Origin of the sequence: Williamsia sp. DF01-3 (genome assembly GCF_023051145.1) — a bacterium.
Classification (GTDB): Bacteria; Actinomycetota; Actinomycetes; order Mycobacteriales; family Mycobacteriaceae; genus Williamsia.
The window spans coordinates 1-176,292 of sequence record NZ_JALKFS010000001.1; the positions used below are offsets into that span (position 1 = coordinate 1).

Sequence of the window (176,292 nt, forward strand, 5' to 3'; positions counted from 1 at the left end):
TGCCCATTGCATCACCGGCGCGCAGGATCTCGATCATCCAGAAGGTCGCTGACCTACTGTCAGGTCATGACGATTCATCCGGGGGCACGCAGGCTGTCGATGGCCGCGCTAGTGGTCGTCTGCCTCGCTGGATGCGGCGCACCGTCGGAACCAGCACCTGAGACCACGGCCTGTGTGACGGGGTGCGACGCTCCGTGGGAACCGGCACCTGAGGCGGTGAAGATCGGCACTGCCTATCGCTACAACCTGTACACCCATTGCGGGGCGGGCGAAGCTAAGTTCGCCGGCCAGTACTGGGAAGCGGCCCCCTCCGAAATAGTCTCGAACAGTTCACCTCCGGGATGGTCTGACCCCCATCAGACGGGCGTGATGACGCGGGTGTCGGAGACGTCCGCTGTCTTCGAGGCCAAAGGACAGAAGAGACGCTTTCAGCTACGACCAGGAGCCACCGACTTCCTCCGAATCTGCATGTGACCGGGCGCCAACAACACACCAAAAAGGCCCACCCCGGGTTGGGTGGGCCAGGCCCGGCGGCGGCCGGGTTTAGGGGGCTACCTCGAGGCCCCAGTAGCCGATCGTGCGGGGGAACAACTCGACCGTCTGAGTCTTGGTGGGGCTCAGATAGGTCTGGGCGGTCGGTATCGACCCGTCTGCCATCTCGACGTCGACGAGTCCGACCCGGTGGACCAGGCCGGCCTCGGTGACGGTCAGTGGTCCGTACTGAACTCCGTCGATGGTGGCGTAGACGTTCATGATTGGCCCTTTCGGTAGGTGGCGCTGACGCCTCGCGGTCGGGCTGGGCGGGGTGGGCTGTCAACCCCGAAGAGTCCCGGCGGCCGGAAGCCACTTTCACGCGAGCGTAGCGAGTGCGGGTGTGAAAGTGGTTGGAGCGCACGGGCGCAGCGCAGCGGAGAACGGGCGAGAGCGCCGGGGCGTGGGTTGACAGGTCGGGGTCCCCGGCCAGCCACCATGAGAAGGCGCGCGCCCCTTTAGGTGACCACCAGGGCGAAGCTCGGACCGCCAGGTCCGATAACGCGGACTGAGGGGGAGAGAAGCCTGGCCAACGCGACACAGGTCTGGGGAGAAACGTGTCGGGACCGGGGGGAGTGGTCCCAGGACCGGGGGGATGGTCCGGTTGGCCAGGCTCTCGGTGAGCACGCTAGCAGGACGAACTGACATTGCCCATCTGAGCGGCCATCGCGGGACGAAGCGGGACAGGTCGTCTCACCTGTCCCGCATCGTTATTGCGTTGAGTTGATGTCCGCCAGGACGTTGTAGCGGGTCGGGGTTAGGCGTCTTCGAGGACTTTGACGGTGGACAGGTCGGTGGTTTCTTTGGCAACTTCGAGGTCGTAGTGGGTTTGCATATTGAGCCAGAACGTCTCGCTGATGCCGAACATTTTGCCCAGGCGCAGCGAGGTGTCGGGGGTGATGGCCCGCTTGCCGTGGATGATTTCGTTGATACGCCGGGGCGGGACGTTCATCAGATCGGCCAGTCGGCGCTGCGACAGGCCCATGGGCTGCATGTAGTCCTCGAACAGCACGATGCCGGGATGGATCGGGGGGTGGGCTGTGGTGGTCATGATGGGCGTTACCTCTGATCGGTAGTCGTCGTTCTTGGTGTGTTAATGTGGTTTTGGGTTAGTGGTAGTCGACTATTTCAACGTCGGCGGGTCCGTGTGCAGTCCAGGTAAAACAGAGTCGCCACTGCTGGTTGATGCGAATGCTGTGCTGCCCGGCCCGGTCGCCTTTGAGCGCTTCGAGTCGGTTCCCCGGCGGGATCCGCAAATCTGACACCCGGTCGGCGGCGTGCAAGGCCAGGAGTTTGCGGTAGGCGCGCTGTTGCAGGTCAGGGTCGAACTTCTTGACCACTTCCCGCCGCCACACCTTCTCGGTTCGAGAGTCGTGGAAGGACTGGATCACCCCTCTAGTGTAACGCGTACCGTTACAGGGGTCAAGTGGTGGATGGTCTCGGGTCGGGCGCTGGTCGACCGTCCCGACGCAGGCGGGGGCGGGGCAGGTGGTGCCCACCCGCCCCGCCCCAAACCTGTCTAGCTGATGTTGATGTCGTCGGCGTTCATGTCGCCGGTGACCACCTTTTCGATGTCGGACAGGGCGTATCCGAACGCTTCGGTCAGGAACGTCAGGTAGCGGGTGCGTCCTTCGCCGATGCTGCGCAGGTACTCGTGGCCACCGCGCCAGGCGTCCTTGGGCAGGTTCGCCTCGTGCGCGGCGCACGTGATCGCCAAAGCGATCAGCTGGGCGCGTTCGCCGGTGGCTCCGTCGAGCGCTTCGATGGGATCGCCGCCGAGCAGGTCGGCCGCGATGTCCTTGGCGTTGGCGTCCTGGCGGGTGACGTTGTACAGATCGGCGTTGTGCCACATCGTGGTTGCCAGGAACGCTGCGACCACAGCGGCTTTGCCCTTGGGCAGGGTTTTACGGCCGAAGGCCTCGGTCAGCTTGTCCCTGCGCACCGTCTGCGCCGCCACACCCAACTTGTTAAGCGTCTTGACCTTGCGTCGTTCGCGGGTCTCGGCGTCTTTGTGGGCCTGCTCGGCCTCGGTCAGCGGCCGGTCTTTCGGGGTGCTCTTCTTGCTTGACCGGTTCTGCTGGTCCCACTCCCACGCGGTCAGTAATCCGGCCTCTTCGTAGCAGCGGTGAAACCACACCACCTCAGCGGTGCAGCTTTCGGTCCGGGTCACTGTGCGCGGATCGTGGTAGCCCTCTTCGGGCTTGAGGTCGGCGTCTTCTTCACCGTCGAGGTCCCAGTCGATGTCGTCACGGTCGAGTGCGACTCCGTCGGCGCTGGTGTACTCGGTCCGCCACCGCGCCGACACGAGCGCGAGCAGGTGATCGGGGTCAAGATCGGCCACGGCGGCTTTGCTGCCTTCGGCGTCGACGAGCTGATCGAGGCGACGGTAGCCGCTAACAACGTCGCTCCGGTCGGTGGTGACGGTAAAGCCCTGGGCGGTCAGCTCATCGCGCGCGGCCCTGATCGCGGCGCGTGCCGGTGCGGTCTCCTTGAGCTCGGCGGCTTTGTGGTCGAACCGGCCCTCGGCAGCGGCGGCGACCAGCTCGGTCACGGCCTCAGGATCGTCGTCGTACTCGGCCAAGATCATGCCCTGGTCCAGGGTGAGGTTCGCGGCATCGACCGCGCTGCGGGCGGTCTGGGAGGCTGCGGTGGCCAGCGCTGCATCGACCGTCTTTTTGTTGGTGTGCAGCGATTTGGCGATCTTGGTGGCCGACAAACCGGTCAAGGACAGTTGCTCGACCGCTGCGGCCTTCTCCGATGCTTTGAGGTCGGCGCGGGCTTCGTTGGCGATGACCTGGTCGATGATGCGGCGGCGGGTCCGCTCGGTGTCGTCGCTCTCGGCCTGATCGGCCGCGACCACATAGACCGGGACCGATGTCAGACCGGCCTCACGGGCGGCGAGCATCCGGCGTTGGCCGTCTCGGACCTTCACGGTGCCATCGGCGTCACGGACGGCGTACAGCGGCAACCGGACACCGGTAGCGACCGAGGCGATGAAGTCTTTGCCCAGCACCGGATCGGTGCGCACGTTGTCATCAAGGACCAGCTCGGCCGGGTCGATATGCAGCAGCTCCCCGGTAGCGGCGGCGATGGTCTCGACGGCGGTGGTCTCGACGGCGGTGGTCTCGGCGTTGGGGGTGATGGTGGCGGTGTTGTTTCCCATGGTGTTTTCTCCTATTGTGTGAGAGAAGCAACCGGGCCGAGCATCAATCGGCCCGGCTGCTTTCTTTATGGGCCAGAAGCGGTTTCGCTATCTGGGGTTGGTGGGTGCCTGGTCGACGGGGTTGGTGTCGGTGTCGGCGAGCATGCAGGCGGCGATCACGCGGACATTCGACAGGCGGGCGGCTTCGTCCAGGTGCTTGGTGGCTTCGGTGTGCCAGGCGGCGCGCTGGTTCGGGTGGGTGGTCGACTCGCCCCGCCGGATGTACATCGCAGCCTCGGCGGTTTCCCGTTCAATGGCCTCATCCAGGGCAGTGGCCCACTCTTCAGCCTGGGCAATCATGGCCTGGTGGAAGCTGATTCCGCGTAAACCGGCCATCATGCGGACTGCTGCCAGGTTCGGGGCGGCGACGGTCAGGGCGTCGAGTTCGGTGTAGGTGTCGATGGTCATGGGGTGCTCCTTCTCAGTGGGTGAAGTGGGTGGGGTCGAGGACGGTGGCGGCGGCTACATGGGCCTCGGGGCTGTTAACCGCGAGGTCGAACAGGACGAACTTGGTGTCATCGTCGAGATCGGTGTAGGCCGGATCACCGGGCATTTTCGTGTGGTTGTAGACGTGCTCCATCGCAATGAACGGGTCATAGAACATGGCGTGCCTCCCTGGGTTGTCGTGTCCGCCAACTTTTTTGCCCTTCTGGCAAGGGAGATAAAGACCGGCATAGGAGGACAGAGCACAAGATGTGGGCGGAAAGTTTTTCAGGGAGCGCAGCGAGTGCGGGTTGAAAAAGTTTTCGAGCCGGCAGGCCGGAGCGCAGCGGAGCCAGGTCTTGTGCGGCGGACGACGCCGGTCATGATCGGACGGCCAGAAGGGCAAAGGGATCTTCCGGCCGAAGGCCGGTGTCACTGTGCGCCGAAGGCGCTCCGAGTAGGTGACCGCGCAGCGGGCAACAAAGGCCGGCCACCACGGGGGGTGTGGTGGCCGGCCAGGGGAGGGGTCTAGTCGTGAGGACGCTGGGTGGATCTCAATGCGGGAACGCAAGCGAAGCTTGACGAAGACTCAGCATCAGAGCGATCGGGCTGGCGCGATAGAACTTTAGACCGGCTCCTGGGGTTACCGTTGGCGTCATGTCGTCGATCGGGGTCGTGCGCGTGTGGCATTTCGATGATGAGTGGGGTGTCGTCGACTCTGATGACACTCCGGGTGGGGCCTACGTGCGCGGGTATTCGCTCAGGGTGGAGGCTGTCACTGATCTGAGCCAACCCGTAGCGGCAATGGGCTTGCGACCGGGTACCGAGGTTGAGTTCGAGTGGTCAGAAGCTGCCCAGCCGGTCGAGGGTCTGCGCTACCTCGTCCAGAAGGCCTGGCCGCGGGGCACTGCCGGTGCACGGCCGGCCCGCCAGACGGGGGCATTCTCCACCAGCTTGTGGAACAGCGTCGGCGATCCTGGCCCCGATGGGTTGACAGTGATGCGAGAAACCGACCTCGACAGTCTCGAGATACCCGAGATCGATCCGCCTGCCCTGTTCACCACCGTCGGCACGGTGCGGCTTTGGATCGACGAAGAAGGCTGGGGCGTAATCGATTCCGACGCAACCCCGGGTGGTGCATGGGTGCACTATTCTACGGTCGCTGGCACCGGCTTCCGCAAATTGGATCCTGGACAGGCCGTCGAGTTCACCTACGAGCATGCCAAACAGGATGGGTATGACTTTCGGGCAGCCTCAGTCGTAGGGCTCTGACCCGTGATACTGCGCGGGTGGACCCACGGCAACTCATCCGGAGGCATTCCAATGCAAGGAGGTCTCGATGCGGGACCGACATTTCTTTAGCCACTCTGTGTCAGCTTGTCCCCGGTTAGGGTGCGATCGTGACTGGGGTTCCTTCGTGGGATGAATTGATCGAGATGAATCGCGCGACCGCAGGTCGGACGATTCAGGCGGTGGTGCACTATGCCGGCAATGCGGCGATGGGCTGGACATCGCAACGGGTCTGGTTTGCGCCACCGAATTGGTGGCGCGTCGAAGATGGTGACGGGACGGTGCAGCGGATCAATAACGACGAGTACGCATATCGGCGCGCCGGCGCCTCGTTGCACCGCCATCGCATCACCGAGTGGACACCTGGTGGCCCCATCTATGCACGCCTGGAGCCGCCCAGCGAGCTGCTGGTGGCCCATCGGCGATGGCCCGCCCCGCAGCCCCCGGCCCAACAACCCACGACACCGGAGCCCAGCCCTGGCAACGCCGAAGTCGGACACGCACGACTCATCCCGATGACCGGCGCATTTCAGCAAAACGCCGAGAGGCGACACTTCGAACCCACCGGTCCTGCGCAAGCTGTGACCGTGCGCGGCCGCTCTGGGTGGACAGTTCCGTGTGTGATGCCCGCGGTCACCCAACATCCCGTACCGGTGACCCTCACCTTCGATGCCGAAACAGGTGTTGTCATCGGACGCGACGCCGGCCAGCCCTACAACACGGTCGAAGTCTCCAACGTGGTGCTCGACGAACCCATCGATCCCACTGTGTTCGAGTGGGACGGCGAGTACACCGACGCTGATGCTCTCGAAGAGCAGCGCCAAGCAGAGATTGCTGCCCACCAAACCGTTCTCGAACAGATCCCGACCTTCATCCCGACAACATGGCCGCGCCCAGACCTGCAGACGTTCCTAGAGCAGGGGGACCCGAACACGTGGGCGCTACATCTGACTCTCTTCGATTCAACGGGCTTCGACGGCGCACTGTCGCGCTGGCCGGTCGGCACTCGCCGGCCGTTCCTGGTCGCAATGCGCCACGCGCACACTCATTCCTGGTCCGATGACCACTGGACCTACGCGATCGATACCGAGCAGCCACTCCCCGACACTGAAGCACGGCAGATCCAGCGGTCGGTCCCGACGGTCATTCCCCCGGCCACAATGCAGGAAGAGGCCCGCCGCGCTGCGGCGGCCATCAACGCAGCCGCGGTCATCGACACTGAACAGATCCTCTACGCCGGTCCGGTGCATGTGCACTACGGCTTTTTCACCCTGACCGCCTTCCCGGACTTTCCCGTGCCCAACAACAAGGCCGAACCGTTCTCCGGCCAATCCAACGGCCTGTGCGGGGCCGCCGCCGCACCCCTGCTGCACGTCCACACCGGCCTACACACCGGTACCGTCGATGTCGAAGTGATCCTCACGCCCACCCGGCCCCCCGTCGACAGCGACCACTGGGAGGAGATTGTCGAACTCGACTACCACGTCGAAACGCCAGTCACGATGCTGGCCGGCTTCGACGGGGCTGCTGCCGAACTCGCAATCCCTTTGGGCCACTACCGATTGCGGTTCAATGCCCGAGGGATGGACCAGGCCCACGGCGCCGACACCGGCGACCACATCGACACCTACCAACTCCTCCTCTGGCCCAACACCCCCTCACCGCAACCACTTTCGCCTACAGACACCATTCTCAAAGCCACCTCCGCCATCGCCAGAGCCCGACACGCCAACTTGATTTGACCCGCCACCCCCGCCTCGCGCACAGGGCGTGGTTGCATCTCACGACGTCTGAGGCCCCTGGTGTTTCCGCTCTGACCTACGACGCTCGCCTGATGCCGATCGCCCGCGCTACCGCAAATGTCATGGTCAGGACCAGGACTACGGCGACTATCACGACGACCCATGTCGAGGTGACAGTGGAAAAACCCAACGCGCAGGCACTGCCCACTCCTGTCGCCGTCGCGGCGGCCGCGCCGACCGGCAACACGATGGCGGTGGCCTGAACAGTCGCCGTCGTTGCCGGATCCCCGATTAACATGTGAATGAGCGGTTAGTTGAGCTGGGCAAGCGGGTGAAGGCCGCGCGGGGGGCTGTCGGCCTGACGCAGGCGCAGTTGGCGGCGGCGGTGGGGATCCACCGAACTCATGTGGTTCGTATCGAGGCCGGCCGGGAGAACATCACGGTCGGTACGTTGTACGGCCTTGCTGACCACCTAGGAGTGAGGGCGTCGGGCCTTATCCCGGACTAGCAACCCGCCGGTGTCATAGTTTCGGGGCGAGTCGTCGAGCCCATATTTCTCGCACCGCGATAGCGATCAACACCACGCCCATGGTGAGGATCGTGTCGAACTCGACGGTGTCCAGGACACCGGGAGTGGCCAGCAGCAGCAGTCCAAACGCCACGCACGGCGCGGCGACCGTCACAATTCCGGGTAGCACCTTGCGTGCTGAGATCGCCTCAACGACAGCGGCGATGAGTACCGCGCCGAACGCGATCGCTGACCACAACTCAGGATCGGTCCACGGGTCGTACGACGAGCTTGCGAAGTTGGCGATGCCTACGGGTGAGTCGGTCAACCCGGTATACGCCGTCCAGCCATATTCCTTGGTGAAAGAGGTCGCACCGATGTAGTTGCCGTATCTGCTCACACCCGTCCAGGTGATGCCGCCAGCAAACATTGTCGCCACCATAAAGACCCACCACGCAGCGTGGCCGGTGATGCGGGCGAGTGAGAACACGCGGTACCGGGTCATGGCCACAAGTGTTGCAGGGCCAGAAGTCTTGGGATGGTGGTCGGTCGAACGGCTTACTGCCCGTTCTTGATCCCGGCGGGCGAGTGGCGGCATTGGTAGCGCTACAACGCATGAGGGCGATCTCTGGGTAATGTGCAGGGTGTCAGATTGGCGTCGGACACTTTTGGGCAGTTCGTCTTGATCCTTGTGTGGGTCGAGGCGTCTGTTGGTGTCGCTATGGAAGGAAATCGTTATGCCGGGGATGAGTGCGGGATGGGGCCTGAATGCGGGATCGCGTGCAGTAGGGGGTGCGTTGACGGTGGTGTCGGCGGCCGCGGTATTGACCTTGGGGGGTGTGGGGTTTGCGGGGGCTGATCAGCTGGTCCCGGCCAAGCCGGACTTGATCGCGGGGCCTTTCGAGCAGGTCCAATCGATTGACGGTACTGGGCTGCCGGGAGAGCCGAATTACGCGACGCGTAGCGGCGTTCCGAGTATCGGCCCGGCGTACGGCTACACCGTTCGGGTGACATCGGAGAAACTTCCAAAGGCCGGGCTTGACCCCAACAACCCGCCCAGGGGGTACTGGAACCAAACGGTCCGGATCAACCCGAAGGCCCCCAAGGTCGTGGGTGGATGGTCGAAGAACGTGCTGCCGGTCAACCCGGCGACGGGTAAAGCGGAAGTGGGGTTTCTTGGCACCACTCAGGGTGAGGGCGGAACGCTGAAGGTTGGTTTTTCCCGTCAGTACCGGGTGAAAATCGAAAGTGCCACGCCGATCAACTACCTCGTTGTCAACAAGGGTGGCACCAATTACCTGGGCATTCAGTACAAGTTTGTGTACTCAGTGCAGTACACGACTCACGGCACGGTGGCCGGAATCCCCTGGGGGGACTTAGATCCTAACCAGTGGCAGGCTGCCGACGACACGTTCATTCGGTCGTTATTCGACCAAAATGTGCCGATCCCCAGCATCAAGTAACACTGCTCACCAACCATCACCACAGCGGGTCCGGACGATTGCCGTCCGGGCCCGTTTTGCACCTAACGTGACGACTGTGTTGCGGTAGCTCGAGGTTCTGTCCGTTACTCACGACGGATAAGGCGGCGGAGGGTACTTCGAACCTGGTACATGGTCGTGTCGGTCTGACCCTATTCGATCGTATGTGCGATAAAATAGTGTCGGAGTGGACGACAGGTCCCGACTTGAAAGGGCGTGCACGGTGGATCCTCTGACCCTGATTGCGACTGCGGTTGCGCTGGGCGCATCGGAAGGTGCTCGTGAGACAGCGCAGCGTGCTGTCTCTGACGCCTACGGGGCCTTGAAGAGCTACATCACGACCCGGTACGGTCGCGCGGCCGCCGATGTCGAGGGGGTGGAGTCCGAGCCTGACGAAGAGTTGCGGCGACAGCTTCTCGCGAAGAAACTGGGGCAGGCCGGCGCGGCGGAGGACGCGGATTTGCTTGCCCTCGCCCAGGAGCTCGTGCGGCAGGTTGCTGAGCATGCCCCTGGAGCCGCGGCGACCGTTGGTGTCGAGCTGACGAGAGTCGACGCTGTCGGCAACATCGCGATCACTGACGTTGATACTGGAGGCGGAACCGGCGTGCGAGCAGAAGATGTCTCCGCGGGCGGGGACATCACGGTTTCCGGCGTCCGCGCGACAGCCCCTGGTGAGCCGCCCCACCCTCGCTAAGCGCATCGGCAGACGACATTGCTACCGATGCGCGCAACTCCATGACATCGTCACAATCTAATGTGACCGCTGGGCGCGACAACATCACACAGATGAACAACTACGAGAGCCCCGTCGACAGTGGGAACAAGGGGCGAGTACGAGCCGTCACCGCGTGGGTCGAGCAGACACCGATCGACGATAGGTTGTGGACTGTCAAGGTGCACAACGGCACTCGGGGCCCGATTACCGATCTTGTCGTCGATGTCTATCTCGTCGACGCCGACGGGAACCGCACAGGTGGTGATTGTGTGCCAGCGAAGCAGCGCATTTCCCTTGGTGACCTCTTCGCGCGCCTCCTTCCGCAGTTCTTGTCGCCGGGACTTGGAGCCATCGGTGCGCAGCAGATGCAGGCGAACCCGTGGATGCAGGGATTTCCACAGGGCGGAATGCCAGATCTGAGTGCGTACGGGGGAATGATGGCAGATCAGCTGTCTAGCCTTCCCCAACTTAGGGCGAGGCTTGCACAAGAACAGGCAGGTATGAGGGACACGTTCCCCAAAGTGGTTTCCTCGCAACAGGAAACACAGGTTCTCTACTTCGCCGAGATTGGTGACCAGGTGTGGGTTGATATCGCATTTGACGATGAAGATGGCCAGCGGTGGTTGCGCCGTTACGGAAAGGCTCCGACGCCAGTCGTGGAGTGAGGCGTTTCGACCAACTTAGTGCTTAGAGGGTCTACTTGCCTGGCTGACTCGGTTCGCGGGCCCGAAGGGGCCTCGCCGCAAACCAGGATGATGACGAGCGCGGGATCCCCACCAGTACGTTGTCAAGTTTACTTGACATAATCATTGATATCGGCTTAATGCATTGCGCTGCAACATCTTTCGTCACGGGAGCCACAACTGATTTACTGGGCCGTCAGGTGGGCTTCACCAGTGCGGTCAGAGCTTCGACTTGTGAAGTATCCAGTGGGCGGCACCCGAAACGCGTACCTTCAGCGCCGTAACGCCCGCCGTGGTGTGCACCGCCGGCGCCTCGAGTTCTGGGTCGGAGTCCAGGCGGCCACCTCCCACCGATCTCTGCCGATGTCAGAGGAGTGCGGCGACCTTTTGGGCGGTCTCTTTGGCGGATCCTGGATTTTGGCCGGTGACGAGATTGCCGTCCACGACGGCGTAGGAGACGAACGGTAGTTTGGCCTTCTCGTAGAGCGCGCCACGCTGTTTGGCGGCTTGCTCGGCGTTGTAGGGAACGAGCTTGTCGACTCGCGCCAGTTTCTCTTCCTGCCAGGCGAATCCGGTCATCTTCTTACCGGCGATCAGGTATGAGCCGTCGGAGAGTTGGGTGTTGAGCAGGCCGCAGTAGCCGTGGCAGACCGAGGAGACGATGCCGCCGCGTTCGTAGATCTCGCGGGTGATGCTCTGCAGGCCAGGGCTGTCGGGAAAGTCGTACATGACCGCGTGGCCGCCGGTAAAGAAGATCGCATCGTAGTCGGAGGCGTTGATGTCCTCGGGCCGGTGCGTGTTCTCCAGCAGTGCCATTTTGGCTGGGTCGGCGCGCCAGGCTTTGGCTGTCTTATCGTAGTTGGGGAACTTCAGGGCGCGAGGCTCCAACGGTACGGCGCCACCGGCTGGGCTGACCAGGGTTTGTTCGAAGCCTCGCTCCTCGAAGACGTGCCAGGCGTGGGTGAGCTCGGAGAGCCACAGGCCAGTCAGGTGCTCGGGGTCATCGTAGTGACCGACGTTGGTGACGACATTCAGAATGCGTCTGGGCATGCCCGCCCTTCCTTCTGTTGGTGGAGTTAGCTGGCGCAGTCGCCGTGGTCTTCGTCTGAACTGCTTCGAACGAGGGGGTCATGACACCTGCCTGAACCCTAAGTCGTGGGTCGTTCCCGACTTGAGAGACGGCTGCCAGACCGTGTCTCTACTGCAGCGCGGTCCTCAGGGCGTCGATCGCGAGGTGCCGTGCGACGTTGGCGCCCTTGGTGTCTCGCAGACTGTCCAGCAGAAGGAAGTCATGGACCATGCCCGCTACCCGCACTGAGGTGACGTCGACTCCGGCTTCGCGCAGCTTGTTGGCGTACTGCTCGCCTTCATCGCGCAGCACGTCGGCCTCGTCGGTGATCACCAGGGCCGGTGGCAGTCCCTTGAGGTCCTCGAGTGAGGCCTGCAGGGGAGAGGCATACTTCTCGGTGCGCTGGGCCCGGTCGGTGGTGTAGGCGTCCCAGAACCATTGCATACCCTCGCGAGTGAGGTAGTAGCCTTCGGCGAACTGTAGGTACGACGGAGTGTCGAAGTCGGCGTTGGTGACGGGGTAGAGCAGCACCTGGGCTTTGAGGTCGATGCCGCCGCGGTGTTTGTTCATCAGGGCGAAGACCGCGGACATACAGCCGCCGACCGATTCGCCGGTGACTGCGATGCGGGAGGTGTCCAGGCCGTGCTCGGAACCGTGTTGGAGCACCCACTGGCCCACGGCATAGTTCTGCTCGACCTGGGTCGGGTAGCCCTTCTCTGGGGCCCGGTCATAGACCGGGAAGACTCCCGCCGCCCCCGCACCGACTACGAGTTCACGGAATAACCGGTCGTGGGTGTGTTCGTCACCGAACACCCACCCTGCGCCGTGGATGTAGAACACCACCGGCAGCGGGCCCTGGGCCCCTGCCGGTCTGATGATGCGTGTACGCACGGTGCCCCACTCGGCGGCGTCGACGTCCACCCACTGCTCGTCGACCTCGGGACGCTCGACACCTTCACCACTTTGCAAGTCCGAGAGGATCTTTCGGCCCTCGTCCGGCGCAACCTCATAGATTCGAGGGTGCGGGTCAGTCTGTTCGCACAACTGCTTCGCCTCAGGCTCGAGGACGGGGCTGATGGGGGTCGGCAGGTCAGTCACGAGGTTCTCCTCTGTGTGCTGGGCACTGGCGGAAGTCGGAGGCGTTCAAATGTGTGCATCGCTCACATGAGGTTAACGCGGGCGCCGGGGAGAGTCAACGGGTTGCGGCCCGACCGGATCGGGTCAGGGCCGGTTAGTTCCCGCCTGGGCTGCGAGAACGGCGATGAGCGACGAGCGCACCTGGGCGACGGTGTCGTAGATCGAGGAGCTGATGAGCTTGCGATCGAGGTAGAGGTAGGCCATGCCGTGCACCAGGCCCCAGCCGCCGAGGGCGAGGTCGATGGGGTCGGAGTTGGGAAAGACCCCGGTAATGGCCGCCGCCAGCAGTTCGTGGACCGCGGCGGCTGCCTCGAGGCGCTCCTGGCTCTCGTGATCGCATTCGTTGCCGAACATCAGCCGAAACAGTGCCGGTCGGCGCAACGCGAACTCGACGTAGGCGGCGCCGAGGTCGGCGAGTTCGTCCACGGTGCCCGGGAGGTCGCGGTCGCGGGACAGGTCATCCTTCAGATCACGCAATCCCTGGGCGGCCAGGGCGGATTCGAGCGCATCACGGTCGGGGAAGTGGCGGTACGGCGCAGTCGCAGAAACGCCGGCTTCGCGGGCAACCGCGCGAATGGAGAACGATTCACCGCGCTCGAGCATGCCCATCGCGGTGGTGAGTAGCGCGGCCCGCAAATCACCGTGGTGATAACTCTTCTTGGTACTGGCGGGCATGTGCAGGTCCTCCTTTCTTAGTCATTGTGCTGGGGACTCAATGACCGTCGTCACGGGCCCGGCGAACAGCGCCGGAGACTTCGCTCGACCCTGGGCAGAATCGCTCGCGCATTGAGCAATGTTGACGGTGTCTACATTGCAGCCTACCCTGATGTAAGCGCCGTACACATACAAGGAGTTGCCATGACGCCGTCGAAGACCGAGCAGAACATCGAGGTAGTAGAGGTCGACCTGGGTGGCCGTACTGTGAGCGTTCCCAAGGGTGGGCTCTATGACCGATACCGCATGGACACCGACCTAGATGAGGTCGGCAAAGACCCGCGGGTACGTAGTGTCGATTTCTTTCGGACGTTGCCCAAGACCGAGGTTCAGTCGGCGATCGGGCCGACCCGGACCCCAAACTTTTACTATGCGATGTCTCGGGCGCAGATCGTCTATCTGGCTCCGACCAAGGCGCTGCGATCCCGGCTGCCCGGTGAGCTTGATCCGTTGCAGATCGCTCCGGGCATCGGATTGTTCTCGGTGGTGTTCTTCCGCTACGACGTGTGCGACATCGATTTCTACACCGAGGCCACCGTTGGTATTGCCGTGCGACCGGCCCGCCACGGCAGCTTGGGATCTGTCGATGCCCTCTCGGCGCTGTCTAACGACTCCATGCACGCCTATGTGTTGTCGCTGCCGGTCAATACCCACATCGCGCAGGTCCGTGGTCACGATGGATACGGATTCCCCAAGTGGCTCACCGATATTGACGTCGAGATCAACAACCGTGAAGTCGATGCGAGGGTGGCCAATGATGATGGTGGTACCGACATCGCGTTGACGGTGGCCACGCCCACACAGAAGAGGGTTCCCAGCGGCACGAGCGTGTCCACGCTGATCTCGTATACACAGCTTGGTGGTGCGTGGAACGCGACGCTGAGCCAGACCAACACGCTCTCTGCAGGCAGTCGGATATTGCCGCGGGATGTGAACCTCGAGCTGGGTTCGGGCCGCCTGGCCGATGATGTGCGCTCCTTGTCGCCGATGAGACCGCTGCGGCTCGATGTGGCCACCGAATGCCAGAACGCTTTGCACATCCCCGTCCCGGTCTCGCTCCCGGAGAAATGAGAAGCCCAGTGAACAGTGCCGCGATCTCTCCTCACGTCAACGCCAGCCGACTGAAATCCCTCACCCGCCGCGTGCAGGCAGCCGATCCCGACGACGTCCTCGAGGTCACCAACGCCATGACCGGCGACGTGCTCGGCACGATCCCGCACTGCACGCCGGCCGACGTCGCCGCCGCCGCGCAGCGTGCCCGCGGTGTACAAAAGGCATGGGCTGCGCAGCCGGTCGACGAACGGGCCGCAGTGCTGATGCGCTTTCACGACCTGGTGCTCGCTCGCCAGGACGAAGTCCTCGACCTCATCCAACTCGAGAACGGCAAAGCCCGCCGCCACGCGTTCGAGGAAATCCTCGACGTATGCCTGGCCTCGCGCTATTACGCCAGAACTGCGGCACACTACCTGCGACCCAAGCGCCGCAAGGGCGTGCAGCTGGCGTTGACCAAAGTGTGGGAACTTCATCACCCCAAGGGCCTGGTAGGGGTCATTTCTCCATGGAACTACCCGCTCACCCTCGGCATCAGCGACGCCCTACCTGCGCTCGTCGCCGGCAACGCGGTGCTCACCAAACCCGATGTGCAGACCCCGTTTGCCGCATTGTGGGCTGTCGAGCTGCTCGAAGAGGCCGGCATGCCGCCCGGCCTGGTGCAAGTGGTCACCGGCAGGGGATCAGAGCTGGGCACCCCGATCATCGAGAACTCCGACTTCCTCATGTTCACCGGCTCCACCGCTGTCGGCCGCACGGTCGCCGCCCAAGCCGGCGAACATCTCATCGATTGCTCGATGGAGCTCGGCGGCAAGAACGCGCTACTGGTTCTTGATGACGCCGACATCGACAAGGCCGTCGCCGGGGCCGTGCGGGCCTGCTTTTCCAACACCGGTCAACTGTGCATCTCCACCGAACGCATCTACGTCCCGGACGTGCTCTGGAACGAGTTCACCGCCAAGTTCGCCGCGGCCACCCTTGCGATGACACTCTCGGCCGGTATCGACTACTCCGGCGACATGGGTTCGCTCGTGTCACAAAAACAGCTCGACACCGTGGCAAGCCATGTCGAGGACGCCGTCGCCAAAGGTGCGCGCGTACTCGCCGGCGGCCGAGCCCGACCCGACCTCGGGCCGTTCTTCTACGAACCGACCATCCTCACCGACGTTGAGGACACCATGACCGTCTACGACCACGAAACCTTCGGGCCGCTGGTGTCGCTGTACCGCGTCACCGACGAGGACCAAGCAATCGCCCAGGCCAACGACAGCGAGTACGGACTTAACTTCAGCGTCTGGACCTCCGACGAGCAGCGTGGCTACCGCGTGGCCGCGCGACTGCAGACCGGCACCGTCAACGTCAACGACGCCTACGCCGCCGCCTGGGGATCAATGGATGCCCCGATGGGCGGAATGAAGGCCTCCGGCATGGGCCGCCGCCACGGTGAACACGGCATCGTGAAATACACCGAGTCCCAGACCATAGCCATCGAGCGACTGCTGCCCGTCGGCGTTCCTGATGGCATGAACGCCCGGCGCTACGCACAGGTGGCCTCGCGGGCGCTGCGCCTACTCAAGTGGGTGCCCGGCGTGTAGACACACACCGCCACCACCCCTTCGCAATTCATCGAATGTGAGGAACGAATGCACACTGTCCTTGGAGCCAATGGCCAAATCGCCGAAGAGCTCACCCACTACCTGCACGACACCATCACCCAAGACCTGCGGCTGGTCAGCAGAAACCCACGCAAAGTCCACGACACCGACCAACTCGTCTCCGCAAACCTGTTAGATGCCGACGCCACCGCCGAGGCGGTCAAGGGCAGCGAGGTCGCCTATCTGACCGTCGGGCTGCCCATCGACTCAACGCTGTGGGAACAGCAGTTCCCGACGATGATGGCCAACACGATCGCCGCGTGCCAACAACACAACACCAAACTGGTCTTCTTCGACAACACCTACATGTATCCGCGCACCTCGACCCCACAGGTCGAGGACACCGAGTTCGAACCCATCGGTCGCAAGGCCACGGTGCGCGCATACATCGCGGAGATGCTGCTCGAGCAGATGCGCCGCGAAACGATCGAGGCCGTTATCTGTCGCGCACCCGAGTTCTACGGACCCGGTAAAACCCAGAGCCTCACCAACTCTGCGGTCTTCAACCGCATCCGAGAGGGCAAACGACCCCTGGTACCGGTCAGCGCGCACACCAAACGCACACTCATCTGGACGCCAGATGCCAGCCGCGCAATGGGACTGATCGGCAACACCGCCGACGCCTACGGCCACACCTGGCATCTGCCGGTAGACCCGCAGCGGCTCACCTACAAAGACATGAGCGAGGTGGCCGGCCAGGTCACCGGTAAGAACACCGGGTACCTCACCATCCCCGAGAAAGTCTTCAAACTCGGCGGCCTGGTCAACCAACCAGTGAAAGAAGCCACCGAACTACTGCCACGCTACCGCGACGACAACATCTTCGACTCCACCAAGTTCGCGACGCGGTTCCCCGACTTCGCGGTCACCACCTACCGCCAAGGCATCACCGAACTCCTCACCGAGAAACGCCCCGGGCACTGAACCGCTCCATTGACCGTTCGCATGAACGGTGAAATGATCGCGCCCAGGGGGTTCCGAGGACCGTCTGAATTGCCTGGGTAGCAACGAGCGAGGGTATGGACTACAGCGACGCAAACCACCACGGGAAGCAGGCACCCGAACCTGCCGGTGCTTTGGAAAAACGGCTACTGCTCGTGGGCGTGGCCGGGTTGTCGGTGATCGCGCTGATCGTCGTGTGGGTTGCAGTAAGTTGACTGATCCACAGTCGTGCACGACGCATCGAGTACCAGACGCATCTCTCACTGGCCCCGGCGCGACGTTTCCGCAGCGCGTCGCAGAGCTTGCCCTGCGGTGGCATGGGTCGCGAGCGGCGGTCGCTAGTGGCCAAGTGCTCCAGCAGGTGCGCGGAGCGGCTCTCGAACTCCTGCCGGCCGCCGACTACGCCAGCATCACCACAGTCACCAAGCGCCGCCGCGGCCGTCCCACCAAATTGGGTTCGCTGAGCGCGGACGATCCAGTCTGCGAACAGATCGATGCGCTGCACCACCAATATCAGCAAGGACCGTGTTTTGATGCGGTCGCACAGTCCGAACCGGTTGTGGTGAATGACGTGAGCATGGAGACCAGATGGCCGGCGGTGATGGCGGCGATCGTCGAGCACACCCAGGTCCGGTCGATGATGTCGATTCAGCTGACCGCGGCCGGCCAAACATTCGGCGCTCTGAACGTATTCGCTGCCCACTCTGACGCTTTCGACACCCAGACCCGCGACAACGCAGTCGTCCTCGCCACCCACGCCGCGGTAGCGGTATCGGCGGCCACTCGGCTCGAGAGCCTGAACCGAGCGCTGGAGTCGCGTGACCTCATCGGCCAGGTCAAAGGAATGTTGATGGAGCGCTGGTCCATTGATGACTCCCAAGCCTTCGCCATCTTGAGCGAACTATCTCAGGAATCCAATGTGGCTCTGGTGCAGGTCTGTACCCAGCTCATCAACGCAGCACGCCATACCGCCCCACCTGCCCCTCTCGACGAATGACGACCTCGCCACAGTCCCTACGTGGTTCACGTCAACACGTCCACGATTCGTGCACTGGTGTGTCAGATAGCGCGTTGCCCCCGCCGTGCCCGAATACGTCGCCCCGGCACCTGCCAGCGCGCTAGTGGTGACAGGTGGACCCCTCGTCGCACCCGCACACCGGCACGCCGGCAGGTGTCACACGGTGAGCCTCAGCGCCGCCCGTGCTCAACTGGCGCGACTTAGCGTATTCGCCGTTCATTCGAACGGTCAATGTCTTACTATGGTCTTGATGAACTCGGACGAGACGGCCCGCACGCTCGCCGACCGCCGTCGTACGGTTCTGCGATCATCAACAATGGCGGCGGACGCAGGCCCTGCGCTGGTGGCTTCTGGGAGCGATGGGCTCCGGCTAGAAGGCGCGCGCCGGGCCATCTATCGCGGTGGCCATGTCGCGTACCTCACGCGCACCGAGTTCTTGTTGCTTACGGTTCTCGCCGCCCACGCACCCACACTGGTCACCCGCGACGAGCTGCACCGTCGAGTGTGGGGGTGCGATTTCCCTCTCGCCAAGACCGCCAACCGCCTCGAGGTATACATCGGCTACCTACGCCGAAAAACAGAGACGGGCGGGCAATCTCGCCTCATCCACACGGTCTACGGCCGGGGATACCGACTTGACGACCTCGACGCACCCTCACTGACCCTCCACTCGTCCTGACACGTCTACTCGGCAGCTCGCACCGCCCGACATGGCCGATATTCGTTACGCTGGCGCCGGGGAATCGAGAAGGGTTCAGCAGGTCGTGAGTGGGCACACGCGCGCCGCTCGGCGCGATGCAACGCGACGGGCCATCGTCGACGCGGCGTATCAATGTCTGGTCACCGCTGGATATCAATCAGTTCGGACGCGGGCAGTGGCCGAGATGGCCGGCGTGGCGCAAGGCACAGTGACCTATCACTTTCCCACCCGAGCGCACCTACTCGAGGCCGCTTCTGTCAGCGTCCTCGACCGCGCGGACGTCACCAATCGCCTCGGTGCCATCGGTCAACCCGATGCGCCGATCGATCTCGGGCATCTCACCGGACTGTGGGACCTGTTCACCACGAAAGAAGCACTGGCCGGGTTGCAGTTGTGGCTTGACTCCTGGCGCGAACCGTCGTTGATCCCGACCGTCAAGCTGCTCGACCGGCTCGTGTACACCGCCGTGGCCGACGCCTTCGGCATCGATCTGCGCACTGCCACCCCCGAGGCCGTCGCTTTCCTCGAGTGCCTTCTGTCCTCGGCCCGCGGAATGCTGGTATCAATACCGGTCCACGGGTTATCGACGATGGACCGCCGCTGGCGTGCCGTTGCCGGTACTTTGTTGCTACCCATGGCACAGAACGCGGGTCTGCGCGCCCTCAGCCGCGCCCCCGCGCTCTCCAATTCCTGACCGCCCGAACATAAACCGGGCGGTGTCCAAGCCCTCGGCGCCTGCTAGCAGTGTCTAGTGCAACGACCTTCGTTGGCAGCCAGTCGACTGGTCACCGTTGCCAGAGGCGATCTCAGATAGGCAGGACTCCGTGCGCGCCCAGGGCCGACGAGCACGCGAACGGTCTCGTACCCCGCTTGACCAACGTCGACCCCGCTCCAGGCGTGATCGGCACACTCACAGCAACCGGCCAGATTGCTCGCAGGGATTGTGCAGCGGGTGCACATACGTTGTGCAGCATGATGTTCCAAACCTCCGCCTGCACTCGCTCCGTCCACCGCGGTCGCCTCGCCATCGCGTCCGCCCTGCTGAGCGGCGGGCTGCTGCTAGGTGGTTGCACCACCGATGCCACCACCATCCCGTCCACGGCGTCGTCGACATCGGCGGCCTCGGCCTCGACCTCGATCACCACCAACGATGCGACAAGTACTGCCGACACGATTTCAACGTCCACTGAGGCTGCCGACGCGTTCTTGGCCACACTGTCCGCGGAGCAGCGCGAGCAGGTCACCTACGACTACGACGACGACACGAAGACGACGTCGTGGTCGAACTTTCCGATCACCTTCGTCGACCGCGCCGGGGTCAATCTCGCTGATCTGACCGACGAGCAGCAGGCGGCCGCGATGGAGGTCCTTCGCGCCCTGTTGAGCGAAGAGGGGTACGAGACGGTCACCGGCATCATGGGCGGCGACGAGTACCTTCACGAGAACAGTAGTTCCACCGAAGAATCCCTGGGCCAGTACTACATTGCCTTCTTCGGTGACCCGTCCGACACCAGCGCGTGGGAAATCCAGTTCGGTGGACACCATTTGGGTATCAACGCCACCCTCGACGGGTCGACCGATAAGATCACGTTCGCACCGACACATTTGGGCATTCAACCCGCGGTGTACACCGACGCTGAGGGCAACCAAGTGCGACCGTTCGACGGGATCTACACCACCGCGTTCGCGTTTTACAACAGTCTGACCACCGAGCAACAGGCCACTCTCTATCAGGGCTCCACGGTGGCGAACATGGTGTGTGCTCCTGGCAGTACCTGCGCCTACCCCACGGGCACAGGTATATCCGGTGCGGATCTGACCGACGAGCAACGGCAATTGCTTCTCGAGGTGATCGCGAACTGGGTCGGATTGGCCGATGAGCAAACCACCTCTGACGCACTCGCGACGATCGAGGCCACCCTGGATGAGACGTACATCAACTGGTCCGGTGCCACCACCTACGACATGACCCAAGGCGACGGTATCTACTTCCAGATCTCCGGCCCCGACGTCTACATCGAGTTCGCCGCTCAACAAGGATCGGCCGGTGCCGACGTCGCCGGCGTCACCACCTCCGGATGGGGACACGTCCACACCATCTATCGCGATCCCACCAACGACTACGCCGGCAGCGTCACCCAACAAGCAGCCAGCGGTATGGGCGGCGGCGGACCTGCCGGCGGGCAGGCACCCACCGGCACCGCGCCCGATAGCGGCTAGTTGACTGCGCTGCCGGTAGCGACCACAGTCGCGCTGTCTGCGGCGCTCATCTCTGTCTGTGCTGCTGGCCCGGGTGCTTACATCAGGGAGAGTCACCCAACACTGCGTAGAGGCGGTTCCCGCCACGGTTCTTGGCCGAATACATGGCCTGGTCTGCAGCGGTCATCGCGCGAAGCATCGAGTTGTCCGAGCGGACATCCTCACACCACACGGCCCCGACACTCATCGTGGTCGCCGGCCCGTGAATTCCTGGCGTGACGGTTGGCAATGAGTGCACCAGGTGATCGAGGTGGCCTCGATTGCCGGTCGCGATCACGGTGTATTCCTCGCCTCCGCAGCGCGCCACCGCCGCCGTCCGACCGAAGTGGTGGGCAAGGTGTTGGGCCGCCTCGATAATGACCGCGTCACCGACCGCATGCCCGAATCGGTCGTTGACTGATTTGAAGTTGTCCAAGTCGACCGCCACGGCCACCATCGCCACGCCATCGGATTCGGCGTACTGCGCCAATTGCCGGTACGCCCGGACCAGACCAGCTCGGTTGAGCACGCCGGTTAAGGGGTCGAAGGATGCCAGCTCGGCAGCCTGGCTCAGACCAAGCCAGATGCGCCGGACCACGATCGGTAGCCCGATCACGATCCACAACAGCATCGCGGTGGCGGCGCCTATCAGATAATTCGATCGTGTAGTCGAGTGCGCGACCATCACCGCTGCACCGATCACGTATGCGCTGACGAACACTACGTGGAGCACTAGTCCGGCCCGGGCTAGCAGCAGACCCGTCAGGACAGTCAGCATGATGAATAGCCCGCAACTCACGAACATCACCGAGGCATCGTTCAAGCACACCAATGCAGCCGCCAAGGACAGGTCGGCGAGAGCGGCGTAGGTCGCCGCCGACCGTCGCGCGAACAGTACGGTGGTGGCCGCCCACACCGCTGCGCAGATCACCGCTACCGCGACCATCGCCCACAGCACCATCGTTGCGGCCCCTGGCCTGGCCAGACCGCAGGTCGCCGCGACCGCGCCCACACCGCCCAGGCTGACGCTGCCGCACACCACCGCCATCCGTACCGTGCGATCCATCCGGGCGTCGCGGCCCACCTCATAGAGGGGGTATTCGTGCAGCGATGCGCCGTCGGCCAGCCTGAAACAGCGGTCATAGAGCCGCCAGCCTTCCCCTGCCACGTGAACGATTGGAGTATCGCCCCCCGACGGGCTACACGACGATCACACTAGCCGCTGCCACGGGCCGATCACACCCCGATGACGATCAGAGTGGCTGCTGCTACAGCTTCGGCCCGCTCGACTGATCACTTACGCACTGGCATAACAACATTGATCAATCACTCCGAGGCCTGCGCGAGAAACAGTGAGCGGGCACCTGGCAGTTCGAGCGAACTGTCATCTTATGCGGAAGGGTGAGGTCTATTGACGGACACCGTTTTTGACCGTCGCGATCATAATTGAGGGCCCAGAAGTAGTTCACCCCAACGATTACCGCGGTCAACGGCGGCCAGACCACGTCGCATGTTGACGTTGCTCACATACGTGGGTAGCGTGCGAGTGTGCTCGGCCGCCGCGCGAACTGCGCGGCAGCTCCACTGGCAGGTGAGGGGTATATGAACGGCAGGCACTGGCTAGCCGACCGGGCGGCCAGGTCGATGAACCTGGCCCATCGGGTGATTCTGACAGTGACCGGCAACCGGTTGTTGGATCGACCCTTCGGGATGCCAGTGGTCGAATTGCACACCATCGGACGGCGGTCGGGATTATCTCGTTCCTGCTACCTGACGTCCCCGGTGCACGATGAGCGCCAGATGGTGTTGGTGGCCTCGAAAGGAGGCGACGACAGACATCCCGATTGGTATCGCAATCTGCAGGCGCATCCCGATGCGGAGGTGGTCGCCGACGGGCGCCGACGAAAAGTGTACGCCCGCACCGCCACTGCGAACGAGAAAGCCCAGCTGTGGCCGCAGATCGTGGCAGCCTACAAGGGCTATGACAGCTATCAGCAGCGAACCACCCGCGACATTCCGATCGTAGTGTGCGAGTTCGTCAGTTGAGTGCGTCCAGCACGCCGGTTGTTCTCGTCGCACCCGCCATGGCAATCGGCTCACGCTACTATCGGCCGCTGATCACCGAGTTCGAACAGCACGGGTGGATCGCTCACGCGTTACCGCGCCGAGGCTTTGAGGACAACGGGGGGTGGCCGGACGGGACCAGGACTGGTCCTATCGCGACGAGATCGAGGACCTCGATGCCGCTGTCGCGCGGGCTCGCACACAGCATCCTGGCCGGCCGATTGTGTTGCTGGGTCATAGCCTGGGCGGTCAGCTCGTCGCGGGTCACCAAACAACCCACGCTGGCGTCGATGGCGTTATCACCGTCGCTGCCGCCCTCCCACACCACCGCACCTACCCCCTGCGGCAATGGCCACAACTCTTACTGATGGCAGCGGTGGTCGTCCCCCTACTGACCGGGGTGTTCGGCTACCTACCTCGACCAGCATTCGGCGCCCCGGGTGCACGAACCCTAATGCGTGAATGGGCCCGCATCGTGGTCACCGGACGCCCCCCATACCCCTCGACACAGCCGATTCACACGCCCACACTCAGCATCAGTTTCGATGGTGACAACATGGCTCCGTCCAGTTCGGTGGACGAGTTTGCCCGGCGGCTATTCGCACCCACGGCGGTGACTCGGTGGCACTACCGCCACGGTGACGTCACAGCGGCAAGCAGTAACGACCACATCGGTTGGGTCCGAGGTAGTGCCGACGTGGTCGCACACATCGTCCGGTGGTGGAGCGGTGTCGGCGGCGAACAAGAAGCTTCGTCAGGTATCGCTGCCGACAACAGGTAATAGGCGGCCTATTTGCCAATTGTCGGTGTCTGGGGGAGCCGCCACCGGTTGGGGTGGCGTTCTACTTCGACTCTGTTGGTGCGGCCGAATCAAGTGCGGTGAGGTCTGCGTCGTCAGCGAAAACCAGGGTGCCGTCGTCAGCCTTAATGCCCCACCGGCGCAACCGCACCCGATGATTGTCACCGACCTTCACGCTGACCTCTGTCCCATCAGCAGGAAACAGGTCAGCGAAGTCCTCGAAGATCACCCCGGTGAGCTGAGCGCCATCGGGCAGCTGCACGCGCACCCGGCTGTGCACGCTCAACTGCGCAGGACCAGGCACGCTGCTCGGCTGGTGTGACTTGAACATGACGCATCCTTTTCGATGGGAAGTAACCTCAGACACCACTCGCAGAGGCCTCGGAATCAATGAAGACCGAACGCGTCTTAGGGCATAGCCCCCGTCCGCGCATGTGCGTGCCGCTTACATTAATGGTTTGTGCGCCGGCGGACAAGGACGAGCAGGCCCTCGACCGCATCGTCAACGCTGATCTCGGCCTCATCGGGGTGTAGCCGCCAGTCAGCCGTTCTGTTCGCGGCGCCGCTCGACAGCCGAGTGCCGACGCCGGCGAAGGCAAGTCAGAAGTGTTTCGGCTCTGGTGACAACGTATTGCGACACAATCAGTTACGCCAATAAGAATGAATACGTCGAGGCGCTCCAAGGTGTCAGCCCCGGAGATGCCCAACACCTCAAAGACGCGTTCAACGTCAAGACCGTGCGCGATCTGGGCACCAACAAGTACTTCCTCTGGGCCCAAGCCGTCGCCAAACTCGCCGACTAGCAGCCTGATGACGAAATCCGCGACCCTAGCACTAGGGTCGCGGATTTCGTGTGGCAGTGAGAGCCCGAGCAGTCGACCAGGCAGCCCAGAGCATCGTCCACCAGCCACGCCGATAGCCCCAACCAGCCGCACCCATCCTCACCGAGTGCTCGGCTGCCCGCCGGCAGCAGTGGTGCTCGAGGGCAGTTGGCGTATCTCCGTCACACTGTGACGGTGCACCTCAATGCCCTCGTGCGCGGGAGGCTGACACCGGTTGGCAGAATGTTCGGCGGTCGTGGCGGACTAGGTATGTGGCTGAGCGCCGGGTTCACCCCAGGAGTTCGACGAGGACCAAAGCGCCGATGATCAGTCCCACCACACTGGCCATTGTCAGCACGATCGCAAGATCGCCGCCCCTGATCATCCGGCGCCGTGGTGCTGGCCATCTACGGTTCCCTGGCCTCAGAGGACCCCGGCCCCTCATTCGTTCTGCTCGCGGCGTCGCTCGAGTTCGGCGTGGCGGCGCTGCGTCTCAGCGCGTGCGCGGACCTGCCGCAAAAACTCCGCATCAGCAGCGGGGTCTGCGGGTTCGAACCGGCCCGGCTCGTCGTATCCGGGAAACCCCAACGCACTCGCCCGGCCCGACCCCGACCGCTGCTGCCGGTAGCCGGCCGATACTGGTCTGCCGGCGATGAACCACACGATCGACCCCGCCAACGGCAGCACCAGCACCAAGAGCAAGCATCCCCACCGCGGTAACCCCCGAACGCCGGCCTCACTGCCCACAATGTCGAGCAGCGCCGCAATCATCACCATCAGCACAATCGCACCCAGATACGGCATCGGTACCCCCCAGCGATAGTTTCCAGATCCACTGTCTCACACGGACATCGAACGCACAGAACTCGTACACTCCTGCACTTTCAACTGTTCGTAGGACGCGAAAGAGCCCCCGTCGGTGTAGTGGTCCTGGCCGCGAACCTCCCTGCGTCATAGCTGCCTAGCTGTCGCCGCACCTCACGATGGGTTTCTCGGGCCTGCGCCGAGCAGGTCTGCTCCTTCACCCGCCGCGGCAGCAGAGTTCCCACTCGCAGGCGGTGTTTTAAAGTTCGGCGGGACTGTCCGGAAAACGGTGGGTGAGGGTCCGGTCCGACCCGAAAGGAAATGACCGTGACTGACACGACAGAAGTGCTGGGCGAGGCGATCATTGATCCCGTGACCGGGGAGATCATTGATCAGAAGGAGCTCGCGGAGCGTTTGCTCGCGCAGGCGAAGGAACAGGGCGTGAGCCTGGTCGGGCCGGGAGGCCTGCTGAGCCAGCTCACGAAGAGCGTGCTCGAGACCGCTCTGGAAGCAGAACTGACCGAGCACCTCGGTCACGAACACGGCGGAACACCGATCGCGGAGAACATGCGCAACGGCACCCGCACCAAGACCGTACTGACCGAGATCGGGCCGGTCGAGATCGAAGTCCCTCGGGACCGGGACGGCTCGTTCGAACCGGTCATCGTCCCGAAACGCAAACGCCGGCTCGACGGGATCGATCAGATCGTGCTCTCGTTGACCGCCCGTGGGTTGACCACCGGTGAGATCGCCGCGCACTTCGACGAGGTCTACGGGGCGAAGGTCTCCAGGGACACCATCAGCCGGATCACCGAGAAGGTGACCGCCGAACTCGCCGAGTGGTCCTCCCGGCCACTGGATCCGATCTACCCGGTCATCTTCGTCGACGCGATCGTGGTGAAGGTCCGTGACGGACAGGTGCGCAACACCCCGTTCTACGTCGTGATGGGCGTGACCGTCAGCGGTGAACGCGACATCCTCGGCATCTGGGCCGGCGACGGTGCTGAAGGCGCCCGGTTCTGGTTGCAGGTGTTCAGCGAGTTGAAGAACCGCGGCGTCGAGGACGTATTCATCGCCGTGTGTGACGGGCTGAGAGGACTTCCCGAGGCGATCAACACCACCTGGGAGCACACGGTCGTCCAGCAATGCATCGTTCACTTGATCCGCAACAGCTTCCGGTACGCCGGACGGCAGCATCGCGATGCAATCGTCAAGTCCCTCAAGCCGGTCTATACGGCTCCGAGTGAGCAGGCCGCGAAGGATCGATTCGTCGAGTTCGCCGCCGAGTGGGGCGATCGGTATCCGGCGATCGTGCAGTTGTGGGAGAACGCTTGGGCGGAGTTCGTTCCATTCCTCGAGTACGACGTCGAGATCCGGCGGGTGATCTGCACGACGAACGCGATCGAGTCGATCAATGCCCGCTATCGGCGGGCAGTCCGCGCCCGAGGGCACTTTCCCAACGAGGCATCGGCGCTCAAGTGCCTGTACTTGGTGACGCGGTCCCTTGACCCCACGGGCGGGGGCCGCGCACGCTGGGTGATCAGGTGGAAGCCTGCGTTGAACGCGTTCGCGATCACCTTCGCCGGACGGCTCGAAAGAACCATCCGCTAATGAGAACCGCCGGGCCTCACCCACCGTTTAACGGACAGACCCAGTTCGGCGTGTAGTGCTGTGATGTCGGTGGCCAGGGCGTGGGAGAGGTGGTCGGGGTTGCCGCCGTCCAGAGGGGTAATGCCGTGGGCGAGGCGGGTGCGGGCTCGGTCGAGTTCGCGCAGGGCCCGGTGCAGGGCGGCTTCGGGGACCGCGATAGCTGAGTCGAAGGGTTCGGCGTCGGTGGTTGCGGTGCGTTCGATGAGCAGTGCCCAGGCGACGATGAGTGCTTGTGGTTCGCGGACTGCGTCGAGGGCGGCTCGGCGGTCGGGCGTGCTGGCTGAGGCGGCCAGTTCGGCTGCGATCGCCAGTGCCGCGACGGTGCGGGCGGCTAAGGCTAGCGGCACGGTATGGGTGATAGCGAGGTCGAGCAGATCGTGGCCGGGTTGTTCTTTGGCGAACGGGGCGGCGGTCTCCCGCGCGAGCGCGCGCACGTCTTCCACTGTGAGTTGGGCACGAGCAGCATCCTCCCTGGCGGCGTCGGCAGGGCCGCTGATTTCGCAGGCGATCGAAGTAAGCAAGACCGCTGATCGACGACCATCGACCTCACCAGGCATAGTGCACCCGGTCCCAAAACCGGCACGTGAGGTTTAGACGGCAAGTTTGTCCACTACTGCCTGGGCCGGCCCAGAGGAAGAACTGGTCGTGCCCGTACGAGTGTGATGTTGAGGTGCTCAGCATCGCCTGAACTCAGTTCCCTGCACCGTCCTACGGGGCAAACGCGAGTATGTCCCCGATACCTAAAGTTTAGGTGCCGCCGCTACTTACCGGGTACGAACGCGTTAGATCTGAGACAGGGAAGTCAGCAGACCAAGGATGTTGACATGAGCTGGTCGTCGATAGCCGGGCCTCGGGTGGGTCATATTCGTTATCACTTGTTCAGTGGCGACGGCGATCAAGGTAGATGCGGCCGGCCCACACTCCGGTCGGATGGTGTTGAGTACGGCGCAGGGCATCGCACGGTTGTCGACAAGGGCAGTCGTGGCATAGACGGGTGGCAACGCTGAGCCTGGCTGCACGGTCTGCTGCGGTTTCGCCGCGGAGGTGGTCATCGAACAGCGGGGACTGTCCAGAGCAGGGGGCGTTCGCGAAGTCCGGGCTCGTCGGGTTCTCCTTATAAATCACTGTTTCCCTCTCCGGGGGTAAGGCGAGCTGCCCGGCAGAAGAAAGGCTCGAGCGAGCGCCCGCCCGCGATGAGGCCGTCGGGCTTAGAGCGCCCGTACGTTCACCGCCTGGGGGGCCTTTGCGCCTTGTCCGATCTCGAACTCGACTCGCTGGTCTTCGTTGAGTGTTCGGTAGCCATTGCCCTGAATTTCCGAGTAGTGCACAAACACATCATCGGCCTCCCCGTCCGGGGCGATGAATCCAAACCCTTTCTCGCCATTGAACCATTTCACTGTTCCCTGAGCCATCAGCTGATCTCCTCTTGCTTTCTAGATTGCGCATCTCGGCCGACACCAGCCACGGCACTGAGTCTGTATTCGGGGTCCGAGATATGCCACAGACCCCCGCCAGCCCACTTACGCCTCATCTCGCGAGTAACCCCAAGTATCCCACGGGGAACGAGCGGGCCTGCCATCCTGTGCCTGATGCTACGAGATCGATTTGCACTCGATGCCCAGGCTCGTACAACTGTATTCATGCCAGCGCGGTGGGTTCACCTATTGACCCCACAGTTTCGAGCGAAGAAGGTGGCAGAGCGCGAATGTAGTCAGCCGAACGGGCAGTTGGTGTAGCGATAGTGGGCGTGTTTGGCCTAAGGGTTCAGCCCGGTGTTGTCATGTCGACACGGGACGGAATCACCCGACACGACGGGTTCATGTTCGGCCGCGCCGGGAAAACTCTCCGTGCGTCTGTCCGTCCCATTTTTCGTATACTTGTTTAACTTTGGGATTGTCTTGCTTGCGGATCCAGTCGCACAAGTCGGCATCGGCGTTCGGGTTTGTCACGATGATGGTGTGTAGGTCTTCGTGTTTGTTGGCCAGTACGCGCAATTTGTCCGAGCTGGTCGATGGGTCGGCTGCCTCGAGCGCATCGCGTGGGTCGATAAAAGGCCCACGGGGCGCATCAAAACCTCCGCCGCCGATCTCGTCTTCGGTGTCGGCGTCCTTACGCATTGCCGCCGAGTTGAACATCAGGTTCAAGATGATAGCGGTCAACGCACCAGCCGATATTCCAGAATGGAATATGGTTTGGAACCAGTCGGGAAACTGGTCGTAAAGATCGAGTGCAACATCAACTGGCTGAGTTCCTCCCAGGTTACGGTCGGTGTAGTAAAGCTTGGACTCGGTCAGCATGGCCACTCCCACCGAGATAGCAACAACCAGGATGTTGCGGTTGTTGAACGACACCTTGGACAGGGTGCGCACCCCGCTTGCAGCCACCATCCCGAACAGCGCGACGCCGGCGCCGCCGAGTACCGCCATGGGGATTCCTTCGATGATGGCGGCCATCTTCGGCAATAGTCCTAGAATCACCAGAATGATTCCGGCGCACGTGGCGACGTGGCGGGTTTTGACGCCGGTGATCGCGACCAGTCCAACGTTTTGTGCGAACGCCGTATAGGGGAACGTGTTGAACACACCGCCCAGGATTGTTCCCAGGCCGTCGGCGCGCAGACCGTCCGCGAGCTTTTGTGGCGTAATCTTCTTTCCAACAATTTCGCCGACAGCGACGGTGTCGCCGGTGGTTTCGGTCATGATGACAATCGCGACGATGATCAGAGCAATAATCGAACTGACCTGGAAGGTGGGGGCACCGAACTGGAACGGTGTCACGATCCCTACCCAGTCGTATTTACTGACGTTGTCCCAGGTAGGCATCCCGAAGGGTATCGAGACAAGTGTTCCGATAAGCAATCCCAAAAGGACCGATACCCGACGAAGCGCATCCGGAGCGAAGCGCTCGATCAACAGGATGACCAGGAGTGTGAAGAAGCCCATTCCGATCGCACTGGGTGTACCAAAGTCGGGACCGGTCGCGGTGCCGCCACCAAACCATCCTGCGGCTACCCGCATCAGCGACACCCCGATAATTAAAATGATCGTGCCGGTGACCAGGGGCGGGAAGAACCGAATCAATCGTCCGAACACTGGTGCCATGAGGATCATGAACAGGCCCGAGGCGATCACCGCGCCGTAAATGGCGGTGATCCCGTGCTCGGTGCCGATTGTGATCATCGGTGACACGGCCGCGAAGGTGACACCTTGCATCAAGGGCAGGCGGACACCGAAGCGCCAGAAGCCAACCGCCTGCAAAATCGTGGCGATACCAGCCACGAACAGGTCAGCCATAATCAGGTGGACAATGTCTGATGAATCAAGTTCACCAACACCAACCATGGCGCCACCAACGATCAACGGGACGGCCACTGCACCGGCGTACATCGCGAGCACATGTTGCAGACCCAGTGGCACCAGCCGGGTCAGCGGAGGTACTTCGTCTACCGGATGGTCGGCAGTTTTTCCCTTCGTCAAGATACTCAGTGAGGCCACGGGAGTCCTTACGACGCGGTGACATGACATCAACCATCGTTAGATCTCTAAGTTTCGGGCAGGCGCTTAAGACATTGCCGCAGTGTTTCAGTCGCGAACCACTACTGGGTTGCGGCCTAGCTGAGCGGCTCGTTTGAGGCCTCGGCGGTAGATGGCGGGGGGCATGCACTCCGAAATGATGCTCAGCGTCTGAGCCGCGCACCGTCCCGCCGGAACAGCCTCATCCAGCGTGCACTCACCAAACATGAAGTGCGATTGGAAAGCGGCCGCTAGTAATCTATGCGGTTGCCGTCAGGCATGCGCGCCTGAACTGCATGCGTTTAGGTATCGCTGGGCTCAGAATCGGGATGGTAGTGGTCGGCGGTAAGTGTGGCGAGGCTCCACTGCATGAGTCTATGTAGCCGCTGCGGAAGTAGTCAGCGCACCCTGCAGGGCACCACCACTTCAGACCGAAATCGGATGACAGTCGACAGCACGGGCGCGGTCTCGGTCGACGATCAGCGGCGGTAAAGAGCAGCGCAGTCGTTCGGCCGCGCTAGCTCAATGTAGACGCGTCGCCAGCCATTTCAGCGAGGTATCGGCGGGTCATTGGACCCACGACACCCTCGTCATCGTCGGGAATACCCATCTCCGCCTGCAGATTCCACACTGCAACCCTCAACAGCTCACCAAACATGCCATCAAAATCACCCTCGTAGTAGCCTAGACTTTTGAGCTCCCGTTGAAGTGCGAGCACCACTGGTCCATGGTCACCGAATTTGATCACGCGCCTCACCTCTTCCGCGTTACTGTAGCCCGCCCAGGTGACACTGGCAGTGTGGCCGGAGGGCGAAAGTTGAGGCGCTAACAAAGGTAGATCGGACATGAAACGCAAGCGCGCGGAAGAATTGAACTCCGCCGGCCCCAGCACGGCACGGACGTATGACTTAACATTGGAGTTCACGTTCAGCCAGCAGGCCTCGGAGTCGCGCACGGGTTAAGCACCACAACCCATGACAGCACCCTCGGCAGCGGCCCTACCAGCGCCGTGTCATTTTTTGCTTAACAATGATTCATTATATCGCCATTTCTCCTGTGCCGCGTCGCCATTGGCGATACAGCCAGCCTGAGCCGGATCTATGCGCCTGAGGCGGCGTGGTCGCGGAGGTACTCCCGCAGGTAGGGGAGGGAGAAGTCGACGTACCCGCGCCGAGTGGAGTGGATGAGTTCGGCGGCGATGAGTCGTAGGCGGTATTGGCTCGCGTAGTTGACGTCAACGTCGAGGCGGGCGCGGATGTCGGCCATGGCCGAGGGCCCATCGTCTTGGGCCATCGCCAGCAGAAACGACTTGTCAATGTCGGAGGCGGAGCTCAGGGCGGGTTCATGGATCAGCCGGCCCATGCGCCGGCGGGCGCGAGTGGTGCCCTCGACCGCATCGTCAACGCTGATCTCGGCCTCATCGGGGTGTAACCGCCAGGTTTGGGCGCCGATGAGTTGCAGCAGAAACGGGTAGCCGCCGGTCGCGTCGACCATGACCCCCAATGCCTCGTCACCGATGGTGCGGCCGGCGGCTCTGATGGGTTCGCCGAATCCGCGTTCGACATCGCGGCGCGGGACCGATCCGAGGGTGTGGCGATCAGCGCGGCGCAGGAAGGTCAGGACGTCGTCGTTGACCACGTCGCTGACGCTGGCGGCGAGCCCGGCACCGACGAAGGCCAGGTCTCGGCCTTCCCGGAAGGCGTGTTGCACCGTGCTGGCCAGCTCGCGCAGCTCGGCGAGCTGGTTCTGGTGGATCTCGTCGAGCGTAATCAGAATCCCGGTGCTGTGGTCGGCGAGCAGATCGGTGAGCAGTTCGAGCTGATTGCGTAGCCCGGCCTGCATGACGTGGGTCTCGACCGTGTCCCAGTCCAGTCGCCCCGCGCTCATCGGCGCGGTGACACCTTGGTCCGGCGTCGCACGGCGGCGGGATCGAACTCACGCAGCATCCGGGGCAGATGCTGTTGGGTGATTCGCTCGACGAACCCGGGTGTGGCCGTCTCGCTGATTACGAGCCAGCCTCGTTGACGTGCGAGGTCCTCGACCGCGTTGAGCATGACCGTCTTCCCGCGCCGCGCGCACCGGTGAAAAGAGTCGCCCGTCCCGCCGAGCCCGGCCCGTCCTCGAGGGCCTCGTCGAACTCCTCGAGCATTGCCTCCCGGCCCACCAACAGCGGGGGACTGACACCGAAACTGGCGTGGAACGGGTTGGGCACGGCAAGACGCTACCACGGCGTTAGATAGTTTTAGATTAACTAGACCTGTTTACTCTGACGATTCAACGCGGCCTACGCAGCGAAACACCGCTAGCCAAAGCCGTGCCGAGCGGCATTTCAACCGCTCCTCTCGTTCTCTGCGGTTCATCCTAGCCCGAACAGACGGCCGCCTTGCGCAGTCGGACCGATGTGTCGGACCCGATAGATACGCTGTGGACGTTCGAACGAAAACGTAGGGCAGGAGGCCCACGATGACCAACAAGAGAGTGGTCCAGCAGCGAGACGACGGCGCCTGGGAGGTTCGCAAACCCGGCGCCGATCGCGCGAGTGCGATGACGCCGACCCAGGCCGAAGGCTTTGACCGCGCACGCGACATCCTCGCCAACGACGGCGGCGGCGAGATGCAGGTTCGGGGCCGCAACGGCCAGATCCGAGCACAAGACACGATCGCCCCCGGCAACGACCCGCAGTCCTCGAAGGGGTAGTGACTGCCACGTCCGGCTGCACAGCACCCCGAGAGGGGCACCGTACGGCAAGTGGTGCCGCTAACTGTCCGGTATGCAGATACCGATCGCGGTCACGTCCCACCTACGTGCCACCGCGACCGGCGCACGGGGGCGTTTCGCGGGTGCCGTCATCCGGATCCGGGACAGGCGAAGTCTCCGGCGGCGGCGTGCGCCGCACCCGTGCCGGGCGGTCCGTGAGCTACTCATCCAGCGAGTGGCGGACTTTCGAGCTCGTTACGCAGGCGGCCGAGCAGCAGGCAGTTCGACACCCCCCAGCGCCGCGACCTGTTCCTGTGCCACGCATGGGACGACAGACTCGACTGCGCCACCGAGCTCTACAACCTGTTGCTCACTCACGGTGCGACTGTGTGGTGCAGCGAAAAGGACGTTGGCCTGGGGAAGTCGCTACTGCGCGAGATCGACCGGGGCCTGGCCTGCTCCCGCGTCGGAATCGTTCTAGTCACCCCGGCCCTGCTCATCAGCCTGGCCGCCGAGGGAATCGCCGACAAAGAACTCTCGGCGCTCCTGGCCACCGACCGCGTCATTCCGGTCGCCCACGGAACGACGTTCGATGCGCTACGTGACGTGAGCCCATTGCTCGCCTCGCGGTCCGGGCTCAACAGCGCCGACTCGTCACTCGCCGACGTGGCTGCAAAGATCGCCGCTGCCTCAGCAGCACTCACCGCCCCGCCACTGTGACGGCAGCACAGTACGTTTCGGCTAGACCGATGTGCACAAAGCCCCGGAAGAAACAGGGGACAACGGTATATTGTCTGCGCAACACTCTGCAGCACAGTCTATTTCGCCTCCAGTGACGAGCAGGGCCGCAGCTGCGGCGTACACCGCACCGCCACACCACCTATTCCCGCACGGCGGCGGGTGAGTGCGGCAGCGTTCGGAGTTTCGACCCAAGCCTTGGCCGGCTGGATGCGAGGATGACGATCATGCGGCTCACCGGCTTCGTTGTAGCGCTCATCGCGACATTGCTCATCGCTTCGTGTTCGTCGGACGACGAGTCGACGTCCAGTTCGCCAACGTCCACCTCGCCTACCTCAACGACCGCCGGGCGTGGCGCGACCGTCGGCCAGATCGGAAAGCCTGCCCAACGTGTAGACGGCGCATACAAGATCACACTCATAAGCGTCGTCGATCCTGGCGTGTGCGACACCGAAAACACAGCCAGGCCGCCCAGTGACACCGGCGACCGACTTCTCGTCGCAACGTTCGTCTTCGAGACATCGAATATTCCACTCGATGGCGCGTACTTGGCGACCACAAACTTTTATAGCGTTACCGATCAGACCGTCCGGGCGACGCAGAATGTCGAGGACCAGTATCAGTGCGGGGTCAATTCTGAAGGCCAGACGGCAACGAACAACCCCCTGCCGAACGCCCAGATTCTTCGCACCGGAATCTTCCGTGTGCCGGTCCAAGCCCAACTGCTTGGATACCGCGATCCCGACACACGGCAGGCGTTCGAGTGGGATATCACGGGGATTCCCACGGCCCCGTCCCAGGAGCCTGCGGTTGCCCCACCGCCCGAGACAGCCCAACCGACCACCGCTACGCCACCTCCAGAAGAGCCGGACCCAGCGCCAGAACCGGTGGTGATTCCTCCAGCCACGACCGTCGCACCGGACCTTGACAGTTGCGTCGAGGGGACAACCCGCTACCACGAAAACAGTGGAATTACCTACACCTGCAGGGACGGATCATGGCACGAAGGCCCGTACAACTAGCTACAACACTCGCGGGGAGGCCGGCGATAGCTACCAGGCGATGACGCGGCCCGCTTAAGCTCCCTGGCGATGCACGCACTCTGTGGCCGACCACTGGGCCAGATCGGGTCCGCCTCGCCGTGTCGTCGCACATCCGACAAGGCGTTTATGCATAATCGTCATTATTCATGAACTCTCGGGTGCGCTCGATATTCCAGCACTCGTATCGTGACATCTACTCGCGGCGTGGCTCGATGGCCGGGGTTGCGGAGGGGCGCGCTAGTCGCCGTCGCCGCATCCGGGCCTGGGTCGGCCCCTTCGTGTCTCGGGCCGTTCAATTGATCTCACCGCCGTAGGATCAGTCGTGTTTTCGGTTGGCAACTAGGCCCGTCGGTTTCAGATCCTCTGCGGCCCACCCAACCACGGCGTTCGAAGGCAGCAACCAGGGGTCGGTAGTAGCGCGAACTGATCGCCATCGCGGGTGCAATGAACATCACCGGAGTGTTGTGCGTGCTCGCTGGCGTCGTACGGATGGCATTGATTTTAGTGCCGTTGGCTGTCCCTGGCTTGTCTTCGTGAGTTCATGAGTGTCAATTCGATGGGTGCCGCTCGGGGCGGGACTCAACGCCTCGTGCGATGAGGTCGGCGACTGGTGCCAGCAGATCGTCAGGGTCGATCCGAGTTCGGTCCGTGCGCCAGGTCAGGGCGAGGACGCCGTTGAGCATCGCCCACAGGAGCTTCGCGGTCTGGTCCGGGTTGAGGTCGGGACGGACCGACCCGTCGGCGATGCCGGCGCGTAACGCTGCGGCGAGTTTGCCGTTTTGCTCGTCGGTGAGATCGGCGATGGCCTCGGTCGGCCCGGGCAGCTCGGGTGGGTCGAGAAGCAGCCGGAACTCGTGGGGTCGTTCGGTCGCGAAGCGTATATAGGCATTGCCGGCGGCCAGGATGCGTTCGCGGGGCGTGCCGCCGGTGTTGTAGGCCTCGTCCATGTAGATGCGGTTGGCGGCAAAGGCGCGTTCGGCTACCGCCAGCAGAACGGCGTCTCGCGAGCCGACACGGTTGTAGATGGTCTGTAGTGCCACATCGGCTCGTTCGGCGATCGTCGGCAGAGTGACTGCTGAGGGGCCGCCGCTGCGGAGCAGTTCTTCGGCGGCGTCGATGATCGCCTCGCGGGTAGCTGCGTTCTTGCGGCCTCGGCGGTCTGGAAGGGCCGTAGTCGGGGGTGAGGGCATTGTGCTCACACTTTCATCTAGCCGCGAGTCGGCTTGTCATCTCGGTCGCTGATCCAGCCGTCACCACCGACGGCAGCGATGGCGTCTGGGATGGTGCGGCCGGGAAACCCGACCCGCTCCACGAGGGGGCGGATAATTCCAGGCACGCGGGCGAACAGAGAGTTGGTGCGCGGCGCGACGATGAGAGGGGCACGTCGGGAGATTCCGTCGAGGGCAGCGGACACGACCTCGTCGAGGGTAATCATCTTCCATAGTCCCCTCTTGTTGCCTCCCCATACGATGCTGCCGGCGGCGTCGTCTTGCACCTCGTCCATCATGGCCGTCTTGAAGAAGGTCGGGTGCGCGCTGCCGACGGCGACGCCGTAGTGGCGGACTTCGAGCCGGGTGGCGTCGCAGAGCGCCCACACCCCGGCCTTACTGGCCACGTAAGGACCGCTCAGCGGTGAGTGTACAAATGCAGCCATCGACGAGATCGCGAGCAGATAACCGCCCGTCCGCTTGACGTGGGGCATCGCGGCCCGGAAGGTGCGCCAGGTGCCGTTGAGGTTGATGTCGATGACTCTCTCGTAGACCTCCGGCGCGAGTGTCTCCAGCGGCGCCATGGACCCAACTCCGGCGTTGGCGATGACAATATCGATGCGACCGAAGTGTTCGGCGGCGGCGTCGATCGCATCCTGGACGCTAGCCAGGTCGCGGACGTCCGCGTGCCATCCGCGGGCGACAGAGAGGCTGCCGAGATGTGCAGCCTGTTCTGTGGTGCGGTTCTCGTCGAGGTCGAGGAGGGCGAGGTTGGCGCCGCGGTCGCGGAGCGCCTGGGCAAGCGCGGAGCCCAGTCCGCCGGTGGAGCCGGTGATGACGACCGTGCGCCCGGCAAGTTCGTAGCGGTTCATGGTGGGGTCTCCTACTTTCGGTGTGGTCTTACTGCACCGGCACGTGACGGCGCAGGAAGGCAATCTGATCGGTGACGTTGCGTTCAAACCAGTCACCGACGTAGATGTCGAAGTGGCCGGCGTCGTAGAGTTTCACTTCTCCGAAGGTGGCGTCCCTGGTGTACTTCTGCGTCGCTTTTGCTGGCGCGACGGTGTCGCGTTCGCTGATTGCAAAGTGGATCGGGCAGGTGAGGTCTTTGACGCGGCGACCCGGGAAGTGGGTCGAAATCTGCAGCGCGATCCGTGCTGCTACGTCTTTGGGATAGGTCGCGCCTACGGGGATGAGTGCCTCGACACCTGCTGCCGAGTCCGGGGAGGTCATGAGTGCGGTCGATCCGGGCGCACCATAAGTGGGCACCATCACCGGCGCACGGCCCAGGTGTGAGCCGATAACATCTCGTACCGCGCGGGCGGTGACCTTCACCGAGGTGATGGGCGGAATCACCAGACTCGAAGCCAGGCCGCTGGTGAACGGGCACTGTGCGATCACGGCAGCAACGCGGCGATCATCGGCGCCGGTGATGATGACGTGGCCACCACCGAACGAGGTTCCCCACAACACCACTCGATCAGGATCGATCCCGGGGAGGGTCCGGGCAAACCCCACTGCCGCTTTCCAGTCGGCGAGTTGGGCTTTGACGTCGAGTAGTTGGCGCGGCTGTCCGCCACTGGCTCCGAAGTAGCGGTAGTCAAAGACCAGGCACGCGTAGCCCTGGGCGGTGAATCGTTCCGCGAAGGCATCGAGTCGCTCCTCTTTGACTCCGCCCAGTCCATGCGCCATCACGATGATCGGTGCCGGGCCGTCGGTCGCGGATCGATCAGGTGTGTACAGCCATCCGGCGCACTCATCAGCGCCGGATGAGAAGACGATGTCGGTGCGGGTTGTCTTGCTGGGCATGCAGTTGCTCCTAGAGTGAGGGTGGCTCGGTCGGGTCTGCGAGGGCTGACCGCTACTTCTTCTGGTTCATCTGGTGAAACATCTCGATAACAGATTGAGAGGCGGGCCGGAACTCGATGCCCAGTTCGGTGCGGGTACGGGAGTTGTCGAACGCCAGGGGCCAACCGAGATTGCGGTCGATGACCTTGCGGGACATGCCGGTCGCAGGTGCAGCGAGCTTGACCACGTACTTGGGCAGTTCGCGGCGCGGGAACGAGCGTCGATCGCCGAACTCCTGCCGGAGTATCGTGCCGATTTCCAGTAGCGAGAGTGTATCGGCGGTCGCAATGTAGCGGCCGGAGGCCAAGGATGTGAATGCCGCAGCGATATGGGCTCGCGCTACATCACGAACGTCGACTACACCGAAGATCAGCGCGGGCGCACCGAGTGTCAACGACCCGTCGGTGAAGTGCCGCATCGTCGTCATACTCCCGGAGATGCTGACGTCGGTCAGGGAGGGGCCAAGTACGACCGCTGGGTGAATGCTGACCAGATCCCAGCGATCCTGGGCGTCGTGAATCGTGCGCGCTTGGCGTTCGGCAACGGTTTTGGAGTAATTGTATGGCTGGTGATCGGGCGTGCTGGTCGTATTCCAATCCGTTTCGCCGAACTCGGACTTGCCCTGCATGTCCGCGTTGTCTCCGTAGAGCGCCGCGACGCTGCTGGTGAGCACAACTCGCTTGACTGTCGGCATTTGTTCGACACTGGTCAGGACGTTCGTTGTGCCTCCGAGAGCGGGACGGATGAGTTGCTCCTGGGGATCGCGGATCTTGCCGACGAGAAACGGTGAGGCGGTGTGCATGACCACCTCGCAGCCGGCCATCGCCTCGGCAAAGCTGCCCTGGTCGAGAAGGTCAGCTCGATGCAGTGTCAAGTGGCCGGGGTGCTGCGTAGAGAGGCGGTGCAGGTGTTCGAGGCCCTGCGCCTTGTCGGGGTTGCGAACCGTCGCGCGCACGGTGTACCCGCCCTCGAGTAAATAGCGCACGATCCAACTGGCGATGTAACCGCTTGCGCCGGTAACCAGTACAGGTGCGGTCGGGTCGATGTTGACCGTGTTGGTAGCTGGAGTGGCCACGTCAGATCGCTCCTCGCGAAGTAGAGAGTTGGATGCCCGCCTCGGCGACACCGGTGGTGAGCGGGTCGAGGCCGAACGCGCTGATGGGGTCCAACACACCCGCCTGCGTGATAGCACCGTCTGCGGCCTGAATCGCTCCCCAGGCAAGAAGATCGCCGGTGAAGTCGTAGGCGTTCACCCCCGACAGCGTCGCGCGATGTAGAAGTTGGCCGTCGCCGGCGAACGCCTCCGCAACGATCAGCGAGCCACTACGCTGGCGAGACTCGGCGTCCGGCCCACCGGTCGACCCGGAGACACGCTCCCGAATGAGGTTGATCAAGCCGCGACGTAAGGGCTCCACCGCGCCGATACCTGCCAGCGCGAGTGTCACTGCAGGCATCGCGCGGGTCGTCGCCGGGCCTGCGCCTGCAAGCATGACGTTAACCTCGCGCAGCGACGGGTAATGCTTGGGCAACCCGAAGTGTTCGGTACCGCCTACGCTGAACGCCCAACGCCGCTGTCGGCCATCGAGAGTGAAGGATCGAATACGGCCACCAGTACGTTCGCTGCGCAGCTGCCCGTTGCGAAACCCGAACGACGGTTCAAGCGCAGCTCGCGCCGAACTTGCTTTTGTCCCTCCGCTGATACCGCTATCAAGACTCAGATAGCCGATGTCCACACGAACCGCGTCCGGACCGGCCTCACGCAACGCGAGGCCAGCCGCCACGTGGCCCGGCACCCAGTCGAAACCGAACGCAGTCAGCAACACGCTGTCCGCGCGACGCGCCTCCGGCCCGTAGCGGTCATAGACCTGCCTGATGAACGCCGGCTCACCAGTCGAATCCAGGTAATGCGCACCTGCGGCGGCGGCCGCCTCGACAGCAGCGGCACCCCACTCGACAAAAGGCCCCACAGTCGCCACTAGAACGTCTCCCCGCTCGACCAGCGCACGCACCGACCCCGGGCGAGAAACATCGGCTAACGCCGTGGGCAAACCCCCAAGGTCGGCCGCCAAACGTTCGACCTTCTCGGCTGAACGCGCAGCGAGAACTGGACGGACACCGCGCGACACCAACGATCGGGCAACCAGCTGACCAGTGAAACCTGTCGCTCCGAAAACCACGATGCGCGACGCCATACTCGACTCCCCTCCAAACCGCGAGACTGGACGCAACACACGCCCAGCTAGAACAGGATATAGGAGAGCATACAACTTTAGAAAGCATTCCAATTTTAGATGCCATTCAGGTCGCACTGGCGCCGGTCGCAGCCGCGCTGCGTAGCTATTGGGTGTAGGTGCACCTGCGGTCGTCGGGCAGCAGCGCGGATGTCGCGCCGCTGATCACCCGCAGTCGTTCCCGAACAACGGCTATTCGTCGTTTGTCGCCCGCTAGACGGCATGGCCAGTGACGTGAGTGCCCCAACGAGGACGCGAGCGATCTGCTGTCTGCCGATGACACCTACGTCTGGGATCATCGACCCTCGCTGCTCGCCCTGGAACAGATGCAGTGATTGTTGGTCGGCGTCGTGCATGTCGAACCAGCCCGGTCGGGCGATTGTGAACGGGTTGCCGCTTGCTCGGATCAGACGCTCCCGCGGCGTTTCCAGTCTGGAAGTGGGGAGGCGGCCCCGACGTTGGCGATTCCGATGGCCGACATGAGCACGATGTGCGCATGGCGGTTGTCGAGGGCAAGCAAGATTCGAAGCACGCCCTCGTAGTCGACCCGTCGGGCATCACCGTCGACGGTCGCGGTGATCGCATCGATGCCGTCAACCGCTTCGTCCATCCCGGCTCCGGTCGTGAGGTCCCCGTCGACCAGTGTTACGCCTGCCGGTAACACACTGGTAGCGCGGTTCGGGTCGCGGACGAGCGCAGCAACGTCGTGGCCCAGTTCAGTCGCTTCGCGCACAACCAACCGCCCGACGCTGCCTGTCCCGCCAATGCAAGTACTCGCACTGCGCTCCCGCCATCGTCAATCAGTCCAGATCAACCATCCAGGGGGAGTGCGTTCCCGACAATGGGAAGAAGTTTTCCTATGCTTTGACCGGCCGGTCCAGCGCGAAGCCCGGTAGGAGAGACACGACATCTGAGTAACCGGCCCAGACACGTTCCGCGCCGGCGGATGTAATTGCTGGCCGCGTGGCAGTTCCGTTGATCGGCGCCGGCGTCTGGTGGCTCTAACCCGCACCGCGTCAAGTTTACTTGACATATCTATATAATCGGCGTAACTAGTTGCTGCGCAATATATTTCGTCAACGGTGATGGTGGTTAGCGCCCTGGGCTTGGGGTCCAGGTATAGACCCTCGTGAGGCATGTCGCGGAGCGCGCTACCGCGTCGTGTAGCTCAGGCGCTAGTTGTGCGTCGAGCTGCCCAGCGAATGAGTCGCCGGCGTTGCTCCGCCGTGCGCTCAGGGTGCCGTTCCGCCTCTCGTTCAGCAGCAATCGCTTCCTGCCATGCCCGTCTCATGTCGGGGTCATCGAACAGTGCCGGTTCGAGATTCTCCATGGGGCTCACACCACCTTTCATGTCTACTTCCGCGAACACTAGCGATACCCACTGACAGTCACCGCGAGTCCATCTGATTGCGAATCTTGTTGATCTTGCCCGTCGACAGAACGGTCGCCTCGGCCGTGGCCAGGAGGTGTGCAAGTACTTTCATCATGCCGATATCAGAGTCGGTGAACCCGTCAGTCTCCATGGTGTTTGCTGTCAGCATCCCGAAGGCTAGGCCGTCAGCGCGTACCGCAACCGAGACAAATGACCGGTACTGCCTATTGGCGTTGGTGTCCCATGTATCGGGGACGCTCGACTTTGTGTCGTTGCTCGTGAAAACGTCACCAGAGTCGATTAGCTGCCATACTGCGAGGTCGGGCTGACCGGGTCCTTCGGCAAATTCTGTCGTGAAGGAGTCTTCTCGGTTGCGTGAGTGGGTGTAGGTCCCGGTGCGCATGACCCTGCGGGTTGCTGTCAGGTCTTCCACTCGAAAGTAGCCTGCCCGGGGTGCATAACTTTGAACCAGGTCGCACACCTTGCAGACGATCGAGGTACGAAGTCCGCTGATCAGCTCGTCCTTTGTGGGTTGGTCGGCCACCGCCAGTTCGCGTAGTTGCTCAGCGGTTCCTAGCATGGCGCCATTGACTAGGAGCATTGTGCGGCGGGCCTCCGCTTGGAGCGCCTCGGTCAGGGAGGTCTTTTCTTGCTCCTGCTGATGCTTGAAGGCGCGCTCGTTGCGGAACTTGAGAAAGCCGACGAATGCGGTCAGGACGCCGAGAACAAGGGCGGCTACGCGCGCAACGTTCTGAACTGTGCCAGCCGTGACGCTGATACTGAATGTAGTCAGCGCGGTGAGGACTGCGAGCACACTGACTGCGGCCGTGTAGAGCACCGCATGGTCTTTAATTTGCTTGCTCTCCGTGTCCGTCATGAGTCAGTCGCTGTCAGGACTGTCGGGTAGGGGTAGATCGCGGCGCTCTCGGCGTTCCCTGACCCGTACGTGGTACGAGACGGGTGTGACGGACAGCAGATGGTCGATCATTTCGGTGAAAAAGCCCGGTGGGCTGATGTCGGCGGGTACCAATTCTGGATGGGCGGTAACGGCAGGGTCGGCGATTGTCCCATCCCAGTCGACCAAAAGTAGAGCGGTTGCGGTGTAGCCGTTGACATCTCCTCGATGTCGAAGCTTTCGAACCATGTCGATCGTGCGCTCGAACGCGTCGGGTTCATCGCGGATGATGGTCGCGCGCTGGACGAAGAAGTAGCCGACAGAGGCTAGAGGGTACCGTCCGCGGAGATTGCTAGCGTCGCCGTAAGATTCTTCGAATCGGTTGGGCAGGTTCTTACCGAAGCTCGAGAGTTGGGCCTTGGTCGAGACGAGAAGCTCTGGTCCTCGGTCCCACCGAGCGATCACAACATCGACCTGTTTGGGGTAGGCCTGACCGAGCACACGAGCGTCGACGGGCGCAACGGCAGCGATCGACGGTAGGCGTGCAGCGACCTGTTCCCTAAGTGGTGCTGGCAGTTTCTCGAGCAACACGCTGATGTCCCGAGGGAGCACACGAGGTCTAGAAGCTCTGGGCCACACTTCATCTCGCTCGAATCCTGCTCGCCGAAACTCTTGAGCGATCCACGCATCGATGCCGTTCGCGAACTTGCCGCTCTCCGACGCCGCGCCTTCTGCCACGGGTATACCCAGTAACCGCTCGAGCAGTCGGTAGTCAGGAGTGTAGGTCGGTGACTCACCACGGCGGTGCGCCCACGGATCAGTTGGTTCGTCACCGAAGAGGTGATCGAACTGACTAAACGAGTCGGTGCGCGCCATCAGCTGTGGTGGCGAGGCTTGGCGGCACGAGCGAAGCGACGCGCGGACATGAGGGCGTGCGCGGCAACAAGTTCAGCATGTTGGTCGTCTGACACGCCCAATCCTTGACGAAGGACAACGTGGTCGACGAGGCGCACGGCGCCTAGTAGATCGCCGCGGCGGAGAGCGTCGCGGACCGGTTTCCGCAGATGCCGTAGGTCCGACTCCAACTGCTCGACTAGCTGAGGGGAGGGGATAGGCAATAGGTCTGCCTCTCGCGGCTCGATCTTGAGCATGCCGCCGCCGTAGGCGCGTCCGACGAGCTCAGCTCCAAGAAGAGTCACAGTGTTGAGCGACGCGATGGGCAGTAGCGATGCTCCTGACGATCGGTAGTCGGGTCTCAGATAGATCCCATGGACGCTGTTGAGGTGCACCGCTCTACTGGAGTTGGTGGTCATGCGGGGCGTGTCGGCGTTCATATAGGTGAGCAGCAGATCGGCAGGTTCGCTGATCGGCACCTGCCACCAGGGTGAGCGGACACGACATTTGTAGGCTTCGTGGACTCCGGATTGTTCACCCTCGTCCAGGTAGCGCCGGGCCCCGGGTGACATGGCGGAGCGCTTCACCCCGGGACGAAAGAGCAGAGTCTGCGCGCCTCCGTCGCCGAGCCGGTTCAACGCTTCTGTGGACAGCGACAAGCCACGTAGGTGGCGACTACCTGGAGGTGACAGCCGCACTGTCTCTGAGTCACGAAGTCGCAATCGCCTTGCTTGGGCAGGAGACAGGGCGAAATATTGGTTGCGGCCAGTGACCGCACCTAAAGTCGTGTCGCCCCACTCGTGCAGCACCTCGAACCCCGCGCTGTCGGTGAGAGCCGAATACGCCTCGAACGCAGTCGCGGGCAGCAGGGCCGGCGTCCATTTAGCCCGCGCATGCGCTGGCCGCCAACGGTGTTGAGCCGCACCAGATGACAGTTCGTCGTCGAGGTCGTCAATCGAGCGGACTTGGTGTAGTTCGCAATGATCCGTGCCCCCATCTGCTAGGGCGTCCTCGGCCAGGAGCAGCACGACCTCTTCCTGGACCCCCGGGAACACCCGTTCTGTAAACATGATGAGGCGCACCCGGCCGAACCGTTCCATCAGGTAGCGGCGCACCTCTGCGGCATAGTTCACCGATAGAAGCTCCGCAGGAACAACGAGGCCGAGCCGTCCGCCTGGGCGCAGAAACTCGGCTGCGTGCACTGTTGCTGCCGCCCACATTGAGGCGAGGCCGGTCAGACCAACGCCGCCACGAAGCGCAGCGCGCCTGCTGGCGAGGCGGGCGGCACCTGAATGATCCTGGTACCGGACGTAGGGCGGGTTGCCGATGACGACATCGAATCGGCGCTTGCTGGGGACCTCAAAGAAGTCGTCGACACGAATGCTCGCTGCGCGACCTGTCGCTTTCACCAACCTGGCCGCAGCCTGAGCGCTCGGCTCGTGAATCTCGATCCCCTCAAGCTGGGGGCGCGTGCGTGGAGAGTGCAATTCGTCCAGCCGAGTCGCCGCTGAGGTCAGGAAAGCAGCTTCGCCGCACGAAGGTTCTAAGACAGTGTCGACAGGAGTGCGGATTGCCCAGCGAGAGACGAAGTCGGCTAACGCCGCCGGCGTGAAAAACGCCCCGCGAGCCTTCCGTAGAGCGAGCGAGTCCTCTAGCTCGGTCGCCGCAGTCTGCAGTATCCGAGTCACGCTACTGACCCTTCATGCAGGGCGTCGGCTAAGATCGCAGCCGCACATTCGCTGACGGATGTGCCTCGACTCGAAGCTTCCTCTGCGAGCTGGTCGGCGAGCCCGACCGGCACCCGAACTAACACAGCTTTGCGCTCGCCGCGCCAGTGGCGCCGGCGCGACGTTGTCACCTCATGTTCTGATTGCACCCGAAAGTTGTATCAACTTTCACTGACACCTCTCGTGAGGCGCGCTCGGAACCAGCAATCTATTCGGTGATCGGTAAGTTCGTTAGCGCGGCAACAGGTTGAAGACCCCGTAAGCCCGCCCGTGCCGCGCCTTTGTCCCAGCCCACCAGCACCGTGTACGGCCCAGCCGGTGCCCGTTCGGGCAGCTACGAGGTGGATTGCGGTCGGTGTACATGTGGCTCCTTCATCGAGCCTTCTCCCTCCGCACTCGCGAGCCTACGGACTACCCCGGACAGACGGAAAGCCGCGACCTGGTGAAGGGTCGCGGCTTTCGACGTCGTGGACTGCTAGTCGGCGAGTTTGGCGACTGCCTGGGCCCAGAGGAAGTACTTGTTGGTGCCCAGATCGCGCACGGTCTTGATGTTGAACGCCTCTTTGAGGTGCTGGGCATCGCCCGGGCTCACCCCTTGGAGCGCCTCGACGGGGGCGTCAGCGAGCTCACTGATCGGCTTTTCCTCGTATGCCTTGTCGAACTTGTCGGCAATTCCACCCATGAAGATGACCTCCTGTGCTCGGTTCGGTGTACCGGGTTCGGCACACCGCCACCATCGTAGGAGCGTTCGACGACCCGATCGCCGTCATCGACAACGGATTCGCACCCCTATGGCGTCGTGCCCAGCACGGATTCGAGGGCAAGGCACCCGGCGTGTTTGCGGGTGTCGCGCCAGCACCTGTACGTGTCGTTGCACCTCCCCGCCTGGCGACATCGTGGCCGGACCGCAGCACGTGTGCCGTCCCTGCCGGCGGGGCATCCTGAACGGGTGCCGCCTGTTCCCGATCCGATGCTCGCCACCCTGGGCGAAGCCCCATCTGGCGAGGGATTAGAATCTGATCGTGCACGGCACCCTGACATGGGCCGGCGCGGGAGCTGACATCCTGGCCGACCTCGGGGTTCAGGGGTCGAGCATGGGAAAAGTGTTGGCCGGGCGTGCTGGTGACCAGAGGTATCCCTGGCCCAGACGGGCGCCGATCATGCGGGCTTGGTGGGCGTGTTCGGGGGTTTCGATGCCTTCGATGACCAGGAACTGGCCCAGTTCGGTGGTCAGCGCGGTCAGAGCGCGGGCGATGGCCCGGCCGGTGGGAGTGTGCAGCGCTGAGCCGACGGTGCGGTCGGCTTTGAGTCCATTGACGCCGATCGAGAGCAGGTGCTCGGCGGGCAGCCAGCTACCACCGATGTCGTCGAACACGATCAGGTAGCCACGGGCCCGTAAGTCGTCGATGACGTGCGCGTCCATGAGTGCTGTGGTAGACACCGCAACTGTTTCGGTGATCTCGAGTATCACCGAACTGGGGTGCACTCCCGCCGCGGACGTGACCGCATCGATCTTCTCAGCGCAGTCAGAACGGTAGAAGTGATGGGCCGAAAAGTTCACGGCGACAGCCACGTTGTCGGCGTCACCGCGGGCGCCACGCCACTGCTGCAGGTCCGCCAGCGCACGCGTCAACATCATGAGATCAAAGTCGATGATCAGCTCGGACTGCTCGACCAGGGGGATGAACGCATCAGCGGCCAGAACCCCCCGGACCGGGTGTAACCACCGGGCCAAGGCCTCGACCGCGACCACAGCGCCGGTGTGCAGATCGACGATCGGCATGTACCACGGCACGATCTCACCGCGATCGAGCGCAGCCGCAACCTCAGCCACCTCCACCGCCGCACGATGTGAAGCAGCGGTAGGGGTGTCTCGGTCGCGGCGGGTAGACCACGCCGCCGCCAACGCCTCTGCAGCCAGCACCGCACACTGCTGAAAGCCCGCGTCATCAAAGTCGCGTGCGCGGCGGGCGTGGATGTCGAGGACACATAACGTGGCCAGCGGCGAGCCGTCCTGGCCCCCCACTGGAATTCCCGCATACGCTCTAAAACCGCTCTCGCGCACCGGATCAACGACATCGCGATGCTTGTCCACATCACCGCTGACGTCGGAGATGACGATCGGGGCGCCGCGGGCGATCACACCAGCACATGCTGATTGTGCGACCGGGACACTGCCACCGGCTTCGTAACCGTGGGCGGCAACGGTGTACTGCCGGCCTACGTCGATCACATTGATCATCGCCACCGGGCACCCGGTCACCCGCGCGGTCACCGCGACCACAGCACGCAGCGCTGGCGTGGAGGGCACTAACAGGTCCGGCACCCCCGTCGGGGTGGAGTCAGTGGTGTGGTCCATAGTGAGCGCGCTCCTCGGCCAACCATCACGTACTCCGACGTCGCGACGGATGCAGCCAGTGTCGCAGATTCGCCGGTGCCCACGGCAACGTTGCTCTCATCACGCCGCCGACTATCACTTTAGTGGTCACCGCGTCTGCCCATAACGGCGAGCTCACCTGCCGCTGCGGCCGTAAAGGCAGCGTGGCGAAAACCGTTCACCGATCAGACACTGACGCCCTATAGCGTGCATTCTTTACCCGTCGATGGAGCAGCGACATGTCCACGAACCCGACCTTCGCCGGATCAGGTTTTGGCCCCGGACCCGTCGTTATCTATCCGGCGTGTGCGGGCCGCGCTAGGGCCATTGTCCTAACCGTTGCGGCTTTGTCCGCGATCATTCGGGCCCCCAGGACAGGGTGCGCCTGACACTTCTGGGCCATGACCGCGTGTCTTACCGTGCGCCGGTTGCACCCCTCCACCGGGTCTTTCGTAGAGATAAAACAAGTAATTTGTTGTGCAAACCAATCCGTTCATGGGCACGTGTCGAATGACTTCCGACAGTGACGGTGATCGGTAACACACTGGTGCGCGCGACCGATGCTCGGTTATGACCACCGTGCTTATTGCGCAGGATCCCAGGGTGGATTCAGCAGAGCTTGCTGATGTGCTCGTCGGTGTGGCAAGGGGAGAACCGGCAGCCTTTGATTGTCTCTACATGTCCACTCGGGCACGGTTGTTCGCGCTGATTCACGCCACGGTTCGCGACGTCGGGTTCGCCGAAGATGTCCTGCACGAGGTGTATCTCGAGGTGTGGCAGAAGATCCACCACTACGAATCGGGGATGGGCAGCCCGCTGTCCTGGTTGATGATGGTTTCGCGCCGCCGCGCCATCGACCGCGTCCGTTCAGAGGAGGGGCAGCGCCGCAGAATTGCCCGGGCGGCTGTGCTGTTCGCTGACATCAATCACGGCCCCTCAGATGAGCAGATGCTGCTCGGGGAGGAATACTGCGAGCTGCGGGGGCATCTGGCCACACTCACCGAACGTCAACGTCAAAGCATCGAGCTCGTCTACTTCGCGGACATGACCCCGCAGCAGTGCGCTGCGCACCTCAACGTGCCGCTGGCCACCTTCAAGACTCGGCTACGCGACGCGCTCGTACATCTGCGCACCATCTACGCGAACGGCAGCGCTTCCTCGGTAGCTTGAGTCTTACTGACCGGGGTCTGCTGGGTTTGCCAAGCGACATTCGCGGTTCAGCCTGTAACGGCACTGTACGCACCGTGGCCGTGCGAACGGGCCGATGGACTACGTCACAGCCTTGACCTATCTCGGGTGGTGCACAGCGCGCATCGACGCCCATTCCACGATCCACCAGTCGGAGTCGGTGAAGTGGGCAGTGTTCTCGAAAATCGAGATCACGTTGCAGTGATTGCCATGGTGCGCTCCTAGGGGTTGCGAGGCTCAACGGTGTTCTGCCACTTGCGTTTCGATCTGTTGGACGGTTGCCCTAGAACCGCAGAGCCTGAAATAAGTCTAGAAGGCGTCGCGATATCGTCCACGCTGGAACAGCACCGCGTCCGCTGAGAGGCCGACGGCACAAAAGCCAGCATCTTCGCCCTTGCTGGCGTAGGGCGTGGCCGCGCGGCGGGTAGTCCCGCCGCGCGGCACCCCACGTCACTTCTGTTGGTCGGCAACCTTGTTTGTCGCGTCCTTCGCGTGCTCCTGCACGCCTTGGGCCGCAGAGGTGCCTTCCTGCTTGACGGTGTCAGCAGCGTCGGTGGCTGTCTCGGTGACCGCAGCGGCCGCGTCTTGCGCCGGGCCCTGCAGATTCTGCGCAGCCTGCTTGGCCACCTCGGTGACCTCGTCTGTGAGGGGCTGCGCCTTCTCTTGGAGGGCCACTGCCGCCTGCTGCTCCTTCTCGCTGGCGGGAATGAGCGCAGACACCAGCAGGCCGGCGCCGAAGGCGATCAGGCCGGCGGCCAACGGATTGCCCTGGGTCTGGGCCTTTGCCGCACCGGGTGCCGACTGCACGGCATCCTGAACGGTGCCGGACGCGGACTGAACCGCACCCGTGACCGAGGATGCTGCCGAACTGGTTGTGGCCGAGGCATTCTGGGCGGTGTCCTGAGCCGTACCCATCACGCGCTCACGGACGCCACTGAGCCGACCGGTCACGCGACCGACCTTTCGCTTGGCCATGGTGGCCGGATTGGCCTCGTACGCAAGGGTATCCACGTCTGAGCTGAGCGCCGCGCGGGTGCGCTCGATCTCGGCACGAATCTGATCGGGGTCTGAGCTGCTGGTCATGATCTCTCCTGGGGATGGGGCGTCAGTGCGCCGGGAATGTTCTTGACTGTGTCGGTGGTTTGCGGGAGTCCTTTGGCCTTGCGCAGTGCTGTCCGACCGAGGACGGCCAGAACGCCGGCGATGATGGCCCAGATCAACATGACGACAAGAGCCGACCATGCGTGCCCGATCGCGTTGCCGAGCCCCCACCACAGGGCGATGGACAGGAACAGGAGTACGAAGTAGCCGGCCACCGCAGCGCCTGCCAGCATTCCTGAGCCCTTGCCCACCCTGCTGGCGGTCTGAGTGGCTTCGGCTTTCGCGAGTGCGAGTTCTTGTCGGACGAGAATGGACAAGTCTTCGCTCACATTCGAGAGCAGCTCGCCTATCGACGGCGGGTTGGTCTCGGCTCCCTCTCCCGGGTGTGCGCCGTACGGGGCGCTCATGGGTTCACGCCCGGCGCCGGCGGCTGCTGGTAGCCGGGCTGCTGCTGGTAACCGGGGGCGACCGTGTAGGGCGGCGGCTCGGGGGTATATCCGGGCTGGGCCGGTGGCGCCGCATGCTGCCCGGTTCCGTACCCGGGATCAACCGGCGGTACCGCGTTGATCGGCGCAATGGGTTGGGTCTGGGTGTTGTCGGCGAGAGGGGTTGGGCTCGGCGCCGGGTTCGAGCCGGAGTCGTTGCTGCTGTTGGCTGCGGTCAGTCCGCGGCCGAGCCTTCCGGCCACGAGGCCGGCACCGGCGGCGAGCGCCAGGAATGTTCCGGGCTTGCGCCGGGCAAAGCTGGTTACCTCGTCGAGGATCTGTCCGGGTTCGCGGTCGTCGAGCCACGATGCCACCGTCTGCGCGTGCTGGGCGGCCTGACGCGTGAGATCGGTTGCCACACCCTGATTCTCGGACTTGTCGGCCATCGATCCGAACTCGTCGGACAGTGCCCGCAACCCACCGGCAACACGCTTCTGCTGCTCGAAGGCCTGCGTTGTCAGTTCGCCCTTGGTCTGGTGCAGCAGATCTTTCGCCTGGGTCGTGGCCTCGCCGGCCACCTGCGAGGCCTGATCGCCCGCAACCGAAGCAACGTGCTTACCGGCATCTGTAGCGCCACTTACAACATCGCCTGCTTGCGCCTTGGCGACGTCTACGGTTGGTGTCTCGCCAGAAGTCGGCGAGCTCGTCGTTGGATCGTGAATCGGGTTGCCACTGGAAGTTGTCATTGTGATTGTTAACCTCACTGTCGATGGCACATGGAGTCGATCGGACACCGGGTACCCACACCCACCGAACTCACACCTGCGGCGAACACAACGGTGGCCGCTTGCGTGTCAGAAGAGCATCAGTGTGCGGACTTTGGCGGTTCTCATCCTAAATCTGGATGGGGTTGCCCGCTTGGACCGGCGTCTGGTGGCTCCACCTGTGCCGCGTCAAGCTTACTTGACATAACGATGATTATCGGCGTAACTAATTGTGCCACAATCTGTTTCGTCACCAGTGACGAAATACAGCAGGTATCCATCTAGCTGCGTGCGCGTATTTTCAGCGTTGCGGGGTACAGACACGGAGTAACGCCCGCCCTAGGGTGCGCGGGTAGTGATCTTGGCGAGGGCGGAGCTCAGTTGGGCGCGTGAGCGGATACCGAGTTTGCGGTAGATGCGGGTGAGGTTGACTTCGACGGTTTTTGGGCTGATGAACAGTGCGGCTGCTACGGCGCGTGTGGTCATGCCGGTCGCGACGAGGTCTGCGACGCGTTGTTCGGAGGGAGTCAGGGCGGCGATGTCCCTGGGTCCAATACTGACGCGGTCGAGTTCGGTGCGGGCCCGGGCGGCCCACAGAGGGGTGCCCAGCTTGTCGAAGGTCTGCAGTGCCTCGGACAGTGTTGCAGCTGCTGCTTCTTTTCGGCGTTGTCGACGTTGTAGTTGCCCTAGGAGCAGTTGGGTGCGGGCCTGCTCGAACGGCATGGGCAGCCGTTCGTGCTCGACCATGGCGCGTGCGGCGTGTGTTTCGGCGGCATGAATGTTGTTGGCGGCGGCCAGAAGCATGCTGCGACCGCGGGCACCGAGGGCGAGCATCCAGGGTCGGTCCAGCGTAGATCCGTTGCGTTCGAGGGCGTAGACGAGCGGTTCTGCCTCCTCGGGGCGCCCGAGTGCGACGAGTGCTTCGACAGCGTCGGGAATGTATCCCGAGCTGAGGATTTCGGTCCCCGGGTGGATATGAAAGTTGTCGAGCAGCGGTCGTAGCGTGCTGATGGCTTCTGTGTAGTGGCCTAGGGACACCTCGATGAAACCCAGGGTCATTGTGGGCCATTCGGAGAGGTAGCGTGAACCGCAGCGGCGGGCGTCGTCGATCACCTCCCGGGCCTGGGCACGGCTGTTGCGGTCGCCGGTGTAGGCGGTGACCATCACCCGCAGCAGCCGGGCGATGACAAGCATGTTCTTGCCGTCCAGTTGCTGCGCGCGTTCCATCGCGTCGTCGGCGACTTCGGCTGCCTCGGTGTAACGCCCTCGCCATATGTTGATCAAGATGGTGTGCCCGGCGACCCACATCATGTCGCTGTCAGCACCACGTTCGATGCACCGATGACGCACGGCAGCCATCTGGGTGTGGGCCTGATCGAGTTGCCCTGTCCAGGCCAGCATCAACGCGTGCACCGCGCTGGGCCGGTATGGGACTGGCGCGTCGCCGCCCGGTCCTTCGAGCTCGAGCGCGCGGTGCATCGCGGCGGCATCGTAGCCGTGCCCGTAGGCGCATTTGAGTGTCACCCACATGGCCAGAGCGCTGCTGAGGACCGAGTGGTCGCCGCTGCCGTCGGCCACTGACACTGCTCGCGAAGCGTGATGCAACGCGCTCTCGAATTGGCCGTTCATGCCTTCGGCCATCGACAGCGACAAGAGTGTGCGCGCGAGTATCGCCTGGTTGTCGGCGGCGTCGCCAAGTACCGATGTCAGCAGGTCAGCTGCCTCGACGAAGCTGTCGTCGTACATCCGTACCGCAGCAAGTAGATTCGCAGCGATGGCTCGCAGCAACCCTGCCGGCGATTGAGCCAGTGCCGGTTCGATGGCTTGTTGTGCTTTGAGCATGTCGGCGGCGCGGAAGTGGTGGCTGGCCGCACGGATGCGCCGCAGTGGGGTGTCGCCGCCGAGTGCGATTGCCAGGTCGGTCAATTCGCCGGCGGCCATCGGCGCTCCCTGCGCGCTGAGCGCTTCGGCGGCGCAGTCCAGCGCGTCCAGTGTTGTGGGGTTTGCAGTGGCCGCGGATAAGGCTAGGTGCCTGGCCCGCAACTCGGGTTGGTCGATGATTGAGGCAAGGTTTCGGTGCACGGCTCGGCGCTGGGCGGGGGTGGCTTGGCTGTAGAGACCAGCGGTCAACAGCGGGTGGGTGAACTCGACGCGGTTGCCGGCGATTGTCGCTATGTTCTGGGCCTCAGCGCCCTCGAGGATCTCAACGATACGGTCCACGGTTGCACCGCGAGCTTGGGCGATCAGCTCGATTGTGGGTGCTGCCGCAGTTGCTGCTGTCAGCAGTACTTCTCGTGTGTGCTCGTCAAGTCGGTTCAGCCGCGCCTGCACGATCGCAGTGAGTGTGCCGGGTAAATGAACGTGATGGGTCGCTGCGAGACCGTTTGTGCTGCGGGCAAGTTCGAGGGCATAAAACGGGTTGCCCCCGAGATTTCGGCGATCCGCACGATCGCCGGCCGCGGTAGTGAGCGGCCCAAGCGGTGTGCGATGAGTGTATGAAGGCCGCCGAGAGTGAACGGCTTGAGGCGCAAGCGTTCGACTCCATCGGGTCTGCTGAGCTGCAGCCAGGCGGCGGGATCGGCGGCACCCACCTCTGAGCGCACCGCGCCCAGGACACCGATTCGCCCCCGCGCCCGTCGTAGCGCAAACATCATCACTGCACGACTGGACGCATCGAGCCACTGCACATCGTCGACGGCAACTACTACCGGTGAGTGCTCGCCGAGGCGGTGCAGGATTGACAGAAACGCTGCGCCGACCACGTGTTCGTCAGAGGCAGGTCCTGACGCCGCCCGTGAGAGCACCCGGTCGACCGCGTCCTGCTGGGCCTGCGGCAAATGCTCGACCACCGCCGGCTCGATGTCGCCCAGCACGTCGGCCAGGACCGCATAGGTGAGCACCACTTCAGCTGCGCCCGGTCGCGCTGCCAGGACCCTGAATCCTTGTTCCCGGGCCCGCTCGATCGCTGCCTGCCAGACGGTCGTCTTGCCAATACCGGCCTCGCCCTCGAACAACAACCCCGAGGGCTGCTCGTTAGCTGAGCTCAGGAAGCGCTGCAGCGCACCGAGTTCCGGGCGTCGGATCAACGGTGCTGACACACCACGCATGATTGCAGTTCCGGCATCAACAGGTTGCAGATCTCAAAAAGCGGAGGTTGCGCCTGCTCCGACCACTGTGCGGAGCTCCTGCAGGAACGCCGCGCTGCACGTGCGTGATTTCCTAAGTGTAGGGAAAACCCTGATTCATCCCATGTCCTCGCGGCCATAGCGTGCACAGTGTGTTGACCACACCGCCGAATATGAGCTGCTACCTCGTGGAGTGGTATCAGCCTGACCCAAGCGCAGCGCACCTCGACGACACCGTCGCAGACTTGCAAGCCCACGAGACCGCACACACTGCACGCCACACCGATGTTCGCTTGCTTCTGGCCGTGTCCGCGCCCCACGACGAAGTGCTGTACTGCGTCTTCGCAGGCCACTCGTCTGACGCCGTCACCCGCGCCTGCGCCCACGCTGGCCACCCCGCCGAACGCATCACCCCCGACGTCCACCTCCAGGTCACCGCGAATGAACTCGAATCCACTGCCACACGTGCGGCCCGCGCAGACCGCACGACCGCATCGTCGTCGATCACCCCCTCCACCCCGCGCGTTGGACCACCACCACACGATGCGCGCCCAACCACCCACTCACACAGGAAAAGAGGTGACACACCATGATCCGCAAACTCACCCGCCTAGCCCGCGCCATACGCGGCCGCATCTGACCGCCAGTCAAGTCAACCCTCATCACACCGGAAAGGAGACAACACCATGATCCGCAAACTCACCCGCCTGGCCCGTGCCATGCGCGGACGGTGACTACCCACCTTCGACTGAGATCGACAACTGCGAACGGTCCGCGAGGCAGTCGCAGTGCCGCGTGGGCAATGGGCGTGGTCCTTGCCCGCGCGGCTCCAGTCGAAATTCGCTTCCTTCCAGTCCACAACGTGTCACGACGACAAGAGGGGACGGTCACTTCATGGTTGCGTTGGCCCCCCACACCCACTACCGGGTCTCCAAACGCGGACTGGTGCTGGCGTGCCCGAACGGCGACACTGTTCTGTTCGAGCACCCACGAGCTGCGGACCTGCCGGTGCTACTCGCGACCAACCCCGACCCCAGCCATCTGACGACCGCACTGGGACCACCACTGGACCCCACCGTGGTCGACGACCTCGTCGAACTCGGAGTGCTTACCAACGGCGACGACGATCCCGGCACCAACCACAGCTCGTCCCCCGCTCGTGAACGACGGTTCACAGTCTCCCGCAGCGGCCTGATGATCAAAGGAATCGCCACACCCTCGGCATGGCTGAACCGCCGACTCGTACCCCTCCTGACACATCCGTTGGGCCTCATTGTCATTGCCGCAGTCCTCGCCGCCGGCGGTATCGCACTCCTCTGTGGTCGCCCCGACGGCCTACCCAGGGTGAGCGACAGTCCGGCCACCGAAGCACTGCTGATGATCGCGCTCGGCATGACCGCAACCATCGCGCACGAGTTCGCCCACGCCGTCGCACTAAGTCACTACGGGCGAGCCCCGCGCCGCGCCGGTTTCGGCTTCTACTGGGGTGCGTTGTCGTTCTTCGTCGACTCCACACCAGCACTGACCCTGCCGCGCCACCAACGCGTCGTCCAGGCACTCATCGGTTTGGTCGTCGACGTTGTCACCACAGCCCTATTCGCCATCGCAGCACACCTCGTCCAAGACCCGCTCTTAGCAATCGTGTTCTGGCGCCTCGCTATCCTCGGCCTGGTAGACATCGGCATCAACGCGCTCCCCGTCCTGCAAGTCGATGGTCACTGGGCCCTGGCCGACTTGCTTGACGAACCCGACCTCGGGCCCCGCGCCCGTCGCGCACTCGCCCACACAATCCGACGCCAACTGCCTGCCGGCCAACGCGCCCTGGCCGCCTACGGCGCGATCAGCCTCGCTGTCGGACTCACCATGATTGCCACCCTGGCCTACGCATTCTGGGCCACCACCGGCGACCTCGTCATAGCCCTGTTCAACGGTAACCCCGCCCAAATCGCCATCGGCCTCTACTACGTCGGCCCACTCGCCCTCGGCCTCATCTTCAGCACCCTCGGACTACTCCTCGAAAGCACAACGTCTAACACCCACACAACCCCCAATAGAACGGAGACGACACCTCCCTGCACTCCCACTGACCGCACACACCAACCACAGAAGGACTCATCATGAAAACAAAAGCTCTTGCCACACTTGCCCTGACAGTCGCAGCGCTGACAACCGGGGTGTCCCCGGCGGCCGCAGCGCCGGCCACCTCGCCCGACAATTCGAACGCTCGGTTGATCCAATTCCCTGCCCGCGCCTTCCCGGCCGTCTACTCGAACGTGTCGCCTGAAAGCACCGACGCACCGATATACACCGGTACCATCCTCACCACAGCGCAGACTCGGGCCGTCCGCGACTCCGGAGCACTCGGAATCGCGAAAACCGTAGCGCCGTATAACTACAACGAGATCGCCGGGAACATCGAATCGAAGGCCAACAGCGCTCTCGCCCTCAACCCCCGGGCTGCGTGCGCCTCTATTACACCCCCAGAGGCAAAGACCCACGGTTCCCCGGTTTCTACGCCGCCACCATCGACGCAAAGTTCTGCAACCCGCCCTACCTCATCCCGTAATCGCTAGCCAGACCATCTGGCCTGAACAACCACAGCGGAAGTGTTCTATATGCGTAAGTTCATAACCGGTGGCGTCGCAGCGTCCACATCACTCGCGCTGGGACTCCTGGGCGCAGCGTCGGCCTCAGCGGCCGAAGACAGCGTAAAGGTCACCGCCCAGGGCGGAGTGGAAAGCGTCGACGTGCTCATCGACAACCGCACGGGGGGCGCCATCGAATGCCTGGTGGGAGGAACCGATGGGGTTGAAGACGGCAAGTTCTTCGCTGTTCCCGGCGAGGTTCTCTATCCGATCGGGTCCACACCAATCCACTTTGACGACGTATCCCCTGGCACCTACCAGCCCATTATCTCATGTACGTCCAACACTCTTGGTGAGGCTTGGTTGACCAAAGCTGCGTTTATAAACGGGCCCCCCGAAAACCCCGAACCCGGACTCTGGGTGCTACCAAGCGTCCCGTTGACGGTGAGAGCGGCACCCGTTGATCCGGGGAACTGCTTCGGCTCAATCTGCTTCTAAGTCCAACCCTTCAGCGATCTACTTCCCGGCAGACGTCGCACTCCACTAGGAGTGCCTGGTGAGAGCGACTGCAAATACTGAAGATCGGGGCTACGTAGCAATCCGGACAACCGCTACCCCACCGATCAACCTGACGTAATCATTGTTACCGGCGTGATCAATTGCGGCACAATATGTTTCGTCACCAGTGACGAAACGCAGCGGGAATCGCCTAGTCGGGCAGCATGTTTTGGCGAGTCCTTGCTGTCATCTGGGCATGAGCGGAACCAACATAGGTTCCGCCATTTTCCATGGGTCACCGAAACGACCTCGGTGGGTGCATCTTCGAAGTCGACCAGACATGTTCCCGACAGATCGGTGCACCTTGTGTCGACGATTCCGGTGTAGCCGAAGACCGTCTCCAATGTGGCCTGCAGCTGCGCCTCAAGGCGCTCCGTGGGCGGCAAATAGGGGGCGTCTGGTGCGGCCTCCACCAGACGTGCAGACGACATGGCTGTTGCCTTGTCGCGGGAGTCGGGAGTGTCAGCTGAGCAACCGCAAAGAAGAACGCCACTGAGCACGGCGACGATCGAAAGAATAAGCAAGCGGGGGCCAGTGCCGACTAGTGCTGTGTCGTCACGACTAGACATTTCAATCGTAGTCACGGCGGGGAGCTGTCCAGCTGACCGTCGGCATCGGGCACATGCTCGAACCGGACCTCCGCGAAACTGTCAGGATCATCGGCCCGGCCGACGGCAATCCATAGCCCTGTGCCATCAGGCTCTGCAGTCACAGTGCTAACGTGCCACCCCTCAAGCTCACGTGGTCGCCGGCCCGGCAACGACAAGGCCCCATCGAGTACGTCAGCAATGAACCTGTTGAGCTCAGGAGCGTTGACATCGCGCAGATCAGTCATGAATACCTCCTCCTCCTTCTCGTATCCACGAGAACCCGAAACGACCGTTCCCCTCAGGTCAACAGCTCGACCAGGACGACAACGCCGAGCAACAAGACCGACCACCGATGCCATGATCAGGACCATGACCAAGTTGGCCCCGATCAACGAGGTCGGGCGCGGCGTTTGCCTGCCACCGGGTGCAGTCGACCGTGTGAGCGGTACCGGATCGGTGAGATCGCCGGCCGGGGTATCTTCCGGCCGGTTAGTGGTACTCATCGACTACCTGGCGTTGTGATTTCGTAGCGTCCTGGGTGTTGGCAAGCGGGGATGGGATGACGGTAGGCAAAGCAGGCAGCGTCAGCGAGGATGGGCCTCAGTTCGGTGGCTGATGCTTGCCAATTGACCCACCGGGTCGGGTCAGATGGTCGTGCCGTGCCGGCGATGCGTGTGTTCGCCAGGTGACAGGCGGCATCGTTGACGACCGCGACTAGGAGCGCCACATCTGACGCCGGCAATGTCAGAGACACGAACTGGCCGGCCTCAGCGATGGCATCGACGCTGGCTGGATCGGTGGCATAGATGTCGGCTGCTTTCCATGCCAGCGCAAGGGACGTGTTACGCAGCTCGGCGTCAATGTATGAGACCTGATAGATCATGTGGGCGTTAGGCATTGACGGTTCGTTCGACTGCGTCTGGCTCGAAGGTCGTGATTGCCAAGCAGCGGATCATCCGATGGCCAGTCGGCCGTGACGCCATAACTTCTGGGTGTGCGTCGCTGGCTTCGCTGGTGTGATCTGTCGTCGTCGAAATGGATGTCGCATATTCGCCCCCGAACACGTTTGTGATGTCGCAGGTCATTGTATGCGGACGACCCTGGCGTGCCGGCCTGCTCCCGGCAGGGTGGTGCACTGTCGGTCACAATCCGCGGGGATGGATTGCTGGCGGCTGGACCGGTTCGGCGGCGTAGACGACCGCCCAGCAGGTGCGGCAGGTCCAGGACCGGCAGGGGGGCCGTCGGAGGTTGTCCCAGCCCACCAGCACCTTGTACGGGCCCAGCCGGTGCCCGTTCGGGCAGCTGCTCGGTGGGTTGCGGTCGGTGTACATGTGGCTCCTTCATCGAGCCTTCTCCCTCCGCACTCGCGAGCGTACGGACCACCCCAGACATAGAAAGCCGCGACCTGTTGAAGGGTCGCGGCTTTCGACGTCGTGGACTGCTAGTCGGCGAGTTTGGCGACTGCCTGGGCCCAGAGGAAGTACTTGTTGGTGCCCAGATCGCGCACGGTCTTGATGTTGAACGCGTCCTTGAGGTGCTGGGCATCGCCCGGGCTCACCCCTTGGAGCGCCTCGACGGGGGCGTCAGCGAGCTCACTGATCGGCTTTTCCTCGTATGCCTTGTCGAACTTGTCGGCAATTCCACCCATGAAGATGACCTCCTGTGCTCGGTTCGGTGTACCGGGTTCGGCACACCGCCACCATCGTAGGAGCGTTCGACGACCCGATCGCCGTCATCGACAACGGATTCGCACCCCTATGGCGTCGTGCCCAGCACGGATTCGAGGGCAAGGCACCCGGCCTGTTTGCCGGTGTCGCGCCAGCACCTGCAGTTGGTCGTTGCCCTTCCCCTCCGGGCGACATCGTGGCCGGACCGCAGCACGTGTGCCGTCCCTGCCGGCGGGGCATCCTGAACGGGTGCCGCCTGTTCCCGAACCCGATGCTCGCCACCCTGGGTGAAGCCCCATCTGGAGAGGGTTGGGCGTTCGAGTTCAAATGGGACGGGGCTTGGCGCAGAGTCGCCGGCGCCGAGCCGGTAGTTGCGGTTGCTGGTCATCTGAATGGTCCCGTTGATCGGGGTGGCCGGATGGTGGCTCTACCTGCGTCATGTCAAATTAACTCAAAATATGGTACATTATCGGAGCGCAATCCATTGTGCCGCACTATTTTTCGTCGATAGTGACGAAATATGACCTTATCGGCAGGCGGCTGAGCAGTCTGATAAGTGGCCGCATGAGAACCGGCGATGGAACGTCGTGGGCGCCGCGGATCTGCCACACGAACCGTAGATCCAATTTCCGTTTCGTCATCCACGGACACCGCGGCCATGGTTACACTGACTGGGCTGAAAAGTGCAGCAGTCGCGCTCTATCGATCTCCGGTCGGTTTCTTCTGGAACGGCCGCACGGAGGTTCCTCCGCCACTGTCAAGAACGAATTGGGGATGAGATGTCCAGTGATCAGCGCCGCACGATGACGCGGGAATTGACGCGGATACGCAGAGGTAGTGCTGCGGCACTGGGCGCCATCGTGGTCGCAGCGTCGGCTTCGTTCTTGGCGGCCCCACCCGCCTACGCCGACACCGTGATCGGTACCTGCACCATTGTTACCGATCCCGTGCCGGGGGTACGTGTGACGTCCTGCCCCGGTGCGCTCCTTAACGACCAGAACCTGGCGGGGGTAGATCTCACGGGCGCTAACCTGGCCGGTGCAGATCTGACCCGCACAGTCTTGAACGGCGCGCACCTGGCAGGCGCCAACCTCATCAACGCCGTGTTTACGCGTACCAGGCTTACCAACGCTGACTTGCGTTTTGCGAATCTAACTGGCGCGCGGCTGACAGGTGCGTACATGAGTTACTCGCACCTGAACTACGCCAATCTGGTCAACGCGTCCTTGGCTCTCGCCGATCTAACGGGGGCCGATATGAGCTACGCGAATATGACCGGTACTCGCATGAACGGAGCAACAGTCGATGGGGCGAATTTCACCGGCGCCATTGAAGTCGACTTAGCGGAGACAAGAGGCACCCCACTTCCAGACCAACAGACCCAGGGACCGGCAGGTCCGCAGGGACCCCAAGGCAATCCAGGACCTACCGGCCCACAAGGCCCCCAAGGCAATCCAGGACCTACCGGCCCACAAGGCCCCCAAGGCAATCCAGGACCTACCGGCCCACAAGGACCCCAAGGCCATCCAGGACCTACCGGTCCACCGCTGTTCGGCAGCAGTTAGAACTCCGCGACATTGCTGCGCTGCGGGCGGGTAATCGTCTATAGGCGACAGCGGGTGGGCCCCTGCACCCCCTCGCCCTACTGCGCATCACCATTCACGAGAAGGCTGTGATCGTCTGGGCAATTTCCTCAGGCGAGGCTTTTGGCGGACACCGATTTGTTATAGCTCTAGTAAGGGCTGACTGCGCGTCAAATACTCGTTGATGCGGCGTTTTGTGGTCCGGAGGTGCTATCGGCGGGTGGCCAGGCCTGAATAGTCGATCACGAAGGCGTTGTCATCAACGCTGAGATGTGCCCTGAAGTCGCGACTATAGCTGGCGGAGCGAACGCGTTTGCTGTGTTGTCGGGTTGGGCCGAGGCGTAGACCCGGTCTCTGCGTAGCGCCCGCGCGGTGAGGGAATCTCCCCCAGGCCATCAACAGGTTGGGTGTCTTGGGACTGCCCCCACTCTGGTTGACGAGTGGGCGGGCGGTGCAGGCCGCGGTTGCGGGCTGGTTGATTGTCTCAAACTCCCTCGGAGTGAGTTCCCGAGTCTGCGTTTGCGATGGTAGGTCGTTCGATCCAGATCACGATGGCCATACGCAGTTGCTCGCGGATGGACCACCGTTGCTGATCGAGGACGTTCTTCTGCAAGAGCCGAAGAACAACTCCACCGCGGCATTGTCTCCACATGCACCAATTCTTCCCATTGATCCATATAATCCACTGTGTGACAGCCGCTTTACGAACTTTTTCGGTCTAAACGGGCTGCCGCGATCTGGGTGGACGATGGTGCGATCACATCGGCGCGGAACTCCGTCGGATAGGGCTCCGCATGTCGAACATCCTTTTACCGTGAGAGAAACCCTCACAGGTCAGATGTCAACCAAAGTGGGGGCAGTCCGGACGGTAGGCGTGCGAGCCGTTGAGGGGCTAGGTTCGGCGTGTCAGTAACGAACCCGCCTGATAGGTAGCCTGAGATATCTCAATTACATCAACTAGAGCAGGTGCTTCGCATGCGTAAGTACATAACCGGTGGCATAGCAGCATGTGCAACCCTTTCACTCGGGCTCCTGGGTGCAGCGCCGGCCTCGGCGGCCGAAGACAGCGTTACAGTCACCGCCCACGGCGGCGCGGAAAGTGTCGACGTCGTCATCGACAACAGCACGGGCGGGCCCATCAAATGCCTTGTTGGAGGGGTCGACGAGGCTGATGGCGTTGGAACCTCCTTCGCCATTCCAGGCGAGGTCTTTTATCCGACCGGGTCCACACCAATCCACTTCGACGATGTACCCCCCGGCACCTACCAGCTCATCATTTTGTGCACGTCCAGCACTCTTGGTGAAGCTTGGTTGACCGAGGCCGCTTTCGTAGATGGCCCCCCTGAGAATCCTCAACCCGGGCTTTGGGTGCTACCTAGCTCCCCGCTGACGGTGACTGCGACATCTATTGATCCGGGGAACTGCTTTGGCTCGATATGCTTTTAAGCCCAGCCCCGTCCAGCCCATCACGATCTGTTGCGTCGGCACATAAAGCACGCCACGTGTCCCGACTTACATCAGTAGACGCCTCGACTTGGCGCAACTGTTCGGGCCGACCGTCGACACTGCCTGCAAAGCGGTCGAACCCGAAGTTGACCTCTGGGAGATTGGCCGGCTGTGTGCCCGCGATGGGATCAGACGGTGGCACTAGCCAAACTGCTCGATGTTCCGGTGCGAGCTCTGGTCCACCCCGATGCGTGCCCAGAGGTTATGGCGGCGAGGCCTACTGACCACCGGATGATCCGCTTCCTGGCAACCACGACCTTTCGAACCAGACGCCGTCGAACAAACCGTCCATGCCTAACGCCGACATGGGTTAGCGACCAGCATCAGCCACCGAACTGTGGCCCCTCCTCGCCGACGCCGCCTACCTCGCGTACCAGCACCGCATCCCCGCCGGTCAACACCCAGGACACTACGAAACCACAACGCCAGGTGGTCAATGAGCACTACGAACCCGCCAGAAGACACCTCCGCCGACAACCCCGACGACCCGGTACCGCTTCCCCCGCCAGTCACACTCAGCGATCGCCGCACCCCGCGATCGACCAGCTCCCTGATCGGAGCCAATCTCGTCATGGTCCTGATCATGGCATCGGTGGTCGGTTTGTTGCTCGGCGTCATCGTCCTGGTCGAACTACTCACCTAACGGAACGCCTCGTTCGGGAGGTGCCATGAGAAGGACATGCAGTGACTGATCCCCGTGAACTCAATGCCCCGGGGCGGCGAGTCCTCCATGCTGTTTAGTGCGCCTGCTGCGTTCGTAACCGTCGGTGAGGTTGGGTGTGTAGATGTTGGGGTGTATGAAATTAGACGGTGCTGTTACAGAGCGGGCACGGCTGCTCGGGTTCGCGATCAGCTGGCTTCCGTACGGGGCAATGTGATGCTCGGGTAGTGATCAGAACCCGTTTCGCGTTCGGCCAGCAGGTCGGTCTGCTGCACATCCATCAAGAGCGGAACGTACCGTTTGCGCACATAACGCCTCTCGTTTCGGCTCTCTCGGCAACCGACCGTGTTTGCCTCCCAGCTCGGGCTCGGCAGCGTGCCGCCCCTCACAGTGGCGCGGCGGTGGGCGTCGTTCCGTGGGAAACCGCGATCATGCCTACTTCGCCAGAATCTGTCGCCCACGTAAGGAGTTGCAGGACAATGTATTTCGATTCCAGTGACAAGCAGAACCGCAGCTGCGGCATATACCGCACCGCCACACCACCTATTCCCGCACAACGGCGTGGGCGAGTGAGTGCGGCGGCGTTCGGAGTTTCGACCCAAGCCTTGGCCGACCGGATGCGAGGATGGCAATCATGCGGCTCACCGGCTTCGTTTTAGCGCTCATCGCGACATCGCTCATCGCTTCGTGTTCCTCGGACGACGGGACGACGTCCAGTTCGCCAACGTCCAACTCACCAACCTCAACGACCGCCGGACGTGGCGCAACCGTCGGCCAGATCGGAAAGCCCGCTGAACGCATAGACGGCGCATACAAAATCACACTCACAAGCGTCGTCGATCCAGGCGTGTGCGACACCGAAGACACAGCGACGCCGCCCAGTGACACCGGCGACCGCCTTGTGATCGCAACGTTCGTCTTCGAGACATCGGATATCCCACTCGAAGGCGCGTATTTGGCGACCACAGACTTCTATAGCGTCACCGATCAGACCGTCCGGACGACGCCGAATATCGAGGACCAGTATCAGTGCGAGGTCAATTCTGAAGGCCAGACGGCAACGAACAACCCCCTGCCGAACGCCCAGATACTCCGCACCGGAATCTTCCGTGTACCGATCAAAGCCCAACTGCTTGGATACCGCGATCCCGACACACGACAGGCGTTCGAGTGGGATATAGCGGGGATTCCCACAGCCCCGGCCCAGGAGACTACGGTTGCGCCACCGCCCGAGACAGCCCAACCGACCACCGCTACGCCGCCGCCAGAATACCCGGACCCAGCGCCAGAACCGGTGGTGATTCCTCCAGTCACGACCGTCGCACCGGACCCCGACAGTTGCATCGACGGGACAACCCGCTACCACGAAAATAGCGGAATCACCTACACCTGCAGGGACGGATCATGGCACGAAGGCCCGTACAACTAGTACGGGCACTCGAGGGGAAGCGGGCCATAGCTACCAGGCCATGACCGCGGTCCACCCCAGCTTCCCCGCGAGGCACGCACTCTGTCACCAACCAGTAGGCCAGATCGGGTGGGTCTCGCCGTGTCGTCGCACATCCGACAATGCGCCGACCCCCTTTGCTTCTTCGGTCACAGGCGACGACCTGGGTTCTGCAGGCTAGCTAACCTTGGTCTATGGGGAGAAAAAAGAACACGCCCACTGATCGGCAGTTCACCATGGCGCACGTACGCCACGCCGAACGTATTACCCCGAGCTTCGTGCGGCTCACGCTCGGCGGGTTGGATGAACTGGCGCAGAGAGGGCACGACCACTGGTGCCGGCTCTTTTTCGCGCGTGAGGGGCAGGATGCGCTGCAACTGCCGACGCGGACCAGTGAGATCGGTTGGTACCTGCAGTACCTCGCCACACCTAAGTCGCGACGCCCTTGGGTTCGGGCCTACACGCTTCGTGACGTTCGTCCCGGCACGGGGGAGGTGGACATCGACTTCGTGATCCACGGGGACGAGGCAGGGGGCCTGGGGCCGGCGGCTCAGTTCGCGCTCAATGCCAGCCCCGGTGATCGCTTGGGACTCCTGGACCAAGGCATCGGCTTCACACCTGACCACCCGCACGATTGGACGCTGCTCGTCGGTGATGAGACAGCGCTGCCCGCCGTGTCCGGCATCAGTGCCTCACTCCCCGAGGACGCCCGGGGGATCGCGATCATCGAGGTGCCCACCGCCGGTGACCGACAGGAGTTCCGGGTGCCGCCCGAGATGGAGGTTCGCTGGGTTCATCGCGACGAGTCGCCCGGGGGCGACAACCGGCCGGGCCAGCTCGCGCTCAACGCGCTGCAGTCGACCGTCCCGCTCGGCGGAGTGGTCCACGCACACCTCATCGGCGAGTCCGGTCTCGCCACCGGCGCCCGCCGCCACCTCGTCCACCAGTGGGGCGTGCCCAAGCGCAACGTGGACTTCGTCGGCTACTGGCGACACGGGCGACCCGCGACGACCTGACCAAGCTCTGCCCGGCCGGCGCACCAATACACCTATGGCGCTTCTCGGCACGCTGCAAAAGTACGCACCTGGCATCAAAGACTGGGTTCAGGTGCAGCACGCACAGCACTCACGGACATAGTGTCGTTCACAGAAATCATCCGACAACGAAATAGTCCGGCCAAACGCGGCAGCAACGGACGTCAGTGATGCTGCCCTATGTCTTGTCTCGTTACGAGTGAGCGGGCTTTGCTGATCGAGAGCCACACCGCGCGGGACAGTTTGTGCTCACGCTGATGTTGGCTCAGTGGGCACGCTTGTATGCATCGACAATCGTCTTGGACAGACGCCCGCGCTTGCCCACGCCATTGTGGTGGTTGGCAATCGCCCACTTCCGCACCTCCCGACTGTGTCTGAGATCGGGCGAGGCGACCGTGTCTGGTGGAGCTTGGGCACCGGCGTGTTTGTCTGTCCGCACAGACTTGGTCAGCAGGGTCGCCACCGATATGTGGCCAGCCTCGATTTTCTCGAGATTGATTGTGCTGGTGTCGAAGTGGTAGTTGACCCCGGCCCAGCTCCATTCCACGGTCTGCAGGTCCTCGACATCGAGCACCGCGCCATCGAGGTCGTCGAAATAATGAATACCGATTTTCTCAGCCATCGAACCGGTCCCATCGTGCCAGGGCGACGAATGTTGGTATACGCCGTCGAGCCCCAGTGTGTGCCTTCACTACCGTTTAAGCGACCCCCAACTCATCCGCCCCGACGGCATGTCACCGCGCTTTCGTTGATTGCACGATCCAATTGGCTAACTACATACCGGCGCAAAGAGCTGGTGAATCGGCATCGGGCCCGTTGTGAATCGCGGTGTCGATCGTTGCCGCCAATGTCGTGACCCGGGTGATCAGCCACGTCGGCCTCGTGAATCAATGACGATAGCGTGGTCGACGGCTCGACGACAACGACAAGGATAGAGCGCCAACGTGCGGGATTGACGCCACGAGTCGCAGTCGCTCGTTTTATAGCGACGGAAACCGCGCTGGCGGTCGGCGACGCGCCGGTATCGTCCTCGATGACGTGGATGCCAGCACCGCACGGGGTCGCTCGGTCAGCGGCGCACCCGGTAGCGCAGGTGAAGCACCCGGCTGCCCTCAATCACCACGTCGGGATCGTCCAGCAAGTGCTGTGTGTGGACCGATCCGAAGTAGCGCTTGCCGGACCCGAACACGACGGGTGCGACATCCATGCGCACCTCGTCGATCAGGCCCGCGGCAAGGGCCTGGCCGCCGACGTCACCGGCGGAGAACTCGATGATGCGGTCACCCGCGAGCTCCTGCGCCTCGGTGATCGCTGCTTCGATGCTGTTGACGAAACGGAACGGAGCCTCGGGGTCCCAACCTTCGGGCGCCGGCCGGTGTGTCACGACGACGACGTGATCAATCCCGCTCGGCGCCTTGCCCTCCCAGCCATCGGTGAGGTCGAAGACACGGCGGCCGGCGATTGTCACCCCGACCTCGTCCCAGTACGGCCGGATGTGGTCGTAGGACGCCTGCGACACTTTCAGCACGCCGCCGTCATCCAATGGCACATCACCGCTGACCAGCCACTCGAAGATCGGACCGGGATCGTCGTTCTCATCTGCGATGAAACCATCGATCGACACCGATGCGTTCATGACCACTTTTCCCATGAATTCCTCCTCTGTTCGGAGTCTTAAGGATGGTGCGGCCGTGACGTGTCACTCTTGTAAGAAATCAATCGGCTGGCAGCGGCCAGCCGTCCAGGGCATGGTCGGGGTGCTCGCGCAGAAATCGCCGCCGGACTTCTGCGTACCGGGTCGGCGTGAGCCCCGTGAACTCCCGGAACTCGCGCACAAAGTGAGCCTGGTCGAAGTAGCCCGCGTCAGCGGCAACGCCTCCCCAGTCGATCGGTGCAGCGACGTCGATCGCCAGCACGGCCGAGCTGAAACGGTAGCTGCGAGCCAGCCGTTTCGGCGTTACACCGACTATGGCCTTGAACCGCTTCGCCAAATACGTGCTGCTGGCGCGGGTCGCCACACTGATGTCGCTGATCGGCACTGTCCCGTGTGTCGCCGCGACGGCGCTACTCAGTTGGCGGACCAGGTCAAGACCGTCGATTACCCGCAGCCGTCGCACCAGTTCCTCCTCAAGCAGGGTCAGCATCTCCTGCGGTCTTCTCGCCGTCGCCAGCTGGTCGTGCAGTTCGGCGATCGCGGACTGGCCCCAGATTTGCTCCACCGAGGCCGGCCGGTCGCACAATTGCTCCGCGGGCATCGGCAGAAACGGCGCCAGCCCCCACGGCCTGAAGTGGACGCCCACCGACCGTGTCGGGGTTGGGTAGCTGAACTCCCAGGCGCGGGTGGGGGTGACGACCGCGCAGCCGTCGGCGTACTCCACGGCCCCTACGTCGATGCCTGTGCGGATGAGAAACGGGGCCCCAAGGTTGACGATGAGCAGTGGAGCGGGCGCGGCTGGCAATATCAGCCGGGAGTACGGTGGTGCACCGTCCAGGTAATAGAGGTCGTCGATCAGTCCATCCAGCGGCGGACCAGGCACCCGGGACACATACTCCACGCCGACATCATCGCCGACGGCCTATCCAGCATCACGCAGCGGGCGGATCAATGACACCGACGACCACCCTGTACCAGAGCCAGTTAGACAACATTGACGGACCACCTATTCCGACCACAATAGAGGATCGAACTAGTACGGCACCTGGCGTTGGAAGCGCCTTGCCCGTTCGACCCATTCCCCACCAAGTGATCAATATTTCGCAGCAGCGCAACAGTATTCATTATTAACTGTATGCACATCACGATCATCTGATACTCGCAGTTCGGCCAGCGCTTCTATCGCTGAGGCTCAAGGGGCTTCATCGACGTTTCGGCCGACAATTGGAGCCTGTCGCAAGCACGTGGCGTAATCAGCTGGGCTGCAACATTTCCGCCGGAGGCGACGGGAAAAACCCTGTTTGCAGGGTGTCAGAGCAATGAGGTTGGGAGTGCGGTCTACCATCCGCGAGAGGCTGGTTTTGGCAACGGTGGTGAAGCAATCCGCCCATCTGGACCTCAGTGCATTCTGACCGAAGGCCCACGCCAGTGTATAAATTCTCTTGGCGCGGAGGACAGCTCGGCCAGCATCCGGGCCTGCAGCCGTTAAATGCAACGTACGGCGGACCTGCACAGAGCAGCGCGTGGGCGTCGGAGGTCAGCTGGGGCCCTGTGTCGATCCGGCGAAAGCTCAAGTGTTGTGTGGCGCTAACCATCATTGGCAGCAACAAAACTGCGGCTTACGATCTATTGCACGAGTTGATGCGTGCAGTCGCATGCAGACTGCTTCGAGCCGTCTGGAGACAAGGCAATGCCCACACGAGTACGCGGAATTATTCGACCGATCGCGATCGCAAGCGTTAGCGGTCTCGCGATATCTCTGGGAATTCTCGGTGCGCCGGTAGCCACCGCGCTACCAGCCAACTGCGCCCAACCTGTAGCTGACGGGCCGGTCACTTGCTCTTACGTTTTCACTGGCGCTGAACAGACGTTTGAGGTACCTGCAAACGTTACTCAACTACGCATCGAAGCCGTCGGTGGGCAGGGAGGCAACGCCTACAGCAAGCTCTACGGCGGGCGGGGTTTTCCAGCCCATGTGGTTGGCAACGTCGCTGTTAACCCAGAAAGCACCGTGTACGTCTTGGTTGCAGGCCGTGGCCAAGAGGCCCGAGGAGGGTCGAATGCGGATCGAGCGCTCGGAGGCTTTAACGGCGGAGGAGCCTCTGGCCCAGGCAGCAGCAGTGGTTGTTGCGATCGCGGCGGCGGCGGTGGTGCTTCCGATGTCCGCACCGTGTCATCGGGCCTTCCTGGTTCACTCGAGAGTCGACTCCTCGTCGCGGCCGGCGGTGGTGGTGAAGGGTCGAGCCCAGGCGGCGCAGCGGGGGAAGATGGTTTGCAATTTCAGGCAGCCGGACCGCCGATAGTCACCGGAAATTCTGGTAGAGCGGGCACCGCGACGGCTGGTGGAGCTGGTGGCCGCCAGGGTCAGGACGTCTTTTCCGGTTCGCCGGGTGCCCTTGGCCAAGGTGGTGACGCAGGTAACTTCCTCGGCGGTGGGGGTGGTGGCGGGTTGTACGGGGGCGGAGGCGGCGCGAGCGCAAACGGCAACCTCCAGTCCGCTGGTGGCGGTGGTGGATCCTCGCTGGTCCCCACCGGCGGCACCTTCGAACTAGCTGCGGCCGACACACCAGCGATAGTGACCATCACCTATCAAGTTGGGTCAACCCCACCCCCACCCGCATCCAACTGCTTCGGCTCGGTCTGTTTACCGAACTAGATCGCGACTAACCGAGCTGACCTTCTCTTTTGCTTGATGTGGTTGAAGGCCTCGCGCCGGTGCGTGGGACCAACTGCACAGGTCGGACTCAAAAGTCTCCCGGCACTCGGCGGGTCGTTAACTGCTTCCGAATAGCGGCGAGGAGCTACCGGAAGGACTTTCCGGAGACGGACTACCCGCCGAGACCGGAATGTCGATGACAGGGCCGGGCGTTCCGTTGGTGGCGACGGTCAGAGCCACTCGTGCGACCTCACCGTTGTCGGTTTTCCGAAGCACGATGTGGTGCTCGCCGGTTTGGGCATCGGGGGGGACCGCGACGTTCGCGGTAGCGGTGCCGTTGCTGCCTGCGGTCACTGTCGTGAGGAGGACTGGGTCAGATTCGAAGTACACGCCGTATGTCGCACCGTTGGTGAGGCCAGTTATGTTCAGTCGCAGCGCCTGGCCACGGGCATAGCCAGCGGTGTCAGCTGGTAGTCCGGTGGCGAGGAGTCGCAGCCGCAGCGGCGGTGAATCCCGCCAGGTCCGCACTGGGTCGTTGTTGCTGTTCATGATGTCGGCGAACCAGTTTGTCCCCGGTCCGGTGGCGTCTAGACCTCCGCAGCGACCGGATAGTGCGTGCTCGTATGCGGCGTAAGCTTCAGTGCCGTCGTATTTGCCGTTGCCGTTGAGGTCGAAACGGTCCTCGTCGGGATACAACGGGCCCGGCTGGAACTTCGTAACTGCCGCATTCTTGAGGGCATCATTGTCGAGAGCGATCTGTACAGACACCGCGGTCGATCCTGGGGTGAGTGCGATCGGGTCGCTGTAGCCGAGCAGACTCGCAATGCTCGTGAGCCGTTGGCTGTTGGCGGTGATTTGGATGATGTCGAGTGCGTCTGGGGGGGCTGTCCCGCTCCGGTTAGACATGGCCATTCCGACCTGGCATTGTTCCAGCGCTTGGTAAAGGTTGTACATCATCAGCCGATCCCCTGCTGCAGCCGGACGCTCCAGACTGTAGGTCGCGGTGACCGAATCGCCGGCGGCGTAGACGTCCTTAACGGGCTCGATCTTCGGCCCCATTCCGTACGCCAATCGGGCCTTTGTGATGGTGGCGTGCAACGCCTTCGACATGAACTCGACTTCACTCGTTGGCGACGGCGAAGCGCCGGCACTCGTCACGAACTTCATCCCATCGTTGAAGTACGTCAGGTGTGTGTCGTGCTTGAAGGGTGGACCCACCGCGCAGATGACGTCCTCGTCGTGGCAGATTGAGACCCGATCAACACCGGGCAGCGTGTAGAACGTGTCGTTGTAGTCTCCGAGTAGGACCCGAAATATTCCTTGCCCGTCCGAACCGGATCCGTAGACGCCGTCGGCATTTGGTTTCTGCAGCGGATCGCCAACAGCGAAGACTCCGGCGACGCGGGACTCGCCGGGGTGAGTGATGTTGAGGGTGTTAGCGGCAGTGCGGGCCGCCATCGCTCCTTGTGAATAGCCGACGAATACAACTTTCGGGTCGGCGCAGCCCGGTGCTTGACTGAACTCCCGGTACACCCGCAGGGCCGCGGCCGCACCCTCGTTCGCCGAGGCGATGACCGCTTCGGAGTTTTCCACCGTACCGTCATCCCAAATCACCACCGGCACTGCCGGATAGCCTTCGGTCCCCAGCGAACCTCCAGGCGCGGGGACATCCAGAATTGGGGCACCGCGCAGGTAGTCGCCCCCCGCCGCTTCGCGGAGCAGTTTATGGAGCGTCGGGCCTTCCCAACCACCCCCGGTCTGCCCGGGATAGCTCGTCATTCCCACCGACGTCTCACCCGAACCCCGTAGCGGAATGATGACCACCGGCACACAGTTGGAGTTCGCTGCCGCCGCCACGGGCGCAGCCCACAGCGGCACCACCACCGATGCCAGCACCGCCGCGGCAACCGACAACACCGTTGCCCGCCATTTACGGATCATCCTCGAACCCCCAAGATTACCGCCTACCTTCGGGTAGGACGCAGAAATACTAGCCCGCCGGACCACGGTCTGCCAGATGCTGTAACGCCACCCTCGCCCGTCGTCGGCCGAACAATCCGGACACCGCTTGCGCATCACAAGCACAAACGAAGGGGCCTAGTCATATGAACAGCTGACTTGGCACTCTCCCCCACGTAGATCAGGTAACGTGACGATTGGCATTTTCCCAAGTGCACCACAGTGTCTCCCGTCTGGCGGGGTTCGGCCCCTAGACGGGGGCACTGTGCGAAGCGCGCGAGAAACGTGAGACGAACGCCGCGAAAGCATACACACAGCGACGGGGCATTCAGAGACCCAACTCCACTCTTGGTGGTCCGTTTTCACCGATCTGATTGCGATACCCAGTCAGCTTCACCCGAGGCAATTTCAGTCATCGAGCTCACTCGTTGTCCCCGAAGACCCTCCGCCCCCCACACCACAAGCAGCCGCTACAGCGAACACCGACGGATACGCAAGTAGACGACACCCCAACGGCACGGTGCGATTCACGTTGAACACCGGCGCAGGAACCTGACGATGCCCGCACGACTCCGAGCGGGCATGCTCGAGGTCGCCCTGGCTATCGGCGCACTCATCGGTGTCGCCTGCAAGTCGTCGCCATCGTGTTGCCGCGAGAGTTGCGGGCGCGTCAAGGGGTGGAGACAGAAGCAGCTACAGGGGTGTCCGAACCCGTCAGTGCCGCAAGGGGACCGCGCCCGGCCTTCTATGCAGTGATCGTCCGGTTCGTGGTGAATGTTCCGGTTCTGGTTCCACTCCGAAGATTGCAGCCGCACGCCCAGCAAAGCGGGCACTTTGCCACTGCCACGCGGGGTCTGTATTGACTACCGACCACTTCCTTCTCGACGAGGTGCGTTGCAACAAGCAGTCCTGCATTGACACGTTGAGATCGTCCACGTTGTCATCTGGAAGTGGGATTGACTTCGGTGACGTGCCCGGCGGGGTTGCGCCGGGCGTTGGTACGAACGCATGAATTGTGTGTCGATGGCCTGGTTAAAACGCTTTCCTTCATTGTCGAGACATACTCTGCCAGTGGCGCATTAGCGCTGAACCCACCCGGAGAGGAAGACAATCATGCGCGAAATCAACCAGCCCGCAGTCCGGTCCGAGGACGCTGACAAGCCCTTGTTCCTCAAGAGCGTTGTTGAGCCGCTCGACGACCGCGTCGAGATGGGCAAGCTGTCGAAGATGTGCAAGAACTCCTTCTACGGCAACTAGCGGTCACGGCGTGGGCGACCTTTTGGGCCGCCCACGCTTCGCTATCGACGTGATGAAACTTTTCATTTCACACGCTCCCGGAACCACGCAGGCTGACAGTCAGTATCGTGAATGGGAGCGTCTTTTCGGCCATGATGACTGGCAGCAACGCCTCAGTGTGCTCGGCGCCTACGGCATCGACCACAAGACACTGCCAGCCGAAATCGAGACATCGGTCCAGCTCCTGACTCAGGTGGAGGTTGGTGCTCGTCTCATTGCCCAGCAGTACGGCGTGCCGCTGATACCGGAAATAGACGGCGCAGCTGCGATTCTTCGGGTGGCTCGATCACTCGCTCAACGCCGCAACCGGGGACACGAATGCGTCGACTTCGGCTTTCTTGACGCGTCTGTGGCAATCCTGACCGACCTTGGACTGCCTACTGGCGTCACGACACAGTGGACCCGAGGCATCGAAGTACTCGCGTGCGCTAGCAGACCATCCTGGAGCACTACCGAGATCGAGGATGCTGCCAGCTCGCTGCCGTTAGCAGTGGTAAACCACATCTTGCAAAGCATTTCAGGTTTGTCGACCGTAGGCGATGTACTCAGTGCCGGTACGGCTGTGGACTGGCTTCTGCAAGATATCGCCCTGTTGTTGAGTGATGCGCCGAGGACCGGGCACACCGCCCCCATCAGCGATGCGCTCGTCATCAACCCCCACGTTCTAGACCAGCGGACGCAACGTGTTCTTGCCGTTCTTGATGTGCGTGCCCGCCACTTCTCAGGTGCGCTCGAGGCAGACTTACCCTCGTTCATTAGCGACCATTTTGGCCCCGTGCGACACATGGTGGGCATCGTCGCAACGGGCCTTGAGCAGCGTGGTCTGCTATGAGCGCAATCGTTCTAGCTGACCATGACGACCCCGATTTTGCGGTCGCGGCTGGTGGCACGTCTGATGTTCGGCTGTTCCCCTTGGGGCTGCCGGCAGATGAGTATCGACTCATCCGCTCGGGCGGACAGTGGGCGCTGCATACCTCGCGGTGTGTGCTCAGTGAGCGGCACGTTGCATCCGCGTCACGAGTGGTGGTTCGGCGTTGGCGTTCCTCGCCGCCTCGTCCACTGGTTGATGTGGAACGTTCCGCACGTCGAACCGACCCTGTAGCGCAGTATGTGCAGCGTCAGTGGGAATCAACGGTGCTGGGGTTGTTGTTTCTCGCGTACACGGCTCGGCCAGAGGGATGGTCGCGCAGTCCTTTTCACGTCGACAACAAGATCGTCACCCATCACGTCCTGGCGGACTTGGGTGTTCTACCTGACTGCGCCATTGCTCAGGATCTCAATGATGTGCCCGTGTGGCCAGCAACGGTGGCCAAACCGATCGATAGTGATCAGAGCTGCGGAACCGACCGTAGGGCAACTACTTTGCTGGTCTCACCCGCCGACCGTCGAACCCGGCAACCGGGCCCGATGATGACCCAGCGCGCGATCATTTCGAGCCGAGAAATCCGAGCTGTGTACAGCTTCGGTCAGATCGGTGCCGTCGTGCACACCAGAGACGTGGACGCGGATTCGGTCGACACCCGACTGGCACTGTCTGGGGAGATCGCACCTTTCGCCTCCTCTCGCCTGAGGACGGTGATGGAACAGATTTCCAGGCGGCTCGCCCTCCGTGTGTTCACCGTCGACGTCAAGCTCGACGACGATGACCGCCTGTGGTGGCTTGACGTCAATCCCGACGGCCTCGTGTCGCCCTTTGATGACGTCGACGGCACGTTGCGCCACACGCTCCTCGCCGGCCTGCGAAACTAAGAGAAAGCAGATTCACATGCACACGCCTCTACCCCTGAGCTCGCCTAGTGCCGCCGACACACACCGGCTCAGGTTGAGCACCTACACGCGAATCGTCGACGTGCACAACGACACCAGCGTGATACTCAACTTGCCTCGTAGGGTTGCCGACGTGGTCCCTACGGTGCAGGCACAAGTTTTGCAGGCCGATCTGCACAATGCCGACCCGCAGTGGGTTCGGTACGCCACCCGCGTCGGCTACCTCACCGACCAGACCCGTGAGTCCGAGAGACAGTGGTTTCGAGAACTCGTCGGCACCATCGCCGACGACAAGAGGGACGGTGCGGTCGCGACCCTCAGCTTGGTCACCACAAACACGTGTAACCTGGCCTGTTCGTACTGTTTTCAGTCCGACAGCGGAATGCGAGAGATTGCTCAACGCTTCATGACGATCGATCAGGCGAAAGAGAGTTTCGCCGCTATTGACCGTTTGGTCGACAACGGGCAGGTCTTGTCCCACATCGAGTTGTTCGGCGGCGAACCCCTGTTGCCCAGTACTCGCAGGGTCGTTGAGTATGCCGTCCTGGAAGCAGAACGCCGGGGCCTGCTCACCCGGGCCACCTCCAACGGCGTCTTTTTAGATCACTTCGTCGACCTCCTCGGGCCCACCCGGATCTACGACTTGCAAGTGACACTCGACGGATCTGCCCGCTTCCACGACGAGCGTCGTATCGGCAAGAAACGCCAACCCACGTTCGACCGTATTTTGGCCAATATCGAGCTGGCAGTAGCACGCGGTGTCGATGTCGACATTCGAGCCAACATCGACCGGCGGAACATCGACGGCCTGATCGAACTCATCGACGTCCTCGACACCCGCGAACTCCTTGACGCCCCGAACGTGGAGTTCACCTGGGTGAATGTGTGGCCGGACGAGGCGGCAGAAGACGACGTCGATTCGGGTTTCTTTATGACGCGAGCTGACATTGACGCGCACTTGGCCCACCAGAGCAGTAACCACCCCGCCCTAACTAAGGTGTCGCCACCTCCAACACCCCTGTCGGCCTACCTGTCCGAGATCATGCACGATCCGCAAATCCGGTTCTGCGGTGCCGGCGCGAATAACCTTTTTGTCTCCCCGGAAGCGTTGGTGTACAGCTGCGACGAACATGTCGGCCAGCCCCAACGCGCGGTAGCCACCATAGACGAAGCAGGCATTGCACCGTTGCCGCTCTGGGACGTATGGCGCGATCGTCGGATCGACAAACTGACGAACTGTGTCGATTGCTCAGTCTCACTGGCCCACGGTGGAGGATGTGGAGCCAAACTATCTGACGCGCAATTGGGCCGCTACGGTGCTTGCGGTACGTTCCCGGCGGACTTCGACAATGAAGTTCGACGTCTCGCGCTGATTACCGAACCGTGATAACCATCGCTCTGGCCGAAGGCGCATCAGTCGGCGCATCCGGCAACTGCGTCGCGCACTCGCCGAGCGCAGGAACATTCTCAGTCGACGACACGACCAGGTGCTTGCTTGAGGATCTTGCGCGTCACGGCTCACGCAACTTAGCTGCGGCTGACGATGACACAATGCAGTCACTTCTGCTTCTCAAGCAGAAAGGTCTAGTCGTATTCGGCGGCTACGACACCACAGGTACGGCTCACAGTGCTTACCTCCCATCGGTTACTGACTTGGTTGTACGTAAACCCAGCCGCACAGTCGAGCGCATTTTCCACATCATTGCTACCCCCTGACCCCACTGGTGAGCACGGTCGGAGTGTGCATTGGAACCGTCCTGACCCTCAGTTGGCTGATCTATTGGATGGTCTTTGCCGTACCAGCAGCGCAACTATATGCAGCAATAACAACGTCGCCACTCGTACTTCTCGCCCTGATCGCGGCGGCGTGCGCCGTCAAGCTGCTCCTGCATGAAGTCGGGCACTACGCGGCAGCAACGACAGTAGGGATTCGTCCTACAGTTGGGTTCGGGTTGTACTTCACCGGTCCTGTCGCCTACGTCGACCTCTCACCCCTCGACACCCGCCCCACCGCCGTACGCATACGGGCAGACCTCGGCGGCGTAGCCATCGACGGATACGTACTGACCATCCTCAGCGCGACAGCGATTCACCTCGTCAACAACATTTTGACTGCCGTCGTCGTTGCTATCACAGCGGCCACCTTCGGATCGTTCAACCTCACCGAAAAATCGGACCTGTACTGGGTGCTACGAGACCGATTCAGCGGAAGAGCGGTGACCGAATGCTGGGACCGCCCCTTGACATTGGTTAAACGGTACAGACGCGATCGGTCTTCACAGAGGTTCGTTCGAGTACTCCTCACCGTCTATGCAGCGCTGTTCTTGCTTCAGTTGACCGCCTTCATCCGCTGGCTCCCAGACATGTTGGAGGAGATCGCGGTCCACGGCGCAGCGTCGCTCACCGGCCCGGCCGTTGTGATGGCATTCTTCCTTCTGGCCGCGGCCGCCGCCCACATCGTGGCACGGCGCCACACGCAATAACTCTCACACCATCCGGCGTAGCGCCTTCAGGCGCTACCACTGGCGGCACTGTCACACGTCGCCGGACGCGGAACACCCGGCGTTGGCGTGAGTATGTCCAGACACTAATTGGGGGTGAATTGCGTCCGTTCCTGTCTGACTAACACCGTCTGGGCATCCCACCGCCCGGGGAGCGTCGCCGCGGAACTGGGGTGTACACGGGCCGCGACGCTACCGCGGAAACGTGCGCGTCATTGCTGCGGTTGAACGCCAAGAGGGAGCAGGATCGACATCATGGAGGAATTAACTGCCCACATAGCGCGGCGTCAGGCGCCCGTTCCAGAGCACGTCTCCAATCGTGTGGTGTTGCAGCGCGGCGTGTTCATAGGCCCCACTCCTGGGACTGCCCCCGATCTCTACAGCAGGATAGTTGGGACTTGCCGTGGGCGCGATCGACGCTCAGTGCAGCTCACGCCCGGGTCGGCCGTCGATACGGACACGTATTTCGGCCGCTTTCCGGCGGCCTACTACCTCAAGTGGACGACGGTCAGGACTGTCGTTCTCAGCGCCCATTACCATGCACGTGGCCGAGCTCAGGTTGTTGTCTGGGGCTCTGACAACGGTGGACGGGTCCGCCGGATTTCCCACACCACTGTCGTGCCGGGTTCGCAGACGATCGAGGTGGATGTTGATCTGGCATCCTTCAGTGACGGCGGGTCGGTGTGGGCGGCGTTTACCGCTGTGGACGATGATTTGACCGTTGCAGATGTGCAGTGGTCGGCACCGGTGGTGCAGCCGGCGCGCGCCCCAGTAGTGGCTATTTGTACCTTTGACCGTCCCGCACGTTGCCTCGCCACTCTTGAGGTGCTCGGCGCCGATCTGCAGGTGCGAGAATCGTTGGGGGCGGTGTACGTCGTCGACCAGGGCACCGACCTCGTCCGAGATCAGGACGGATTTGACCGGGTCGCAACCGAATTCGGGGACCGGCTGGTCTATATACAGCAACCCAATCTTGGTGGTGCCGGCGGTTTCACCCGCGGCATGTGCGAGACCCTCGCCCGTCATGACGATGTTCACCTCATTCTGATGGACGACGACATTCACCCCGAACCCGAGACAGTTCTGCGGTTAAACGCTTTTGCCAACGTGGCGTGCTCACCCATGATCGTCGGGGCGCAGATGCTGTATCTCCTGCGTCCGACTCGGTTGCATGTCGGGGCTGAAGAGGCGGATCTTCAGCGACTCAGGGCCGGTCGCTGGTCGGCCAACGCACTGCACGATGCCGACATGCTGACCGAGCGTCAGGACAGCGTTGCCGACGCTGGCTACACCGGATGGTGGACCTGCCTGATCCCGACGCAGATCATTAAGCGCAATCAACTTCCCTTGCCGATGTTTTTCCAATGGGATGACATCGAGTTCGGTATTCGCACCCGCCTTGCCGGCGACGCTCAGACTGTTACTCTTCCGGGAGCAGCTGTCTGGCACATGGATTTCACTGCCAAGGATCACGACGATTGGTCATTGTATTTCAGTGTCCGAAACTCGCTCATCACCGCAGCACTGCACAGCGACCTGGCGCCGACAAAACTCAGTGTGACTCTGCTGCGTGAGATCAGCCGGTATCTGGTCTCCATGCAGTATGGCCTGGCCCATACGGCGCTTCGCGGTATCGAGGATTTCCTCGCCGGCCCCGACGTGCTGGCCGATGGCGGTCGACGAGCACTGGAGGCGATACGCCGCGAGCGCGCCGATTTCCCCGAGACAGTCACTCATTCAGCGTCCGAGGTCGCTGCGCACTCCGTGCCGGTGCGGCCTGCGGGGTTCTGTCCCGATAAGCGGCGCGTGGATGCTGTTCTCGCTGAGCGTGCGGTGCGGCAGATGACCGGCCGTGTCCACTCTGGTCGCGTTGCGATCCCCGGTGCGGACGCGCACTGGTGGCATGTGTCGTTGTTCGAGGAGGCGGTGGTTCCAGAGGCATCGGGACATGGTGTTCGGGTGCGCACTCGTGATGCGCGGTTGGCTCGAACACTGACACTGCGGATGCTGAGGGTACTGGCGCGCTTTCGCGCCAAGGCGGTCGGGGCGCAGCAGGCCTACCGAACCGAGTTGCCTCGGTTGACCAGTCGCGACAACTGGCAGCGACTGTTCGACGCAGCACCCGAGGGTGGGGACTCGATCAACGCTTCGCCCAGCTAGGCAACTCGATGCCACGTACCGCGCGGACCGCCCTGTTCCGGGCGCGGCGAGCGCTGCTGGTGTCAGCGATAGGGAGGTTTGCTCGTGCGGCAGTCAGCTCGTGCTGCAACCGCAGGATTTCGTCCTGGCGCGCGTCGAGGTCGGCGCGTTGCTGCTGAAGTTGGCTGACGAGGTTGTCCCGATCATCGGCGCCGGCCGCCATGTCGAATTGCATGGCAAGTATCCGGGTGTATAACGCGATCCGGTTATTTTCCATCGCCGCCAACAAGCGAGACTGATGGTAAGGCTCCAGGGCTGCACGGATTCTGCTGGCCTGCTGCTCGTCGGCGGTCGGGAAAATGATGCCGAGCCCGAATACCGCTGGGATTAAGACGAGTTCGTGTACGCCTGCACCATCGACGGCAAGAGCGTCCTCGACGGCAGTCAGCACCCCGTTGCGTTCCCCGCCGGCCTCCACGGCGGCAGTGAACTGCCCAAGCCCGACGAACCCGGCCGGGGTGACGTCGTCATGCCAGACCGTCGGTCCATCATCGGTGTTCGCATGCACGTCAGCCGGGTCCAGCGCGGCCGCGCTGTAATAGAGGTCGCGTCGTCCCCAGGGCCACAGCAGGTCATGCAAGATGACCACGGCGTCGGGGGCTTTCGACAGGATCCAGTCGAGTTCGCTGCGGACAGTCGCGTAGTTGTGGTCACCGTCGATGACGTAGATATCGCAGGCCGGTATCTCGGCCAGGACGGCCGGAGAAAAACCTTCCACCAGATGGAGTTTGGGATTGTCTGCCAGTGCTTGCCGCATCTGTTCGGTCGGCTTAGGTTCAATGCAGTAGACCGTTGACGCTCCGTGGTCGAGGTAGGTGGAACTGGCACCGCCAGATTCGACACCGACTTCGACAACCGTGTGAGGTGTAGTCACCTCGAAGACGCGGGCGATCACTTCGGCGAACACGGTCAGCGAATGCAGCAGCAGCGGCGCTTGCCGAGCTGCGCGGGCCTGCGCGTGTGGATCGTTGCGGTCTCCCAGCTCAATCGTCATCGCGGTCACGTCCATCGTGATCGGATGTCGCGGCGGCAGTGCCCGTCCGTATCGCCATCCGCACGGCGCCGGCGGCTAATGCTTTCGGACCACCGGAGCGGTACTCGGCTTTAGCGCGGGCGGTCAGTCGTTTGAAACGAGGTGCTGGCGGTGCGCGGTGGGACAAGCCCGATACCGATTGCGGTAGGACAGCGAAGGCGATCGTGAGTTGGGCGGAACTAACTGGCGCACTGGCCTTGTCGAGTAGGGAGAGCCACAGCGCCGAGTGAGGTGCGTGAAACTCGACGAGGTTGCCGCCGAGCCATGTCGATTCTGCGTACACCAGACCGGAGAAGTCATCGGGTTGGTCCCAGCGCAGCGGCGTGGGGTGTCGGTGGCCGCCGGCTGTGACAGTGGCTTCGATCCAGTCCACCCGCACCAGTGCCGGTCGTCCTGGAATTGCCAGTGATACATCAGTGGCGTCAAAGGCCTCGAAGTTCAGGCGCGCGAACGACAGGCCGTTGCGATTGATCCTCACGGGAACCTTCGGTCCGTCGTGCCAGCGGCCGTCACCGGTCTTAAAGCGCAACACCGTGTAGCTCGGCTCGTCCGGCTCGAACACCGACGCCGGTACCGCACCGGAGTTGATCGCGGCAGCCGCCGCGGCGATATTCGGATCGGTAGCTGCAACCCCTGATGGCCAAAATGAGTCACGCATTGCGAGATCGCCCAGATCGCCAGGCGACATATACGGGACCGCGGGAACCAACTCGGTCGGAACGACGTGCGAGACCAAGTCGGAGCCGAAGTTGTCCTCGTGTTCCCAGGCGCCGAATACTGCCGCCTCGTCCGTTGTCGGCGAGGTGATCGACGATGCCAGGATGTTGCCCAACCGCGGTATCTCGCCGCCATCGAAAGTCGGCCAGAGTCCGGTTGCGTCGGCGTACCGGTACCACTCGCTCTGAAACGAGTGCACGCCTTCATGCAAGGCGCGGCGGGCATGGTTTTGCTCGGTCGATCCCGCGGGCGGCCCCAGAATCGGTTCCCCGTCGGGCGTGAAGTCCAGCAGTGAGCCGCACAGACTGCTCACGCCCTGCTCGAGGATCTCCGGGCTGCGGGTGATCGCTCCGACGACACCGGCTGGTTCACCGGCAGCGCCCAAATATCCTTCTACACGCAGTCCAGTGAGCAGCACTTTCGTGCTCCGCCGGTCCGTCGCGAGATACAGACCCGACGGTCTGACGGGCACCCCGGCCAGACTCAACGCCGTGGCCAGTTGACTCTGAATCGTTGCGCCCCACCCTAAGTCCACCAGCGTCAAGTCAGAGCCGTCCAGCGCCCCCACCGACCGCAGATGTGAGAGCAGTCGTTCGCGCGTGGCGGTGGCCGTCGTGGCAATCCGGTTGCGCAAGTGCGGGGTCTCGGTCAGTGCACGGGCGACGTCGTCAGCGATCACCCCGTTGTCCAGCACCACGCCAAGACGAGTCGCGAGCGCCGGAACATCACCCGGTCGCAGCTGCAGCACAGAGAGCAGCCCGCCGACTGTCATGCCGTGCCGCCGTCGCATGAACGCGTGCAGGGTGTCGCGGTCGACCACTGCGAGCGCAGCCACCGAGGTCAGGTGGCGAGACAACCAGACCGGCTTGGCTGTGACGTTCCAGCCCCGGCTCTGGGCCGCGTTGTTGATCAGGGCCGACAACATCTCGCCCTCACGCATCGGACACCACAGCGTCGATGTGTTGTGCAGGTGAGCGCGATAAGCGGCCCATTCGGCAAATCCGGTCAGCACCGGGCCGAGCACCGCAGCACCGTAACTCCACGAGCACGCGACAGCCGGTGCGACCGACTCGAGCGCAGCGTTCTCGATGAGCTTGGCTCGCAGACTGGTCAATCCAAAGTCGCCGTCGGTCAAGTCCAAATGGGGTGCTCGAGACCCGAAAGGATCAAGGGGTTCGCCTTCACGCTGGAGAATCCGCTCGTAGCGCTGCCCTACCCGAACCAGATGAACCGTGCGTACCCCCAACTTTGCGGGCACCGTCACGTCGGGACGCTCATTGTCTCCGATGTGGACAATCTGACTCGGCTGGACCCCCAGGGCTTTAAAGACTACTTTCCATAGTCCGTGGGCCTTGTCGACACCGTGTTCGTGTGAGCGGAAGACCTGCGCGGACTTCAGCGGCTCCAGCGGGGTGCGATCAAGGAAACGGTCCAGGTGCTCCTGCAAGAAGTAGGTGTCAGACACCAAAATGATCGGGATCGAATGCGCATGCGCCAGGCTCACCAACTCAGCAATGTCGAGGTCTGGAACCAAGACCCGATGTTCCTCGTCCACCTCTGATTCCACATAAAAACGAAGGTCATCGCGCAGCAGCACTTCGGTCGGCATCTCCCGCCAAATGTCGTAGATCGATACCTCGGGGCCCAAGGCACCGCGCCGCTCGCGGGAGTTCGACTCGGCCAGGATTCGCAAGCTCCGAAACGTAGAGGGATCCACCCACTGAGCAAGGGCCCCCTCGCGGCGCAATCGCTCCCCCAGCAAAGCGAACACATCGGTAGGGCGCGGCACCCGCCGCCACAGCACGGTGTCAAAAATGTCTAGCGACAGTATTGAGCAGGACCCGTCCCGCAACATCTGACGAACGTCGTCTAGGCGCGCACGAGCACGCCCGACCACAGGAGCATTTTGTTGCATCACATCGTTTATCAGCGCATCATCCAATCCCCATTGAGCGAACCAGCCCCATTCGAAGGTGTCGACGGGTCCGCACGCCTTGGCGACCCTGAATGGGGCCGTCTAGGCCTTGCCCCTTCGACTAGCAGGATTGCACACCCACTGCCCCAGCACGTACATCCCGCGCGGCCGGAATCCAACGCATGCTCTGCTAACGAACTGCAGCGACCTCGGCCCCATCGAGTACGCAACCAATTTCGCCACATGCGTATTTGTCCGGCGTCCAGCAGATGCACTGCACTCGGCCGTACGACCTAGCGCGTACTGCCGACTTCGATCCTGCTGCGCTTCCCGGAGCTCGACCACGCGCTGCCGCAGAACCTTCGAAGTCGCGACCGGCTATTTCAGTTAACCGTGTCCCTACGGCATTGGTCATCACCCAGGCTGGCGGTGTTATTGCCGACGAGCCACTGACCAGGTGCCGAGCCAGCTAGAAACGTCGAGAGACCGCCCGTAATCAACGGGATACTCGGGCCGACGTCTACACAAGTCGTGTGCAAGCTGTTAGTGAGGGCGCGCAAGTCCGCTCACGCACGCGCGGCGTTATCTGAGATACTGCAGTTTATGACAGACAGCGGTGCGCCAGAGGTCGATCCCGGGGTGCCAACGGGAACTCGGGTGCATGTCAAGGCGTCGAGTGGCGGCGGCGCCGGTTTTGTGGCCGACGACTTAGGGCCGATACCCACTGGTGCAGTCGTGCAACTCGACCAGAGAACCAGTATCAAGCCGCGTCGTTACGCAGTGACCCTGGACAGTGGAAGCCTGCTGTTCCTTGATGCCGCCGACTTCGAGATCGACCGCGACGAATAGCCCTCTCGTCAACACCGACATCGGTTGCTGTGAGACATACAGCCGGTTGACGCAACCGTGGCAGCTGCATGGTTCCATTCGACTGATCCCCCGCGCGGTGATCGGCAATGCTACTACTTACAGTGGCAACGCACCCACAGTCACAGTCAGCACTATCACGATAGTGGCGATGATGACGGCAACCGCGACGACGCCACCCCACTGTCCACCAACCAATGCGGGTTCGGACTGAGCATGCGCAACATCCCTCGTTGGCACCGTACCGGCGGCCAGAGTCGCCTCAGCGTTGTTACCGGCGGCTGTGCTCCAGCCGATCTCACCTGCAGTTGACACCAAGCTTCTCCACCGTTTGCTGGCCACGACCATCGCTATCCTCATTTGCCGAGCCCTCATTCTAGCCATCCCCCTGCTCCCGCGATGACTGAACCAGCTGGCGCGACAGACCCGAACTGCGGGTCAGAGCGCACACGGCACTCCCCGCGGTCATATAGGGGGGCAATCGTGTCTGAGTGCCGTCTCCACGGAGCGTAGAGCCCGACTAGACGCCGAGCTCGCGGGGCGAGGTGAGCCACGCTCGAGCGCACACACGGTTCGTTACGGACCCGACTACACACCGGTTTAAGGCAGAATGCTGCCCGTTTCACTGCGTCGCTGATAGCGATGACGCGCTCCACCCAAGACCAGCCGGGCATAGTTGTAAGCCCCGCGTGGCCCGCTATTGTGACGGCACGCAGGACCAAGGGCTAGGAGCGATATGACGGCTGATTCCAGCTCGATACGTGCTGGCCGCGGGGTGGGGTGGGGTCAACATCGGTTTTCCTCCATACGGGCCATCGCGGTAATCATCGCTGTGGGCGTAGCAACCTTCGCGCTGTCGCGTCGCCATCTCATCGATGACAGCTACATCACGTTGTCGTACGCCCGTAATCTCGCTGAGACCGGCGAATGGACTTTGGTTGCAGGACTTTCCGCAAACAGTGCTACATCGCCACTCAATGTGATGCTGCTTGCCGGGCTCACCATGATTACCGGTAATGCGGTCACCGCGTGCGGGCTGCTGTTTGTGGCCGCGTGCGCGGGGCTGTATCTGAGTATGGTGCGGCTGATGCCGTCGGGGCCGGCGTTGCTGGCAACAGTGGCTGTTGTTGCCAACCCTCTGACGGTCTCGACCGTGGGCATGGAGGTCATGCTTAGCGCAGTGACCCTCGCTGCGCTGGCTGGGATCAGAGACAGCGCTGTAGCTGCCGGGCTGTTCTGCGGTGTCATCGCTATCATCCGGCTCGATCTGGTGATCATTGCAGCGATCATTGTTTGCGGGCAGACGTGGCGGGAGCGGTCGGTCAAACGCGTACTTATTATTGCCACGACTGCCGCTGGTGTTGCCGCACCGTGGTACGTGTGGAGCTGGTTGCAGTTTGGATCCCTATTACCCGACACACTCGTACTCAAGACCGCAGAACGCTCTTGGAGCGGGGGTTGGACATTTCTCAGCGGCCCAGCGTTTTATCTCTGGCATCAACCGATGGCAACAATAGGTGCGTTCATGTTGCCGCTTATCGCAATCATTGTCTTCATCCGTCGCCGCAATCTGACGCGCGTCGGGGTGTGGTTCTTCGGCGCCTTGATCTACAGCGGTGTCTATTGTTTGCTCGGCGTCCCGCCGTATCACTGGTACTACGCACCATTCGTTGTTGCTGCCACCGTCTACCTCATAGCTACCGTTAGCGTCCGAATGGCGTTCTGGATCACGGTAATTGCCGTCACAATGTCGGTGGTGTCCTACGTGGCTTCGGGGTGGGACCGCCAGATAGCCCCGATCAGCAGTAACCACGCCACCAGCGGTGAGTATCAACGCATCTCAGCTGATATTCGACGGCTAGCACCGGGTTCTGCAATAGCCACCGCTGGGGAGATTGGAACGTTGGCATACTACTGCCGATGCATGGTAATCGACGATTTCTCCGACCGCTCACGCATTGCACAGGAACTGCGAGACAGGCGCAATCGACCCTCCTCGATTCGGAATGTGTGGCGACTCAATTATCAACACCTAGATGCCGCACTCAATGCCGCGCCTGCATCCCCGCCGGCCCGCTACAGACTCGTCTGGAGTACCACCAGCACGCCGGAGGCCGTCCGCAGCTGGCCCGCGACCTCACCAACAAGAGGCCGCGGTTTTCTGTTGCTGTACGCCATACCGGTGTGAACGCGGCGTGGGACCCGCGCCCCTGCAGACGTTGTCTGGTGCTGGAAGCCTGAGGTGTCGCACGCATAGATCTGTAGATGCTTCTTGCAGGGTTCTCGCTCCAAGAGTTAGTAAGCCAAGTAGCTCCGTCACGGAGGCCCAGATTCGCGTTCGCTCCCCGGGCGTTGATCTAGGTGAACAACCACAAGACGTCGAGCAATCCTTAACGAAGGAGTGGAGCCTCATGGATACTCGGTACCCGGCAACACGGGGGGTTCGACGCAGTCTGTCATCGGCGGCGATCGTGACGACGGCCTGAGCAAGCACGGTTGTTTCGGAAGCAGCGAATGCAGCCCCCAGTAGTCCGGTAGTTCCACAAATTTCGCAGGGCTACGCCCCAGGGGTCGGCCATCGCACAATCACCATCTTGGCGAAGCGCAGACTCGCGATCTATGCGCCGCCCGATCTTGCGGTCGTACCAGCGCAGGGCATGAATTGATGAGAAACTTCATAGACCATTCGGGCACCATTGGATACTGTTTCGCGCAACACATCGCAGCGTTATTGAGCAGGTCGGGCTGCACGTCCACGGGGTTATTCGACACTGGCCGGTGGGGCATCCCCACCACGGTGGAGCGTCCACGAGGTTCTGCGCACGTATCGGTGACTACATCGGGTTTCCTGGCCTGCGACCCCTCTGACCGCAGCGCTATTCACCTGGCGGCTACGGCAACATCCTGTGTCACGAGCCAGAAGGTGTCGCTACCGTCGAGCCCAGATCGCTCATTTGATGTGCTCAGGTGTGCAGTCGCAGGCTCTACCTGCCGAAGCAGACTGAGCCGCTGCACGCTGGAGGACTGCTCGTTGTAGTGGACGGGATCGGTGTGGTTGTCGTGGTGGGCTGTGAGCCAGTTGCCTCAAACGTCAGCTCTGCTGGCTCAGACGAGAACGTCCCGTTTGTGGCGCGGACCGTTACTTTGTCCGCGCCGCTGTACTCGGGTTTCGGAGTGTAGGTGAATGTGAGTCCCTCGAAAGCGATTGTGCCGTGATCGGGCCCCTCGACCGCCACCAGCTCAAGGCTCGAACCGGCGTTGTCACGTGCGTTCAGGACGCCCGTTACGGGATCGTTGCGGTAGAGAATAGGTTCCGACGGCGGGGTCACTGTCGGAAAGTCGGGCCGGGCGGCTACGCCAAACTCTGCGGCGAACGCGTCGAACGCCGAGGGCAGAGTGGTTGCCAAGATTGCGTCGCTGGACTCACTAACGGGTTCACTACCTTCGAGGTCGGATCCTTGGCCTCTTGCTGCTCTTTTTGCGTACCAGTCGGGTACCTCCCCATATTGCCCGGGTACGAAAGTTAGATAACCGACAGGCGGGCCGGTGCTCCAGTCCAGCCATGGGTCTTCATCGCGTGAGTAGTCCATTCGAGTCCGGTTAGGTTTGTCTCCGTCGTACTCGGGGATTCCCACCACGTTGTACGCGTAGCTCATCACGCTCTTGTAGTTTTTTGCGCCAGCTTGACACTTCGGATTGTCTGCGTCGTCGCGGACTTTCGGATCTCTCCAATTGGCGCATGAGTGGTCTCCGTAGTGATCGAGGCCGAGGGTATGCCCGATCTCATGGAGGAGGTTTGACGCTTCACTAAAGTGCACCGCGGCGTCCGAGAAGCTCCAGTTGAGGTATTTTTGCCAGAGATCGGGGACGTTGTAGGCAACCCACCCACCGCCCCCTTTGATGGAGGCGTAACCGATCGTTGGTCCGCTGCGGTGATCGAGATTTACGAAGTACTTGGCCAGTTGAGGTACACGCTTATCGCCGGCCCAACCTTTGTCGGTAAACCCGTAGTCATCGGCTGCTGCGGACAAATCAGGCCCAAGGTGTGGTGCATCTTTGCCGCCCTTCTTTTCCCAACCGATGCGGTACGCGGCGTCGGACGGTATAGAAATTCCCTTGATGAAATGGACCTTGGTGTCGTACTGCCGCGGCGCACGCGAAAAGGTATCCCTAATGTGGGTGTAAACTTTCTGATTGAACTCGTGTCCTTCTTCGTAGTCCACATAAATAAACAGATCCCGCTCACCGACGCTGGCGCCGGCAGCTGCTAGATCTAACCGGGAGTCGTTCACCCACACGCCGTTGGATTCCCAGAAATCTGGTATTCCGTCCTGATCTGAGTCGGGTAGGTCCCACCAGTCTGTGTCGGCCGAACTGCCGGGCGGAACGTTCCGCGGGTCGTGCTTAGTGGATGGAGTCAGGCCGTCTACCTCCACTAACGCCAACCGACTGGTTCGAGTGCCATCACCTAGCTGCCCTTGTCCATTGGCACCGACGCATTTGACGGCCCCGCTGGGCAACAGGACGCACGTATGGTTACCTCCCAGCGTGATGTTGACGGCGTCAGCGAAGCTGGGTACCTCCACTGGCGTCGGCCGATTCGTCGTGGTGCCATCCCCCAGCGGCCCAGACCAGTTGGCGCCCCAGCATCGTACGGTGTCGTTAGACATCCGTGCACAGGTGTGGTGGTACCTGCCCGGAACGAGCGAGGTGGCACCGGTTAGGCCGGCAACGTCGGCCGGTGTTGATTGATTGGTGGTAGCGCCGTTCCCGAGTTGTCCATGTCCGTTGTAGCCCCAGCATTTGGCGGTCCCACCCGAGACCACCGCACACGTATGAGCATCCCCGACAGAGATGGCCGTAACATTCGTGAGCCCGGGAACAGCAGCCGGCGTCGACCGACCGGTGGTCGTCCCGTCCCCCAGTTGACCGTTGTTATTAAAGCCCCAGCATCTGACGGTGCCACCCGAGACCAACGCACACGTATGAGCATCCCCGACAGAGATGGCCGTGACATTCGTGAGCCCGGGAACAGCAGCCGGCGTCGACCGACCGGTGGTCGTGCCGTCCCCCAACCGCCCGTAATCGTTGCTACCCCAACAATATACGGTTCCATCAGATACCAAGGCGCACGTGTGATAGGTGCCTGGTGCGATGGCGACTACGCCGACGAGACCAGGCACGGTGACCGGCGCGGGTCGACTTTGAGTGGTGCCGTCCCCCAGCTGTCCATTCCAATTGGCGCCCCAGCACTTGGCTGTCTTGTCGGCCAACACCGCGCAGCTGTGGAACCGGCCGGAAGAGAGTGCGGTTGCACCGGTGAGGTCGCGAACGTCGACGGCTGTCGACCGGTCGGAGGTGGAGCCGTCCCCCAGGGATCCGTTCGAGTTACCGCCCCAGCATTTGGCCGTGCCGCCCGACATCAACGCGCATGTGTGTTCATACCCAGCGGCAAGGGAAGTAACAGTCCTCGCAGGGGTAGGGGCCGGATCGGCACCCGATTGTCCGGCCAACTGCGGTGCGACCACCCCAAGTCCGCACACCATGGTGATTGCAGCCGCAAACGCCACCAAACGCGAACACAACACCGATCGGCTAAGCGTCATCAACACCCCTGAGACCTAGGGCAGAACTTGCCCGGCAAACTCCGTAAACCCTATTTCGCAACTGAACCCGTCGACATCCACCGAACGTACGAACGCCACCCACATAGTCTGCCGAGTTCCTGCTTTGACCGAACGGAGCCCGGCTGGTGCCTGCTGAGGCGCCTGTCTACGTTGCTGGCTCCCAGACAAATCTTTCGGGTCCGCCGGTTGAATAGCACTCGTACGCGCCGAGATTATCGCCCGATCCGCACGCCCATGCCGTTCCGTTCGGTCTGTTAAAGTAGCCAATTTGGCCGTTTCGCTCCGCAACGATTTCCTGGGCGTCGACACATGTTAGTGCCCCTCCGACAATCGTCAGGACGCCGTCGGTGCCCTCGACGCGGGCGGTACACAACTCTGAGGCGCCCGAGGGAGTTCCTCCTTGACCGGCGGTGGGCCCGACTGTAACTACTGCCCCGTCGGAGCGCGCGCAGATGATGACATGTCCTGCGCGTTCAGCCTCCGTTGCACCGAGGATGTTGCAGGCCCACTCGTCGACTTGTGCTCCGCGGTCTCCTCGCTGGGTACGAGGGTCGGACGCGTACCGAGAAACCAGGGCGACCGCATCTTGGCACATAAGCTCGCCAGATGTGGCGACCGTTAGATTGGGGAACTCAGGGGCAGGGCCGCAATCGGCGGGTGTGCCATCAGCGGCCGGCGCCGGAGACACCGGATCGAAAGAACTTGGAACGTCGTGAGCAACGATGGTGAGGCGATCTGCTGAAACACAATGGTAGTCGTACGGTGCACTCGATGTTTCGGGATCTGGACCGACCATGCCACATTGCCAACCTAGGTAATCTTGTGTTCCGTTAAGCTGCTTCGTAAGCATACTGTCGAAGGCGCCGGCGATCAGTTTCTGGGCCGCATCGCAATCGATAGTCCCCTGCACCACCATCACTTCCCCGGGTTGGCCCTTGAACTCGACTGTGCCGCAACTATCACCGGCTGACGCCACCCGCGCAGAGGACGACTGCGCGATCGGCGACGAGGACGGTGACTGCGACCCCGTCGCTCTCTCCGCGGAGGTTTCCGAACACGCCACTAGAAGTAGCCCAGTCATTAAGGCAACAACGACGGCGCCTACAACGCGGCATGAGTGCATAGGTCAGTCTGGCATCCGAGGTTCCCATAGCTCGTCAACTGAACGTATGAAGTGTATGAAGGCTGCACCCAGTACAAGAAACCGCCTTAGTTCTTGTGCGGCGTTGATGAGTGAACCGAGGCGGCCCTGGTGACGCCACGGGAATTAAACACCGGATGCCCCGGTTCGCGGATGAACCGGGGCATCAAAGCATTTGATCAACAGTCGGACTGGTGCCGGCGCCTACATATTGAGAGGCATTACGAACTCAGCAGGCCTAGGAAGTCGGCGTTGTCGAGAATGAACTGGAAGACGTCGAGCAGAGCCAGTTCGAATGTGGAAGTCATAGCAGTACCTTTCGGAATGGGATGCGCAGTCGGTAGTCGCCGCTGCCGGTAGCGCCGAGGGGCGCCCGCATCATTGTTGCAGTGCGCCATCGAGTCGGACCTACCGTCGGTGGCGGAATGAAAGTGGTGTCTGGAGTCGGCGCTCGGAGTGATGCTGTAGCGGATCAGCTACAGGCATGGACAGCAATCCCGACCTCAGCCACTTGACGACACGGACTCTACGACTGCACGGACGACTGCGGTGTGCGTTAGACGAGTTCTTGGCAACCAACACTCGAAATACAGTTCAAGGATCCGTGGGTCCCTGGCACTTACGCCTAGAACGAAACGTTGCTGACGGACCCATCGATCGTTTTAGCCGATACCGGTCGGGCACATATGACTACAAGCTGTGGGGGCGTGAGGCCCCTACGGCCCCGACCTCCAACGGGGGCCTCACGCTCTCGCCCGAATAAACCTTCCCGCACGATGATTTGGTTGGTTCGCGGAGAAGTCGGCGCGCCGGAGGAATCAGCGTTATGGGCGGGGTGTCCGAGGTCTGATCCGGCGGATATCGCTGGTCAAGCTGCGGCGGCAGGTAGACCGGACCTTATGCCCCGACCGCTCGAACCGAATTGGTCAGGCTAGGGCAGGCATACGCTGCCGAAGCACGTGGGTTCGGGTTCCGGTTCTGGCGTAGGCGCGCCGACCTGGATGTTGCGGTAATGGGTCGCGGTGGCTTCCTCCGCGGTCAACAACGGCGGCGTCCCCCACCTTTCGTCTCCGGGCAGCGCCGCTGTGCAAGTCCAGTAGATGTCGTAGTAGCCGTCGGGGATTTCGGTTACACCAGCGCTCGTTCCGGCGTCGCCGTCGTAGACCAAGTAGGTGTAGGTCCCGGTCGTGCCTGCAGGGATCTCTGGCGTGTCGAAAAGGAGCCTCGCGGACTGTGTCGTGGCAGGGTTCGGGTTGCCTGCATCGGCGCCGAAGCTGGTGCAGACGATGTCGTCAGCAGAGTTGTTGGCGATCGTCGCGGTTACGGTGTTGCCGTTGACTGACGGAGTCGACAGAGTGACGTCTCCTGGTGCGGCCGCAGCGATTGGTGCGGTGATGGCCCAGGCGGCCGCTGCGACGGTCGCGGCGGCTGCGCTGGCTAGCGGTCTTGGAGTGATTGTTCGCATAGCTTCTGGCCTCGGCTTCTCCCCGACGAATGTGCCATCGAGTGTGAACCTCTCAACGCTGACGCGGGTCGGTTTGTGGAAGTTGCCTAGGGGCTCCCCGTCCGTTATGGGTGGCCGGGGGTAAGTAGTTCGAACAGGTGAACACACTCGACTCTGCGCAGCGTTCGGCCAGCGGTTCCATCACAATGTTGCCCATGGGAATGGCGGAAGACGCAGCGAAATTGCGGAACGAGCAGGCGGCGACCAACCAACGCGAGGCCGAGCAGGAAGCGGCGCGACAGCGGCGGAACTGGGACGAGATCGATCAAGCTGTTCGAGAGTTCATTCCTCTAGCGAAACAGAACCGACTCGCCACGACAGGCCTTACGAACAAGCGGTGGGTCATCGGCATTCACTCGTATGGCGGCGGACGGCTGGCCGCAACGACTTCTCTGACGGTCTTTGCGAGCGGGGCGTGGTCGCTGTCGTACTACGACCCCGACAGGTACACCACCCCAAATAAGCCATCTGTAAACGCGAGTTCGAAGAGGCCCTGGGTGTGCACCGAGACCGACGATCGTGTCAACGAGGTTCGTTCCGCCCTGACTGCGAAGCTGGCGGGTTGACCGGAAACTCGAGTTTGGGCGGTCCTACGTCCACGAAGACCATGACGGACGCTGCTCTGAGCGCCCGAGGTAGAAGTCGGCGAGATCAGCCAACTTTGCGCGGGCGTCTCGCACGTCGGGGAATGCGGGTCCGACCGGTACAAACACGGACCCGACCGGTACGGCAGGACCACTGAGATAGCGGGGCCTTCCGCACTCGCGGAGGCCGTCGAACCTTGCTTCGATCGACAGACCCCCTCCCCCAATTCCGCCTGTCGTAGACCGGACCGGTTTGTAGTCCGTAGTCCACCGAATGGCGAGTCCATCGGGAGTAAACGCCGTACCCGTGTCTGGGCCGGCCCAGTCTCGGTAATCGGTGCCGCAAAACCATACGTCTTGAATTGGTTCGGCGTGGTATACGTCGATCCCCGCCTTTGGCGATCGCCAGCGTCCGTAGGGGCGGCCCTTTTCGACTTGGCGTACGAAACTCACTGCGTAGAGGGCTTCAGGCTCAACGCGATTACGGATCATCAGGTCATGGAACTCTACGAGCAGTCCGCGGATCTCCGACATGCTTTTACTCTGAGCTGCTGATGCGGAAGCCTTCTCCGACCTGCGCTTCTCGATGTCGTCTTCAAGGGGCATTCGGCAAGAGTTGCACCTTGGGGTTACGTTCGCAATCGCGGCGCCGGTCTGACATGGCAGTCAGGGCGGACGTAATGTGCCGGCGGTCAGGCTGCCTCGAGTAACGGTTGCCTGCCTTGTCTTCGCTGGTCTGTAACCTCACCCCGTGGAATCGAAACGCTTGGCCGCCGTGGTTGTGTTCGCCGGTTCGGTCATTTTCATCGTCATCATCACCGCTGCAATCCAGGGAAGCCCGGAACTCGCGGCGGCAGTCGGTAGCGCCGCGACCGCCGTCGCAACGATGTTCACGGCGTACTCCACTCTGCAGGCCGCGACTTCGGCAAGGGAGAGCCGAGAGGCCACCTTCCTTGCGACCGAGTCGCTCGTGCGCCACACCGAACCCTACTTCCAGTTCAACGTGATTAGGCCGAGCCTTACCCTCGGCTCACCCCCGGGTACGCCTCAGCCGACCACGGAGTTCGCCCTCGCGGTCTCAGAAATTGACCGTCATCTCTTTTCAGACATCATCCTGTCGGCGACACCTGAGGCGGGTTCGCCAATCGTCTATTCGATGGACACACACGACTGGACGATTCCGATTCCGACCACCTGGATCGGTCGAGCACTGAGCGTCACGTTCCAGTGCACGGACCGCCGCACGGGCTGGATCTGGAAGGGTGAGGTCTCGACGCAAGACTTGGGATCGGAAGACCACCAGTTCGTTCCGTACCGCGCCATCCCGGCACTGCATCGACCCTGAGTTCTACATCGCTGCGAGTAGCGATTGCAGTGCTGTCCTCACCCCCGCCTGGTCTGAACAGACCGCCCAGTCGTGGCCGACCGCACCGCCGTTGAGCAGCTGCACGTTGGCTGTGCCTGTGCGGCCGTTGACGGTATCGCGGAACGCGGTCGGGTAGGACAGTGGGATGACCGGGTCATCGGAGGTGTAGACCAGGTTGATTGGCATGGTGTACGGGTTCGTCGCGGCGTTCATCATGATTTCGGGTGAGTGCTGTGCGCCGTAGGTGGCGTCAGTGTAGTTCCCCCCGTAGGCCGCATTCACCGCCGCCGTGTACCCGCTGTTCGCTTTGGTCGCCGCGAGTGAGGTGTTAGGCAGGTAGGCCTGCACGCCAGCGACGTTCGCCGGGTAGCGGCCCGCGTAGGCCAGCGCGTTGAGCGCCCCTGGGAGACACCGAGGAGTACGACTTTGCCCGCCTTCGCGCCGACTGCCGCGCCTTGCATGTAGGTGCGCATAGCGTCGATGAAGCTGTAGCAGTTTGTCATTCGCCCACAGATCCCCAATACCAGTGGGGGTGGTGGTCGGCTGGAACAGGGCACATGGGTACCCGGCCTGCACCACTTGATCGACCAGGGCCACACCCTTGGTCGGCAGGTACGGGAAGCTGAACGATTCATCGGTACCCGGCATGATCAGCACCGCCGGCCGGGAGCCGTCCCGCTTCCAGCCGCGGGGCAGTGCGGTCGCCACGAAATGCGATGCGCTGTCGATGGTGTGGGTGAATCCCTGGATCGCTGCCATCAGACCGAGACTGCCTGGATGAACGCAGCGTTGGGCAGCGACCCGAACTCGGCGCGAGGGCTCGGGTTCAGGTACCGCGATGATGGTGACCCCGCACTGACCCAGGCGAACAGGGTGTAGGTCTCCGACGGTGTGCCCGCTGGCACCCGGAGCTTCAATGAGGTCGGGAAGTCGAAACCTGTTGTGGTCGAGCAGTTCGCGACACCTGCTCGCAGGATGGTGCCTGCCGCGTTGCGCAGTTGGTAAGAGATCGTGGCCTGCGCATTGCAGTAGAAACCGGCTGGGTATGCCTCGATCATGGCGGGCCGGTCGGTGGTGGCGAACGTGATCGACAGGCCCGGCACCGCGGCGACGGCCGTCCCCATGGCGTAGTCGGCGGTGATCTGTGCGTACGCCAGCTCGACGTTGGCGCCCGTCGCCCACTCGCCGTTGCCGAGCGTGTCGGTCGCCGACCACACCTTGCCTTACGCTGGTGCGCCGACGTTGAGACGCTGGCCTGCGAACGTGGAGCAGTGTTCGGCTGCACCGCGCTCAGTGCCTTGGTGACCGCGTCCTCTACGTACGGCGACAGCTTGTCTCCGGTGACTGAGTCGTTCGCGAGCTTGGCCGTGGTGACCGACCCGTCCGCCACGGTGCCCGCAGACGGGTACAACATCTGAGTCCAGGACGAGATGTTCGTCGGGGTGTTACCGCTGATTACCCAGACAGTCGAGGTGTCCGAGCGGGCACACCAGTCACCCTTCTGTCCAACAAGGGCGAGCATCGCCGTCTGGTTCGCGACCGTGCCGAGGAAGTCGGCAATCGCGAGATCAGGCAGCTGAGCGACCGCGAGCTTGCCGCCGGACAGGTCTGCCTTCCCGCCCAGCGCTGAACTGGTGGCCGTCGAGACCGGCAGCGCGGCGATCTCGGTGCGGACAGCGGACGGCAGTCGAGTACCGGCGGATGCGGCGTCGTCGATCGAGATGAGTTTCTTGGCCATGGGTCAGGCTCCAATCGTGAACAGGCCGGTGCCGTCGTCGGTCAGACCCGTCGACCCGGAGTTGATGGTGAATAGTCCTGTGCCGTCATCGGTCAGGCTGATGCCGCTACCGCCGCCACCGGAGACGTTGACATTGCCGGTCTCGGGATCAACCGGGACGCCGTTCACGGACCGCACATAAGTCTTTTATGTGTCACTGAACATGCCGCGTGGCAGGCGGTCCGAAGTGTCGGACTTTGACATCGGCCGGATCCATCCGAAGCGTCCAGGTCTGGCGACTGTCGGATTAACACCCTCAGCTGGCGAGAATGCTTTAAGCCCGGGAGGCGCGCGCTGTTCAGCTAGGCCCTCGAAGTAACCGATTTGTCATGTTTTCTACTTGACGGCTAGCGCCTGTTGGCAGCCGTAAGTTTCGCTCGACGGTGATGAGGGTTTCAGTGGTGCCGTTGACATTGCGGTGCAGCACTCGGCTGGTAGGGGCGCTGTACCCGTTGCCCCTCTGACGCGTTGACTGCACCGTCACCGCAGATAGTGGCTAGACATAGCTACCGGACACACACGTTGCTTCGGCACAAGCCCCCTATGCGGGGGCCCCCAAAGAGGGTTCTGTACGTAGTCCGGGGGCCGTTTTAGTCTTCGATGCACCAGCCCGATAGCCGCACGACGCGGCCCTGATGAATAGAAGCGCCATGCATACAAGTCTTGTTTCTGCCCCCAAGCCCTGCCGCAAACCATCGCTGAGCACTCGGGAAGTTGAGGTGTTGAGAGCTTGGGTTCTTGCCGATAGCAAGCAGGCGGCCGCTTCAAGTCTTTTCATCACATCGGCGACGGTGAACACCCACATCACCCGCATACGCGGCAAATATGCCGACGCTGGCCGCCCGGCCACCACCAAGGCAGCGCTGCTTGCTCGGGCCATTCAAGACGGTGTCATCAACTTAAACGACGTTTGACAACGCGTTCGCAATCCGGGCCTGGCTTGAAGTCAACCGGTAGGAGTGGACCCGAACGCCGAAATAGTTCCCGTGTTCCATGCCCATCCGAGCGTGGGAGGGACACATTCTCTGCGCACGGCGACAGTCAACAGGGGCATTCACCTGCTATCCAGCGTCGGAGTCCGATTGTGGCGTGCTGACTGTGCTGTGCACGGTGCCGGAAGCTTCAATCTCGACGCGCTCGCTGCCGCGGTCGTTGGTGGTGAGAACGGAGGCCACGACGGGGCGCGCCGGGGGCCACATGCGGACAACCACAGAGCCGTTCCGGGCATTGATAAGTGCTTGAGAGGCGACGGCGTGCACAGTGTCGACGAGTGCGGGAGCGGGTTCGCTGGACCCGGAGTCGTCGAGGAACACGACCTCTACACCTCGAGTGCGAGCGTGGTACGCGGCGTCGTCGAGGTCGAGTGTCGACAAAATGGGTGCGCGCAATCGGTCGCGTAGGTGCGCTTCGAGCAGGGCGCATTGGTTGCGTTCGGCGAGTGAGAGAGTGTCGCCGCTGGCGATGCGCTCCATCAGGGGTCGCGCCAGTGTGTCGAGATGGCGTACTTGGCGGCTTCGTTCCTGGACGGCCGCAGTCTGAGCGGATAGTTCAGCAATCCGCGCGGTGGTTTGATTGCGTAGAGAGAACACGGCTTTCGCAGTCGGCCGCAGCGTGAAAGATAGTAGTGCCGCCATGGTCAGCGGGGCGGCGTCGATAACGACCAGGCTCGCGCCGTAGCTGGCTCCATGGCCGGCTCGGGTCGACCAGATGGCGAATACAGCGATCATGCCGGCTAGACCGATCCAGGGAGCGATACGGCGGCCTCTAACGTTCATGTAGCAGTAGATGGTGGTTCCGGCGCCGTGAATCCACGTTTGCAGCGATGAGTCGAGCACTGCGGGAGTGGCCGACAGCACTAGGGCGCAGGCGACCGGTCCAGCGATGGTCAGCATGAGGGTCGGCCAGATGGGAAGTGGGTCGCCGGGTACTAGCATCAACGCCACAGTCGCCGCAATGAGGATCAATGGTCCTAGGACTGCCGGCCAGGCAGTGGTGAAGCTGTGCATGGTAGCGATGGTGACGACGAGCATCGCAATGATGTAGGCCGCCACGATGAGCCAGGCCCCGCGGGTGCGCATACCTAGCAGGTCACGCACGTCCTCGTTACCCCCTAATGGTGGTGCGATTGTCATTGGTGTTCCCAGTGCTGTTGTTCCCAGTACAGGGTGACGTGAGTGCCGTGTCCTGGCGCGGAGTCGATGACGGCCGATCCCCCGATGTGGTTCATGCGGTCGCGGATGCTGACTGCTATGCCCAGTCGATCGGCTGGAACAGTGCCTGGGTCGAAACCGATGCCGTTGTCGGACACTGCGACCTGCAGCTTGAGATCATCAAGGGAGACGGTGACGGTCGTTGGCGTGGCGCTGTTCGCGTGGCGGTGGCTGTTTCTGACCGCCTCGGCGGTTGCGGCGGCGATGGTACGGACGGCCGGGCCGGGGAACGGTATCGCTGGTCGGCCCCTGTCGTGAACTCGTAGCCGCGCATGAGGATCTGCGGTGGTGATGGCGAGTCGGAGGTGTGCGACGGCGGCATCGACGGGCAGCGTTTCGGTGGTGTTGGTGCCCTCACGCATGGTGTCGAGGTCAGCGAGTGTGGCTTGCGCTTGGCGAGCTAGATGATCGGAGTTTCCCTGGCGAGCGGCAACGAGCAGCGTCGACATCACGCCGTCGTGGGTTAGTTGGTTGAACCGCTGGCGTTCTACAGTGCGCGCTTGGGCTGCCGCGGCCTGAGCGGTGACCGAGTACGCCTGGGCGCGAGTGTCATCGAGCACCGCGGCTGTGCGCATCCCCATCACGGCAGCAGCGAAGTACACCAACGAAAACGCGAACGCCCAGGCTATGTCGGGAACGAGCGGGCCGTTGGCCGCTGACGCTCGGACAGCGTGGTTGATGACCGTCGCCAAGACGACTACTCCGACGAGGACGACGAACGAGTACCGCGGGGGCAAGGCCAGCGCGGCAGCTATCGCTGCCAGCCCGCAAAAATACGAGAACCAAATATCAGTGTTCCCGGTGAGGTGTTCGCCGGTCCAGCCAAACCACCAGGTTGCGATAGCGACGACGTAACCGGAAGCGGTGATCGCTGCAGCCACTTTCAGTCGTCGAGTTGGTGCCCGCCACGCCAGGGGCCCGAGAATTAGGCCTGGTCCGAACACACAGAGAAGTGCGGGGATCGTCCAACCCAGATGCATGACCTGGAGGGACGCTGTGATCGCCGGCAGCGTCAAGATCAGGTAGGCCAAGTAGCCACAGGCGATGAACACGGCGAATTGCCGCAAGATCCGGCGGCCGGCCGTGCGGTCAAGGGCCGTGTCTGGACTGTCGGTCGTCAGCGCTGGCGGCGCGTACGTCGTGGAATCGGTAGCCATCCATCCTCAATTGCTCGCAAGACCAGGTGTGATCGTGTTGGGGCGGGCCGGCCCACCGACACGTACTTCCTGCGGATACGGCCGACGTAGTCGGCAACGGTTTCAGCTGACAAGTTCATCGCTTTCGCTACCCCGGCAGTTGATTCCCCGGAGGCATAAAGCTCGAGCACGCGTCGAAGCTGCGGCGAGAGATCCACGAAGTCCTCGTCGGCGTCGATCGCGGCCGCCCAATCCACCGTCGGAGCTTCCTGGCCGGCCAACGAAGCCCGCATTGCACTAAGCAACTCATCTTCTGGCACGTTCTTACGTACGACCGCTCGAACACCCGCGCTGGCGGCCAACCGCACGAGATACGCCTCGTCGCCGGAGGTATAGGCGATCGTTGGGGTCCCAACATTGAGGAGGGCCTCGACGTTGGATTGCGGCGATGACCCATCTTCGAGCCGCAGATCGAGGATCACCAAGTCCAATTGTTGGGTCTGCTGCAGCAGTTCGGGCACAGTCGCTGCACCAGCCACAAAACGTAGATCATGTTGCGTGTCGAGTATTGCGCGCAAGCCGACCACGATCGACGGGTGATCATCGACAACACCGATCCGCCCGCGCCAACCATTCGGGTGTGACGTCATGGCGACAATCATGGACCACAGCGCCGTCCTGCACTGCACAAGTCCCCAGCATCCGGCGGCCATCAGGCGCGCTGAGCTTGGCGCACCACGTTTAACGTCTTCAGGCGCGGCGATCACTGACAGCCCGATTGCGCCGTTGGTAGGACGTGAGACCCCCATCTCGTTGTGGGCCTGGGGGTCTCACGTCACCACTTGAAGCGATCTGGCACCGACGAACGCTTGAGCTGGCGAGACTCTAATTTCAGCGTGCACCCTGCGCGAGGCTCTCGCGATCGTCTAATCGAACCACTTCAGTCCGACGAGCGGGCGGATTCGCAAGACGCCGAAGATAAGCCGAGGCCCGGTGAAATCCGGGACTTCCACGTTTACGCAGTGCCGTACACCCACTTGTGGTGAATCAAATCTTTTCACGCCTCCCCCATAGATCTATTGATCGCTGCTGCCGCTCGGCCGGGGGTGAAGGTGTACCTGGGGGTAGGGTTCGCTGCCAGGCGGCCAGAACGGATTGATCGGCTAGGTAGCGGGCAGGAGATCAGTCAGTGTTAGGCCGCATAGCGATCCGCTGCACGCAGGCGGCGGGGTGTCCCCACCGGGGACTGACACCCGGATGACCTCGGCGAAAGTTGTTGTCTCATCGTCTAGTGGAGGGTTGGTGCCCCAATACTCAGGCTCCTCTACCCCTTCGAGCACGAGCGTCCGGCAACCATAATAAATCTCGTAGTCTCCGTCCGGGATCTCCGTTGAACCCACCGGCCCCGGAAAGCCGTTTTCGTCTACCCCTTCTAGGCGCATCTGAACAGCCTTCTGGCTACCCATCGGCACCAGCTCAAGAGGGTCATTCGGGGTTGCGTAGCCGAAGGCGGCCTCATCGACGAGGGGGTCACTGCCCTCATTGAAGCCAGCGATCGTGCACGCGACTGGCCTGTCGGACCCGTTGGCGATTGAGATCGTGACGGTGTTCCCCACAACCGACGGCGTGAGTGTGACGTCACTTGGCGCGGCAACAGCGCTCGGCGCAAATCCAAACGCGGCGGCCCCGCTAAGCGCGACTCCTAGAGCGGTTCGACGGACGAAGACGGCCAGCTTCATTGGGATACCTCTCGTTGACTAACGGTTCTTATGGACGCTACGCAGGGCGAGGTTTGATGTAAATGATCTTTAGCCAAGGAACACACATTCTAAAACGGCTAGCCGGGCAGGAAGACTTCGCGAGAGCGCACTTTCGTTGGTTGGAGCTGGCCGGGCCCAGTCACAGTCCGGCGTTGATGCGTTGTCTCGGGTGAACACCTGGCCACTGCCGTTACCTAACGCGCTCTAAACCGTCTGTGGTGTCAGCTAGTTACTAGAAGTTGCCGACTTTTGGTGAAATCTAGCTTTATGTCTGATCACCTGGCGAGTTGATGAGAGTGAATCGCGGCGCAGTTAGAGGTTTGGACACAAATACTGTTGGGCTGCGGCTGCGATTCGTTGTGACGGATCGGACTTATCGGGTTGAGTGCGTTGGTCCGGGGGTAGTGACTTCAGAGAATTGCAGGCTGCGTATCCGGCCGACAGTACCGACGTGGGAGGGATGGTAATTTTCTTGGGGCCACCGAACGCGACTGTGAAGAAGTCTGAGCAGACTTCTTTGGCGAACTTACCTTGGCCTTCAGGTGGTGTTGCCGCAATGAGATCGGACGATCCGGTCAGAGCGAGGCTTTCCGCAGCTACCCGGTTTTGTTGCACCCGATCAGCGGGAACTCCCCGGGTCTTGTCGAGGGCTTCGCCGATGTCAGCAAATCGACGAGCATATTCCTCGACACTGATGTTGTTGACTATGTCGGCGTCTGCACATTTGGCTTCATCGGGTGTTCCTGACGCAAGCGGAGGTACAGAGTAGAGCTGACTCTGCGAGGAGCTCACGGATGGCTTCGTCGTCGATGATGCACATGCACCGACCAGCAGTGCCGTCGCAGCTAAGGCCAGGCACGAAGCGTCTCGTAGCATACGACTCCGGCGGCGTGATGATAGCCGGATGCGATCACCACCGAAGACACGTCCTACGCGTTGCCTCACGTGCTTCCCAGCGGTCACCATTTCGGTAGGAAAGCTGGCCAGATGTTACTCAGCACGACACCTGTTGCTTTGACGGTTTCTTGAACGACTACGCCGGGGTTCTTGGCTGCGTATCGGGCAGTGTTACCAAACGATGACCAATCGGTTTGCGCGGCCTGGCCGGCAGTGTAGGCCCACACATTTATCGCTACACCAGGCAGGTACGGCACCTTATTTGCAACAGCACCGGCTCCTAGACCGATCGCAGTCGCGAAGAAGCCGCCGCTGTTTCCGCGGCCGGCCGCCACCCCCATGGTTACCCCGCTGCAGCCGTACCCGATATTCGCTAGCTGTGAATTGCCGAGTGCCTTCGCCGCCCCTGAAATCTGAGCGCACAGATCGAGCTGTTCCGGTGGGGCAGCCCATCCATTGTTTGACGGCGTGGACCCCCGGGGGGTCGTCCCGCCCCTGATCGGCCAGGACCAACCGCCGGGCGACGTTGGAGAGCTCGTCGACGGTCGGGGGGTCGGTGTCTTCGTAGGGGTCGGTGAGCCGTCTACGAGAGAGTCGGTTACCTCGATATAGAGGGTGGAGTAGCCTTCGTCCGGCGGCCCGGTTGTATATGCGCATGTATTACCCGCCATCAGCGTGCATTTCGGGAACATGACTGTGTCCCCTGGTTGCAGGTTGACCAGTGTTGAATGACCTGAGGCGTGGTCCTGAAAGATGGCTTGTTCGAACTTTCCGGAAGTGTTCGTGTAGGTGATTCCTGCCGGCGTTGCTGCAAACGGTCCACCTTTCCCCGTTACGTCAGTGAACGTGGAGCCGTATCGGTCCACGTCAGTCACAGTTAGCATCTTGAACGAGGTGAGTTCTGGGTCTGTTATATCGTATTCGCCGACGCCCACGATGTATTTGCAGCCGTATCCATTTTCAGTGTCACATAGAGGCAAGGTCACGGCTTTCCCCCGCGGAACGACGAACGTTTTAGGTCCTTCTGCTGTGTTGTTGTCAAACACAACTGTTACAGACTGGCCTGTGTTGTTGCTATACGACATCCCGTTCGGTGCGTTCGTAAGTCCCGGGGCAAAACCTGGTCCGGATGCAAAAGAGTTTGTGGCGTAGTTTCCGGTGTCGAGCGTAAAAGGAGGCTTATGGTACGAGCGGTAGATAATCGGGTCTGATCCCCCGCCACCGTTGGCAAAGACCCCAACATTGCATTCGTTCGCCGTGACAGGACATCCTGGTATCGAGAAGGTTTCACCGGCGCCATAAACGGATCGTGTAAGAACTCCGTCAACTATGCTCTCGACCAGTACCGCATCGCTCGTGGTATTCGTCCAGGCCACGGGGTCGGCGCTAGATGTCGGCACAGTGACACTGCTGCGGGCCGCTACTCCGGGCACTAATGCTGCTGCAAAAGGACCAGATCCTGAGTCTGGCAGGCCGGCGATCGTCGACGCATCGGGTCGCTTTGGATCGGCCGACGTTGAGTCGTCTGAGTTCGACTCCTCCGAATTCGGATCGGCAGGCTCAGCCACCGGCACTGACGTGACTGGCGCGTCGTCGGGAGCAGTATCTGGCGCGGGGGTGGTGAGTTCTCCGGCTGGAGCCGGCGTCCCCGTCTCGGACGTGTCCGGTGCCCCTGACTCCTGTGGCTGTCCGACCGCGTCAGAGGTGGGAACGACAGTCGGCGATGTCTCAGAAATGGTGGCGACATCGGAGGCGTTTGAGCCAGCGGTGACATCAAACGGTACCGGTGACGTCTCGCTACTCTCGACCTGCGCGATATCGCTCGGAGCGGCGATGGCTGCTGCTGATTGCACAAAGGGCGTGAACCCTAGAAGTAGCACCACGCAGACAGCGCGGAGCGAGTGGACCTTCAATTTGTAACCCCTCTGTGCACTTCCCGCCCCCCGCAATCAGATCATGGGGGCGTGAGCTCCTCCAATCGAACGATCGGACTACAGCTAGCCCTACTAGACAGTATTGACAGGTTCGATCCCTGTTGCGGCCTTCAGGCTCTCGATGCCCGCGCGGGGCCGTCCCCCGACGATGTCAAGGCAGCGAGACCGTGGGACGGTGAGGCGAACTCACCCCATAGACCTGATCAGCTTTGAGCCCAATCAGCGAATTCCTCCCAGTCCATGGGAATCGTGCCTCGGCCCTTTTTGGAATGATTCCTGGGCCGCCATTCAAGACCCCCCTTACGAGACGCTCAGCGTTCCCAGGACACGGCCGTCGACCTTGACATCAAAGTTGATGTCAAGGCCGCGCATGGCTATGTGTTCGCGCTCAGACGCACTTCGTGGTCAGCCGACGTAAGTCCTCCTGACGGACCGCAGCCAGGTGTGCGGTTGATGCAACCATTGTCGCCACGCCCCCGATTCAGGTGTTCTCAGTGCCGGCAGGCCATTGGAGACGCGTCGGCCGCATTCGGTGTTGGTCGACCCGTCCCGCGGCCTGTTGCGTTCACGGACCTTGGACAACGAGCGGTCAGGACGACGCGTACGGAAGCACTCTCGTCTTGTGTTTGGAGAACAGCTGTTTCAGCGAGTACCGGCCCTTGACCGGATCCCACGCACGTGACGGCAGCCAGAAGATGCGATGCAGCACCCGCATCGTCCGGACGTTGGCCACAGACCTGCGAGCTTGCTCGTGCATGCCGCGTGCCTCATAGGTTGCGGGCATGTAGTCGGTGAACTTGCGGTACACCTCCACGCTCGAGAGCATGCGGCGTCCCGAGGCGCTGATGTCCATGCCTGGGATGAACACGCTTCGCTGGCCGACCTCGGTCACACACAACGTGATGTCGAGGTCGTCGAAGATACCGTTCTGGTCGAGCAGGATCGGGCGGATGCGCTCCCAGGTCGTCCGGCGGATCGCCATGTTCGCGCCGAACAGCGACGGAAGGTCGCCGCCCTTCTTGTCGGCCGATTTCAGCGCGACCGTCAGCAACTTCCTGTGCACCCATTGCAGAGGCATGTCGTATTGGTCGAAGAAGCCGGTGCCCGCACCGATTGTCTCGTCGGCAGTTGCGAAGAACTCGCGGACCGCGCGGGCCCAACCGGGCTTCGCTCTGGCGTCGGCGTCGATCCTTCCGATGATGTCGCCGGTCGCGGCGTCGAAACCTGCATTACGCGCGGCGATGACGCCTGGCCGCTTCTCGGTGATGACACGCAATTGGGGGATGCGGTCGGTGAACCCGGCGACGATCTGCGGCGTCTCATCTGTGGAGTTGTTGTCGACGACGATGATCTCGTCGAGCTGGTCCAATTCGGTCATCAGGGACTCGAGTAACCAACCGATCGAATCGGCTTCGTTGTACGCAGGAATGACCAGCGACAAGGTGGGGGACGTCATGAAACAGGAGTATTACATGTTTGCTACCCAACAGCAGTGGTCCAAAGTGATGACACGTGGCCGTGGGCGAAGTAACTAGCGCCCCCGGCGTAGGATTGCCAAGGCGCACTATGCTGTACCAGGTTGCCTCCTCCCCCGCTAGGTGAGGCGTTGATGCACTGGCCCATACTGTGGGTAACGCTGCAGCTACGTTCACCGCAACCACCATGCAACGCATTATTGCGTTACAGGTCAACCAAATTTAATTGGAGTACGCAGCAATGATGTCGGCAGGCACATGCTCGGTCACCAGCGCGTCATTAACAAGACTGTGGACCGGAACGGTAGTGGCTTTATCTACTTTTGTTCGCCAATCCCGCCCATATATCTTGCGCATGCCTCGACTCATGGCCCATCCCGCCTTCGCGTGATACGCAAATTTGGAATGTTCTGCCAGAACCGTTCGTTTTCCCAGATGGTTCATGTAAGACATCTCGGTGCCGTATATGCCCATGCCGGCTTGCCTCACCCTGAGGCACAAGTCGGCGTCGGCGCCCCAAGCAAACGGGCCAAAGCTCCGTGTGTCCAGTTCCCCCGCCGCAACCCACGCCTTTCGGCTGATTACCATTCCCGTACCGTCTGCGACGGGTAATGTCCGATAACGATCGACTGGTTTATAGTCGACGGCGGCACCGCGGTAGACAGACGCGAGAGTCGGGTAGCTGAAGCAATCGTCGTATACAGGGCAGATGATGCCCGCATCCTTTGGAAGCCGGCGATCTAACAAACCAGAGACGAAGCCTTGAGACAGTCGTGTGTCGTTGTTTAGCGTCATCGCGTAGTCGAATCCCTCCGAGAACGCTGTCCGGAACGCGAGATTCGAGCCGCCCGCCCAGCCCAGGTTGGTGTCTGCAGAGATGACACGCTCCTGCGCCAGCGGCACATAGTCGCCGCCATTGTCGATGATGACGAAGTCTGCTTCCTCGCGGGTAAGGTCGAGGACCAGTGCGTGGGTTAGTTCGATCTGTTTGTAGACCGGGACGCCGATCAGCAAGGTAGGGCTCATTGAGCTTGTCCAGCCGCCGGCGATGAGGTCACCGGTGAGACACGTCCACCTTTGTTAGTCAGCAGCTCCATTATCCGCCAGCGTCTCTTCATAGGGTCCCAGCCGCCATAGACGATCCACAATCCAGTGACGACAACAGCTACCAGAGGCATGGTCCTGCGGATCCTTTTAGCGTCTTCGATTTGGCCCATCGCCTCGTGAGTTCGCACAATAGCGCGGTAGTAGTCGAAACCCTTCCACGGCGGCACAACGAAACGCCGTGGCGACATTTCTATGACTAGATCCGGAAGCATCATTATGGTCCAACCTTGCTGACGCAAACGGATCCCTAGGGCTGCATCTTCGTGAATATCGAGCCGCGTATCTAAGGAGTCTTTAATCGATTCCCACGCGGATTTCAGGATGAAGCAATTGTTTCCACTTGGTGTTGGCCATTCGCGTGGGGTGGGGCAGCGTTTGCGGTGTTGGCGTGCGGCATAGTTTTGAAATGGTGCGTCGTAGAGCAAAGATAATCCTGTTACCATGGCGCAGTCGGCGGCCGCGTCATTGTTAAAGTAACGAACTGCCGCTTCTGCCCAGTCGGGGCGTACGCGGGTATCGGCATCGATTCGACCAATGATTTCGCATTTGGCAGCATTAAATCCGCGGTTCCGCGCGTAGACTACACCTTGTTCAGGCTCTGTCAGTAGGCGGACGTTGCCATGGTTCTTGGCGAAAGACTCCACCAGCTCACGAGTCGAGTCGTCCGAATTGTTGTCCACGACGATGATCTCGGCGATCGGATGAGTTTGGGCGACAAGGTGATTGAGACATGCAACAATTGTCGATTCCTCGTTGTGCACGGGTACGACGACACTGACTTCTGTGGCCACGAGGCGTAATGTAACACCGCATCCGAGGAGCTGGCGAGGCGGCAGGCCAGATGCACCTTAGCCGTAACGTACAGCGCGTTTAAATCGGCCCGGTTGACCTCGTTGGTTGTCTGTACTTGTAGTCCGTTCGCGTGAAAGTGTAATTGTGGACGCGGTTGTCTCGGACGACGCCTCTGTCGTTGCGGTTGACGTGTTGGTGCAAGTGTGTTCGAAGAGGCCGTCCACGGTGGATTTAGGCTGTCGACTGGCCGTCCGCCTGCAGAACCTCACACTCCGTTTGGAGAATCGCGACATAGTGGTCGAGGTCGGACACGACGGCCGGGTCGGCTGTAACGGAGACTGTCAGGACATCGTCGATTGTGTTGATCATGTGGGCGAGCCCTATCCCGGGGTAGATCCGAAGTGCACCGAACGTCGTGTGTGCCGGCATGCCTGCTAGTTCCAAACCCGAGCCTCGGGGGACGGTCGAAACAACGGTGTTGGCAATGACAGTTGACTGCGCAGCTCGGCGAGGACGGCGGGGAGCTCGGTGAGTCATGGCGGGTAGGAGATCAGCGAACTGCTCTGTGCGCTGGACTGCACGGCTCGCTTTACGCCGTCGCTCGGAGAGTATGGAAGCGCGAATGGCGCGAGCCCGTTCGGCAATATCGGGCAGGTCGGTGTGCAGGTTCACCAACAAGAACGTTGTGTGGTTTCGTGCCCCCGGCACACGGGGGCCGGCGGCGACCGTGGGGACACTGCACATCAAGGAGGACGTCATCGCATCGCCCCGCGCTGAAAGATAATTCGCCAAGGCACCCCCAATAGTCGCTAGCATTACATCGTTAACAGTGACCCCTTCGATGACAGTTGTGACTGTTTGCACCGCGCTGAGGCGTAGGGTCACCGCATCGAATACGCGGGCGCGTCCTACTGTGTCGACGTTGATAGCCCAGCGCGGGACAGGGGTAGGAAATGAGTACATGCCGCTGGCTGCCTCTTTCCGTGACTGAGATGACGCAACAGCAGTAGCCATGAAACCAGCAGCTAGCCGGCCTAACCGAACGGGATTCTCGCGACCCCGCGAACGAGCAGAAGCGTGCGAAGGCTAGGGGTCGGTCTCACTGGGTTATTTGATTCGAGCTGCGGGGGAGTTCAGTCGAGAACAGCAGACGCGCTATCTCAACGGCGCCAAGGCCATCGGTCATCGAGTGATGAAGCTGAAGCACAACTGCTACGGACCCGTCTGGGATACCTGGGATGTCGGTCAGATCGGTTAGAACGTGAAGGCGCCACGGCGGCTCATCTAGGTTGAGCGGCTGAGATGCCACAGCAGCGATTGCATCGCACAGTGGTTCCCAGCCAGCGGCGAGCCTACGAGAAGTAACATGCTCTGACATCGCAACCTCGCCGGCTTCGACCCAGTAGGGATGGTCAATGTCGTAGGGGATCCGAAGAATTTGCTGCCGAAACACCGGGATGGACCGTGCTCTGACGGTTAAGTAGTCCGCGACTGCGTGCTCGTCGGTTCGATTACCGCACCTGGGCGCGAAGACGTAAACCGAGACCATCAGCCCAGGCGACTCGGGGGCGTCGAGATAGATCCATCTCGCGTCGCTGGCGTTGAGCTGCTGCATCGCCCCAAACTTAATCGACTTCATTACGGTTCCGCCTTCACTGAGAACTGAATATTAAGCCACGAACAGCTAGCTGCTCACACGAGTTCCCGACCGGAATTCGCTGTCAGTTCGCTGCGCCTCTGAGGATAAATACAGGTCCAGCGGTCCACTCGGCGACAATAAGGTCGCCGCGGCCATTGGTGGCTAGACGCTCGGGCTCGAGTGGCGTGCGAGCATCAATTTGCAACGCAAAGGGCGTTGTGGCGCCAGAATCCAACTTCAAGATGGTCCCAAGGCCGTCTGCATGGTATGCAACGAAGATGTCGCCTGCTGGGTTTACGGTCACGCCGCTTGCACTTCGCGGGAATTGCGTTAGGACCGCATTGGTTTCTCCCGGCGCTAGTTTCCACACTCCTGCGCTACCTGCTCCGTAGATCTCCCCGAGGGGTCCTACGGCTAAATCATTGATTTGTGTGACAGGAAACGGGAGCCGCTCGAGCTGGTTAGGCGCAAGTGGGTTGATTTTCCAGATATCCATTTCGACTGATGTACTGCCGGGGTGTACGGAGCCCACTATGAGCTCATTGTTTAGACCAACTGCCAGTGCAAATGGCTGAATTGGCCGGGAAACGAATAAATTAAAAGCGGCGCCGACCCGTCAACAGCCAGTTTGTAAATGCTTCGACTGGTTAGATCCGTGTAGAATACATTACCCAAACGGTCATGGGCGATTGACCACGGCTGCAATATCTCTTCGTGCGCCAAAGTTGTTTGCGACTTGCCGTCTCTAGTGAGTTTCAGCAATTTGAAGAATTGTTGAGCAGCAACAAAATTGCCCGCCGGATCGAAATCCACGTCACGGGCGCCGTAATCCTCGTCGAATGTGAAGGGCAGGATTTCGGCCCGGTAAGAATCTCCGTTGCCGCCACCCCCGGGGCTTGGCTCACCTCTGGCGCAGAGAATAGTTTCTAAAGCATTGACGATGTAATGCCTTTGGCCGTCAGCTCGGCTCACCCAGCGCCCCCCAGACTCGGCACCGTCTACCAAGCATCGCTTTACTTGTGCCGGTGTCGCCGTCGGTTGTGCGCTGAAAGCGAGTGCTGCCGTACCGGTGACGTAGGGGGCTGCTTGGGAGGTGCCTGCCTTACTTGTGTAAGCCGAAGAGCACGACAGCGCCCCCGCCTTCTGTGCGTTTTTAGCGCAAGAAGGCGTCGTGCTGAGTATCAGATCGTTGCCGCTGCCTTGGCCGCCGGGTGCTGCTAGCGAGACACCATTACCGAAGTTCGAATAAGAAGCCCATCCACCCGTGCGGGTTGATGCTGCTACAGCCACGACCCTGTCCGCTATCAACGGGTCAGGGTGGCCCGCTAGCGCGGCTGGGAATGAGTTTCCTACGTTGATACAGGCATTTCCCGCTGCGGCCACCCAGAGCGTATCAGGATATTTTCTGACGACGCTTGAGAGTTTCGTTTCAATCTCAACCTTGGCTGCGCTCGTCAAGGTCAGTTCGTTCTCGTTGTCCCCTCCAGGGCATTTATAAGGCCTCTGGAAAGTTCCTGGATGGAAACCAACGCTTAGATTCACCACGCGCGGCCTGTCTTTACCTGCGCTATTCATTGCTTTTAGATAGTAAGCTAGGTGAGTGAAGTCGCTTGATTCGGCCGCACCAGGCAGGTAGTAGTCGCGTAAATCGCAATTTTGCGCGACCCCGGTAATTCCAAAACCATTGTTACTTGCTGCACATGCGATGCCGGCAACGTGACTTGGATGGCTGCCGCGTTGGTCAGGTTTGGCGAAATCGATGTTAGTACCATTATGGACGGAGCCAGCAATGGGTGCGAGGAGATCTTCATGTTGGTGATAAACTGGCCCGACGTCGATTATACCGACTTTCGTCTCGGGGTATTGCGTGTTGTTGAACGCGTTCCATGCGGCTGGCGCGTTGATTTGGAGCAATCCCCAGTTGCTGTCGTTGACCTCTGACCATGGAAGATTCTTGGGATCATTCGGGAGCTCTTCTGGGTATCCTATGTAGTTGCTTGATACATCGAGGACCCCTGGATGCTGACTGACGGTGTTCTTTAGCAGCTCAACGTCGTCGGGATTTTTTCCGCGATATCGCAATTGGAACATACCGTTATCTTGGTCCGCGCCATATATTACGGCGTCGGTATCGAGGGCAATGCTGCGGATTATACTAGCTTGCTGACTTGGGTCCACTGTTACCAACAACTCGTCGCCGACCCGTTCGGCCTTTTGGAATGAGACAATTCGATCGGGTGCAGGAGACGCCAGATCATCAGGGATAGTGGTGGCGCTTCCGAAATTGGTGGTCACCGTAATAGTTGCTGGAGGCCCGATTGGTGTATCTCCGTCTTTCAGCTGTACCGACCCGGAATACTCAGAATCTGCACGCGCAGGCATAGTGACTACTACCGGGAACTTGAGTGCCCCGTTTGTGGCCTCCACCCCCGGTTCAACTCTCGCTACGCCCGCCAAAGCACCGGAGATGCTTGCGTTCAGCTGACCCCGTGGCTGCGCCGTGGACGTCCAGACCAGCTGCGTAGTGTCGACCGACCCTTCAGCGATAGTTAGAGCGACTTCGCTCGCTTGCCAGGACCCCCCGGACGTGCCATTTCCTCCGGATGAGCCTGGGCCATCGCTGCTGCCTGTTCCGCCTGGAAGCAATGGCCCAAGGTCAATGGGGGCTGCAGATGCAACAGCCGGGCCGCAAAGGCATGCAACTGTCGCAACAACTAAGGTTAAGTGAGTCAACCGGCGCGATATGAGCTTGACTGTTTCTGAGTTCAGCATTTAGGGGCGTCTGTCGCAGAGCGAAGTGACACTGGCCTTTGTCATCTGGTTCCTAGTCCCGTGGAGCAATCGTCAGCTTTACCTAAGTTAAGGACGATACCGCAGGCTAGATGACCGGGCAGGCTAGCTAAGGCGGGGTTCATCTGTTTATGCGAACGATAGCGACCCCCGGCGTTCGGAGTCTCCTGACAGCAGTGTGCGTGCAGCACGTATATGGCGAAGCGGTTGACGCTGTGCAACTGAACCTTGTAGATGGTTGGCGACCATTCGCCGCGCCGACGGCACGTGCGCCGGGCGGGATTCGGCGCCATCTCGGGGATGGAACGTCCGACGAGAGATGAGCATCCGCGTCGGCCATGCAGCGGCCGGACGTATAGGCCACCACAGGGCACTGGCCACCGCTCACGCAGTCGTCGATCTTGTGAGGTAGCAAGATCGCGTCTGGATGCCAGGAGCCAGACGACCTCGATGGGTTGCATTCGATGCCCCGATCCGACATCGAGGATTGCCGGATACCGAGCTAATCCCTGCGACGAAAGGGCCGCCGGAGGCGGTCATACCAATGAGAGCGGGTGTAGTCAGGACATTGGCATAGGCTGCACTCTTGACCTCGGCGGTAGTGCTTATGCGCGGTGAGCGGATGCCCGCACCGCCAACACACTTCAGACATCACCGACACTCCATGAACTATCCGTGGCCCCACGCCAACGATAGTGTATGAGAGTTGTGGCGTGTCATCCGTGGAATGGACATGAGATTAAACGTCTCGTCTTTTCGGACGCCGAATCGGCCCGTTGTTGACTATCGTTAGTCGCATGGCGAAGCGAACTGTCGTGCAGTATTACGACGACTTGGACGGCAGTCCAATCGATATCGATGATCTCCACACCGTTGAATGGGCATGGCTCGGCGTGGACTACGTGATCGACACCGGCACAACTAATTTGGAGAGGATCGAAGCGGGTGAGGTGTCTGTAGCAACTCTGTTGTCGAAGTCGACTCGGGTCGGTGGTCGCAGACGGTCCACAGCACCCAAGTATCGCCGCTCTAACGCTGCATCGGCCGCCACTGAAGTAGACGGGTCGGTTACTGCGGTGCGCGGATGGGCACGCGAGCAGGGGTATGACATTGGTATCCGGGGCCGAATTCCGAAGGAGATCATGGACGCCTACTACGACGCGAGCACGTAGAACCTGCAAGACCTAACACAGGAAGTTGCAGGAAGCAGCGAAGCTGCAGATCAGGGGGCGCGGTTACCCTGGATACTCATAGACTGTCCCAGTGACAGAACCAGGCGCGGCGAAAACGCCGGTTGCCTCAGGTGACATGGCCAACCAGAACCTGACAGCAAATTTCGTTGCCGTTGTTGCAGCAGGGGCCGTAACAGGAGTCCTCGGCTTAGTTTTCTGGGCCGCTGCCGGCAGGCTGTATCCGGCTAACGAACTGGGTGCGGCGTCGGCTCTGATCAACACAGCTGTCATGTTGGCCACGCTCTCGAGTAGTTCGGTGGGAGCCCTCTACGAGCGTTTTCTACCCCTGGCCTATGGTCGTAGCCGCAGCGTCATTCGCGTCGGTCAGCTAGCCGTAGCAGTGTTTTCGGTAGGTGCCGCTGCTCTCATTCTTGTTGTAGGTCCTACCGCTAAATTACTCACAGGCGGCACCGAAGTCGTCGCGTTTCTCGTTTTTTGTGTGGTGACTACGGCGTTCGCGCTCCAGGACCACATCGTCACCGGGCTGCAAGTTGCCCGTTGGAGCGCATACAAGAACGTTTTTCACTCGGTGAGCAAGCTAGTGATACTCATCTGCTTCGCAGTGTTTTCTACAAGCACCTGGGCAATCGTCGGGTCATGGTGGATCCCTGCTGTTGTCGGGCTCGCAGCTCTGTCGATAGTTGTCCGCCGCCGCATCACGCAGACCGTGGATTTGCAGCGGGCAGCGGAACTTCCCGGCTCGCGCGAGCTGTGGTCTTATTTTGCCGGATCGGTCGGGATTCTCGCCGTCGGCACGGCTGTGCCGCTGGTTGTCCCGTTGCTGGTCGTCGCTCAGTTCGGGGTGTCAGAGAACGCCTACTTTGCTGTGGCATGGTCGATGGTCAGCGCGGGAGTCATCGTTCTGCACATGCTGATCGGGCCGTTTGTCGCTGAAGCGGCGAGCGCAGAGCCGGCCAAGCAGCTAGCGCTACTCAAGCGTTTCTCGCTCCTGTTGGGCGCAGCGGCTTGTCTGGGAGCCGTGGGTCTCGCGGCCGCCGGGCCGTTCATTCTCGGGGTGGTCGGCGACGACTACCGCTCGAACGGTGCGGTCCTGCTCTATTACGCTGCTGCAGTTTTGCCCTTGACTTCGATCTACATCATCTACCAAGCGTTTGCGCGGGCTACCCGACGACTACGACTTGCTGTCGCGATACAAACCTTGAACGCAGCCATCATCCTCGGCGGCATCTCTCTGAGCACGAGCGGAGAGGGTTTGGCCGAGGTGGGCCGATGGTTCCTGGCAGGCGAGCTCGTATCTGCCGTCCTCTCACTCGCCGCCCTGGCCGTCGGCGTCAACAGGACCCGCGCGCAAAACGTGAAGTCCGCAAACTAGCGACGACTTACTAGCTGCCGCCTTGTAAAAAAGCGGTAAATGAACACCCTTGTTTGACCAAAGGCCATCCCTGCCGCCCTCAAATGTTTCAAACTGATCTTCAGCGTCAGTAACCAGACAGTGCTAAACATAGAACTGTCCGTTTTTGAGATCGCAGAAGACAGAGGCCGCGCCATGATTCGACGTCTGTTAGTCAGGGTCAGTAGTTTGCTCGTCGTGGTCGCATTGGCAGCGGCGGTGCTTGCGTGGAGCGCGCAAGATTCGCCTGCGAGTGCCGCGACCTGCACGGCCAGCGCCGGAACGACGGCCGCGCCCCGGGGAAACATCACAGCCTGGCCGGGATGGCGCCAGATCTTTGTCGATGACTTCAACCGGTGCGACCTGGGGTCAGCGTGGGGTAAGTACTCCGGCCAGCCAGGAGGCAATCCGAACAGCTGGTGGGATCCTTCGCAAGTAAGTGTCGGTGATGGCAAGCTGCGACTGGGATCGACCTTGCAGAACGGACGCTGGCTCACCGGCGGTGTCTCCAACCACACTGTGTTCCAGCAGTACGGCAAGTGGGAAATGAGATTCCGTGTCGACAAGAGCGATGAGGTCAGCTTCCACCTCCTGCTTTGGCCCAAGAACGAGGTCTGGCCACCAGAAATCGACTTCCTCGAAAGCGTCGACGGCACGCGGGCCACCGCTTCGGCCGCGGTGCACTATCGCAACGCCAATGGCAGCCAAGGTCGAGTGATGCAAGGCATCAATGGCGATTTCAGCCGGTGGAATGTGGTCGGTGTCGAGTGGGGTCCAGGCATCGTACGGATGACCATGAACGGGAAGATCTGGAGCGAGTGGTCCGATGCTCGGGTGCCGGCGACGCCAATGTGGCTCGGCGTGCAGCTCGAGGCCGGTGCGTGTCAGCGGATCGCCGAGTGGAATTTGGGCACTACGTGCCCGCGAGCTGGCACACCCAGCAACGCTGCCATGGAAGTGGACTGGGTCACCGTGTACGCCCCCGGCTGGTGACCATAGGTGGCGGCGACAATAGCGGACTAGATGGCGTTCGAGAATATTCGATAGGCGGTCAATAGTCCTGCGCCGCCAGCACCACCAGCAGCAGCACAAAAAGCAGCTTAGCCACCGGGTCTCGCCCGAATCTGCCTTCATGGGGCACGCTGACTTCCCGCCACACCATCATGGCCACGAAGAGCACTCCGGCGATGCCGAACAGCACGTGGCTGCCGTAGATGCGGATGCCCCAGGCCACTCCAGCGAACAGGTTCAAGATCCACGATTCGAAAGCGGCAAACATCTAGGCCACCTCGATCGATGGCACGTTAGGCCGCTTGAGGACGACAATTCCGTTGCCGCGGTACATAATTGTAAACTCTCCGCTGTCCAACAGTTGTTTAATTTCGTTGTCTAAGCGTGAGCCGGGGTAGCCGTATTGGTACATCAAAGCCGCCCGTGTTTGGTCCGACGTGAACACGTAATCAGGGTTCTCGTCGAGAGTGCAACCGACCAGGTCATCGAGGCACTCCAGCGATCCCACTCGGCTGATGTCGACCTCGGTGAACAGGCGTGGTCCAACTACGGTGGGCGATGGGCCCCACGCCATGATGGTGGTGTCGGTGGGCGCTCGTTGCAAAAGGTGCGAGCCGATCCTCTCTTGCGCCTTGCGGGTGTATTCGAATGACGTATTGAGCCCGCGATTGGCAGTCAGCACGAGCGACAGCAACACGAGCACCGCGGTGGCACCAGTAGCCACTGCGCCGTATCGCAGACGTGACGGTTGGGGGCGGGAGGAGTCCGGCGTCGGTGCGCCACCAGCGTTGAAAGGCTGGTAGGCGAAGGTCCTTGATCGCCGCTGGCCAATCAGTTTTCTGTGTAGGCGTGCGATCGCGCAGGCGGCCAGAGGTGCCAGGAAAGGTGAGGACAGGACGAAGCATCGGATGATGACCTCGCCGCCGTAACTTTGAACGAGTACTAACCCGCCCGGGCACGCGGCGAGCAGGCCGATAAGTAACCATCCTCGCTGACGGCGGATCATGATCCATCCGGCTACGGCCACGATTGCGAGAACTCCAGAGGTGAGCAACCGCAGATACTGCATGTTCTGGTAGGAGGGATCAGCGCCCAGGCGGTCAGCAACTCCCCCACCCACAGCGCTCTGCACCTGTCCGACATCGCCCAGTAGGTAGTGGATGTGGCCGATCCAATAATCCGATGCGCCGAAGCTGAACCACGCGGCGAACAGCACCAGCGCAACCAGCCACAATGATCGGTAGCGAGTTGCTCCGAGTACGGAGAAGATCAACAACGATGCGATTGTCACTATGGGTGTGAGTTGGTGTGCCACAACCATGGCCGCTAGAACCACGACGAGGACGGCTTCGACGGCTAGTGTCCATCCCGGCCCACGGGCCCAGACCCGTCCAGGGGTTCGACGCACGACAGTGAGAAAACGGGCCCGGCTGGGCGCGCGGTGTCGTGAGATACGACGGGTGGGAAGCCTGCTGGCTTTGTACTGCCACAGCAGGAGGGCAACGATTGAGGTGTACATGAACGTCGCTGTGGCCTGCGGTGCGAAATAGTCTTGCTGGTACCAGTTGAAGTAGCTGTAGATCAGGACCCCGAGCCAGGCGATCTTCGGTCGGGGACTGATAAATCGCCCGATCAACAAAAGCGGCGCGATCATGGTCAGCTCGTTGACCACCGGCGCCCACATCAAGAACGGATCTGCAGTGGCGAATCCGGCGGCTTCAACCATTTGACCGGCGCCGGCGAAGAACCCGGCCCAGCTAAAGCGTGCGTCCGAGGGCGGCGGGAGTTGCCCTGCGGTGGTCAGTATCTCAATCAGACCACGATGGACAAAGGCGGTGGGGAATGACGCAGCGTTAGATGCCAGGGCCGTGAGCATTGAGGTGATCACGACGACTCCGGCCACGACGACCAATGCCAGGGGAACGTCGATCGCTGTGCTGGTAAGTAGCCGTACAACTGCAATGTTGATCAGCAGCAGCGCGATGACGTAGTACGGGCCGACGTGGGTGATGATGCCGGTAGCATCGGCTGCCTCGAGGTCAAAGGATCGGACGGCCAGAGCAAAAAGACAAAACTTGCCCCGGCAACGACAAGCCACGGGAGACGCAGTTTCCATGATTCCCAAGATCCTCGGGGTATCCGCATCGCTGGGCCCCGGGGGCCGGAGATCGTGAGTAGCCCTGCCAAAGCCAAAAGCAGGGCGGCGACGGCGACGGTCAGCTGCACGGGGATGGGGTGCCACCACGACAGGACAATTTGTGTTTGCCCGGTGAGAATTGTGGTTGCCAATGACAGTGGGCCGGCCACCACAGTAGTGAGGGCTACACCGGGTAGACGCAGCATCGCTGCGATGGGCAGGCCTGGCAGCGTGTAGGTTGCCGCGACGATGATGATCGCGCGCACCGGTGCGGGGAGCAGTGCCTGTTCGCCGGCGGCGGAAAGCAGTGTGACGCCGATGGTGCACAGTGCGACCACGAGGGAAAGCCACAACGCTCGACGAGTCAACGGCGACGCACCGCGACGACGCGGTTCAGTTTGTGGCTGGGTCGGGGGTTGGGAAACCCAGATCGGGGATGTCACGACGTCACTATGCACGTGGGGCGCCCCGACGTTTACGGATCACCGTGGCGATCGAGGACTGCGCGTAGGCGGCTGGGCCTGCGATGTAGCCACGAAGTTCGGTCCATACCAACGACCGGGGCATGGACTCTGGGCGGTGGGCGTTGCGGTCAGAATCGTTGTGTAGCAGGTATCGACCGCCTGCGGGGATGCGTTGGAGGACAGGGATTAGGGCTCCTGTGACAGCTAATTTTGTTAGTACTGCTGACATTCCGACCCCATAGCCGAACATTTGGTCGCTCAACGCTTGCATATCGGGCCGATGGTGGTGACCAACAACAGCTTTCGGCTGGTAGATGATGGTGCAACCGGCTTCCAGAATGCGTCGGAACATGTCGAGGTCTTCACCGCCACGGGTTGGCGTGCCGGCGCCCAGTACTTCGTCAAAGCCGCCGACGAGGTCGATGGCGGTCCGATGGAGACAGACGTTGTTGCCGCTGCCGACTTCGCCACAGGTGTACGGAAAGAACACACTGCTGTCGGGGGCCTGGCCGAGGGTTCCGGCCAGAGGACTCGTGCCGGTGGTCCACACCAGTGGTGTCTCCCCTTTGTCGAACACGCCGGCCTTCTCGAACCACTGCTGTTCGATGGTGTCCATGTCGATGCCAATTACTCGCCCGGTGACAGCGTGCACCGTGTTGGTGTGATCTGCGACGAAGGTGGCCATCAGAGCGCCAATCCAGTCCGGCATCGGGTTGGCGTCATCATCGGTGAAGGCGATGAGTGTCCCGCGGGCATGGGCGATGCCGGCATTGCGTGCTGCAGACACCCCTTTGGTGGGTTGGGCGACGATGGTCAGTCGTTCATCGCGGACATTCTGGAGGACCTTCTGGACGCGGCCGGTGTGAGGGCTGTTGTCGACCACGATCACCTCGAGGGGACTGTAATCCTGTGACAGTAGGGCTCGAACAGTGTCGGCCAGAGTGTCGCGGCCAATAGAGGGGATGACGGCCGACACCAGCTCGCCCTCGCGAACGGCAGTCCGGGTGGGGGCGAGGGTCGTGGTGCCGTCGGAACGGCGACGACTGGAACGGGGCGTCTGCAGGAGCCGGCCACTGATCATGCCCCAGGCGGTAACAAGGAGCCCCGCGAACAGCATGACGAGGCGGCTGGGAGCTGCTGCGTCTCCCCGTCCCGTGGCGGCAATGCCAGCAGCTACGGCTCGGGTCAGCGTGTGCAACACGTACGCCTTCTCTGACGACAGACTTGCTTCGGTTCCTGCGATCCCAGCCAGTACCGCTTTGGATCTGCCTTCGTGGAGGCATCTGCTGGTGAAATACTTACGGGTTTGGCGGCTACGGGGAACAAAGTGATCGACGGCGAAGTCGACGTCACGCACGATGGTCGCCCCGGCTATCTCGCGTCGGATGGCGATTCCCATGGCGGTTTCCTCGCACCCGGCGGGCAACGTTCCTACCCGTCCGAGTTCGCTGTCGAACCCGCCGGCGCGCAGCAACGACTGTCGACGGCAGGCCATGGCTGCTCCGATGGGATTACGAATGGCGGCGCCGTGGTCAGGCAGGCCGGTGTAGTCGCAACCCACTACCCACCCGAACTCCGGAGGGAACCATGGTGGTGCCGTTCCGCCCTCCCACGTTGGGTGGACGGCCCCACCGATTGCATGCACGTTCGGTGCTTGGAACCGCGATCGAAGCGCCTCGAGTGAGCCGCTACGACAGACCGCGTCGTCGTCGATGAAAATGACGATGTCCTTTGTTGATGCCGCTACCCCGGTGTTGCGTGCACCCGATAGTCCTTGGGCGTGGTCGTTTGGCACGACGCGAAGCTGTTCGGAAACTAGCGGGGTGATCTGCTCGAACAGCTCATCATTGTGATCGATGACCACAATGAGGTCGTCGGAGTCGTGGAGTTGGGTTCGTGCGCTGGTGATGGCCGCAGTCAGCTGCTCCAGTCGATCCAGTGTGTAGGCGCACACGACAACAGAAATCGACACAGGGGCCGTCATTGAGATCCTTTAACTGCTTTTTGATAGAGCAGGGCGAACGCGTCAGCACGTTGCTGTATGCGATAAGTCTTTTCGGTCGCCACGCGCGCATTGTTACTGAGTCGCTCGGCGACTGGTCGGTCAGTCACCAGGATTCGTAGGGCGTTGGCGAAAGAATCGGCATCGTCAGTTCTCGCTATAAGCCCGGTTTCATTATGGCGAACAAACTCGGGCAATCCTCCACTGTCGCTGGCAATTACGGGGCAGCCACTCGCTTGGGCCTCCAGGGCAATCAGACCAAAGGGCTCATCGACTGACGGTACGAGCACAGCATCTACAGAGTTGAGCAGTCGTGAGACATCGGTCACATGATCGAGAAAGGTGTGTGCAGAACCGAGGCGCTGTTGCGCTAGTTGGCGCATCTGTTGTTGGTAGCCGCCGGAATCCTCCCCTGGCGCACCGACGAGCGCTAGGTGCACGTCCAGGTCTGCGTGCCGCAACTGGGCCACCGCTTCAATCGCGGTGTGCAGACCTTTGTTCGGATCTTGTCTGCCAATCACCGCGCACAGAAAACGGGTGGGATTGCCGTCGCTGAGTAGGTGGCGCACGTCGTGATCATGGCGCGGTGATGGATGGAACCGTTCCCCGTCGACCCCTTGATGGATGACAGAAGTCCGTCTTTGGGCCGTGGAGGTCAACTGTCCCTTCACTGCATGACTGACGGCGACGCTGTGTGTCGCCGTCGACACGGCCGCGCTCACCGCGTGCCGGCCGGGACCTTCTGGGACTAGGTCATGAAGCTCGAGAACGACCGGTGTGCGGGTGAGCCGGCCCGCTATGGCGGCATCGATGTGGCTGAAGAGCCAGTTGGAATGGATGACATCAAAATCTCGGGCTGCGCGTCCGATGGCTCGTACGGACGCCGCCGTTCGAGGTACTTGGCCGGCGATCTGTCGCACCGGTAGGTATCCGGATTCCCCGCTGGGCCGAAATCCCGACCGCGGAGCCATCTCCAGGGGCAAGTACCACAATCCGGCTTTGGTCCACCACTGCTGCAGAGCAGTATCAGGGGGGCCAGCCAACGTCACGTGGATGTTCATTGCCTTGAGTGGCAGGGCGAGATTGCGGAGGCTGTGGTCAGTGCCCACTGGTTTCTCCGACAATGTCAACGCAAGAACATCTAGCAACAAAGACTCCGTGTTCGGCGATCGCAGGACCGGATTGTGGGCGATTGAAAGTGATCCTGCGCACGCGGCAGCCCTTGTGCCGCGTCGTGGCCAACATAGCAATACACTCCATCTCGCACCTGATGGCCGATTCAGTGTGTGAAAGTTCTCCGTTGACCTGCGCCCCGTTGCGCCGACTCTAAGGGTGTTTACCCATGGCCGATCGCACGCCATCTACGACTTATCGCGTTTCAAATCTCGATGTTGCGCGCGCTGGATCATGGACTCTGTCCGCATATGGGCCCGTTGAGTTCGGTGGGCGAGAGGGGCTGATTGCGGCCTTGGAAACGTTGTCGCGCAGCGGCCCCCAGGGCCGCGTCGGGTTGGTCGCTGACCCAGCGACGACGAAATGGCGCTTTGATCCTCAGCGGTTGCTTCGCTCAGTTACCGAGATTGATCCAGTAAGTGATGAGGACTTGTCCGCCACCATGACGCGGCTGATCGCTGAGCGGGACACATCTTTGCCGATCTGGGTCACCATTGCCGGTGATCGGCTGTTCGTGTTCCTTGAGCATGGACTGGGCGACGGCCGGTTGACGTTGGACCTGAGCCTTGCGTTGACAGATGCCACTCGTACCGGCGTCATACCCGCTTGGCAGCAGCGGCCGCCGGCTCGGGCGCGCGCGCTACCTCAAGCTCTGTTGGGAGCGATTAAGGCCAACCCGCGGCTGCCTCTGGAGACAACGAAGAAGTCCCCCGTCGAGCAGTCGCAGCCGGCGACGGTCCCGTGGACGCCCGCCCCGACTGCCGCCTATGCGCGTGGCACCGCTGACACGCTCGCGGAATTGGCGGCGTGGAAAAAATCGAACAACTTGAAGACGTCGACGGCCGCTTTGTTGATGGCGGCTAAAGTGCGCGCGTTGCGTGAAGTCGGTCTTGACCCGTATCGAACGGTGCACATTCTGTTTGATGGCCGGCGGTACCTACCGCAGGAGGCCCACGTCCTGTCGAACTTCGCTGCGGGTTTGGAAGTGCCCCTAGACAATCCGGGCGATCCACTGCAGTTGGCAGCTGCTATGCGATCGGTAGCGGCGCAAGGCAGACCTGCTGCGAACCTAGCGGTCACTGCAGCCAAGGTGGCCATGAGTCGCCGCCTAACCCGGTCACAGAACGCTCATGCTGGTCAGTTGCACGCACCGGCATCTCCTCGTCCGAAGATGGCGTTCACTGACATGGGTAGCGCACCACAGCTCGAAGCTATTGGGTGGACGACCACCGATCCCACACAGCGGCAGTACTGCGCCATGGTTGACTCCCCCACACCTGAGGCAGTGACCTTCACCAGCGGTCGACTGACCGGTGGGGCCACCGACACAGCATGCTTTCACCACAACGTGTTCTCTGCCGACTTGATTCAGAAGGCAATGACGAACGCTGTCTCTGACCCGGTACGACTGCTGTCAGCCAAGGATCTTTAAGGATGTCCGCACCCCGCCATCTACACCCAGGGACGCCACCACCCCGGATACCGGGTGCAACGCGTGTGGCCGCCATCTTATGGATATCGATGCTTCAGGTCTTCGTTGTCGAGACGATCGTGATCGCCGGGTGGCGTGGAAGATATTCGCGGAGCGGGCAGTTCATCAGTGAACTTGGAACCGGTCAGTGCAGTGCACTGGCCGGTTGTGTGAACTTGTCGTGGCTGATGAACGCGTCGATCGCTGTGGCTGGGCTGTCGTTGGCGGTGGGCGCGATCTGTTGGGCGCGAAGCGGTGCACTCGATGCCGTATTGGCAGCTCTTCTGGTTGTTGGTGCTGCTGGCTTGGTCGGATTGGCGTTTTTGCCTTTGGACTCACATGTCGTGCTTCATTCGCTGGCTGCGAACATCTTCTTTGCCTCCACGCCAGTGACGTTGGTGATCGCGAGCGCTCGCGTGGTGCGTCAAACCCGACCCTCACCCGCCGGCATCGTGGCCTTACTGTTTGGGCTCATCGCCAGCTCAAGTTGGGTGGTCCACGCCTCAGGTCTGGCCGAAACCAACCTCGACGACGCTCGTGGTCTTGTGCAGCGGTTCCTGGTGTATTCGACTCTGCTGAGCATCGTGGCGTTGGCGTGCGCCCTGTACGGCGCGGCCCGGCAGGCACAGCCCCGTATTGCATCGCCCCCCAGCGTGTACTCAGGTCAGCGTTGGCCCACGGAGCAGGCGCCACAACGGAATGATCAGGAGCGTCGCTGACACGGCTTCACCAGCGAGGTATGCATAGCCTGCGCCGGCAATGCCCAGGTCGGCGACCAGAATGAACGCGCCGCCAATGGCGCCGAGTGCCGCCAGGACTCTGCCGACGATCGCGAGACCGAGTCGCTGGCGCAACCGAGCCAAAGCGGCATAAAAGATGTTGATCGCCATAAACGGCAACGTAGCCGCACCCAAAACCAGCAGTGTCATGCCCTGCGAGCGGTAGTCCTGGCCGAGGTAGCTCAGGAGGAATGGTCCAACCACCACGAGCGCCGCGGCTCCGCCGACGGTGATCACCAGGATCAACGTCGCAAAGGTGCGAATGAGTTTGGGCGCGTTCGTAAAATCGGTGGCCACCTCAGCCACGAACGGGCCAATGAGCATGGCCATCAAGATGAAGATCGCGCCCACCATGGCCCAGGTCACCGCGAAGTACGCGTTCGCTTCTGTATCGAGCAGAGCGACGATCGCCAGCGGAACGACGGTGGGTGCCAGCGAGTTCAGAGCCACCAATACGTACGAGGACACGAAGTAACGCGCCAGCTCAGGTCGCGAGGGAAGCTGTCCGATCGCCGGTGACGAGACGGTGGCCGGTTTTCCCGCACGCCGATACAGCATAGTCAAAAGCACAGCTACGGCGACCGCCGCCGGAACCATCCACGACAATACGATGGTGTCCGATTGAGTCACCCCGAGTATGCCCAGGACGCTGACCATCACCAACTTCGCGGTGGCGTGCGAGATGTTCTTCGCCGCCGCCCACCTTCCCACGCCCAATGCGTTCGCCAACTGATCAGACAGGCTGAAGTAGCCCAGGACAAGTACCCACAGCGCGACCGCGGCGATCTGCCAGGCTGAGGTCAGCACGCCTCCGATGAGATACAGACCGGCACCCAATACCACCCCGACAGCCAACGCTGACAGACTGGCGGTAGCGAACCCACCCACCGCGTAGGTTCTACGGCGGTCGCCGGTCAATGGCAAAAACCGCTCAAACATCGCGCCGATTGACAGGTTCGACAGCGCAGAACCCGCCACGCACGAGGTGATAACTGCCGATGCTGCCCCTACAACTGTCGGTTCGAACAGCTTCGCGATGGCTGCCCAGAAAATCAGGCCGAGAGCGGCATTGGCGAGTGCGGCAACCACCAGGGATACCGAGTTGATTGCCAGATTGCGTGAACCACCGGGCGGCCGCAGTTCGTCAGCGCTACGAGTTGGCGGCGCACTCGCCGGATAGGGCAACTTCGGTGCAGCAAAGTCGCTGTTGTTGTCCTCAAGCCGGCGATGGCGGCCGCCGGCATCGGCGGGTCTAGGTGTCACTCCGCGCCAAACGTAAAGCGTCGTCCCAGCTGCCGGCGAATGTGACTGGCGCCCCCAACGGTTCGAGCCATGTGTGGTGGTAGGCGCGCAACTTGCCGATGGCGTTGTCGACCGCGATGACGCGCCGACCGATGTGCAATCCCAGAATCATCGCGTGTAGGCGGTCGGTCACGATCGTCTGTCCTTTAGCCAGGTAGGCCACCCCGCGAGACACTCGGCGTTGTGCGATGCGGGTATATACCGCAGGGGGAACGTGGCTAAAGACCGATCGTCCGGCCGGCACCCGGTAGGTAGCCGATCGTGCGCTCCATGCCAGCCGTTGCAGGCGGTCATCGCGTAGCCAGTCGCGGTTGCCTTGAAGACCAGTCGCTTGCGCGGGAGGGGCTTCGCGGTCTGTTCGCCGCAGGATCTGCACAGCTTTGACTGGGGGCGGAGCTGTAAGAGGGGCGATGCAGTGTGCGATGTCGGGCAACAGAATCGCCGCGGGGTCGAGGTCTCGCATTCGCTTGAGGCTGAACTCATCGCGCACGGCAGTGGCAAGGCGGCCGGGCGCTCTGCACGCCTGCCGGAGCTCGTCCTTGGCTGCGTCGCTTACAAAATGCACCGATTGTGGTGCCTGCACGACTGTTCGGTTTGCGCTTGCCTGTAGGCCGGCGAGCCGTGCTTGATGGTGATTGCTGTACAGGCCGCCGAAGTTCCCGCCGCCCTGAATGGCGACCGTTGCGTCAGGAAACCGCCTCAACGTTGGCTCGATGACTGCCAGGGTGCACGCGGCGGTGGGAACAACGGCAGCGATCTCGATTCCTAGCTCTTGCATCACTTGAACTTGCCCCAGCCATATCGCAGAGTCGCCAACGTTGGAGTGATCGGAAAAATCTATCCACACACTTGACTCGGCGTCACCGAACATGTGCCCGAGACCGGTGACAACCTGCTTACGTAACTCCGCAGTGAACGCGGCGCCTTGGGCCCCCTCGGCCATTGATTGATTCCCTTCATCGGAAATGTTCAGTATCAAATCAATTCGGCTGATTTGCCCTGCACATCTGGTGGAACGTCGGTGGGTGTCAGCCTATTGTTACTTCGCCTGGCACAAGAGTTATGACCGTGAAGATCATCTGTGCCATCGTCGGGTTCAGATCTGATCTTTACGGTCAGATCCTTAGTGCCGGAGTAGCTTTGCAGCTGGCCCTCGTGGTCCACGTTGCGGCGCAATCGAATACGTGCCGACTGGGGGTGAGGACACCCAGGCGAGACGTTTCGCGTGCTTCCTGAGTAGTGCAAAGAGATGAACGGTCCACTTCGTGTGGACAAGGCACTTTTCGCAGGTGACAATCTAACTCGTAATTGTCGACTGCCATCTCGAACAGTGATATGGGTCACAGTCGGGAGTTTTCCCCGAAAGAGGTAACGCCATACGGCGCCCGCACGATACGCCCTTCGTCTAGTACCGATGGATTGCTTTTACCCCGTAGGGGATTCGTCAACGTAGACAGTGACAACGCCCGTCACACCACCACCCACCAAGCTCGTCCCGCGTTGGCGGCCGCGTTCTAGGCATGCCCACGAACAGTAGAGAAAGATACTCATGGGCACATCAGCCAATGACCGCAAAGTCGTCAGCCTCCCGTTGAACACGACGAAAACCCCTCGAATCACCGTCATCATCCCAGCCGCGAACGGAGTCGCGAACTGTTTCACGGAAGGCTGGATGCCGGCATAGATGAGGATTTGCCTCCGCTCGCCGCGCGATTCCATATTAATCACGACAAATGTCATGTTCGAGTTGTTGATCATTCCAATATCAAAAAAAACTTTTTTTTCCAGCACTGCCACAACACAGCAAGACAGACGATGTTAGTCACCATTTGAATGTTTAGAGATTTTTCAGTGAGAAAGAGAAATGAAAACAGCCAAAGAAAAGAATTTTACAGTGGTTTGAGAACACCTGGGGGTGTGAATTATTAATTAAAAAACATGCATATATTAGAAATTTTAAGTTTGAATGTTGATGTCAGAATATTTCAAAACTGTATCTATTATTTATCTGCAGCAGGAGGAGACGTGTATTTTGTGTGATGCTAATATGGGATGTTTTGAACAGCAAATTCAGTTGCTAATGGCACCAGTTGGGTGATGGATGAGATTTGAAACTTGATTATCAAGTCAAGTTAAAGAAAAAAGTGTTGGGTTTTTATATTTTAAAGTAAGAATATTACGCCACAGCCTGGACCATGATAATAAAAAAAAAACATGAAGGTTATAGAATTTTCAATGTTATAGTTCATTTTAAATTGGGTTTTTTACCATTTTGTTAGCGAAAGCGCATAATACGTAAGTGGGACGCGTTAGCTTTCATTTGTATATCAAAAGCATAGCTGAGGCTGCTGCAGATATTGCGGATGAGCTCCAGTTCGTTGAACGCTGTTACCAGGCTTCAACATGGAAAAGAGCATTGAGGCCTTAACGCCCTGCCGCGACAGTCACCAGAAAGCTTGCTGTTGGTGTTGTGAATACCAGTAACTTATCATCAGTGGAAACAGGAAAGAGTTGCAGAGGGGCGCGCGCAACACGGCAAAACACCTTGCTGGAGTCCTGGGAGCGAAATGGCGCCATGCTATGAAGCGCGAGTGTTTCAGGTGCTGCTCCCGCTGTACATAAGCTATGACTTGTCCTCCTTATACATACACGATGTGTGATCCGCTCCTCAACGAACTCGATGACGCCGGCCACGGCTTGCTTGTCAAAGAGCTTGACGCCAGAATCGCCAACCTGTCACGAGCGACCATCAACACCGCCCTCTCGCGTCTCCAGGACCTGGGCTTGGTCAGAAAAACCTCGGTCGGTTACCGGGCGCGGTGGACACGCACACTTCACCAGCAGAACGCGCCCTACTAGGAGCCTGACCACACCCGCCGTGCCGTTCGCCCAGGCGAGCGGCTCCCTGTCGCGCTGAGAGCCCGCCGATGGTTGGTGCCTGATGCCAATTCGGTGTCAATGCTGATGCCGTGCACGGACACTCATTAAAGAAGCGAACGCACCATGCTGAGTTCTACCCATTACAAGAGCAATCTCCGCGACCTCCAGTTCAACCTCTTCGAGATGTTGAAGCTCGATGAGGTCCTCGCGAGTGGTGAGTTCGGCGATCTCGATCGCGAGACCGCCATCGACATGCTGCGGGAGGTGAACAACCTCGCACAAGGCCCGCTGGCCGACTCGTTCACCGAGTCCGACCGCAACCCACCGGTCTTTGATCCCGAGACCCACTCGGTCACCGTTCCCGAGGCCTTCAAGAAGTCGTACAAGGCCCTGACCGACGGCGGCTGGGACAAGCTCGGCATCGACGAAGAACTCGGCGGCCTGCCGACCCCGCGGTCGCTGTACTGGGCCATCGGCGAACTGATCCTCGGCGCCAACCCGGCCACGTTCATGTACGCCGCCGGCGCCGGCTTCTCCAACATCTTCTACAACAACGGCACCGAAGAGCAGAAGAAGTGGGCTGCCATCAGCTCCGAGCGCGGCTGGGGCGCCACCATGGTGCTGACCGAGCCCGACGCCGGTTCCGATGTCGGCGCCGCCCGCACCAAGGCCGTCAAGCAGGACGATGGCACCTGGCACATCGACGGTGTGAAGCGCTTCATCACCTCCGCCGACCAGGACATGACCGAGAACATCATCCACCTGGTGCTGGCCCGCCCCGAGGGCGCACGGCCCGGCACTAAGGGACTCTCACTGTTCTTCGTGCCCAAGTTCCACTTCGACCACGAGACCGGCGAGCTGGGCGAGCGCAACGGCGTCTACGTCACCAACGTCGAGCACAAGATGGGCCTCAAGGTATCGGCCACCTGTGAGCTGACCTTCGGTCAGCACGGCGTCCCCGCCAAGGGCTGGCTCGTCGGCGAGGTGCACGACGGCATCGCGCAGATGTTCGACGTCATCGAGCACGCACGAATGATGGTCGGCACCAAGGCAATCGCGACTCTGTCCACCGGTTACCTGAACGCACTCGAATACGCCAAGGAGCGTATCCAGGGCGCCGACATGACCCAGATGACCGACAAGGCCGCACCGCGGGTGGCCATCACGCACCACCCTGATGTTCGCCGATCACTGATGCTGCAGAAGGCCTACTCCGAAGGCCTGCGCGCGGTGTACCTCTACACCGCATCGCACCAGGACGTGGTTGCCGCACAGCTCGTCTCGGGTGCCGACAAAGAGATGGCATTCCGCGTCAACGACCTCCTGCTGCCGATCGTCAAGGGCGTGGGCTCCGAGAAGGCATCCGAGCAGCTCATCGGATCGCTGCAGACCCTCGGTGGCTCCGGCTTCCTGCAGGACTACCCGATCGAGCAGTACATCCGCGACGCGAAGATCGACTCGCTCTACGAAGGCACCACCGCCATCCAGGCGCAGGACTTCTTCTTCCGCAAGATCATCCGCGACAAAGGCCAGGCACTGGCCCACGTCGCCGGACAGATCAGCTCGTTCATCGAGTCCGAAGCGGGTAACGGCCGGCTCAAGGCCGAGCGCGCTCTGCTCAAGACCGCACTCGACGACGTCCAGGGCATGGCCGCCACCCTCACGGGCTTCCTGATGGGAGCCCAGGAGCAGCCGACCGAGCTGTACAAGGTCGGACTGGGCAGCGTTCGCTTCCTCATGGCCGTCGGTGACCTCATGATCGGCTGGCTGCTGCTGCGCCAGGCCGAGGTCGCTCTCGCCGCACTCGACAACGGTGCATCCGAAGCAGACACCGCGTTCTACAACGGCAAGATCGGCGTCGCCAGCTTCTTCGCCAAGAACGTCCTGCCCGAACTGACCGCCGCACGCGGCATCATCGAGAACATCGACAACGACGTGATGGAGCTCGACGAAGCCTCCTTCTAGTCCGAAGCGTTGAAAAGAGTGGGCCGCACCGTCAGGGGGCGGCGAGATGCGTGGCAATTACACTATTCAGACAGCTGTGCAGCATCTAGCTGCGGGTTGAACATGCCCGCCGCTTGCATGTCCGCTAAGGCGACCATGTCCGGTGTATAGACCGCTACCCAGTCGATCAGAACCGCGGTGGCCTGGGGACGAAAGTCATCGGTGTCAGAACAGAGCGGCATCCCCCAATCACGTCTCCGCTCGCACGCGCCAGCCTCAGCCTGCATGCCCAACCACATCGGGACATCAGGAACCATGACCTCGGAATGCGCTTCGGCCCAGACCTGCCCGTCCAGCAGATATCGGATGATGTTCGGCCCCCACTCGACCCCCACGGTGTGCCATTGCGTGAAGTCGCCAGCAATGCCCGCGGTGTCTTTGGCATTCTGGCCCGCTGCATCTACCCAGTGGAGGAACGCCGACATCTTTGACCTTGTGGCACTGACACTTTCGGCGAAATCAATCTCTGGCGGCCACACTTCGTCCTTGGGCCAAAGCAGCATGTGGTATGAGATGTCAGCGCTCTGTTCGGCGCGCATCCGCACCTCCCACCGTCCATACTGTTGAGCAATCGGATGGTTCGACACGCCACCGGTCACCCACCCGTCATCGCTCTGCTCGGCGCGTAACTCAAGGACCCCGCCGGTCACTTGCACCATTGCCGGATCCCAATCGCTGTACGGGTTACCTCCGGGTTGACCGCTGTAGTCACCCCAGTAAGCGCCAAGCTCGCAGCGGTCGAAGTCATCGGTAAAGCGCAACACCCAGCCTGGCATACCTTCGGCGGGTACCGGCTGTCCACTTGGTTTCAAGTCTGAGCGACAGCTGGTCGAGACTGGCGGTGAGGGCTGTTGTGGCTCACCAGTACAGCTCACTAACCCAGTCGCCGAAAGAACGAGCGCAACTCCGTACCTCACCGCTGACGTGCCTTTCACGACTGCGGCTCAACGAGTCCGAGAGACTTTGAAGTCTCACAGCTGCCGACGGGAAGGTCCGACGCTCGATCACTGCACGCACAAGGCATAGCCCCAAGCTACCGTCCACTATTGAGTTCGAAGTGCCTGGGAAACTCCAACATATTAAAGACTGCGCGCGCGGCCATGTCACCACCGTGTAGCGCGTACGCTCGCCTAATGGCGGAATGCTGCAGCGACTGCGATCACTCGGACGTCGCCCACCTGCACTACCGGCGAGGGAGCGACTGTGCTCTGTGCCCGTGTTCTGGGTACGCGGCAAAACTCACCCCGGGTGTCACTCACCGCCTGATGCAGCATGCCGTGGCCGCTCTCCGAGTCGCTCCACGACGCATAGAGAACGGGCTCCCGACCGTGCGGTAGCAGCTTCGCATCCTGACTTGTAAAAACGGCGACGGGAATGACCAAACCTACTTCATCTAACGACGAAACACGCCACGGCGACGCTTACCGTGTTCATCACGGCGCAGTTCTACCGCTTCCTCTTCAAGGTCGGCATGGCTAATCACTCGGGAAACAATGACAGCAGCGGCAACCGAGACCACCACCCACAGACACAGCCCGAAGCCAATCCACCACCACACACCTGCAGTATGGCTCAACCAATGGCAAGTCCGGAACTTCGTCTCTGAAGTGATTGTCACGCTCAGAATTGATGAAATACCTAGGGCGTCAATCACATAGCTAGTCTTCTCGACACGGCAACTGACTGTTGCCGCCGCGCCATCACCGACGCTTTCCTGACCCGACGGATTGCCTGTGGTGGCGGCGGTCCGTCCAGGGCACACCCTGGGTGCCGCCTGTTCCTGATTTGAGGCTTCCACCCCGAACGAGCGCCGTCTAAGTGAAGTGAGAAAGAGGATCGAGACTCGAGCGGCTCGTCGAATCCGATTCAGCAAGAATGTAGTGGCACCAGCACCGCACCTACTTTTTCTCCGCTCGCCCAAGCAACACCGCACCAGTACGGACCCGCCGCCCGACCACAGCCACCACCTCTCCCGCAACGGCGATCGCACCCCGATCTCAGCCATCCACATCATTGCCGTGTGCTAAGCATCGGCGCCAGCAGTCGTCGTAAACGCGCCAGCGACACAGGACGGGCGCGACCCCACCGATTTGGTCGTGTCAAAAACGCCTGTATCCAGCGCATTCGCCACAGTGGCACCCTCTCAGCCACCGCCTTACGGGGTTCCGAACCGACATTCACGCAGGCAGGACGACTATTATCCTGCGCTAAATGGATTTAGCGCACGTTTTTTCGCGACGGTAGGATGTGACTAACCCAAACACGATGACTAGCAAAGCGATTGTTAGAAGCGCACTAGGACATCAGCAGTTGACCGGCGGTAGCGTCACATGAGGTCAACAACTGGCTGCACTGGTGTCAGCAGATCGCGGCATGGATCTCATGTTGACGATTCGGCGTCGAGCCAGATAATTACCAGGTCAGCCGGTATCGAAGCCGAGCGCAGAGCGAGGTCTCCCCAATATCGCTGGCATTCCCAACCCCGCCGGACCGGAGCTGACGAACATTCTGGGCGGCGTCATAGCTTGCGTCCGACCGCGTGCTGCGCCGCTCAGGGGCCGACGAAAAGCCACCTCACTCAGAGGAGGGCCGGACTGCCCGCTAGATCTACAAGACCGAACTTCAGCGGTGCCCTGCGAAGATACGTCGTGGCTAACGTTGCTGGCTGGCATGCGTTGCATGCACGGCGTGCATGCAACATAGCAAGATTAGAGTCCCAGGCCCTGTAGGTACCGGTCGATGGCCGCATCGGTTAAAGACGCTTCGCTTATGCTGCGATCCCCCGTGTCGTAGCGCAGCTTGTCAACCGCACGACGAAGCCGATCCTTCGTCGATGGTCGTATACGCGAATTGTGTGTCTCACTTAGCTTCTCCCCTACCAGCTGCGTCGGTAGGGGTGGCGCCGGAACCTGCTTATCCGACGAAGGGACGGTAGGCGTCGGTGTCGAAGCGCTGAGCCTCGGCCTTTCGGGTAGCACCTCCGACGGATGGGCCCGCCGTATTGCAGGTTCTCGGTTGACAGCCATTCCTAAGCTCCCTTCTCTTGTACCCGTGATGAGGTCAGATTCAGTTCGTCGAGCAGGTCGTCATAGGCGACCTGTAAAGCAACAGCCCGGCCGCCACGGAAGTCGTGGATCTTCTTCCGCTCACTGTGTGCATCCTGGCGCGCGGCTAACTCGGGAATCATCGTGCGAGCGACCGTGTCTCCATACGCGTTCCGCAGCTCTGCCTCGCGTGCAATGTGCTCACCTGTGTTCCGGCGGCGACCGATAACGATCTTGTCTAGTACTAACCGTGGGTTGGGTCGCCGGCGTACGCCTTCCAAGGTTGTAATGAGGTTTTGCACACCCTCGACACTGTCGATGGTCGGCTCAGTGACGGCAATGACGCCGTCAGCCGCAATAAGGGCGGAGAAGAGCACCTTGCCGAGTGACGGAGGGCAGTCGAAGAGAACAGCGTCATACGCGGATAGATCCACTCCCTCGAAAGCCATGTCCAGCCGAAACACGAGATCATTGCTGCCATCCGACTCGATGTTGCCCAGGCTGATGTCAGAGGGGACCAAGTCCACACCGTCCCATGGTGTTGGAATAATGGCTCGTTCCAGCGCGCCCGTCTCCGCGCGACTCATCAGGTCTGCGGTAGTCACTAGGTCTTCCGTAGCGACTATTCCCGTCCCCTTTGTCGCGTTGCCCTGTTGGTCGATATCGACTACGAGCACGTCCCCTCCCCGGGCTGCGATTGCGCTCGCGAGTCCGAGAGTCGTTGCAGTCTTTCCGGCGCCGCCCTTCTGATTTGCCAAGGCCAGTCGTCGCGGCTGCATTTCTAACGTCATAGGTCCCCCGCCTTTCGAGTTTGCACGTTCCGCATGCGTGTCATGCGTGCAATGCTAGCGGTGCGAAGCATGCATACGCTGCACGACACGCCGTCGGTCGTCTACTGGGGTCGTTTACGCTGGCCAACGCGGCGTGGCGGTGACGCGGATTGCTGCGAGACGCGCTACCGGCTCCGCCCTGGCGCGTGCACGCGGTGCTCGCACCGCATACCGTGCGTTGCAACTAATGCATGCACGTCAAGCGTGCAATGCATAACCCGCGAGCAGTGCGGCAAACGCAAGGCGTGCACGTTACGCGTGCATCGCGCAGCTAGCGGGCGGTGCAGTGACTGCGACGCGCGCACGTAGCGCGAGCAATGCGGGACATGCGTGCAGTGCGTTGTCAGCCTCATACGGACAGCACGCAGTGCATGCCACGCATGCATAGCGCACCATGCGCACGACAACACCTGGGACGGGTGGGAAAACATCGCGGTCACATGAGCAGAAGCCGGAGGAAGCCCCTCGTGCGGACTGGCTGCGCGTCACGGGCCCCATCGGTGAGTGAAGGGTTCAGCCATCGACTGAGTAGCCAGCCGACCAGCTGGCCCGACTAAGAACCCCATCACCCGTGACCACGGAGTAGGGCCCGCAGGGCATTCTTGCCCAGGGAATGTTCTGTCAATGTGTGCAACGTACGGCGGCATCGGAATAGGGGAGTTGCCATCCGTGGGCGTCGCAGCGGTGGCATGCGCGGACAGCAATTCGTTGCTGGCGGGCCTCTTCTTCGCGGGCGTCGTCGAGCGCAGCCGGTCGGTTGTCGAGCTCGCCGTGCTGGTTGAGGATGCCGGCGAGAAGCAGGATGGGGCGCTGCGGGCTGGTGGCGATCCATTTCCCGTTTCCGGCCAGGGTGTGGTCTCGCAACATCTGGTTGAGATCTCGGTCGGTCCAGCCGTGGGCGGCTGGTTTGGCCAACACGTGTGACCAGGCTGCGGGGGTGTACCGGTGCGCCCACCGCGGCGTTTGAGCGTTCTGGCGCCATCGTGAGGCCAGGACCATGCCTTTCAGGTCAGGTTTGCGGGCTCGCATACGCCGCCGAGTATCAGCTCGGTCGCGCGCAGCGCGGCCTTTGGACTCTCCAGCTTTGCTGGTCGGTGTTAGTGAGTAGTTGGATACGAGAGGTGAGCGCCCTAAAGGGCGCCCTTCGGGGTGGGGTGCCGCAGAGGTATTACCTGCGCGTTTATCCACAACCTGGGGGCTGTGCAACGCGTACACCGAGGTCCAGCCACGGCCGCGATCACCAACGCGGTAGGACGCGAGCCTCTCATCAAGAGTGCGTTGGCGGCCGCGGACGACCTCGGTGGCTACTCCGATGAGTCGGAGTACCAGTCGGGCTCGCTGGACTGTGCGTTCGGCGTATCCGCTGATCTGGGCGACTCGATCGACGCTCGGCCGGCAGTTACGTCCGGTCCTGTAGTCGGCATGGACTGCATGGGCGGCGGCGATCTTGGTCAATACAGCAAGAGAGATGCCGTTTTTGGGACCGCCGAGCTGGGGCAGGATCCGGCGGTAATGCTGCGCATACGCCATCGGAACAGCCCAGGTGATCCAGTGATCGTCGCGGTTCCAACACGCAACACCGGCGTGGGCGTAGTCGCCCAGGTCAAGGGCAATTGCCTGCAGGCCGAAACAGCCTAGTTTGCGCAGGCGAGCCGACGCTGTAGTGCTGCGCCCGCGGCGCGGTCGAGTTAGGCTCGCGCCGCAGTACGGCCGAGGAATGAACGAAAGGCCGGATTTCGTATCCGACACGTGATGTGCAGGGATTGCCAGCGCAGAAGACAGCGCTGTACCCTGAGACCTGTCCATCCAGACAGTCCCTTCGGGGATCTCGGGCGGCGAGCTGGTAACTCGTCGCCCAATACTTCGAAAAAGCTCTTCGGTTGCAGCCGGGGAGCTTTTTCTTTGCAGTTATGGGGGGCTCACTGCCCTGGCTAGGCCGCTGGCGCTACCTGCCTCTCATCGGAGAGTTCCTGGCGCGCCAGCAGGTCAGCGAGTGCTGTCCGCAGTTCTTGTTCGGTGGGCATGCCAGGAAGCGAAGTGGCCTGGCCTTTTGTGCGGTTTGGGCCCTCCACTAGCTCCGGGCGACCGAGCGCGAGTGCGAGGAAGTCAGAGACAAACTGGCTTGTGGTGTACCCCGCTTTCTCTGCAATCTCTTTCACACCAAGTTCTTTGGGTGGCCGGACAGTAACGTGATCGCGATCGCCCTTGCTGCGCTGTGGCATGAGCTAACCCCTTTCATTTGCCGCAGGAGCTAAAACTCCAGGACGCCGGGGCTCATGTTGCCTCAAACGTCGGTCGATGCCAGCGCGACACACCGCACAAACTGGATCAGGATCAGATTCGCTCAGGGCGTCACGTTTAGCTGTCCGTGCGGATGGACAAGGGACCGACTGTCAGCATGAGCCCGGTGACGTCGTCGAGAAGCGGGCCAAGGCGTCGATCTGCTAGCTCATATCTGTTGCGGCGGCCCTCGCGGAGAACATCGACCAGTCCGCTACTACGCAGCTCGGCGAGGTGGTTCGACACCGTCGCCCGGGTTGCCCCGAGCGATTCAGCAAGCTCGGTCGGGTATCCAGGACCGGACCGCAACCTCATCAGGATCTCTGTTCGCGTTGGGTCAGAGAGTGCGTGCCCGAACTTGACCAGCAGGTCCCGCTGCATGGAGGTCTTCACGGGCGAACGGTACAGCTCCTGCTTCGGACCGACCGGGTGTGGTCGCCCGCCTTGGATGCATAATTGCCGACATGCATGAGCGGAGCTTGGGTTACCTCACGTTGTCTGACGCTGAGCTCAACGAGCGCGTGGAGACGACGTGCGACTGCAAGAACTGCATGATGCACAGGACTGCAGCTCGAGCAGAAATCGCGCGACGAACACTTATTTGGAATCCGCCGCTGCCGAAGCAGGACTTTAGTCCAGCCGACATTGTCGGCGATGACCAAAAACGTTGAACAAACCGCTTTCTCAGACGTTCGGTTATGTCGGTCTTCCCGCCGGCGTGCATACGCGGGAGTAGGGGAGTGAGTCGAGACCGAGCCCTGACCACCGTTCTGGTGTGAGGTAGTCCCTGCTGTAGGCGCAGATGCGGCGCGCAGCCGCGTCGGCGTCTGTGGTGGCTGTCTGTAGGAACCCGTTATCACCGCCGATGACGAAGGCGCTGCCATTGTTAGTCAAGCCGGCGATTCGGTGGCCTGGCCCTTGCACAGTCAGATTCGTCCCTATCTGCTTCACCTCGGAGGGGTCCGAGGTATCCCAGAGCAGGACCTCTTGGCCGTCGCCACCGGAGATCAATCGTTTTCCGTCGCCCTCGAAGTAGACGCTGCGGATGGTGCGGGCGTGTCCGGTAGCAATGGCAATTTGCTTGAGGGTGCCACCGTCCGACTTCCACAGTCGGATGTTGTTGTCGTCGGCGGTGGCCAATATGCCGGTGCCCGAAAAAGCCAGCGAGTTGACCGCCATTTGGCTGAGGTTCCCTCGTACCGCGAGTGTGGGGGACGCCAAATCGTCTGTTCGCCAGATCGTTACATCGCCGTTGGCTTGTGCCACTGCGAGCTGGCGGCCATCGGGGGAGATGACCAGCTGAGTCACCCAGTAGTTCCCGCTGGGCTCAAAAGAGACCTTCTGCGCTGGCCGAGTGATGTCCTTAAGGTCCCAGAGGGCTACTGAGTGGTCCGTGCTTGTTGCAGCCATCCATTGGCCATCGGGCGCAATCACAACTCCTGCAACGAATTGTATCGGCGCATTGAACGTGGCACGCGTGATGAGTTGTGAATCTGCGATCTCTCGGACGATGACGTCACCATTGGCGAGGGCAGTCACGGCGCGGGTACCGTCAGCGCTCATCGTGGTGCTCAGAACTTTCGCCGGCTCGATGATGCGGTCTAGTTCTTTGGGCTTGGTCGGCTCGCTGATGTCCCAGAGCTGAACGACACCGTCGTACGACCCGGAGATCATCATGCGGTTATCGGCGCTGGCTGCGGGAATCGTCATAGCTCCGTGGCCTGTCAGCGTTGTGGCCGGCAGACTCCACAGTCGAACAACGCCATCGATCGCTCCAGTCGCGAGGTATTGCCCGTCTGGCGTCCAGGCGGCGGTAAATAGCTGGCCAGAGGCACCATCGAGTGTCGTTCCGACTTGGGTCGGTCGGGCCGGATCGGCGAGAGACCAGATTTTGGCGGTGCCATCCACGCTGGCAGTGCTGGCCTTGGTCCCGTCGGGGGAGAAGGCGACCGACCAGAGCGCGCCAGTGTGCCCACCGAAAGGTAGCCCCATCGGTGTGGGGGTGTTCGGGTCGGTGGTGTTCCACATCTGGGCGGTGTTGTCATCACTTCCGGACAGAAGCTTTCGTCCGTCTTTTGACCACGCCAGTGCGTGAATGGTGTTCGTTTGCCTGGTCAGTGGCGTACCCAGCGCCCGTAGATTCGGCACGTCCCACAGCCGGATCTTCATGTCGTTGCCGCCGGTGGCGAGTGTGCGTCCGTCGGGTGACCACGCCAGGGTTCGGATTGGACCTTCGGATCCAGTCAGCACGCCACGCTCTTGAGCGCGTGAGGGTGTGCTGACGTCCCAAAGGCGGACAGTGCGGTCGTAGGACACTGTCGCCAGCGTTTTACCGTCCGGGGCGAACTCGCCGTAGACGACAGTCCCTTCATGGCCACGCAGGATGGTGAGGAGCTTGGGAGTTCCGTTTTTCAGATCCCATAGTCGGGTGGTTTTGTCGTCACTGGTAGTTGCCATGAGTCGACCGTCGGGGGAGTAGACAACCGAGGTGACGAAGGACTGGTGCCCCAGCAGCGGCGGCATTTCTCGCGGACGTGCGGGGTCGCTGATGTCCCACATGGGCACGCTGTTGCTCTTGCTGGCGGCGCTCAGTGTGCGTCCGTCTGGACTAATGGCGATGGAGTAGAGCTCGCCTTTAGCCCCATGCAGTTCCGATGCCAGCGGCGCGTTCTGCGTTGCCAGTAGCCGGGTGTAGATCGACTTGTTGTCCGAATCGCGTTGGTGCGCAGCTAGTAGGAGATGAGCGGACAGCGTCGGGTCGCTGATCTGGTAGCGATCGGCGGCCGCGAGAATCTGCCCCAGTTCGGCGGTCGCTCGCGCGGTGTCGGCGTTGTCGGCTTGGACTTTGTAGCTGACAGCGGCAACGACGATGGCGACCACGGCCGCAGCCGCGGCCGCCCGCAGAGCCAGCCGCCGCCACCGTTTTTGTCGTTCGTGTTGACGGGATAGCTCGAGGAATCCTCTTGCCTGCGCTGACAGCTCATCGGTGTGGGCTGCTGCACTTTGCTCGGCTGCTTCGAGGCGTTCGCCGGTATATAGCTCGTCATCGTGACCACTCCACTCCGTGGCGTCACGTTCAAGACGTTGCCGCGCAAGGAGGCCCGTGCGGTCTTGGTCGATCCATTGACGTAGGCGAGGCCATCTGGTCAGCAGAATCTCGTGGGTGAGTGCGACGGTGGAGGCGTCGACGGTGATCAGTCGGGCATCAGCGAGGGAGTCGAGAGCCGACTGCTCGTCGTCGCGTTGAATGTCCTGGTCGACCAGTTCAGCTCGTTCCCGGATGCGCCGGGTATCGGGAACCCGGCCATCACCGACGTTGACCAGGCGCAGCAGCAGGCGGCGGGCCGCTTCCTGCTGAGATTCGTTGAGGTCAGCCCAGGTGCGCTCGGCGGTAGCCGCCAGGGCGCCCGTCACACCACCGACTCGGTGGTAGCCGGCCAGCGTCAGTTTGGTTCCTTCCCGCTCACCCCAGGTCTCAGCTAGCGCGTACGACAGCATGGGTAGCGCGCCGGCGTCGTAACTAACGCTGCCGACGCCGCAGAGCTCGTTGACCATCAATTCTTCAAGCCCCGATTCGAGGCGTAGACCCACTTGCCGGGCCGGCGCGGTGATTGCCTCACGCAGATCGTCGCGGCGCATCGGGCCGAGCATCAAGGCGTGCTCCTGGAGGGCAGTCTCACCAATCGGGTAGTCCAAGAAAGAGCCGACGTAGTCGGCGCGAACGCCCATCGCCACCACAAGCTGCGGGCCCGCGCTGTCTGCGGTTGTCAGCGCGGACAAGATGGCCATGAACTCGTCGCGGCCGTCGCTGTCGGTGCACATGGTGAACAACTCTTCGGCCTGGTCGATGACGATCGTGACGTCATCGGTCTGGCGGTCCTTCGCCCACGTTCGGAGCACCTGATTCGCCGTGGACGCCGTCAGCGGAGATCCCAACTGAATTTGCAGAGCTTTGACCGGGTCTGTGCCAGGCGTCAGATGAAGCCATGGGTGTCCTAGCGCTGGCACCAGGCCGGCGCCCAGAAGCGATGACTTACCGGCACCTGACGCTCCCACCACCATGACGAGGCCGCCATGGGTGGCAGCGTGGCGTGCCTTGACCACCAGTTCTTCGACCGCATTCTTGCGTCCAAAAAACAGCGCTACATCCTCGGGTGTGTAGGACTGCAGACCCCGGTAGGGGCAGCGGTCCACGGTGCCCTCAACAGTCGCGCCCTCATGGATCGTCTGCTCCCAGCTCCTGCGGTAGTCACTCTCTCGTGACAGGACGCCCAGGACGCCCTCAACGAGGGTGCCGCGTTCGCGAGCGTCGGCGAGCAGGAGCTGAATCAAATGTTGATGGATGGCCGTGTACTTGCGCGGAGTAGTCGCGGTCTTCCACTCGGCGATTCGTGCCGCCAGCCCGGACGGGATGAACTCTCTACTTCCGGTGACTTTGAGACGCTCCCGAAGGCGCTTCACCAAGCTTGCGACCGGGGGACTCCCGGCGGCCTCGTACAGCCGTGCAAGGTCCGCAGAAAACTGTGGAATCGGCATAAATTGCCCCCTTCAACTCCCCATGGGGCTACGGAACGTAGACCTACGCTACCCACTCTGAACAGCGCGTATCCCTAGTAAGACGGCCCATTCGGTTGAGGCGTTCCCCACATAGCTGAGAACCTCCTATCAATCGCAAGACAGAGGCGCATGGGGGACGAAGAACCGTTGGGAACTCGCACTACAAGAACGTTGGACCGCAGCGTCCAGCTAAGGGACGTCGTCGGCCCGCTCGCGAGCAGCACGGTAGGCGTCGTTAACTTGTGCCACCGTGAGCTGCAGAGCTTCGGCGATACGCCGCGCCCGCTCATCGGTCAGTCGGATCTCAGCGCGTTCGAGAGCACCGATGCTCGTTGTACTCAGACCGGTGCGCAGGCCCAGCTGCGGCTGCGTCAAGCCCACCAGGATTCGCAAATCTGCCAGCGTCGGTCCGCCGGGGCGGGGCTGATCAAAGCGTCCATCGACACACCCAGCGCAGCGGCAGCCTTCGCCAGATTGTCGGGCTCGGGCGCTCTGGCACCGGTCTCCCAGGACCGGATGGTGCTCAACCCGATCTCGGCTTCGCGGGCGAGCCGAGCCAGGCTCCACTGCTTGGCCTCGCGCGCAGCCGTCAGGGCCTCGCGGTTGAAACCGCGCATGCTGCGCTTCGTCACGCTTTCGCCCCGTACACGACTACGCATCTTCCTAAGGTACTTGCGAGACGTCACAGTGTGCGGGCATACTGTGCGCACACGCTGTGCGGCTTTGATCGTCGTTCTAGTCAAAAGACACGTCCGAAGTAGGGCAGCGAGAACCCGGTCCGAGCGCGTTTGAGATTGGCGTCCTGGACACGCTCGGACCGGGGGAATGTCAGTAACCCGAAATCCAGCGGACTACTAACCCTTCAAGGGTAGGCGGTTCGCACCACGTACAAACCCCTGAAGGTAAAGATGGCTTCTCCCGTCGCACCTCACGCTCTACCTGCTGGTGTTCCCCCAACCAGCGGCCCAGTACTCGTCGACCACCAGGGCGACCCGGCAGCGATGCCGGTGGTCGGATGTCCGGCCCAGCCGGTCGGTTATGTCTGCACCAGTCGCCCAAAAGGCCTGCGCCCGGGGCCTACTTGTCCGCTGGGTCATGCGATGACCCGCAAACGGCAGCCCTTCTAAACGTCACGCTGCGCGGACGATCTGCCCCCACCGGATCTCCACCTAAGTCCCCCATTTTGTTGATCTCGAAAGGAAATGCCTTGCCATCTCATACCGTTCACACCCCCGTCACGCATTGCCACCGCGTGAGAACACCCTTACCCGTTCGATGGAGGCCACGTCGTTGGCGTCGCGGCGGGTGATCGCGGCCGCGATCGCCACGGCTGCAGTGATCAGTTGCGGCACCGCTGCTGCCGGCGGTGCGTTCGCCGAGCCCGGTGGTCAGGGCGGTGTGAGTGTCCCGCCGTCGGGTGGTCCTGGTCAGGGTGGTGTGACCGCTGCTCCGCCGGCACCGGCGGAACCTGTGGCCCCGGTGTTTGATGATGGGCCGGGATCTATCCCGGATCCGGTATTTAGTGCTCCGCCGGTGTACGAGGGCACCCCTGAGGACTCGTCCTACGATCCGTCCTATTACCAAGCGCCGCCGTCGTATTCGACGATCTACAGCCCGGTCCCGCAGGGACCGATCCATGCACCCGTGCCGACTAAGCCGGTCCGGCCGATTCTGCCGAAGCCAGGCAACGTCCGGGTCGGCAACATCACCGCCCCGCAAGGTGTGCTCTCCGATGCCGACACCCGCTCGATCAACCGTTGGTCTGCCTACGGTGAATCGGAGTTCGCTCGCGCGTTGATCTCGGTGGGAGTACCTGCTGATGTGGCCTCGCGGCAGGCCGCAGCGATGGCCGTGGGCGCGGGAACGGGAATGCTGATTGCGACTGTCCTGTTCGTCCCGCCGGCGACGCTGATCGGCGCACTGGCCGGGCTGGGTATCGGCGCCGCTGTGGCACCGTTCACCCCGGTTCCCCCGATCGCCCCGCTGGTCGGCGCGGGCGGCGGTGCTGCTGCTGGCGCGGCCACCGGCCTCGCCCTGGCGCTCACGCTCGGTGGTGTGACCGGCGGTGCCCTGGGCTGGATATTCGGTGCTGGCGATCCAGGCGCGAATGGAGATACGCCTACCGGGCCGGGCACCCCCGAAAGCGAGTTGAGCAAGCCTGAGCCGCCGAACCCGGACGCGAATCAGTTCGAGCTCAACGCTGAGGGCCTGCCCGGCAACGGAACCGTCAACTACGTCGTCAACGCCCACGGTGATGTCAGCGGCAACGTGAATGTCGGTCCGGTGAGCGTGCCGTTGGAGTGGTCCGCTGAGCAGGCCGACGCTCCGTATCAGGCGGCTGGGTTCTTAGCGCAGACCGCCCGCGACACCGTCGCTGATGTGACTGCGCAGGTCAGTACGCAGATCGAGAAGGTCATTCCCGGTGTGCGCGTGGAGTTCCCGCAGCTGATTCCGGCTGCCACTCCTGCTGTGAGCTGAGCCCGGTTCAGCGATGGCAGCGACGCGATACTCCGCCAGTCGCCGCCCCTCGGTGGGGCAGCGACCCCGATCTGGCGGTATGCCGGCGGCGCCGGCACCACAAGCACGGCAGATGCGTGGCGGTCGACGGGGCTGGCAACGCCCCAGCGCCCGCCCGGCCTCGGCCACGCCGATGGCCACCTCGGCACCCTCTCGCGGATCAAGGACGGCGCCCTCGGCCGCGGCCCGTCGACCGAGCCCGAGCAGTCCGTCCCGGCGTCGGGGGCGGGGCTCGGTCGTGGTGGTGGCCGCGGTCGTGGTCCTGGTCATCGTGGTGGCCGGTGGCGCGATGCTGCTGACTTCGTCCCTGTCGTTTCTGCGGTCGGATCCACCGAATGTGGATCTACCTGCGGCCGATCAGGCGAACTGGTCGACGATTCCATCGCCGGAACCGGCACCGCCGCCGTCGGTCACCAATCCCGATTGCCCGACGGCCACGGTGGGCAAGGTGTCGTGGGGCCGAGATGCCGGGGGCACCAGCAACGGTGTCGACGCCATCAAGGCGTTCGATTACGGCTACTACGTGCTGCGGTCGGGGGAGAAGGCCCGCGCAGTCGTGGCGCCCGATGCCGCACTCGTTGCCGATGCACCCACGATCCAACGGGCCGTGGACGCGATGCCGGCCGGGACCACCCACTGCTTGGAGATCACCGACACCGGTGGCGGTGTGTACGAGGTCAGATTGGCTGAGTTCCTACCCAATTCGGCCGCACCGAACCTGACGTTTCAGGTGATCGAGACCGGTATCCGCGATGGCCGCACGGTCATCACCGGTATTCCAACGAACGTGTCGATAGGGGAGTGACCAGTGGTCACACACATAAGTCCTGCTGCACGTAGGGCGGCCTGGGAGCGGTTCAGATTGGCGTCGAGTGGCGCTCCCAGGCCGCGGGTTGCCGATGTTCATCCACACGAAGTGGACGCCGACCGGCGTCCCACAGTCTAGGCGGTAGGGACGTTGATGAGCCGATTGAAGATGCGGCCAGTGATAGCCGGGTTGGCGACCCTGTCGACAACACTGACGGTGGTGGCCACCGTGCCCGCCACCGCCAGCGCCGCCCAACCCTCAAACTGCACCCCGTACATGGCGTATCTGGTGCCCGGGACGTGGGAAACCACCGCGACCGCAGACCCGTCCAAACCGGCCGGGCTGCTCGGCAAAGTCGGTACCGAACTCGAAAAGTCCTACGGCTCCCAAATCACGGTGGTGTACCCGAACTATTCAGCGTCAGCGTTCGACAAAGGCGAAACCTACGCCAGCTCCGAAGCCGATGGCGTGCAACGCCTTCGCGGACTGATCGAACTGTGCCCCGAATCGCAGAACGTGCTCGGAGGATACTCCCAGGGAGCCGATGTCGCCGGCGATGTGGCCTGGCAGATCGGCAACGGACAAGGCCCCGTCGACCCGGACAAGGTCGACGCGGTCGGCCTGGTCGCCGACCCCAAACAAGGCAACGCACCGGTCGCCGGGCCTGCCCCGACCGGCAAGGGCATCGCCGGCATCCGTCCCGGCGGTTTCGGGAAGCTCGCCGACAAGGTCCGTCAGGTCTGCGCGCCGGGCGACTTGTACTGCTCCACCAATTCCTCCGAACACTCCCTTATTGCCGGACTAGGGCAGGTTCTCGGATCAGCGGGCAACGGTGAAACCGCACCCACCACAACCACAGTCGCCGACACCACGACCAGCACCACCCCGGCGACGGGCAGTACGACGAGCACGCTGGATGCACAAGCACTGACCAGTGACTACTCACGCACTGATGTGCCAGGCACCGTGTCGACCGCGACCGCGCTCAACGACCAACTCGCCCAGTTGCAGGGTCAGCCCGCGCCGGCCTCGGGCGGGCAAGCCAGCCAGATCGCCTCGCTGGCGTCGTTGGCCGGCCAGCTCCTAGAGACATTCACCGCGGTCGCAGACACCCAGCAATGGGTCCAGCAGACCCCCGGCGCCGAGAAGTACCTGAGCAACGCCCAGCCCGGCACTCCTGCCGCGCAAGCGAACTCGCTGCTCTCGACGTTCAACTCCATGGACATGCCGGCGATCTTGTCGACCACGAGCTCCATCGCGTCCTCGCTCTCTCAAGCGCTCGGTTCGAGCCCTACCGCCCCGCTCACCACCCCGGCAACGACTGCCCCATCAGATGACCTTGCCCCCACAAGCCCGACCACGACCACCGCACCCACCACCACAACTTCGTCGTCGACGACGCCAACCCCCTCGAGCGGTACCGCGTCGACGACGTCCACGACCGCCGTGTCGTCGCCGTCCTCCCCCTCTCAGTCGGCGGCGACACGACGGCTGTTCCGCCCGGTGAGTCCGTGACGGTCTCACCGACGGTCCCCGCAGGGGCAGGGGAGGGAGTGCGCCGGCCGGCACCGGTGCACTCCCCACAACACCCCAAACCAGCGCTGCCGCCCCGGATTACGCCGCACTGGGCGCTTCGGCCGCCCAATTGGTTGCCCAGGTCGCGCCGTTGAACTCGGCCGACAAGACCGCGTTGACGTCGGCGTCCACCGTGCTCGGTGGCCTCAAACCGGAGGTGCTGATCGGGCAAGGCCTCAACGTGGTGACTGCGGTGACCAGCACTGATTACCGGGGCATCGTGGCGGGTCTGCAACGGCTGCCGCAGCAGATTTTCACCGGCGACATCCCCGGGGCCCACAAGACGGCCGGCGACTTGAACAACCAGCTCTCACCGTGGGTGACGATGGCCGCCCAGATCGATTTCAAGACCGCCGCCAAACTCGTGGCGCTGATTCCCGACCCGTCGGGGACCACCCAGATCGCGTCGGTGGTCCTGGGCCTGTTGGGCAACCTCGACATCGTGCGCCTAGCCCGCAACGTCGGCCAGCTCCAAGAAGTGGCTTGGCAGGTCCTCGAATCGCACAACCTGATGGCCCTGACCCAGCTACTCCCGATCGCCTTGGATCTGGCGTCGGTGGCCTTAGGTGTGCTCGAACCGGGCGCGAAGATGTCCCCGGATCTCCTGGGCGCCGGGGCCACCCCGCAGCAGCAAGCACTGGCCACGGCCAGCCAGGGCCAGGACATGGCCGGCATGTTCGGGTCGCTGACCCAGCTGGTCTCTTCCCAAGGCGCACAGGATCTTTCCAAGCTCGCCGGGGAAGGCCTCACCGCTGCCACGTTCTACGCCTCCAATGCGCACGGCCAGTACGACAAGCTCATTATCGACGGCAAAACCGCCCTGGACTGGCTCTATGACTTCTTCCGCGAAGCACTGGGCGGGTGATGTGCAGCTGATCTGACACTCACCGTGCGCGCTCCGGGCGCGCACCCCTGTTCCTCTTTTTGCTTGTCCTGGCCGGGCGCGTGAAAAGCGAAGTAATGCAACCAAACTGAGGAGGTAGACCCGATGGCACAATCAGCTGGCACCACCAAGAAGCTGTCGTTGGCTGGTGTCGTCGGGCTGCTTGTAGCGGCGATCATGTTCGTCGGGTTCGGCTCGGACAACCCCGAACCACCCACCGATTGCCTGCCTCAGGTCGCCGCCCAAGGCCCAACCGTCCACGGCCCGGGCACCAAAGTGCTGCCCATGAAAAAAGACACCTACCAGTTCAGTTCCCCATTCGGGCCACGGTGGGGAACGATGCATCAGGGCGTGGATTTCGCTGCCCCGCTCGGTACACCGATCTATGCGGCAATGAGCGGAACGGTCGCCGAAGCCGGCCCCGCCGGCGGCTTCGGCTACTGGATCATCATCGACTTCGACGCCGACGGCAAAAGTACTCGAACGTGTACGGCCACATGCCCGGCAGTTCGTTCACGGTGAAAAAGGGCGACCAGGTCTCCTCGGGCCAACAGATCGCCACGGTGGGTTCTGAAGGCGGCTCCACCGGCCCCCACCTGCACTTTGAGGTGTGGAACGGCGGCCGTCTACCCGACGGTGCCGGCACAGCTGTCGACCCCATGCCGTGGCTGTCGGGTGCCGGCGAGCCGGGAGCCCCGGCCAGTGACCCGTCGGCAGATCCGGGCGCACCCCGCGGACCACCACCGGTCGAGCACGTCTCCGATCCGGCCGTGGTGTCGGTCGCCGACTGGGAGAAAGTCGCCAAGCTCGAGTCCGGCGGCGACTGGGCCATCGACACCGGCAACGGCTACTTCGGTGGGCTGCAATTCAACCCGCAAACCTGGACCGGTAACGGTGGGGGCGAGTTCGCGCCCACGGCCAACGCTGCCACTGCCGGTGAGCAGATGGAGGTCGCGAACCGGGTCCTCACAACCCAAGGGTGGGGTGCCTGGCCGGTCACCAGCAAAGAAGCTGGTGTCACCGACAAAAAGCCCGCACCCGACGGCACATTCGTCGACGCGGCCGCGTCCACACCCGAATCGGCCACCGTCGAGCTGGCCGCAGCACACGCACCAGCTCCCGGCGCTGGATGCGCCCCCGCCGGCGGTCTGGGCGAAGGACTCAAACCAGGATCGGTTCCCGCCGAGTTCGAGCCGTGGATCATCAAGGCCGCCACCACCTGCCCTGAGGTCACCGCACCGCTGATCGCAGCGCAGATCGAGAACGAATCAAACTTCAACGTCAACGCCCACAACGAGGGTTCGGGGGCAGACGGACCCACCCAGTTCATACCGGGCACGTGGGAAGCCAAGGCAGTCGACGGCGACGGCGACGGCCGCCGCGAAACCCGTAACGTCGCTGATGCGGTGATGTCGCAGGCCGCCTATGACTGCGAGCTGGCGCAGATCGCGAAAGCCGATCTGCAACAAGGAAAACTCACCGGTGACCTGACCGAATTGTGGTTGTCGATGTACAACTGCGGGCCCGGCGCCACCCAAGCCCAAGGCGGGGTCTGCGACAACCAAGAGACCCGCAACTACGTCCGCAACATCCCCGCGAACGCCGCGGCCAAGTTCGCCGCACCCAACCCCGGCAGCGCTGACCTGCCCCGCGGTGGCCCGTTCGGGCAGCGTGCGGTCGCCGCGGCGATGAAGTGGCGCGGCACCACCTACGCCTGGGGCGGCGGCAACGCACACGGCCCGAGCAAAGGCGTCGGTGACGGCGGTGTCGCCGACAGTTTCGGAGACTTCAACAAGATCGGTTTCGACTGCTCGGGACTGATGATCTACGCGATCGCCCAAGCCTCCGATCAAAAGATCCTGCTGGACCACTACACCGTCAACCAGCTCAACGACCCGCGCGGAAAACCCGTCCCCATCAACGCCTTACAACCCGGCGACGTGGTATTCCCCGGCGGCGGCAACCCCCAGCACGTGGCCATGTACATCGGCAACGGCCAGATGGTCGAAGCCCCCCAATCAGGAGACGTCGTCAAGGTCTCCCCGTTGTCGAACCTCGGCGACGGCATCGACGCACGGAGGTTCGGATGACCACCACCCACACACCCACCCGCCGATCGGCTACTGCCCGGCTGACGGTCGCGGCGGTCGCGTTCGCTATCACCGCCAGCCTGATGGCGGGTTGTTCCAGCGAAGACGGCGAACCCACCGCGACGACGACCACGCGCACGCCAGCGCAAGCCCAGCAGTGGGATCCGAACGACCCACCGCGCACCATCGAGCCCACCGCCGCCACACCCAGCTCCGCCCTGCCCGACGCGGCCGCCGAGCTCGACCGGTCCAATCCCGATGCAGTCTCCAAAACCGCGGTGCAGATCTGGTTTTCCTGGGACACCGCCACCGACCGCGGCCCCAACGACGCGACCGCTCGCGCGGCCTCGTTGCTGACCAAGAAGTTCGCCGACAGTTTGTTCGCCACCGGCTCGAACAGTCCTGGCGGGCAATGGCTCACCTGGGCCGAGCAGGACGCGGTGGTCACGCCCACGATCCGGCTGATGCCCGACCAGGGCGCACCGCAAACGCCCGATCGCAAGTACTACGTCTACGAGGTCACCCAGATCGCGCGCACCCCCGACGGCGAGCAAGTCGGCGCACCGGTGACCACCTCGGCCTGGGTGATCTGCGTGCGCAACGGACCGATCTGGGAGGTGAGTCAACTCGCCCAACGATGACCACCACCGACCTGTCCCTGCCCCGGACGCAACCTCGAAGGAGGACCGTATGAGCTTTTCAAGCAACGCCTACCCGCAATCGAGCGTCGGCAGCCCGTACGACGCCGAAACACCAGTGAACCTGCGCGCACAAACACTGCGCCGCCGCCCACCCGAACCAGAACCCGACGACGACACCACCGACGACGCCACTGACACGGCGTCTGTGACGACTGAGGCCGTCGCGGACGATCCGGGCGCCGACCCGACCGAAGCGGCGAAAATCGAAGTGGTGCGGCCCGCGCCGGTCGGACCAGGCGACGCCCCCACCGTCTTGCTCGGTCCACCGGTCCGCGCGACCGCACCGGCTGTCGTCGACGAGGACTACCGACAGCAGGTGCTGCGCGCCGAGCTGCTCGCCGCGAACCCGGGTATCGAGACCGACCCGGCCGAGTGGGGCCGGCGAGGGCGGATCAATGCGACCCTCGGAATGAAGCTGCGCCCCGAACCCGCCGAAATCGACTACCGCTACGACGTCGAGTTGATTTCCCGGGCTGTGTTGCCGCCGTGGTTCGTGGTGATGATCGCCAACCCCAAAGGCGGGCAGGGGAAAACACCGACAACCTTGATGGTGTCCTACATCTTCGGACTGTTCCGTGGCGCCGGCGTGGTGGCATGGGACAACACCGAATCCAAAGGCACCCTGGCTGACCGGGCCGAAGCCACCACACCCGGCGAGCAGCTGCACGTGTGGGATCTCCTCGAGCACGCCAGTGAGCTCGCCGGGCCGAACGCGCAGGCCGGGGCGCTGGGGGCGTACCTGCGCCGCCAGCCGATCACCATGGTCGACGTCCTGGCCTCGGACAGTTCGTCCAAGCGTGACAAAGCCATCGGCACCGCCGAATGCGATGCGGTGGCCGCCGTGCTGCGTCGGCACCGCCACGGCGTGTTCGTCGACACCGCCGGCGAAGACCTCTCGGAAAACTGGCAGTGGACCGCCCACAATGCCCACCAGCTCGTGATCCCGATGACCTACCGCCGCGACGCCGCACGGGCGGTCCTGGAAATGCTCGACGGCCTACGCAGTCGGCACGGTCGACCGGACCTGGTCACCGGCGCGGTCGTGGCGCTCGCCGCCACCCCCGGCAGCGCTGACCCGGCCGACCGGGACGCCATCATCACCGACCTCAATGACATGGGGATCACTCGAATCATCGACGTTCCGTATGAGCCGCTGTTCGAAGGTTCAGGTACCCGGATCGCGGAAGCCCAGCTCTCCGCGCCCACCCACATCGCGTACACCCGGGTAGCAGCTGAAATCGCCGATCAACTGTCCCAGGTGCGGGCGACGGCACCTATCGAGTACACCGCCGGGGCGGTACCGCACTCGATCACCCGCCCGGCCAGCTACACCGGCCCACTGCCCTCGGCCGCGCCGATGGGCCATGTGCAGCAGATGGCCGCCGCCCCGCAGTGGACCCCCGGCAGCCAGCCATACGGCCCGCTTGGGCCACCACCACCACCCGGCACTAGCCACCACAACCCCCACCAACCGATCACTTCGTATCCACCACAAGGAGGTAACTCATGACCACCAGCAACAACACCACGAGCCGGTTGCGACGTAACAGTATTCGTGCCGCAACCATCGTCGGTGTCGCAGCCCTGGCCTGGCTGACCAGCGCTGGTATCGCCGGCGCTGAGGCCCCGGGCGACGCCGTCGTTCTGGCCGCGACGTGGAACCCACTCGACGGCATTACCCCCGACTTCTCTCTGTGGGGTACCGGTGTCGGGGACACCTGGCGGCGGCTCATGGCAGCGTTCTGGGCCGCGTGCCTGGCCGTCTGCACCATCTGGGTCATCGCCGCCTCGGTGAAGATGGCCATGGCCAACCGGCGCGGTATGGCCGGACAACAGGTCGAGGCCAAAGCCTCCTTCATGGACGCCGTGATTGGGTTCGGCGCGTGCGCCGGGTCCTCCATCGTCATCGGCGGCGTCCTGTTCGCCGTCTCCGGCTAAACCCAAAGCGCCAATCCCGCTCACAGAAAAGGACATTGACATGACATCTTCTCCCAGCCCCCGCGCTCGCCGGCCCATCAACCCCGGCGCTGCCCCCATCCCCCCACGAGCCGGCCGCGACCGCCACAAGCTCCGCCGAACCCGATTCATCGTGTTCTTTGTCGCGCCAGCCCTGGTGATCACGCTGCTAATCATCCTGCTCACCGTCATCCTCTAGCACCGCCCAACGTCCTAACAAACAAGGAGCACAGCATGATTGGCAAGAACCTACCGAGCGACTCGCGCAGCCCAATCGGGGGTGTGCGGTGATGGCCCGCGACTACAGCCGAGTCGGCACGCCTTCGGCCGCAGGGGGCGGTGCCCCCACACGGTCCCGTACGCCGTGGTGGATCGGCGGCGGGGCATTGCTGGTCATCGTGGTCCTGATCCTTGTTCTCGCTGCGGCGTGCGGCGGTGATGACGGCGGTGATTCCGGTAAAGCCGAGAAGAACTCGACGCAGGGGATCGGCTCAGCGCATGGCCCGCAATCGATTACCGACGGCATCCCGTCCGGGTACACCCGGGACAAGGTCGGCGTCACCACCGCCGGCGTGAACTTCGTGCAAGCGATGACTCAAGCCAATCAGGGGCGCATCTCCGGGGAGAAGCTGCGTGAGCAGTCGGTCGGCACGAGCGCGACCCCGGCCCTCCTCGAGGTGATGGATCAGATCAGCGGGCGGGGTGAGAGTGAAAACGTCTACGCAACGATCCCGGTTCTGACGACGGTGCCTGAGTTTTCGCCCGACAAGGCCGTGGTGAGTGTGTGGCAGGTCGATACCGGCCAGTCGAAGGTCGGTGACGCGGGCAAGGTTGGCGTGCAGACGATCTGGTCGACCTCGACGGTCACGATGTCGTGGAGCGGTTCCGATTGGAAAGCGGTCGACTGGAAGTTTGCTCCAGGGCCCAACCCGGCTGACACGACGTTCCCGGCCGCCGATTCACCGCTCGCGCAGAAGGCGACCAACGGCTACTACAGCTTCTACGTCGACTAAGTCGCCCGGTTACAGGAGAAACCCATGAGGACCAGCATCTTTCATCGAATCCGCACACGCTCTCGCCGGGGGCCGCCCGTACTGGTGGTCACGCGGTGTGGGTGCGGGCGCTGCTGCTGGTGACCGCAGCACTGGTGCTGGTCACCGTGGGGGCCGGGCAGGCCGCCGCCGCACCCGACGCCGCGCCTGTCGCGCCGACAACGGGCGGCAAGCAGCTCCCCAAAGGAATGCCCACGGAGTTAAATCAGTTCGTCGCCGGCACCGACGAGTTCAAGAACGGCCCCTGGTTCAAAGGGGTCTGCGCGGACAAGGGCGGCGATTTCGCCGGCTACTTGGCTGCGATGTTCCCGAACGAGGAAGCGTTGCGGTACTGGGGTTTACCCGCTGATCAGAAGGTCAAACTGATCCAGGCCAAGGCGATGGGCCTGGTGGTGTCGAACGTCGAGCTGCCCAGCGGGGAGTCGCTGCCTGCTGAGGCGTTACGCGATGAAGCGAAAGCCAAAGAAGCGGCCGACGCCGGATGGGCACCCCCGAGTGACTGGTATCAGGAAACCTTTCCCAACGACCGTTCTGAGTTCTACCCCTCGGCCACACCGGTATGTGCCGCCGACCTCAAACGCTGGACAAGTGAGGCGATCACGACGTGGGGGTTCAAGTGGGCCAAGCAACCCGACGCGGCATCGATGGACATCATGACCGCCGCCGAGGACGGCCCGCGGCGGACCAACGCCGAGGCCGGTGACCCGCAGCGCAACCGGATCGAAGATCCCTGCAACACCGGGGAAAAACGAGGGTGGGCGTACTGCGAACACGCGTTCTTCGTCAACTGCGACCAAGCCAGCATCGGCAATGATCGCTACAACTGCCTGGACTGGAACACAAACGTCGGCAAAATGTTCGACGAGACGGCGGCGTGGATCGACCGGAATACCGAGTTGAGTGACCGGGTTGATGAGGCGATCAAGGAGACGGGGGCCTACAAGCTCGGTGCCGCAGCGGTCGATGCGTTCTCGATGCTCTGGACCGGAGCGGTAGCCATTGCCAAGTTCATCGACGACCCCAGCAGTGTGATCGACGACTGGGCCAACACCATGAAGGAAGGCTCGATCAGCCTGCTGCAGAACGTGTTACCGGGCCTGGCTGAGGTCGGAAACTTCGACTTCAAAGCCCAGTGGTTCCTTGCCTGGTACGCCAAAGCGGTCGGGTTGGGTATCGCGGTGCTCGCGGTGCTGTTCCTGGCGGCCACTGTCCGCGCTGCCCGCCGCGGCGGCGGCCAGGAACTGATGGCCACGCTGAGTTATGCCCCGCTGGCGGTGGCGCTGATGATGTTCGCCCCCGGCGCGGCCTACATGATCGAAGCGTTCTGCGCAGCACTGGCCGACGCGATCGTCGGCGGCATGGGAACCTCGGTCGACGAGCTGGTCAATAACATCTCGGCCACGTTGGGAGCGGTGAACAAAGACACCCTGGTCGGCGGAACCTTGATGGGCCTGATCGGTTTCGGGCTTCTCGCGATCGGGGGATTCGCCCTGTACGTGGGTCTGTTGATGCATCAGGTGGGAATCCCGTTGGCCTCGTGCGCGATGGCCATCGGGTTCGCGTTCTTCGTCTACCCACCCATGCGTAAAAAGGCGCTGAGGATCCCAATGACTCTGTTGTCGCTGATGCTCAGTGTGCCGCTGCTGTTTTTCATGCTCGCCCTGATCAGCGACCTGCTCAACGACGCCGCGAAAAACGCCACGGCCGGCACCGGGGAACTGCAATCGCTCGGCATGCTGACCTTGATGGCGCTGGCGTTCATCGTGATCGGGATCGCACCGTTCTCGATGATGAAATGGGCCCCGATTCTGCCCGACACCGAAGACGCCGATCGGATGGGCGATTCCGGTGGGGGATCAGGCCAAATCATCGGTGCCGGCATGGGCGGAGCGATCGGAGCGTCCCGCACCGCCGGCGGCCACAGCGGCAGCGGCGGGCCGGTCGGTGGCCAGGGCGCACAGACGGCCAACAAAGCCACCAACGCCGCCAACACGTCGGCGGCCGGCGCTCACGCCGGCAAGAGCGGTGGACACCACAGCGGCAAGAGCGGTGGAGGCGGCGAGATGGGGTCGGGGATCTCCAAGGGCTCCAAAGCGCTCGGCAAGCCGGGGCCCTCGCGGGCCCCGAGGGCGGAGCTGCAGGTCGGCTCCTGGCGGCGGCCGGATCAGGGTTGGGCAAAGGCGTGTCGATGACCGGCCACGCCGCGTCCGCCGGCACCCGCGCCGCCGCGATCAACGCCGCCAGCCGTACCCACGGTGTCGCCGCCGACTCCGCCCCCACCCCCGACAACACCTGACCTGAGGAGGAGATGACCAATGACCACACCAAGTGACCCCACTCCAAATATGAACCGCAGGTTAGAGCCGACCGGTAACGGCCACCGGGGCGCAGCCAAGTGAGCGCGCCGATGCATGAAGAGGTGCGGACCTCTGTCCTGGGCGGCGAGGTGGCCTCGCGGGGAGTGCCGGTGGCGCAACTGGTGATCGGTGGAGCCGGGGTACTGGCAGGAGTCGTGGCCATGGTCATGATCGGTGGGCTGTTCGGGCTGGGAGTGGCAGCGGCCGTGGTGATCGCGGCGCTCGGGTCCACGCTGAACCTGTTCAACGACGAATCCCTAGCCGGGATCGCCGCGCACCGCTGCTCGACGTGGTGGCGGCGGCGCGATGGCCGCCACATCTGGCTCACCCCCGGCGACCCAGCTCTGGGTATCGCGCCCGATCCCGACTACGGCGACCCCGCGGTTGATCCTGGGTGGACGTTTCCGCCGGCGTTGGGGGCGTGCGAGCCGATCGACCTGGCCGGGACCGGCCTGGATGATCTGTTCATTCTGTGGCACCACAACCCAGGGGAACGGTCGTACTTCCAGATCATCATGTCGGTGCAGGGTCAGGCCGAAGGACTGCGCTCGAATGAGCGGTGGGCCCAAAACCAAGCCGCCTACAGCGAATCGGTCCTCAACGCCGCAGCCCGCGACACCGTGTTCACCCGCAGTTTGCAGCTAGTGCTGCGAGTGGTCCCGGCCGACCTGGATCCGCACGAACAGTGGCTTGAGCGTGAAGTCGCAAAGTTGCCGCCCGATCGGGCCGCGCAGCTGGAACCGGCGATCGTGTCTTACGGGCATCTCATCGACGACGCCCGCCCCCTGTCGGAAGAGCCGTATTCGTATCTGTCGATCGCGATCCCGGAAAACGGGCGACTGATGGCCGAGGCCTCCCGGATTGCCCGCAGCAAGAACGCCACCGCCGAAGGCGGTGTGGCGCAGGTGATCCGCGACGAAGCCGCCAGGATCCAACGGGCATTGCAATCGGCCGGGTTCGGCCGGGTCGACGTCCTGGGCGAACAACGCGCATGTGCGGTGATGCGGGCGATGATCAACCCCTCTTTCGCCCTGGACCGCCACCAGGGCGCGGGCTGGCGGAACTGGATTCCCACCTTTTTCGGTGGCCACGACTCGGTGCTGGTACGTGCCTCCACCGACCCCGACCGCCGCGACGAGTACTGGCACACCCGCGTCGGAGTGATACCGCCGAGCAAGATCCCGCCGGTACAGCTGGGGCCGGCATGGCTGACCCCGTTACTCTCGCGCGTCGAGCCCGATCCCGGCGATCCCGGCGACGGCCTGCCGCCGTCACCGACCATGCGCACCATCGCCGTCCGCATGGACCTGGTGCCCGCACGTATCGCCCGCGCGGCCACCAAACGACATGCCACCAACGACGCCGCCAAAGCCATTGAGCTGCAACAAAAAGGACAGATCAGTGACGGCTCGGAAGAAGTGCTGTCCTCGTCCTCGGCGCGGCGACGCGAAGACCTCAAAGCAGGCACCGGCTACCACGGCGTCATCTGGTCTATGGCGGTCGCGGTCACCGGCCGCGACGCTGATGACCTCGACCGAGCGTGTGACCGGGTGACCGCCGCCGCCGGCGATTCTGCAATCCCGGAAATCCGCTGGTGCACCGACGATCACGACATCGCCCTGTTCTGGACCCTGCCCCTCGGGCGCGGTCTGGCCCGTACCAAGTTCACCCGCAACTAGCCCCCAAGGTCGCACTGATGAGCACACGAACCGGCACCCACGCCCACCCCGACGAGCCCTACTATTCCGACGAGGACGGCGCACGCTCCCGTAGCCAAGCTATTCGCGGCTGGGCGCGCTGGGTGATGGGCAAGGCCGACGAGCCGGTGTACCTCGATGACGACGGTATGGAGCACTACGACGCCGACCTGGCCGATGTGCAGCTGCTCAGAGAACAAGCCCGCCACGGTAGTGCGGGCGGCGACCTCGACGAGTGGGGTGCCTACGCACCGATGATGGAGCGGCGCGAGCCGCCGAAGCGTCAGCGCTGGCTCGATCGGGCGGGCTGGTACGAACGCCGCCCCGCCGGCGGCTGGACCACCACCCGCCAGGCCGAAGCACTCAACCTATTCACCACCCGCCGCACCATCGCCCATTCCGGCCTAATCACCGGCCAGAATCTGATGGGCCAGTCGATCGTGCGCCTGGACCCGTTCGAGTTGTACAAAGAAGGCGTCATCGACGGGGTCAACACCACCAACATCGGCGACGTCGGGACCGGCAAGTCCTCGGATATGAAAACCAGTGTGTTCCGGCAACTTATCCTCAACCGGCAAGTGGTCGTGTTCGACAAAAAACGCCAGGGCGGCCGGGGTGAGTACGGGGCGATCGCCGACGCCTTGCAGGTGCCCTCGATCGAGTTCCTTCCCGACGGGGCCGGGGTGAGCCTGAACCTGCTCGACCCGGCCATCTCCACCGACGGCCGCCACAAAGGCGGCCTGGCCGGCGTCGTCCCGGCCGGCCAGCAAGCCCTGCTGCTCGCGGTCCTCAAAGACACGATGGAACAACCCATCACCCCAAAAATGCGGGCCGCGGTACGCCGCGCCCTGGCGATCGTGAACGAACGCGCCAAAGCCGCCGGCCGCGAACCACTGCTCGTCGAGGTCGCCGGCCAACTCCTCGACCCCGACCCCGGCATGTCCGTCGCAGCGTATGAGGCAGTGAGCAACGGTGCCGAACTGCCACCCTCAATACTGGAGAACCTCGGCGACGGCGGCTACTTCGGGAAACGGTGGGCCTCCCGCTCGCTGGAATGGGGCGTGGACGCCGGGTTGACCCTGCTCGAGCTCATCGACGGCGAGCTCCGCGGCCTGGTCGACCGCCCGACCAGCCAAGCAGTCCACGACGCCCTGGAGCACCCGTTCGTGCACTTCGACATTTCCGGTCTGCCTGAGCAGGGCAAAGCCGTGCAGGTCGTGATGACGACCGCGCAAACGTGGCTGTCGAACCGGCTCGCTGCCCGGTCACAGAACCGCACCCAAACCGTCGAGGTGTTCGAGGAAGGCTGGTCCCTGGGCGACGGGTCCACCGGCGACACCGCCCGCGCCAACATGAAACTCTCTCGCGGCCTGGGCCTATCGACGTCCAGTGCCTTTCACCACCTGTCCGATCACCCCGCCGATTCCCCGTCGCGGGCCCTGATGCAGGAAGCCGACATCGTCAAGCTCTACAAACAGGGCCGCGCCGACGATGCCGAAGCAGTGTGCGACATGTACCACCTGCCGCCGGAAACCCGCGACGTCCTCATGCAACTCGGCCGTGGCCAGTGCCTAGTCGTGATGAAAAACCGCGACCCGATCCTGATGCAGCACATGCGCTCGTCCGACGAAATCGCCCTCACCAATACGAACGACGTTCTTGAAGGCGCCACACCCTAAAGCTCTTGCACCGCAAACGAAAGGACGATCCGACAATGACTACACCAGCTGAGAGAACGATCCGATGCGATTCAGCGTTGCGGTCGGCCGGCATCTTCTTCGCAGCGGCTGTTAGTGCGGGAGCGGCCGTGGCCGAACTCCAACTGCTCACGGCACCGACCGTCCGCGATGTCGGCGGCAACTTCGGGCACCTGCTGCGAGCCGGGCACCACACGGTGAACGAGATGATGGCCGCGTTCACCCAGCCAGAGATCCTCATTGGCGTTGCGGTCCTCACCGCAGCGATCGTCCTGGCGGCCAACGCCCTGGCGCTGCCCGACGAACTGACACCCGAGGCCGATCGGTGGGCATCACACGTCGCGGCCGCCTCAGTGTCAGCAGCCGGGGTGTTCATGGCCGGGTATGTGTACCTGGCACTCACTGCACACCTGCGTGATGTTCCCGGCACAGCCGCGTTCGGGGCGCTGGTCAGCCTGGCCGTCGCCACTGGGATCACTGGGCGCTCGGCCCGATGAGCACCATGTACCGGCGTGCAGCTGCGCCGACGATGATGGTCGACGGCATCAATCGGTTTGCCGTCCGCTCGTCGATGGAGCCTGAGCGTCGCTACACCGCGATCGTTCATGGTTTCGTCGTCCCGGCGACCGCCGCCGACATCGGGTCGATCACACGTGAGTGCACCGAACTGATCGGTGACTACCTGCGGGCGGTGCCGGCCGTCGAGATCATCCCCACCCGGCGCGCCGGAGAAGTCTTTGTGGCGATCGAAGTGACCACCTCTGAACCTGCATGGCAAGCGCGACGGGCCCTCGATGCCGCCTGCGACCACATCGTCGCCCACGCCCCCCGATTCGGGCTGGCCCACGCCGAACGCACAACGCCCTTGACCGACGCCGCCGACCACGACTGATCCGCCAGACAAGCACCACATCCCCATCCCGACAAGGAGACCGACCGATGAGCAGCACCAAAGCAGACTGGACCAAAGCCGAGACGGCCGTACGCGAGCACGCCGACGAGCTGCGCACCCTCGACACCCACACCGCCCTCTATGGGTGGGCCAAAACCCACAAGCTCGATACCCGCGCCCTGTGGCCCAAGGTCAAGACCGAGATGCGCAAACAACTTGGCGTCGACTACAACGAGATCCGCGACCGGGTGGTAGCCGAACGCGCCGCCCAGGTGGTCGAGTCCGCCCAGGACGCACCGCTGATCGAATTGTGGTCGGCCGGCGACGCCGAAGTGAGTACCTTTGCGGTCTGCAACGGCGACGGCACCGAAGCCTGGTACGGCGAGTTCCATTCCAACGACAGCATTTACGACGCCGGCGATGATCTATCTGCCGAGCTGTCGGCCGCGGAGAAAGCGGTGTACCTGGCCGGCAAAGCCCGCGAACAGCAAGGTTTAGAGGCCGTGCGGCTACTGCTACACACCTGCCACCCCGACATCGATGCTGATTCGGTCGCCGCATCCGCCGCGCGCCATCAGGTCGCAGTCACCGTCGACGTCGCCGAGCAGAACCCGGCCGTGCCCCAATGCCGCGTGCCCGGCTACCAAAGCTGGCATGACGTGCGCCTCGACACCCTGTTCGTCGACGACGACACCGAAGCGGCCGCGTCATGACCGACACCGTCGACCCGCGCCGGATCGCGCTGCGTGCGGAAATCTCCCAGCTGTTCGGGCGGGCCGATGCCCCCGGCATCGACGCGACCGAAGCCCAGAGCAGGATCGCGGCCGCAGCGACGCTGACCGCCGTCCTGGCCGGTAGCGAGCCCGACCACTTCACCACGACGATCCTCGCGGCCGCCGACACCGATTCAGACCGCACTGTGGCCGCCCACCTGCGCGAGGTAGCCGCGAACCTGCCCACTGCCCGCCCGGTACCTGCGACCGCCGGCCAGCTGTCCACAGCGCAGATAGGGACCCGGCTATGAGCGCCATCGGAGGACGACCCACACCCGCGCCGCCCCGCACACCACTGATCCCCTGGTGGGTGTTCCCGCTGTGCCTGGTGCTGTTCGTGGCCACAGCCACCGTTCCCTTCGGCGCAGCCATGTCGGGGCTGCTGGCCGGTCATGGTTTCGCCTGGCCGGCAGGACCCTTCGGCGTCGGCGGATACAAAGCCGTCGTCACCTCACCCGGGGACCCGGCCGCCCAGTGGCCGTCGACGCCGGCGCCTGGCGGCCCGGTGCTGACCTGGGTCTGCATGGCCGTCGGCTTCGTCATCGCCGGCGGCCTCGCCGGGGTCGCTGAATCTATCGCTCAGAACCGGGCCCAGCGCAAAAAGGGCGCACAGTCCGGGCTCGGTAATGATCGGGAACTGCTGCGGTTGCAGATGAATGAGAAAGGCGCAGTGGAACGGGCCCGCAAAGACTTTCGGTCGCTGTCTGACCGCAGTGTGCGCAGTATCGACGCGATGGCAGCGGCGGTACTCGTGGGCAAGAACGTGCTAACGGGTTCACCGATCTACGCTCAGCACCGCGACGGTTTCCTGGTCGAAGGGCCCACCGGTTCGGGTAAAACCTGGCGCCTGGCGGTCCACCGCTGCTGGGACGCACCAGGTTTCCTGTTTGCCACCAGCACCAAACGCGACCTGATCGAGGCCACCTGGCGGTACCGGTCCGCACTCGGCCGGGTCGAGATCTTCGATCCGGAAAACTTGCTCGGCTACCCGAACCGATTGAAGTGGTCGCTGCTGTCGGGGTGCGAGCAGGAAAAGGTGGCCATGCGCCGGGCTCAGGCGTTGGTCCAAGCAATCCCGATGGGGGAGGGCACCTCTGATGCCGCCTATTGGGAAGACATGGCCGCGGCACTGCTGCAATCGTATTTGCTGGCAGCAGCCACGGCCGGGGCCAGCCTCGTGGAGGTCAAGGCGTGGGTGGCCAACCGGCGCGCCAAAGAACCCATCGAGATCCTCGAAAAACACAATCCAGTATGGGCGGCGGCTCTACGGCAGATCGCGTTCGCCGATTCAGAGAAGTCGACCGACGAAATGTACAAAGCCTGCTCGCGGTTGTTGGCCCCGCTGGCCGACCCCGAATTGATGGCATCGGTGAACACACCGCTGTCCGAATCGGTCGACCTCGAGGAACTGGTCCTGGGTGGACCCAACACCATCTACTCGGTGTCCAAGGGTGAGAAGAACTCAGCCGCACCGATCGTGGCGGTGTTCGCCGCCGAGGTTCACCACATCCTCGACCGCGGCGCCTTGGAGGTGGGTGGTCGACTCGATCCGCCGGCCCGCCTGGTCCTCGATGAGGTCAACACCGTCGCCCCCATCCCGAACCTTCCCAACCTGATGAACGACTCCGGCGGCCGGGGAATCGGTATATGGGCGTTCGCGCACAACAAAGTTCAGAACGTCGAGCGATGGGGCCGCGACGCGGGTGCACTGTTCACCGATTCCCCACCCGCCCGTCTGGTGCTTCCTGGGCTTTCTGGCGACCAGGAGCTCGCGGAACTATCGAGGTTGTGCGGAACCATTGATGAGTACGAACCAATCACCGACCCCACTCACCAGCCACGATTACGCACCCGCAACGTGATGGAAGGCAGCGATATTCGGCAGATGCCTGTCGACAACGCTCTGTTGATCATCCGGGGCGCGGCACCGTTTGTGGTGCACCTGCCGACGGTGTGGGAAGTCAAACAGTGGCGCCGGGAAGTGGAGGCGTCGATAGCTGATTTCGCCAAGATTGTTCCCCCGTGTCGTCAACCCGATTCAGCGGGGAGGAGCGTCGATGGGCGTGATGTGGGGTCCGCTGACGTGGCGACATCTCGATGCCGGGCAGGCGACCGAACTGTGGATTGAGCTGATCGACTGGGTCGACTGGCTCCGCGACCGGTACGAACTGAGCGCCCACCAAATCCCGCCGTGCTGGCCCAACCACCCTGTCGCAGTAGAAGAACTGACCGCACTCATGGCGTCCTACACCGCCGCGTATCAGGCCCTCACGACCAGGGACGGCGACGTGGTGCGATGCCACGACACGATGATCGTCTGGCACCGGCTTGAGCTGTGGTCGTGCCTGGCACGGCTGGCCGACCACGCCGACACCACCGTATGTAGCCCGACAAAGTGCGCACACAGACCACCGGACCGACCGACCGCGACAATGCACAGCGACACAGCACGTGCGGTCGTGCAGTCTGATCTGGTGACACGGCCGGTCGAGTCCGACGCCCGCGTTCTCGCGGAAGCGGTGATGACTCAACTTATCGACGAAGACGCAGCCCACACCGTCGACAATGGCGTCGCCTACGACGGCGCGATTTGGCAATTCGATCGGAGACAACAGCTTTTCCACAGACTCACTGATTGAGTCCGCCCCAAACTCGGCACCGACCGCCCCGAGCGCGACGGTGCCGAACACCGGCGGGAGCCGTTCTGCTGCGTAGTCATGGTGCTGTTATTCCCGGCCAGGAACACACCACAGACTTTGTAGCGTCGGCTCCCGTCGGCCTATCCCTGTGCACAACACCGAAAGAAGGAGAAACTCGATGCGACACACAACGGCACTCGCAGCCGCAGCCACAACGATCACTGCTGCCCTCCTGGCTGCTGGGTGCGCAGACCAACAGCCCGACACTGACACGTCCACAGCCGCACCGAGTACCGCCGTCTCGATCGCCCTCACTGAGCACACCAACGCGACAACTCCTGTGGCACCCTCACCGACAGCTAGTTCAGCTGTGCCGGTGCCGGGAACAACCAGTGCAGCCGAGAGTGAGAATGACGTGACCTTCGCGCCTGGGCCGGGCGTTGGTCCGAACACCATGTGCGATCTGGTGCCCAGCGCCACGAAATCGCTGCCCGTCATCGTTCTCAGCGGCCACATTCAGTGCGAAGAAGCACTCGATGTTGCCACCCGATACCTGGCGGCAGACAACCAACGAACTGGGCAGGGAATGTTCCTCACCATCGACCGGTGGAGCTGCAGCTGGCCGTACGTTGAGGGGTCGCACTCACGCCGACAGTTACTACCAGTGCACCGACCACGCCTCAGGCGACAGCTTCAAAATCGGCAACTGAGCTGAGTCGCGCCGTCGTCAGAGCCGGGATAACACCGGCTATGGACAACGTTTGATACTCGCAGCGCGGTTACGGCTTTCGCCACGAGATCAGCCAGCCAAGCAGACGGCGACGCCGCTACATGTGGCGGTCTCGGCCGCGCTCGTGAGTCGGACCGCCGCCTACATCGCGGCTCCGGTGCAGATGCTCGACAGCGGCACGTTCGGCGGCCGCGGCACGCTCTTCACGTTCTCGTTGGCGATCGAGATCCCGCCGATGCTCGTCCAAGTCGCGGGCCAATGCGTCGTAGTGTGCACGCTCGGCACCTCGTGGCGGCGGAGGACCGAGCGGCGACTCGTCGCCGTCGATGTCGTGATCAATGCGCCAGGCGGCAGCCTGCCCCGCGAGCTGTTCCCAACGTTGTTGCGCGGCTGGTTCGGCGGGGTAGTCACCGAGTGCTTCGGTCCACAACGGGCGCTCGTGAGCGAGTTCGCGTCCCACCGCACGGGTGGTGTCGGCGAGGTGCTGGTAGCGCGCCGCTGACTCCGTGTCGCCTAGGGGAGGCGCCGGGAGCCACGGCGGCACAACAGGATCAGCAGGGCCGGCCGCCGGGTCCGGGTGCAGTGCCCTCCATGCCTGTTGCAGCGCAGCGCGGTCAGACTCGGGATCAGTACTGCTGCGGTCATCGCGGGCACGAGCAATCCACCGAGAGATCAGGTGCACATTTTGCTCACCCGCCAACCGTTCCCTGGCGCGCACTTCATCGACAATGCCGCCATCGCCTCGTCGGCAAGATCGACACTTCGTAGCTGGCGAACGGCGGTCGGGTTCGCTTCGAGCCAGCGTTGTCGGTCGACTGCTTGGGCTACCGGCAGGGTGCGTTCGATGTGGTCGGCGATGGCGCCGGCGGACAGTTCGTGGTCGGCGGCGATGAGGTCGCGGCCGGCGATGGCGGTGACCTTGTCGACGGGGTATCCGGCCCGCTCAGCCTGCGCCAATACCTCTGAGAGTCGTTGGGTGGCTGGGTCGTTGCGGACGTGTTCCCGGTCCTCGTCGGGCAGCACCGACAGTGCGCTGTCCAGGCGCACGGCAGCCATGCGTTCGAGGTGGTGGCGGTAATCGGTGAGCGCGCCGGCAAGCGGATCGGTCTGCCGGTCGAGCGCCTCTTGGTGGGTGTGGGCGGCAATCTGGCACCAGTCAGCCAGCTCAGCGTCGATGCCGGGATGGCGCGGCGGCAGGGGCGCCAACCGGTTCGGGTCATCGTTGACCGGACGTGGTGTGCGGGTCTGCTGTTTGGCGATCCGGTGAGCGATGAGCGCGGCCGGGTCGTGCGCGTCAGCGAGCGAGGTGTGGTCGCCGAGGGCTGCGGCGAGCAGGTGGACGGGGTGTCCGCCGGCGTCGTGTTCGGCCACCAACAGTTCACGCAGACGGTGGTAGCTGTCGGGGTTCGCCTCACGCATGGTGACGTGAATCGTTTCGGGGAGCGCTTGTTCGAGGACCCGGTTGAGGTACTCGTCGCGCAGGATTCGTTGGCCTGCGTGGTAGTGCACCGAGAGGCGTTCGGGGTCGTGTGCGGCGGCCAGAGCGGCGCGGAGTTCCTCGGTGGCGGTGCGGTGCCCGTTGTCTCGGGCGACCGATACCCGTAGCAGCTCCACGGCGGTGGGGGCGCGTTGCACGCCGTCGACGTGGACCTTTTCCACGTCGATGGGCAGCTCTTGATCCAGCGGCACGTAGGCATGGTTTTGCGAGCGGCCACGGGTCAATCCGACGTAGAGACCGGCGCGGTCGGCGGTGACCGAGTGCAGCATGCGGGTGACGTCGACGGTCAACCCCTGAGCGCGATGAATCGTCATCGCATAGCCCAATTCGGTGTGCTCCCGGACATACGTCCCGGGCAGGCGCACGGTGCCTTTGTGGTCGCGGTGACGCACCGTGAGGGTCTTGTCGCGGTGCACTTTGACCACTGTCCACACGTCGCCGTTGCGGACGTAGGAGCCCGGACGGGTGCCACCTTTGGTGCGGCCCCATGGTTTGCGGTTGTTCGAGCGGGTGACGATCAGATCCCCGACGCCGGCCATATTTTGATCCGACAAACCCGCAAGGCGGCCGGTGCGCGCTACACCGTCGGCCCGGCGAATCGACTGGATTGCCGAGTTGAGTTCGCGCACATCGGTGGTCGTCGACGCGAGGACGATGCTGTTGCGGCCAGCTTCCAGGTCGGCAATGTGGTCGGCCACCAGCTGTGTTTTCAGTTCGGCCAGGGTGCCGTCGTGGACCCACCCGCGTCGGGCGTACAGGTCGATCGCAGCTGGATCGCCCTTGCGTAATGCCATGGAGTTGCGGGCTTGCACGTGGTCGTCGCCGAACCGCACGACTTCGTCGAGTTCGGGGGCGTAGGTGTATTCGGCGAGCGAACGCAGCAGGCCACCGGACTCGACGGAGTCGAGTTGGGCCGGGTCGCCCAGGGCGCGGATGATTGCGCCGCGTTCGTGGGCAATGGCCACCAGGGCGTCCCAGTCGGCGGTGCACATCATTGATGCTTCGTCGACGAGAAGTACGGTGCCCTGCCCAATCGGCAGGTCCTCGGCGATCGTTCCAGCGTCCCCAAGCATGGGCAGCAGACCGCGCCATTGGTAGGTCACGGCTGCAACTGTCTTGGCCTCGACCCCGATTTCTTCGGCGAGGTTGTCGGCAGCAACGGCGGACGGTGCGAGGGCGATGACGTTGTGCCCGGAGGCTTCCCACGCGCGGGTCGCGGCGGACATGGCGGTGGTTTTGCCGGCACCGGCCGGGCCGACACCGACGGCGAGGAGGGCACCGGAGCCGGTGAAGTGGTCGACCAGGGCGCGTTGGCCTGGGTTGAGTTCGCGGCCGTTCTCGGCCTGCAACTGCTGGCAGATGTGTTCGACGTGGGCGCGGGTCAGGACGTGGCTGGTGGGGGTGTTCGCCGCGGCGTGCACGCGGTCTTCGGCGGCCAGAATCGCGGTGGTGGTCAGCAGTGTTTCGTCGTGGCGCACCAGCTGGGATTCGCCGTTGGCGCGTTGCAATGCCGCTGGGGTGGGGGCGAACTCGGGGGTGGCCAACGCGACCACACCGGCGCGGGCATGGTCGATCACGGCGTCGATCGCGGCCCTGCGCTGGTGTGGATCGTCGAACGCCACGGTCGCCAGGTGCGCTTCGGCCGCGCCGCGCAGTGAGTGCATCGTCCACGATGAGCGCCGCTCGGACAGGTGCTCCGACACCTGCTGCGCTTCGGCCTCGACCCCCTGGAACTCGCGGTCGACGGCGTTCTCGCGCTGCAAGATTCGGTCCATCATCCGGTTGAGTTTGCGTTCGGATCCGAGCACAGTCAGGGCGCGCTCGCGCCACCCTTCCCGGAGCTCGGCCAGGGACTTGCCGGCCTGTTTTCCTTCGCGGGTGTCGAGGTTGGCTTGCTGCATGAGCCGGTACATGGTGCGTTTGGGTGGCATGTATCCGTGCTCGTCGCGGTAGGTGCGCAGCAGCTCGTCGTAGCGGGCCTCGATGGCGGTACGGCGGCCGGAGAACTCCTCGCGCAGCTCGGGCAGCACGCCGGCGATCTCGATGACGGCCTGGCGGCCTTCGCCCATGTGGCGGACCTCGCGGCCCACACCGAGTTCGCGGCAGACCAGGTCCATCACCGCACCGTTGTAGCGCTGCGAGTGCGCAACGGCAGCCCTGTGCAGGGCTTTGGAGTCGATGGACCGCCACACCCCGTCGGTGCCTTGAACCTTCTGCGACACCGCGGCGTGGGTGTGAAAGTTCGGATCCCCGGCCCGGGAATCGTAGTGATCGAACTGGGCCACGATCAGCCCTTTGGTGTCCACTTGCAGCTCACCGCTGGCACCGGAGCGGGTGAAGATCGCTTCCTTCTGCAAATGGGTGAGGGCGTCGTTGACCGCCTCGTGGTGGCAGCGTTCGATGGTGCGACGGGTCTGCTCATCACCGAGCGCCCACAGCGTGGACACCGATTTGGGGGGAGTGAACACCAGGTCGAACCCGGCAACGGGTTGGCGCACTTTGCCTTTCTCGAAGGCAATCCACGACGACAGTTCCCGCTCGGTCAGCGGGGCCCGGCCTTTGTCGGTGGTGAACAGGCGGCGGCCGTGGTCGCGTTCGATGTCGCGGACCTCGGCCACTTTCGGGCGTCGGTGGTGGGTGGCCACGAACGATTCGATGCTCGCTTCGGTGGCTTTCACCAACTCGATGTCGTTGTTGTAGTGCGGGAACTTGCGACCCAAGCGGGCGGTCTTGATCGCCGCTGCCGGCTTCATACCGTCGCCGACCATGGTGTCGATCAGGGCATCAGCGTTGGGGTGCAACGCTTCTCCGAACAGCGCTTTCATCTGCTCTTCGCGGACCGTGCCATTGACCGCCAACGCGTCATGGCCGACACCACCGGCCAGGCGCTGGTCCTCGAGCGCGAGGAGCCCATCGCCCCACCACAACCCCGGGGGAGTGCCATGGGCGGTGTAGTAATCGGCCATCTCCTGACCCCGCTCGCGCTCACGATCCTGACTGGCCACCTGGTCCGTCAGATAGCTGTAGCCGTCACCGGCATGCAGCACGTGCAGGGTCATCACCACCGCACCATAACCCGGCCACGGCCGTGGTGAAAGAGACGCGCCGCCCCCACAGTCAGAAGATCTGCCAGAGGTGTGTCAAAACTAATCACTCCACAGCAAAGCTGTGAGACAAAACAAGCAGGTCATGACCGAAGGGCATGGCGAAAGGCGATGGTTCGAAGAACCGAGATTGAAAAATCGGGCAAACAGCAGACAGCGGAGACAGACAGGGCGAAAAAACGGTGCAAGGCCCCCCGGGGCCGACGCACCGGCCATTCGACCCACCAGGCGACAACGGTCTGCCAGAACCCCCAACGGCCGCGTCAGCGGGTAATGTTGGGGCTGCATTCAACTGGCGTCGAGTGCTGCAAGAAGTTCCGCGTGGCAATCGCGGGGCTTACACAGGTTCAGATGAGGGAGGGCCCTGGTGGCTACCACCGAAAAAGAATGTCCGCACGCGATCTCGCACGGAAGAAGGTCGCCGCGCAACGCGAAGCGCAGCGACTGCGCGACCAAGCCAACGAAACCGATCTGGCCACCGTCCTCAAAGCAGCCGAAGCAGTGCCGGCTGCAGAAACAGTCCGCGACAAAGCGATCGCCGCCGCCAAAACCAAGTGCCAAACTAAAGTCGACGAGGCACACACCCGCATGGGTGCCGCGCTCGCAGCGATGCGCGATCGCGGTGAAACGATCGCCGCGCTCGCCGAGCTCGCCGACTTACCCGACACCGAAGTGCGCCGGCTGATCAGGCTGCACGAATCCAAGGCCACCAGCGACAGCCAGGCCGCGGCGCCGAGCACCGATCACAGCGGCACCGACGGCGAGCCACATATCCCGGCGCCGGCGGCAGCGGGTAATGGCGAGAGCCAGCCGGTCCAGTCGCCGGCAGAACTTGCGTCGTAGTCCTGGGGTAGACCACACCCATGGACACCACCATCGCGGTTGCTCTTGCAGTCAAGGCCGGGTCGTGACCAGCCACCGGTTGGTCGTTGACCCGGCCGGTCACGCCGGCGAGATCCGACGATTCAACCGGTACGTCATCGCCGGCCCCAGCCCGCACGACTGTGCGGTGTTCGTCGGCGCGATCGGTGACGACGGATACGGACGGTTCTGGCTCGGCCGAACCGGTGGCCCGAAAGTGGTCCGCGCCCAACGGTTCGCCGTCGCCGCCGTGCACGGAGTCATGCCAGCCGGCCTGGTCGCCATGCACGAATGCGACAACCCACTGTGCGTGCGCGTGGGCTCCCGTCACGTCGTGATCGGTACCCAGTCCGACAACCTCACCGACATGGGCCGCAAACACCGCGGCGGCGGCAGCGGATGGGGCCGCGGCGCCAGCGGCCTGGACCGCCAAGCCAGGCGTGCCCGCGCCCACGCCGTGCGCGCCGCCCTCGTCGACGGATGGGACCGCACAGCGGTCTCAGAAGCGTTAGGTGCCGGGATGCCCGGACAGGAACCGCTTTTCGCGTTGGGCGGCTAACGCTTCTCACCCATGAGCCGGTGGCAACGACACCGGCCCTCCGCCCACCGCTTCACACCCTTTTGGAGGAAGCAATGACCACCAGCCACATCGCAACCGACTTCACCAATCCCCGTCTCAAGCCGTACTGGGTCTCGGTCGTGCACCTACCGACCGGCAATGTGTTCGGAACGTTCACGACACAGCGTGCTGCGCACAGATGGCTTGAAACGTTCGCCGACACCGACACTGCCGACTGGCGTGTGACCCCAGTCCTTCCCCCGCGGCTCACCCCTGCGCAAGAGCGCCGCGACCACCGCCTCCAACTGCTCTTCGTTACGGGCGGCGTGCTGCTGTTGATCGCGTTCGTCGCATTCGCGATCTACCTCACCCTCACGGGCGGCTGGGACAATGTGTCTCCACCCCCGCCGATCTGAGAGCGATTCTCGCCCCGGACCGCGCTATCGGGTGGGGATGGGTGCCAGGAGCGAGAGGATCGGCAGTCGCCACACCACGAGTGCAAGGTGTGAGCGCCACAGACGGTGTTTGAGGGCGTAGAGCCAGTGGCCGGCGAGCCACAGGGCCAGACCGATGCCGGCCTCGATGGGGAAGCGGGTGTTGGCGAGATCGCCGCCGCGGATGAACATCCCGCCGATGCCGTCGATGAACATGATGATGCCGACCAGGCGAGCCAGGCCAGATCCGATGCCCCACAGCAGGATGGCAACGAGCAGTACACCGGTTGCGATGAACACGAGCAAGGCCATGTCGGTCACCTTCTGTGAGTTGGGGCCTGTGTTGGTGAGTGTGTCGTAGGGGTCTGACAGTGGCGAGAGTTAGCTGTCGGTCGGGCAGTGGCCCCACAGGCCGTGACGATCGCGTTGAGCGTCAGTCTGAGCGGCGCGGAAGGCATTGCGGTAGCGGTAGCGGGTGCGGTCGTAGGTGTATTCGCGGGCGGCGCCGGCTTCGATGAGCGCCAGGTTGAACAACCGCCGGTCTTGGACGGTCCACACATAAGCCAGAGTGCGGTCGTAGCGGTCGGTGTCGCCGACGGTCTGGTCGTGTTCGAGTCGCACCGCGCGGCCGGTGAGGATGGTGCTGGTGTATTCGCTCGCTTGTGGCCCAAAGCATTCGACGGGGGCGTTGGGTTTGACGGTTTCGGGAGTGTCCACGCCGATGAGCCGGACCGTGGACGTGGCACCGTCGGGGCCCTCGACTTCGATGGTGTCGCCGTCGACGACACGGGTGACTGTCACCTCGGGTCCGGCGGTGTCGGGGATCTGCCCGCGCATCACATCGACGGCCGTGTCAGTCACGGACGCGACGTCCTCGTTGGCAACTGAGGCGCACCCTCCGAGAAGGGTGGCGGCGATGAGCGTCGCGGCGATGAGTGCTCGGTGGCGAGAGTTCATGTGCAAAAAGGGTCCTGTGTTCGATGGGTGACGGGGGCTTGCGCGTTCAGGCGTCCGGAAAGCGGGCGTCCACACGCGCCAGTCCACGCCGCACGTATTCGTCGCCGTCGATGTCGCCGCGTTCCAGGGCGGTGAGGTCAGCGATGTCGTCGCGGTTCGGGGCCCAGCCGTCGAGGACGTGGCTGGCGATGTTGTTGTGCACGTTCCATTTCTGTTCGATGGTCAGGCCGGCGAACAGGTCGGGGTAGCGGACGGCGTAGCTGGGTTCGGCGGTCACGTCGACCTCCCGTCCGGTTGTGGGTGAGCGCTCGTTCCTCGCTGCGGTCGGTTCGACGATGCTCGCGTGGTGGCCAGGGCGTGACGGCCACGCCGCACAAACTCCTCGAGGGTGATGTCGCCGCGTGTCAGGGCGATCAGGTCAGCGACGTTGTCGCGGGTCGGTTCCCACCCCTCCATCTCGTTGTTGGCGATCGTGTTGTGCACCGACCACTTTTGCTCGATGGTCAGCTCGGCGAACAGGTCGGGGTAGCGCACTGCCAGCTCGGGTTCCTCCACCACGGTCAGAGCTGCATGCCGCGTTGGTGGTGAATGGCCTGCGGGTGCTTGGGTGTGCGCCCGGTGGGCGATGTCGGGGTGCTGGGCGAACACCGGTGGTTCGGGGTGTTGCTCGTAGTGCTGTGGGGCGGGGCGCTGGTCGGCGCCGAGGTGCTGTTGCTCGGCCAGTAGGTGGTGGCCGGCCGGTTGCAGTGTGGGGTCGGGGTGCGCGGTGTGGGGGTGGGTGTACTCGCGCAGCTGCGCGCGGAGCTCGACGATGTCGTTGTGTGCTTGGCGTTCGGAGTCCGAGGCGCAGGCGTGTGCACGGCTGGCGGCGACGGCGAGCATCTCGGGCACTGTCTGGGTGCTGCCGATGCTGGGTTGAGCGTGGATGCGGTGGCCGTCGACGAGTCGGTCGTAGTGGTCCATTGCCCATCCCGCGGATCCCAGATCGCGCCATAGGTTTGATGATTCGACGTGCCAGGTGCGGGTGTCGGTGTACGGCTCGTCGGTGCCGCGGTCGGGCAGGGTGACGAAGGCGGCGGTCACTGCGTAACCGCGGTCGCTGCGCTGCAGGGACACATCAGCGATGTGGGTGTGGTCGGGAACGTCGTAGTAACTCATGGTGTCTCGGGTCAGAACAGGGTGTGTTGAACCTCGGCGGCGGCAGTGTCGGTGAGCCGTTCGTAGGCGGCGGCCATGCGCTGCACGGCGGCGTGGGGTTCTTCGAGCTCGTCGGCGATCTGTTCCCAGCTCATGCCTTCCTCGTAGTGCATGTGCCAGGCCATCTTGTGCAGATCCTCCGCGCGCAACACCGGACCCCCGCTCACGTAGTCGGTACTCATGCGGTGCCTCCCTGGTGCAAGCGGGCGAGCTGGTCGCGTTTGGTCAGCCAAAGTTCTTCGGCCCGCTGCTGGTGACCTGTGAGGCTTTCCCAGTGCCCGGCAAGCTCTTCGACGCTGACGGTCTCGCGGATCTGGGACATGCGGGCCAGCAGGCCGGCATAACCGCGGCGGTACCACTGGTCGATCACTTTGGCGGCCAGGTGCGGCAGTTCCACACCACCAACCATGGGGCCCTGCACGGGGGAGATGATCGCGAACAAATGCTGCTCGACGCGCGGCAGCCGGCCGGTCTCGTAGAGGCGGGCTTGGACCAGGACCGGGGTCGCTGGTCCACCTTCGTCGAGGACACTGCACACGGCGTTGAAGATCTCGGTGTGCGCGGGGCTCCAGAACGGGTTCCACCGGTCGGGTCCGGTCATGATCTGACGGACCTGCTGGGCAAGGTCTTTCGGTGCCCACATCAACGCGGTCAGTAGCGCGGCCTCGACGCTGGTGGTGATGGCGTCTTCGGTGCTGATGTCAGCGCCCAGGTGGCTGGGGAACTGATCGACGGTCAGGGTGGGTTCGGCGTCCGGGATCTCGTCGGCCGACTCGCTGTCGGTGACCATGTCGTGTGCGGTGATCGTCATGGGGTCCTCCTGGTCAGTCATCGGGCGGCGATCGGGCGGGTCAGGTGGTGGCGTAGGCCGCGTCGGCGTAGACGCAGTCCGGGCCGTGTGGGTCGCTGATGTGTTCGTGGCATTCGGTGCAGCAGTCGTCGTTGCCATAACGCAGTCCCTCTGCGTGCAGCCACGCACGGCCCTGGTGGGCCTGGTGGGCGCGTTGGGCCATCGCCTCGAGGTGAGCGGCCTGCTCGAGGTCGCCGGCGGTGTGGGCGGCCTGTGCGATGGCCTGGAAATGGGCGGCGCGGTCGGCGTAAGTGCTGCGGGCTGTGGTCATCGTGGTCTCCGAGAGAGTTGGTGGGAGTTTTAGCGTTCAATGCCGCGATGGTGGCTTGGTCCTTGGACGCCGTTGTCGCGGTGCAGGTGCCCGTTATCTGGGAGCTGGTTGTAGTGGATCGGCTCGGGCTGCTGTTGAAAGTGGACGGGTTCGGGGTGCTGCGCGTAGCCCATCTCGTGGGTGTTCGTCAGCACCCGGTGCTGTTCCCGCTCGACGGTGGGCGTGTGGCCCTGGATCATCGTCTGGTGTGCGGTGACCAGGTCCTCGGTGATCGCGGAATACCGCTGCGCGTAGGCATCGACCCATTCGGGACCCTGCGACCTCGATCCCGTGGCGGCGAGCCGCTCCTGGCGGGTAGCGATCAGAGTCTCGACGGCGTCGTGCAGATGCCCACCGGCATAGGGTGATCCGGGGGTAAGTCCGTGTCCGGTGGCACCGATCGACGCGCTGCCGGCGCGGTGTGCCAACCGATGCAGGTCCTGGATCGATTCTTGCATCGCTACGTAGTCGCCCAGCGCGGCGGTCGTGGGCTCCCGGTAGGGCTGGGTGTACAGGTGCGTTTCCCGCATCTGTACGGCGAGCTGGTCTTGGGCGGCGGCGAGCCATTCGGTCATCGCGGTCTCGTTCATGGGTCAAACCTCCTGCAACAGTTCGGGTGTGGTGAGTGCGCCGCCGCTTCATGCGGCAGCGTGAACAGCGAGCTGCTTTATCCGGTCGGGCCGGAAGCCGGACCAGTGGTCGTCGCCGGCCACCACAACCGGCGCTTGCAGGTAGCCCATGCCCATGACGTAGTCGCGGGCATGCTCGTTGGTGGTGATGTCGACGACGGTGTAGTCCAGGCCGTTCTTGTCGAGGGCTTTATAGGTGGCATTGCACTGCACGCATGCGGGCTTGGTGTACACGGTGATGGTGTGCTCAGTCATTGTTTTGGCCTCTCGATTAGTTTCGTGCGACTGGATGTGTTGATACGTCTATTCTATTTCTTATTGCCCTGTTCCGCAACACTTTTCGCGAATTGGTAGGCATTGTTTCGGGCATTCATTTGTGGGCATTTCCTGATATTAGCGCCGCCCTGTCGGGGTGGTTTCGAGTCAAGTTACGTAGGAGAGAAAGGGCCGCGAAATAAGCGGATCGGCGCGCCAGCGGCGGGTAGCGCGTGGGTCTTTGTCGACGGAGCTGCTTGACGCGGGGCCAGCCCGATCCAGTCAGAATCGGCGCATCAGGGGATGACCGGCCAGGTGAGACAAACACCCAGCGCACAGCGCACATGTGGGTTAGGGTGTTGGGGTCGGATTGGCGTCGGACACCCTGTTGGAACTCGCTCGCATGCACGTGTGCGCGGGTTGTTTCGTGGTGCGCTTTTGTGCGCGCCCCTATGTGGCTGACCCTTTCTGTCCATTCGACTCAGCTGAGCTTGAATGATTCGCACAAGAAAGGTGTTCGGGTGAATATCGGAAAGAAAATAGCAGTCGGGTTCGGCGGAATTGTTGCCGCCGTGGCGGTGTCCTTGGGTTCGGTGCCGGCTGCGCACGCTGACACTATTAACGTGGTGCAAAAGACTCGGTATTGGTGGGACAATGCGGTCTATTACGAATACGGGCCGTTCCGCGATGCCGATCATTGCATCGGTTCTGCGAAGTCGAATCCGCAGCTGTCGGAATTGTTCATGAGGAATGAGGCTGTGTGCAGTGCGGACAGCGGTTCGCCGTGGCATCTGAACGCGCCGATCAACATTCTGTAGCCGACGAGCGAACGGGGCCCCACCCGTGCGGGTGGGGCCTCGCCGGCGTCTAGCTGTTGTCGGCGAACGGGTCTGATGGTGTGCCGTCGGGCAGGTGCCAGTCGGTTTCGAGTTGGCTGGTTCCGTCCTGGCGGATGGTGTGGGTGGTGATTCCTTCTCGGAGGATGATCGTTCCGTTGGTGTCGGCGTAGGCGGTGGTGATGGTCATGATGGGTTCTCCTCGTTGTGGGCGACGCTGTCGGCTTCGCAGTCGCTCAGTGCGGGGTGGGCGGTCAACCCCGAAGAGCAGCGGCGGCCGGAAGCCACTTTCACGCGAGCGCAGCGAGTGCGGGTGTGAAAGTGGTTGGAGCGCACGGGCGTAGCGCAGCGGAGAACGGGCGAGAGCGCCGGTGCGTGGGTTGACCGGTCGGGCCCCCGGACTGAGAGAATGAGAAGACGCGCGCCCCTTGGTGACCACAGGAACGAAGTTCGGGCCGCAGGCCCGACTACTCGTGTGGCCGCGCAGCGGACATACCGTCACACTGCGCGGCCAACGGGGGTTAGCCGGCCTTCTCCGCATCGGCAGTGCCGGTGTTCTCCGTGTCGTCGGTGTCGGTCTGGGCCGCAGTGCTGTTGGCGGGGCGGTGGCCGGTCAGCTCGGCATATTTGATGGTGTGCGTGAGGGTGCCGCCGCCGTAGGCGGGGTATTCCACGGTCACCGATTTGGGGTTGGCTCGCCGGACCCGGTACCAATCGGCGTGGCGGCCGCGCACCAGGTCCCCGGCGCTGATCGTCTCGCGGGTGTAGTTGGTTGCTTCACCATCCGCGATCTGCTGGGCGCGGACCTGTGTCCAGTAGGTGATGTCCTCGGCTCGCTGGGCCATGCGGGCAGTGAGCCGGTCGCGGTACCGGCTGGCGGCCGGGGTGGTGACCTCTTCGTGTTTGTGGCCGGCGGCGTCGGTGAACAGGGTGCGGCGGTGCCCGTCGAGGCGTCGTTGATCGGCCCGCTGCTCGGCCTCGAGAGTGTCGATGCGGTTGGCCACGGTCACCGGGTTGTAGCGGTGGCCGGTGGTTGCGGCGGCCGCCTCCGCGCGCTGCTCGACCGCCTTGGCCGTGTTCTCGGCCTCCACGGCCTGACCGAGGGTCTTCCACGCTTTGTCGATCGCATTGCGGTGCCGGCGTTCGGAGTGGTGGCCTACCTTGATCGGCTCCCCACCGGGCGGTAGGGCAGCGGTCGCGGCGCGGTCCTTCGCCCACGCCGCCTCGGCGTCGTTCTTCTTGCGTGCGGCTTTGGCGGCCAGGGCGGCGACGCGATCGTCTTGGCGGGCCAGGCGGTCGGCCTCGGCGTCGGCCGCTGGCCGGTGGGTGCGGTCGATGTCGACGGTCACGGTGTGGCCGGCCTCGCGTAGGGCGTGGGCGGCGCGGTTGATCTTGTAGTCGTTGGGCTGGCGGTCGCGGCTGCCGGCGATGCCCCACAGGCTCAGGGTGCGAAACCAGCGAAACCCGTTCGCTTTCAAAATTGTGTTCGTGCCGTCGCCTTTGCTGGTGCCCTCGACCAGGGTTCCGTCGGCGTGGGTGTGGCGAATGGTGATGGTCATAGCGGGGGTGACTCCTTGTGTGGTGTGGGGTAATTGGAGGTGGG

The 176,292-nt window shown here is 62.6% G+C and carries 168 protein-coding genes and 2 pseudogenes; 75 read left to right on the forward strand and 95 right to left on the reverse strand.

Annotated features, from left to right (window positions below):
* Positions 1–66 precede the first annotated feature (66 nt).
* Positions 67–474 carry a hypothetical protein gene (locus tag MVA47_RS00005; RefSeq protein ID WP_247206191.1) on the forward strand — a complete coding sequence of 136 codons (408 nt, stop codon included), beginning with the start codon at positions 67–69 and terminating at the stop codon, positions 472–474.
* 69 nt (positions 475–543) lie between these two features.
* Here the strand turns inward: MVA47_RS00005 and MVA47_RS00010 are convergent, their stop codons facing one another.
* The 6 genes from MVA47_RS00010 to MVA47_RS00035 all read right to left on the reverse strand — a co-directional run bounded on the left by MVA47_RS00010 (position 544) and on the right by MVA47_RS00035 (position 4,337).
* Entirely contained in the window at positions 544–753 is a 210-nt protein-coding gene (locus MVA47_RS00010; RefSeq protein ID WP_247206192.1) for a hypothetical protein, read from the reverse strand.
* A 535-nt stretch (positions 754–1,288) separates the two neighbouring features.
* Positions 1,289–1,582 carry a HigA family addiction module antitoxin gene (locus MVA47_RS00015; protein ID WP_247206193.1) on the reverse strand — a complete coding sequence of 98 codons (294 nt, stop codon included), beginning with the start codon at positions 1,580–1,582 and terminating at the stop codon, positions 1,289–1,291.
* 58 nt (positions 1,583–1,640) lie between these two features.
* Positions 1,641–1,922, reverse strand: a complete 282-nt coding sequence (locus tag MVA47_RS00020) for a type II toxin-antitoxin system RelE/ParE family toxin (protein WP_247206194.1) — start codon at positions 1,920–1,922, stop codon at positions 1,641–1,643.
* A gap of 128 nt (positions 1,923–2,050) precedes the next feature.
* Positions 2,051–3,694 carry a ParB N-terminal domain-containing protein gene (locus tag MVA47_RS00025; RefSeq protein WP_247206195.1) on the reverse strand — a complete coding sequence of 548 codons (1,644 nt, stop codon included), beginning with the start codon at positions 3,692–3,694 and terminating at the stop codon, positions 2,051–2,053.
* Positions 3,695–3,781: 87 nt separating this feature from the next.
* Positions 3,782–4,141, reverse strand: a complete 360-nt coding sequence (locus MVA47_RS00030; protein ID WP_247206197.1) for a hypothetical protein — start codon at positions 4,139–4,141, stop codon at positions 3,782–3,784.
* Between the two features lie 13 nt (positions 4,142–4,154).
* Positions 4,155–4,337, reverse strand: coding sequence for a hypothetical protein (locus MVA47_RS00035; protein ID WP_247206198.1), 183 nt, complete (start codon positions 4,335–4,337; stop codon positions 4,155–4,157).
* 476 nt (positions 4,338–4,813) lie between these two features.
* Between MVA47_RS00035 and MVA47_RS00040 the strand changes: the two genes are divergently transcribed.
* From MVA47_RS00040 to MVA47_RS00050, 3 genes are all read left to right on the forward strand, one after another.
* Positions 4,814–5,428 (forward strand): cold-shock protein, encoded by a 615-nt coding sequence (locus MVA47_RS00040; RefSeq protein ID WP_247206199.1) that lies wholly within the window; start codon positions 4,814–4,816, stop codon positions 5,426–5,428.
* Between the two features lie 128 nt (positions 5,429–5,556).
* Complete coding sequence (locus tag MVA47_RS00045) at positions 5,557–7,188, forward strand: hypothetical protein (RefSeq protein WP_247206200.1); 1,632 nt, start codon at positions 5,557–5,559, stop codon at positions 7,186–7,188.
* Positions 7,189–7,486: 298 nt separating this feature from the next.
* Positions 7,487–7,696 carry a helix-turn-helix domain-containing protein gene (locus tag MVA47_RS00050; RefSeq protein ID WP_247206201.1) on the forward strand — a complete coding sequence of 70 codons (210 nt, stop codon included), beginning with the start codon at positions 7,487–7,489 and terminating at the stop codon, positions 7,694–7,696.
* A gap of 13 nt (positions 7,697–7,709) precedes the next feature.
* On the opposite strand, the gene MVA47_RS00055 is transcribed toward MVA47_RS00050, so the two are convergent.
* The gene (locus tag MVA47_RS00055) at positions 7,710–8,201 is read right to left on the reverse strand and encodes a hypothetical protein (RefSeq protein WP_247206202.1); all 492 of its coding nucleotides are present in this window, start codon (positions 8,199–8,201) and stop codon (positions 7,710–7,712) included.
* A 208-nt stretch (positions 8,202–8,409) separates the two neighbouring features.
* Here MVA47_RS00055 and MVA47_RS00060 point away from each other — a divergent pair, with 208 nt between their 5' ends.
* The 3 genes from MVA47_RS00060 (at position 8,410) to MVA47_RS00070 (ending at position 10,557) form a co-directional block, all read left to right on the forward strand.
* Positions 8,410–9,159, forward strand: a complete 750-nt coding sequence (locus MVA47_RS00060; protein WP_247206203.1) for a hypothetical protein — start codon at positions 8,410–8,412, stop codon at positions 9,157–9,159.
* A gap of 241 nt (positions 9,160–9,400) precedes the next feature.
* On the forward strand, positions 9,401–9,871 hold the full coding sequence (locus MVA47_RS00065) for a hypothetical protein (protein WP_247206204.1): 471 nt from the start codon (positions 9,401–9,403) through the stop codon (positions 9,869–9,871).
* A 92-nt stretch (positions 9,872–9,963) separates the two neighbouring features.
* Complete coding sequence (locus MVA47_RS00070; protein ID WP_247206206.1) at positions 9,964–10,557, forward strand: hypothetical protein; 594 nt, start codon at positions 9,964–9,966, stop codon at positions 10,555–10,557.
* 384 nt (positions 10,558–10,941) lie between these two features.
* Here the strand turns inward: MVA47_RS00070 and MVA47_RS00075 are convergent, their stop codons facing one another.
* From MVA47_RS00075 to MVA47_RS00085, 3 genes are all read right to left on the reverse strand, one after another.
* Positions 10,942–11,625 carry a type 1 glutamine amidotransferase domain-containing protein gene (locus tag MVA47_RS00075; protein ID WP_247206207.1) on the reverse strand — a complete coding sequence of 228 codons (684 nt, stop codon included), beginning with the start codon at positions 11,623–11,625 and terminating at the stop codon, positions 10,942–10,944.
* Between the two features lie 148 nt (positions 11,626–11,773).
* Positions 11,774–12,742: an alpha/beta hydrolase gene (locus MVA47_RS00080; RefSeq protein WP_247206208.1), complete on the reverse strand. Its 969-nt coding sequence runs from the start codon at positions 12,740–12,742 to the stop codon at positions 11,774–11,776.
* A gap of 123 nt (positions 12,743–12,865) precedes the next feature.
* Positions 12,866–13,456: a TetR/AcrR family transcriptional regulator gene (locus MVA47_RS00085; RefSeq protein WP_247206209.1), complete on the reverse strand. Its 591-nt coding sequence runs from the start codon at positions 13,454–13,456 to the stop codon at positions 12,866–12,868.
* A gap of 183 nt (positions 13,457–13,639) precedes the next feature.
* Between MVA47_RS00085 and MVA47_RS00090 the strand changes: the two genes are divergently transcribed.
* The 8 genes from MVA47_RS00090 to MVA47_RS00125 all read left to right on the forward strand — a co-directional run bounded on the left by MVA47_RS00090 (position 13,640) and on the right by MVA47_RS00125 (position 21,080).
* Positions 13,640–14,566: an acetoacetate decarboxylase family protein gene (locus MVA47_RS00090; protein ID WP_247206211.1), complete on the forward strand. Its 927-nt coding sequence runs from the start codon at positions 13,640–13,642 to the stop codon at positions 14,564–14,566.
* A gap of 8 nt (positions 14,567–14,574) precedes the next feature.
* Positions 14,575–16,140 carry a succinic semialdehyde dehydrogenase gene (locus tag MVA47_RS00095; protein WP_247206212.1) on the forward strand — a complete coding sequence of 522 codons (1,566 nt, stop codon included), beginning with the start codon at positions 14,575–14,577 and terminating at the stop codon, positions 16,138–16,140.
* A gap of 48 nt (positions 16,141–16,188) precedes the next feature.
* A complete protein-coding gene (locus MVA47_RS00100; protein ID WP_247206216.1) occupies positions 16,189–17,124 on the forward strand; it encodes an NAD-dependent epimerase/dehydratase family protein in 936 nt (311 codons plus the stop codon).
* A gap of 95 nt (positions 17,125–17,219) precedes the next feature.
* Complete coding sequence (locus MVA47_RS00105) at positions 17,220–17,357, forward strand: hypothetical protein (RefSeq protein WP_247206218.1); 138 nt, start codon at positions 17,220–17,222, stop codon at positions 17,355–17,357.
* Between the two features lie 134 nt (positions 17,358–17,491).
* The gene (locus MVA47_RS00110; protein WP_247206219.1) at positions 17,492–18,139 is read left to right on the forward strand and encodes a GAF and ANTAR domain-containing protein; all 648 of its coding nucleotides are present in this window, start codon (positions 17,492–17,494) and stop codon (positions 18,137–18,139) included.
* Positions 18,140–18,410: 271 nt separating this feature from the next.
* Positions 18,411–18,839, forward strand: a complete 429-nt coding sequence (locus MVA47_RS00115; RefSeq protein WP_247206221.1) for a winged helix-turn-helix domain-containing protein — start codon at positions 18,411–18,413, stop codon at positions 18,837–18,839.
* Positions 18,840–18,924: 85 nt separating this feature from the next.
* Positions 18,925–19,554: a TetR/AcrR family transcriptional regulator gene (locus MVA47_RS00120; RefSeq protein ID WP_247206223.1), complete on the forward strand. Its 630-nt coding sequence runs from the start codon at positions 18,925–18,927 to the stop codon at positions 19,552–19,554.
* Between the two features lie 278 nt (positions 19,555–19,832).
* Positions 19,833–21,080 (forward strand): DUF3500 domain-containing protein, encoded by a 1,248-nt coding sequence (locus MVA47_RS00125; protein WP_247206224.1) that lies wholly within the window; start codon positions 19,833–19,835, stop codon positions 21,078–21,080.
* Between the two features lie 82 nt (positions 21,081–21,162).
* Here the strand turns inward: MVA47_RS00125 and MVA47_RS26865 are convergent, their stop codons facing one another.
* Positions 21,163–22,266 carry a GGDEF domain-containing protein gene (locus MVA47_RS26865; RefSeq protein ID WP_247206225.1) on the reverse strand — a complete coding sequence of 368 codons (1,104 nt, stop codon included), beginning with the start codon at positions 22,264–22,266 and terminating at the stop codon, positions 21,163–21,165.
* 434 nt (positions 22,267–22,700) lie between these two features.
* On the opposite strand from MVA47_RS26865, the gene MVA47_RS00135 reads away from it, so the two are divergent.
* Positions 22,701–23,144, forward strand: a complete 444-nt coding sequence (locus MVA47_RS00135; protein WP_247206355.1) for a nitroreductase family deazaflavin-dependent oxidoreductase — start codon at positions 22,701–22,703, stop codon at positions 23,142–23,144.
* Between the two features lie 142 nt (positions 23,145–23,286).
* Positions 23,287–23,943, forward strand: a complete 657-nt coding sequence (locus tag MVA47_RS00140) for a serine aminopeptidase domain-containing protein (protein ID WP_247206226.1) — start codon at positions 23,287–23,289, stop codon at positions 23,941–23,943.
* A gap of 61 nt (positions 23,944–24,004) precedes the next feature.
* On the opposite strand, the gene MVA47_RS00145 is transcribed toward MVA47_RS00140, so the two are convergent.
* Positions 24,005–24,292, reverse strand: coding sequence for a hypothetical protein (locus MVA47_RS00145; protein ID WP_247206227.1), 288 nt, complete (start codon positions 24,290–24,292; stop codon positions 24,005–24,007).
* 289 nt (positions 24,293–24,581) lie between these two features.
* Here MVA47_RS00145 and MVA47_RS00150 point away from each other — a divergent pair, with 289 nt between their 5' ends.
* Complete coding sequence (locus tag MVA47_RS00150) at positions 24,582–24,764, forward strand: hypothetical protein (protein WP_308280445.1); 183 nt, start codon at positions 24,582–24,584, stop codon at positions 24,762–24,764.
* Positions 24,765–25,223: 459 nt separating this feature from the next.
* Here MVA47_RS00150 and MVA47_RS00155 read toward each other — a convergent pair whose 3' ends face one another.
* The gene (locus MVA47_RS00155) at positions 25,224–25,586 is read right to left on the reverse strand and encodes a PLDc N-terminal domain-containing protein (protein WP_247206228.1); all 363 of its coding nucleotides are present in this window, start codon (positions 25,584–25,586) and stop codon (positions 25,224–25,226) included.
* Positions 25,587–25,946: 360 nt separating this feature from the next.
* Here MVA47_RS00155 and MVA47_RS00160 point away from each other — a divergent pair, with 360 nt between their 5' ends.
* Complete coding sequence (locus tag MVA47_RS00160) at positions 25,947–27,197, forward strand: IS256 family transposase (protein WP_374474026.1); 1,251 nt, start codon at positions 25,947–25,949, stop codon at positions 27,195–27,197.
* Here MVA47_RS00160 and MVA47_RS00165 read toward each other — a convergent pair.
* The 7 genes from MVA47_RS00165 to MVA47_RS00190 all read right to left on the reverse strand — a co-directional run bounded on the left by MVA47_RS00165 (position 27,194) and on the right by MVA47_RS00190 (position 32,802).
* Positions 27,194–27,670, reverse strand: coding sequence for a hypothetical protein (locus MVA47_RS00165; protein WP_247206229.1), 477 nt, complete (start codon positions 27,668–27,670; stop codon positions 27,194–27,196). The two genes, MVA47_RS00160 and MVA47_RS00165, sit on opposite strands and share 4 nt — an antisense overlap.
* 445 nt (positions 27,671–28,115) lie before the next feature.
* Positions 28,116–28,361 carry a WhiB family transcriptional regulator gene (locus MVA47_RS27155; RefSeq protein WP_374474024.1) on the reverse strand — a complete coding sequence of 82 codons (246 nt, stop codon included), beginning with the start codon at positions 28,359–28,361 and terminating at the stop codon, positions 28,116–28,118.
* An 83-nt stretch (positions 28,362–28,444) separates the two neighbouring features.
* Positions 28,445–28,648: a cold-shock protein gene (locus MVA47_RS00170; protein ID WP_247206230.1), complete on the reverse strand. Its 204-nt coding sequence runs from the start codon at positions 28,646–28,648 to the stop codon at positions 28,445–28,447.
* A 405-nt stretch (positions 28,649–29,053) separates the two neighbouring features.
* Positions 29,054–30,730 (reverse strand): nucleobase:cation symporter-2 family protein, encoded by a 1,677-nt coding sequence (locus MVA47_RS00175; protein ID WP_247206231.1) that lies wholly within the window; start codon positions 30,728–30,730, stop codon positions 29,054–29,056.
* A gap of 535 nt (positions 30,731–31,265) precedes the next feature.
* On the reverse strand, positions 31,266–31,703 hold the full coding sequence (locus MVA47_RS00180) for a peptidoglycan-binding protein (RefSeq protein WP_247206232.1): 438 nt from the start codon (positions 31,701–31,703) through the stop codon (positions 31,266–31,268).
* 143 nt (positions 31,704–31,846) lie between these two features.
* Entirely contained in the window at positions 31,847–32,635 is a 789-nt protein-coding gene (locus tag MVA47_RS00185; protein WP_247206233.1) for an ATP-binding protein, read from the reverse strand.
* A complete protein-coding gene (locus MVA47_RS00190) occupies positions 32,632–32,802 on the reverse strand; it encodes a hypothetical protein (RefSeq protein WP_247206234.1) in 171 nt (56 codons plus the stop codon). The genes MVA47_RS00185 and MVA47_RS00190 overlap by 4 nt, the downstream gene beginning before the upstream one ends.
* A gap of 409 nt (positions 32,803–33,211) precedes the next feature.
* Here MVA47_RS00190 and MVA47_RS00195 point away from each other — a divergent pair, with 409 nt between their 5' ends.
* The gene (locus tag MVA47_RS00195) at positions 33,212–33,445 is read left to right on the forward strand and encodes a DUF2188 domain-containing protein (RefSeq protein ID WP_247206235.1); all 234 of its coding nucleotides are present in this window, start codon (positions 33,212–33,214) and stop codon (positions 33,443–33,445) included.
* 366 nt (positions 33,446–33,811) lie between these two features.
* Positions 33,812–34,165, forward strand: coding sequence for a toll/interleukin-1 receptor domain-containing protein (locus MVA47_RS00200; protein WP_247206236.1), 354 nt, complete (start codon positions 33,812–33,814; stop codon positions 34,163–34,165).
* 353 nt (positions 34,166–34,518) lie between these two features.
* Here the strand turns inward: MVA47_RS00200 and MVA47_RS00205 are convergent, their stop codons facing one another.
* The 11 genes from MVA47_RS00205 to MVA47_RS00255 all read right to left on the reverse strand — a co-directional run bounded on the left by MVA47_RS00205 (position 34,519) and on the right by MVA47_RS00255 (position 46,083).
* A complete protein-coding gene (locus tag MVA47_RS00205; RefSeq protein WP_247206237.1) occupies positions 34,519–34,899 on the reverse strand; it encodes a hypothetical protein in 381 nt (126 codons plus the stop codon).
* Between the two features lie 875 nt (positions 34,900–35,774).
* Positions 35,775–36,416, reverse strand: a complete 642-nt coding sequence (locus MVA47_RS00210; RefSeq protein WP_247206238.1) for a TetR/AcrR family transcriptional regulator — start codon at positions 36,414–36,416, stop codon at positions 35,775–35,777.
* A 17-nt stretch (positions 36,417–36,433) separates the two neighbouring features.
* Entirely contained in the window at positions 36,434–37,306 is an 873-nt protein-coding gene (locus tag MVA47_RS00215; RefSeq protein WP_247206239.1) for an SDR family NAD(P)-dependent oxidoreductase, read from the reverse strand.
* Positions 37,307–37,334: 28 nt separating this feature from the next.
* Positions 37,335–38,243, reverse strand: a complete 909-nt coding sequence (locus MVA47_RS00220) for an alpha/beta hydrolase (RefSeq protein ID WP_247206240.1) — start codon at positions 38,241–38,243, stop codon at positions 37,335–37,337.
* 52 nt (positions 38,244–38,295) lie between these two features.
* Entirely contained in the window at positions 38,296–39,357 is a 1,062-nt protein-coding gene (locus MVA47_RS00225) for an NAD-dependent epimerase/dehydratase family protein (RefSeq protein WP_247206241.1), read from the reverse strand.
* 1 nt (position 39,358) lies between these two features.
* Positions 39,359–40,474, reverse strand: a complete 1,116-nt coding sequence (locus MVA47_RS00230) for a trans-acting enoyl reductase family protein (protein WP_247206242.1) — start codon at positions 40,472–40,474, stop codon at positions 39,359–39,361.
* 445 nt (positions 40,475–40,919) lie between these two features.
* Complete coding sequence (locus MVA47_RS00235; RefSeq protein WP_308280450.1) at positions 40,920–41,279, reverse strand: SDR family oxidoreductase; 360 nt, start codon at positions 41,277–41,279, stop codon at positions 40,920–40,922.
* A 622-nt stretch (positions 41,280–41,901) separates the two neighbouring features.
* Positions 41,902–42,762, reverse strand: a complete 861-nt coding sequence (locus MVA47_RS00240; RefSeq protein WP_247206244.1) for a GAF domain-containing protein — start codon at positions 42,760–42,762, stop codon at positions 41,902–41,904.
* A 3-nt stretch (positions 42,763–42,765) separates the two neighbouring features.
* Positions 42,766–43,656 carry a hypothetical protein gene (locus tag MVA47_RS00245; protein ID WP_247206245.1) on the reverse strand — a complete coding sequence of 297 codons (891 nt, stop codon included), beginning with the start codon at positions 43,654–43,656 and terminating at the stop codon, positions 42,766–42,768.
* Entirely contained in the window at positions 43,656–45,362 is a 1,707-nt protein-coding gene (locus MVA47_RS00250; protein ID WP_247206246.1) for an N-6 DNA methylase, read from the reverse strand. Before MVA47_RS00250 ends, MVA47_RS00245 begins: the two co-directional genes overlap by 1 nt.
* A gap of 514 nt (positions 45,363–45,876) precedes the next feature.
* The gene (locus MVA47_RS00255) at positions 45,877–46,083 is read right to left on the reverse strand and encodes a hypothetical protein (RefSeq protein ID WP_247206247.1); all 207 of its coding nucleotides are present in this window, start codon (positions 46,081–46,083) and stop codon (positions 45,877–45,879) included.
* 14 nt (positions 46,084–46,097) lie between these two features.
* Between MVA47_RS00255 and MVA47_RS00260 the strand changes: the two genes are divergently transcribed.
* Positions 46,098–46,346 carry a hypothetical protein gene (locus MVA47_RS00260; RefSeq protein WP_247206248.1) on the forward strand — a complete coding sequence of 83 codons (249 nt, stop codon included), beginning with the start codon at positions 46,098–46,100 and terminating at the stop codon, positions 46,344–46,346.
* 136 nt (positions 46,347–46,482) lie between these two features.
* Here the strand turns inward: MVA47_RS00260 and MVA47_RS00265 are convergent, their stop codons facing one another.
* Positions 46,483–47,760, reverse strand: a complete 1,278-nt coding sequence (locus MVA47_RS00265) for an EAL domain-containing protein (protein WP_247206249.1) — start codon at positions 47,758–47,760, stop codon at positions 46,483–46,485.
* A gap of 621 nt (positions 47,761–48,381) precedes the next feature.
* Between MVA47_RS00265 and MVA47_RS00270 the strand changes: the two genes are divergently transcribed.
* On the forward strand, positions 48,382–48,948 hold the full coding sequence (locus tag MVA47_RS00270) for a sigma-70 family RNA polymerase sigma factor (RefSeq protein ID WP_247206250.1): 567 nt from the start codon (positions 48,382–48,384) through the stop codon (positions 48,946–48,948).
* A 94-nt stretch (positions 48,949–49,042) separates the two neighbouring features.
* Positions 49,043–49,171 carry a hypothetical protein gene (locus MVA47_RS26530; RefSeq protein WP_281504537.1) on the forward strand — a complete coding sequence of 43 codons (129 nt, stop codon included), beginning with the start codon at positions 49,043–49,045 and terminating at the stop codon, positions 49,169–49,171.
* A 245-nt stretch (positions 49,172–49,416) separates the two neighbouring features.
* Here the strand turns inward: MVA47_RS26530 and MVA47_RS00275 are convergent, their stop codons facing one another.
* The 5 genes from MVA47_RS00275 to MVA47_RS00295 form a co-directional block, all read right to left on the reverse strand.
* Entirely contained in the window at positions 49,417–50,049 is a 633-nt protein-coding gene (locus tag MVA47_RS00275) for a DUF3618 domain-containing protein (RefSeq protein ID WP_247206251.1), read from the reverse strand.
* On the reverse strand, positions 50,046–50,474 hold the full coding sequence (locus MVA47_RS00280; RefSeq protein WP_247206252.1) for a phage holin family protein: 429 nt from the start codon (positions 50,472–50,474) through the stop codon (positions 50,046–50,048). Before MVA47_RS00280 ends, MVA47_RS00275 begins: the two co-directional genes overlap by 4 nt.
* Complete coding sequence (locus MVA47_RS00285; protein WP_247206253.1) at positions 50,471–51,238, reverse strand: hypothetical protein; 768 nt, start codon at positions 51,236–51,238, stop codon at positions 50,471–50,473. The genes MVA47_RS00280 and MVA47_RS00285 overlap by 4 nt, the downstream gene beginning before the upstream one ends.
* A 357-nt stretch (positions 51,239–51,595) precedes the next feature.
* The gene (locus MVA47_RS26870) at positions 51,596–53,476 is read right to left on the reverse strand and encodes a LuxR family transcriptional regulator (protein WP_247206254.1); all 1,881 of its coding nucleotides are present in this window, start codon (positions 53,474–53,476) and stop codon (positions 51,596–51,598) included.
* 95 nt (positions 53,477–53,571) lie between these two features.
* Positions 53,572–54,354: an AAA family ATPase gene (locus tag MVA47_RS00295; RefSeq protein WP_247206255.1), complete on the reverse strand. Its 783-nt coding sequence runs from the start codon at positions 54,352–54,354 to the stop codon at positions 53,572–53,574.
* Between the two features lie 179 nt (positions 54,355–54,533).
* Here MVA47_RS00295 and MVA47_RS00300 point away from each other — a divergent pair, with 179 nt between their 5' ends.
* From MVA47_RS00300 to MVA47_RS00310, 3 genes are all read left to right on the forward strand, one after another.
* Positions 54,534–54,974: a nickel-binding protein gene (locus MVA47_RS00300; RefSeq protein WP_247206256.1), complete on the forward strand. Its 441-nt coding sequence runs from the start codon at positions 54,534–54,536 to the stop codon at positions 54,972–54,974.
* Between the two features lie 301 nt (positions 54,975–55,275).
* A complete protein-coding gene (locus tag MVA47_RS00305) occupies positions 55,276–56,502 on the forward strand; it encodes a hypothetical protein (protein ID WP_247206257.1) in 1,227 nt (408 codons plus the stop codon).
* Between the two features lie 494 nt (positions 56,503–56,996).
* On the forward strand, positions 56,997–57,464 hold the full coding sequence (locus MVA47_RS00310) for a hypothetical protein (RefSeq protein WP_247206258.1): 468 nt from the start codon (positions 56,997–56,999) through the stop codon (positions 57,462–57,464).
* Between the two features lie 640 nt (positions 57,465–58,104).
* On the opposite strand, the gene MVA47_RS00315 is transcribed toward MVA47_RS00310, so the two are convergent.
* The 4 genes from MVA47_RS00315 to MVA47_RS00330 all read right to left on the reverse strand — a co-directional run bounded on the left by MVA47_RS00315 (position 58,105) and on the right by MVA47_RS00330 (position 59,762).
* Positions 58,105–58,359 (reverse strand): hypothetical protein, encoded by a 255-nt coding sequence (locus MVA47_RS00315; RefSeq protein WP_247206259.1) that lies wholly within the window; start codon positions 58,357–58,359, stop codon positions 58,105–58,107.
* Between the two features lie 254 nt (positions 58,360–58,613).
* Positions 58,614–58,997 (reverse strand): hypothetical protein, encoded by a 384-nt coding sequence (locus tag MVA47_RS00320; protein WP_247206260.1) that lies wholly within the window; start codon positions 58,995–58,997, stop codon positions 58,614–58,616.
* Positions 58,998–59,256: 259 nt separating this feature from the next.
* On the reverse strand, positions 59,257–59,445 hold the full coding sequence (locus tag MVA47_RS00325) for a hypothetical protein (protein ID WP_247206261.1): 189 nt from the start codon (positions 59,443–59,445) through the stop codon (positions 59,257–59,259).
* 110 nt (positions 59,446–59,555) lie between these two features.
* Positions 59,556–59,762, reverse strand: a complete 207-nt coding sequence (locus tag MVA47_RS00330) for a hypothetical protein (protein WP_023955847.1) — start codon at positions 59,760–59,762, stop codon at positions 59,556–59,558.
* A gap of 822 nt (positions 59,763–60,584) precedes the next feature.
* Here MVA47_RS00330 and MVA47_RS27160 point away from each other — a divergent pair.
* Positions 60,585–61,346, forward strand: coding sequence for a pentapeptide repeat-containing protein (locus MVA47_RS27160; RefSeq protein WP_374474028.1), 762 nt, complete (start codon positions 60,585–60,587; stop codon positions 61,344–61,346).
* A 474-nt stretch (positions 61,347–61,820) separates the two neighbouring features.
* On the opposite strand, the pseudogene MVA47_RS00335 reads toward MVA47_RS27160, so the two are convergent.
* Positions 61,821–62,117 (reverse strand): annotated as a pseudogene (locus MVA47_RS00335) (IS3 family transposase); the annotation flags it as partial.
* A 1,189-nt stretch (positions 62,118–63,306) separates the two neighbouring features.
* On the opposite strand from MVA47_RS00335, the gene MVA47_RS00340 reads away from it, so the two are divergent.
* The 3 genes from MVA47_RS00340 (at position 63,307) to MVA47_RS00350 (ending at position 65,994) form a co-directional block, all read left to right on the forward strand.
* Complete coding sequence (locus MVA47_RS00340; protein WP_247206262.1) at positions 63,307–63,513, forward strand: hypothetical protein; 207 nt, start codon at positions 63,307–63,309, stop codon at positions 63,511–63,513.
* A 643-nt stretch (positions 63,514–64,156) separates the two neighbouring features.
* Positions 64,157–64,960 carry a hypothetical protein gene (locus tag MVA47_RS00345; protein WP_247206263.1) on the forward strand — a complete coding sequence of 268 codons (804 nt, stop codon included), beginning with the start codon at positions 64,157–64,159 and terminating at the stop codon, positions 64,958–64,960.
* A gap of 212 nt (positions 64,961–65,172) precedes the next feature.
* The gene (locus MVA47_RS00350) at positions 65,173–65,994 is read left to right on the forward strand and encodes a siderophore-interacting protein (protein ID WP_247206264.1); all 822 of its coding nucleotides are present in this window, start codon (positions 65,173–65,175) and stop codon (positions 65,992–65,994) included.
* A gap of 283 nt (positions 65,995–66,277) precedes the next feature.
* Here MVA47_RS00350 and MVA47_RS00355 read toward each other — a convergent pair whose 3' ends face one another.
* The 3 genes from MVA47_RS00355 to MVA47_RS26875 form a co-directional block, all read right to left on the reverse strand.
* A complete protein-coding gene (locus MVA47_RS00355) occupies positions 66,278–66,634 on the reverse strand; it encodes a histone-like nucleoid-structuring protein Lsr2 (RefSeq protein ID WP_247206265.1) in 357 nt (118 codons plus the stop codon).
* A gap of 447 nt (positions 66,635–67,081) precedes the next feature.
* Positions 67,082–67,663 (reverse strand): dihydrofolate reductase family protein, encoded by a 582-nt coding sequence (locus MVA47_RS00360; protein ID WP_247206266.1) that lies wholly within the window; start codon positions 67,661–67,663, stop codon positions 67,082–67,084.
* A 64-nt stretch (positions 67,664–67,727) separates the two neighbouring features.
* Positions 67,728–68,567, reverse strand: a complete 840-nt coding sequence (locus tag MVA47_RS26875) for a helix-turn-helix domain-containing protein (protein WP_247206267.1) — start codon at positions 68,565–68,567, stop codon at positions 67,728–67,730.
* Positions 68,568–69,356: 789 nt separating this feature from the next.
* Between MVA47_RS26875 and MVA47_RS00370 the strand changes: the two genes are divergently transcribed.
* On the forward strand, positions 69,357–70,322 hold the full coding sequence (locus MVA47_RS00370) for a glycine-rich protein (protein WP_247206268.1): 966 nt from the start codon (positions 69,357–69,359) through the stop codon (positions 70,320–70,322).
* Positions 70,323–70,439: 117 nt separating this feature from the next.
* On the opposite strand, the gene MVA47_RS00375 is transcribed toward MVA47_RS00370, so the two are convergent.
* Entirely contained in the window at positions 70,440–72,263 is a 1,824-nt protein-coding gene (locus MVA47_RS00375; protein ID WP_247206269.1) for a cutinase family protein, read from the reverse strand.
* Between the two features lie 1,131 nt (positions 72,264–73,394).
* Between MVA47_RS00375 and MVA47_RS00380 the strand changes: the two genes are divergently transcribed.
* The 6 genes from MVA47_RS00380 to MVA47_RS00405 all read left to right on the forward strand — a co-directional run bounded on the left by MVA47_RS00380 (position 73,395) and on the right by MVA47_RS00405 (position 80,005).
* A complete protein-coding gene (locus tag MVA47_RS00380) occupies positions 73,395–73,538 on the forward strand; it encodes a hypothetical protein (RefSeq protein ID WP_247206270.1) in 144 nt (47 codons plus the stop codon).
* 10 nt (positions 73,539–73,548) lie between these two features.
* Positions 73,549–74,409, forward strand: a complete 861-nt coding sequence (locus tag MVA47_RS00385; protein ID WP_247206271.1) for a hypothetical protein — start codon at positions 73,549–73,551, stop codon at positions 74,407–74,409.
* On the forward strand, positions 74,406–75,326 hold the full coding sequence (locus tag MVA47_RS00390) for a hypothetical protein (protein ID WP_247206272.1): 921 nt from the start codon (positions 74,406–74,408) through the stop codon (positions 75,324–75,326). Before MVA47_RS00385 ends, MVA47_RS00390 begins: the two co-directional genes overlap by 4 nt.
* Positions 75,327–75,399: 73 nt before the next feature.
* Positions 75,400–76,731, forward strand: coding sequence for a radical SAM protein (locus MVA47_RS00395; RefSeq protein ID WP_247206273.1), 1,332 nt, complete (start codon positions 75,400–75,402; stop codon positions 76,729–76,731).
* A 337-nt stretch (positions 76,732–77,068) separates the two neighbouring features.
* Positions 77,069–77,827, forward strand: a complete 759-nt coding sequence (locus MVA47_RS00400) for a hypothetical protein (protein WP_247206274.1) — start codon at positions 77,069–77,071, stop codon at positions 77,825–77,827.
* Between the two features lie 273 nt (positions 77,828–78,100).
* Positions 78,101–80,005: a glycosyltransferase gene (locus MVA47_RS00405; protein WP_281504539.1), complete on the forward strand. Its 1,905-nt coding sequence runs from the start codon at positions 78,101–78,103 to the stop codon at positions 80,003–80,005.
* Here the strand turns inward: MVA47_RS00405 and MVA47_RS00410 are convergent.
* Both MVA47_RS00410 and MVA47_RS00415 read right to left on the reverse strand, forming a co-directional pair.
* Positions 79,986–81,053 (reverse strand): class I SAM-dependent methyltransferase, encoded by a 1,068-nt coding sequence (locus tag MVA47_RS00410; protein ID WP_247206276.1) that lies wholly within the window; start codon positions 81,051–81,053, stop codon positions 79,986–79,988. The genes MVA47_RS00405 and MVA47_RS00410 overlap by 20 nt on opposite strands.
* A complete protein-coding gene (locus MVA47_RS00415; RefSeq protein ID WP_247206277.1) occupies positions 81,028–83,487 on the reverse strand; it encodes an HAD family hydrolase in 2,460 nt (819 codons plus the stop codon). The genes MVA47_RS00410 and MVA47_RS00415 overlap by 26 nt, the downstream gene beginning before the upstream one ends.
* Before the next feature lie 825 nt (positions 83,488–84,312).
* Between MVA47_RS00415 and MVA47_RS00420 the strand changes: the two genes are divergently transcribed.
* Positions 84,313–84,558: a hypothetical protein gene (locus tag MVA47_RS00420; RefSeq protein ID WP_247206278.1), complete on the forward strand. Its 246-nt coding sequence runs from the start codon at positions 84,313–84,315 to the stop codon at positions 84,556–84,558.
* Positions 84,559–84,675: 117 nt separating this feature from the next.
* On the opposite strand, the gene MVA47_RS00425 is transcribed toward MVA47_RS00420, so the two are convergent.
* Entirely contained in the window at positions 84,676–84,891 is a 216-nt protein-coding gene (locus tag MVA47_RS00425) for a hypothetical protein (RefSeq protein ID WP_247206279.1), read from the reverse strand.
* A 421-nt stretch (positions 84,892–85,312) separates the two neighbouring features.
* Here MVA47_RS00425 and MVA47_RS00430 point away from each other — a divergent pair, with 421 nt between their 5' ends.
* Positions 85,313–86,764 carry a hypothetical protein gene (locus tag MVA47_RS00430; RefSeq protein ID WP_247206280.1) on the forward strand — a complete coding sequence of 484 codons (1,452 nt, stop codon included), beginning with the start codon at positions 85,313–85,315 and terminating at the stop codon, positions 86,762–86,764.
* 796 nt (positions 86,765–87,560) lie between these two features.
* Here MVA47_RS00430 and MVA47_RS26880 read toward each other — a convergent pair.
* The 3 genes and pseudogenes from MVA47_RS26880 to MVA47_RS00440 all read right to left on the reverse strand — a co-directional run bounded on the left by MVA47_RS26880 (position 87,561) and on the right by MVA47_RS00440 (position 92,809).
* On the reverse strand, positions 87,561–88,868 hold the full coding sequence (locus MVA47_RS26880; protein WP_247206281.1) for an Ig-like domain-containing protein: 1,308 nt from the start codon (positions 88,866–88,868) through the stop codon (positions 87,561–87,563).
* A 192-nt stretch (positions 88,869–89,060) separates the two neighbouring features.
* Positions 89,061–90,182 (reverse strand): annotated as a pseudogene (locus MVA47_RS27165) (RCC1 domain-containing protein); the annotation flags it as partial.
* Positions 90,183–92,275: 2,093 nt separating this feature from the next.
* Positions 92,276–92,809 (reverse strand): hypothetical protein, encoded by a 534-nt coding sequence (locus MVA47_RS00440; protein ID WP_247206282.1) that lies wholly within the window; start codon positions 92,807–92,809, stop codon positions 92,276–92,278.
* A 194-nt stretch (positions 92,810–93,003) separates the two neighbouring features.
* Between MVA47_RS00440 and MVA47_RS00445 the strand changes: the two genes are divergently transcribed.
* Positions 93,004–93,414 (forward strand): hypothetical protein, encoded by a 411-nt coding sequence (locus MVA47_RS00445; protein ID WP_247206283.1) that lies wholly within the window; start codon positions 93,004–93,006, stop codon positions 93,412–93,414.
* A gap of 769 nt (positions 93,415–94,183) precedes the next feature.
* Positions 94,184–94,777 carry a hypothetical protein gene (locus tag MVA47_RS00450; RefSeq protein ID WP_247206284.1) on the forward strand — a complete coding sequence of 198 codons (594 nt, stop codon included), beginning with the start codon at positions 94,184–94,186 and terminating at the stop codon, positions 94,775–94,777.
* A 3-nt stretch (positions 94,778–94,780) separates the two neighbouring features.
* Here MVA47_RS00450 and MVA47_RS00455 read toward each other — a convergent pair whose 3' ends face one another.
* The 3 genes from MVA47_RS00455 to MVA47_RS00465 all read right to left on the reverse strand — a co-directional run bounded on the left by MVA47_RS00455 (position 94,781) and on the right by MVA47_RS00465 (position 96,704).
* A complete protein-coding gene (locus tag MVA47_RS00455) occupies positions 94,781–95,557 on the reverse strand; it encodes a hypothetical protein (RefSeq protein ID WP_247206285.1) in 777 nt (258 codons plus the stop codon).
* On the reverse strand, positions 95,557–96,015 hold the full coding sequence (locus MVA47_RS00460; RefSeq protein WP_247206286.1) for a hypothetical protein: 459 nt from the start codon (positions 96,013–96,015) through the stop codon (positions 95,557–95,559). The genes MVA47_RS00455 and MVA47_RS00460 overlap by 1 nt, the downstream gene beginning before the upstream one ends.
* Positions 96,016–96,539: 524 nt before the next feature.
* Positions 96,540–96,704, reverse strand: a complete 165-nt coding sequence (locus MVA47_RS00465; RefSeq protein ID WP_247206287.1) for a hypothetical protein — start codon at positions 96,702–96,704, stop codon at positions 96,540–96,542.
* 506 nt (positions 96,705–97,210) lie between these two features.
* Here MVA47_RS00465 and MVA47_RS00470 point away from each other — a divergent pair.
* Complete coding sequence (locus MVA47_RS00470) at positions 97,211–97,489, forward strand: LuxR C-terminal-related transcriptional regulator (protein ID WP_247206288.1); 279 nt, start codon at positions 97,211–97,213, stop codon at positions 97,487–97,489.
* 147 nt (positions 97,490–97,636) lie between these two features.
* Here MVA47_RS00470 and MVA47_RS00475 read toward each other — a convergent pair whose 3' ends face one another.
* The 12 genes from MVA47_RS00475 to MVA47_RS00530 form a co-directional block, all read right to left on the reverse strand.
* A complete protein-coding gene (locus tag MVA47_RS00475; RefSeq protein WP_247206289.1) occupies positions 97,637–98,671 on the reverse strand; it encodes a hypothetical protein in 1,035 nt (344 codons plus the stop codon).
* Between the two features lie 32 nt (positions 98,672–98,703).
* Positions 98,704–99,942, reverse strand: a complete 1,239-nt coding sequence (locus tag MVA47_RS00480; protein ID WP_247206290.1) for a sensor histidine kinase — start codon at positions 99,940–99,942, stop codon at positions 98,704–98,706.
* Positions 99,903–100,583, reverse strand: coding sequence for a response regulator transcription factor (locus tag MVA47_RS00485; RefSeq protein WP_247206291.1), 681 nt, complete (start codon positions 100,581–100,583; stop codon positions 99,903–99,905). The genes MVA47_RS00480 and MVA47_RS00485 overlap by 40 nt, the downstream gene beginning before the upstream one ends.
* 501 nt (positions 100,584–101,084) lie before the next feature.
* Positions 101,085–101,660, reverse strand: coding sequence for a hypothetical protein (locus MVA47_RS00490; protein WP_247206292.1), 576 nt, complete (start codon positions 101,658–101,660; stop codon positions 101,085–101,087).
* Between the two features lie 333 nt (positions 101,661–101,993).
* A complete protein-coding gene (locus tag MVA47_RS00495; protein ID WP_247206293.1) occupies positions 101,994–102,473 on the reverse strand; it encodes a hypothetical protein in 480 nt (159 codons plus the stop codon).
* A gap of 167 nt (positions 102,474–102,640) precedes the next feature.
* The gene (locus MVA47_RS00500; protein ID WP_247206294.1) at positions 102,641–103,954 is read right to left on the reverse strand and encodes a hypothetical protein; all 1,314 of its coding nucleotides are present in this window, start codon (positions 103,952–103,954) and stop codon (positions 102,641–102,643) included.
* Positions 103,955–105,101: 1,147 nt separating this feature from the next.
* Entirely contained in the window at positions 105,102–105,968 is an 867-nt protein-coding gene (locus MVA47_RS00505; RefSeq protein ID WP_247206295.1) for a glycosyltransferase family 2 protein, read from the reverse strand.
* A 241-nt stretch (positions 105,969–106,209) separates the two neighbouring features.
* On the reverse strand, positions 106,210–107,001 hold the full coding sequence (locus tag MVA47_RS00510; protein WP_247206296.1) for a glycosyltransferase family 2 protein: 792 nt from the start codon (positions 106,999–107,001) through the stop codon (positions 106,210–106,212).
* Positions 107,002–107,009: 8 nt separating this feature from the next.
* Positions 107,010–107,885: a glycosyltransferase family 2 protein gene (locus MVA47_RS00515; RefSeq protein ID WP_247206297.1), complete on the reverse strand. Its 876-nt coding sequence runs from the start codon at positions 107,883–107,885 to the stop codon at positions 107,010–107,012.
* A gap of 232 nt (positions 107,886–108,117) precedes the next feature.
* Positions 108,118–108,900 carry a WS/DGAT domain-containing protein gene (locus MVA47_RS00520; protein WP_308280447.1) on the reverse strand — a complete coding sequence of 261 codons (783 nt, stop codon included), beginning with the start codon at positions 108,898–108,900 and terminating at the stop codon, positions 108,118–108,120.
* Between the two features lie 85 nt (positions 108,901–108,985).
* Positions 108,986–109,525 carry a wax ester/triacylglycerol synthase domain-containing protein gene (locus tag MVA47_RS00525; protein ID WP_247206298.1) on the reverse strand — a complete coding sequence of 180 codons (540 nt, stop codon included), beginning with the start codon at positions 109,523–109,525 and terminating at the stop codon, positions 108,986–108,988.
* A gap of 546 nt (positions 109,526–110,071) precedes the next feature.
* Positions 110,072–111,820: a S8 family serine peptidase gene (locus MVA47_RS00530; RefSeq protein WP_247206299.1), complete on the reverse strand. Its 1,749-nt coding sequence runs from the start codon at positions 111,818–111,820 to the stop codon at positions 110,072–110,074.
* Between the two features lie 1,292 nt (positions 111,821–113,112).
* On the opposite strand from MVA47_RS00530, the gene MVA47_RS00535 reads away from it, so the two are divergent.
* The 3 genes from MVA47_RS00535 (at position 113,113) to MVA47_RS00545 (ending at position 115,891) form a co-directional block, all read left to right on the forward strand.
* Positions 113,113–113,487, forward strand: coding sequence for an Lsr2 family protein (locus MVA47_RS00535; RefSeq protein WP_247206300.1), 375 nt, complete (start codon positions 113,113–113,115; stop codon positions 113,485–113,487).
* Positions 113,488–113,623: 136 nt separating this feature from the next.
* Positions 113,624–114,880, forward strand: a complete 1,257-nt coding sequence (locus tag MVA47_RS00540; protein WP_247206301.1) for a lipopolysaccharide biosynthesis protein — start codon at positions 113,624–113,626, stop codon at positions 114,878–114,880.
* A 216-nt stretch (positions 114,881–115,096) separates the two neighbouring features.
* On the forward strand, positions 115,097–115,891 hold the full coding sequence (locus MVA47_RS00545) for a family 16 glycosylhydrolase (RefSeq protein WP_247206302.1): 795 nt from the start codon (positions 115,097–115,099) through the stop codon (positions 115,889–115,891).
* A 58-nt stretch (positions 115,892–115,949) separates the two neighbouring features.
* Here the strand turns inward: MVA47_RS00545 and MVA47_RS00550 are convergent, their stop codons facing one another.
* The 4 genes from MVA47_RS00550 to MVA47_RS00565 form a co-directional block, all read right to left on the reverse strand.
* Positions 115,950–116,177, reverse strand: coding sequence for a hypothetical protein (locus MVA47_RS00550; protein ID WP_247206303.1), 228 nt, complete (start codon positions 116,175–116,177; stop codon positions 115,950–115,952).
* Positions 116,178–118,025: a serine/threonine protein kinase gene (locus tag MVA47_RS00555; protein WP_247206304.1), complete on the reverse strand. Its 1,848-nt coding sequence runs from the start codon at positions 118,023–118,025 to the stop codon at positions 116,178–116,180.
* Between the two features lie 471 nt (positions 118,026–118,496).
* Positions 118,497–120,494 carry a glycosyltransferase family 2 protein gene (locus MVA47_RS00560; RefSeq protein WP_247206305.1) on the reverse strand — a complete coding sequence of 666 codons (1,998 nt, stop codon included), beginning with the start codon at positions 120,492–120,494 and terminating at the stop codon, positions 118,497–118,499.
* Positions 120,491–121,873 (reverse strand): glycosyltransferase family 4 protein, encoded by a 1,383-nt coding sequence (locus MVA47_RS00565; RefSeq protein WP_281504542.1) that lies wholly within the window; start codon positions 121,871–121,873, stop codon positions 120,491–120,493. Before MVA47_RS00565 ends, MVA47_RS00560 begins: the two co-directional genes overlap by 4 nt.
* Between MVA47_RS00565 and MVA47_RS00570 the strand changes: the two genes are divergently transcribed.
* Together MVA47_RS00570 and MVA47_RS00575 are read left to right on the forward strand one after the other, a co-directional pair.
* Complete coding sequence (locus tag MVA47_RS00570; protein WP_247206306.1) at positions 121,855–123,117, forward strand: hypothetical protein; 1,263 nt, start codon at positions 121,855–121,857, stop codon at positions 123,115–123,117. The genes MVA47_RS00565 and MVA47_RS00570 overlap by 19 nt on opposite strands.
* An 89-nt stretch (positions 123,118–123,206) precedes the next feature.
* Entirely contained in the window at positions 123,207–123,875 is a 669-nt protein-coding gene (locus MVA47_RS00575) for a DUF998 domain-containing protein (RefSeq protein WP_247206307.1), read from the forward strand.
* Here MVA47_RS00575 and MVA47_RS00580 read toward each other — a convergent pair.
* The 3 genes from MVA47_RS00580 to MVA47_RS00590 form a co-directional block, all read right to left on the reverse strand.
* Positions 123,816–125,024, reverse strand: a complete 1,209-nt coding sequence (locus MVA47_RS00580) for a lipopolysaccharide biosynthesis protein (RefSeq protein WP_247206308.1) — start codon at positions 125,022–125,024, stop codon at positions 123,816–123,818. The genes MVA47_RS00575 and MVA47_RS00580 overlap by 60 nt on opposite strands.
* A gap of 163 nt (positions 125,025–125,187) precedes the next feature.
* Positions 125,188–126,180, reverse strand: coding sequence for a polysaccharide pyruvyl transferase family protein (locus tag MVA47_RS00585; RefSeq protein WP_308280448.1), 993 nt, complete (start codon positions 126,178–126,180; stop codon positions 125,188–125,190).
* A gap of 482 nt (positions 126,181–126,662) precedes the next feature.
* On the reverse strand, positions 126,663–127,034 hold the full coding sequence (locus MVA47_RS00590) for a hypothetical protein (RefSeq protein WP_247206310.1): 372 nt from the start codon (positions 127,032–127,034) through the stop codon (positions 126,663–126,665).
* 855 nt (positions 127,035–127,889) lie between these two features.
* Here MVA47_RS00590 and MVA47_RS00595 point away from each other — a divergent pair.
* Together MVA47_RS00595 and MVA47_RS00600 are read left to right on the forward strand one after the other, a co-directional pair.
* Complete coding sequence (locus MVA47_RS00595) at positions 127,890–128,096, forward strand: helix-turn-helix domain-containing protein (RefSeq protein ID WP_247206311.1); 207 nt, start codon at positions 127,890–127,892, stop codon at positions 128,094–128,096.
* A 144-nt stretch (positions 128,097–128,240) separates the two neighbouring features.
* Positions 128,241–130,082: an acyl-CoA dehydrogenase gene (locus MVA47_RS00600; RefSeq protein WP_247206312.1), complete on the forward strand. Its 1,842-nt coding sequence runs from the start codon at positions 128,241–128,243 to the stop codon at positions 130,080–130,082.
* Positions 130,083–130,144: 62 nt separating this feature from the next.
* Here MVA47_RS00600 and MVA47_RS00605 read toward each other — a convergent pair whose 3' ends face one another.
* The 4 genes from MVA47_RS00605 to MVA47_RS00620 form a co-directional block, all read right to left on the reverse strand.
* Positions 130,145–130,897 (reverse strand): glycoside hydrolase family 16 protein, encoded by a 753-nt coding sequence (locus MVA47_RS00605; RefSeq protein ID WP_247206313.1) that lies wholly within the window; start codon positions 130,895–130,897, stop codon positions 130,145–130,147.
* 617 nt (positions 130,898–131,514) lie between these two features.
* Positions 131,515–131,775, reverse strand: coding sequence for a hypothetical protein (locus MVA47_RS00610; protein WP_247206314.1), 261 nt, complete (start codon positions 131,773–131,775; stop codon positions 131,515–131,517).
* Between the two features lie 1,374 nt (positions 131,776–133,149).
* The gene (locus tag MVA47_RS00615; protein WP_247206360.1) at positions 133,150–133,944 is read right to left on the reverse strand and encodes a ParA family protein; all 795 of its coding nucleotides are present in this window, start codon (positions 133,942–133,944) and stop codon (positions 133,150–133,152) included.
* Positions 133,945–134,616: 672 nt separating this feature from the next.
* The gene (locus MVA47_RS00620) at positions 134,617–134,913 is read right to left on the reverse strand and encodes a hypothetical protein (protein WP_247206315.1); all 297 of its coding nucleotides are present in this window, start codon (positions 134,911–134,913) and stop codon (positions 134,617–134,619) included.
* A gap of 282 nt (positions 134,914–135,195) precedes the next feature.
* Between MVA47_RS00620 and MVA47_RS00625 the strand changes: the two genes are divergently transcribed.
* Positions 135,196–135,633 (forward strand): hypothetical protein, encoded by a 438-nt coding sequence (locus MVA47_RS00625; protein ID WP_247206316.1) that lies wholly within the window; start codon positions 135,196–135,198, stop codon positions 135,631–135,633.
* 720 nt (positions 135,634–136,353) lie between these two features.
* Here the strand turns inward: MVA47_RS00625 and MVA47_RS00630 are convergent.
* From MVA47_RS00630 to MVA47_RS00645, 4 genes are all read right to left on the reverse strand, one after another.
* Entirely contained in the window at positions 136,354–136,656 is a 303-nt protein-coding gene (locus MVA47_RS00630) for a metalloregulator ArsR/SmtB family transcription factor (protein ID WP_281504572.1), read from the reverse strand.
* A gap of 315 nt (positions 136,657–136,971) precedes the next feature.
* On the reverse strand, positions 136,972–140,811 hold the full coding sequence (locus MVA47_RS00635) for a hypothetical protein (protein WP_247206318.1): 3,840 nt from the start codon (positions 140,809–140,811) through the stop codon (positions 136,972–136,974).
* A gap of 210 nt (positions 140,812–141,021) precedes the next feature.
* The gene (locus tag MVA47_RS00640) at positions 141,022–141,207 is read right to left on the reverse strand and encodes a helix-turn-helix transcriptional regulator (RefSeq protein WP_247206319.1); all 186 of its coding nucleotides are present in this window, start codon (positions 141,205–141,207) and stop codon (positions 141,022–141,024) included.
* Entirely contained in the window at positions 141,204–141,464 is a 261-nt protein-coding gene (locus MVA47_RS00645; RefSeq protein ID WP_247206320.1) for a helix-turn-helix domain-containing protein, read from the reverse strand. Before MVA47_RS00645 ends, MVA47_RS00640 begins: the two co-directional genes overlap by 4 nt.
* A 643-nt stretch (positions 141,465–142,107) precedes the next feature.
* Between MVA47_RS00645 and MVA47_RS00650 the strand changes: the two genes are divergently transcribed.
* The 20 genes from MVA47_RS00650 (at position 142,108) to MVA47_RS00750 (ending at position 162,469) form a co-directional block, all read left to right on the forward strand.
* The gene (locus tag MVA47_RS00650; protein ID WP_247206321.1) at positions 142,108–143,310 is read left to right on the forward strand and encodes a hypothetical protein; all 1,203 of its coding nucleotides are present in this window, start codon (positions 142,108–142,110) and stop codon (positions 143,308–143,310) included.
* A 277-nt stretch (positions 143,311–143,587) separates the two neighbouring features.
* A complete protein-coding gene (locus tag MVA47_RS00655; protein ID WP_247206322.1) occupies positions 143,588–144,154 on the forward strand; it encodes a hypothetical protein in 567 nt (188 codons plus the stop codon).
* A gap of 156 nt (positions 144,155–144,310) precedes the next feature.
* Positions 144,311–145,672, forward strand: a complete 1,362-nt coding sequence (locus MVA47_RS00660) for a cutinase family protein (protein WP_247206323.1) — start codon at positions 144,311–144,313, stop codon at positions 145,670–145,672.
* A gap of 151 nt (positions 145,673–145,823) precedes the next feature.
* Positions 145,824–146,597, forward strand: a complete 774-nt coding sequence (locus tag MVA47_RS00665; RefSeq protein WP_247206324.1) for a hypothetical protein — start codon at positions 145,824–145,826, stop codon at positions 146,595–146,597.
* Between the two features lie 123 nt (positions 146,598–146,720).
* Positions 146,721–147,137 carry a M23 family metallopeptidase gene (locus tag MVA47_RS26550; RefSeq protein ID WP_281504549.1) on the forward strand — a complete coding sequence of 139 codons (417 nt, stop codon included), beginning with the start codon at positions 146,721–146,723 and terminating at the stop codon, positions 147,135–147,137.
* Entirely contained in the window at positions 147,113–148,705 is a 1,593-nt protein-coding gene (locus MVA47_RS26555) for a transglycosylase family protein (RefSeq protein WP_281504551.1), read from the forward strand. The genes MVA47_RS26550 and MVA47_RS26555 overlap by 25 nt, the downstream gene beginning before the upstream one ends.
* On the forward strand, positions 148,702–149,346 hold the full coding sequence (locus MVA47_RS00685) for a hypothetical protein (protein ID WP_247206325.1): 645 nt from the start codon (positions 148,702–148,704) through the stop codon (positions 149,344–149,346). The genes MVA47_RS26555 and MVA47_RS00685 overlap by 4 nt, the downstream gene beginning before the upstream one ends.
* Positions 149,347–149,395: 49 nt before the next feature.
* Positions 149,396–150,916 (forward strand): ParA family protein, encoded by a 1,521-nt coding sequence (locus MVA47_RS00690; protein ID WP_247206326.1) that lies wholly within the window; start codon positions 149,396–149,398, stop codon positions 150,914–150,916.
* A complete protein-coding gene (locus MVA47_RS00695; RefSeq protein ID WP_247206327.1) occupies positions 150,913–151,344 on the forward strand; it encodes a hypothetical protein in 432 nt (143 codons plus the stop codon). The genes MVA47_RS00690 and MVA47_RS00695 overlap by 4 nt, the downstream gene beginning before the upstream one ends.
* Before the next feature lie 40 nt (positions 151,345–151,384).
* Positions 151,385–151,561: a hypothetical protein gene (locus tag MVA47_RS00700; RefSeq protein ID WP_247206328.1), complete on the forward strand. Its 177-nt coding sequence runs from the start codon at positions 151,385–151,387 to the stop codon at positions 151,559–151,561.
* Between the two features lie 91 nt (positions 151,562–151,652).
* Complete coding sequence (locus tag MVA47_RS00705; protein WP_247206329.1) at positions 151,653–152,375, forward strand: hypothetical protein; 723 nt, start codon at positions 151,653–151,655, stop codon at positions 152,373–152,375.
* Positions 152,376–152,476: 101 nt separating this feature from the next.
* The gene (locus MVA47_RS00710) at positions 152,477–154,606 is read left to right on the forward strand and encodes an ABC transporter permease (protein ID WP_247206330.1); all 2,130 of its coding nucleotides are present in this window, start codon (positions 152,477–152,479) and stop codon (positions 154,604–154,606) included.
* A gap of 215 nt (positions 154,607–154,821) precedes the next feature.
* Positions 154,822–156,450 (forward strand): hypothetical protein, encoded by a 1,629-nt coding sequence (locus tag MVA47_RS00715; RefSeq protein WP_247206331.1) that lies wholly within the window; start codon positions 154,822–154,824, stop codon positions 156,448–156,450.
* A gap of 17 nt (positions 156,451–156,467) precedes the next feature.
* A complete protein-coding gene (locus tag MVA47_RS00720; protein WP_247206332.1) occupies positions 156,468–158,147 on the forward strand; it encodes an ATP/GTP-binding protein in 1,680 nt (559 codons plus the stop codon).
* A gap of 35 nt (positions 158,148–158,182) precedes the next feature.
* Complete coding sequence (locus tag MVA47_RS00725) at positions 158,183–158,662, forward strand: hypothetical protein (RefSeq protein WP_247206333.1); 480 nt, start codon at positions 158,183–158,185, stop codon at positions 158,660–158,662.
* Positions 158,659–159,057 carry a hypothetical protein gene (locus tag MVA47_RS00730; RefSeq protein WP_247206334.1) on the forward strand — a complete coding sequence of 133 codons (399 nt, stop codon included), beginning with the start codon at positions 158,659–158,661 and terminating at the stop codon, positions 159,055–159,057. Before MVA47_RS00725 ends, MVA47_RS00730 begins: the two co-directional genes overlap by 4 nt.
* A 47-nt stretch (positions 159,058–159,104) precedes the next feature.
* Entirely contained in the window at positions 159,105–159,770 is a 666-nt protein-coding gene (locus MVA47_RS00735) for a hypothetical protein (RefSeq protein ID WP_247206335.1), read from the forward strand.
* Entirely contained in the window at positions 159,767–160,081 is a 315-nt protein-coding gene (locus MVA47_RS00740) for a hypothetical protein (protein WP_247206336.1), read from the forward strand. The genes MVA47_RS00735 and MVA47_RS00740 overlap by 4 nt, the downstream gene beginning before the upstream one ends.
* Positions 160,078–161,958, forward strand: a complete 1,881-nt coding sequence (locus MVA47_RS00745) for a type IV secretory system conjugative DNA transfer family protein (RefSeq protein WP_247206337.1) — start codon at positions 160,078–160,080, stop codon at positions 161,956–161,958. The genes MVA47_RS00740 and MVA47_RS00745 overlap by 4 nt, the downstream gene beginning before the upstream one ends.
* A complete protein-coding gene (locus MVA47_RS00750; RefSeq protein ID WP_247206338.1) occupies positions 161,888–162,469 on the forward strand; it encodes a hypothetical protein in 582 nt (193 codons plus the stop codon). Before MVA47_RS00745 ends, MVA47_RS00750 begins: the two co-directional genes overlap by 71 nt.
* 827 nt (positions 162,470–163,296) lie before the next feature.
* Here MVA47_RS00750 and MVA47_RS00755 read toward each other — a convergent pair.
* Both MVA47_RS00755 and mobF read right to left on the reverse strand, forming a co-directional pair.
* Entirely contained in the window at positions 163,297–163,881 is a 585-nt protein-coding gene (locus tag MVA47_RS00755; protein WP_247206339.1) for a hypothetical protein, read from the reverse strand.
* Complete coding sequence (mobF, locus tag MVA47_RS00760) at positions 163,872–167,756, reverse strand: MobF family relaxase (RefSeq protein ID WP_247206340.1); 3,885 nt, start codon at positions 167,754–167,756, stop codon at positions 163,872–163,874. The genes MVA47_RS00755 and mobF overlap by 10 nt, the downstream gene beginning before the upstream one ends.
* Positions 167,757–167,912: 156 nt before the next feature.
* Between mobF and MVA47_RS00765 the strand changes: the two genes are divergently transcribed.
* The 3 genes from MVA47_RS00765 (at position 167,913) to MVA47_RS00775 (ending at position 169,637) form a co-directional block, all read left to right on the forward strand.
* On the forward strand, positions 167,913–168,644 hold the full coding sequence (locus tag MVA47_RS00765) for a hypothetical protein (RefSeq protein ID WP_247206341.1): 732 nt from the start codon (positions 167,913–167,915) through the stop codon (positions 168,642–168,644).
* A gap of 64 nt (positions 168,645–168,708) precedes the next feature.
* Complete coding sequence (locus MVA47_RS00770) at positions 168,709–169,221, forward strand: HNH endonuclease (protein ID WP_247206342.1); 513 nt, start codon at positions 168,709–168,711, stop codon at positions 169,219–169,221.
* 74 nt (positions 169,222–169,295) lie between these two features.
* A complete protein-coding gene (locus MVA47_RS00775; RefSeq protein WP_247206343.1) occupies positions 169,296–169,637 on the forward strand; it encodes a hypothetical protein in 342 nt (113 codons plus the stop codon).
* 24 nt (positions 169,638–169,661) lie between these two features.
* On the opposite strand, the gene MVA47_RS00780 is transcribed toward MVA47_RS00775, so the two are convergent.
* The 9 genes from MVA47_RS00780 to nrdH all read right to left on the reverse strand — a co-directional run bounded on the left by MVA47_RS00780 (position 169,662) and on the right by nrdH (position 173,853).
* Positions 169,662–169,967: a hypothetical protein gene (locus MVA47_RS00780; protein WP_247206344.1), complete on the reverse strand. Its 306-nt coding sequence runs from the start codon at positions 169,965–169,967 to the stop codon at positions 169,662–169,664.
* A 69-nt stretch (positions 169,968–170,036) separates the two neighbouring features.
* Positions 170,037–170,612 (reverse strand): thermonuclease family protein, encoded by a 576-nt coding sequence (locus MVA47_RS00785; protein ID WP_247206345.1) that lies wholly within the window; start codon positions 170,610–170,612, stop codon positions 170,037–170,039.
* 46 nt (positions 170,613–170,658) lie between these two features.
* Complete coding sequence (locus MVA47_RS00790; RefSeq protein WP_247206346.1) at positions 170,659–170,889, reverse strand: hypothetical protein; 231 nt, start codon at positions 170,887–170,889, stop codon at positions 170,659–170,661.
* Positions 170,886–171,770, reverse strand: a complete 885-nt coding sequence (locus MVA47_RS00795) for a hypothetical protein (RefSeq protein ID WP_247206347.1) — start codon at positions 171,768–171,770, stop codon at positions 170,886–170,888. Before MVA47_RS00795 ends, MVA47_RS00790 begins: the two co-directional genes overlap by 4 nt.
* 11 nt (positions 171,771–171,781) lie before the next feature.
* Positions 171,782–171,991 (reverse strand): hypothetical protein, encoded by a 210-nt coding sequence (locus MVA47_RS00800; protein WP_247206348.1) that lies wholly within the window; start codon positions 171,989–171,991, stop codon positions 171,782–171,784.
* Entirely contained in the window at positions 171,988–172,620 is a 633-nt protein-coding gene (locus MVA47_RS00805) for a DnaB-like helicase N-terminal domain-containing protein (protein ID WP_247206349.1), read from the reverse strand. The genes MVA47_RS00800 and MVA47_RS00805 overlap by 4 nt, the downstream gene beginning before the upstream one ends.
* A 40-nt stretch (positions 172,621–172,660) precedes the next feature.
* A complete protein-coding gene (locus MVA47_RS00810) occupies positions 172,661–172,930 on the reverse strand; it encodes a hypothetical protein (protein WP_247206350.1) in 270 nt (89 codons plus the stop codon).
* Positions 172,931–172,959: 29 nt separating this feature from the next.
* The gene (locus tag MVA47_RS00815) at positions 172,960–173,559 is read right to left on the reverse strand and encodes a hypothetical protein (RefSeq protein WP_247206351.1); all 600 of its coding nucleotides are present in this window, start codon (positions 173,557–173,559) and stop codon (positions 172,960–172,962) included.
* Positions 173,560–173,607: 48 nt separating this feature from the next.
* Entirely contained in the window at positions 173,608–173,853 is a 246-nt protein-coding gene (nrdH, locus tag MVA47_RS00820; RefSeq protein ID WP_247206352.1) for a glutaredoxin-like protein NrdH, read from the reverse strand.
* A gap of 521 nt (positions 173,854–174,374) precedes the next feature.
* On the opposite strand from nrdH, the gene MVA47_RS00825 reads away from it, so the two are divergent.
* Positions 174,375–174,671, forward strand: coding sequence for a hypothetical protein (locus MVA47_RS00825; protein WP_247206353.1), 297 nt, complete (start codon positions 174,375–174,377; stop codon positions 174,669–174,671).
* Between the two features lie 49 nt (positions 174,672–174,720).
* On the opposite strand, the gene MVA47_RS00830 is transcribed toward MVA47_RS00825, so the two are convergent.
* Positions 174,721–174,879, reverse strand: coding sequence for a hypothetical protein (locus MVA47_RS00830; RefSeq protein ID WP_247206354.1), 159 nt, complete (start codon positions 174,877–174,879; stop codon positions 174,721–174,723).
* 331 nt (positions 174,880–175,210) lie between these two features.
* Positions 175,211–176,292 (reverse strand): DUF3560 domain-containing protein (locus MVA47_RS00835; RefSeq protein ID WP_308280449.1); only part of this gene is annotated, 1,082 nt, incomplete at its 5' end.

Coding starts and splice junctions, on each gene's coding strand:
- MVA47_RS00325 (WP_247206261.1), bottom strand. CDS start 59,445: ATGTACACCGACCGCAACCCACCGAGCAGCTGCCCGAACGGGCACCGG.
- MVA47_RS00805 (WP_247206349.1), bottom strand. CDS start 172,620: ATGACGATCACCGCACACGACATGGTCACCGACAGCGAGTCGGCCGAC.
- MVA47_RS00190 (WP_247206234.1), bottom strand. CDS start 32,802: ATGCTCAACGCGGTCGAGGACCTCGCACGTCAACGAGGCTGGCTCGTA.
- MVA47_RS00185 (WP_247206233.1), bottom strand. CDS start 32,635: ATGAGCGCGGGGCGACTGGACTGGGACACGGTCGAGACCCACGTCATG.
- MVA47_RS00720 (WP_247206332.1), top strand. CDS start 156,468: ATGAGCACACGAACCGGCACCCACGCCCACCCCGACGAGCCCTACTAT.
- MVA47_RS00040 (WP_247206199.1), top strand. CDS start 4,814: ATGTCGTCGATCGGGGTCGTGCGCGTGTGGCATTTCGATGATGAGTGG.
- MVA47_RS00135 (WP_247206355.1), top strand. CDS start 22,701: ATGAACGGCAGGCACTGGCTAGCCGACCGGGCGGCCAGGTCGATGAAC.
- MVA47_RS00210 (WP_247206238.1), bottom strand. CDS start 36,416: ATGCCCTCACCCCCGACTACGGCCCTTCCAGACCGCCGAGGCCGCAAG.
- MVA47_RS00550 (WP_247206303.1), bottom strand. CDS start 116,177: ATGTTTGCCGCTTTCGAATCGTGGATCTTGAACCTGTTCGCTGGAGTG.
- MVA47_RS00320 (WP_247206260.1), bottom strand. CDS start 58,997: ATGATCTATCAGGTCTCATACATTGACGCCGAGCTGCGTAACACGTCC.
- MVA47_RS00015 (WP_247206193.1), bottom strand. CDS start 1,582: ATGACCACCACAGCCCACCCCCCGATCCATCCCGGCATCGTGCTGTTC.
- MVA47_RS00575 (WP_247206307.1), top strand. CDS start 123,207: ATGCTTCAGGTCTTCGTTGTCGAGACGATCGTGATCGCCGGGTGGCGT.
- MVA47_RS00630 (WP_281504572.1), bottom strand. CDS start 136,656: ATGCAGCGGGACCTGCTGGTCAAGTTCGGGCACGCACTCTCTGACCCA.
- MVA47_RS00350 (WP_247206264.1), top strand. CDS start 65,173: ATGGGGAGAAAAAAGAACACGCCCACTGATCGGCAGTTCACCATGGCG.
- MVA47_RS00470 (WP_247206288.1), top strand. CDS start 97,211: ATGAATAGAAGCGCCATGCATACAAGTCTTGTTTCTGCCCCCAAGCCC.
- MVA47_RS00340 (WP_247206262.1), top strand. CDS start 63,307: ATGAGCACTACGAACCCGCCAGAAGACACCTCCGCCGACAACCCCGAC.
- MVA47_RS00775 (WP_247206343.1), top strand. CDS start 169,296: ATGACCACCAGCCACATCGCAACCGACTTCACCAATCCCCGTCTCAAG.
- MVA47_RS00310 (WP_247206258.1), top strand. CDS start 56,997: ATGCGTAAGTTCATAACCGGTGGCGTCGCAGCGTCCACATCACTCGCG.
- MVA47_RS00375 (WP_247206269.1), bottom strand. CDS start 72,263: ATGATCCGTAAATGGCGGGCAACGGTGTTGTCGGTTGCCGCGGCGGTG.
- MVA47_RS00220 (WP_247206240.1), bottom strand. CDS start 38,243: ATGCCCAGCAAGACAACCCGCACCGACATCGTCTTCTCATCCGGCGCT.
- MVA47_RS00070 (WP_247206206.1), top strand. CDS start 9,964: ATGAACAACTACGAGAGCCCCGTCGACAGTGGGAACAAGGGGCGAGTA.
- MVA47_RS00695 (WP_247206327.1), top strand. CDS start 150,913: ATGACCACCAGCAACAACACCACGAGCCGGTTGCGACGTAACAGTATT.
- MVA47_RS00445 (WP_247206283.1), top strand. CDS start 93,004: ATGGGAATGGCGGAAGACGCAGCGAAATTGCGGAACGAGCAGGCGGCG.
- MVA47_RS00785 (WP_247206345.1), bottom strand. CDS start 170,612: ATGAACTCTCGCCACCGAGCACTCATCGCCGCGACGCTCATCGCCGCC.
- MVA47_RS00650 (WP_247206321.1), top strand. CDS start 142,108: ATGGAGGCCACGTCGTTGGCGTCGCGGCGGGTGATCGCGGCCGCGATC.
- MVA47_RS00765 (WP_247206341.1), top strand. CDS start 167,913: ATGGTTCGAAGAACCGAGATTGAAAAATCGGGCAAACAGCAGACAGCG.
- MVA47_RS00745 (WP_247206337.1), top strand. CDS start 160,078: ATGAGCGCCATCGGAGGACGACCCACACCCGCGCCGCCCCGCACACCA.
- MVA47_RS00660 (WP_247206323.1), top strand. CDS start 144,311: ATGAGCCGATTGAAGATGCGGCCAGTGATAGCCGGGTTGGCGACCCTG.
- MVA47_RS00115 (WP_247206221.1), top strand. CDS start 18,411: ATGAACTCGGACGAGACGGCCCGCACGCTCGCCGACCGCCGTCGTACG.
- MVA47_RS00195 (WP_247206235.1), top strand. CDS start 33,212: ATGACCAACAAGAGAGTGGTCCAGCAGCGAGACGACGGCGCCTGGGAG.
- MVA47_RS00725 (WP_247206333.1), top strand. CDS start 158,183: ATGACTACACCAGCTGAGAGAACGATCCGATGCGATTCAGCGTTGCGG.
- MVA47_RS26550 (WP_281504549.1), top strand. CDS start 146,721: ATGGCACAATCAGCTGGCACCACCAAGAAGCTGTCGTTGGCTGGTGTC.
- MVA47_RS00285 (WP_247206253.1), bottom strand. CDS start 51,238: ATGACAACTTCCAGTGGCAACCCGATTCACGATCCAACGACGAGCTCG.
- MVA47_RS00105 (WP_247206218.1), top strand. CDS start 17,220: ATGGACTACAGCGACGCAAACCACCACGGGAAGCAGGCACCCGAACCT.
- MVA47_RS00735 (WP_247206335.1), top strand. CDS start 159,105: ATGAGCAGCACCAAAGCAGACTGGACCAAAGCCGAGACGGCCGTACGC.
- MVA47_RS00690 (WP_247206326.1), top strand. CDS start 149,396: ATGAGCTTTTCAAGCAACGCCTACCCGCAATCGAGCGTCGGCAGCCCG.
- MVA47_RS00605 (WP_247206313.1), bottom strand. CDS start 130,897: ATGCCAGGCTGGGTGTTGCGCTTTACCGATGACTTCGACCGCTGCGAG.
- MVA47_RS27160 (WP_374474028.1), top strand. CDS start 60,585: ATGACGCGGGAATTGACGCGGATACGCAGAGGTAGTGCTGCGGCACTG.
- MVA47_RS00490 (WP_247206292.1), bottom strand. CDS start 101,660: ATGAAGCTGGCCGTCTTCGTCCGTCGAACCGCTCTAGGAGTCGCGCTT.
- MVA47_RS26555 (WP_281504551.1), top strand. CDS start 147,113: ATGCCCGGCAGTTCGTTCACGGTGAAAAAGGGCGACCAGGTCTCCTCG.
- MVA47_RS00035 (WP_247206198.1), bottom strand. CDS start 4,337: ATGTTCTATGACCCGTTCATTGCGATGGAGCACGTCTACAACCACACG.
- MVA47_RS00565 (WP_281504542.1), bottom strand. CDS start 121,873: ATGGCGTGCGATCGGCCATGGGTAAACACCCTTAGAGTCGGCGCAACG.
- MVA47_RS00100 (WP_247206216.1), top strand. CDS start 16,189: ATGCACACTGTCCTTGGAGCCAATGGCCAAATCGCCGAAGAGCTCACC.
- MVA47_RS00700 (WP_247206328.1), top strand. CDS start 151,385: ATGACATCTTCTCCCAGCCCCCGCGCTCGCCGGCCCATCAACCCCGGC.
- MVA47_RS00430 (WP_247206280.1), top strand. CDS start 85,313: ATGACGGCTGATTCCAGCTCGATACGTGCTGGCCGCGGGGTGGGGTGG.
- MVA47_RS00370 (WP_247206268.1), top strand. CDS start 69,357: ATGCCCACACGAGTACGCGGAATTATTCGACCGATCGCGATCGCAAGC.
- MVA47_RS00705 (WP_247206329.1), top strand. CDS start 151,653: ATGGCCCGCGACTACAGCCGAGTCGGCACGCCTTCGGCCGCAGGGGGC.
- mobF (WP_247206340.1), bottom strand. CDS start 167,756: ATGACCCTGCACGTGCTGCATGCCGGTGACGGCTACAGCTATCTGACG.
- MVA47_RS00815 (WP_247206351.1), bottom strand. CDS start 173,559: ATGAACGAGACCGCGATGACCGAATGGCTCGCCGCCGCCCAAGACCAG.
- MVA47_RS00750 (WP_247206338.1), top strand. CDS start 161,888: ATGGGCGTGATGTGGGGTCCGCTGACGTGGCGACATCTCGATGCCGGG.
- MVA47_RS00635 (WP_247206318.1), bottom strand. CDS start 140,811: ATGCCGATTCCACAGTTTTCTGCGGACCTTGCACGGCTGTACGAGGCC.
- MVA47_RS00410 (WP_247206276.1), bottom strand. CDS start 81,053: ATGGACGTGACCGCGATGACGATTGAGCTGGGAGACCGCAACGATCCA.
- MVA47_RS00275 (WP_247206251.1), bottom strand. CDS start 50,049: ATGACCAGCAGCTCAGACCCCGATCAGATTCGTGCCGAGATCGAGCGC.
- MVA47_RS00345 (WP_247206263.1), top strand. CDS start 64,157: ATGGCAATCATGCGGCTCACCGGCTTCGTTTTAGCGCTCATCGCGACA.
- MVA47_RS00125 (WP_247206224.1), top strand. CDS start 19,833: ATGATGTTCCAAACCTCCGCCTGCACTCGCTCCGTCCACCGCGGTCGC.
- MVA47_RS00715 (WP_247206331.1), top strand. CDS start 154,822: ATGCATGAAGAGGTGCGGACCTCTGTCCTGGGCGGCGAGGTGGCCTCG.
- MVA47_RS00025 (WP_247206195.1), bottom strand. CDS start 3,694: ATGGGAAACAACACCGCCACCATCACCCCCAACGCCGAGACCACCGCC.
- MVA47_RS00055 (WP_247206202.1), bottom strand. CDS start 8,201: ATGACCCGGTACCGCGTGTTCTCACTCGCCCGCATCACCGGCCACGCT.
- MVA47_RS00570 (WP_247206306.1), top strand. CDS start 121,855: ATGGCCGATCGCACGCCATCTACGACTTATCGCGTTTCAAATCTCGAT.
- MVA47_RS00010 (WP_247206192.1), bottom strand. CDS start 753: ATGAACGTCTACGCCACCATCGACGGAGTTCAGTACGGACCACTGACC.
- MVA47_RS00800 (WP_247206348.1), bottom strand. CDS start 171,991: ATGAGTACCGACTACGTGAGCGGGGGTCCGGTGTTGCGCGCGGAGGAT.
- MVA47_RS00560 (WP_247206305.1), bottom strand. CDS start 120,494: ATGACGGCCCCTGTGTCGATTTCTGTTGTCGTGTGCGCCTACACACTG.
- MVA47_RS00230 (WP_247206242.1), bottom strand. CDS start 40,474: ATGGCGTCGCGCATCGTGGTTTTCGGAGCGACAGGTTTCACTGGTCAG.
- MVA47_RS00730 (WP_247206334.1), top strand. CDS start 158,659: ATGAGCACCATGTACCGGCGTGCAGCTGCGCCGACGATGATGGTCGAC.
- MVA47_RS00280 (WP_247206252.1), bottom strand. CDS start 50,474: ATGAGCGCCCCGTACGGCGCACACCCGGGAGAGGGAGCCGAGACCAAC.
- MVA47_RS00795 (WP_247206347.1), bottom strand. CDS start 171,770: ATGAGTTACTACGACGTTCCCGACCACACCCACATCGCTGATGTGTCC.
- MVA47_RS00540 (WP_247206301.1), top strand. CDS start 113,624: ATGGCCAACCAGAACCTGACAGCAAATTTCGTTGCCGTTGTTGCAGCA.
- MVA47_RS00245 (WP_247206245.1), bottom strand. CDS start 43,656: ATGGCGCGCACCGACTCGTTTAGTCAGTTCGATCACCTCTTCGGTGAC.
- MVA47_RS00525 (WP_247206298.1), bottom strand. CDS start 109,525: ATGAAGTCGATTAAGTTTGGGGCGATGCAGCAGCTCAACGCCAGCGAC.
- MVA47_RS00585 (WP_308280448.1), bottom strand. CDS start 126,180: ATGGCCGAGGGGGCCCAAGGCGCCGCGTTCACTGCGGAGTTACGTAAG.
- MVA47_RS00090 (WP_247206211.1), top strand. CDS start 13,640: ATGACGCCGTCGAAGACCGAGCAGAACATCGAGGTAGTAGAGGTCGAC.
- MVA47_RS00600 (WP_247206312.1), top strand. CDS start 128,241: ATGCTGAGTTCTACCCATTACAAGAGCAATCTCCGCGACCTCCAGTTC.
- MVA47_RS00480 (WP_247206290.1), bottom strand. CDS start 99,942: ATGGCTACCGATTCCACGACGTACGCGCCGCCAGCGCTGACGACCGAC.
- MVA47_RS00440 (WP_247206282.1), bottom strand. CDS start 92,809: ATGCGAACAATCACTCCAAGACCGCTAGCCAGCGCAGCCGCCGCGACC.
- MVA47_RS00305 (WP_247206257.1), top strand. CDS start 55,276: ATGGTTGCGTTGGCCCCCCACACCCACTACCGGGTCTCCAAACGCGGA.
- MVA47_RS00215 (WP_247206239.1), bottom strand. CDS start 37,306: ATGAACCGCTACGAACTTGCCGGGCGCACGGTCGTCATCACCGGCTCC.
- MVA47_RS00810 (WP_247206350.1), bottom strand. CDS start 172,930: ATGACCACAGCCCGCAGCACTTACGCCGACCGCGCCGCCCATTTCCAG.
- MVA47_RS00315 (WP_247206259.1), bottom strand. CDS start 58,359: ATGACTGATCTGCGCGATGTCAACGCTCCTGAGCTCAACAGGTTCATT.
- MVA47_RS00405 (WP_281504539.1), top strand. CDS start 78,101: ATGGAGGAATTAACTGCCCACATAGCGCGGCGTCAGGCGCCCGTTCCA.
- MVA47_RS26530 (WP_281504537.1), top strand. CDS start 49,043: ATGGACTACGTCACAGCCTTGACCTATCTCGGGTGGTGCACAGCGCGC.
- MVA47_RS00265 (WP_247206249.1), bottom strand. CDS start 47,760: ATGGACCACACCACTGACTCCACCCCGACGGGGGTGCCGGACCTGTTA.
- MVA47_RS00170 (WP_247206230.1), bottom strand. CDS start 28,648: ATGGCTCAGGGAACAGTGAAATGGTTCAATGGCGAGAAAGGGTTTGGA.
- MVA47_RS00535 (WP_247206300.1), top strand. CDS start 113,113: ATGGCGAAGCGAACTGTCGTGCAGTATTACGACGACTTGGACGGCAGT.
- MVA47_RS00085 (WP_247206209.1), bottom strand. CDS start 13,456: ATGCCCGCCAGTACCAAGAAGAGTTATCACCACGGTGATTTGCGGGCC.
- MVA47_RS00075 (WP_247206207.1), bottom strand. CDS start 11,625: ATGCCCAGACGCATTCTGAATGTCGTCACCAACGTCGGTCACTACGAT.
- MVA47_RS00030 (WP_247206197.1), bottom strand. CDS start 4,141: ATGACCATCGACACCTACACCGAACTCGACGCCCTGACCGTCGCCGCC.
- MVA47_RS00255 (WP_247206247.1), bottom strand. CDS start 46,083: ATGGGTGGAATTGCCGACAAGTTCGACAAGGCATACGAGGAAAAGCCG.
- MVA47_RS00740 (WP_247206336.1), top strand. CDS start 159,767: ATGACCGACACCGTCGACCCGCGCCGGATCGCGCTGCGTGCGGAAATC.
- nrdH (WP_247206352.1), bottom strand. CDS start 173,853: ATGACTGAGCACACCATCACCGTGTACACCAAGCCCGCATGCGTGCAG.
- MVA47_RS00420 (WP_247206278.1), top strand. CDS start 84,313: ATGACAGACAGCGGTGCGCCAGAGGTCGATCCCGGGGTGCCAACGGGA.
- MVA47_RS00145 (WP_247206227.1), bottom strand. CDS start 24,292: ATGTTCAAGTCACACCAGCCGAGCAGCGTGCCTGGTCCTGCGCAGTTG.
- MVA47_RS00330 (WP_023955847.1), bottom strand. CDS start 59,762: ATGGGTGGAATTGCCGACAAGTTCGACAAGGCATACGAGGAAAAGCCG.
- MVA47_RS00685 (WP_247206325.1), top strand. CDS start 148,702: ATGACCACCACCCACACACCCACCCGCCGATCGGCTACTGCCCGGCTG.
- MVA47_RS00485 (WP_247206291.1), bottom strand. CDS start 100,583: ATGATTGTCGCCATGACGTCACACCCGAATGGTTGGCGCGGGCGGATC.
- MVA47_RS00555 (WP_247206304.1), bottom strand. CDS start 118,025: ATGGAAACTGCGTCTCCCGTGGCTTGTCGTTGCCGGGGCAAGTTTTGT.
- MVA47_RS00830 (WP_247206354.1), bottom strand. CDS start 174,879: ATGACCATCACCACCGCCTACGCCGACACCAACGGAACGATCATCCTC.
- MVA47_RS00615 (WP_247206360.1), bottom strand. CDS start 133,944: ATGCAGCCGCGACGACTGGCCTTGGCAAATCAGAAGGGCGGCGCCGGA.
- MVA47_RS00380 (WP_247206270.1), top strand. CDS start 73,395: ATGCGCGAAATCAACCAGCCCGCAGTCCGGTCCGAGGACGCTGACAAG.
- MVA47_RS00355 (WP_247206265.1), bottom strand. CDS start 66,634: ATGGCTGAGAAAATCGGTATTCATTATTTCGACGACCTCGATGGCGCG.
- MVA47_RS00455 (WP_247206285.1), bottom strand. CDS start 95,557: ATGGCAGCGATCCAGGGATTCACCCACACCATCGACAGCGCATCGCAT.
- MVA47_RS00360 (WP_247206266.1), bottom strand. CDS start 67,663: ATGGGAAAAGTGGTCATGAACGCATCGGTGTCGATCGATGGTTTCATC.
- MVA47_RS00155 (WP_247206228.1), bottom strand. CDS start 25,586: ATGCCGTATCTGGGTGCGATTGTGCTGATGGTGATGATTGCGGCGCTG.
- MVA47_RS00505 (WP_247206295.1), bottom strand. CDS start 105,968: ATGACGTCCCCCACCTTGTCGCTGGTCATTCCTGCGTACAACGAAGCC.
- MVA47_RS00390 (WP_247206272.1), top strand. CDS start 74,406: ATGAGCGCAATCGTTCTAGCTGACCATGACGACCCCGATTTTGCGGTC.
- MVA47_RS00595 (WP_247206311.1), top strand. CDS start 127,890: ATGTGTGATCCGCTCCTCAACGAACTCGATGACGCCGGCCACGGCTTG.
- MVA47_RS00520 (WP_308280447.1), bottom strand. CDS start 108,900: ATGGCTACTGCTGTTGCGTCATCTCAGTCACGGAAAGAGGCAGCCAGC.
- MVA47_RS00780 (WP_247206344.1), bottom strand. CDS start 169,967: ATGGCCTTGCTCGTGTTCATCGCAACCGGTGTACTGCTCGTTGCCATC.
- MVA47_RS00005 (WP_247206191.1), top strand. CDS start 67: ATGACGATTCATCCGGGGGCACGCAGGCTGTCGATGGCCGCGCTAGTG.
- MVA47_RS00240 (WP_247206244.1), bottom strand. CDS start 42,762: ATGACGGACACGGAGAGCAAGCAAATTAAAGACCATGCGGTGCTCTAC.